Source organism: Halioglobus maricola, from assembly GCF_009388985.1.
Lineage (GTDB): Bacteria > Pseudomonadota > Gammaproteobacteria > Pseudomonadales > Halieaceae > Halioglobus > Halioglobus maricola.
In genome coordinates, this window is sequence record NZ_CP036422.1 from 2,146,197 (window position 1) to 2,376,882 (window position 230,686).

At 55.4% G+C, this 230,686-nt stretch carries 204 protein-coding genes and 5 tRNA genes (2 of these 209 only partly in view); 70 read left to right on the forward strand and 139 right to left on the reverse strand.

Annotated features, from left to right (window positions below):
• Positions 1 to 583, reverse strand: the 5' portion of a protein-coding gene (locus tag EY643_RS09740) for a hypothetical protein (RefSeq protein WP_152662026.1). Its footprint begins 119 nt before the window's first position; only the first 583 of its 702 coding nucleotides appear in the window; it begins with the start codon at positions 581 to 583; its stop codon lies off the left edge, out of view.
• Between the two features lie 295 nt (positions 584 to 878).
• Here EY643_RS09740 and EY643_RS09745 point away from each other — a divergent pair, with 295 nt between their 5' ends.
• The 5 genes from EY643_RS09745 (at position 879) to EY643_RS09765 (ending at position 6,591) form a co-directional block, all read left to right on the forward strand.
• A complete protein-coding gene (locus EY643_RS09745) occupies positions 879 to 1,244 on the forward strand; it encodes a hypothetical protein (RefSeq protein ID WP_152662027.1) in 366 nt (121 codons plus the stop codon).
• A 103-nt stretch (positions 1,245 to 1,347) separates the two neighbouring features.
• Positions 1,348 to 1,578, forward strand: a complete 231-nt coding sequence (locus tag EY643_RS09750) for a hypothetical protein (protein WP_205743197.1) — start codon at positions 1,348 to 1,350, stop codon at positions 1,576 to 1,578.
• A 1,050-nt stretch (positions 1,579 to 2,628) separates the two neighbouring features.
• Positions 2,629 to 3,543, forward strand: coding sequence for a GIY-YIG nuclease family protein (locus EY643_RS09755; RefSeq protein ID WP_205743198.1), 915 nt, complete (start codon positions 2,629 to 2,631; stop codon positions 3,541 to 3,543).
• A 497-nt stretch (positions 3,544 to 4,040) separates the two neighbouring features.
• The gene (locus tag EY643_RS09760; protein ID WP_170287349.1) at positions 4,041 to 5,378 is read left to right on the forward strand and encodes a S1 family peptidase; all 1,338 of its coding nucleotides are present in this window, start codon (positions 4,041 to 4,043) and stop codon (positions 5,376 to 5,378) included.
• A 103-nt stretch (positions 5,379 to 5,481) separates the two neighbouring features.
• Complete coding sequence (locus EY643_RS09765) at positions 5,482 to 6,591, forward strand: DUF4238 domain-containing protein (RefSeq protein ID WP_152662029.1); 1,110 nt, start codon at positions 5,482 to 5,484, stop codon at positions 6,589 to 6,591.
• 134 nt (positions 6,592 to 6,725) lie between these two features.
• On the opposite strand, the gene EY643_RS09770 is transcribed toward EY643_RS09765, so the two are convergent.
• From EY643_RS09770 to EY643_RS09790, 5 genes are all read right to left on the reverse strand, one after another.
• Positions 6,726 to 7,562, reverse strand: a complete 837-nt coding sequence (locus EY643_RS09770) for an FRG domain-containing protein (protein ID WP_152662030.1) — start codon at positions 7,560 to 7,562, stop codon at positions 6,726 to 6,728.
• Between the two features lie 201 nt (positions 7,563 to 7,763).
• Positions 7,764 to 8,942 (reverse strand): hypothetical protein, encoded by a 1,179-nt coding sequence (locus EY643_RS09775; protein ID WP_152662031.1) that lies wholly within the window; start codon positions 8,940 to 8,942, stop codon positions 7,764 to 7,766.
• Between the two features lie 10 nt (positions 8,943 to 8,952).
• Positions 8,953 to 12,594 (reverse strand): ATP-binding protein, encoded by a 3,642-nt coding sequence (locus EY643_RS09780; protein WP_152662032.1) that lies wholly within the window; start codon positions 12,592 to 12,594, stop codon positions 8,953 to 8,955.
• On the reverse strand, positions 12,584 to 13,249 hold the full coding sequence (locus tag EY643_RS09785; protein WP_152662033.1) for a DUF4194 domain-containing protein: 666 nt from the start codon (positions 13,247 to 13,249) through the stop codon (positions 12,584 to 12,586). The genes EY643_RS09780 and EY643_RS09785 overlap by 11 nt, the downstream gene beginning before the upstream one ends.
• Positions 13,250 to 13,258: 9 nt before the next feature.
• Positions 13,259 to 14,719 (reverse strand): Wadjet anti-phage system protein JetA family protein, encoded by a 1,461-nt coding sequence (locus tag EY643_RS09790; protein ID WP_152662034.1) that lies wholly within the window; start codon positions 14,717 to 14,719, stop codon positions 13,259 to 13,261.
• A gap of 590 nt (positions 14,720 to 15,309) precedes the next feature.
• On the opposite strand from EY643_RS09790, the gene EY643_RS09795 reads away from it, so the two are divergent.
• Positions 15,310 to 16,302 carry a hypothetical protein gene (locus EY643_RS09795; RefSeq protein WP_152662035.1) on the forward strand — a complete coding sequence of 331 codons (993 nt, stop codon included), beginning with the start codon at positions 15,310 to 15,312 and terminating at the stop codon, positions 16,300 to 16,302.
• 37 nt (positions 16,303 to 16,339) lie between these two features.
• Complete coding sequence (locus EY643_RS19890; RefSeq protein ID WP_420841620.1) at positions 16,340 to 16,954, forward strand: DUF6988 family protein; 615 nt, start codon at positions 16,340 to 16,342, stop codon at positions 16,952 to 16,954.
• A gap of 26 nt (positions 16,955 to 16,980) precedes the next feature.
• Here EY643_RS19890 and EY643_RS09800 read toward each other — a convergent pair whose 3' ends face one another.
• A complete protein-coding gene (locus EY643_RS09800) occupies positions 16,981 to 17,541 on the reverse strand; it encodes a GIY-YIG nuclease family protein (RefSeq protein WP_152662036.1) in 561 nt (186 codons plus the stop codon).
• Between the two features lie 331 nt (positions 17,542 to 17,872).
• Between EY643_RS09800 and EY643_RS09805 the strand changes: the two genes are divergently transcribed.
• From EY643_RS09805 to EY643_RS09830, 6 genes are all read left to right on the forward strand, one after another.
• Positions 17,873 to 19,570: a type I restriction enzyme endonuclease domain-containing protein gene (locus EY643_RS09805; protein ID WP_152662037.1), complete on the forward strand. Its 1,698-nt coding sequence runs from the start codon at positions 17,873 to 17,875 to the stop codon at positions 19,568 to 19,570.
• Positions 19,571 to 19,645: 75 nt separating this feature from the next.
• A complete protein-coding gene (locus EY643_RS09810; RefSeq protein ID WP_152662038.1) occupies positions 19,646 to 21,049 on the forward strand; it encodes a Shedu immune nuclease family protein in 1,404 nt (467 codons plus the stop codon).
• 67 nt (positions 21,050 to 21,116) lie between these two features.
• Positions 21,117 to 22,817: an ATP-dependent nuclease gene (locus EY643_RS09815; RefSeq protein WP_152662039.1), complete on the forward strand. Its 1,701-nt coding sequence runs from the start codon at positions 21,117 to 21,119 to the stop codon at positions 22,815 to 22,817.
• The gene (locus tag EY643_RS09820) at positions 22,817 to 24,223 is read left to right on the forward strand and encodes a UvrD-helicase domain-containing protein (protein WP_152662040.1); all 1,407 of its coding nucleotides are present in this window, start codon (positions 22,817 to 22,819) and stop codon (positions 24,221 to 24,223) included. Before EY643_RS09815 ends, EY643_RS09820 begins: the two co-directional genes overlap by 1 nt.
• A gap of 762 nt (positions 24,224 to 24,985) precedes the next feature.
• Positions 24,986 to 25,309, forward strand: a complete 324-nt coding sequence (locus tag EY643_RS09825; protein WP_152662041.1) for a hypothetical protein — start codon at positions 24,986 to 24,988, stop codon at positions 25,307 to 25,309.
• Positions 25,310 to 25,495: 186 nt separating this feature from the next.
• The gene (locus tag EY643_RS09830; protein WP_152662042.1) at positions 25,496 to 26,359 is read left to right on the forward strand and encodes an SDR family NAD(P)-dependent oxidoreductase; all 864 of its coding nucleotides are present in this window, start codon (positions 25,496 to 25,498) and stop codon (positions 26,357 to 26,359) included.
• On the opposite strand, the gene EY643_RS09835 is transcribed toward EY643_RS09830, so the two are convergent.
• Genes EY643_RS09835 through EY643_RS09870 form a run of 8 tightly spaced genes read right to left on the reverse strand, consistent with a single transcriptional unit; the run spans position 26,333 to position 34,445 of the window.
• Entirely contained in the window at positions 26,333 to 27,424 is a 1,092-nt protein-coding gene (locus tag EY643_RS09835; protein ID WP_152662043.1) for a hypothetical protein, read from the reverse strand. The two genes, EY643_RS09830 and EY643_RS09835, sit on opposite strands and share 27 nt — an antisense overlap.
• A 9-nt stretch (positions 27,425 to 27,433) precedes the next feature.
• On the reverse strand, positions 27,434 to 29,146 hold the full coding sequence (locus EY643_RS09840; protein WP_152662044.1) for a GMC oxidoreductase: 1,713 nt from the start codon (positions 29,144 to 29,146) through the stop codon (positions 27,434 to 27,436).
• 2 nt (positions 29,147 to 29,148) lie between these two features.
• Positions 29,149 to 29,766: a gluconate 2-dehydrogenase subunit 3 family protein gene (locus EY643_RS09845; RefSeq protein WP_152662045.1), complete on the reverse strand. Its 618-nt coding sequence runs from the start codon at positions 29,764 to 29,766 to the stop codon at positions 29,149 to 29,151.
• Entirely contained in the window at positions 29,763 to 30,017 is a 255-nt protein-coding gene (locus tag EY643_RS09850) for a hypothetical protein (protein WP_152662046.1), read from the reverse strand. Before EY643_RS09850 ends, EY643_RS09845 begins: the two co-directional genes overlap by 4 nt.
• Before the next feature lie 9 nt (positions 30,018 to 30,026).
• Positions 30,027 to 30,872 (reverse strand): sugar phosphate isomerase/epimerase family protein, encoded by an 846-nt coding sequence (locus EY643_RS09855; protein WP_152662047.1) that lies wholly within the window; start codon positions 30,870 to 30,872, stop codon positions 30,027 to 30,029.
• Positions 30,869 to 32,191 carry an MFS transporter gene (locus EY643_RS09860; protein WP_152662048.1) on the reverse strand — a complete coding sequence of 441 codons (1,323 nt, stop codon included), beginning with the start codon at positions 32,189 to 32,191 and terminating at the stop codon, positions 30,869 to 30,871. Before EY643_RS09860 ends, EY643_RS09855 begins: the two co-directional genes overlap by 4 nt.
• A gap of 33 nt (positions 32,192 to 32,224) precedes the next feature.
• On the reverse strand, positions 32,225 to 33,271 hold the full coding sequence (locus tag EY643_RS09865) for a sugar phosphate isomerase/epimerase family protein (RefSeq protein WP_152662049.1): 1,047 nt from the start codon (positions 33,269 to 33,271) through the stop codon (positions 32,225 to 32,227).
• A gap of 16 nt (positions 33,272 to 33,287) precedes the next feature.
• On the reverse strand, positions 33,288 to 34,445 hold the full coding sequence (locus EY643_RS09870) for a Gfo/Idh/MocA family protein (RefSeq protein ID WP_240732661.1): 1,158 nt from the start codon (positions 34,443 to 34,445) through the stop codon (positions 33,288 to 33,290).
• Between the two features lie 113 nt (positions 34,446 to 34,558).
• Between EY643_RS09870 and EY643_RS09875 the strand changes: the two genes are divergently transcribed.
• Complete coding sequence (locus EY643_RS09875; RefSeq protein WP_152662050.1) at positions 34,559 to 35,272, forward strand: AraC family transcriptional regulator; 714 nt, start codon at positions 34,559 to 34,561, stop codon at positions 35,270 to 35,272.
• Positions 35,273 to 35,274: 2 nt separating this feature from the next.
• Here the strand turns inward: EY643_RS09875 and EY643_RS09880 are convergent, their stop codons facing one another.
• Genes EY643_RS09880 through EY643_RS09920 form a run of 9 tightly spaced genes read right to left on the reverse strand, consistent with a single transcriptional unit; the run spans position 35,275 to position 48,936 of the window.
• Positions 35,275 to 35,988, reverse strand: coding sequence for a 3-keto-disaccharide hydrolase (locus EY643_RS09880; RefSeq protein ID WP_152662051.1), 714 nt, complete (start codon positions 35,986 to 35,988; stop codon positions 35,275 to 35,277).
• An 11-nt stretch (positions 35,989 to 35,999) separates the two neighbouring features.
• Complete coding sequence (locus EY643_RS09885; RefSeq protein ID WP_152662052.1) at positions 36,000 to 37,877, reverse strand: TonB-dependent receptor plug domain-containing protein; 1,878 nt, start codon at positions 37,875 to 37,877, stop codon at positions 36,000 to 36,002.
• Between the two features lie 20 nt (positions 37,878 to 37,897).
• A complete protein-coding gene (locus EY643_RS09890; RefSeq protein ID WP_152662053.1) occupies positions 37,898 to 41,806 on the reverse strand; it encodes a DUF7133 domain-containing protein in 3,909 nt (1,302 codons plus the stop codon).
• Positions 41,803 to 43,248, reverse strand: a complete 1,446-nt coding sequence (locus EY643_RS09895) for a mannitol dehydrogenase family protein (protein ID WP_152662054.1) — start codon at positions 43,246 to 43,248, stop codon at positions 41,803 to 41,805. Before EY643_RS09895 ends, EY643_RS09890 begins: the two co-directional genes overlap by 4 nt.
• Positions 43,245 to 44,654 carry a glucuronate isomerase gene (uxaC, locus tag EY643_RS09900; protein WP_152662055.1) on the reverse strand — a complete coding sequence of 470 codons (1,410 nt, stop codon included), beginning with the start codon at positions 44,652 to 44,654 and terminating at the stop codon, positions 43,245 to 43,247. The genes EY643_RS09895 and uxaC overlap by 4 nt, the downstream gene beginning before the upstream one ends.
• Positions 44,654 to 45,364, reverse strand: coding sequence for a FadR/GntR family transcriptional regulator (locus EY643_RS09905; protein WP_152662056.1), 711 nt, complete (start codon positions 45,362 to 45,364; stop codon positions 44,654 to 44,656). Before EY643_RS09905 ends, uxaC begins: the two co-directional genes overlap by 1 nt.
• Position 45,365: 1 nt before the next feature.
• The gene (locus EY643_RS09910) at positions 45,366 to 46,448 is read right to left on the reverse strand and encodes a Gfo/Idh/MocA family protein (protein ID WP_152662057.1); all 1,083 of its coding nucleotides are present in this window, start codon (positions 46,446 to 46,448) and stop codon (positions 45,366 to 45,368) included.
• On the reverse strand, positions 46,448 to 47,794 hold the full coding sequence (locus EY643_RS09915; protein ID WP_152662058.1) for a divalent metal cation transporter: 1,347 nt from the start codon (positions 47,792 to 47,794) through the stop codon (positions 46,448 to 46,450). The genes EY643_RS09910 and EY643_RS09915 overlap by 1 nt, the downstream gene beginning before the upstream one ends.
• On the reverse strand, positions 47,791 to 48,936 hold the full coding sequence (locus tag EY643_RS09920; protein WP_152662059.1) for a Gfo/Idh/MocA family protein: 1,146 nt from the start codon (positions 48,934 to 48,936) through the stop codon (positions 47,791 to 47,793). Before EY643_RS09920 ends, EY643_RS09915 begins: the two co-directional genes overlap by 4 nt.
• 156 nt (positions 48,937 to 49,092) lie before the next feature.
• Here EY643_RS09920 and uxuA point away from each other — a divergent pair, with 156 nt between their 5' ends.
• On the forward strand, positions 49,093 to 50,271 hold the full coding sequence (uxuA, locus tag EY643_RS09925) for a mannonate dehydratase (RefSeq protein ID WP_152662060.1): 1,179 nt from the start codon (positions 49,093 to 49,095) through the stop codon (positions 50,269 to 50,271).
• On the opposite strand, the gene EY643_RS09930 is transcribed toward uxuA, so the two are convergent.
• Together EY643_RS09930 and EY643_RS09935 are read right to left on the reverse strand one after the other, a co-directional pair.
• Positions 50,268 to 50,897, reverse strand: coding sequence for a thiopurine S-methyltransferase (locus EY643_RS09930; protein WP_152662061.1), 630 nt, complete (start codon positions 50,895 to 50,897; stop codon positions 50,268 to 50,270). The two genes, uxuA and EY643_RS09930, sit on opposite strands and share 4 nt — an antisense overlap.
• Before the next feature lies 1 nt (position 50,898).
• Complete coding sequence (locus EY643_RS09935; protein ID WP_240732662.1) at positions 50,899 to 51,774, reverse strand: HpcH/HpaI aldolase/citrate lyase family protein; 876 nt, start codon at positions 51,772 to 51,774, stop codon at positions 50,899 to 50,901.
• A 137-nt stretch (positions 51,775 to 51,911) separates the two neighbouring features.
• Here EY643_RS09935 and EY643_RS09940 point away from each other — a divergent pair, with 137 nt between their 5' ends.
• Positions 51,912 to 53,126 carry a CaiB/BaiF CoA transferase family protein gene (locus EY643_RS09940; RefSeq protein ID WP_152662062.1) on the forward strand — a complete coding sequence of 405 codons (1,215 nt, stop codon included), beginning with the start codon at positions 51,912 to 51,914 and terminating at the stop codon, positions 53,124 to 53,126.
• On the opposite strand, the gene EY643_RS09945 is transcribed toward EY643_RS09940, so the two are convergent.
• Complete coding sequence (locus tag EY643_RS09945) at positions 53,123 to 55,129, reverse strand: AarF/UbiB family protein (protein WP_152662063.1); 2,007 nt, start codon at positions 55,127 to 55,129, stop codon at positions 53,123 to 53,125. The genes EY643_RS09940 and EY643_RS09945 overlap by 4 nt on opposite strands.
• 287 nt (positions 55,130 to 55,416) lie before the next feature.
• Between EY643_RS09945 and EY643_RS09950 the strand changes: the two genes are divergently transcribed.
• A complete protein-coding gene (locus EY643_RS09950) occupies positions 55,417 to 57,780 on the forward strand; it encodes a serine/threonine-protein kinase (protein WP_152662064.1) in 2,364 nt (787 codons plus the stop codon).
• Position 57,781: 1 nt separating this feature from the next.
• Here EY643_RS09950 and EY643_RS09955 read toward each other — a convergent pair whose 3' ends face one another.
• Positions 57,782 to 58,576 carry an enoyl-CoA hydratase gene (locus EY643_RS09955; protein ID WP_152662065.1) on the reverse strand — a complete coding sequence of 265 codons (795 nt, stop codon included), beginning with the start codon at positions 58,574 to 58,576 and terminating at the stop codon, positions 57,782 to 57,784.
• Between the two features lie 127 nt (positions 58,577 to 58,703).
• Between EY643_RS09955 and EY643_RS09960 the strand changes: the two genes are divergently transcribed.
• The 7 genes from EY643_RS09960 (at position 58,704) to EY643_RS09990 (ending at position 66,830) form a co-directional block, all read left to right on the forward strand.
• Positions 58,704 to 59,927, forward strand: coding sequence for an acyl-CoA dehydrogenase family protein (locus tag EY643_RS09960; RefSeq protein WP_152662066.1), 1,224 nt, complete (start codon positions 58,704 to 58,706; stop codon positions 59,925 to 59,927).
• Positions 59,928 to 59,931: 4 nt separating this feature from the next.
• Positions 59,932 to 60,711, forward strand: coding sequence for an SDR family NAD(P)-dependent oxidoreductase (locus EY643_RS09965; RefSeq protein ID WP_240732663.1), 780 nt, complete (start codon positions 59,932 to 59,934; stop codon positions 60,709 to 60,711).
• 106 nt (positions 60,712 to 60,817) lie between these two features.
• On the forward strand, positions 60,818 to 61,237 hold the full coding sequence (locus tag EY643_RS09970; protein ID WP_152662067.1) for a hypothetical protein: 420 nt from the start codon (positions 60,818 to 60,820) through the stop codon (positions 61,235 to 61,237).
• Positions 61,238 to 61,496: 259 nt separating this feature from the next.
• On the forward strand, positions 61,497 to 62,483 hold the full coding sequence (locus tag EY643_RS09975) for an FHA domain-containing protein (RefSeq protein ID WP_152662068.1): 987 nt from the start codon (positions 61,497 to 61,499) through the stop codon (positions 62,481 to 62,483).
• 5 nt (positions 62,484 to 62,488) lie between these two features.
• Positions 62,489 to 64,867: a serine/threonine-protein kinase gene (locus tag EY643_RS09980; RefSeq protein ID WP_152662069.1), complete on the forward strand. Its 2,379-nt coding sequence runs from the start codon at positions 62,489 to 62,491 to the stop codon at positions 64,865 to 64,867.
• A gap of 5 nt (positions 64,868 to 64,872) precedes the next feature.
• Entirely contained in the window at positions 64,873 to 66,606 is a 1,734-nt protein-coding gene (locus EY643_RS09985) for a SulP family inorganic anion transporter (RefSeq protein ID WP_152662070.1), read from the forward strand.
• Positions 66,603 to 66,830: a hypothetical protein gene (locus tag EY643_RS09990; protein WP_152662071.1), complete on the forward strand. Its 228-nt coding sequence runs from the start codon at positions 66,603 to 66,605 to the stop codon at positions 66,828 to 66,830. Before EY643_RS09985 ends, EY643_RS09990 begins: the two co-directional genes overlap by 4 nt.
• On the opposite strand, the gene sohB is transcribed toward EY643_RS09990, so the two are convergent.
• Positions 66,827 to 67,882: a protease SohB gene (gene sohB / locus EY643_RS09995; protein ID WP_152662072.1), complete on the reverse strand. Its 1,056-nt coding sequence runs from the start codon at positions 67,880 to 67,882 to the stop codon at positions 66,827 to 66,829. The genes EY643_RS09990 and sohB overlap by 4 nt on opposite strands.
• Positions 67,883 to 67,896: 14 nt before the next feature.
• Positions 67,897 to 68,712 carry an NAD(+) diphosphatase gene (gene nudC, locus EY643_RS10000; protein ID WP_152662073.1) on the reverse strand — a complete coding sequence of 272 codons (816 nt, stop codon included), beginning with the start codon at positions 68,710 to 68,712 and terminating at the stop codon, positions 67,897 to 67,899.
• Between the two features lie 168 nt (positions 68,713 to 68,880).
• On the opposite strand from nudC, the gene nhaB reads away from it, so the two are divergent.
• Entirely contained in the window at positions 68,881 to 70,386 is a 1,506-nt protein-coding gene (nhaB, locus tag EY643_RS10005) for a sodium/proton antiporter NhaB (RefSeq protein ID WP_152662074.1), read from the forward strand.
• Here the strand turns inward: nhaB and dnaQ are convergent.
• From dnaQ to EY643_RS10020, 3 genes are read right to left on the reverse strand one after another with little or no spacing between them, the layout of a single operon-like run.
• Complete coding sequence (gene dnaQ, locus EY643_RS10010; RefSeq protein ID WP_152662075.1) at positions 70,383 to 71,099, reverse strand: DNA polymerase III subunit epsilon; 717 nt, start codon at positions 71,097 to 71,099, stop codon at positions 70,383 to 70,385. The genes nhaB and dnaQ overlap by 4 nt on opposite strands.
• Positions 71,100 to 71,121: 22 nt before the next feature.
• Entirely contained in the window at positions 71,122 to 71,556 is a 435-nt protein-coding gene (gene rnhA / locus EY643_RS10015; RefSeq protein WP_152662076.1) for a ribonuclease HI, read from the reverse strand.
• Positions 71,553 to 72,374 (reverse strand): class I SAM-dependent methyltransferase, encoded by an 822-nt coding sequence (locus EY643_RS10020; protein WP_152662077.1) that lies wholly within the window; start codon positions 72,372 to 72,374, stop codon positions 71,553 to 71,555. The genes rnhA and EY643_RS10020 overlap by 4 nt, the downstream gene beginning before the upstream one ends.
• Positions 72,375 to 72,451: 77 nt before the next feature.
• Between EY643_RS10020 and gloB the strand changes: the two genes are divergently transcribed.
• The 5 genes from gloB to EY643_RS10045 all read left to right on the forward strand — a co-directional run bounded on the left by gloB (position 72,452) and on the right by EY643_RS10045 (position 77,475).
• Positions 72,452 to 73,222 (forward strand): hydroxyacylglutathione hydrolase, encoded by a 771-nt coding sequence (gloB, locus tag EY643_RS10025; protein ID WP_152662078.1) that lies wholly within the window; start codon positions 72,452 to 72,454, stop codon positions 73,220 to 73,222.
• A gap of 150 nt (positions 73,223 to 73,372) precedes the next feature.
• On the forward strand, positions 73,373 to 74,668 hold the full coding sequence (locus EY643_RS10030) for a LysM peptidoglycan-binding domain-containing protein (protein ID WP_240732664.1): 1,296 nt from the start codon (positions 73,373 to 73,375) through the stop codon (positions 74,666 to 74,668).
• A gap of 6 nt (positions 74,669 to 74,674) precedes the next feature.
• Positions 74,675 to 75,787, forward strand: coding sequence for a class I SAM-dependent methyltransferase (locus EY643_RS10035; protein ID WP_152662080.1), 1,113 nt, complete (start codon positions 74,675 to 74,677; stop codon positions 75,785 to 75,787).
• Between the two features lie 86 nt (positions 75,788 to 75,873).
• Positions 75,874 to 76,494 carry a hypothetical protein gene (locus EY643_RS10040; RefSeq protein WP_152662081.1) on the forward strand — a complete coding sequence of 207 codons (621 nt, stop codon included), beginning with the start codon at positions 75,874 to 75,876 and terminating at the stop codon, positions 76,492 to 76,494.
• 198 nt (positions 76,495 to 76,692) lie between these two features.
• Positions 76,693 to 77,475: a TIGR03619 family F420-dependent LLM class oxidoreductase gene (locus tag EY643_RS10045; protein ID WP_240732665.1), complete on the forward strand. Its 783-nt coding sequence runs from the start codon at positions 76,693 to 76,695 to the stop codon at positions 77,473 to 77,475.
• Here the strand turns inward: EY643_RS10045 and EY643_RS10050 are convergent.
• Together EY643_RS10050 and EY643_RS10055 are read right to left on the reverse strand one after the other, a co-directional pair.
• On the reverse strand, positions 77,468 to 80,812 hold the full coding sequence (locus EY643_RS10050; protein ID WP_152662083.1) for a UvrD-helicase domain-containing protein: 3,345 nt from the start codon (positions 80,810 to 80,812) through the stop codon (positions 77,468 to 77,470). The genes EY643_RS10045 and EY643_RS10050 overlap by 8 nt on opposite strands.
• Positions 80,809 to 83,490 carry a PD-(D/E)XK nuclease family protein gene (locus EY643_RS10055; protein ID WP_170287351.1) on the reverse strand — a complete coding sequence of 894 codons (2,682 nt, stop codon included), beginning with the start codon at positions 83,488 to 83,490 and terminating at the stop codon, positions 80,809 to 80,811. Before EY643_RS10055 ends, EY643_RS10050 begins: the two co-directional genes overlap by 4 nt.
• A gap of 123 nt (positions 83,491 to 83,613) precedes the next feature.
• On the opposite strand from EY643_RS10055, the gene EY643_RS10060 reads away from it, so the two are divergent.
• Positions 83,614 to 84,690 (forward strand): 3-deoxy-7-phosphoheptulonate synthase, encoded by a 1,077-nt coding sequence (locus tag EY643_RS10060; protein ID WP_152662085.1) that lies wholly within the window; start codon positions 83,614 to 83,616, stop codon positions 84,688 to 84,690.
• A 139-nt stretch (positions 84,691 to 84,829) separates the two neighbouring features.
• Here the strand turns inward: EY643_RS10060 and nfuA are convergent, their stop codons facing one another.
• The gene (nfuA, locus tag EY643_RS10065) at positions 84,830 to 85,405 is read right to left on the reverse strand and encodes a Fe-S biogenesis protein NfuA (protein WP_152662086.1); all 576 of its coding nucleotides are present in this window, start codon (positions 85,403 to 85,405) and stop codon (positions 84,830 to 84,832) included.
• A gap of 153 nt (positions 85,406 to 85,558) precedes the next feature.
• Between nfuA and metH the strand changes: the two genes are divergently transcribed.
• Positions 85,559 to 89,242, forward strand: a complete 3,684-nt coding sequence (gene metH / locus EY643_RS10070; protein WP_152662087.1) for a methionine synthase — start codon at positions 85,559 to 85,561, stop codon at positions 89,240 to 89,242.
• Positions 89,243 to 89,260: 18 nt separating this feature from the next.
• Positions 89,261 to 89,488 (forward strand): DUF2970 domain-containing protein, encoded by a 228-nt coding sequence (locus tag EY643_RS10075; RefSeq protein ID WP_152662088.1) that lies wholly within the window; start codon positions 89,261 to 89,263, stop codon positions 89,486 to 89,488.
• 51 nt (positions 89,489 to 89,539) lie between these two features.
• On the opposite strand, the gene EY643_RS19685 is transcribed toward EY643_RS10075, so the two are convergent.
• On the reverse strand, positions 89,540 to 89,662 hold the full coding sequence (locus tag EY643_RS19685; RefSeq protein WP_205743028.1) for a methionine synthase: 123 nt from the start codon (positions 89,660 to 89,662) through the stop codon (positions 89,540 to 89,542).
• A 207-nt stretch (positions 89,663 to 89,869) separates the two neighbouring features.
• Here EY643_RS19685 and EY643_RS10080 point away from each other — a divergent pair, with 207 nt between their 5' ends.
• The 3 genes from EY643_RS10080 to EY643_RS10090 all read left to right on the forward strand — a co-directional run bounded on the left by EY643_RS10080 (position 89,870) and on the right by EY643_RS10090 (position 93,206).
• The gene (locus tag EY643_RS10080) at positions 89,870 to 91,522 is read left to right on the forward strand and encodes a nitrite/sulfite reductase (protein ID WP_152662089.1); all 1,653 of its coding nucleotides are present in this window, start codon (positions 89,870 to 89,872) and stop codon (positions 91,520 to 91,522) included.
• Positions 91,515 to 91,946, forward strand: a complete 432-nt coding sequence (locus EY643_RS10085) for a DUF934 domain-containing protein (RefSeq protein WP_152662090.1) — start codon at positions 91,515 to 91,517, stop codon at positions 91,944 to 91,946. Before EY643_RS10080 ends, EY643_RS10085 begins: the two co-directional genes overlap by 8 nt.
• Positions 91,947 to 92,033: 87 nt before the next feature.
• Positions 92,034 to 93,206 (forward strand): cation:proton antiporter, encoded by a 1,173-nt coding sequence (locus EY643_RS10090; protein WP_152662091.1) that lies wholly within the window; start codon positions 92,034 to 92,036, stop codon positions 93,204 to 93,206.
• A 97-nt stretch (positions 93,207 to 93,303) separates the two neighbouring features.
• On the opposite strand, the gene EY643_RS10095 is transcribed toward EY643_RS10090, so the two are convergent.
• Together EY643_RS10095 and EY643_RS10100 are read right to left on the reverse strand one after the other, a co-directional pair.
• Complete coding sequence (locus EY643_RS10095) at positions 93,304 to 94,233, reverse strand: electron transfer flavoprotein subunit alpha/FixB family protein (RefSeq protein ID WP_152662092.1); 930 nt, start codon at positions 94,231 to 94,233, stop codon at positions 93,304 to 93,306.
• The gene (locus EY643_RS10100) at positions 94,230 to 94,982 is read right to left on the reverse strand and encodes an electron transfer flavoprotein subunit beta/FixA family protein (RefSeq protein ID WP_152662093.1); all 753 of its coding nucleotides are present in this window, start codon (positions 94,980 to 94,982) and stop codon (positions 94,230 to 94,232) included. The genes EY643_RS10095 and EY643_RS10100 overlap by 4 nt, the downstream gene beginning before the upstream one ends.
• 323 nt (positions 94,983 to 95,305) lie before the next feature.
• Between EY643_RS10100 and EY643_RS10105 the strand changes: the two genes are divergently transcribed.
• Positions 95,306 to 96,958, forward strand: a complete 1,653-nt coding sequence (locus EY643_RS10105; protein ID WP_152662094.1) for an electron transfer flavoprotein-ubiquinone oxidoreductase — start codon at positions 95,306 to 95,308, stop codon at positions 96,956 to 96,958.
• Positions 96,959 to 97,033: 75 nt separating this feature from the next.
• On the opposite strand, the gene cysG is transcribed toward EY643_RS10105, so the two are convergent.
• From cysG to EY643_RS10135, 6 genes are read right to left on the reverse strand one after another with little or no spacing between them, the layout of a single operon-like run.
• On the reverse strand, positions 97,034 to 98,416 hold the full coding sequence (gene cysG / locus EY643_RS10110) for a siroheme synthase CysG (protein ID WP_152662095.1): 1,383 nt from the start codon (positions 98,414 to 98,416) through the stop codon (positions 97,034 to 97,036).
• Entirely contained in the window at positions 98,416 to 99,714 is a 1,299-nt protein-coding gene (serS, locus tag EY643_RS10115) for a serine--tRNA ligase (RefSeq protein WP_152662096.1), read from the reverse strand. Before serS ends, cysG begins: the two co-directional genes overlap by 1 nt.
• A gap of 54 nt (positions 99,715 to 99,768) precedes the next feature.
• Entirely contained in the window at positions 99,769 to 100,143 is a 375-nt protein-coding gene (gene crcB, locus EY643_RS10120) for a fluoride efflux transporter CrcB (protein ID WP_152662097.1), read from the reverse strand.
• 18 nt (positions 100,144 to 100,161) lie between these two features.
• Positions 100,162 to 101,478 carry a replication-associated recombination protein A gene (locus tag EY643_RS10125; protein ID WP_152662098.1) on the reverse strand — a complete coding sequence of 439 codons (1,317 nt, stop codon included), beginning with the start codon at positions 101,476 to 101,478 and terminating at the stop codon, positions 100,162 to 100,164.
• Positions 101,468 to 102,094 carry an outer membrane lipoprotein periplasmic chaperone LolA gene (gene lolA / locus EY643_RS10130; protein WP_152662099.1) on the reverse strand — a complete coding sequence of 209 codons (627 nt, stop codon included), beginning with the start codon at positions 102,092 to 102,094 and terminating at the stop codon, positions 101,468 to 101,470. The genes EY643_RS10125 and lolA overlap by 11 nt, the downstream gene beginning before the upstream one ends.
• Positions 102,095 to 102,100: 6 nt before the next feature.
• Positions 102,101 to 104,386: a DNA translocase FtsK gene (locus EY643_RS10135; protein ID WP_153240988.1), complete on the reverse strand. Its 2,286-nt coding sequence runs from the start codon at positions 104,384 to 104,386 to the stop codon at positions 102,101 to 102,103.
• Positions 104,387 to 104,642: 256 nt separating this feature from the next.
• Between EY643_RS10135 and trxB the strand changes: the two genes are divergently transcribed.
• The 4 genes from trxB to infA all read left to right on the forward strand — a co-directional run bounded on the left by trxB (position 104,643) and on the right by infA (position 107,423).
• Positions 104,643 to 105,590 carry a thioredoxin-disulfide reductase gene (gene trxB, locus EY643_RS10140; RefSeq protein ID WP_152662100.1) on the forward strand — a complete coding sequence of 316 codons (948 nt, stop codon included), beginning with the start codon at positions 104,643 to 104,645 and terminating at the stop codon, positions 105,588 to 105,590.
• A gap of 62 nt (positions 105,591 to 105,652) precedes the next feature.
• The gene (gene aat, locus EY643_RS10145) at positions 105,653 to 106,375 is read left to right on the forward strand and encodes a leucyl/phenylalanyl-tRNA--protein transferase (protein ID WP_240732666.1); all 723 of its coding nucleotides are present in this window, start codon (positions 105,653 to 105,655) and stop codon (positions 106,373 to 106,375) included.
• Complete coding sequence (locus tag EY643_RS10150) at positions 106,372 to 107,082, forward strand: arginyltransferase (RefSeq protein WP_152662101.1); 711 nt, start codon at positions 106,372 to 106,374, stop codon at positions 107,080 to 107,082. Before aat ends, EY643_RS10150 begins: the two co-directional genes overlap by 4 nt.
• 122 nt (positions 107,083 to 107,204) lie before the next feature.
• Positions 107,205 to 107,423 (forward strand): translation initiation factor IF-1, encoded by a 219-nt coding sequence (gene infA / locus EY643_RS10155; RefSeq protein ID WP_007227938.1) that lies wholly within the window; start codon positions 107,205 to 107,207, stop codon positions 107,421 to 107,423.
• A gap of 52 nt (positions 107,424 to 107,475) precedes the next feature.
• Here infA and clpA read toward each other — a convergent pair whose 3' ends face one another.
• Both clpA and clpS read right to left on the reverse strand, forming a co-directional pair.
• Positions 107,476 to 109,755: an ATP-dependent Clp protease ATP-binding subunit ClpA gene (clpA, locus tag EY643_RS10160; protein ID WP_152662102.1), complete on the reverse strand. Its 2,280-nt coding sequence runs from the start codon at positions 109,753 to 109,755 to the stop codon at positions 107,476 to 107,478.
• Between the two features lie 30 nt (positions 109,756 to 109,785).
• Positions 109,786 to 110,142, reverse strand: a complete 357-nt coding sequence (gene clpS / locus EY643_RS10165) for an ATP-dependent Clp protease adapter ClpS (RefSeq protein WP_240732667.1) — start codon at positions 110,140 to 110,142, stop codon at positions 109,786 to 109,788.
• A gap of 149 nt (positions 110,143 to 110,291) precedes the next feature.
• Here clpS and EY643_RS10170 point away from each other — a divergent pair, with 149 nt between their 5' ends.
• The 7 genes from EY643_RS10170 to EY643_RS10200 are packed head-to-tail and all read left to right on the forward strand — an operon-like array spanning position 110,292 to position 116,110.
• Positions 110,292 to 110,903: a pseudouridine synthase gene (locus EY643_RS10170; protein WP_152662103.1), complete on the forward strand. Its 612-nt coding sequence runs from the start codon at positions 110,292 to 110,294 to the stop codon at positions 110,901 to 110,903.
• Positions 110,900 to 111,376 carry an NUDIX hydrolase gene (locus EY643_RS10175; RefSeq protein ID WP_152662104.1) on the forward strand — a complete coding sequence of 159 codons (477 nt, stop codon included), beginning with the start codon at positions 110,900 to 110,902 and terminating at the stop codon, positions 111,374 to 111,376. The genes EY643_RS10170 and EY643_RS10175 overlap by 4 nt, the downstream gene beginning before the upstream one ends.
• Complete coding sequence (gene mnmA / locus EY643_RS10180) at positions 111,354 to 112,448, forward strand: tRNA 2-thiouridine(34) synthase MnmA (RefSeq protein WP_152662105.1); 1,095 nt, start codon at positions 111,354 to 111,356, stop codon at positions 112,446 to 112,448. The genes EY643_RS10175 and mnmA overlap by 23 nt, the downstream gene beginning before the upstream one ends.
• A gap of 8 nt (positions 112,449 to 112,456) precedes the next feature.
• Positions 112,457 to 113,086: a high frequency lysogenization protein HflD gene (gene hflD, locus EY643_RS10185; RefSeq protein WP_152662106.1), complete on the forward strand. Its 630-nt coding sequence runs from the start codon at positions 112,457 to 112,459 to the stop codon at positions 113,084 to 113,086.
• 32 nt (positions 113,087 to 113,118) lie between these two features.
• Positions 113,119 to 114,489, forward strand: a complete 1,371-nt coding sequence (purB, locus tag EY643_RS10190) for an adenylosuccinate lyase (RefSeq protein WP_152662107.1) — start codon at positions 113,119 to 113,121, stop codon at positions 114,487 to 114,489.
• Positions 114,490 to 115,629, forward strand: coding sequence for a cupin domain-containing protein (locus tag EY643_RS10195; RefSeq protein WP_152662108.1), 1,140 nt, complete (start codon positions 114,490 to 114,492; stop codon positions 115,627 to 115,629).
• Entirely contained in the window at positions 115,619 to 116,110 is a 492-nt protein-coding gene (locus tag EY643_RS10200; RefSeq protein ID WP_152662109.1) for a DUF7931 domain-containing protein, read from the forward strand. The genes EY643_RS10195 and EY643_RS10200 overlap by 11 nt, the downstream gene beginning before the upstream one ends.
• A gap of 68 nt (positions 116,111 to 116,178) precedes the next feature.
• Here EY643_RS10200 and EY643_RS10205 read toward each other — a convergent pair whose 3' ends face one another.
• The 3 genes from EY643_RS10205 to EY643_RS10215 form a co-directional block, all read right to left on the reverse strand.
• On the reverse strand, positions 116,179 to 118,416 hold the full coding sequence (locus EY643_RS10205; protein ID WP_152662110.1) for an NADP-dependent isocitrate dehydrogenase: 2,238 nt from the start codon (positions 118,414 to 118,416) through the stop codon (positions 116,179 to 116,181).
• A gap of 138 nt (positions 118,417 to 118,554) precedes the next feature.
• Positions 118,555 to 119,145, reverse strand: coding sequence for a GNAT family N-acetyltransferase (locus EY643_RS10210; protein ID WP_170287352.1), 591 nt, complete (start codon positions 119,143 to 119,145; stop codon positions 118,555 to 118,557).
• 1 nt (position 119,146) lies between these two features.
• Entirely contained in the window at positions 119,147 to 119,473 is a 327-nt protein-coding gene (locus tag EY643_RS10215; protein ID WP_152662112.1) for a Rieske (2Fe-2S) protein, read from the reverse strand.
• 299 nt (positions 119,474 to 119,772) lie between these two features.
• Between EY643_RS10215 and EY643_RS10220 the strand changes: the two genes are divergently transcribed.
• Positions 119,773 to 121,632 carry a putative bifunctional diguanylate cyclase/phosphodiesterase gene (locus EY643_RS10220; RefSeq protein ID WP_170287353.1) on the forward strand — a complete coding sequence of 620 codons (1,860 nt, stop codon included), beginning with the start codon at positions 119,773 to 119,775 and terminating at the stop codon, positions 121,630 to 121,632.
• Between the two features lie 7 nt (positions 121,633 to 121,639).
• Here the strand turns inward: EY643_RS10220 and meaB are convergent, their stop codons facing one another.
• From meaB to EY643_RS10245, 5 genes are read right to left on the reverse strand one after another with little or no spacing between them, the layout of a single operon-like run.
• Positions 121,640 to 122,599 carry a methylmalonyl Co-A mutase-associated GTPase MeaB gene (gene meaB / locus EY643_RS10225; RefSeq protein WP_152662114.1) on the reverse strand — a complete coding sequence of 320 codons (960 nt, stop codon included), beginning with the start codon at positions 122,597 to 122,599 and terminating at the stop codon, positions 121,640 to 121,642.
• A 10-nt stretch (positions 122,600 to 122,609) separates the two neighbouring features.
• On the reverse strand, positions 122,610 to 124,766 hold the full coding sequence (scpA, locus tag EY643_RS10230; RefSeq protein WP_152662115.1) for a methylmalonyl-CoA mutase: 2,157 nt from the start codon (positions 124,764 to 124,766) through the stop codon (positions 122,610 to 122,612).
• A 42-nt stretch (positions 124,767 to 124,808) separates the two neighbouring features.
• Complete coding sequence (mce, locus tag EY643_RS10235) at positions 124,809 to 125,222, reverse strand: methylmalonyl-CoA epimerase (protein ID WP_152662116.1); 414 nt, start codon at positions 125,220 to 125,222, stop codon at positions 124,809 to 124,811.
• A 10-nt stretch (positions 125,223 to 125,232) separates the two neighbouring features.
• Positions 125,233 to 128,046 (reverse strand): ATP-binding protein, encoded by a 2,814-nt coding sequence (locus EY643_RS10240; RefSeq protein WP_152662117.1) that lies wholly within the window; start codon positions 128,044 to 128,046, stop codon positions 125,233 to 125,235.
• A gap of 32 nt (positions 128,047 to 128,078) precedes the next feature.
• Entirely contained in the window at positions 128,079 to 129,812 is a 1,734-nt protein-coding gene (locus tag EY643_RS10245) for an acyl-CoA carboxylase subunit beta (protein ID WP_152662118.1), read from the reverse strand.
• 338 nt (positions 129,813 to 130,150) lie between these two features.
• On the opposite strand from EY643_RS10245, the gene pabB reads away from it, so the two are divergent.
• Positions 130,151 to 131,503 (forward strand): aminodeoxychorismate synthase component I, encoded by a 1,353-nt coding sequence (gene pabB / locus EY643_RS10250; protein WP_170287354.1) that lies wholly within the window; start codon positions 130,151 to 130,153, stop codon positions 131,501 to 131,503.
• On the opposite strand, the gene thrH is transcribed toward pabB, so the two are convergent.
• The 8 genes from thrH to EY643_RS10290 all read right to left on the reverse strand — a co-directional run bounded on the left by thrH (position 131,500) and on the right by EY643_RS10290 (position 140,112).
• A complete protein-coding gene (thrH, locus tag EY643_RS10255) occupies positions 131,500 to 132,117 on the reverse strand; it encodes a bifunctional phosphoserine phosphatase/homoserine phosphotransferase ThrH (RefSeq protein WP_152662119.1) in 618 nt (205 codons plus the stop codon). The genes pabB and thrH overlap by 4 nt on opposite strands.
• A gap of 81 nt (positions 132,118 to 132,198) precedes the next feature.
• Entirely contained in the window at positions 132,199 to 133,173 is a 975-nt protein-coding gene (gene cysB, locus EY643_RS10260) for an HTH-type transcriptional regulator CysB (protein WP_152662120.1), read from the reverse strand.
• Between the two features lie 144 nt (positions 133,174 to 133,317).
• Entirely contained in the window at positions 133,318 to 134,220 is a 903-nt protein-coding gene (locus EY643_RS10265) for a 5'-nucleotidase (RefSeq protein ID WP_152662121.1), read from the reverse strand.
• 43 nt (positions 134,221 to 134,263) lie between these two features.
• Positions 134,264 to 136,411, reverse strand: coding sequence for an acetyl-CoA hydrolase/transferase C-terminal domain-containing protein (locus tag EY643_RS10270; RefSeq protein ID WP_152662122.1), 2,148 nt, complete (start codon positions 136,409 to 136,411; stop codon positions 134,264 to 134,266).
• A gap of 96 nt (positions 136,412 to 136,507) precedes the next feature.
• Complete coding sequence (locus EY643_RS10275; RefSeq protein ID WP_152662123.1) at positions 136,508 to 137,836, reverse strand: alanine/glycine:cation symporter family protein; 1,329 nt, start codon at positions 137,834 to 137,836, stop codon at positions 136,508 to 136,510.
• A gap of 51 nt (positions 137,837 to 137,887) precedes the next feature.
• Complete coding sequence (locus tag EY643_RS10280) at positions 137,888 to 138,877, reverse strand: 1-aminocyclopropane-1-carboxylate deaminase/D-cysteine desulfhydrase (RefSeq protein WP_152662124.1); 990 nt, start codon at positions 138,875 to 138,877, stop codon at positions 137,888 to 137,890.
• An 18-nt stretch (positions 138,878 to 138,895) separates the two neighbouring features.
• Positions 138,896 to 139,234 carry a preprotein translocase subunit YajC gene (gene yajC, locus EY643_RS10285; protein WP_152662125.1) on the reverse strand — a complete coding sequence of 113 codons (339 nt, stop codon included), beginning with the start codon at positions 139,232 to 139,234 and terminating at the stop codon, positions 138,896 to 138,898.
• Positions 139,235 to 139,329: 95 nt separating this feature from the next.
• Entirely contained in the window at positions 139,330 to 140,112 is a 783-nt protein-coding gene (locus EY643_RS10290; protein WP_152662126.1) for an exodeoxyribonuclease III, read from the reverse strand.
• A gap of 178 nt (positions 140,113 to 140,290) precedes the next feature.
• Here EY643_RS10290 and EY643_RS10295 point away from each other — a divergent pair, with 178 nt between their 5' ends.
• Positions 140,291 to 140,797: a MarR family winged helix-turn-helix transcriptional regulator gene (locus EY643_RS10295; RefSeq protein WP_170287355.1), complete on the forward strand. Its 507-nt coding sequence runs from the start codon at positions 140,291 to 140,293 to the stop codon at positions 140,795 to 140,797.
• Here EY643_RS10295 and EY643_RS10300 read toward each other — a convergent pair.
• From EY643_RS10300 to moaC, 10 genes are all read right to left on the reverse strand, one after another.
• Entirely contained in the window at positions 140,794 to 141,246 is a 453-nt protein-coding gene (locus tag EY643_RS10300) for a nuclear transport factor 2 family protein (protein ID WP_152662128.1), read from the reverse strand. The genes EY643_RS10295 and EY643_RS10300 overlap by 4 nt on opposite strands.
• A 13-nt stretch (positions 141,247 to 141,259) precedes the next feature.
• Positions 141,260 to 141,691, reverse strand: a complete 432-nt coding sequence (locus EY643_RS10305) for an HIT family protein (protein ID WP_152662129.1) — start codon at positions 141,689 to 141,691, stop codon at positions 141,260 to 141,262.
• A 21-nt stretch (positions 141,692 to 141,712) separates the two neighbouring features.
• Complete coding sequence (locus tag EY643_RS10310; RefSeq protein ID WP_152662130.1) at positions 141,713 to 142,945, reverse strand: cytochrome P450; 1,233 nt, start codon at positions 142,943 to 142,945, stop codon at positions 141,713 to 141,715.
• A gap of 129 nt (positions 142,946 to 143,074) precedes the next feature.
• Entirely contained in the window at positions 143,075 to 144,166 is a 1,092-nt protein-coding gene (locus EY643_RS10315; protein ID WP_152662131.1) for an MBL fold metallo-hydrolase, read from the reverse strand.
• Between the two features lie 10 nt (positions 144,167 to 144,176).
• Positions 144,177 to 144,653, reverse strand: a complete 477-nt coding sequence (gene bcp / locus EY643_RS10320; protein ID WP_152662132.1) for a thioredoxin-dependent thiol peroxidase — start codon at positions 144,651 to 144,653, stop codon at positions 144,177 to 144,179.
• Positions 144,654 to 144,656: 3 nt separating this feature from the next.
• On the reverse strand, positions 144,657 to 145,205 hold the full coding sequence (locus EY643_RS10325) for an NUDIX hydrolase (RefSeq protein WP_152662133.1): 549 nt from the start codon (positions 145,203 to 145,205) through the stop codon (positions 144,657 to 144,659).
• Between the two features lie 77 nt (positions 145,206 to 145,282).
• Positions 145,283 to 145,759 carry a flavin reductase family protein gene (locus EY643_RS10330; protein ID WP_152662134.1) on the reverse strand — a complete coding sequence of 159 codons (477 nt, stop codon included), beginning with the start codon at positions 145,757 to 145,759 and terminating at the stop codon, positions 145,283 to 145,285.
• Between the two features lie 81 nt (positions 145,760 to 145,840).
• A complete protein-coding gene (gene moaE / locus EY643_RS10335; protein WP_152662135.1) occupies positions 145,841 to 146,296 on the reverse strand; it encodes a molybdopterin synthase catalytic subunit MoaE in 456 nt (151 codons plus the stop codon).
• A gap of 4 nt (positions 146,297 to 146,300) precedes the next feature.
• Positions 146,301 to 146,555 (reverse strand): molybdopterin converting factor subunit 1, encoded by a 255-nt coding sequence (gene moaD / locus EY643_RS10340; protein WP_152662136.1) that lies wholly within the window; start codon positions 146,553 to 146,555, stop codon positions 146,301 to 146,303.
• Entirely contained in the window at positions 146,548 to 147,030 is a 483-nt protein-coding gene (gene moaC / locus EY643_RS10345; RefSeq protein WP_152662137.1) for a cyclic pyranopterin monophosphate synthase MoaC, read from the reverse strand. Before moaC ends, moaD begins: the two co-directional genes overlap by 8 nt.
• Before the next feature lie 135 nt (positions 147,031 to 147,165).
• Here moaC and EY643_RS10350 point away from each other — a divergent pair, with 135 nt between their 5' ends.
• Positions 147,166 to 148,182 carry an LLM class F420-dependent oxidoreductase gene (locus EY643_RS10350; protein ID WP_152662138.1) on the forward strand — a complete coding sequence of 339 codons (1,017 nt, stop codon included), beginning with the start codon at positions 147,166 to 147,168 and terminating at the stop codon, positions 148,180 to 148,182.
• Here the strand turns inward: EY643_RS10350 and EY643_RS10355 are convergent.
• The 5 genes from EY643_RS10355 to EY643_RS10375 all read right to left on the reverse strand — a co-directional run bounded on the left by EY643_RS10355 (position 148,179) and on the right by EY643_RS10375 (position 152,238).
• Positions 148,179 to 149,513, reverse strand: a complete 1,335-nt coding sequence (locus EY643_RS10355) for a serine hydrolase domain-containing protein (RefSeq protein WP_152662139.1) — start codon at positions 149,511 to 149,513, stop codon at positions 148,179 to 148,181. The two genes, EY643_RS10350 and EY643_RS10355, sit on opposite strands and share 4 nt — an antisense overlap.
• Positions 149,514 to 149,565: 52 nt before the next feature.
• Positions 149,566 to 149,653, reverse strand: a tRNA-Ser gene (locus EY643_RS10360).
• Between the two features lie 76 nt (positions 149,654 to 149,729).
• Positions 149,730 to 150,548, reverse strand: a complete 819-nt coding sequence (gene queF, locus EY643_RS10365) for an NADPH-dependent 7-cyano-7-deazaguanine reductase QueF (protein WP_152662140.1) — start codon at positions 150,546 to 150,548, stop codon at positions 149,730 to 149,732.
• A 2-nt stretch (positions 150,549 to 150,550) separates the two neighbouring features.
• Positions 150,551 to 151,324: an ABC transporter permease gene (locus EY643_RS10370; protein ID WP_152662141.1), complete on the reverse strand. Its 774-nt coding sequence runs from the start codon at positions 151,322 to 151,324 to the stop codon at positions 150,551 to 150,553.
• Complete coding sequence (locus EY643_RS10375) at positions 151,321 to 152,238, reverse strand: ABC transporter ATP-binding protein (RefSeq protein WP_152662142.1); 918 nt, start codon at positions 152,236 to 152,238, stop codon at positions 151,321 to 151,323. The genes EY643_RS10370 and EY643_RS10375 overlap by 4 nt, the downstream gene beginning before the upstream one ends.
• Positions 152,239 to 152,306: 68 nt before the next feature.
• On the opposite strand from EY643_RS10375, the gene EY643_RS19690 reads away from it, so the two are divergent.
• Positions 152,307 to 152,690, forward strand: coding sequence for a PA2817 family protein (locus EY643_RS19690; RefSeq protein WP_205743029.1), 384 nt, complete (start codon positions 152,307 to 152,309; stop codon positions 152,688 to 152,690).
• Between the two features lie 2 nt (positions 152,691 to 152,692).
• Here EY643_RS19690 and EY643_RS10385 read toward each other — a convergent pair whose 3' ends face one another.
• Both EY643_RS10385 and EY643_RS10390 read right to left on the reverse strand, forming a co-directional pair.
• Positions 152,693 to 153,106, reverse strand: a complete 414-nt coding sequence (locus EY643_RS10385; protein ID WP_152662143.1) for a cupin domain-containing protein — start codon at positions 153,104 to 153,106, stop codon at positions 152,693 to 152,695.
• Positions 153,107 to 153,131: 25 nt separating this feature from the next.
• Positions 153,132 to 153,728, reverse strand: coding sequence for a glutathione S-transferase family protein (locus EY643_RS10390; protein WP_152662144.1), 597 nt, complete (start codon positions 153,726 to 153,728; stop codon positions 153,132 to 153,134).
• Positions 153,729 to 153,866: 138 nt separating this feature from the next.
• Between EY643_RS10390 and EY643_RS10395 the strand changes: the two genes are divergently transcribed.
• Positions 153,867 to 153,942, forward strand: a tRNA-Glu gene (locus tag EY643_RS10395).
• A gap of 26 nt (positions 153,943 to 153,968) precedes the next feature.
• Positions 153,969 to 154,044: transfer RNA gene (locus EY643_RS10400), tRNA-Gly, on the forward strand.
• A gap of 2 nt (positions 154,045 to 154,046) precedes the next feature.
• Here the strand turns inward: EY643_RS10400 and msrB are convergent.
• The 7 genes from msrB to EY643_RS10435 are packed head-to-tail and all read right to left on the reverse strand — an operon-like array spanning position 154,047 to position 158,671.
• Positions 154,047 to 154,430, reverse strand: a complete 384-nt coding sequence (gene msrB / locus EY643_RS10405; RefSeq protein WP_152662145.1) for a peptide-methionine (R)-S-oxide reductase MsrB — start codon at positions 154,428 to 154,430, stop codon at positions 154,047 to 154,049.
• Positions 154,427 to 155,569: an ATP-NAD kinase family protein gene (locus EY643_RS10410; RefSeq protein ID WP_240732668.1), complete on the reverse strand. Its 1,143-nt coding sequence runs from the start codon at positions 155,567 to 155,569 to the stop codon at positions 154,427 to 154,429. The genes msrB and EY643_RS10410 overlap by 4 nt, the downstream gene beginning before the upstream one ends.
• Complete coding sequence (locus EY643_RS10415) at positions 155,560 to 156,699, reverse strand: 4-phosphoerythronate dehydrogenase (RefSeq protein WP_152662147.1); 1,140 nt, start codon at positions 156,697 to 156,699, stop codon at positions 155,560 to 155,562. Before EY643_RS10415 ends, EY643_RS10410 begins: the two co-directional genes overlap by 10 nt.
• Positions 156,696 to 157,613 (reverse strand): 5'-3' exonuclease, encoded by a 918-nt coding sequence (locus EY643_RS10420; protein WP_240732669.1) that lies wholly within the window; start codon positions 157,611 to 157,613, stop codon positions 156,696 to 156,698. The genes EY643_RS10415 and EY643_RS10420 overlap by 4 nt, the downstream gene beginning before the upstream one ends.
• Before the next feature lie 2 nt (positions 157,614 to 157,615).
• Positions 157,616 to 158,182, reverse strand: coding sequence for an elongation factor P hydroxylase (locus tag EY643_RS10425; RefSeq protein WP_152662148.1), 567 nt, complete (start codon positions 158,180 to 158,182; stop codon positions 157,616 to 157,618).
• On the reverse strand, positions 158,182 to 158,424 hold the full coding sequence (tusA, locus tag EY643_RS10430) for a sulfurtransferase TusA (protein ID WP_152662149.1): 243 nt from the start codon (positions 158,422 to 158,424) through the stop codon (positions 158,182 to 158,184). Before tusA ends, EY643_RS10425 begins: the two co-directional genes overlap by 1 nt.
• A 4-nt stretch (positions 158,425 to 158,428) precedes the next feature.
• The gene (locus tag EY643_RS10435) at positions 158,429 to 158,671 is read right to left on the reverse strand and encodes a YheU family protein (protein WP_152662150.1); all 243 of its coding nucleotides are present in this window, start codon (positions 158,669 to 158,671) and stop codon (positions 158,429 to 158,431) included.
• A 77-nt stretch (positions 158,672 to 158,748) separates the two neighbouring features.
• Between EY643_RS10435 and EY643_RS10440 the strand changes: the two genes are divergently transcribed.
• Positions 158,749 to 159,261, forward strand: coding sequence for a glycine cleavage system transcriptional repressor (locus EY643_RS10440; RefSeq protein WP_152662151.1), 513 nt, complete (start codon positions 158,749 to 158,751; stop codon positions 159,259 to 159,261).
• A 16-nt stretch (positions 159,262 to 159,277) separates the two neighbouring features.
• On the opposite strand, the gene EY643_RS10445 is transcribed toward EY643_RS10440, so the two are convergent.
• From EY643_RS10445 to prmB, 3 genes are read right to left on the reverse strand one after another with little or no spacing between them, the layout of a single operon-like run.
• On the reverse strand, positions 159,278 to 159,502 hold the full coding sequence (locus EY643_RS10445; protein ID WP_152662152.1) for a hypothetical protein: 225 nt from the start codon (positions 159,500 to 159,502) through the stop codon (positions 159,278 to 159,280).
• A gap of 3 nt (positions 159,503 to 159,505) precedes the next feature.
• Positions 159,506 to 160,609 (reverse strand): chorismate synthase, encoded by a 1,104-nt coding sequence (gene aroC / locus EY643_RS10450; protein ID WP_152662153.1) that lies wholly within the window; start codon positions 160,607 to 160,609, stop codon positions 159,506 to 159,508.
• 34 nt (positions 160,610 to 160,643) lie between these two features.
• The gene (gene prmB, locus EY643_RS10455; RefSeq protein WP_152662154.1) at positions 160,644 to 161,549 is read right to left on the reverse strand and encodes a 50S ribosomal protein L3 N(5)-glutamine methyltransferase; all 906 of its coding nucleotides are present in this window, start codon (positions 161,547 to 161,549) and stop codon (positions 160,644 to 160,646) included.
• A gap of 88 nt (positions 161,550 to 161,637) precedes the next feature.
• On the opposite strand from prmB, the gene folE reads away from it, so the two are divergent.
• Entirely contained in the window at positions 161,638 to 162,186 is a 549-nt protein-coding gene (folE, locus tag EY643_RS10460; RefSeq protein ID WP_152662155.1) for a GTP cyclohydrolase I FolE, read from the forward strand.
• 1 nt (position 162,187) lies between these two features.
• Here folE and EY643_RS10465 read toward each other — a convergent pair whose 3' ends face one another.
• From EY643_RS10465 to sdhC, 14 genes are all read right to left on the reverse strand, one after another.
• Complete coding sequence (locus EY643_RS10465; protein WP_170287356.1) at positions 162,188 to 162,763, reverse strand: DUF4892 domain-containing protein; 576 nt, start codon at positions 162,761 to 162,763, stop codon at positions 162,188 to 162,190.
• The gene (locus EY643_RS10470; RefSeq protein WP_152662157.1) at positions 162,756 to 163,625 is read right to left on the reverse strand and encodes an alpha/beta fold hydrolase; all 870 of its coding nucleotides are present in this window, start codon (positions 163,623 to 163,625) and stop codon (positions 162,756 to 162,758) included. Before EY643_RS10470 ends, EY643_RS10465 begins: the two co-directional genes overlap by 8 nt.
• Positions 163,622 to 164,113: a SixA phosphatase family protein gene (locus EY643_RS10475; RefSeq protein WP_152662158.1), complete on the reverse strand. Its 492-nt coding sequence runs from the start codon at positions 164,111 to 164,113 to the stop codon at positions 163,622 to 163,624. The genes EY643_RS10470 and EY643_RS10475 overlap by 4 nt, the downstream gene beginning before the upstream one ends.
• Before the next feature lie 14 nt (positions 164,114 to 164,127).
• The gene (locus EY643_RS10480; RefSeq protein WP_152662159.1) at positions 164,128 to 165,144 is read right to left on the reverse strand and encodes an NAD(P)H-dependent glycerol-3-phosphate dehydrogenase; all 1,017 of its coding nucleotides are present in this window, start codon (positions 165,142 to 165,144) and stop codon (positions 164,128 to 164,130) included.
• Positions 165,145 to 165,234: 90 nt separating this feature from the next.
• Positions 165,235 to 167,160 (reverse strand): molecular chaperone HtpG, encoded by a 1,926-nt coding sequence (gene htpG, locus EY643_RS10485; protein ID WP_152662160.1) that lies wholly within the window; start codon positions 167,158 to 167,160, stop codon positions 165,235 to 165,237.
• 125 nt (positions 167,161 to 167,285) lie between these two features.
• Positions 167,286 to 168,158, reverse strand: coding sequence for a succinate--CoA ligase subunit alpha (sucD, locus tag EY643_RS10490; protein WP_152662161.1), 873 nt, complete (start codon positions 168,156 to 168,158; stop codon positions 167,286 to 167,288).
• Positions 168,158 to 169,327, reverse strand: a complete 1,170-nt coding sequence (gene sucC / locus EY643_RS10495; RefSeq protein ID WP_152662162.1) for an ADP-forming succinate--CoA ligase subunit beta — start codon at positions 169,325 to 169,327, stop codon at positions 168,158 to 168,160. The genes sucD and sucC overlap by 1 nt, the downstream gene beginning before the upstream one ends.
• A gap of 128 nt (positions 169,328 to 169,455) precedes the next feature.
• On the reverse strand, positions 169,456 to 170,895 hold the full coding sequence (gene lpdA, locus EY643_RS10500; protein ID WP_152662163.1) for a dihydrolipoyl dehydrogenase: 1,440 nt from the start codon (positions 170,893 to 170,895) through the stop codon (positions 169,456 to 169,458).
• 63 nt (positions 170,896 to 170,958) lie between these two features.
• Positions 170,959 to 172,191 (reverse strand): 2-oxoglutarate dehydrogenase complex dihydrolipoyllysine-residue succinyltransferase, encoded by a 1,233-nt coding sequence (gene odhB / locus EY643_RS10505; protein WP_152662164.1) that lies wholly within the window; start codon positions 172,189 to 172,191, stop codon positions 170,959 to 170,961.
• A gap of 16 nt (positions 172,192 to 172,207) precedes the next feature.
• A complete protein-coding gene (locus tag EY643_RS10510) occupies positions 172,208 to 175,066 on the reverse strand; it encodes a 2-oxoglutarate dehydrogenase E1 component (RefSeq protein WP_205743031.1) in 2,859 nt (952 codons plus the stop codon).
• 206 nt (positions 175,067 to 175,272) lie between these two features.
• Complete coding sequence (locus tag EY643_RS10515) at positions 175,273 to 175,977, reverse strand: succinate dehydrogenase iron-sulfur subunit (RefSeq protein ID WP_152662165.1); 705 nt, start codon at positions 175,975 to 175,977, stop codon at positions 175,273 to 175,275.
• A 12-nt stretch (positions 175,978 to 175,989) separates the two neighbouring features.
• Positions 175,990 to 177,762, reverse strand: a complete 1,773-nt coding sequence (sdhA, locus tag EY643_RS10520; protein WP_152662166.1) for a succinate dehydrogenase flavoprotein subunit — start codon at positions 177,760 to 177,762, stop codon at positions 175,990 to 175,992.
• A gap of 6 nt (positions 177,763 to 177,768) precedes the next feature.
• On the reverse strand, positions 177,769 to 178,128 hold the full coding sequence (sdhD, locus tag EY643_RS10525; RefSeq protein ID WP_152662167.1) for a succinate dehydrogenase, hydrophobic membrane anchor protein: 360 nt from the start codon (positions 178,126 to 178,128) through the stop codon (positions 177,769 to 177,771).
• Positions 178,122 to 178,496 carry a succinate dehydrogenase, cytochrome b556 subunit gene (gene sdhC, locus EY643_RS10530; protein ID WP_152662168.1) on the reverse strand — a complete coding sequence of 125 codons (375 nt, stop codon included), beginning with the start codon at positions 178,494 to 178,496 and terminating at the stop codon, positions 178,122 to 178,124. Before sdhC ends, sdhD begins: the two co-directional genes overlap by 7 nt.
• A gap of 316 nt (positions 178,497 to 178,812) precedes the next feature.
• On the opposite strand from sdhC, the gene gltA reads away from it, so the two are divergent.
• Both gltA and EY643_RS10540 read left to right on the forward strand, forming a co-directional pair.
• Entirely contained in the window at positions 178,813 to 180,102 is a 1,290-nt protein-coding gene (gltA, locus tag EY643_RS10535) for a citrate synthase (protein ID WP_152662169.1), read from the forward strand.
• A gap of 88 nt (positions 180,103 to 180,190) precedes the next feature.
• Positions 180,191 to 181,312 carry a beta-ketoacyl-ACP synthase III gene (locus tag EY643_RS10540; RefSeq protein WP_152662170.1) on the forward strand — a complete coding sequence of 374 codons (1,122 nt, stop codon included), beginning with the start codon at positions 180,191 to 180,193 and terminating at the stop codon, positions 181,310 to 181,312.
• Between the two features lie 17 nt (positions 181,313 to 181,329).
• Here the strand turns inward: EY643_RS10540 and hisC are convergent, their stop codons facing one another.
• The 30 genes from hisC to EY643_RS10690 all read right to left on the reverse strand — a co-directional run bounded on the left by hisC (position 181,330) and on the right by EY643_RS10690 (position 214,119).
• Positions 181,330 to 182,385 carry a histidinol-phosphate transaminase gene (hisC, locus tag EY643_RS10545; protein WP_152662171.1) on the reverse strand — a complete coding sequence of 352 codons (1,056 nt, stop codon included), beginning with the start codon at positions 182,383 to 182,385 and terminating at the stop codon, positions 181,330 to 181,332.
• Between the two features lie 84 nt (positions 182,386 to 182,469).
• Positions 182,470 to 182,545: transfer RNA gene (locus EY643_RS10550), tRNA-Glu, on the reverse strand.
• A 113-nt stretch (positions 182,546 to 182,658) separates the two neighbouring features.
• On the reverse strand, positions 182,659 to 183,891 hold the full coding sequence (locus EY643_RS10555) for a putative porin (RefSeq protein ID WP_152662172.1): 1,233 nt from the start codon (positions 183,889 to 183,891) through the stop codon (positions 182,659 to 182,661).
• Between the two features lie 237 nt (positions 183,892 to 184,128).
• Positions 184,129 to 184,842 carry a phosphate signaling complex protein PhoU gene (gene phoU, locus EY643_RS10560; RefSeq protein WP_205743032.1) on the reverse strand — a complete coding sequence of 238 codons (714 nt, stop codon included), beginning with the start codon at positions 184,840 to 184,842 and terminating at the stop codon, positions 184,129 to 184,131.
• Positions 184,843 to 184,860: 18 nt separating this feature from the next.
• Positions 184,861 to 185,607, reverse strand: a complete 747-nt coding sequence (pstB, locus tag EY643_RS10565; protein ID WP_276612722.1) for a phosphate ABC transporter ATP-binding protein PstB — start codon at positions 185,605 to 185,607, stop codon at positions 184,861 to 184,863.
• A 159-nt stretch (positions 185,608 to 185,766) separates the two neighbouring features.
• Positions 185,767 to 187,053 (reverse strand): phosphate ABC transporter permease PstA, encoded by a 1,287-nt coding sequence (gene pstA / locus EY643_RS10570; RefSeq protein ID WP_152662174.1) that lies wholly within the window; start codon positions 187,051 to 187,053, stop codon positions 185,767 to 185,769.
• The gene (gene pstC / locus EY643_RS10575) at positions 187,046 to 188,434 is read right to left on the reverse strand and encodes a phosphate ABC transporter permease subunit PstC (protein ID WP_152662175.1); all 1,389 of its coding nucleotides are present in this window, start codon (positions 188,432 to 188,434) and stop codon (positions 187,046 to 187,048) included. The genes pstA and pstC overlap by 8 nt, the downstream gene beginning before the upstream one ends.
• A 76-nt stretch (positions 188,435 to 188,510) precedes the next feature.
• The gene (locus tag EY643_RS10580) at positions 188,511 to 189,653 is read right to left on the reverse strand and encodes a substrate-binding domain-containing protein (RefSeq protein ID WP_240732671.1); all 1,143 of its coding nucleotides are present in this window, start codon (positions 189,651 to 189,653) and stop codon (positions 188,511 to 188,513) included.
• A 158-nt stretch (positions 189,654 to 189,811) separates the two neighbouring features.
• On the reverse strand, positions 189,812 to 190,150 hold the full coding sequence (locus tag EY643_RS10585) for a GFA family protein (protein WP_240732672.1): 339 nt from the start codon (positions 190,148 to 190,150) through the stop codon (positions 189,812 to 189,814).
• 41 nt (positions 190,151 to 190,191) lie between these two features.
• Positions 190,192 to 190,911 (reverse strand): phosphate signaling complex protein PhoU, encoded by a 720-nt coding sequence (gene phoU, locus EY643_RS10590; protein ID WP_152662177.1) that lies wholly within the window; start codon positions 190,909 to 190,911, stop codon positions 190,192 to 190,194.
• An 18-nt stretch (positions 190,912 to 190,929) separates the two neighbouring features.
• On the reverse strand, positions 190,930 to 192,198 hold the full coding sequence (gene phoR / locus EY643_RS10595; RefSeq protein ID WP_152662178.1) for a phosphate regulon sensor histidine kinase PhoR: 1,269 nt from the start codon (positions 192,196 to 192,198) through the stop codon (positions 190,930 to 190,932).
• An 18-nt stretch (positions 192,199 to 192,216) separates the two neighbouring features.
• Positions 192,217 to 192,918: a phosphate regulon transcriptional regulator PhoB gene (phoB, locus tag EY643_RS10600; RefSeq protein ID WP_152662179.1), complete on the reverse strand. Its 702-nt coding sequence runs from the start codon at positions 192,916 to 192,918 to the stop codon at positions 192,217 to 192,219.
• A 153-nt stretch (positions 192,919 to 193,071) separates the two neighbouring features.
• On the reverse strand, positions 193,072 to 194,124 hold the full coding sequence (locus EY643_RS10605; protein WP_152662180.1) for a 2-oxoacid:ferredoxin oxidoreductase subunit beta: 1,053 nt from the start codon (positions 194,122 to 194,124) through the stop codon (positions 193,072 to 193,074).
• Between the two features lie 2 nt (positions 194,125 to 194,126).
• A complete protein-coding gene (locus EY643_RS10610) occupies positions 194,127 to 195,983 on the reverse strand; it encodes a 2-oxoacid:acceptor oxidoreductase subunit alpha (protein ID WP_152662181.1) in 1,857 nt (618 codons plus the stop codon).
• 2 nt (positions 195,984 to 195,985) lie between these two features.
• On the reverse strand, positions 195,986 to 197,758 hold the full coding sequence (locus EY643_RS10615; protein WP_152662182.1) for an FAD-dependent oxidoreductase: 1,773 nt from the start codon (positions 197,756 to 197,758) through the stop codon (positions 195,986 to 195,988).
• Positions 197,759 to 197,968: 210 nt separating this feature from the next.
• Positions 197,969 to 198,574, reverse strand: coding sequence for a transglycosylase SLT domain-containing protein (locus EY643_RS10620; RefSeq protein WP_152662183.1), 606 nt, complete (start codon positions 198,572 to 198,574; stop codon positions 197,969 to 197,971).
• On the reverse strand, positions 198,571 to 200,604 hold the full coding sequence (gene ligA / locus EY643_RS10625) for an NAD-dependent DNA ligase LigA (RefSeq protein ID WP_152662184.1): 2,034 nt from the start codon (positions 200,602 to 200,604) through the stop codon (positions 198,571 to 198,573). The genes EY643_RS10620 and ligA overlap by 4 nt, the downstream gene beginning before the upstream one ends.
• A 5-nt stretch (positions 200,605 to 200,609) precedes the next feature.
• Complete coding sequence (zipA, locus tag EY643_RS10630; protein WP_152662185.1) at positions 200,610 to 201,578, reverse strand: cell division protein ZipA; 969 nt, start codon at positions 201,576 to 201,578, stop codon at positions 200,610 to 200,612.
• Between the two features lie 17 nt (positions 201,579 to 201,595).
• Positions 201,596 to 205,093, reverse strand: coding sequence for a chromosome segregation protein SMC (gene smc, locus EY643_RS10635; protein WP_152662186.1), 3,498 nt, complete (start codon positions 205,091 to 205,093; stop codon positions 201,596 to 201,598).
• 157 nt (positions 205,094 to 205,250) lie between these two features.
• The gene (locus EY643_RS10640) at positions 205,251 to 206,432 is read right to left on the reverse strand and encodes a tetratricopeptide repeat protein (RefSeq protein ID WP_152662187.1); all 1,182 of its coding nucleotides are present in this window, start codon (positions 206,430 to 206,432) and stop codon (positions 205,251 to 205,253) included.
• Positions 206,429 to 206,899: a cytochrome c-type biogenesis protein gene (locus tag EY643_RS10645; RefSeq protein ID WP_152662188.1), complete on the reverse strand. Its 471-nt coding sequence runs from the start codon at positions 206,897 to 206,899 to the stop codon at positions 206,429 to 206,431. The genes EY643_RS10640 and EY643_RS10645 overlap by 4 nt, the downstream gene beginning before the upstream one ends.
• Complete coding sequence (locus EY643_RS10650; RefSeq protein ID WP_152662189.1) at positions 206,896 to 207,438, reverse strand: DsbE family thiol:disulfide interchange protein; 543 nt, start codon at positions 207,436 to 207,438, stop codon at positions 206,896 to 206,898. The genes EY643_RS10645 and EY643_RS10650 overlap by 4 nt, the downstream gene beginning before the upstream one ends.
• Positions 207,428 to 209,404, reverse strand: coding sequence for a heme lyase CcmF/NrfE family subunit (locus EY643_RS10655; RefSeq protein ID WP_152662190.1), 1,977 nt, complete (start codon positions 209,402 to 209,404; stop codon positions 207,428 to 207,430). Before EY643_RS10655 ends, EY643_RS10650 begins: the two co-directional genes overlap by 11 nt.
• Positions 209,401 to 209,850 carry a cytochrome c maturation protein CcmE gene (ccmE, locus tag EY643_RS10660; RefSeq protein ID WP_152662191.1) on the reverse strand — a complete coding sequence of 150 codons (450 nt, stop codon included), beginning with the start codon at positions 209,848 to 209,850 and terminating at the stop codon, positions 209,401 to 209,403. The genes EY643_RS10655 and ccmE overlap by 4 nt, the downstream gene beginning before the upstream one ends.
• Positions 209,850 to 210,047: a heme exporter protein CcmD gene (ccmD, locus tag EY643_RS10665; RefSeq protein WP_152662192.1), complete on the reverse strand. Its 198-nt coding sequence runs from the start codon at positions 210,045 to 210,047 to the stop codon at positions 209,850 to 209,852. Before ccmD ends, ccmE begins: the two co-directional genes overlap by 1 nt.
• On the reverse strand, positions 210,047 to 210,787 hold the full coding sequence (locus EY643_RS10670) for a heme ABC transporter permease (protein ID WP_152662193.1): 741 nt from the start codon (positions 210,785 to 210,787) through the stop codon (positions 210,047 to 210,049). The genes ccmD and EY643_RS10670 overlap by 1 nt, the downstream gene beginning before the upstream one ends.
• Positions 210,788 to 210,865: 78 nt before the next feature.
• Positions 210,866 to 211,552, reverse strand: coding sequence for a heme exporter protein CcmB (ccmB, locus tag EY643_RS10675; RefSeq protein ID WP_152662194.1), 687 nt, complete (start codon positions 211,550 to 211,552; stop codon positions 210,866 to 210,868).
• Positions 211,549 to 212,166 (reverse strand): cytochrome c biogenesis heme-transporting ATPase CcmA, encoded by a 618-nt coding sequence (gene ccmA, locus EY643_RS10680; protein WP_152662195.1) that lies wholly within the window; start codon positions 212,164 to 212,166, stop codon positions 211,549 to 211,551. Before ccmA ends, ccmB begins: the two co-directional genes overlap by 4 nt.
• Complete coding sequence (gene ttcA / locus EY643_RS10685; RefSeq protein WP_152662196.1) at positions 212,163 to 213,011, reverse strand: tRNA 2-thiocytidine(32) synthetase TtcA; 849 nt, start codon at positions 213,009 to 213,011, stop codon at positions 212,163 to 212,165. The genes ccmA and ttcA overlap by 4 nt, the downstream gene beginning before the upstream one ends.
• Before the next feature lie 79 nt (positions 213,012 to 213,090).
• Entirely contained in the window at positions 213,091 to 214,119 is a 1,029-nt protein-coding gene (locus EY643_RS10690; protein WP_152662197.1) for a TIGR03617 family F420-dependent LLM class oxidoreductase, read from the reverse strand.
• Between the two features lie 135 nt (positions 214,120 to 214,254).
• On the opposite strand from EY643_RS10690, the gene EY643_RS10695 reads away from it, so the two are divergent.
• On the forward strand, positions 214,255 to 215,802 hold the full coding sequence (locus EY643_RS10695; protein ID WP_170287358.1) for a sulfatase: 1,548 nt from the start codon (positions 214,255 to 214,257) through the stop codon (positions 215,800 to 215,802).
• Between the two features lie 56 nt (positions 215,803 to 215,858).
• Here EY643_RS10695 and EY643_RS10700 read toward each other — a convergent pair whose 3' ends face one another.
• The gene (locus EY643_RS10700; RefSeq protein WP_170287359.1) at positions 215,859 to 216,473 is read right to left on the reverse strand and encodes a TetR/AcrR family transcriptional regulator; all 615 of its coding nucleotides are present in this window, start codon (positions 216,471 to 216,473) and stop codon (positions 215,859 to 215,861) included.
• A gap of 105 nt (positions 216,474 to 216,578) precedes the next feature.
• Between EY643_RS10700 and EY643_RS10705 the strand changes: the two genes are divergently transcribed.
• The 4 genes from EY643_RS10705 (at position 216,579) to EY643_RS10720 (ending at position 221,753) form a co-directional block, all read left to right on the forward strand.
• On the forward strand, positions 216,579 to 219,014 hold the full coding sequence (locus EY643_RS10705) for a PEP/pyruvate-binding domain-containing protein (RefSeq protein WP_152662200.1): 2,436 nt from the start codon (positions 216,579 to 216,581) through the stop codon (positions 219,012 to 219,014).
• Positions 219,011 to 220,033 carry a hypothetical protein gene (locus EY643_RS10710; RefSeq protein ID WP_152662201.1) on the forward strand — a complete coding sequence of 341 codons (1,023 nt, stop codon included), beginning with the start codon at positions 219,011 to 219,013 and terminating at the stop codon, positions 220,031 to 220,033. The genes EY643_RS10705 and EY643_RS10710 overlap by 4 nt, the downstream gene beginning before the upstream one ends.
• Positions 220,034 to 220,045: 12 nt before the next feature.
• Positions 220,046 to 221,065: a TIGR03617 family F420-dependent LLM class oxidoreductase gene (locus EY643_RS10715; RefSeq protein ID WP_152662202.1), complete on the forward strand. Its 1,020-nt coding sequence runs from the start codon at positions 220,046 to 220,048 to the stop codon at positions 221,063 to 221,065.
• A gap of 163 nt (positions 221,066 to 221,228) precedes the next feature.
• Complete coding sequence (locus tag EY643_RS10720; protein WP_152662203.1) at positions 221,229 to 221,753, forward strand: SRPBCC family protein; 525 nt, start codon at positions 221,229 to 221,231, stop codon at positions 221,751 to 221,753.
• 48 nt (positions 221,754 to 221,801) lie between these two features.
• Here EY643_RS10720 and EY643_RS10725 read toward each other — a convergent pair whose 3' ends face one another.
• Positions 221,802 to 222,452, reverse strand: a complete 651-nt coding sequence (locus tag EY643_RS10725; protein WP_152662204.1) for an HAD-IA family hydrolase — start codon at positions 222,450 to 222,452, stop codon at positions 221,802 to 221,804.
• A gap of 6 nt (positions 222,453 to 222,458) precedes the next feature.
• Positions 222,459 to 223,409, reverse strand: coding sequence for a 23S rRNA pseudouridine(955/2504/2580) synthase RluC (rluC, locus tag EY643_RS10730; protein WP_152662205.1), 951 nt, complete (start codon positions 223,407 to 223,409; stop codon positions 222,459 to 222,461).
• 537 nt (positions 223,410 to 223,946) lie between these two features.
• Between rluC and rne the strand changes: the two genes are divergently transcribed.
• The 3 genes from rne (at position 223,947) to EY643_RS10745 (ending at position 227,981) form a co-directional block, all read left to right on the forward strand.
• The gene (rne, locus tag EY643_RS10735; protein WP_152662206.1) at positions 223,947 to 226,793 is read left to right on the forward strand and encodes a ribonuclease E; all 2,847 of its coding nucleotides are present in this window, start codon (positions 223,947 to 223,949) and stop codon (positions 226,791 to 226,793) included.
• Positions 226,794 to 226,909: 116 nt separating this feature from the next.
• Positions 226,910 to 226,999 (forward strand) — tRNA-Ser (locus EY643_RS10740).
• 160 nt (positions 227,000 to 227,159) lie between these two features.
• Entirely contained in the window at positions 227,160 to 227,981 is an 822-nt protein-coding gene (locus EY643_RS10745) for a transporter substrate-binding domain-containing protein (RefSeq protein WP_152662207.1), read from the forward strand.
• A 147-nt stretch (positions 227,982 to 228,128) separates the two neighbouring features.
• Here EY643_RS10745 and EY643_RS10750 read toward each other — a convergent pair whose 3' ends face one another.
• Positions 228,129 to 228,290: a hypothetical protein gene (locus EY643_RS10750; protein ID WP_153239447.1), complete on the reverse strand. Its 162-nt coding sequence runs from the start codon at positions 228,288 to 228,290 to the stop codon at positions 228,129 to 228,131.
• 3 nt (positions 228,291 to 228,293) lie between these two features.
• Here EY643_RS10750 and EY643_RS10755 point away from each other — a divergent pair, with 3 nt between their 5' ends.
• Positions 228,294 to 228,695, forward strand: coding sequence for a hypothetical protein (locus EY643_RS10755; protein WP_152662208.1), 402 nt, complete (start codon positions 228,294 to 228,296; stop codon positions 228,693 to 228,695).
• Between the two features lie 10 nt (positions 228,696 to 228,705).
• The gene (locus EY643_RS10760; RefSeq protein WP_152662209.1) at positions 228,706 to 229,680 is read left to right on the forward strand and encodes an LLM class flavin-dependent oxidoreductase; all 975 of its coding nucleotides are present in this window, start codon (positions 228,706 to 228,708) and stop codon (positions 229,678 to 229,680) included.
• Here EY643_RS10760 and EY643_RS10765 read toward each other — a convergent pair.
• Entirely contained in the window at positions 229,667 to 230,122 is a 456-nt protein-coding gene (locus EY643_RS10765) for an SRPBCC domain-containing protein (RefSeq protein ID WP_152662210.1), read from the reverse strand. The genes EY643_RS10760 and EY643_RS10765 overlap by 14 nt on opposite strands.
• 163 nt (positions 230,123 to 230,285) lie before the next feature.
• On the opposite strand from EY643_RS10765, the gene EY643_RS10770 reads away from it, so the two are divergent.
• Positions 230,286 to 230,686, forward strand: partial view of a Bax inhibitor-1/YccA family protein gene (locus tag EY643_RS10770; protein ID WP_205743033.1) — the 5' portion only. It continues 274 nt past the right edge of the window; the window shows 401 of its 675 coding nt (coding positions 1-401); its start codon is at positions 230,286 to 230,288; its stop codon lies off the right edge, out of view.

A 230,686-nucleotide genomic window follows, 5' to 3' on the forward strand; every position in this document is an offset into this window, starting at 1 on the left:
GAATAACGATCGGAGCATCGTGCAATTCAAACGCGAGGTTAGCGGGTTGCGGGGCAAACCATGCGTTCCCATCTGCATCACGACTCCACCTGAGATCGTTGGTAGTGGCTCCCTCAACCCAACTCCATGACTCAGCAAGATTTGTACTGTTGACCACAGACAGGTAGTAGTCAGTGGAACCTAGCAGGGCTATCGGCGCTGCAAGGTTGAACGTGTATTGGTAGATCGGATTAGTACCTAGCTCGAGTCCTCCGGTGTCTACCCGCACGGCAGCAACACCAGACAGTTCGATCAGTGGAAGGACTTCAGGAGAGCCACCACCATCATCCGCAAAGATGCGAATGGTGAAGTTGTCCGTCGGCAAACCTGAACCATAGGCACCCCAGGCCACAACTGCCTGAATACTGGTATCCGATGCGAGAGAGAACCGCTGGGCCTGCTGGTTAACGAAATTAAACGTGAAGTCTGACTTGTAACCTCCAGTTGTAGCAGGCGGGGACTGTGAAAATACTGGAGCACCAAATGCCTGAGAGGCACTGAACAAAATGAAGGTTAGGGGAACAACCCTGAATAGGGTTTTCAATCTAGGACTCAGCATAGAGCTTCTCTGGTTTTTGTATGTCAGTTCAATCTAGCGAAATACACCTTAGTTTAACAGTCTAGCGTCGCGGCTCAACCCCGGATTACATAAACTTCCTTTATCGAGTTTTCGAATTACTGACTAGATAGGACGAGATTGGAATCCGCCAAACTTCTTCTTTGAGGTGAAAGCAGAACTTTCTGGATAGCTCAGCCTATTCAAGCCATCCAATATCCGCTTTCGCCTATTTTCGGACTTCGGTCTATCCTTGATTGGTCAGAATTTGTAAGGATAAAAAATGATAGATGCCAGCACTCATGAGGCAATGGCGATGTGGTCTGCAAATGCCATCACCAGCTTCTCAATTTATTTGACCTTCACGTTCGCCTATTTGACTGCCGCTTACTTGGCAGGCGCAAAACTTACGAAGTACCAGGTATTCGTCGTTAGCACGCTATATAGCGCTGGCGCTCTCATATCTTTATTCGCGGTAATCAATAACCTCGAACTGTACACGGTTCTACTCAATCAAGATGAAACTCTGCGATCTTCCATTACATTTAGCGGTGAATTTTGGACGTATTACATAACACCTCTTTTTATGATCGGGATAGCGGTCAGCTTGTCCTTTATGTGGTATATCCGTCATCCCAAGACGGAATGACCGCTATGAGGTGGAAGCGGACCATTGATTTGGAACTAGAACTAACCTTGGATGCCACGTCGTGTCGGGGCTCTTATAGCTAAGTCGTAGCCAAAGACCAGACGTGGATACGCAGTTGCCCGACTACGCGCGGCCAGTGTTCGTGCGTCTGCAGCAGGATACTGAAATCACGGTGACCTTTAAGCTGCTGAAGGGGAAGCTGCGCGAGCAAGCCTACCATCTGGATAGGGTGGGTAAAGATCGAGTGTATGTGCGCCACCCTCGCAGCGGTGACTATCGGGTGCTGGATGACGCCTTTTATCAGATGATCCTAGCGGCTGAGGCGGGTTACTAGGAGGGGATGCCTGCCTGCCAAGCCGGGAGTGAAACCTTGAAGTCCATTTCAATCTGCAGCCTTTCGCAGGTGGCGGCTGTGCTGGAGAAGGAGAAACGTGCCCTGGGTCTTGATTGAAGATGTCGTGAAGATGACGACAATCGACAAAGAGTTCACCATGAAACTCCTTTTGAATGCGCATCAACTAAGTCCCACTCGGTCTTTTGCAACAGCGAATTGGTCAGAGTAATTCGGCAGAGATGGTCAGGGTATTCCGGCAAGCCGGTCAAACGGTCGCAGCGCCCACATCAGTGATTCGAACAGTCGGGATGCCTTGATAGGAAAAATAGCGGGGGAGGGCCGCAGTTTTTGGACGGACATAATTGAACATCACAATCCGGCTTCCTCCAGTTAACGCAATGCATGCCTGGACTGCTAATCTGATCCAATCAAAGATCGCGTGCCGCCGCACGGAACGTATTGATGCTTTTCCTGCAGGTTTTTTCATATTGGAAAATGTCCGCCGGACGGGATCCCCTGTCCTTCATGACCAGCAATATAGACCGCCTTATATGAGCGGTAGCGTAGAACTCATCATTCAAACAATACACCTACTTACCCGCAGGGCACTCCTGCAACTTTGGGGTAGGGGATTACCGCCTGCACGAAAGGTTCTCACGTTTTCTTGGAAACTGGCGCCTCGGTCGCTATTTCTTTCCAACTTTACTTGTTCGTCCATCCATCTGAAAAACAGCATTAAAAATAGGATCGTTAAGCCATTGATTTAGCGGGGAAAACGCACAGAGCGTGAGATTGTCATTACCCACTTAGACGCACTAACGATGCGGCTATTAGCAAAATCCGTAGTAATTTTGAGATTGTTATAAATATCAATCTTTTAGAGATAATATCTCAAAATATAATCAAGCTTTGACTACATTAGCACTTCAAATACTCCGGTCAAGGTCCGGGTGAATCGACCATGTTCGTTTTAGATGAGGTTTCCGATGACTTTCGGGCCGCTTCCATTTAACTTAGCAATCACTAGAACCGCCTAAAGATAAACTGGAGATGGATCTCAAGCTAATGTCCCAGCCTTATACAATTCGGCTTTTTGTTCCTGACGGCAATCCGGATGACCTTAAAATAATCGACAAAATGAACTGGACAGGTGTAGGCCTCGAGGTGAGTAGAGATTCCTGGTCGAAACACAGGGCTCGCCCAGAATTTAATCAGGCAGGTGTATATATCCTAGTTGGATATGAAGAGGCCGATGATCTGCCTACTGTATACGTGGGTCAGGGCGATGGCGTCTTATCCAGGATAGATGCTCATGAAAAAGAGAAAGATTTCTGGGATCGTGCCCTCACGTTTGTCTCTAGTAATGGTGGGCTTAACCGAGCTCACATAACATGGCTAGAATGGGCTTTGATCAAAAAAGCAGCAGAAGCTAGCCGCTGTAAACTAGCCAATGGAAACACGCCGAAAGAGCCCGTCCTAACTGAATCTGAGAAGGCCGATACGCGGCAATTCTTGAACGAAATTCTCAGTGTGCTTCCTCTAGTCGAGATCCGATTGTTCGAAAAAGCAACAATCATTAAGGCGACAGATAATGCCCTCGTCCAGAAAGCCACAACGCTTGACACGATCATCGTACCAGCCCAGCAAGATGGTTTTAACGAAGTATTTGTGGGCGAAAATTGTTGGTATGCGATTCGTATCGGCGGAGGGAAGCTGAAAGATATCAAGTACATCGCTGCGTATCAGACCGCGCCTGTGTCGGCAGTCACGCACTTTGCCCAGGTCGAATCTATCGAACCCTACGGAGATGGTGGAAAATATAAGCTAAATTTTACCGCCCCTGCCCAAAAAATTGGCCCCATTACTTACGGAAATGCGAAGCAAGGCATGATGCAAAGCCCACGGTACACCACCCATGAAAGGCTCATTAATGCGAGCTCTCTGGACGATCTATTTCCGAATTGAATGGTTCCGACCACTCAACTGCTTGCCTACCTTCCCAGGCTGTATCCCTGTCATAGAGTGGCCAACTCCGAGATGAAAGCAGGAACACAGGATTCTGAAGGTACGTTGTCATTACTCTTGGTTCAAGTACAAACCTGATGTGAGAGCTTTTTCCAATCTTACCAATGTTGAACCAATCGTGAACTTTCGTTACCAAATGGCACCGTGTGCCGAGAATATCCAAACCCGTTACTGTTATCCAAAGCAGATTGGTACCAGGTGAAGTCATTGTTGGCCTGTTAAGCTCGCTCAACAGACTTCAGGTAAAGTGTGATATCGCCCGAGCTCGCATAGATGCTACCAAGTATTCTATTTCTGAGCGGTGCTCTTCCGATGGATTGATCAAACAGAGTTGTATTGGAATGAAAGAAAGAGGTTCTTATCAAACCAAGTTGGAAATACCCTCTAATAGTGTTCTTGAGAGGAATTGTCGATGGGGGCGGCCAGTGTTTTCGCCCGTGGATGGCATCGAGGAAGACCTTTTATGGCGGTTTAAGGGCCTTAATGTTGCAATAGGCTTCGTAAATGAAGAAAACCATAGAATTATTGGAAGCGGGGTTATGGTGGCTCCTGGTTTGTGTTTGACTGCAAGCCATGTCATCGAAGAGACATTAAGGAAACAAGCATTACTTCACACATTTGTCGATGACAAAAATATGCGAATTTGGTCGCCTGAGGACTTTCACGCTCAGAGATTTTCAGCCCGGTTGCTTCCTTTCCAAAGGCCTGAAATGAAGTATTCAGATGTAGGGGTTCTATCATGCTCGCCTTTCTCTTCTTTTAGTGATTGTGAAGATTATCTCTTTGCACCGCTAAGAATAGACGTACCTAAAATCGGTGAAAGACTGTGGACCACCGGATATAGAGAAACGCTAAATGATGGTGTGCCTACGGTTGCTTTTTTTATTTCCTCTGGCTTGGTTACCGAGCAGTACCTAGAAGGAAGAGGATCCCACCTGCAAGGACCATGTATCGAAGTTGCGATGGAAGCCTTGGGTGGTATGAGCGGTGGAGCAGTGTTTAATGAAGATGGCTATATCGTAGGTGTAATATCTTCATGTCTAGGCGACCAGAATGACAATAAGGGGCCCACTTACGTGACATTGCTTTGGCCATCGCTACTTTCAACGGTCCATAGCCCATGGCCGGATCAGTACTGGCCTAATCAAGTGGGTGGACTACAAGTTTCAGTTGAGAATGGTGGAGCAAGAGTATCTGGTTCTGCAAGATGGAGTGATGAAGGCTCTATGCTCGTTACTTTCTATAAGCAAAGCGAAAAAGCAATGACTTCCGTACTACAAAAATCTGGGGTCGATGTTCTCGCATATGGATTTGAAATATCTGATTTTTTCTACGAATACTTTGAAGAGTTTTTGGAGGAAAAAGGCCAAGAATACCTGCCTATGATGGACAATGAGCTTTTCCGTAAATCGCTTTCAGAGAGTCCTGTAACTGAGGTTATTAAGTTATTTCGATGCGTAGATACTATCGGTTTGGAAGGCATTGAAGACCTGGAAGTTCAATCCATATCTGGACTTGAAAACGGCTGTATAAGTGTTAACGCCACGTTCAACATACGCGGTCTATTTATGGTTCTTGAAGTTTCGAGTCTTGAGTATCAGTGTCATGAGGAAAAAATCAACAAAAATGAAGCGTTACATAATAGGCAGATCTATGGCGAAGTTGTTAGATACGAGCACTATGTGAGGCCATATTATCGTGTGAATTTTGCATTTGATACTAAGCAGGAGCATCCATCCAATCTCAAGATCCAAACAATAACATTGAGAGTGTGAAGGCCGTAGGCCAATAGAATTAGCACATACACCATTTCTTCTTGCAAGCCTATGCGAGCCAAAGAGTAACTGCCATACCTTCGAATAATTCATTGGGCATATTGTGAGCTATACAAAAAACCAACATGTTATCTCGCGTTGGATATTAAGAAACTTTAGAAGTGACGACACTGCGACATTAGATCGCGACAAGAAAAGAGTGTGGACACATACGGTATATCACGATCCTGATAAAGGTAATGTCTTGAGAGATATACCCTTACCAATAGCGTCCGTAGGAATGAAGAAGGATTGTTTTACACTTTCAGATGGAGAAACAGGCTGCAAATTCGATATTGAGGATGAGCTTTCTGTATATGAAAAAAAGACGTCGGACCTTTTCAATTCTCTAGTAAAAGAGCATGATTTCGAAAAACTACTAGAAGTGGAAGGGCATGATTATCCCCTTGAGATGCTCTTAAACTATGCAGTTATTCAAGTTGTACTGGGGCTGCACAATCCACAGAATAAATCTGAATACACTCATGAAATTCTAGAGTATTTTACTTCGTTGTTATTGCGAGATTTTGAAATAATTCGTACCCAGGTAGACAACCCTCGGCCTGAAATTGCTGCTCTTATGCAGGGAGACTTATACAAAAAAATGAAGAGGGTGGTGAACTCTTCATCACCTAAAAGAGACATCTGTAACACGCTTTTGGTTCTATTTATGATTGCGGAGTGCGAAGGCCTCCCAAGCCTCATTAATTTCTTACCTACTATACGAAACACTTTATTCAGAGGCATCTATGTTGAGGCTATTTACCACACGGGTTATGAATTCGATGCAACAGGCCCTAGGCCTGTATTTACAATCGGCCCGAATATCATGTGCCTTGACTCCGAGAAAGGGCTTCTTGACTTACCTTTATCACATAATCTTGCCATACACTTTTCAATTGGGAAACATGAATACTACAATTCATCGCTGGATATTTTTAGTGCGGATCCGAGTAAGTTATCCTGTAAAAAGAGCAAAAATATCAATGTTTACAAGGTATCTCATGATTATATCGACAACATAACTTCAACCATAAATGCCATAAATATCTCTCAATCTAATACTATCTATACCCCTCACTGTCTAAAAGATGTAGAAGACTATCTTGCTTTGCAGGCTAATAATGAGGCTTTTTACCGTACACCTGAGGCCCCAGAATTGGTTATCACATAGAACCTGGCGTAAACAAACGTGGTGCTATGCGCAGAAAAGGGGAGGCATAACCTCCATCGAGCTTACGACTCGAATGGCAAGAATTACATGACGGCGGTTAATCCGAAAAGGAAGGGCGTTATTCTTGAGAGTCTTCATCCTGCTTGGTCATGAGCACCAAATTCAGTCTGAACCATTTCACAAATTGCTTTAATCTCGTCATTCTTTGGATATAGGGCTTGGTGGGGAATCGCATCAAAGTCCGCACCCCAGAATCGAGCTTTGGGGATTGCCAGCTTTGCCACTAATCGAACACCTAAGTCTAGGGAAGCCTGTTTCCTCTCAGTACGTATGGGAAATGAACCAACCAAATAGCCTTCCTGAAAATGTGGCCTCAAAGCCGAGTATGGACTCGCGCTTAGAAGCCGGACGTTGAGAAGCTCATCTTCAGTAGAGTATGTAATCGTCCCTTGAGGGTGCGGAAGCGCGAAAGCAAAAAGGTACCCCTCGGAATCACATTTTTCCAGGGCAAAGGATGCGGCAACACGGAGAGAATGCGTTAGATCGATCAGCGGCGTGTCGCATACTTCGTAGTGTTGAAGGATCGACCACAGCAGTTCGGGGAACTTTTTAAGTTTTTCTATTCCTTCGATATTTGCTTTATCAAGCTTCGAGAGTAGCATTTGAGAACAAGCATCCAGCTTTTGAAAACGTCGACTAAGCTCGTCGATCCGTAGGCTTTTTCCGGGACTCCGAAAAATTGATGGGTAAATAGAGCTAAGACCAGAACTGAGTAAGTAATCTTTCGGTTGGCCCCTAAAAAACAGAGTGTAATCTGGATTATGATTCGCGATACGGGCGACTACGGGAACCAGTTCGCGGAATGTATTTACCCTAAGAGGCTCACTCTCCCGTATTTCTCTATTAGTCGACTTCTCATTCGAAACGATCGAAAGGTGCGACCAGACTCTTTGGTTCGATAGCGATCTCATAGTATCAACCGGACATAAACTAGAGGGATGATATATAACACAAATCTTGGTTCATCGAACGCAGCTTCATAAAACATGGGCCTAAAAAAAACTGACAGTCTAAGCTGATCCAGGTTAGGCTTGAACAATTGTTCACAGGCGGAAAATGACTTTCTATGCCTCTATCTAGCGCAATCATCGAGACCATCTCGGGTCTGAGAACTAGTTTACTTGCTGTAAGTATTCTTCCAATTCTGTAACGTTTACGATTTCTTGGTCGACAAACAAGTTATTCTCTCTAATATCTGGTAGCAACACTTGATCCGCATAAAAACAGCCGGTTGTACCAGGGTCCACCTGGGTACCTTTACTCCCAGAGGAAATTGGGTGAGCGTTTCCTGCTCTAAGCTGCTGGCGCATCAAATCATAGGCTGGCTTCCAGCCCGTGATACTCGTAAAAATACCATGTAATGCTGCCAAAATTGCAAGGCCAGAATAGTCCAGGTCACCCCAGAACGAACATGCAATGTCTTCTTCTGAGTGTTTTTCCCACCAAGCAATGAAACGCTGAAGGGTCCGATCAGACGCTGGATGCATCTGACTGATAGAATAGCCACCCGCATCCCTGATACGGGACGCCGAGCCCCTAAATCCTGCCGTGTAGACGATAGCTATCTGGCTGTTTTCTAAGCGGAAAAGGTAATCGGCCATCATCTGAAAACTGTCCTGGTTTTCAATAAAAAGAACCGATGAAAATTCTTCGGGGATATACACGTTGACGAGGATTGGCCGTGGGATCACCTTATCACTTCGATGTGGAAATGCTGATACGAGGTATTCTTCCTTATTATCCAAGTATTTTGAGTCGCCCCAGAAGTGGCGAGCCGAAAGGGAGCGAAGTGTGGCGGGTATACTAAGCGCCACCTCTAAAGACAGAAGCTGGTTTAATATCTCTTGAGCGCCTTTATTCGGATACTGGAGAGGATTGACACCGATAAATTGACGAGCAGTCGCATGAGACCACTGCATGGAGCTGGCGGCCTGCTGCCACTCATCCTTATAGGGTAGTTTTTTGGGGCGATTCAGCCACTGCCTGACCGTTTCTTCATGGTCGCTGTTGAATCGGACTTTAGCGTTCTCATAGACTTCTTTTCCAGTCTCAGCGCGATCTGGCTCAATCTCAAGTATTCCGAAATCCGCCTCGAGCTTCTGAATTAGTGACCAAACAACAGGCGCATCTTCGCTGTTGTATTCAAATAATGACGGTGTGGATTTGGGGGTCAACCTTATTAGGAGCCGAGTCCCCGTGTCGGCTTTGTCGAGAAAACTCGACAAAAGACGGTTGATATCCTCATAATCAGACACCCAGATGGGCGCATCGGCTGGCGGCACTAGACTCATACTGTACGTTTCACACCACGTCTTCCATAAAGTCCAACATGACTTGTTGGCTGACAGTCTTTCTATGATTCGCCCACAGGGCCTTGATTTTATCCTTGTTGCAGGTTTTTCTATCCACCAGTACCTGTGTTTCTAGTTCTCCAATCTTTTCTTCAGAAGGACATTTGCTGAAGACGACCTGATTGCTAATCAGATCTAGGAATGGTCCTGATTTACTAGTGGGCATGATGAAAATTAGTTGTAGACCCAAAGCTTCGGTAAGGTAGTTAATCACCTCGCGAGAGCGCGTTTCATCCATTTTGGAGAAAGCTTCATCCACGAGAACCATTCTGCAATGTGCATTTCCCTCGTTGAATTTAAAGGCTGATGTCACAGCCGCTGATCGAATGATGTAGGCTGGCGTTTCTAGTTGGCCGCCAGAACCAGTTCCATAGGTACTAAGCGCAATCTGTTCCTTGTTCTCCGGGGTTTTATAGATTTCATAGTGCCGATAGTTTCTGTAATCACTGATGCGTTCCAGTTCTCGTAGGGCAAACTGAGTGTCCTTGTCCAATAGCATAGACATCAGTCGGTCACGGACTTCTATAGATTTATCGCTCAGTTCGGCATCGAATAGGGTAGTCCCATCGCCCAAGCTTGGAATTTCGATTATCTCCTTGAAGAAGCGATAGAAATCATAGAACTCCGGAACCCATTTATAGGCGAAACTAAAACGTTCTTTATCCGTACCAAAGACATGATTATCGAGCTCGCTGTTCAGATCATCCAACAAACGCCGACCATCGTTGATGGCCTGGTAGATTGAATGGCAAAGATTTGTCACAAACGCTGTATTGAAGCTCTCTTTTAACTCTCCCAGCTTCTCTTGCTTGCCCACTAATACATTATTGTTGAGTATGTTGTTTACGACCTCTATCTCGGTTTTGAGGCCAACAATCTTCTTGAAGTAGGTGTCGTCGTGTTTAGGCCCAAAATTCTCGGGGAACACGATGACGTTGTAGCTGTTGCTATTTTGATTATGGGCAGAGACTTGATAGTAAAGATCGCGATCAAACTTTTCTAGATCTGCTTTGGCTCTCTCAATGACATCAGAAAAATCAAAATCACTGCCTGCTTGTGCCGCTTGCGCGTCCGCGTGTACTAATCTTTGAGATGCATCATGACTAGGGTAGATCTGTGCTGCCTTAACTACAAGTTCTTCCTTGGTACCTTGTTCTTCTTCAAGTTTTTCCTTTTCATCAGCCAGTCGCTCTACCTTTTCCTTTAAAGTGGTTGACTCCTTTTGGTGGTTGCCCAAGGTTTTATTTAAGGCTTGAATACTCTGATCAATGGCTTCGTGCTCGGAATTGAGTGCTTCTAATCTCTCTTCGAGCTCCTCAAAGTCCGATAGATCGAGTGACTCAAGCTGATATTCGGCCGCCTGGAGGTCACGATAAAGAGACAGCATTTCATTAATCATAGAGGTGCAATGTATAGGCCGTACTTGATCCATGAGATCTTTTATACGACCTACGCGGTGGTATTCAGCAGAGACTAATTCAAGCTGGCCACTTAATTGCTTAAGTTCGTTATTTTTAGCGATTAGCGCTCGTTCTCGAGCGCCTTGGCCAAATACGAGTTCACCATCACTAATATCACACCGAAACATGCTGTAGTTACCAGAACCCAGGCCATCAGGTGTGACAGCTCGACGCTGGTCCTTAAGTTCATTTTCGTTACTTACCCGCAAGAGATTGCCGTAAGAGGCTTGCACAAAATATTCAGCATATTTGTGAGTAAAGGTCATCACGTCCAGGATTGAACCTGGTTCAGAGCATTTACGCTGGGCATCATTTTGGGCCTTTCTTCCCTGAATAATTTTGGCGGAATTACGCCTGCCTTTCAGAGAGCGAACTAGCCGTATAGCATCCGCTTCATAGTCAGGCTCAACCAATATCGAAAACCTGGCCCCCCCCATATAACCTTCAATCGCCATTTGCCACTTAGGATCTGAGACTTCAATGTAGTCACAGAGTACAACTGGTTTTGCACTGGGGCACTGTTTTTCAATCGCTTCAACTGCCGCAGAGATATGAGGAGGATAGCTAACGGTATGGCCCTGAAGCTTTTGTATCTCTTTCTCTTTTGATCTGACCTGTTCCTCGACGCGGGCCATTTGTCCGTGCTTGGTACCATGTAGAGACAACACCTGATCACGAAGGTTTTTAGTAGAACCATCACGCTCGTTATCACTAAGCATTGCCGCAAAAGCGTTGTGAGTCGACTCAAGATTTACCACTTCATCGAGCGAGTGCTCCAGTGAGGCAATATTCACCCAGTCCTTAGTGAACAACTGCTGTGCGTCAATATTGCTGTCAGCAGGTCCATCTATCACCTGCTTTAACAATCTGTTGAAACCGGCAGTATCCACGTAGGGGATGTCGACTCCTAGAGAAGTCTGCTTGAGTTTAGAGGACAGCTCCTTAGCCGCAGTATGATTCTTCCCAAATTTCTGGTTCTGTGTCAGGAAAGGCCCAGCGACGCCAGTGAGCCTCCCCTTAATGAACTCAATAGACTTATCAAGTTCATCCTTGGTTTTAAGTGTATCAATGCCCCGACGCTGCGCTTCGAATTCGACAAGTTGGCTATGAACGTGCTTTCGTTTCTCGATCGATTGCTCGATGTCCCTTTGCATTTCACTAATCGATTGCTCGTTGTTACGCTGTTGATCCTTTGCTGCGAGATAGTCCCCTTGCTTAACTTTGTTTTGACGTGCAACTTCGGCGTACTCGGTAACGCACAAATCTAGCCAACTGGCTATGTAGGATTCTGAAGAGGAGAGAGCGTTGTCTAGATTCACAATAGCATCGTTGATGGTTCGCGTTTCTTCCTCCATTCCGTGTATTGTCTTCATGAGTTCTGCGACCTGACGGATGTCATCAGAGATATCCTTAGGTTCCAGTATCTGGTTGGCCACAAACTCTGAGATGCTTTTCACCGGTTTGTAAGCCATGAAGTTGGAGAACGTTCTGGCAGCATGCTTTGCTTCCCGGTCCGATACTGCGGAAGAAGACCCTTTGAACGCTCCATAGAGGCGACGTAGGTATTGGCCTTTCTTGTCATATACCTCGACCGCACTCTTTCCTAGCTTTATCTGGAGACTCTGGTCTACTCGCTCAAAAGTAACAACAGTTTTCCCGATTTTCTCCTCTAGAATGAAGTGGTCTAGAGACAACTCATGACCTGGCACAATCAGGAATTTTATTTCTTCCTGCCTTGCCTGTTTGGGACTGGTACTTTCATCTAGCTTTGCACGCACACACATGACTGCGGTAAAGGGCTCCGCCGACTCGCCTTGAGTGGGGTGGAAGATACCCGCAATGTAACCATCCGTCATACGTAAGCGAGAATAACTTCCATCGTCGCACCCCATTACATAGGAGGCTAGCGTGCGTACCTGTTTTCCACCACGGCCTCTTTGAGTGGTTTCATCCTGCCCAGGATTGTAGTTATACAGATTCTCATAGGCTGCGGTCATTAATGATTGGAGACCGTCTGCCGCAGTGGTTTTACCCGAACCATTACCACCTGAAAACAGGTTGATAGGGCCAAAGTCGCACTCCATATTGGGGATATTGCCCCAGTTTACGTAGATAATGCGCTTACAAAACATGCCGGGGTTCCTTATTGTTCATAGCTCCTTCAATCGGATACAGCGTACTGAGTACATCGTCGCTGACAAACGTGGCAATCGACGGTTGAATACTGACCCAACTATCCTTATCACCAATACTTTCTTCCAAATTGAAATCGATCAGTCGCAATTGGCGCAGCTTCTTGAAGATCGCTAAGCGCTCACCTTGGACCTCAGGTAAAGGCCGCTTCAGTAGACTCTTATGGGAAATGGCAACGCTCTCCATTGCTATTAAGACGCAACCGTTCTCATCAACGTGCCCCTCACGAAGGGATTTCTCATATTCCACACGCAGTACCAGAATGGTGGCAATGTCCTGTTGGCTGGGTTTAACGCGAAAACCTCCATTGAATGGCGTGTCTTCAATGTCTGGCATACCTGAAACCGTTGCTCCGGGTGGAAATAATCGAATAAATCCAAACTTTCGGTCATGCTGAATGCGAACCTTGAGTGGTGACAAATAGTCCTCGACTAGATCCTCACACTGTACATAGCGGTCGTACAATTGGGTCTCTACCTGGCTTTTTTCACGTGTGATCACACCGTGATCCAGTAGCCGTATCACTAGTTCAGAAAACTCGTCATTAGATATATGGCTTTGACTCAGCGCTTCTTGAATAACGTCCGTTATCATTCCTCTACCTTAAAGCTCATTCTTATGTTGACGATCATCTCTTACCAATTCGATGGTGAATTCGTCATAACATCCATAGTATTCAGAATCAGTAACTTGGTTGCCTGTCGGGGTAACCCGAAACTCCAAATCTGAATTCAGATTATTCACTGCCCCAATCTCGATGACATGCGCCATCGCAATCAGGTCTTTCGCGTCATCGACTGACAGGTCGCGAGTTGATATCCGCTTGCCTGCCTTAAGCGAGCTCACAACATAATCACTGACGTGTTTTCGATTGATCATGAAGGCTTGATCAAGTACTTGCTGTATCATCAAGTCTCGCTGAGCGTCCTTATCGATAGCTTTCTGCTCATGTACTGAGCTATCCACCCATTGCTTCTGTTTGCGCTCATTGAGCCGTATCTGCTTAGGGTCTACCAGAGCAACGCTCATCGTAGCCATCAGATCGGAAGCTAGGGCCATGCGTTCTTCATAGTCCGAATCCGATAAATCGGATAACTCGGCACAAATCTCCACGAGATCATTATTGTTATGGCTGTTCATGTAGCTGATTTGACGGATGATGATGTCTGCTCTGCGGGTAAAACTGTTAAGTGAACGTCGCAGCGCAGGCAACATGATTTCTGATGCGTTCCGCATGCGCTGATCAATCGTTTCGAGAATATGAATGAGATAGGACCGCTCATGTTGACAAAGGTCTGGAACGGTCCTACGAAGTGACTTCTCTGCATCCGCCTTTTCTTCTCGGCTTTTCCTTTTGATTTTTCTTATCGATTTATTGATATCTTCGCGGTGTTTTTCGACGCTATCAGCAGAAAGTCGGACCGCTATATCCGGCGTAAAGCGTTTCTCCATAAAATCAAAAAAGTGGTCAGTGGCCTGTTGCGCTAGTTGCTGTGCTTCTACTTCCCGGACCAGTTCACGTTTACGTTCTTCTAGTTCAGAGATGACATCGGTAAAGTCCGTGATGATTCGTTCAGAGTACTCATAAGCATCTAGTAGATCATAGATCTCACCACGACGATGGAATGCCTCCAGGGCGTTGAGTGTATTGCGAGTATTGCGGTGTCGAGTACGAATCTGGGTATTGTCAGACTCTACCAGGGCGAGGGTAAAAATCCTGCCCATTCGGCTGAATGGAAATGTCGACTGCAAAGTGGCCGTATCCACTTGTTTTTCAAGCCATCCTGCCTCGAGAAGCTGGTTTAGTGTCCAGGTGGCTTGATCTCGATGTGATTTAAACCGCTGTTCCTTGGTGGCCCCTTCGTCTTCGAAGATATGGGAGGAGGAGCGTGCTATGGCTTCTTCAAAGATTTCTATTAGCTGCTCGCGGCTGAGGGAGGACCCATAATCCGCATTTGAGCTGTATTGACGTTCATAGAGCAGTGACAGGCACTGCACAACCTGCTCACGGTATTTGCTCGTCAGTGGCCTGAAAAAATTGAATCGTTCGTCAGTAAAAAACATGACTTACCGGTTTCCCTATTGGAACAGCAAGGGCTGTATATTTCTATAAGTCCTAGTGATGTTTTAGGCATTAGCCTTAATTCCAAGTGCTTTCCCGTAGATCCTTTACTGCTGAGTGATGAGGCGTAAGAGCGACAGCACTAAGCTAGATATTCCTTATCCTTTGGTCCCGGACATGACGTGGTATCAGTCGCAGAGAACTGCAAATTGTACGTTTTGCAACCAAATCACCTGTTCTGGGCAACTAATCAGGTTCAATAGTGGCGTTTCTTCTAGACTCATTAAGCCTAGGGTTTACCGAAAGATATTGATACTACTGTATATTTGAACATGTAGCATCCTGGCATAGGTAAGTTGGCCGATGTTTGTTTAAATTCTTTTTGAGGAGCTACAAGGATGACCCTAAATTCCCACGGCTACACCTCATACATGACACGGGAGTTTCTATACGAGCTCATCTGGACGACTCCACGTACTCAGCTTTCCAAGGTGTTTGCCATAAGTGATGTAGCCCTTACAAAGAAGTGCATCAAACACGACATCCCGAGGCCGCCCGTTGGGTATTGGGCAAAGGTCGCTCATGGAAACCAGTGAAGCGACCCAAGCTACCAGAAGGTGCCGAAGATCTCGAATTGGTTGAGTGTGTATACACGACTTCCCCGTCACCAACTGTGTTAGAAAAAGAGATTAACCGTCTCCCGTTGGATGATGAGCGTATAGCTGCCGCCATCAGTGCGACCCTACCAGAGTCACTGAGAAGCGCACATCCGCGCGTCCGGGCGTTTAAGTCATCCCTACTGAAGAAGCCCTTCAACCGCTATGGGTTTGTCGAGAGTCCTTATAACAGCAGTGACAGCCTAGACATAGTCGTTACGGAAGGCTCGCTACAGCGAGCCTGCTTGCTCACCAGCGGGCTGATCAAATTGTGTACAGCATTTGGTTGGGAGTTCGGCCATGCATCGCCTAAGTATGGACGGGGAAGGGGGGATACTTACTTCAGGATCGGTGAAGAGAATGTGAAATTTCGTATCAAAGAAAGGGTAACACAGCATAAGCGAGAGCTTACAAGAGAGGATATTCAGCATAAAAAGAAATGGGGATACGTGTCGGGACCCAAGCACGAATACGATCCAACTGGGAAGCTGACTTTCTCGATCGAAGGAATTGCAGCACCAGCAGATTATAAATTCAAATGGACGGACTCAAAGAAGAGACTAATTGAAGAATGCATCCCCGATATCATCGAAGCATTTATAGTGGCAGCAGAGCAGCAGGTCAACCGCACGAAGGAGCGTATAGAATCTAAACGACTCTACGAAATCGCGGCAGAAAAAAGGCGAAGAGAGGAGGCGAAACAGCGAAGGCAGCAGGAAATGATATCGGCACTAGTGGCGCTCGCTGAAGAGCATGAGCGCGTTGGTAAGATTAACACCCTTCTTGAAGATATGGCGAAGAGTTACCCAAATAACTGCAATGTTCAAACCTATATTGCTGAAGCGACGCGACTGCTTAGCGATTACGCCCCCTTATCGAACCCTGATCGATTTACCGATATATTTAAGCATAAGCCAGAATACTACTGAATAGAATTGGGCGGGAAGGAAAACTCTAGCGATCTACATGTGTGTATTTGAAGAAACGGACAGCCTTGCTAAGAAGTGGGGCCAGGTCATCCAGCTACCGCTGGCCAATAGCTCGGAGCGGCTGCAAGTCAGTGATGTCGCGGCCTCTTTGTCGCTCGAGTACTGGGAATCAGTACGCCTACTACTGCGAGACGACTTATTACCCTCAGCTGTAGTACTTCACCGGGCTCAATTTGAGGCTATTACGAGATCTCTATGGCTTGCCTATGCAGCCAGTGATACACAAGTCTCCAAATTGACTGTACATCTCTCGTTCGAATCAGAGCAAGCGGCGAAGAACATGCCTCAAGTCATGAAGATGATGGAATCACTAGAAAAAAGTGGCCCTCATGAGGCCTTCTCAGCCCTTGCCCGCTTTAAGGACAACTCCTGGAAAGCGTTGAATTCGTACGCGCACGCAGGGGTCCATCCAATCAGCAGACATCGGGACGGATATCCGACTGAATTACTTCAGGATGTTCTCCGAAATGCGAATGGGTTGGCCTTAATTTCTTGTATGCATGCAGTTGTTCTCTCAGGTCAACAAACGCTACAGCGCGACCTACTACAGATAGCTGCGGAATATCCAGAGTGCATGCCGCCGCCACTATAGGGCGGTCCCTAAGTGAAATACAATGACTACTCTTGAGAGCCATTACGTGAGGCTTGTGATCCACGACATGCAATTTCCCTGCATTCAACTCTGAGTTGAGATAACTGAGGAAGTGCCTTCTGATTATGCGCAGTATTCATTGGCGGAGCGAGTTTTCGGATCATAGCTTTCTCAACCTTGTGCTCAGGCATATCTGAAACAACCCAGGAAATTTCAAGGTTGGCATCTATCCAGGTGATAATCGCCGCCGTGTTCTCTGGCGAAAATTTGTAGTTTTTTTGGTTACTTTTCCCACAAAGAGAGCCCACGGGAGGTCGATAACCTAATGTAGCACCAAGCCCCCGAAAGAACGTGGCAGGGCTTTTATGTCGGAGTTCCTGGCGGAAGAGCCTTGTCTCTAGTGATTTCCTCGCGATGCCCAGATACAGCAGTCCACTTTGATCGATAGCACACCGCAGCCAACCTGGAAGATCACCAGAACAAGTAACGAAAATGGCGTAATACCCCGGACGATCAGGAATTACTTGACCACCGTATCTTGCCGGGATCCTCCGTGTTAATAGCTCCTCAGTGATTAGATCAATCATTTATATATACCCGGATTCGGTTCGCGGTAGGTCATAGGGGAATTTCTTGATCGCCGGGGCTCGTATATGGGTTGTAGCCTCGTCCAATGTATCCGGAGTCTCATTTTAATCAAAGTTCTGCCACACAGTGATGAAGCCCACGACTAGTGGCAAATTTTTGACTTTAGTTTTAGCTATGAGCACGCGCAAACCTTTGGATGGGCACACAAAAATACCATAATAATCAGGTGGATACAGGCACTATGACTCCGTGACATGAGGACAGTTAGTAACTCACGATTACTATGTTAGTGATTATTATCGACTACTATTAGTGCAGTGGAGGTGTCTCATGGAACAAAAAATTGAAGACATACGTTACATCGCCAGGTCCATTCTTGGCCGGTCCGACGATGAGACGGAAAGGTGGTTGTTTTCCCCTTGTCCAGAGCTAGGCTCAAGAATTCCCGCCATCGAGTGTCAGTACCTTGAAGGCGAGATGGCCGTGCTCAGGTGGCTCGCACGCACCGCCAAGCTCGAGAAAGAGATAACTGGCTGTAACGATACCCAGGAGGAGCTTGACTTACTACGCAAGCTGGACTGGATGCGTCAGACACTTGCTGCCGTAGTAGTGAGTGAGGAGCAGGGAGAGGTAGAGAAGTTCGCAAAATGGAATCTTGATATCAAACCGCATCGACAGCTAATCAAGCAGGGTTTCGAGACCACCGATGGCAAGCGAATTGACATGGAATCCGCCTTCAAGAGCGAAGAGCATCCCTTCCGTGTCGCGATAGTCTGTGCAATGTGGCTGACCGGCTTTGATGTGCCGAGCCTTTCAACGCTGTATCTGGATAAGCCGCTTAAAGCTCACACGCTCATGCAGGCGATAGCCCGGGCCAACAGGGTGTATGAGGGCAAAAATAACGGTCTTATCGTTGATTATTGCGGCATTCTAAAGAATTTACGGAAGGCACTGGCGACCTTTGCCGGATATAAAGGGGAGGGGGATGATACGACCGACCCGCCGCCGGGAAGTGACCCTACTAAGCCCAAAGAAGAGCTACTGGCGGATCTGGAGGAGGCCATCGAATCGGTGCGCGGCTATCTGGAGCATCGCTCATTCCGCCTTGAAGATGTGCTAGAGAAGACAGGCTTCGAGCGAAACAAAGCTATCATTGATGCTAAAGAAGCGATTAATGAAAGCGATGAAACTAGAAAGCGCTTTGAGATTATCTGTCGCGAGGTCTTCAAAAAGTTTAAAGCCGGCCTGTCAATCAAGGGCGTGAATGACTATCGCCATGCTTATGACGCTATCCACATTATCTATAAGAGCCTGAAAGACGATGTAGATAAAGCCGACATTTCCGATATTATGCAAGCGCTACACAAGATAGTCGAAGAATGCATCGAGCCCAAGGAAGTAAGAGATGCAAAAACCAGCAAGCTATATGACATTAGTCAGATCGATTTTGACCGACTTCGAAGAGAGTTCGAACGCTCTCCTGCGAGGAACACTACTGTCCACAGTCTAAAGGAAATTATCGAAAAGAAGCTTCTGATAATGTTAATGCAAAACCCTACGAGAATGGACTTCCAGCGGCGCTATGAGGAAATTGTTGATGAATATAACAACGAAAAGGATCGAGTTACCATTGAGCAGACTTTCGAGGCACTACTAATACTAGCTGTAGGATTAAGCGAAGAGGAAAAACGCGCTGTCAAAGAGGGGCTCAATGAAAAATCCCTGGCACTGTTTGATTTGCTGTTGAAGCCGGAGCTTGAGAAACGAGAAATCGAGCGTATAAAGAAAGTGGCAGAAGGTCTCTACAGGACACTAAAAGAAGAGCTAGCACGGCTCCATAACTTCACCGAGCGCCAAGGCGCAAGAGATCAAATTAAGGTGAAGATTAAGGACTTCCTCTGGGATGACAAGACTGGTCTCCCAGGGAGCTTCGCCCCGGAAGAAGTGGACGAGAAGACAGAAGCCGTCTTCCAACATCTAGTTCTTTCAGCGCGAAACGAGACAACTCGTTCTGCCTTCGAACTATAACGGAACTGTAAGGGATGTAGATATATGATTCTCGGCGAATCAAATTGCTGTAGGCCGCGAAGGAGTGCTTGAATAATGGCTCGAATTTATCCCACCAGAATTGGTGTTCCTGAGCCTGGTGAACTCTCCATCGAGGAATACCACTCAGGGTTTATTGGAGTCTTCTATATTCCACCTCACGAGCGCTTAAGAGAGGCGAGACTAAAATCTGAGAAGCCCGAACTATATAAGCGGCATATCCTAGATGTTGATATCACGAAAGACTTCGTATCAATCTATCCGCTGAATACACTGCCTCGAAACTCGGGTTTTCTCGAGCCGAAATATGATGTGGTTCGTAGTATAACGCTAGAAGGTTTTGGCTTCGGATTACCAGAATCAACTGAAGAAGTGATAGAAATGTTGGAAGAATTGCCTTCGGCATTTATAAAAGACTATGACTTTGGGTTGGGTTTATTGAAAGACTTCATGCCGATTATCGACTTTCTGGAGCAGGTAGGTATTGAGCACTTAGTAATTAGTAAGACAGCCGAGACTCACATTTCAGAAAAAGACTCGATATTCACAATGAAATATCGAGAGTTTGAGGAGTTCCGGAAAAGCATGAATAGAATTACGAATCGTGCACGTCTAGCATCAAAGAAGATAAAGTCAGTTACTACGAACAACCTAATCGCATATTTTCTTGATAATGAAGATTACCCGCAGAAGCCCTATTTTGTTGGCAACGATGCGTTAACAAGATTAATTGCAAGATCCTCACCTTCAATACCTCAAGGTCTTTCAAAGTCTGAGCAGAAAAAGGCCGTTGCTCTGATTGAAGAGAACAAGAAGGCAATTGCGAAAGATAGCCCGGAAAGTCTCGTTAAACTTCAGAATACGATAGAGCTTGTTACTTTGGAGCAGCTGATTGAGAAGTATGAACGGATGATGCAGCGCCGATTGTCAGAGAGTCACTGGCAGAATTTGCTCAATCAGAACCCGTTCATTCTCAATCTGGCGTTCGGTTATCCCATTGTAAAAATCCATGATCAAGCTTCGGTTGGCGGAAGAAAGTTAACCGGAGAGGGGGATAAGATTACTGACTTTTTGGTTAAAAACAGTATGACAAACAATTGTGCAATATTCGAAATAAAAACGCCTCAAACAAAGCTACTGAACAAGACGCCATACCGTGAAAGTGTCTATACACCATCCAAGGATGTGGCTGGCTCTGTTAATCAAGTGCTAGACCAGAAATACAAATTCCAAAAAGAAATTGCGATGTTAAAGGAGAACACTGGAATTTACGACATGGAGGCCTATGCAACACAATGTGTTTTGATTGTCGGAACTGTTCCTGAAGATAAAGAGGAGAGAAAGTCATTTGAGCTTTTCCGAAGAAATTCAAAGGATGTAGAGATAGTCACATTTGACGAACTACTAAACAAGCTTAAAGATTTGCGTGATTTTCTGTTAGAAGATAGCGAGAGCAGCTGATAACGCCAGGATAATTCCCAGAAAAACGGTACGACTTAAATTTTAGAAAGGACTCACGAGACGTAGTATGACTAGGATTGTCGAATTATCAATTGAAAACTTTAGAGGCATTAGCTCATTCTCGCAAATGTTTGATAGAGACGTGGTTTGTCTGGTCGGGCGAGGCGATGCTGGGAAAACGAGCATACTCGATGCAATAAACTATGTCCTTTCCTCTGCATGGAACTTGCCTATTTACGATACAGATTTCTACGGCCTAAATACCAGTAATGCGCTCGTGATATGTGTTTCGTTGTCTGATGTTCCTGAAGAGCTTCTGACAGAAGGAAAGTATGGTCTATTCATAAAAGGATACTTGCCGGATATAGGACGCGTCACAAACGAGGTTTCCTCTGAAACCATCCCCGCATTGACCATAGAGCTTCGTGTCGAGGAAGACCTTGAGCCTAAATGGCGTGTATTAAGTGGAAGAGCAGGGCAAGCGAAAGATATATCAGCTCGAGATCGAGCCAAACTGAATTGCTTCATGATCTCAGACTATGTAGATAGCCACTTTTCCTGGAACAAAGGAAATCCTCTGTATGCGCTCTTCAAAAACGAAGCCCCTGACGAACAACAGGAAAAGGTTGTTTTAGAAGCAATTCGCGAAGCCAAGTCAAAACTTGATAGCGCTGCTTTTCAACATTTTGAAAGTGTCACGGGATCTGTAAGGGACCATGCCGCAATATTAGGTCTAGATATTGATGCAATCCAAACGACTCTTGACTTCAAAGACATGAACATAAAAGAGGGAAAGGTTAGTCTTCATCTAGGAAATGTACCCTTCAGGCTGATGGGCAAGGGGTCGAAACGTCTTGCTTCGATGGCTATACAAACCGCAGTAGCAAGAACTGGTGGCATCGCTCTCATAGACGAAGTAGAGCAGGGATTAGAGCCGGACCGGGTCAAGCACGTTGTTAGAGCCTTGCAGACTGGTAGTCCAGGCCAGGTGATCATGACAACACATTCTCGTGATGTTGTTACTGAACTAGAAGTAGGTAGTTTACTCATAGTGCACAGTGATAGAAGTACGGGGACAATCAAGTCTGAATATCTTGATATCGATAGCACTAAAATCCAGGGTGTCGTTCGTGCTTGCCCCGAAGCTTTTTTTGCCAAGAAGGTGATAGTCTGTGAGGGGGCGACTGAAGTTGGAATTTGTCGTGCGATAGACAAATACCGAATTTCGAAGGAACGAACACCTATGTCTTTTAATGGGTGTGCGTATGTAGACGGGACAGGAAATTCTTTCTCTAAAAGAGCGATCGATATTTCACAGGCAGGCATAAGTGTGTCTGTGTTATGTGATTCAGATGTGGATCCCAAACCTTCTAAAGATGCTATGAGGAGCGAGTCTATAGCGATCTTTGACTGTGAGTCCGGAAACTCAATCGAGTCGCAGGCATTCCGAGACCTCCCATGGAGCTCAATTCTCAAGGCTGTGGAGTATGTCATAGATTCTCAAGGACGGACGGTTGCGTCAATAGACGATGCCTTACGAAGTAAATGCGAACCGCCTACTGTATTTAGTGAGAACTGGCGGGATACTGATACCCCAGAAATACGGAAAGCTCTCGCTGCTGTCTCAGTAGTCAGGGACAAAGAGTGGTTTAAGCGAATAGATCACGGTGAAAAATTTGGAAACATAATACTTAGCTCCCTGTTAGAGATGGAAGGAAAATCGCTTCGCGCAATCATTGAAGGGCTTAATGAGTGGATTGATGAGTAATGGACTATTCGTCTTTTCTTTCACACGATAAGGTGCTGTTGGTAGCTCCCGCCGGCTATGGAAAGACCTTCACTCTTGCTCAGTGTTTGAAGCACACCACGGGAAAGAGCCTTATTCTTACTCATACACATGCCGGTGTCGCATCTATTAAGAAAAAGCTAAAGGATGAGCAGGTAGATACTGCCAAGTTTAACGTTGAGACGATAAGCAGTTTTGCGCAGAAGTATGTACAGTCATTCTACTCTGGTTCAGATGCGCCAGAACAGGATGATAGAAAGAATTATCACCCATTCATCCTCACTAAAGCGATCGAGATCCTCTCAATTTCAGCCGTTCATCACGTTGTCACAGCGAGCTATACAGGCATCTTTGTCGATGAGTATCAAGACTGCACACACGAACACCATTCACTAATTATGACTCTTGCGAAGCACCTTCCGCTTCGAATTTTTGGTGACGCCTTGCAAGGCATATTCAACTTCAACGGTGACCTGGTGGATTTTTCTTCGGATTTAGATGATTTCTATCGATTTCCGCCGCTCTCAACGCCCCATAGATGGGAGCTTGCTGGGAATGCAGCACTTGGCAAAGCGCTGGACACAATTAGAAGAAACCTCGAAGAGGGGGAAGACATTGACCTGAGCCGGTACGACACCACCATTGAATATGTTAATGGATCAACTGGTTATTATGTCCCGGGCAGCCCTCCAGCGCAGAAAATAAAGGATGTCAGAAAAGAAGGAAGTCTTCTGATTATTCATCCCAATACTGTGAATCTTGAGCCACGATTAAAGTTTTCTAGTCGCTATAAGGACATTACGCCTATCGAAAGTATCGATGACAAAACCTTCTATAGGCTCGCTCGAGCCGCTGACGAGTTTGATGCAACTGAAAAATATCCAGTGCTTAAAAAATTGGCCGGTGAACTGTATACCAAAACAGAAGTGGACAAGTGGTTCGGTCCTTCCGACTTTAAGAATAAACGCGGCGATGCAGCAAAAGGCCATGTAAACGATTTGAAGAACTGCCTTGGAGGAGGGGGGAGCCTTAGGACTCTATCAGCGGCTCTCGAAAAGGTAGCAGACTTGCCTGCTTTTTCATGCACAAGGAAAGAGCTTTTGCGCAGCCTCAATAAGGCGATTGACATTGCTATGGCCAAAAATCTTTCTGTGTATGAAGGCATGAAGGAGCAGCGAAATAATGTACGGAGAGCGGGTCGAAAGATAGAGGGCAGGCATATTGGCACCACGCTTCTTACCAAGGGGCTTGAATTCGATACAGTTGTCGTTCTTGATGCCCATAGGTTTGAGTGCCCTAAACATCTATATGTAGCTCTGACACGCTGCCGAAAAAGACTCGTGGTCATTGCTAACACCCAAAAATTGTCTCCCTACAGACCCTCCTAAGTTCAGCACAAGGTTCCAACAGCCCACAATTCAAACTTAGTGCATCTACGCACTGGACCAGAGGAAAGTAAAGCTGGCCATATATCTCGGGGAGGTTACCCCTAGCGTAGGCCTTTCCTGAACGCATCGCCTTTGGTGCCTAGTACCGTTCACCCCAAGAATTCACATGAATTCAAGGAAATAGGGCATCAGGTATCTCAATCTCACATGTGCCCTGAATCTCATAATTAATGCTGTTTTACACATCGCTGTGGACAACTACGTGTCCAAATATTCTATTTAACATAATATATATTATGCGCATATGTGGATAAATCCACCGAAATGGTCCTATTGGCTGAAACCGCTCTATTTAAGCGTTAAAACGGGATCTGAACTGATACCTGGGTCAGATATGGGAACTCGCCTGCTGGATGATGGTCGATCTATTACGCGTCCTAAAAACACAGCTTGATGCAAACGTTCACCGCAGAACCGGCCAGGCAAGATAGATTGCATCGAGGAATACTGTTGGCCGCGATCTGCTCACTGGTTGTTCATGCAGTGGCTATTTTGTTTGCGTCAGACGGAGATGATTCGCTCGGCGTTATCCGTGCCAAACCAAGGCCGGTCTCTGTGTTTCTATCCACAGTGAGAGCTCAACCACCGCCATCCAGGGCCCAGGTATCGAAGGATGAAAATACCGCTGCTGATCACACAGCTATAATTGACCTGAGCAGGCCCAATACCCCCGCTAATGCAATTCCAGGCCAAAAACAGCCCTTGCCAGAATCCCCCGAACACCGCCTGGATTTAAGCTATGGCGCGATTCGGCACGCTATTAACCAGATCAACGAAGCTTTGGAAAAGCCCCGCACCCTGACGGATAACGGCGCCGTGGTCATGGACGTTGCTCTCCTTAAGTCACTGAATGAAGCCCAGCGACAAATAGCCATGAACATAGACAGCCTCCCTGATCTGAATGGCTTCGAAGGTGGCAGCTGGGTAAGCATGGTGAGGGTTGATGACCATTGTTTTCGGGTACGTCAGGCGAATCCGCTTGAGCCCATGTCACGGGAGACCTGGCACAGGACGCCTTGCAAATAATTGCAATGAACGCGACCCGCTCTGACCTGCACCTAATAATGTTATTATGTTAAATACTACGCTCTTCTGAGTGTCCAAGTTCTCCTGTGTTGGTCTTTAGGCAACCGGCGCATAATGCAGGTGTATCGACTGGCAGTGATCCACTGCTAGCTAACTCTCGCCATTTGGATAACGGAAGCAAAAACGATGAGAAACATATTGGTTACTGGTGCCAACAAGGGGATTGGCCTCGCTGTCGTAGAAGAATCGCTACGCCGTCACGCCGATGTCCAGATGTTGCTGTGCTCACGCGACCCCGCCCGGGGCGAACAGGCGCTGGCAACTCTCATTCAAAGGGACGCCTCGTGGCGGGATCGGGTCTCTGCCGTGACACTCGACGTTGCCGATGAGGAATCGGTGCGAAGAGCCAGGGGCACCCTCCTCGCTCAACAGCCAAACTTAACGCTTCACGGTATCGTTAATAACGCGGGCCTTGGGTTGGGTACTGTTGCCCAGACGATCGATGTGAATCTTCTTGGCATCCATCACGTGTGTGAGGCATTCGCACCGTTAGTCGGCCCCGGTGGACGCATTGTTAATGTGACTTCTGCCTCTGCCGCCAACTTTGTTGCGAACTGTAGCCCTGAACGACGGGCTTTCTTCACAGATCCAGACATCAGCTGGACTCAACTGGCAGACTTTGTCCGCACCTGCGGTGAGTTGGAACCGGCCAGACTGGCTGAGTTCGGCTTTATGAGTGATTCGCCCTATGGTTTTTCCAAGGCCTGCGCCAACAGTTATACGCTTTGGCTGGCACGCCAGCACCCTGCACTGTATGTAAATGCGTGCACGCCGGGATTTATTGAGACTGATCTCGGAAAGGAATTCCTCGGTACACGCTCGCCTGCTGAGGCCGGCATGCGCCCAGCAAGTGAAGGCGCACACGTCATCCTGGAACTGTTGTTTGGCCAACCTCGCGGCACTGGGCACTACTATGGCAGCGACGCTCTTCGAAGCCCCATGGATCGCTACCGCGCGCCAGGATCAGCGGAATTCACTGATCGGGACTGAGATCATCCGGTCGCCGGCAAAAGAACCCATGTACACCCTGCCCGCCTGGGGAACGGCAATAGTTGCAGCCCCCATGGGTGAGCCTTTGCCCGCGTACACAACCTCAAACGACTGCATGTCCTCGGGGTCAATGGCCACAATTTCATAGGCTAGCCCGCAGGCATCGTAGGGCTCGCTTAAGCAAGACAGTGTATTCAGCAGTTTGTCGGTGTGTGTGGCCACCCACAGCCTGCCATCGTCTCCCCAGGCGCTGTTATCAGCGCTCGCAACGGGCGCACGATCAACGATTTCAGCCGTCGCAATGTTTACTTTCCAAACCTCGCCGGTCATATACATATTGGCGAACACGTGCTGATTGTCCGCTGAAATTTCGATGCCGTTGGGTTGTATGGCTTCAGTGCCTGCAATGATTGAAGGCTCCCTCCCTTGCTGCCACCGCCACAGATCCCCGGTTTCAATGCCGAGCAGACCTTTGGCTGTAGCAAGATTCATGTTCGTCTTGAACATGCGGGTGTAGATGATGTCTCCGTTATTCATACCGACAACATCGTTTATGAATGTATCGGCCAATGGTTCGATACAGCCGCGCCAGCGCAACGAGGTTTCAGTGCCCTCTCCCATCAACTCGAACAACTCAATGGACTCACGACCACCTGCATGGTTCACCACCAGGTAGCGCCACGACCCGTCGTCGAGGCGGTGCAGGTGTGTGCCGTGAGGGCTCAGTGTTGAAGCTTCGGGGAGTACACATGCCGGGTCGCCCCAACGATCTTCGGTGTCGGCGATCTCGGACGCTGCGGTGATAAGCGGGGTCAGCATTTCCGTACGCGTGTCGAACAATGAAATACCGCCTGCTCCCTTACCCATATGGCCGAAGTGCGCAAGGAGCAGGTGGCGCTCATCTGGAAGCGCTGCAATATCTTCGGGTGTGCCGATATCACAATAGGCGCGGGTATTTCCCTTCGATTCGCACCCCTCTACAAGCATATGCGGATCGCTACAGCCAGAGATCAACCATCCAAGGCAGAGAGCGGTGAAGAGTCTAAAGCTTATGGGTGACGGCATTGTATTCACCTAGATATGGCCCTCGGCGAGCTGCTTGACTGCATAATCCACGGCCCTGGCTGTAAAGGCCATGTACGTGAGTGATGGGTTCACGCAGGACGACGATGTCATGAACGAACCGTCTGTCACAAACAGATTTGCCACGTCGTGGGCCTGGTTGTACTTGTTCAGGACCGCCTGATTCGGGTCATCTCCCATCCGCGCAGTGCCCATCTCGTGGATACCCTCACCCGGCATACTCATTCCCTCACTTGCGGGCAAGGAAAGCACTGCTCCGGCGGCTTTCATGATGCTGTCCGCTTGCTTCTCGGCATCAGCTCTTATCGCCAGTTCGTTCTTGCCCCAGGTGAAATCGAACGCTACCTGCGGAATGCCAAATCGGTCCACTTTATTGCTGAGCTTCATCTGGTTGCTCTCGCTGGGCAGGCACTCGGAGAAGTACGCCAGCGCCCACAACCACTGGCCGGGCTTGCGAAGATCGTTCTTCAGCTTGCTTCCGAAGCCCTTGCTGTTGAAACGTGCGCTCCAGTCCAGACGGGCGACGAAAGTTTGATAGCCGTATCCGCGCAGGAAGTCAGCGTCCTGGTCCTGTTCTCCCACGTTGCGGAACCTGGGGATATACAATCCAGTGGGGCGCCTTCCACTGTAGTAACTGTCCATGTCGTCCAGGAACACGCCGAGATTCATGGTGCCCAGGGGGTGGTCCATCATGTACTTGCCCAGCACCCCGTTGCTGTTGGCCAGGCCATTTGGGAATACTGCACTAGTGGAGTTCATCAGGACTTGAGTCGTGGCGACTGTGGAGGCGCACAAGAAAAACACTCTGGCTGAGTAGCTCCGCCGCTCTCTAGTCTGCGTGTCGATCACATGAACAGCCGAGATTTTCCCTGTCTCGGGGTCATGTTCCAGACGGTCTACCAGAGCATTTGCGACCACGGTCATACGCCCTGTGGCTTTGGCAGCGGGTAAGGTAGAACTCTGTGAGCTGAAGTAGCTGCCGGTCGAACAACCACGAGGGCAAGGGCCGCAATAGTGGCAGGCACTGCGCCCAGGCAAGTCTTCGGTCAGAATGGCTGCACGTCCGTTGGTGAGGGTGACGTTAGGCATCTTTTTCTTGAGTCGCTCGCCAATGGTTTCTTCGAGCGCATACCAGGGCATTGGTTTTTGAAATTCGCCGTCGGGTAGTTGCGGCAGGCCCTCATTGCGGCCGTTAACGCCGATAAATTTTTCCACATAGCTATACCAGGGGGCGATGTCATCGTACTCGACTGGCCAGGGTATCCCGTGTCCATCGGTCGCGTTCGCCTTAAAGTCCTGCTCGCTGAACCGATAGGTCTGTCGACCCCAAAGCAGAGAACGCCCTCCCACCACATCGGCACGCGCCCACATGAACGGCTTGTCCGGATCATTCACATAGGGATTGTCTTTGTCGTTGTTCCAGAAATGACGATTGGCCTCGTTGAAGGAGTGGCTGACCCTGCTCTGGATCGGATATTCTTCCTTGTAGAGCTCACGCGGTTTCTTACCCTGGAAGGGAAACTTCCAATCCGGAGCGTGCTCGCCCGTGTAGTCGACACTGTGCTCCAGCGGTTTGCCGCGATCCAGCACTAGTACGTTCAGCCCTTTCTCTGTAAGTTCTTTCGCCGCCCAGCCACCGGAGATACCCGAGCCAACAACGATGGCATCGAAATCATAGTTTGTCGTGTCAATAATATTTGCCATGCTCAGAATCCCCCTGCCCAGCTGCTATCGTTGGGCCCAAGTGGGATATTGCCGTCAAATGTCATCGGCATGGGGTTGTAGCGCAAGGCCTCTTTGGAGCCTCTCTCCGACGTAAAGAAACCCCAGATAGTGAGCTCTTTGAGTTGGCAAATGAAGGGTGCGTCGCTGATAAAATCTCGCTGAACATTCCCAAACTCGTACCAGGGGTGATCGCTGGCGTCTTCCTCGAGAGCTTCGAGTATTTCAAGCTGATCGCTCGGAGGAAGCAAATCGAAACGATTGCCATACTCCTGTGGAATGCGTTGCTCGATGTCGGCCATGCCGGCATCAAATATCCCCCTCTCTTCATCGCTAAACCAGTCTGCAGCCATCAGCTCTATGAAATGAGGCACTCCGGCGTCGATCGCTCCCGGACTATCGCTCTTCGGGATAATCACCTCGCACATCGCCGCCAGAATCTGCCGCTGCTCTTCGCTCAGGTAGTCGACGTCAGTCGTGTTGTAATTGGGGGCACTTGCCAGATATACGCGCTGTTCTTCCGTGAGCGCTATCCCCAGCTGGCTGGCAGTCAAACCACTCACCATGATGGCAGCGCACTGTAGAAATTCTCGTCGATTCATGATGTCTTTCTCCTGGGAATCAGCGACGGCAAGATGCCTATGCAGAGCGTGATCAGTACGCAGACGGCGAGCTGATAGGGCCAGACACCAAAGTAGTAGCCAGCCGCCTTAAAGGCGCCATAGCCCATATAGATGGCGTCAATATGCGTGAGGTGATACAGCTCGTAGAGCGCGACCGCCGTCGCAGGCAACAAGAAATAAAGATAGAGCCCAATCGCACTCGCGATAATCCAACGCTTTCTATTTAGCATATTCTTGAGTTACCCAATGTGTGAGCGAATAAACTCAATACCGTCCCGGTAGAGTTGCTCGGGTGAATCGAACGCATTGCGCCAGACGTTGGCCGCCACTGCAAGCTCTGGGTCGGACGTACCGAAAGCCTCGATAACCAGCCACCCGGAGTAATCTATCGCCTCAAGCGCAGCGAAATGTCCGTGCCAGTCTACTTGTCCGGAGCCAAGCGTACCTCGGTGGCTTTCACTCAAGTGTACATGGTTGATCGTGTTTTTGATGGTCGCGAGGGCGCTAGCGGGCGCTTCATCTTCGATATTGGCGTGGTGGGTATCGTAGTGTACGCCGACATTATCCAGCCCCACTTGTTCAACCATACGGTGACAATCCGCTGCGGTGTTAATCAGGAACACCTCGAACCGATTCAGCACTTCGAGCCCGAGTTTTAGTTCGCGGCCCGCCGCGTACTCCCCCGCCGCCCGCAGGTACTGTGCAGACCAGAGCCACTCTTGTTCAGTCGCGCCGCGACCGGTGAAATACTTGTGCGCTTGATAGATACCGCCGATCAGTATCTCTGCCCCAATGGCGGAGGCATCGTCGATCGCGCGCATGATGTTGTCCAGCGCTGCCGCTCGAATCGCCGGGTCGGGCGAAATCGGGTTGGTATCTTCACCGACAAACGCTGACGCTGTGCGAGCAAGCCCAAGGTCGTTGCAAGCTGAAGCGAGCGTCGCCAGGTCTGCCGAGCTGTGACCAGACATGGGGATCTCCACGCCATCAAAACCAGCTGCGGCGAGCCCTTCAAACACCGGGATTTTATCGGGGCTCGTCTCGACGCCCCAGAGCAGCATGTTCATGCCGATTTTTACGTTCACTGGGGAGTTCCGGGTTCGCCGATCACCTCAGGCTGATGCCCTCCTCGCTTTCTATCGAACAACCAGATGATGCCGAATACAGGTAGCAGCATCAGTGGCACATAAGCTACAGACTGGAAGGATTCAACTGATGCATAGCGAACGACTTCACTCATGGCCTCCGGCGAGAGTGAAGCCAGCTTGTCAGCACCACCCGCTGCTTGTGCCTTGGCTGCGTCGAAAATGCCGCCCATGCGAGGCAACACAAACTGGATCGACATGCCCCCGGCAAAGCCCATAAGGCCCATGGCCATGGCGCCACCACGAGGGAATCGCTCGGCCACAATGGCCAGCATCGTTGGCCACATATAGCAGACGCCTATGCCCCATACGGTGGCAGCAGCAAACGCGAGCAAGGGTGTATCGGCGAGGCTAAGAAGGTATAAGCCAATGCCTGCAGCAAGGCAGCTGACAAACATGAGACCCACCGAGGAAATACGTTCGACGATTGGGCCTGCGAAGTGACGCATGACGAACATCAGCGCACTGACGTAGACAAGCAACAGAATACCTTGCATGCCGACGATGTTGGAAAGCGCGATATTTACCCACTGACCGGGTGCGAGTTCTGCCGCGGCTGTCAGGAACATGCATGCCCAGAAGACCCAAAACAACGGCCGTTTGAGTAGCTCCGTAAACATTTCGCCGTAACTTACACCGGCGGCTACGCGTTCTGTCTCTGGGAATGCAGAGCTGGCCACCATCCATGCGAGCACCACTGCCGGCACCAGCAGTACAAACATATTGATTTCCCATGGAAGCCCCATGGCGCTGATAGACACGCCCAACAGGCCACCTACGACGATGCCCGCGGGCCACCAGGCATGGAGAATATTGAGACGGTGCGTCTTTTCCTCCGGATAAAGTGCTGCCACCATGGGGTTCGAGGCCGCTTCAACTGCGCCCCAGCCCAGCCCCGTGAGCAACAAACTGACCAGCACCACCGTTTCCACGGAAGGTCCAATGGGCATCGCAGCCGCTGCCAATAAGCCGAGCGCGCCTGCCACATAGCCTAAAGCGGAGAGCAGAAGCATACGTTTCATTCCGATAAAGTCGACCAGCGCGCTGCCAAACAACAGCGTCAGCGCAAAGCCCGTGAAGGTGATACCCAGCGCCTCCCCAACCATGGATGCGGAGTTGGCAAGATCGATCTTGTCGTAGATATCCGCCTGTAGATTAGGCGCGATATTGGCCCGTACAGCAAAACCCAGGCCGATCATAAAGATCGACAGGTTGCCCACGTAATAGAGCCGTTTGCGATTGATGTCTGTGTTCGTCATTTGCGTATCCAGTATTGTTATTGTTGGTCGAAATTAACTGAGGCCGAGAATGCGCCGGTTTACCGCATCATCTGCGCCGGCGCCGGCGAAGTCATCAAAGGCCTTGTCGGTGGTACGAATCATATGGTGGTTGATAAAGTCCACGCCTTCCGCGGCACCGTCCTCCGGGTGTTTCAGACAGCACTCCCACTCAAGTACGGCCCAGCCATCGAAGCCATACCTGGCAAATTGACTGAAAATTCTTGAAAAGTCTACCTGCCCGTCGCCGAGGGAGCGGAAACGGCCGGCACGATCTTTCCAGCCCTGGTAGCCGCCATAGACGCCACTGCGACCGTCCGGATTGAATTCCGCGTCTTTCACATGGAACATCTTTATCCGCTCGTGGTAGTGGTCGATAAATTGAACATAGTCCAGCTGCTGCAACAGGAAGTGGCTGGGGTCATAGAGGATATTGGCGCGCGGATGGTTGTTCGCGGCCTCGAGAAACATTTCGAAGGTCACACCGTCATGTAAATCTTCACCGGGGTGAATCTCATAACAGACATCTACACCGGCTTCGTCAAAGGCATTCAGAATCGGCGTCCACCGCTTGGCCAGCTCCGCGAACCCTGCTTCGACCAGTCCGTCCGGCCGTTGCGGCCATGGGTACATGGTCTGCCATAGCAGCGCCCCGGAGAATGTTGCGTGAGCATTCAGCCCCAGGTTCTGGCTTGCCTTGGCCGCTAGCAGTAGCTGCTGTACAGCCCATTCCTGCCGGGCCACGGGATTACCTTTGGCGGCGTCAGGCGCGAATCCGTCAAACAACTCATCATATGCAGGGTGGACCGCAACCAACTGCCCCTGCAGATGCGTCGACAGTTCGGTAATCGCAATGCCATTGCTGGCGCAGATACCCTGAAGCTCCTGGCAGTAATCCATGCTTTCTGCGGCCAGCTCCAGATTGATCAGCCCGGACTCCCAGGTGGGCACCTGTACGCCCGTGTAGCCGAGGCCTCCGGCCCAGCGAGTTATATTCTCCAGCGTGTCGAATGGCGCATCAGCGCCGACAAACTGGGCGAGAAATATAGCGGGTCCTTTCATCTTGTTCTCCCTTGAATCAGTGTTGTTCGAAGCGATGCCACTTGGTGTCGCTGGCGCTCGCCGTAACAGCCAGTTCGATAAAGGCCATGCCCCGCACGGCTTCGGCGATTCCCGGACAATCGCGACTGCGAACGTCGGGATCGGTGTTTTGTTCCCGTGCACGAATTTGGCCGGCAAAGGCCGTATAAATATTGGCAAATGCTTCAAGATAGCCTTCGGGGTGCCCCATCGGCGTTCGGGTGTTAGCCGAGGCCAGCTCACCAAGATACGGCCCGCCTGTGCGGAGCATCTCTGCCGGCCGGTCGGGCCACTTAAGCCACAGTGTGTTTGGTTCTTGTTGAGACCACTCAAGCCCGCCAAGCGAGCCATACACGCGGATCTTCAAGCCATTCTCTTCGCCCACGCACACCTGGCTGGAATGCAACAGGCCTTTCGCACCGCCCTCGAAACGCAGTAACACAGAGCCGTCATCGTCGAGGTCCCTGCCCTCGACAAACGCCGTTAGGTCAGCGCACATCTCTGTAATCTGGAGCCCGGAAATATACTCTGCCAGATTGGCTGCGTGCACGCCGATGTCGCCCATGCAGCTGCTGATACCTGCGCGGGTAGGATCGAGGCGCCACTGTGCCTGCTTGTTGTCCGCGTCTTCCTGCCGGTCAGCCAACCAACCCTGCGGATATTCCACCACTACTTTACGAATGGTGCCGAGCTCACCTCGAGCAACACGTTCTTTCGCTTCCTTGACGAGCGGATAGCCGTTGTAGGTGTGCGTCAGTCCATACAGCTGCCCGGTTTGCTCTACCACTGCGCGCAACTCCAGAGCTTCAGCGAGATCAAAGGTGGCCGGTTTGTCCGACAACACATGAAAACCCGCCTGCAGTGCCGCTTCGGCAACGGGGAAGTGAAGGTGATTGGGAGTGACGATCGCCACAAACTGCATACGTTCGTTTTCTGGCAAGGCTGCTTCGGAAGCGAGCATCGTCGAGTAATCTGGGTAGACACGGTGCTCATCGAGGCCCAGTGCAAGACCTGAACGAAGGGCTTTCGCCGGTTCGCTGCTGAATGCGCCGCACACAAGCTCTATCTGACCATCGATAGCCGCCGCCATGCGGTGAATTTCGCCAATGAAGGCGCCCTCGCCTCCTCCAACCATACCCATCCTGACTTTCGTCATGCGGGAACTCCTGCGGATTTTATGTTTGTCAGTCGCAGTGTGCCGGGGTCGGGATTACATTGCTTGGAGAATTTCCGTTATCATTAGAACAAAATCGGCAAATTAGAACATATATGACAAGGCTTGTTTTCGATTCACTGGACAACCTGGGCGCTCAGTTGACGGTACTGGACCTGGTAGGCGACACCCACGCCTGGATGAAAAACGCTGAGGGGCGCTTTGTATATGGCAATCAACTGTTTGTTGCTCGTTTCGGCATGTCCAGTAGCAGGGAGTTACTCGGCAAAACAGACTTTGATCTGGCCCCACAGACTATGGCGCAGCGCTATACCGATGACGATAGGCGTGTACTCGCCGGGAATGCCGTTAGCGACAGGCTGGAGATGATCGGTTCGCAGGGGGCCTCACTTGAGTGGTTTCTCACATCCAAATGGCCTGTGTTCAACACCGCGGGCAATATCGTCGCGAGCTTCGGCATGAGCCGTCACCTCAATCGATCCGAGCGCAGTGCCGTTCCTTACCGCGAGCTGGACGTTCCCATCAGCTATATTCAGACGCACTTTGCTGAGAATGTATCGGTAAGAGAGCTGGCGTGCGCGAGCAACCTCTCGGTCAGCGCACTGGAACGTCGTTTCCGCCGGCACCTCGGTAAAACACCACATCAATACATCGTAGAGGTGCGCCTGGAAAATGCCCGGCAACTTCTACTGGAAACAGATCGTCCCGTTGGAACTATCGCGATAGAGACAGGGTTTGCGGACCACAGCCATCTGACCCGCAGTTTCCGCAAGCATTTCGGCTGCGCCCCAAGCAGTCTTCGTGACTGACCTCAGGGCAGATCTTTCACCCTGATATTTCGGTACCAAACCTTGTCGTTGTGGTCCTGTAATCCGATGTGCCCTTTCAGCAGTGACCCGTAGTTGGGGCGCGACGTGAACTTGCTCTTTTCATACATCGCCTGCCACTCGGCGCTGCCCTGCTGAAATTTCGCCGTCATTCTGCCGTTGAGCCAGAACTCTACGTCTGCGCCGTCGGCAATGATATGCACCTGGTTCCAATAGCCGGCGGGCTTGGATGTATCGTGATCGGGCACGATCATGTCATAGAATGCGCCTGAGCGGTGACTGGGTATTGATGCGTCTTTATGAAGAGCGTTGTCCAGCACCTGCATTTCATAGCCTGTGTAGTGCATATTGCGCCCACTTTCATCTGCTCGAATGAATATGCCGCTGTTGCCACCAGGGCTGATGGCCCACTCGAGTTTGAGCTCGAAATTGGCGAACTGTTCCCGGGTCATGATGTCGCCGCCCCAGCCTACACGAGCAAGACATCCGTTCTCGATGGTCCAACCTGAATTTACCTCTTCTTCTTTGTAACTGCGCCATTGGTCCAGAGATGTACCGTCAAACAACAAGCGCCAGCCCGAGCTGTTCTCTTCCGGACTTAATCCGCTTATGCACTCGGCCGCGTCTATAACAGGATCTTCGCCGCAAGCACTCAGGCACACAGCTGCAAACAGGGGAATGGCGATATTCTTGATCATGTCGGGGGTCCTTAATCTAAGGTGTAGCTCAGTCCAAGCCGGAAATTGCGCTCCTGCCCGGGGAAGCCGACGGAAGTTTGGTAGTTTTCGTCCAGTAGATTGTCTGCCGAAAGCGCGATACGCCAACGATCAGCGGGCAGCCAGGTGAACGTCAGGTCCACCAGATGATAAGCATCCAGTTCAGACTGCTGGGCCTGACCGGTATGGCGTGACACTGAAAGCTGCTCACCGGTATAACGGTACTGTAGAGCACTCGTCAGCGTGGCGCTAATATCCCAATAGGCGGCGGCAGCCCCCTGCCATTCAGGGCGACTGGGCAACTCTACGTCTTCGCCGGGCACATCCATATCCGTAAACGTCAGTTGGCCGTCGAAGCGCAGGGCATCGCCAGCTTGCCACTGGCCGTAAAGTTCAACACCCTCGCTATCGACACGGCCGCGATTAATATTACGGAATGTCTCCTCATCGAAGTCGACCAGGTTCGTATACTCGTTTTTGAAAAGCGTGGCCTCGAGCGTGACTTTGTCCCCGCTGAACCAGTTCAAACCAATATCCCAGGTTTCTGCTTCTTCGGGCTCCAGCTCCGGGTTGCCTACCAACGCATGGCCGAGAGCGAAGAAGCTGGGGAGCTTGTACGCTTCACTCCAGTTGGCGCGCAGCGCGAGCCCCGAGCTGAACTGCCAGCGTACGCCGGCTCCGGCGGAAGTCTCGCTGTCAAAGCCGTCCGGGTCGTCATAGCGAATGCTCGCTTGTATCAGTAGTGGATCCAATGGCGCAGAAGATACACCCGCGAATACCCCCTTTATTTCCCTGTCCAGGCTAAAGTCGGTCGGGACGATCAGGCCAAAGAAATCGACATAGCCGTCGCTATCACCGGTCTCATCGCGGTAGCTGGCGCCAAGGGCGACATCCGTTGCTGCACCAACGGCGAGTTCATTAACCCACCGCAGCTCATCGCGTCGATACTCTGTATCAGAGCCGTTCGGCGGCACCTCAGCGTAAGGGGGAATACCGGGAGAAAACGCTTTCGCTTCCTGATCTACACGGCTGGCCGTCAGGGTGCTAGCCCATGCTTCTGAAAATTGCGCATTCCAGCCGAGTGAAAAAGTATCGTCGCGGTACTCACCCTGATCCAGGTCGTCAGTGAGGGCGAACTCGGGCCCGCCACTCTGTTCGGGATAACTGGTGTTGTCACCGTCGGCATAACGATAGGCAAAGCTAAGTTCGTGCTCGGAGCTTGCTTGCCAGCGCATACGTAAGTCCGCCTGGTCACCTGTGCGAGTACTTCCCTCGACGGGCTCGCCATCATCCCTGTGCACCAATTGCAGGCTGTACTGCAATGCACCACTGTCACCGGAGAAAGACGCGTGATAGCGAGCGAAGTCATCCTCGCCCAATGAAACGCCCACGCTTGAGCGAGGCTCAGCAGAGGAACTGCGCGTGATAATATTGATAACACCGCTCAGTGCATCGGAACCATAGATTGCGGACTGGGCACCGCGCACAATTTCAATGCGCTCGACCATAGCCGGGTCCAATCTGCCGAAATCAAAGCTGCCGCCGCGCGTGTTGGTGGGGTCGTTGACCGGTACTCCATCGATGAGAACCAGGGTGAAATTGGCATCGCCCCCGCGTATCGACACCGCAGTGAGACCGCCGGGGCCGCCCTGTTCCTCGACGACAAGGCCTGGGGCAAGACGCAACACATCGACAACATCGCGAATGTCCTGTGCCTCGATGACATTACTGTCGAGCACCGATACTGAAGCTGTCAGCTCCTCCTGGGGGACATAACTGCCCGTAACGAGCAGCTCTTCCATGGTTTGCGCGGACAAGGCGCTGCTCCACAGGGTTGCCGCGCTCAAGGCGGCAGCCATTGACTTATACATCTAGTGTTTTCCTGTTACAGCTATTCTTTGCGCTTGAACCCGAGTCTCTCGCCGTTGTAATGCAAGTAGAACTTCGGTGACGGGTTATCGCCATCTACCTCGAATTCCAGCTTCACGACTTCACCACCTGCGGCGCCAGAAAAACGAGTTTCGCTATCCTGGGTAAGAACCCCCTCCCCGCGCAGCGGCACAGACATATAGAGGCCCTCTTTACGCTCACTGATAGAAATCGTCATAAAGCTCAATTTGTACTTACCCACGAATCGGGCGAAGCCGCGATCAAAGGGAACCTCCTGGAGCTCTGTGGCTGTCCACGGCTTGCTGCGCCCCGAGCTGGCACTGCGAATCTCAGCGGCCTCCTCCGGGCTTACGGGCGAAGCCTTGTTGCCCCAGCTGCGCCTCAGGAAGGTCATCAACCCTGCAAGAGTCTCATCGTCCAGTTCCTTGAGGTGGCCATGCGGAGGCATGACGCCGTCCCACTGTTCGCCATTTATTTCTATCGGCCCGCTAAGCCCTTGCAGAATGATGCGGCCAAGCCACTCCGGAGGCCCGGTCACCCAATCAACGCCTGACAGCGCCGGCGCAAGCCCCGGAGTGCCCTTGCCGCTCTTGCCATGGCAATTTCCGCATGTGGGGTAGTACGCCCGGCCTTTGTCCATCAACGCCAACTGCTCGGGACTCAGTGGCTTGATGCCGAGCGCCATCTCGTCACCCGGCCAGGTAAACGCCAGACGGCCGGCGAGGCGAGCTTCCCAAAGCGGGTCGTTTTCACTAATCGTCGCATCGGTGAAGGTGGGGGGTGCTTCCGCCAGATTGGCGGGCACAAAACCGTCGGCCAAGGTCATGGATTCGAAGCCGGCCAGCATGGCCACCTGTTGCCAGCTGTTGCTACCGCTGCGGCTGCCTGCAAGCGCAAGCAACTCAAGCAGGGCTGCGTCCGGCTCTTCAGTGGACGTCAGGTCACCGCGAATGCTGCGATATGCACTTGCAGTAAGATCACGCAACGCTGCGGCATTTGCATCATCCTCAATGCCGAGCTCGCCTGCTGCGTAGACTTCTTGCAGAAATTCAAGCTCTTTACCCAGCACTGAGCGGACCACTGCCTGACGCAAATATAGGCCCGCATGTTTGCTGTCCAACAGTTCGACCAGGCGCGCGCGAACTTCGGCGCTATCGCTGTGTTGACCCATTGCGAACGCCAATTGGAGCAACACGCTCTCCTCTGCATCGATCAGCAGTTCACTCGCCTGGATCAGTTGTTCGCCGCTAAGCACGCCTTCGGCTGCGCGCAGGGCCTGAATACGGCGATGGGCATCGGGCAGTGCCAGTATCTCCATCAACAACGCCGGCTGGAGTTCCCCGCGCCCTTGCAAGGTCCATATTGCGTGCAGCGCTGCAACAGTGTTGTCGCCTTTCGCCACCGCCGCCAAGCCAGCTGTCACCGTTGCGTCGCTGACCAGTAAGAGTCGCTGTGCTGTGTCCCTCACCCAGCCGTTTGGATGGCTGAGATAAGCGATCAGTGTCTGTGCGTCAGCGTCGCCAGGTTTGATCGCTGTCGCAGTTTCATTCTCTTCATAACTAATGCGCCAGATGCGACCCATGCCTATAGGACGCTCAAGCTGGCGCTGTAGGATCTGCTCTCGCAATTCATCGGTAAGGAAGTGTTCATCCTGAATAATGCCGCGGTACATATCGATAACGTAGAGAGCTCCGTCTGGACCATTTGCGGCATCTACCGGGCGGAAGCGCTCATCGGTTGATCCAAGAAAGTCTCGTTGCCCCCACTGTTCATCTGCGTAAAGCTGTTTTTCACCGCTTATCTCGATACCGTCTGAATCAATACTGATATGGGCAACGACATTGCCTGCCGATTCAGGGACAAAGGCATGCCCCTTGTATTCAGCGGGGAACTGGTCACCGCGATAGATAGCAATGCCCGATGCGCCAGTGGCAACATTGAGACGGCCATCTTCGCGCAGAGTGCCCTCCAGGTAGGCTCGATTAACACCGGGATTTACCCTGACGGAATGCACTTCAGGAGGATCAACCAGCGTGACGCCCACGCCAGCGTAGACGGCGTCAACCCCGGGAACGGCGATCTGATCAGCCTGGAAAAAATCAGTCTGCACCCAGGTGGAATTGTGGTTGTAGTAGAGGCGCCCAACATCGTCTTTGGCAATACCCCATTGGCCGCGGGTGATCCCCTCAGCACTTTCGAATTGCCCGTCTTTGAGACGCATACGGCGGGCTGATTTTGAGTTGTAAAGCCAGTTGTCGAGACCAGGTAGCAATCTATTCTCACGGTGCTCGACATTAACCTCATCCTTACTATCGGCGTATGGCCCTACCCGGGTCGGTGAGCATGCTGCCTCGTCAGCGACCTCACACAGGAGCAGGTCTGGCGGCACGCCGATCAGCACCCCATCGTTGACCACAGCGACAGCGCGCGGGTTTACCAGCCCGCCTAGCACTACTTCGCTGCGATCCATAAGGCCATCACCGTTGTCGTCTGTCAGACGAACTACCTGACCGACCGGCTCATTGCGACCGGTGCCGTAGGCGTCGGGCATGTAGCCGCGCAGTTCGACGACATAGAGCCTGCCAAATTCATCCCAGGCCATGGCGACGGGGTCTTCCACCATCGGCTCTGCTGCGACGAGTTCAATTTTGAACCCAGGCGCGATGCGGAAAGACTCGAGCGCTTCCGCCGGGCTAAGTACCGGCGCTGGCGCGTTGTCCAGCGTCTTGTAGAACGATACTTCCTCCCGATTTTCACGCAACGAGGTCAGGCCTATCTTGTTGAGCGCGAACTGCTCGCCGCAGGCAGCTGGCGTGATCTGCAGCTTTCCTCGATTTGCCATCATGCCGCTCCGCACTCGCAGCACGTCGGTTTCATCGATACTCAGGGTCGCGCCATCGCCGACGGTAACGCCGGTAAAGGTATAGGTGTCGCGCTCCGCCAGGCCAACGGCTTCCGCTTCAATGACTTCATCCGGGGTCACCAGTTTGCCTTCAGCGCGACCACGGTAGAGCAGCACTTCGGCATAGGATTCGGTGCCGGCCATCTCGCCGCTGTCGTAGCGCATGCGAATTCGGGTGGGCGTGTCACAGACAGGAATGTCGAAACTGACCCTGACATCGTGGAAACGTCGACGAGACTCGAGCACCGGATTCTCACCGGCAGGAGAGCCAATGACAGTGTCGCCTTCTATTGTTAAGCCAGTAATGTCGGACGCGATCCAGTCTTGCGATGTCAGTGCGTCCTGCGCCAGCGCAACCGGGTCCATTTCCTTGATACGAATGAAGCGCCAACGCATTATGCCCTTGCCGCCGGAATGGACCTGCAATGCCACAAAACCAGTGTCGTCAAAACCGTCGACAATGTCAGCGGCGACGACACCATTAATCCATGTCTGGAGCTTGCCCCCTCTCGCCTCGATTTCAATGTCGTTCCAACCGTCGAGTTTAATCGCTTTGCGTGCTTCCTCATTGATCTCAAGGCTGGCCAGCCAGCCTCGACGCGCTTCATCATAGATGCCACCACTCCAGGCACGCTCTGAAGCGTCCAGCTCGTACTGGTAACCATAGACGCGGCCGTCTTCCTCCCTCTGCTTGCCACGGAACATGACTCCGGAATTGCCGGGTTCATCCCAGCGCATCTGCATCCGCAGATTGAAATCGCCATAGCTTTTTTCGGTGCGCAGGAAAGTATTGGCACCCGGGCCGTTGCGGCCAACGATGTCGACACCCTCGGCTTGAAAAGTCGCGTCGCCGCCGATTTTCCTCCAACCGTCCAGGCTGTTGCCATCGTATAGCCAGCTATACCCCTCTTCGAGCTCCATTGTTGGCTCTGATTCGCCCTCGAATACGCCGAGATACCATGCGCCTGCTACCGACAGAGTAATAAGGAGTAGGATAATTTTCTTCATGTGATTTCTCGTTCTTCAAGATTCATGCAGGCTAGAAGGCCGTGCGTGGCAATATACGTCATTTGTTGGCACAACCTGGCGTTCAGGGCGCCGAAATCTTCGACAGTTTCAGGGCTTATGCCGGCTAGACACAGAAGTTGAGTCACGTCGTGGGACGTTTTCTTTGCACGTAAAGCAAGCATGCGCTCTGCCGCCGGATCGTCCAGCGGTGTATCAGTATTGAGCACAAGATGGCACCAGGATGCCAGCGCGAGCTCGAGGTGAGCGAGCCTTACACCGCGCTGCAAGTGGGGTAGCCAGCGCTGAGGGATCTTCACACTGCTATCCATAAAGATCTGTTCGCAACGGTGCCTGAGTTGAGGGTTTGAGAATCGCTGCAGCAAGGCATCGCAATAACTGTTGAGATCAAACCCAACAGGCACATCCAGCCCGGGCAACAATTCATGTCGCATCAGTTCGCGCACAAAAGCGCCCATTTGGGGGTCGGCCATGACCCGATCCACGGTCTCGGTGTTACTGAGCACCCCGATGCACGCTATCGCTGTGTGTGCGGCGTTCAACAGACCCAGCTTCATCGCCTCATAGGGCCGGATATCATCAACGAAGGTGACACCTGCCAGCTGCCACGCAGGGCGCGGACCGGCGAAATTGTCTTCAACCACCCACTGACTAAAAGGCTCCGTGGCGATTGCGCTTGCGTCATCGGCGCCAAGCTGTGCCGACTGCAGCAACCGCTGCTCCTCAGTTATAGCGGGAACAATGCGGTCCACCATGCTGCTGGGGAAGCTCACCGAATGCTCGAGCCAGTCGAGCATCTCGGGCCGCACTCGTTTGACAAAATCAAAAATCCTCTGCCGGAGGAGCTGGCCATTCTCGACAAGATTGTCACAGCTAAGGACGGTGAGCGGCGCGCGCCCCTGATCAAAGCGACGGGCTAAACCCATCGCAAGAACACCGATCGCAGTCGTCGGCTCTTCAGGAAATTGTAAATCCCGGGCTAGATCGTGATGCTCCCAATCCGTTTTACCTCTCGCGTCGCTACAGTAACCCTTCTCGGTAATCGTGAGGCTGACAATATGTGTCGCCGGTGCCGCTATGGCAGCCAAGACGGCCTCGATGTGTTCGCTCGCCACCAAGACCTTGGCAACAGCACCGACAACCCGCAGCTCAGTATTGGAACCGTCGTCCGCGAGCAGGGAATAAAGACCATCCTGGGGCTGCAGCTGTCTGGCAACAGTGTCGCTGCGCAATGAAACACCTGTGATCCCCCAATCTCCTCCGTTCTGATTCATCGCCAGCTCGGTATACCAGGCCTGATGTGCGCGATGAAACGCACCTATACCCAGATGCACAATGCCGACACCCAGGCGACCGCGGTCGTACTCGGGCAGTTTTACCCCGGATCCCAGTGCGTTCAGCTGATTTGTGGCGAGGCGATTCACAGTCGGTACGCATCCTTTGCCAGTTGGTACGCAAGGTCGTGTGCGAGTTGTTCCGCCTCTGGCAGGGTGAGACGGTGCTCCGCAACCAACTGCGCGAGGAAGCGGCAGTCTATCCGCCGAGCCACATCGTGGCGGGCGGGAATGGAAAGAAATGCTCGAGTGTCGTCGTTAAAGCCGACTGTATTGTAGAAACCGGCCGTCTCAGTAATCTGGTGACGGTAGCGGAGCATGCCCTCCGGGCTATCGTGAAACCACCACGCCGGGCCCACTCGAAGACAGGGGTAATGCCCCGCCAGCGGTGCAAGTTCACGTGCATAGGTCGTTTCATCGAGGGTGAAAAGGATGAGAGTAAAGTCTGCCTCGTTACCCACCCGGGCCAACAGCGGTTTCAAGGCGTTTACAAACTCGCCAGGCAGAGGCAAGTCGGCGCCTTTATCACGTCCGTATTGAGCGAACAAACTGGGGTTGTGGTTTCTTGATACGCCTGGGTGAAGCTGCATAACCAGCCCGTCTTCCAGACTCATCAGTGCCATCTCGAGGAGCATCTGGCCGCGGAAGAGTTCTGCATCGGCTGCGCTGAGACTCCCCGCGAGTGCGCCGGCGAACAGGGTCTCGCATTGCGCACGCGGCAGGTCGGCCGTAGTCGCCGATGGGTGACCGTGATCAGTCGAAGTTGCGCCCATGCTCTTGAAGAAAGCGCGTCGCTCGCGCAAAGCATCAAGATAGCCGCTGTAGCTGCTGCAGTCGATGCCACTGATTTGCGCTAATTCAGTGATGTTGTCGGGAAAATTCTCATATTCCGGGTCTACAACTGGATCTGGCCTGAATGCTGTAATCACCCTTCCCTGCCAGCTGTCAGCGGCGAGTAGCTGGTGCGCATGCAAGGGATCCAGTGGCGACTCTGTTGTTGCAATGACTTCAATATTGAAGCGTTCAAACAGACTGCGGGGCAAGAATTCAGGCCGTGCAAGCTGGCTGTTTATTTCGGCATAGAAACTTGCGCTATTGCTTGCACAAAGCAACTCGTCGATACCAAAAACAGCTGAGAACACATGGTCCATCCAGAGCCGGGTGGGTGTACCACGGAACAGGGAATAATTCTCTGCAAACAACTGCCAAACGGCTGCCGGGTCCGCATCAGAAGATTGACCGCTGGCCTTGGAGATCCCCAGTTGCTCCATACTAATACCCTGGCTGAACAGCATCCGTAGCAGGTAGTGATCAGGCTGGATAAGCAATTCCGTGGCATTGCCAAAGGCTTTGTTGTGCGCGAACCAACGGGGATCAGTGTGGCCGTGGGGGCTGATTATGGGGAGATCAGCGACCTGATGATACAGGGCTCTGGCGATATCTCGCTGCTGTGGGCAGCTGGCAAATAATCGGTCAGGATGTAGGAGCTTGGACATCACATGGTCTCCATCAGGTTGTCTATTACTCGCTGCAAATGCCCGTGCATTGCATCACGAGCGGCGCTCGCGTCCTGACTGCGGAGCGCGTCAACGATTCGCTGGTGGTCCGCGACAATCGGGCGTGAACCCTCTTCCCGCACGCGCCGGTGGAAGTGGGTACTGATCTCGGATTCCTTTCGCAGCTGCCACAGCCACTCGATGCTTGCCGTCAACGCGCTGTTTCCACAGGCGTTGGCAATGGTGCGGTGAAACTCAAAGTCGATCAATTCGGCTGCTTCAACTGCCACTGAATCGTCTTCCATTTGCACCAGTAGGCTATTGAGCGTGGCAATCTCCCCGGGCGTAATGCGTTGCGCGGCAAGGGCACAGGCCTCCGCTTCGATCAGTCGCCGTGCCTCCAATATCTCAAAAGGCCCTGGCGCTTCGCCAAGACCAAGAGTGTCATGCGACTTTGTCGTCTCGAGCACATAGACACCAGAGCCAGAACGGACTTCTACATGACCGGCGAGCTCAAGCGCAATCATTGCTTCGCGGATGGTAGGCCGGCTCACCTCAAACTGGGCGGCGAGTTCCCGCTCAGCCGGCAAGCGCTTACCGGGCGTGAAAGTGCCCGACGCAATAAGCTCTTCCAATTGGCGGGCAACCTGAAGATACAGGCGCTGAACCTTGATCGCCTGTATTGGCGAATCCCTCTCAGTCGCAGCCATGCTACGGAGCCTCCGTCTGCGTATCAGCCAACATCTGAGCCTGCATGCTGATCTGGGCGGCCGCGAAACTGTGTGCCTGAGTCATGGCGTTTTCGGTACGATGCAGGCAGTCGAGAATCAGTTGGCCAAAGAAAGGAAAGCCGGTTCGTCCCAGACACTCTATCTCCTGCTCAGTTTCTCTGTTCACCAGAAACAATCTGGATGAAGGTGCTTCACGCGCCACATCGAGGTATTTCCGCAGTTCAATGCTACCTTCAGTACCGACAATGAAGCTTCGACCGTCGCCCCAGGTGCTCTGCCCTTCAGGGGTATACCAATCCACCCTGGAGTAGAACGAGGCGCCATTGTCACCGGTAAGTGATAATTCACCGAAGTCTTCAAGGCCTGGCTTGTCAGGGTGGCTAAAATTTTCCACTCGAGCGAAATTGACTGATGCGCTGCTGCAGCCCGCGTAAGTCAGGAACTGCTCCACCTGGTGCGACCCGATATCGGTCAGGATGCCGCCATAACGATCTTTTTCAAAAAACCATGCCGGGCGGGTCGCTTTGGCAAGTCGATGCGGTGCCAGATTGAGCACTTGAATCACTCGCCCAATCGTGCCCTGGCGAATCAGTTCTCCAGCCTGCCAGGCAGCATCGTTGTGCAGACGTTCGGCGTAGTAAACGGCGTATTTTTGCCCCGTCTCAGCCGCCACGTCACGCGCTCGATGTAACTGCTCCAGTGAGGTAAAGGGCGATTTGTCGGTAAAGTAATCTTTGCCTGCGCGCATCACCTGTATGCCGATATCGCAACGCAGGTCCGGAATGGCGGCGCTGTTGACCAGACGGATTTCAGGGTCCTCAAGAATCTGGGCAAAGGATTCCGCCACCTTGACTTCGGGATAGGTTTCAACAAACCTGGCGATGCGATCAGGATCAGGATCGTACACGTATTTCAGTGTACCCCCCGCATCTCTCAGGCCATTGGTCTGGCCGTAAATATGACCGTGATCCAGAAATGCACAGGCGAAGATAAATTCACCCGGCGCAACAACCTTTTCCGCTTCAGCACTAGGTGCGTAGTTCGCGCCGTCTTTGATGTCCATTAGATCCAACCCATGGCGACAGAGGTGCTATAGACGACACTGGCAAGCACCATGACAATACAGACAATCATGGCGGTGTTGTAAAGCAAGGCGCGGCTACCAGTCGGACAATCATCGCCGAGATAGCTGCGCTTATTGTTCAAGACTAACCAGCCAATGTAAGCGATAGGCAGAAGGATCCCGCAAATGGCAGAGGTAGGCAGAATCACATATGCGCCCATGCTGGACCAGAGGAAGACACCCAACACTGCAGGTGTTGGCAGCAATAACGCCAGCCGATACTTTGTGGAGTGGGCGGGCCAATCAAACATCGCGCCAGCAGCAGCACCGCAGCACAGCATGTGCATGACCAGCGATCCCACCGCCATACCGAGGATACCGAAGGCAAATACCAACCTGCCGGTAACCTCGCCCATGCCTGTGCCAACGAACATCGCGCCCGCCTGGGAGGGACTAAGCTTTCCCTGGATACTCATTTCACTGCCGTAGAATGCACCTGCGGCGGCAATAGATATGAGCCCTGTCACCAACAGATAGGGCAACACAAGGCCGATAACGATGTCATAGCGTGACAGTTCTCGCTGCGCCTTGCCCCAGCCGCGGTCAAGCAAGGTGTAACCGTAAACAAAAGTCATATTGATACCGACGGCCGTTCCGAGCGCCGCCATCACCGTGGTGACACCTGCGGCGTCATCGGGCAGCTTATTGGGAATGTAACCTGAGAGCACAGCTCCCCAGTCGATCTGGCCGTTACTACTGGCAGCGATCACTACCCAGGCAAAGGCGACGATAATCATGCCACTAAGGAGTTTGATCGCAGTCTCGAAGATACGAACAGGCCGTCCGCCGGCTCCGTAGTTCCAGGCGGTGAAAGCGCAAACTGCCCAGACCAGAATGGCGAGAATAAACAGGAAACTGTCGCGCCCCGTATCCCCTGCCTCATAGCCTGTAGAGACATTAATGATCTCTTCCAGCATGCCGGCGCTGAGCGGGTAGTGAGAAAACCCCCAGATGATACTGGAAGCCAGCGCAGCTATCGCCCATGCCCAGGCCAGCCCGGGATGCACATGATCTCGCATGGCGGCAAAGGGTTTAATGCCCGTGCTCAAGGTTTGATGCGATAGCGCGAACAGCATAATACAGCCGATAATCATAGCTGCCGGCTGCACCCACAGTAATTCATAACCGTAAACTGCGCCGATGGTCAGTGAGGTGATGGCGCTGCCGCCGCCCAGGGTCATTGCTCCCTGCAGCCAGCCCGGGCCAGATAGTTTCAGATAGGCTGGCAGACGCGCGGGCCAAGGACGCTGCGCAACCTCGGCCAGATATTGTTCCTGATCACTCATCGGTACGATGCTCCCATGTCAATATTGGCCTCAATGTCAGCACGCTTTCGCAAGGCGGATCCGTCTATACGCTGGTCCAGTGCCTGCTGGTAAGTTACGGCATCTAGTGGAAAAGTGACTTCACGTGACTCCCAGCTAGACAGGAGCATTGCATTGGCAAGGGCCAGCGAGTTCAGCCCCTCCTCTGCCGCCGCCAGAAGTGGCTCATCGCGTTGAATAGCAGCGGCAAAATTACGCATGACGGCGGCGTGCTGATTAATGTCTCGGTCAGGCGTAATGTCCTCGGTGGTGGCATCCGGGACGCCGAACATCTCCTTTGTATTGCGGCTGAATTCGCCGGTGGCAGGAGAGTTTCGGGTCAGCGACAAGCGCTGACCGTCAAAATTCAGACTGCCCCGATCGCCGATGATGTCGAAGCGATTAACGCCTGGAGCCTCACCGGTAGAACCCACGAAGAGACCGGTGGCGCCGCTGTGATACTTCAGCAATGCAGTGGCTTCGTCTTCCACTTCAATATCGTGGTAGCGGCCAAATGCACACTCCGCCCAAACCGATTCAGGCATGCCACAAAGCCACTGAAAGATATCGAGGTTATGTATGCACTGATTGACCAACAGCCCGCCGCCCTCGCCCTTCCAGGTGGCGCGCCACTCGCTGACCTGGAAATAGACTTCCGGACGAAACCAGTTAGTCATCGTCCAGTGGGTGCGAGTAATTTCGCCCAGGGTGCCGGCAGTAATATGCTCACGCATGGCGACGAACAAAGGATCGGAGCGCTGATTCAGCATTAATGCAAAAATCTGGTCGTCGCTTTTCGCCGCCAACAATTGCTCCCCTTCGGCCAGAGAGAGGCCAATGGGTTTCTCCATCATAACGTGGAGACCAGCGTCGAGGGCGGCTTTGCCAGCGTGCAGGTGGTCAAAGGTAGGTGTGGCGATCAGAACAGCATCACAGAGGCCGCTGGCGTAGAGATCAGCCTGCTTTGCAAAGTGTTGCACGCCCAGATTTTCAGCATAGGGCGTGCGCGTACGTGAGCAAACGGCTGTCAACTCAAACGGCCCGGCCTGTCCGCTGTTCACGTTATCAATGTGCTGACTGGCAATGTTGCCGAGGCCAACAATCCCCAGGCGGATAGTATCCATGCAGGTCCTGTGAGTATGTGCCTCTTGCCAAGTCGTTCGGCATCGGGCAGACTTTAGATCGGTAAAGTGGTCAGGCCAATTTAGGGATTGAGCGCTTTGCTGTCAAGCACTAGCACACAACTACTCCACCAATACGGCGCAAAGAGTACCCAAACAATGCAACAGACATGGCGTTGGTTCGGCCCGAAAGACAGCGTAAGCCTGGAAAATATCGTGCAGGCTGGCGCGACAGGTGTCGTCACTTCACTGCACGACATTCCCACCGGTGACGCATGGCCTGCTGAAGCTGTAGTCGAGCGGAAAAACGCGATTGAAGCGCATGGCTTAAGCTGGGATGTGGTAGAGAGCATCCCTCTACACAACGACATCAAAACGCGCAGCGGCAATTACGAACAACTCATCGAAAACTACAAGACATCGATCCGCAGCGTAGGCGCCGCGGGCGTGAACGTGGTGTGCTACAACTTCATGCCCGTCGTTGATTGGACCAGGACCAATCTCGCATACGAACTGGAGAATGCCTCACAGGCTTTGCGCTTCGAAATGACAGACTTCGCCGCCTACGATGTCTATGTACTCGAACGCGAAAATGCAGCCGCTGATTACGACTCAGAGCTACTTGCCCGTGCGAAAGCGCGGCTCGATAGCATGTCGGCACAGGAAAAAGCACTGCTGGAAGAAAACATTATTGCGGGACTGCCCGGTGGCGAAGGTTCCTACGACCGGGACAGTATCCGCACGGCAATAGCCGAGTTTATTGCCTTGGGTAATGACGGAATGCGCGCCAACCTGTTTGCCTTCCTGCAAGCCATCATCCCAGTAGCCGAAGAAGCTGGCGTGCGCATGTGCATACATCCCGATGACCCGCCCTTCTCGCTTTTCGGCCTTCCACGCGTGGTATCTACCGCCGATGACGCGCGCGCCCTGATGGCGGCGGTTCCCAGTGTAAACAATGGTTTGACGATGTGTGCCGGCTCCTTTGGCGCTCGCGCCGATAACGATCTGATCGGGATGGTACGGGAATTCGGCCCTCAGATTCACTTCGTTCACCTGCGCAACATCAAGCGCGAAGATGACGGGTCATTCTATGAATCAGAGCACCTGGACGGTGACAACGATATGGTTGGCCTGATCTCGGCGCTTCTGGACGAAGAACAACGGCGCCTCGAAGCAGGTCGTACCGATACTATTCCCATGCGTCCTGACCACGGTCACCTGCTCGGCGATGAAATAGGTAAGGAAGGAGTGAACCCCGGCTACTCCTTTGGCGGGCGCTTGAAAGGCCTCGCGGAATTACGCGGTGTGATTCACACACTGGAGCATTTGCGCAGCTAAAGTCTAGTCAGACAGTAAGCGCCATTGCGTACATTGATGCCGCGAAATTCCTCGTCTTCCTTGCCGAGAGCTTGAATACGGAAGGCGCCCCCGAAAAGCCGTTCGACCTCGTCAGATGATATCGCAAACGGTGGCCCATCGAACGCGCGCTGGTCGTACTCGATAGTAATCAGCATTATTTTAGCGCCCGGCTCGAGCGCATCACACAGCTTGGCAGCATAGCGTTCGCGCATCTGCGTGGGTAATGCTACGAGTGAAGCCCTGTCGAAAACCGCGCGACAAGCAGCAAGCTCGTCATCCGGCAATGCAAAATAATCGCCCTGGTAAAACTCAAGCCCCGGCGCAGTGTGGCGCTGGAGCTCACCAACGGCTGCCACCGAGTGCTCTATTTTGTTCTCGTTAAAAAACGCTTCGACCGCTGTCGCACTCAATTCATTCGCCAGAACCTCGTGACGTTGCATCAGCCAGACAATATCCAGCGACTTGCCCGCCAAGGGCACGAACACCCGACTGCCCGCCGGCAAAGCCAAAGCACTCCAGTAATTGCGCAGTTGCGTATTGGTTTGCTCCTGGTGAAAGCCGATATTCTTCGACTCCCAGCGGCTCTCCCAGAAAGATTGTTCCATCTCAGGCCTCTAGCGAGGCAATAGCATCTGCGAGCGCGAGACAGCGCTGGGCCTCCTCAACATGCAGAGCCTCCACCAGCCGTCCGTTGACAACAACGACGCCCTTGCCTTGCGCCTCGGCCTGTTCAAAGCCAGCGATCAACTCTCTTGCTGTGGCTATCTCTGCATCGCTGGGCGCAAATGCCTTGTTGGCAGCTGCGAGCTGCTTCGGATGGATCAGGCTCTTGCCATCGAAACCCAGATCGCGCCCCTGAATACAGGACGCTTCGAGCGCCGCCTCGTCGTCCAGATCCAACTGCACACCGTCGATGACATCGAGCCCATTGGCGCGTGCGGCATAAACACAGAGGTTCAGTGCTGCGATAAAGCCCATTCTGTCGGGTGTGTGGCGAACACGAGTGTCCTTGGCCAGGTCAGATGTGCCTAGCACGATACCTTTAAGGCGCGGGTGTGCCGAAGCGAGCTCCCCGATATTCAAAATACACTGAGGTGTTTCCGCCATTATCCAGATATCGATACCGGTATCACAGCCGGCCATGTCCGCCGTAGCAACAGCCTGCTCAACTTCAAGCGCAGTAGAGACTTTGGGGACGAGTATCCCATCTGGCCTGGCTTTACTGTTAGCTATGGCGGCGAGGTCGTCTGCGACCCACTCACCGTCCATCACGTTAATGCGGACGATGATTTCCCTGTGCCCATAGCCCCCCTCCTCCAGGGCCGCGACCACCTGCTCGCGTGCCTGCTGCTTGGCATCCGGGGAAACTGAGTCCTCCAGATCAAGAATCAAGCTGTCTGCGGGCAGGCTTCTGGCCTTATCCAGGGCGCGCGGGTTGGAACCAGGCATATAAAGCATGGAGCGTCTGGGGCGTACTGACATGGGCAATACCGAACTGAGAAATGCGGTGTTCAAGCTTACACAAAGTGACACGACAAGGCCCGTGTTTTGGCAGAAATGGCCCTGTTGCAGTGCCACTACGGGTCTACAATGAATAGCAATAAAAAAAGAGGTACGGCATGGATATTAAACTGAACGAACAACCCACAGGGCCGCTGGCCGGCATTCGCGTGCTGGACATCACCGCCATGATTACTGGCCCGCTATGTAGTCAAATGCTCGGCGATCTGGGGGCTGATGTCATCAAGATCGAACCCACCCATGGCGAGGTCGCTCGCTGGATGGTGCCGCCAGAGAAAAACGGCCTCACCGGTTTTTACTGCCAGATGAATCGCAACAAGCGCAGTCTCGCTCTCAATCTACAGACCCCGGAAGGTGTTGAGGCGTTGAAAAAGCTCGCGCTTGACGCTGACATCGTAGTGGAGAATTTCCGTGCAGGCGTCGCCGACAGACTCGGCATAGGCTACGAGGACCTTAAACCGCTGAATGATCGTCTCATCTATGCAGCCATCACCGGCTTCGGACCCACAGGTCCCTACTCCGATCGCCCGGCCTATGACCCAATCGCACAAGGGCTGGTCGGCATGATGCATATTCAGGGGGCACCATTTGGCGGCAAGCCCCAACTGATCCAATCGGCCATCGTGGACAAGACCACCGCCACTACAGCGGCGGGCGTTGTCATGGCCGCTCTCTATGCCCGCGACTGCAACGGCGGCACAGGCAAAGGCCAGCGTGTGGACATACCAATGATTGATGCCTATGCCGCAAACTCGCTGCCCGATATGCTGCCAGTGGACACGTTCCAGCCTTCCGATATGCCCGACGCCCAACCGCTTGCGGTACTGCGTGCGTTTGCTACCCAGGACGGGCATGTGGTGGGCATGGCCCTGCAGGACAACCACTTCCTTGGCTTGTGCGAAGCACTGGAGTGTATGGAGTTACTGGAGCGGGATGGCATGAGGAATGTCGGCGAGCGCATCGCTGATTTCGGTCCCTGGCTGGATGCCATCGAAATCGAAATCGCCAAGTGGCCGACCGATGAACTGCTCAAGCGATTCGATGCCAACGGAGTACCTTTCGGCAAGGTAAAGACCATCCGCGAGTTCGCCGAAGACCCTCAGGCCCTGCACAACCGGACGCTATTCGATGCTGAGCACCCTGAGAACGGGCAGATGCGCTACGTGCGCTATCCTGGGCATCTGTCGGAAACGCCCGCCAGCATGCATAAACATCCCCCTACTCTGGGGCAGCATTCAGACGAAATCCTGGGTGCTATCGGCTACGACGAAGAAGCGATAAAGCAATTGCGAGAGGCTGGAATTGTCGGCTAAGGCCTGGCTTTACGGCCCACAGGCAGGTCGGCTGCGACCTGCCTCAATAGCCGCTTGCGATATCCGCTCGCCTGGCGGTAGCTCTCTATAGCGGGGAACTCGAGCATAACCTTGGCGATATCCTGACTCATGGCCAGCCGCGACACGCCTTTGTAGATGCCGACATAGGAACCGAGCATTGCGGTGACTGAGCGGCTCAAATGCATATACTCACTATTGATCACAATACCCTGTCGGGCCATAACACTCGCCAGTCCCATTGCAAGCTCGAGCCGTTTGATCAATCCCTCGCTGCCCTCTCGATAAATCGTCAGCGCAAAATCCAGCCCCAGGGGCGCGATCGCGGCCTCAGAGAGTGCCTGTTCAACCAGGCGAAGAATCTCACTGCGTTGCGCCTCTAATGCTGCAGGTTCTATACCGAGTTTGATCATTGCCGACGTAATGGCGTGCGCATCTGCCGCGAAAATTGCCTGTAGGTAATTCAGTGCCGGGCGCCAGATATTGCTCACATCGACGCTGTTACCCCAGTCGATAAAGTACAGCTCGTTGCGCTCATCTACCAACAAGTTGCCCTGGTGAAGGTCGCCGTGAAATTCCTGATACACCAACAGGTGTGACAGCAAGGTGTGCAGGAAGGCGCGTCCAACCTTGCGCCTGCTGCGCAAATTTTTGCGCCCCTGCAGTGGCCTAAAGGCGGTACCCAGGCTGGCGCCTGTTTCGATATATTCCATTTCGATAATGCGCCGCGTGGTGGCATACACCTCTGGCACGTGCCAGCCACCGGTGTATCGGGCTCTCTCGCCGAAGCGAGTTTGCACGGCAGATTCTGCCTCGAAATCGAGCTCGGCACGAAAGCCTTCGACGAAAACATCGACCTGGTCCAGCCAGGAACTTAGAAACGGCGAAAGTTTTGAATGCGGCGCCCAGTACTGGCTACTGAGAATGGCCAGCTTGATAACGGTTTTCCCGATCAGAAACTCCCGCTCAAGATTATGCCTGCCCACCTTTACCACCAGGGTTTGCAGTTCCTGCTTGCCGCGTCTATTCAACACCGGTTTCTGCGCCACATACACAGATGCGATAGATCCAGACTTGAGTGGCTTACTGGCATCAAAGTCGTAGTAGCGCTTTGACGGTGACTCGCCGAAGCACTCTTTGAACGCCTGCTCTACTTCCCAGGGAGCCATTGGTTCAACATCTTCCTGGAAGACTTCCAGCGCGCTGCTGATCTCTTCGGGCAGGAAGTCAGAACCGGATGCGGCAACCTGAGCCATCTTGATAAAGAAAGGGCCGAACTCGCGGACCATCTGGGCAACCACACCCGCCTGAGCCTTAAAATCTTCCGGGTCAGTATCAAAAAATTCCCGGATATAGGCGAGTGCGCCTACTTGCCGGCGAAAAACGTCGAGGTCGGAGCGCAGCACGCCAGTCTGGTCATAGAGTTCGCGCATGTGGTGGTTGTTGCTGCGCCGCATCGCTTTGATCTGGTTGAGCACATCGACGATCAAGGGCTCGTAGGCGCCGAGCACAATGCGTGCGACATCAAGGCTGACTTCACCCAGCCCCTGTAGTTCAGGCTCCGCCATCAGATCATTAAAGAAACTCCAGAACTCCTCAGTGACCTGCTCGGGAATAGGAATCACGCTGCGCGCAGTGACCTGGTCCATGAGGAAACGGATCAAATTTTCCGTGCTCTCCTCGTTGGGCAGGATATTGTCTTCACGCAACTTCTTGGTGACGTCGCGAATCTGCTCGGTAACAGGATGCCTGCGCAGCGCCACAAATAATGCGTCCAGCGCTTCATTGAGCTCCGGCTCGGTCACATCCGCATGGCGATTGATGAGTGTGGCGAGTGGCCGCATTGCCACATAGATTTTTGCCAGCCCACCAGCAAAGGCGCCTGTGGCGCGCATTGCTGTACCCGTTCGATCACGGATGATCGGCAACCATTCCTCCAGCCGGGGCTGGGGGTCTGCGGGAGCTGCAGCTGCGGTCTTGGGCAAAATACAATCCGGGCCAGCATTTCAGCCAGCACAAAATTCTGATTTGGGGTGGAGACGCGCCGCTGGTGATACCGGCTCAGGCACGCCCTGACCGCCATTGTGTACGAACAGATTGGGCCGAGCAAGCTGTGCTGTCGTTAAACGGCAGCATACCCTGTGCATAAAGTTGCAGCAGGCATCAAATTGCTCTAGTTTCTTGTGCATCTGTAATACAGGCCCCCGATTGTCGCTTTGCGCGAGCATTCGGGCTATCACATAGGACGTGTATCCATGGGTGTTCTCCAATAGTGGACGAAAGCACCACAATTGTTGCTAACCGCTACGAGATTATCCGATCCCTCGGGCGCGGAGGAATGGGCGAGGTTTATCTCGCGATGGACGTAACCCTGGACAGGGAAGTCGCCATCAAGTACTTGCGGAGTGACCTTCCCGAGGGGGAATGGCGCGAGCGCATGCGCGGCGAAGCACGCTTACTGGCGCAACTGAATCACCCCAACATCGTTCAGATTCACGACATACTCGATGAAGATGACGTACCAGCGATGGTCATGGAATACGTCGATGGCCGGAACCTGTTCCTGTATATGCGTGAGCATCGGGTTGACCTGTCGCAGCGGCTGCACTGGCTCGCCCAAATAGCCTCCGGGATAGCCGCGTCGCACGATCAGGGGATCTGCCATCGCGACCTGAAGGCCGAAAATGTCCTCATCGGGCCTGGCAAAATCGCGAAGGTCAATGATTTCGGCATTGCCAGCGAAGGCGGCGACCCACAGACCGACATACTCGCTCTCGGCAATCTTGCCGCCCAGGTATTGGCCGATTGTCGGGAGGCACCGGCTCCCGGCATTCCACTGTTATTAGAGCGTATGTGCGCAGACAATCTCTCGCGGCGTCCAACCGCAAAAGAAGCCGCACATCAGCTACAACTGGCCTATTACGAATCGACCCAGGAAGAGACACCTCTGCCTGGCCAGGTTGACGAGCACCAACTGGCTCAGGGGCGCAAAAGAAAGCTGGCTTTCGCAGGCGCCGCCAGTATCGCTATCGCTATTTGCGCGACCTGGTTTTTGACCAGGCCAGTGGTCGTCAAGAATGTCGCTGTGGCGCCGGCAAGCATTCTCGCCGCTCAGGAATTTGATGACAGGCAGTTGAGGCTTTTGCGTACGGCGCTGAATCAGAGCTTGCGGCAGAACGTCATAGACAGCCCGAACCTTGCCCTTGTCAGGTATAGCGAGCAGGAGCTCGAAGCACAGACACCCTCAGAGCTGCTCGCTCTGCTCGCCGCCGACAGCCTGCTCATACCCACGCTGGATTGTGGCGCACATACCTGCGAACTCGCCCTGGATAGAGTTGAGGCTCCTGATGCCTCAGTATCGCACCAGCTGAACACAACCCTGCTGCTTGATTCCGCCCTTGACGTTGCTCAGCTTGTCAGCGGTCAATGGCACACTCTATTTCCCAATAGCCGCATGACAACTGGGCAAGCGGCAGACGCCATCACCGAAGACGACTACCGGTCCTACCTGAACATCTACCTGGCGCACGAGCAAAGCAGCCTTCCGGCAGTCGAGATGTTCCAGGATCTAGAATCGCTACTCGAAAGCGCGCCCGCCTATGCACCCGCCTACCGTCTGCTTGCAGACGTGGGCAGCCTCGCCTACCAGACCATGTCAGACCCCAAGTATCTGGAAGCAATGGAGCGCCAACTTGAAAATGGTGATCGGCGTGTATCCAGCCCTCAGGCCCTGGACTATGCCTGGTTCGATTTTTACCAGGCCAGCGGCGATATAGAGAAAATGCGCTCCACCCGGGCCCGCATTATCCAGCACGACCCAAACCCGGTGTTAGCAAACTACATGCAGGGAGATATAGAGAGCGCGGCACTGAACTTTACTGCTGCGGCTCAAAATTATCAGCGAACACTGGACCTGCAACCGACCAGCGACCACTACTACCAACTAGGCAGAAGCCTCTACTTTTCCGGTGACTCGTCCGCCGCTGTCGATGTGCTCGAGAGCCTGGTTCAGCGCTTTCCTTATCATGCCCAGGGCCTGAACCTGCTTGCGATCATTCAATTCGAAAAATGGGAGCTTGCCGAGGCCATATCGAACTGGGAGCGCAGCCTGGCGGTGCGGGACGACCCTCTGGTGCGCAGCAATCTCGGAAGTGCCTACCTATACCTCGACGACTACGACACCGCCAGAGAACAATTCATCAAAGCCTATAGTGCAGATAGCCAGGATGCGGTCATGGTTCTGAATCTTGCCGACGTCGAATCTCTGCTGGGTAACATCGCGAGAGCCAATGCACTTTATGGCGAGCTTGTAGAGCGTTATCGAGCCGAGGATCCAATGGTTTTTCCTGAGGCCGCAGCGCAAGCCGCAGCGCATTTGGGCTTGTACGAGCAGGCGCTGGGCATTGTTAAAAACCAGGAAACAGACTTCAACGGAAATCCCTTGAAGAACTTTTCAGATGCGCTGGTCTATACGATCGCCGGGCAAACGATATCAGCGTTGGTCGAAGTGGACAGCGCCATTAAAGCGGGCCTTGCTGCACAATTCTTCGACCTCCCCTGGTTCGACCGACTGTGCGCCGAACAGCGCTTTGTTCAAATTATGAGCGAGGGCGCAAATAGCGCCCGCTGTCCCTGAATCATCCCCGTGCTCGCTGCTTCAACGCGGCCAGGCGTTCGCCCATCGCGGAAACATCGATGGCATCGTTATAGCGATTGGACCTGTCTCCCTCCATCTCAAGCGCATCGCCGAGGCTGCTCTCCCAACCCTCGTTCATCATCGCCTTGATTTCACACAGTGCCTCAGGCAGGCAGGTCGCTATCTGGTGCGCGGTATCCAGTGCCTGGCTCAGCAGTTCGTTGTCGGGGCATACCTTGTTAACCAGCCCCCACTCCATACCCTGGGCGGCACTGAAATAGTCGCCCGTAAAACTGATCTCGCGAGCGCGATTAATGCCGACAAGGCGCGGCAGCTTTTGTGACAAGCCCCAGCCTGGTATAAGACCGACCCTTGCGTGCGTGTCTGCAAACTTTGCGCTTTCAGCGGCATAGAGGAAATCGCAGGCGAGTGCGATCTCGAAGCCGCCAGTAACCGCGAAACCATTTACGGCGCCAACAATAGGTTTGCGGCATTGACTGAAAGCCGTCATCACCCGACTCCCCGGCCCCATGTTGCCTTCACTCATCAAACCGTTGCCACCAGACAATTCTTTCAAATCGACGCCGACGGTAAATGCCTTGCCACGGCCGGTGAGTACGACAGCGACGATGCTGTCATCTGCATCCACCCGACCGAGAGCTTCTATCAGGCCGTTGAGCAGCGCCACACTGAGAGCATTGAAGCTCTCAGGCCGATTCAACTCAATCAGCGCGACGCCCTCACCCCGGCTCAACACTAGCTGCCCGTCTGCCAATTCCTCTATGTGATCAAACATCGTCTGTTTTCCTCCTATTGCTTATCAATTCCATCAATGTCGAAACATTATTGAAATAAATTTGAACGATTCAAGGTGCAACCATAACATCATCAGCTTCCAAGAAACGTGACACAGGAATAGCACCATGTACCAATTTAGTGATCGCTCGCGGGAATTGCAGGCACGGCTACAGCAGTTCATGGATGAATATATCTATCCCAACGAAGACGCGTACCACCGGCAACTCAATGGGGCGGAGAACCGCTTTGGCGCACTGCCACTCATGGACGAGCTAAAAGCGAAAGCAAAGGACGCGGGCCTGTGGAATCTCTTTGTACCTCCTTCACTGGCGCAGTTCGTCGATCACGAGGGGCTCAGCAATTTCGATTACGCCCCCCTGGCCGAGGCTATGGGCCGTGTCTTGTGGAGCCCGGAGGTGTTCAATTGCAATGCTCCGGACACTGGGAATATGGAGGTGTTCATGAAATACGGCAGCGAGGCACAACAGGCGAAATGGCTGACGCCGCTGCTTGACGGAGAGATACGCTCAGCCTATGCCATGACCGAACCACAAGTGGCTTCATCCGATGCCACCAACGTCGAGCTGCGCATAGAACGCGACGGAGACGAATGGGTACTAAATGGCCGCAAATGGTTTATCACCAACGCAATGTACGAGCGGACCAAGATCTTCATCGTCATGGGCAAGTCGGACCCCGGTCACGAGAGCCGCCACAAACAGCAGAGCCAGGTGCTGGTTCCCAAAGGTACTCCGGGGCTGAAAATTGTTCGACCGCTGACCACCCTCGGATACGACGATGCCCCCATTGGCCACGCAGAGCTGCGTTTTGACAACGTGCGCGTACCGGCAGAAAACATACTGCTAGGCGAGGGTCGTGGTTTTGAAATCGCACAGGGCCGCCTTGGCCCCGGCCGCATTCACCACTGTATGCGCCTGATTGGCATCGCCCAGCGCTCGCTGGAGCTTGCCTGTGCACGCAGTGTGAGTCGGACCACCTTCGGGCGGACTCTCGACCGGCACCAGTCTGTCCGCGAAGACATTTCCAAGAGCTTTTCAGAGATAGAAATGGCGCGCCTGCTGGTGCTTAAAACCTGCGCAAAAATGGACGAAGCCGGCCCCAAGGGTGCCATGGACCTGATCGCGGCCAGTAAAACAAGCGTTCCAATCATGATGCAGCAGGTTATTGATCGCTGCATGCAGTTGCACGGAGCCGGAGGTCTCACTGAAGACTACTGCATGGCCGAGGGCTTCAACTATGCGCGCTGGTGCCGCCAGGCTGATGGCCCGGACCAGGTGCACCAGATGGCACTTGGGAAAATGGTCATCAAGCGATTCACAGAGGAATAGGACTATGGCCCAAGGCATGGATGGACTGTTTTCGCTTGAAGGTAAGGTGGCGCTGGTAACAGGTGCCTCCAGCGGGCTTGGAGCGCATTTTGCAAAAATACTGGCAGCTGCCGGGGCCACGGTCGTGGCCGCCGCCCGGCGTCAGGAAAAGCTGGAAACGCTGGTCGCTGACATCACTGCCGCCGGCGGGCAGGCTGCGGCAGTGGGAATGGACGTTACGGATGCCGCGAGTGTCACCGAGGGAATCGCCGACATCGAGCAGACTCACGGCGGCATAGACATCCTGGTAAACAACGCCGGGGTGGCTGGATCGCGGTATAGCCTCAACGTCACTGAAACCGAATTCGATCATATTATGAACGCTAACCTGAAGGGTGCCTGGCGCGTTGCCCAGGCCGTAGCCCGACTGGCCAGCGCCAATGAACGCTGCTGCAGTATCATCAATATTGCCTCCATCCTGGGTTTGAGAGTTAGCTTCGGCGAGAGTGTTTATGCTATCTCCAAGGCAGCCGTCGTGCAGATGACCAAAGCCATGGCGCTGGAGCTAGCGCCCAAGGGTATTCGAGTCAACGCCATCGCCCCGGGCTATTTTGCTACCGAGATGAATAGCGAGTACCTGAATTCTGACGCCGGGCAGGCCTACCTGAAGGGAACTCCGGCGGGACGAATGGGGGATATCGACGAACTGAGCGGCCCGCTCTTGCTTTTGGCCAGTGAGGCCGGCAGCTTCGTTAACGGGGCCATCCTGCCTGTCGACGGCGGCCACCTGGTAAAAGCGCTGTAAGGCAAATGTAATATCACGTAATTGCCGCTGGGAACCCTTGTAAGCGATGCTGAGCTTACTCCGTTGGAGCAATAACAGCTTACAAACACCAAGAAAGGGCACAGCAGTGATTATCAGCCTTGATATCAAGGATTACGCCGAAGTTCAGCACATGTTCCGTCGTTATCCCCGCGCGATTTATGGCCTGGCCATGCCTTATACCCACGAGAGTGTGTTCTCCGATATCCTCGCCCAGGGCGAGGATTTGTTCATCTCCGCCCACGGCAGCCCCGACTCGATTGGTCATCCGCTGAGTACGCCTCGTTTCGACGCGGCCGAACTAGCTCAATGGCTGCAGGAAAAGGTGGTGCCCTGTAACTTCTTCGGTAATATCTATATTGCCGCGCCCGGTGCTGACCAGAAGTTCATCAATGCCCTGCTCGATCAACTCGGCGAAGAATTTGAGGGCCGTGTTCACGGTCTATTCGATTTCGCCTACAGCCAGATCATGCCCCCCAGTCGCGGTGACTGGGTTCAGGCAGCCTGAAAAACACCCAGTAAACGCCAGGCAAAAAAAAGCGGCCATCCCTGGCCGCTAATTTCCGCGTGGTGTGCATTCCCATGCACGGTGTTATCCTGCCTCTATCCTTCAACCAGCGCTATTACGCCTAATTACAGGCAATAGGGGTAAGCTGGTTGCACTGTTCAGGGAATTCGACTATTTTCGTCGGAGATATAGGGGAGCTTGATCCTGATACCGGCTAGATCACGGAAGATTGGCCAATTAATAGACAAGGCGTGGTTCCATGGCGCAATTGCGCGACACTAACACTAAGCGAAGCTTCTCGCTCCGCACTCACCATACTATCGGCCGCTGCGCGGAACGTTCCGATACGGTGGTGAGCAGCCCAATTACTTCGAGAATTCACCTTTCCATGGAATGGGACGGAGACCACTGGAATGTGCGCGATCTATCCAAAAATGGCACCTGGCTAGGTGCTAAACGTCTACAACCCAATGAGAGCGTACCTGTGCGGCTTGGCGACACCATTCATGTCGGTGCCCCCGACATGCCGCCGCTGGAGTTCATAGACGACCAGCCTCCCAGTTCTGGCCTGATTGCCACCACAGACGACACCCCGGATTTGCCTCTGGAGCCTTTTATATTCCTGCCCAGTGCGGATAACCCACAGGCGGTGCTCATTTATTCCTACCACCGCCACTCCTGGCTACTGCACCCGATGGAGCACGACAATGTGCAATCCAATGAGCGGGTTATCCACCATGGTGATTACCTTCGCTATGGCGGACACGAGTGGCAGGTATTTCTTGCTGAGACCGAACAGGTCACTGAGATCAATATCGCGCCAGAAAAGAAGCTCGAGGATATCGAGTTTATCTTTGACCTCAGCCGCGACGAGGAGAACACAGGTCTGCAGCTCCAGTTCGGCAGCAAACAGGTGAACCTGGGGGAACGCAGCCATCATTACCTGCTGATGCACCTGGCACGAATCCGCGCAGCAGACGCTGGCAATGGCTACGACCAGAAAACCCAGGGCTGGATCGATAACGAGCAGCTCAAAAAAGATCTGGGCATGGATATGCCACATATCAACATCATGATTTTCCGCGCCCGCAAGCAGATTACGGAAAATCTCGAACACACCCTCGACTCCGACCAGCTGATCGAGCGTGGCAAAGGACGGATGCGCTTCGGCAGTCCGAAATTCAGAATCTTCAAAGGCGAGAGCCTGGCCTACGCCCTCCCCAGCGCTGACGCCTCAGTACGGTAAGGCGCATGCCCTCTGACGCCGGATCTGTACTCGCCGGAAAATATGAAATTCTCCGTGCGCTCGGCCGTGGCGGCATGGGCGAGGTCTACCTCGCCCAGGACTTACGACTCAAGCGCAATGTCGCGGTAAAATACCTGCGTGGCGACCTTCCCGAGGGCAATTGGGCCGAGCACCTCCGTCGCGAGGCCCTACTGTTAGCCCAACTTAATCATCCGAATATTGTCCAGATCTACGACATAGTAGAAGAAGATGGCACGCTTGCTTTCGTCATGGAGTACGTCGAGGGGCGCAACCTCTTCCTGCACTTGCGCGAGCACCGTGTGGATTTGGGTGAGCGCCTGCGCTGGCTTGCGGAAATTTCAGCAGGTCTGGCCGCCTCCCACGAAGCCGGTGTCTCCCACTGCGATCTCAAAGCCGAAAATGTGCTTATAAGCCCTGCGGGCACGGCCAAGGTCAATGACTTTGGTATCGCCAGTGAAAAAACTGATCCGGCCGAAGATATAGCGGCACTGGGGCGACTTGCCGAGTCCATGCTGGCAGATCATCGCCACAGTATCAGCCCTGCGATGGACGAACTGCTTGAATCTCTCGCTCACCGGAAGGCCTCCGCGCGACCCACCGCCGCCCAGGTGGCTGAGCGCTTTCGATTCGCCTGGTATGAGTACTACCAGCAGGAAACCCCCCTCCCCGAGCAGATCGCCCCGGCACAGGAAGGTTCGGGAAATCTACAGTGGTTTGGCGTTTCTGCAGCACTACTGGCACTCATCGCGGCTACTCTGCTGTACATGAGGGAGCCAGAAAAAATCCGCTATGTTGCGATCGCCCCAACCGAAATTACACAGTCAGCCCAGTCCGCGGCAGGCCAGGACTATACGGCCCGCGCTGTGGTCCAGAGCTTGCGCGAAACGACTGTTGCAGCGGAAGGACTGGCACTGGCCGATTACAATGCCGGAGACCTCGACGAAAATCTCACACCCGCCGAGACCATGACAGCACTGGGTGCCGATACCCTGATAACCAGCAAACTCGATTGCACTCGAAGCCCCTGCCAATTGGAGTTGGTGCAATTCAGCGGTTCTCATGCACGCCGCTCCGCGCCGCACCGCATGGAACTGCCGAGCCAAACTGCACTGGCAAGCAGAGAGATGGCACGAGAGCAGTGGGCCGCGCTCTTCCCCGATAGCGATTTGCCCGCGAACACAGATATGGTCAGTGAGCAGGCTTATATCGAGTATCTGAACCAATTTGCGCGTCATGAGAATAACGCCAGCCCCAACTCAGACACTGTGTTCCAGCTGGCTGCGACTCTCGATAATGCGCCCTCCTTCGCTCCCCTGTATCAGCTCTATATTGAGACTGCTTTTGAGCTCTATGCGGCCACGGCTTCGCCAGCCTTACTGGATCAGATCGAAAGCAGGCTGGCTCTCGCAGACCGCGAATTGGCGTTACCGGAACGGCTGGATTTTGAACGTTTCCAGCTAGCCCTGGCCAGGGGAGATCTCGGCCGTGCAGACACACTGAAGAACCAGATTGTGAGCCGAGGGACAGATCCTGCCCGCGCGAGTTACCTGCAGGGAGAAGTTCTTCTCGGCAGTGAACGCTACGCCGAAGCGATACCCTACTTCGCAGCGGCTACCATTCTTCGCCCCTCTGTTCGCTATCTGACGCGCCAGTCTGTCAACGCCTACAGGAGCGGTGATTTCCACGAAGCCCAGCACGCGCTCATCGTTATGCAGGACATCTATCCCCACAACACACGTGCGCTGGATATGCTGGCAAGGCAGCAAATCTCTATTGGCCGGCTGGATCTTGCCATCGCCACCACAGAGCGGAGTCTAACGCTGTCGGATTCAGCCACCACGCGCGCTACATTGGGCATCGCCCACCTCCTCGACGGAGATTACGCTGCGGCCAGAGAAGCGCTAAGCCGGGCCTTCCAGGCCGATAGAGGGATGACCCTGACCCTGCTGCAGCTGGCTGAGGCTGAAGAATTGCTCGGCAATGAGCCCAAAGCCGATCAACTGTATAAGCAGGTGATTGATCGGGAACAGGCCGGTGATCTTCTATTATCTCCCCAGGCGGCTGCACTGGCTTATGCGCACCGCGGCGAGACAGATACAGCTGTGCGATTGACCCGCTCATCACACCGCCAGATCAAGGGGCTGCGCCATGCGCGAGCGGCTGCGCTGGTCTATACTCTCGCCAACATGCACCTTGACGCACTCAATCATATCGAAGAGGCCCTGGACGCGGGGTCGAAGGGCCACTACTTCAACCTGCCCTGGTTCGACCCTTTGTGTGCGGAAACCCGTTTTCTCGAACTCATGGAGCAAGCGGAAAATGATTCCCGCTGCGTTGCCCTCGCCATATCAGGTGCGGAGTAACACCGTTGAATAAACCCGACGGCTGGTTCCCCCCGCGAACCTGGCTCGCGGCGTACACAAAAGCTGATGGGGCCGCCGACATCCTGGCAGGCGTTATCGTAGCGATAATGCTGATCCCGCAATCACTCGCGTATGCGCTACTCGCGGGCCTGCCACCGGAGATGGGACTCTACGCTTCAATCCTGCCGCTGATCGCCTACGCCCTACTCGGAACCAGTCGCACGCTGTCGGTGGGCCCTGTTGCCGTTATTTCCCTGATGACAGCCTCTGCCCTGGCCAGAGTAACCGCCACCGGTGAGGTGGACTACGCCAGCGCAGCCATTGCGCTTGCGGCTCTATCGGGTGTAATGCTGGTCGGCATGGGGTTTTTGCGCTTCGGCTTCCTCGCAAACTTCCTCTCCCATCCGGTAGTTTCAGGCTTCATCACCGCATCAGGCATCATCATCGCACTCAGCCAATTGAGCCACTTGCTGGGGATTACTGGCAGCGGGAGCACCCTGCCCGCACTGTTGTCCGGGCTTGTCAGCCAGCTCTCGCAGAGTAATGTCTACACGGCGCTTACTGGCATCGGCGTGCTGACATTTCTGCTGTGGAGCCGTAAAGGGCTGGAGCCGCTACTTATCCGGCTCGGCACCCCGACGACCTTCGCTGCGATACTCGCTCGCGCTGGTCCGGTATTCGCAATTCTGGCTACCGCATGGTTGAGCTATCGCCTCCACCTTGGCGATCATGGCGTCGCGTTGGTAGGTGCTATCCCTGCAGGTCTGCCTGCGCTGTCTGCCCCGCCTGTCGAGCTTTCCCTGTGGCGGGAGTTGGCGGTGTCTGCGCTGTTAATCTCGATAATAGGGTTTGTAGAATCCGTATCAGTGGGGAAAACGCTTGCTGCAAAACGTCGCCAGCGTATCGATCACAATCAGGAGTTAGTCGCCCTCGGCAGCGCAAATATCGCCGCCAGCATTAGCGGCGGCTTCCCGGTAACGGGAGGATTCTCTCGCTCAGTCGTCAATTTCGACGCCGGCGCCCACACTCAGGCCGCAAGTATTTTTGCTGCAGCGGGCATTGCCCTGACCGCGCTATTCTTGACACCTGCATTGCTCTACCTGCCTAAAGCAACGCTGGCAGCCACCATTATTGTTGCCGTCATTTCACTGCTGGATATCAAAGTATTAGCCAAGGCCTGGCGCTATGCACGTTCAGATTTTTTTGCGGTCTCGATCACTATCATCGTCACCCTGATAGCGGGGGTCGAAATCGGTGTTCTATGCGGCATTACATCGTCTATCCTGCTCCATTTGCACAAAACCACCAGGCCGCACGTTGCAGTGGTCGGGACGGTTCCGGGGACCGAGCATTACCGCAATACAGAACGCCACGAGGTCATCACCTATCCCTCGCTTGTGTCGATCAGGATCGACGAAAGTCTTTACTTCGCCAACGCAGGTTATCTTGAAGACTACATTTATCGGCTGGTCGCCGAGCAAAACGAACTGAAGCATGTCATTCTCCAGTGCACGGCAGTGAATGAGATCGATATGAGTGCGCTTGAAATGCTGGAGTCAGTCGTCCACAGCCTTGCTGAACAGGGTATTACACTTAATCTCAGTGAGGTCAAAGGGCCGGTGATGGATGCCTTGAAGGAAGTTAATTTCCCGTCCAGCCTCTCCGGAAAAATCTATCTCAGCCATCACCAGGCGGTAAAAGCCCTCAGGCTGGACGAGCCGGAGCCCTATATCATATGACGATGCCACCCGAATCCAAACTGCTAAAAAACCTGGGGCTGGTGGGGGCGGTATTGCTTATTGCCCTGCTTGCGACCCTAACCCTGTACGAGGAGGACCCTTGCGCCAACCCGGACCTGGATATCAGCGGCGCGGTTCTCGCCGAGGAAGAGGAGCAGTCGGCCATGGTGAATCGTGCAATCGTGGAGCGCGCCGCCTGCGAGCAGCGCGAAGCTAAGCCCTAAAGCTGCGGCCGCTGCCCACGCTGAAATATCTTTAAAAAGCCTCGTTCCATCGCGCTTTCAGCCGCGACACCCAGCTTTTCCTGCCAGTTCTTCTTGTGCACAAAACGCACTTCGAAAACGTCCCACTCTTCCAGGCGCTGTTGCAGGAAACTATCGGATGTCATGATCTCGTCGACCAGGCCCTGATCCACTGCCTGCTGCCCATACCAGACTTCTCCGGTTGCGACCGCGTCCACGTCGAGTTGCGGGCGATTGCCGGCGACAAAGTCTTTAAACAGACCGTGCGTGTCCTCCAGTTCCTGGGTGAACTTCTCGCGGCCTTTGTCGGTATTCTCGCCAAACATGGTCAGCGTTCGCTTGTATTCACCAGCAGTGAACAGTTCAAAATCGATATCGTGTTTCTTTAATAATCGGTGAAAATTGGGCAATTGCGCCAATACGCCGATGGAGCCAATAACGGCAAACGGGGCAGCGATAATTCGGCTCGCCACACACGCCATCATGTAGCCGCCACTGGCAGCCACTTTGTCTACGGCAATCGTCAGCGGTACTTCTGCATCACGAATGCGCTGCAACTGGCTGGCGGCGAGGCCATAGCCATGCACCAGGCCGCCGGGGCTCTCAACCTTGACCAGTATCTCGTCGCCGGCGCGTGTCTCGGTAAGGACTGCCGATATTTCTTCGCGCAGGTTATCAGTAGCGCTGGCCTTGATATCACCATCGAAATCCAGCACATACAGGCGGCTGCGCTCGGCATCTGCGGCTTTTTCTTTCTTGCGTTTCTTTTTTTCCTGCTTGGCTTTTTGCTTCTCGGACTTCTTCTCTTCCTTGAGTTGATCCTTGTAGGCAGCCTCCGGCTCGACTGTTTCACGAATAGCCGCACCAATGTGTTTATACTTTTCGTTGAGGTTGCGGATCTCGATATGCCCCTCGTTCATATCCGAGCGCTGGCGCTGGCCAATCGCTACCAGCCCCGCCACAAGGATGAGGACTGCCGCAACAAGGGTTACAGACTGCGCAAGAAATAATCCGAATTCAAACAGGTACTCCAAGATTTACTCCAGTTTTAACGTTGTTTAGTGGCAACAAAGTGCCTGATCAATTGGCCAGCAACCGAACTGGCGGGGGGAATGACGGGCAAATCACTGTAGTGAAACCATTGCGCGTCTGCTATCTCGACGTGATCGGGTGTGAGCTCACCACTGCGATACTCGGCAAAGAATCCGAGCATCAGCTGATTGGGGAATGGCCAGGCTTGTGATTGAAAGTACTCAAGTTTTCCAACCTCGACACCTACCTCCTCACGAACCTCGCGAATAAGCGTCTCTTCAGCATTCTCTCCAGCCTCAATAAAACCTGCCAGGGTGCTGTACATAGGGCCAGGAAAGTTGGCATTGCGCGCCAGCAACAATTCATCACCGCGAGTGACCAAGGTAATAATACATGGCGCGATACGCGGATAGATTATCGTGCCGCAAGGCGAACAGCGCATCGCGCGCTCGCTAAGATCAGCGGACATCTCATTGCCACAACGGCCGCAGTATCGATGGTCACGCTCCCAATCCAGCAATTGGGCTGCCCTGCCCGCTACAGAAAACAGCTGCTCGTCTACCCGACCGAGTAATTGGTAGAGTGAGCCGGCATTGAACTGCAGCGGGTCTACTTCATCTCGCTCGTCAATTTCGAGGGCAAACAACGGCTGTTCTCCCCAGAACCCAACGAACTGGCGGCGCCTTACCTGCCATCCTATCCCTCGGGTAACCTGCTCCTGCAGCAAACAGAGATCGGCGGACCGCATATCAGTCACCAATTTACCGTTCTGGAAGACCACGTGGAGTTCGGGCAGGCCACCCTCGGGGGGCGCATTGTCGGGTCGGAACATCTGACGATCACAGAATTGAAAATGACCGGCTATAGTATGCCCCCGGGAGAGTCGGAGCAAGGGGACCAATGTCGGTGTCTATCCGGCCGATTTTTGGCCCCGCCAGCGCGCACTAGACAGGGAAATCCCGTATCATCCGGCCTTCGATTTTTTATACGACTCAGGACTATGAACGAATCAGCCGCCTCAGCTCTGTGGAAAAACTTTCTCGGTCCTTCCCCCACCTGGTACAAGCAGACGATCGTCGCATTCCTGCTGCTCAACCCTGTTTTACTTTACATCTTTGGACCCTTCGTTACTGGCTGGATTCTCATTGGTGAGTTTATCTTCACCCTGGCACTTGCCCTGCGCTGCTACCCCTTGCAGCCTGGCGGTCTGTTGGCGATCCAGGCCGTCATTCTGGGGATGACGTCACCAGATTCCGTCTACCACGAGACGCTGGCGAACTTCGAAGTCATTCTGCTGCTGATGTTTATGGTCGCCGGCATTTACTTTATGAAGGAAATGCTGCTGTTTGTCTTTACCAAAATCCTCCTCAAAGTAGAGTCGAAAGTCTTGCTCTCGCTCCTGTTCTGTCTGGTTGCAGCCTTATTATCAGCCTTCCTGGACGCACTCACGGTAACCGCCGTGCTCATCAGCGTCGGTGTTGGCTTTTACTCGGTCTATCACAAAGTGGCCTCGGGAAAAGGTCTGCATCACGACAATCACGATCACTCGCAAGATGACTCCGTCGAAGAGAACAACCGCGAAGATCTGGAAAACTTTCGCGCTTTCCTCCGCAGCTTGTTGATGCACGGCGCCGTAGGCACTGCGCTCGGCGGCGTTTGCACCCTGGTTGGCGAGCCGCAGAACCTATTGATTGCGACGATCGCTGGCTGGGACTTCGGTACATTTGTCAAAATCATGGCGCCGGTCACCATGCCGGTTCTGGCCTGCGGTCTGGCCACTTGCATGCTGCTGGAGCTGTTCGGGAAATTTGGCTATGGCGCGAAACTGCCGCCCAGAGTGCGCGAAGTGCTGGAGGAGTTCGAACAGAAAGAGTCCAGTCAGCGGAACAATCGCGCCAGGGCCAGGCTGGTGATTCAGGCGCTGGTCGCAGCGTTACTGGTTGCCGCACTGGCCATGCACTGGGCTGCCGTCGGCTTGATCGGCCTGATGGTTATCGTGCTTCTCACCGCGTTCAACGGAATTATCGAGGAGCACCAGATCGGCAGCGCGTTCGAAGAGGCCCTGCCCTTTACCGCGCTGCTAGTGGTATTTTTCGCCATCGTCGCGGTTATTCATGACCAGCACCTGTTCACGCCGGTTATCAATGCGGTTTTGGCGATGGATGCCGATGTTCGCCCGGCGATGTTCTTTATTGCGAATGGCGCACTCTCGATGATCAGCGACAACGTGTTCGTGGCAACGGTATACATCAATGAAGTGAAGGACGCGCTGGACGCTGGCACCATTACGCGCACAGAATTCAATCAGTTGGCGGTAGCGATCAATACCGGCACCAATTTGCCGAGTGTCGCCACCCCTAACGGCCAGGCCGCGTTTCTGTTCCTGCTGACATCCGCCCTCGCCCCACTGATCAGGCTCTCTTACGGCCGCATGGTGATCATGGCTCTGCCCTACACCGTTGTTCTAGGCGGCGTGGGACTGGCTTGTGTGAGCGCGTTTGTCTAGGTCAGATCTCGCCACAACACCTTGCCGCCGTTGCCTGCAGCGATAGCTTCCAGCTGCGCTTCGTGGGCAGCCAGTTCCTCTGCGCAAGGTTCGATAACCGGCAGTGATGCACGATCCTGGCCCAAACGGACAATACGCTCGCCCCGATTAGACCCGTCTGAATCGCCATCGCTATCTGACAGCGACAGCGCGGTTTGCCCGCCTGTCATCGCCAGATAGACATCCGCGAGAATCTCCGCATCCAGCAATGCGCCGTGCAACTCGCGGCTGGAATTGTCCACCATGTAGCGCGAACACAGTGCATCCAGATTATTACGCTGCCCCGGGTGCTTGCCGCGCGCAAGAATCAAGCTGTCGACCACACTGCACACTTGTGCCAGCGGCGGAAACTGCTTACCCACCCGCTTCAGCTCGGCATCGAGGAAGCCGATGTCAAACGGTGCGTTATGAATAACGAGTTCTGCACCATTTACGAAGTCGAAAAATTCTTGCGCGACTTGAGCGAACAGTGGCTTGTCGGCGAGGTACTCGTTGGTGATACCGTGGACCTCGATAGCACCCTGGTCGATCTCCCGCTCGGGGTTGATGTAGACGTGGAAATGGTTGCCTGTCAGCTGGCGACTATCGAGCTCCACACAACCAATTTCGATGATCCGGTGACCCTGACTGACTTCCAGGCCGGTAGTCTCCGTATCCAATACAATTTGACGCATCGTGTTACTGCTTCCTGATGGTTTAACTCAATTCATCGATACCGCGGTTGGCGAGCTGATCCGCGATTTCGTTTTCTCGGTGGCCGCTGTGGCCTTTAACCCAGCACCACTCAACCTTGTGCCGTTGATTCTGCTCATCCAGGGCCTGCCAAAGATCGACATTCTTCACCGGCTTTTTGCCCGCGGTTTTCCAACCCTTGCGTTTCCAGCCTTCCAGCCATTGCGTGATCCCGTTTTTTACATACACGGAGTCGGTGGTGAGGGTCACCACACAGGGCTCGCGCAGTGCTTTGAGCGCTTCGATAGCGGCTTGTAACTCCATTCGATTGTTCGTTGTCGCAGGATCACCGCCGTATAGCGACTTCTCGTTCCCCTGATAGCGCAACAACGCACCCCAGCCGCCGGGCCCGGGATTACCTCTACAGGCGCCATCGGTAAATACTTCAACATCTTTCAATGAATAATTTCTCCACTCGGCCGCCGGCGAACGGCGCCGACGTGAGGGCCGCGCGTTGGCGCGGCAGGTGCAGGACTGGGTCTGGGCGCGGGCTTCGGTACTGCAAGGCCCATGAGTTTTTCACCGCGGCTGCGCAGGCCCAGACGGCTCTCGGTCAGCCCCGGCTGCTGTTTGATGGCGTGCACTACATAGACACCGCCCAATGGCAGGCTGTGGCGCCCACACCAGCTATCGAAGCGCTCTAGCAAGCTGCGCAGACGGCCACCACCGATGCCGGGCACCGTATGCAGGAAGCTACTGCTGTCGGGATCACAGCCAACCAGTCGCAGCCAATCGTAGAGGCGGTTCTGGGAAACCGGGTGATGCCTGCGCCACGGGGAGTAACGCCCCAGACGTTTAGCCAGCAAGCCCAGCCCACGAAAACTAAGGGGATTAAAGCCTACAATCAGCAAATGCCCCTGTGGGGTTAGAACGCGCTGAAGTTCGCGCAGCACCTGGTGCGGGTTGGTACTGAATTCAAGGCTGTGGTGGGCAACGATGACGTCGACGCTATCGCTGGCAAGAGGCAGCTCGCCCGCATCGCAAAGCATTCCCGCGGTGCCGCCAGCACGCGGGCCCGCATAGATGTGATGATGGATTCGCCCGTCACTGATGAGGGATTCGTCTCGAACGGGCCCTAACTGCAGGATATGGTAGCCGAAAGCGGTATCCAGGTGGTGGTTTACTCGAGTGCGAATTTTGTCGAGCACGAGTTGCCCCGGCTCGCTACCGTACCAGGATTCCAGTTCGTTAAAAATCTCGCTAAACTGCTGACTCATCAGTTGGCCCGCTGGCTCCTCGTCTCCACTACACAGCGCCATATTACTGTATTTATCCACCATTGAAACGGTTTCACATGCTCACAGTTAGACCTATTCCTGCATATGACGATAATTATATCTGGCTCATCACCCGCGATGGCACCGATAAGGCATTCGTGGTCGACCCGGGCGACCCAGCTCCCGTCCTGCAACGCCTGGAAGCAGAAAAGCTGACTCTCTCTGGCATCCTGGTAACACACCATCATTTCGACCATGTAGGCGGACTGGGGCCACTGCGTGATGCTTATGGCCCTGTCGTTTATGGCCCCGACAACCCCGCGATTGACGGCCTGGATCGTATTGTTCATGCCGGCGATTGTGTCGATGTGCTTGGCGAATCATTCGAGGTGCTTCAGGTGCCCGGCCACACCCTGGACCATATCGCTTATTTTGGCCCTGCAGCAGCGCAGCTGTTCTGTGGCGACACCCTTTTCGCCGGCGGTTGCGGTCGTTTATTCGAAGGCACTCCGGCCATGATGCACGGCTCCCTGGCAAGCCTGGCGGCACTGCCGGCGGCTACCCGTGTTTATTGCGCCCATGAATACACGCTGGCGAATCTTGCCTTTGCGCGGGCCGTTGAACCCGACAATGTCGCACTTGCCGAGCGGGCCATCGCCGCGCAAGCGACCCGAGAGGCCGGCGAGCCGACCGTGCCATCTACGCTGGCCATGGAACTTTCGACCAATCCCTTCCTGCGCTGCTCGGAACCGGGCCTGCTGGCGTCCATGAAAGCCCAGGGCAAGCTGGACGGCGAAACCCCGATCGAGGTCTTCGCCGCTGTCAGACAATGGAAGGACAGCTTTTAACTGAAAAAGACTAGCCTCGAGACACGCCCCTGACGGACAATGACACGCCGGCAATAGCCGACCCTAGAAACGACCTTAAGTAAGAATATAATTATCTTTAAATTCAGAATGTTACGACGTATTTTTGCAGCTATTTCTATAGTCGCCAGTGTGGCCGCATGTCAGAGCTTGCCGGACCAGCCACGCAGCACCTCGGACCGCGAGACCTATACTGAGCCCAGCCCGAAGGAAATGTTCGGCTCGGATCAAGCTATCGCCGAGACGAACCCCCCAAAGGACCTTTGGGAACGCATACGGCGGCAGATGACCTGGCAGAAAATCCACAACCAGCAGGTTGGACAGGCCCGCGACCACTATCTGCGCCAACCTAACTACCTTCCGGTAGTGTCTGAACGCGCCTCGCTCTACCTTCACTACATCGTGGAGGAGGTAGAGAAGCGAGACATCCCCATTGAGCTCGCCCTGCTGCCTTTGGTTGAGAGCACGCTTAACCCCTTTGCCGTGTCCTCTGAGAGCGCCGCAGGCCTGTGGCAAATAATGCCGGCCACCGGACGCTGGCTCGGGCTCTACAGCGATTGGTGGTACGACGGCCGGCGGGACCTGCGAGCGTCAACTGATACCGCCCTGGACTACCTGGAATCACTGCACAAGGAATTCGACGAGGACTGGATGCTCGCACTGGCTGCCTATAATGCCGGCAAGGGTCGCGTCGGTCGCGCCCGGCGCGCGAACGAAAAACAGGGCCTGCCCACTGACTATTGGTCGCTCAAGCTTCCACGCGAAACCCGTCATTATGTGCCTCGCCTGCTGGCGCTCACCCAGATCGTCGCCTTCCCGGAAGCGTTTGATGTCGAAATTCCGCCTGTTGCCAATGCACCGGCATTTGAGATCGGCAACACTGGCGGACAAATTGAACTGGCCAGGGCCGCCTCTTTGGCCGGCATCGACCTGAATATGGTGCAGGCTCTGAACCCTGGCCAACTGCGCTGGGCCACGTCTCCCGAAACAGCCCCGGAGCTGCTCCTGCCACTGGGCAGCGCGGCTGCGTTCCACGCGGGAGTCGCGCAGCTGACTGACGCTGACCGGGTACGCTGGGAACACTATCGCATTGAGAGCGGTGACAACCTGATCCGTATCGCCAGGAAATTTGATACTGAAGTCGAGTTGCTACGCCAGGTGAACGATATACGTGGCAGTATGATTCGCGCCGGCGACACACTGATGATCCCCCAGGGTAGTGACTGGGCAACCAGTCTGGCCATGGCAGATCGCTCCAATGATGAACCCACTCGCCGCGGCTATCGCGTCCGTCGAGGAGATTCACTCTATCGTATCGCCGGCAGATTCAAGATCTCGGTGCACGATATCATCGCCTGGAACTCACTCGATCCAAATGCATACCTGCAACCCGGACAGCGACTGACGCTGTACGTCAGCGGAGGCTGAGGCCCCATGTCCGCTGCGACACGCCTGGAAACAGGCCTCGGCAGCTGGGCTTTGCAGCGATATCCTCGCCGCAGCAAGGACCCCCTGCGAGCCTGGTGTGGCGCAGACTTGTTGCTTATTGAAGCGGCGTCCGAACGCCAGCCCAGCCAGTGCCTGGTCGTAAATGACGAGCACGGAGCGCTCTCCACTGCGCTCCAGCCCGCACTGAGTTGGACCGATTCAGCGCTGGCCGCACTCGCCACGGAAAGCAATTTACAGTCCAATGCTCTCGCTCCAGTGCCAGTCTGCTGGAGCACTTCTGTACCCGCTCTGCGCCCTGAGCTGGTAGTGCTACGCGTGCCCAAACAGACCGCCTATTTTGAATACCAGCTCGCTGTGCTGCACGCACTTATGCCTGCCGGAGCCGAACTGCTATGCGCAGGCATGGATAAACATCTTTCACCTCACACTGCAGACACTATCGCCCGAGTCTTTGGTCCTACCGAACGCCACCGCGGGTCCCGCAAGGCGCGCATGTTCAGCACCTGTCGCGATGACGCCAGCCCCCTGGCCACGCCGCTTCCCTCGCGCTATCGCTGCGATGCCCTCAATGCTGAACTGGTGGCGATGGCCAACGTCTTCAGTGCTACCAGCCTCGATATCGGCAGCCGCGCGCTTATCGACAAACTGCACCTGCTGGAACCGGTGCCACGTGTGGCCGACCTGGCCTGCGGCAATGGCGTGCTCGGCCTGTGTGCCCGACAGCGCGGCCTCGGCGAAGAATTTCACTTCTTCGATGAGTCCGCCATGGCGATCGCCTCAGCTGAGGAAAATTGGCAGAGCCTGTATCCAGACGAGGCAGCACACTTTCATCACGGTGATGGACTACTGGCCAGCACCAAGCAATTCGATATGATTCTCTGCAACCCGCCTTTTCATCTTGGCCACAGCGTGGATGATTTCGCTGGCAGGCGCCTGCTACAACAGTGCAAGACAAGGCTCGCACCAGGAGGATCCCTCGTGGTTGTGGCCAACCGTCACCTGGCTTACGCAGAAACACTGAACCAACACTTTGACCAGGTCAGTGTGCTTGCGAACGACAAAAAATTCCAAATCTGGCGCGCCGTGTCTGTTGCCTGAGCGGTCCTTCGGGGGTATGTTGTGTCACTGCTGGATAGCAGCGCTGCTGCGTTCCAGTCCAAAATAATCTTCCAAGGACTTTATTGATGAACAACACTCTGAGCCGCGCCACTCGCGGATTTGCCATCGCCCTCGCGGCCTTCTGCCTGCCGGCACTCGCACAAGAAACCCCAGCTTCCGAGGAAGCCGGCGATGCAAACGTTCGCGCTTCTATCGTGCAGACTGAGGCTGTGATCACCGGGATCGACCTTGAAAATCGACAGGTAACTCTCAAAGGCCCTATGGGCAATACCACCACAGTCCACGCCAAAGAAGAACTGGTCGACCTTGAAGACGTCACAGTAGGCGACAAACTGGTCCTCACCTACCTTTCCGCACTTGAAGGCGAGCTGCGCGAGCCTACAGAAGAAGAAATGGCCAACCCGTGGGTTGTTCTCGAAGATAGCGGAGAAGGCGTTGTAGACGGTGAACCTGTCGCAGGCGGCGCACGCCTGGTGCGCGCTGTTTGCACTATCGAAGGCATGAACCGTCTGCTTGGCACAGTGACGCTGCTCGATCCGAATGGTCGCGCTCACCTGCTTGAAGGTGTTGAGCCCGAGAAGATGTCCGGCGTTGAACTGGGTCAGACCGTTGTCGTGGTTTATCGCGAAGCCCTGGCTCTGACGCTGGAAATGGTTACCGCTGAACAAGACGCCGCTGCAGAGTAAATCCTCAGCCTCTGCGCATCCTTGCTGCGCTGAAAGATACCTGTTCCGTCATCCGCTCCCCGCGGGGTTGATGGAACAGGTTTCCATCCAACCCCGGGGAGAATTGCGTAAGTGAAGTTCGTCCTATCTACATCGTTTAGCTCGGTCGCCCACCTGACAAGACTCGCTCCAGTCGCCGACACACATGGCTGGCATGCAATGTCGTTTTCAGATCACGTCGTCAACCCAGAGCAAATCAATACGCCCTACCCCTACACGGACGATGGAAGTCGGCGCTGGGAGCCCTTTACCGACTGGCCAGATCCCTGGGTCATGATCGGCGCGCTGGCAGCCATTACAGAGAAGCTTCGCTTCACAAACAATGTGTTCGTTCTGCCCATGCGCAATCCTTATCTGGTCGCCAAAGCAATCAGTACGGCGGCGATTATTTCCAATAACCGTATAACACCTGCCTTCGGTGTCGGCTGGTCTCGAGATGAATTCGAGCTTATGGACCAGGAGTTTACTACCCGCGGTAAACGCGCCAATGAGATGATCGAAATTATGCGCCTGCTATGGAGCGGCGAGATGGTGAGCTACGAGGGCAAACACTATCAATTCCCGGCGATGGAAATGAACCCAGCGCCTACTGAACGCATTCCGATCTGGATCGGTGGCATTTCAGACCCCGCGATGAAGCGCGCCGCTCGTCTGGGCGATGGCTGGGTGACGGACCTCCAGAGCAGTGCGGACATCGTTGCGTCGATAGAAAAGATCCGTCAGTGGCGGGCTGAATTCGGACGTGAACATGAGCCTTTTGAAGTGATGGCCACGCCTAATGACGCCTGGACTGCCGACGGCTATCGGCAGTTGGAGGACGCTGGCGTAACCCATATCATGACGATGCCGTGGCCTTTCTATCACGGCGACAGCCAGTTACTTGAACACAAGATCGATAGCATCAAACGTTTCGCGGATGATGTTATAAGCGCATTCAGTTAGCGTCGATCACTTGTAATCGGCCCAGTCCGGTAAAGTACAGAGCGCATTTGATTGGTTCAGCACCAAACCCGGCGAGGCCTCGTCGGTAGCCGTCGAGTTGCGGGCGATAACGCTCTGCCTCGTGCTGTAGAAACGCCTCCACACTGTCACCTTCCGCGGGCACACTGCTCTTGTAATCAATGATCCAGCGCGTGCCGGTTCCCCGATCAACAAAGGTGCGATCAACAATCAGCTCCTGAGCAGAGCCATCGGCTGCCACCAGAGTGATTTCCAGTTCATTGGCGGCAGCGCCATGTTCGCTGCTGAGAATCCATCTGCCAGCCTCCTCATCTGCCAGAGTTCTGTTCACAGCATCAAGGACGCGGGTAGTCGCCGGCTGCAGCAGCGCCCCGCCCAGACCCAGTTCACGCAAGCGCAGTGCCACACCTTGATCATCGTCTGGCGACAGTTGCTCCGGCAGCCCCGGCATCATTGCCAAGCGTTCCAGCTGTTCGTGAATAACAGTGCCCACGTGTCGGTCGGCTCGATTGAGCGCCTGTTCGGGTATATTGGGAGCGCCCTCTTCGGCTTGCGCAGTCAGATTTGGTACTGGCGGCAACGTCAGTACCCGGGTGAGCCCGACATCTGCACTCGCTGCTTGAGCCGGGGGCTCCAGGGGCTCGTGCAAGGTCATCTGGCTGCAAAAGGTTGGCCAGATCCGGCTGAGCAAAGCGCCCTCAGGTGGCGGTTTGATCTCAGCGGCTTCGCCGGGATTGCGCTGACTGGTCTCTCCGAGCACTGCCGACAACGTCAATTTTTTAACCGCTCGAGTCGCCCCCACATACAGCAGGCGGGTGGTTTCGAGCCGGGATTTCTCCGCTCGCTGGGCCTTGAGGAAGTTATACAGACTCGGAGCATTTTTGTCGCTGTGATCATCTGCAGCCAGCAGAAAACCCCTGTCGCCGCCGGGAGTTATGTATTCATCCCAAAGCAGGATGTCGCGACCGTCGCCCCGGGTGCCACGCCCAAGCGCCGGAATGATGACCCAGTCAAACTCCAGTCCTTTGGATTTGTGCAGTGTCATCACTTTTAATTTGGCTGACGCGCCTTCGCCACTCGCATAAAGCCGAGCAATCCGCTCGTCCAGCCAGCTGATATCGAGGTATCCACAAACGCTCTCGGCCTCCTGAAGCAGCTCGAAGAAGCGCTGTGCGTCTTCGAGGTAGCGCCCGTGCACGACCGACTCAGGTCCGCCGAGGCTCAACCAGAGCTGCTCGACCCAGACTCGCAAGGCCAGGCGCTCCCGTTTATGCCATGCCCAATCCAGACACACTGCCAGTCGCTCCAGCGCCGCGCGGCCACTGCTGGAAACGGTCTCTGGCCATGCCCTGGCACGTAATACAGCCGCGAGATTCTGCCATCTGGAATGCTCGCTGGACTGGGCCAATGCCAGCAAATCTGCGGTATCAAGCGCCACCCATGGCGAACGCAGCAGACCGTACCAGGCGACCCTGTCGGCGGCATTGGCAAGCGCACGACACAGGTTGAGCAAATCGACAATCGCAGGCGAACCAGAGAGAGGGTCCATATCCTCAGCCGCGAAACCAATGCCCCGGCGGCGCAATTCAGCGAGCGTTACAGCGAGTTGACCACGAGACCGGCCGAGTAGCGCGATCGATGCATAGGTTTCATCGTTCAACTTCGCTTCGATCTGATCAGCGATAAAACAGGCTTCCTGCTCCGTGGCAAAATCGCCATGAAAAGCATGCTGCTCTATCGCTGCCTCCACGAGTACAGGCTTTACTGCTGTCGCAGGCGTGTAGCTGACCATGCTGCGCCGCACATCGCTGTGCGGTGGAAACGCTTTGGCAAACGTGTCATTCACCCAATCAACGACCGCACTACTGGATCGAAAATTGCTCTTGAGATCGACTGCAATGGGTTCAACACCATTGAACCCGCGGTCGCGAGCGCGCAGGAACAAGCCCACGTTGGCATTGCGAAAGCCGTAGATCGACTGCATGCCATCACCGACGATAAATACCGTGCGCGGCGCCGTGGGGTTTGCCTCATTGTATTCACCCCAGCCTCGGGTCAAGCGCCCCAGCAGGCGGTACTGGTTGATGGCCGTATCCTGAAATTCATCCACCAGAATATGCTCGATGCTGTAGTCGAGCCGCATTGCCAATTCAGTTGGAGCGTCGTCCTCACCGAGCGCATCCAACGCCGAGAGTGCTACCTGCGTATGGTCGACCTCGCCACGGCGCTCGAATACGAGCAGCAAACAGGCTGCGACGAGGGGGAGCACGTGCGAGAGGTGCACCACCAACTGCCAGGAAGCGGCGTGCTCGTCCATATCGGGAAGTGCAGTCACCGCAACGAGCGCTGGCAGCAATTGCTCCTGTGCGGCCATTCGCTCCAGCAGGTCCTTGCAGTGGTCCTTGTAATCCTGGGCTTCACCCTTTCCAGCGGGAAAACCGTTACGCACGTTGACCGACTTGCGATATTTGGCATCCTGAGTGAGAAGCATGTTGATAAGGGAGCGCCAATAGGAAAGATCCGAGCTTTGCGCGCTTGGAAATTCATCCGGTACCGGCTGCTGCAAATTGTGCTGGGCGTAGCAAAACAACTCAAACAGCTCGTCTTCAAAGGGTTCTAAAAGTGAAGCCAGTTCACCAAGTTTCTCGTCAACCAGCGCTGCTACCATCGCGTGCAGCCGCTGCTCCGCCTCTACCGGGGACGCCCTTACCCCCATGTGTTCATGCCACTGATCTCGTTTGCCCAACATGGTCACAAGCAGGTCGCTCATGCGTTGCCAGTTGTTATCAAAGTGCAGTAATAGCTGCTCTAGATCTTCCGCTTCGGGTCGTTGACTCTCCAGCAGCTTGAATAAATCAGTGACCGCCTCTCGGTATAGCGGACTCGCGTCGTCGACGGCCTGGGCCTGCCCTCCAAACTGGCTCATGATCGGCAGCTGACGCGTGAGACCGGCACAGAAGCTGTCAATGGTTTTGATGTTCAGCCTCGAACTGTCGCGGGTCAGGTGCCACCCCTGCGTTTCGCCCGCGACAAGCGCGGCTTTAGCCAGCTCTCGGGTCGTAAGCTCGTGCTCACCCTCACAGGCGCTGTTGCGCTGCGCAGCGAGCAGTGCCTGCATGACGCGCTCGCGCATTTCGGCGGCTGCTTTGCGGGTAAAGGTAATCGCCAGAACCTGCTCCGGACGTTGCACTCTGGCCAGCAGCGCGAGAAAGCGCTGGATGAGAAGCTCTGTTTTGCCGGAACCCGCAGGGGCAGTTACACAGAAACTGCGCGTGACTTCCAGCGCATTCCTGCGTTCAGCCGCGTCGACGATACTCATGCTTGCGCCTCTTGAATCTGTACCCGGCACACCGCTTCCAGGCCGCAATAATTACAGGCATTTGCGAGCGGATCTACCGTGGCCTCCCCCGCCACGAAGGCCTCTGCCAGTGCTGTTAAATTCTGCCGCCAACTGTCGACCAGCGCCGGCCAGTCGTCGATACCCTCCTCCCAGCGTTTGATCGCTGCGCCGACATCATCCTTGATGCCAGGCACACCAGTCGCGGCCCCGAGGCCGACAAACTTGCTTTCGCGCGCTCTTACCTGGGCAAAGCTGGCAGCGTCGACGCCAGTGGCTATCCCATAGAGCGGTAACTGGGGCTGGCGCATGCGCTCGCCAAGCCAATCGGCCAGGCCATTGCGTCCGGATTTATAATCAATTACCAAACGCTCACCGCCGGCCAGAGTGTCTATTCGGTCTACTCGCAGACGAAATGGAATTCCCGCCAGCTCCATTTCCAGCGAAGCCTCTCGTTCAGTGACCGCAAATGGGTCGCGCTGACTCTCGAGGGCAAGCCATTCGAGCATCAGGTTTTCGAGTCGTTGCTGCTCGATATCCAGGCAGGCAGCCCCTGCGATTTGTCGCTGTGCCTGTGACATCTCCGCTACGGCGGTCGCAGCTGCGCGCCGGGCAGCCAAACGCCGCTCAGGCTCAGGCATTGCCACAAGCGTGTCACTGTTCTCGATTTCTCCCCAGAGAATAAAAAGCGCGCCATGGAGCAGATTGCCCCGCTCAGAGGCAGACAAACCCACCACGGGGTCGCCGAGCGGTTCGAGGTGAAGTCGGTGACGGGCAAAGGCCTTGAATGGGCAGGCAGCCTGGTTCTGCAGAATGCTGCTACCACCGCTAATTGTCTCGAGTTCAGGGCCTGCTGCCGGCGGCGCTGCGCTGTCAACAACGGTCTCGCGGTTTGCGTCAGCTTGTCGCCGCCGCCATTCCTCGGGGATCGTTGCAGTAGAGGAAGCCGCCGTGATGTCGAAACCCTCCAACAGGGCGCTGGGAAGCTCAGACACGCCGTCAATCTCGAGCGCGTAACTGATGAACAATGAATTGCAGGCGCCTCGATACTGGCTTAACAAGCCGACGGCATACTCCCATTCGCGCTCCGGACTGCAATGGGGCATGTCTGACGCGCGCTGCAATGCGGTCGGAATAAACGGATTGGGACGGGCCGGAGCGGGCCAGCGATTTCCCTGAAAACCACTCAACCACAGTGCGTCAAATTGCAGGCCTGCCCCCTCTAGCGGCCCCAGCACCTGGATGGAGCTGTCGGCCGTCTGGGGCTGCGACACCTGATCCTGACAGCAGCGCCGCAACAGCGCGAGGGCACTGGCCAGCGTGATTTCACCACTGTGCTCGTCAAAGCCGGCAAATGTATCGAGCACCTCAAACCATCGTGTCACCTGCTGATGTTCGATACTGTCCAGTGGCCCACTGCCGGGCCATTGCCAGCATTCCAGAATGGCGCCGATGCTGGCCACCCACGCCGCAGGAGTTTGCTGTGCATGCAGCAAGCGCAGCTCATCGGCCTTGCGCAAGGCGGCACCCAGGGCTGTGCCGCTCTCTCCGGCCACCTCAACCTGCTGGGCCAAATAGCGCAGTCGTCCAGTGTCAATACTGGCCGCCCCATCCTGGCTCAGACGCTTAACCAGTTGCACCAGTTTGTCTTCATCGAGGTCACTGGCCATTGTGAAGCGCGAGCCCAACAACATCAGCAGAACATCGAGCTCAACTTCGCCTGTCTGTACCTCAAGCATTGCGAGTGCATCTCGCACCACGGGTGCCCGGTCGAGTGAGATGCCGGTCGAGAAATTCACTGGCAGGGAAGTGTAGTTGGCGCCGAGGCAATCAAACTCTCGACGCAACGCATACTCCAAAGCCGCGCGATCGCCGTGCATATCAGATAGCACAATGCCGAATGTCAGCGCCGGTGTCTCTCGGTAATGCCTGGCTGCAGCCGCGGCAACAGCATCAATTTCGCTGCGCTTGTCATCGAACGCGATAACTTGCGGCAACACATCGCCCTGCGCGCCGCTGATGGGTGCATGCGAAGCAGCTAATTGATCGAGTGAATCGACAAACAACCGGGGGATATCGTCGAAGTCGAGAAGGCGCACCTCATCACACGGTTCCAGCCCTGCCACGCCAAGAAGATCGGTAAGAGCATCACTGAGCGTGCCCGCTGCCAGGTCAGCAAGCACAGCCTCCATTCGCTCCAGCCAACGCAGGTAGCAGGCACAATCAGGATCGAGCTGGAACTGCGAACGTATGCCTCGCTCTGAAATATCAATCCTTGCACGTAACAGATTCTCGCGCGCCTGCTGCGCCAGCGCGGCAGCGCTGTCCAGTTGCAGCAGATGATAGCCGCCATTGGCGGCCTGATCCTCTTTGATGACCCGCTGCCACAGTTCGCGCATGTGTAAGCTACTGAGCAATCGTCGTGGCGCCACCTGCCCCAGCGCCACTGCCTGACGCCAACGTTTTTCGAGGTAGGCCTCGATTGAATAGACCCGAACAGAGGGCCAGCTCTGGAGCCCGGCCTGTGCCTGGCGAACATTCCAGGCCTCCCTGAGCTTACGCCCGAGGCGCAGGTTGGGCGTGAGTATGACCCTCCCCTGCTCCAGAATGGGGTACAGGGGCGTTAAATCGTACGCGACAGCGTTTTCCGTTTGCGGCAACGTTGCCTCCTGCATGTGCTGTGTGAGCGCCTATCAAAAACGTGCTCGCTGCTATAGAATGTCGCGCCGCCGTGGCCCGAATACTGCGGCGAGGAAAGCGTTTTACTCTATCAGGTAACGTCCATGAGCAACAACGAAGTACACAATATTAACGTCGACTCCCAAGGCGTTCTGATCACTCCCGAGCAGCTGTGGGAAGCACTGCCGATGTCCGACGCCGTGAGCCAGACCGTCGCCGACAGTCGTCAGGTCATCTGGGACATCCTCGACCGCAAGGACCATCGCCTGTTTGTCGTGGTAGGCCCCTGCTCTATCCATGATACCGAAGCCGCTATGGACTACGCTCGCCGCCTCAAAGCCCTGGCGGACGAATTGGACGATACCCTGTATATCGTCATGCGTGTCTACTTTGAAAAGCCCCGCACCACGGTGGGCTGGAAAGGCTTAATCAACGACCCGCACCTGGATGACTCGTTCAAGATCGAGGAAGGCCTGCACATCGGCCGCAAGTTGCTGCTCGATATTCTCGAGCTCGGCCTGCCTACGTCCACCGAGGCGCTTGATCCTATTTCTCCCCAGTACCTGCAGGACCTGATCAGTTGGTCGGCCATTGGCGCCCGGACCACCGAATCTCAGACACACCGGGAAATGGCCAGCGGCCTCTCCTCTGCCGTGGGTTTCAAGAACGGTACGGACGGCGGACTGACAGTGGCTACCAATGCCCTCAACTCGGTATCCAATCCGCATCGTTTCCTCGGCATCAATCGCCAGGGACAGGTGTCGGTATTTACCACCAAAGGCAACGGCTACGGCCACATTGTCCTGCGCGGCGGCAGCTCAGGCCCGAACTACGATTCTGTACATATTCGTCTGTGCGAAGAGGCGCTGGAAAAAGCGAAACTGGCCAAGAACATCATGGTCGACTGCTCCCACGCCAACTCCAGCAAAAAGCCGGAGCTGCAACCGCTAGTCGTTGAGAACGTGGGTAACCAGGTGATCGAAGGCAACAATTCAATCCTGGGTCTGATGATTGAGTCCAATATCAATGCCGGCAATCAGTCGATCCCAGCCAATCTTGAGGACCTGGAATATGGCGTTTCGGTCACTGATGGTTGTATCGATTGGGAGACCACCGAGACTACCCTCCGCAACTTGCGTGACACCGTAAAGGATGCGTTGAAAGCGCGTCAGTCTGGCTAGACATCGCAGCTGACGACTCATAAGGCGGGCTTAGGCTCGCCTTTTTTGTGTTCAGCCATGCGTGACCGCATGTGATCACCCGCAGCCGCGCACAAAAAAGGCGAGCCGGAGCTCGCCTTTGATGGGAGAGAGACAGAACTCAGTAATAAGCCTGAGACTTGTCCGAGTGGTCAGTGGTGTCGCGGACGCCGGCAAGCTCAGGAAGCTGCTCGAGCAGCGTCTTCTCTACGCCGCCTTTCAGCGTCTGATCAACAGCAGAGCAGCCCTGACAGCCGCCACCGAATTCCAGAACAGCAAATTTGTCCTCTGTGAGCTCCACGAGGCTAACTTCCCCGCCGTGGGCGGCGAGTGCCGGGTTCACCTCGTTGTAGAGCACATAGTTGATGCGATCTTCCAGCGGGCTGTCCTCATTGACACGGGGCATCTTGGCATTGGGGGCCTTGATGGTGAGCTGACCACCCATGCGGTCCTTGTTGTAGTCCACGAGGGCGTCTTCCAGGAACGGCAGTGAGCGCTCGTCGAAGTAGGCGGTGAACTTATCGTACTTGCGCTGCTCATCCTCCTCTTTGATGTCGCCATCGCGGCAGTAGGCGATGCAGGTTTCAGCGCGGGGGGTGCCGGGCTGGTTGATAAAGACACGGACGCCGAGTGCATCTTCCTGTTTGGAGAGGAGTTCAGCAAGGTAGTCCTGCGCAGATTCGGTGATAGTGATCATGCAAATCGATCCTGAGTAAATCAGTCGGGTATATTATGGGAATTGGGGCCGTGTGGCGAATATTCAAGAGCCAAAACTATATCAAATATTTTTGATATAGCATCGAAGACCTGCTAGGATGCGCCCCGATTTTTGACAAATATCAGGTTGATCATGAGCAGTACCCCTAGCAATGCCCTCCTCCAGGCTCTCCAGCAGCGCATCCTTGTTATCGATGGCGCCATGGGCACCATGATTCAGGCTGAAGGCCTTGAGGAAAAGGACTATCGCGGGGAGCGATTTGCCGAGCACGGTACTGACCTCAAGGGCAATAACGACATTCTCTGCATGACTCGCCCGGATATCGTCGGCAAGATCCACCGCGCCTACCTCGAAGCTGGCGCAGATATCATCGAGACCTGTAATTTCAATGCCACCTCGATCGGCCAGGAAGACTATAACCTGGGCGCTGTGGCGTATGAATTGAACCTGGCCTCCGCCCGGGTGGCGCGCAAAGTGGCAGACGAGGTCACTGCAGAAACCCCGGACAAGCCACGATTTGTCGCTGGGGTGCTTGGCCCTACACCAAAGACTGCATCGATATCACCAGACGTTAACGACCCGGGTGCCCGCAGCATTACCTTTGAGCAACTGCGCCAGAGCTACCTCGAAGCCACGCTCGCACTCATTGAAGGCGACGTCGATCTGATTCTGATCGAAACCATTTTTGACACCCTGAACGCAAAAGCGGCCGTGTTCGCAGTCAAAGATGCGTTCGCCCAGGCTGGCGTCGAACTGCCCATCATGATCTCGGTGACCTTTCCCGACGTCAGTGGGCGCGTATTGTCCGGCCAGAACCCCGAGGCCTTCTACAACGCGATTGCCCATGCCAAGCCGCTTATCGTCGGCAGCAACTGTGGCCGCCGCTACAAGGAAATTCGGCCGTTCCTGGAGGATCTGTCGAACGCCGCCGAATGCTACTTCAGTGCCCACCTGAATGCCGGGCTCCCAAACGCCTTTGGGGACTTCGACGAAACGCCTGAAATCATGCATGAAGACTTCGCGGATTTTGCCGAGCGTGGATTTCTCAACCTCGCGGGCGGTTGCTGCGGCACAACGCCGGAGCACATTCGCGCCATCAGCCAGGCTGTTGCCGACAAAGCCCCCCGCCAGATTCCACAGCGCAGTAAAGCCGCGCGCCTGAGTGGCCTTGAGCCCTTTAATATTACCGCTGACAGCCTGTTCGTTAACGTTGGCGAGCGCTGTAACGTGACCGGTTCTGCGCGGTTTAAGCGCCTGGTCCTTGAAGGTGACTATGAAACCGCACTGGATGTGGCGCGCACCCAGGTTGAAGACGGCGCCCAGATCATCGATGTGAACATGGATGAAGGCATGCTCGATGCCAAAGAAGCCATGGTCACGTTCCTCAATCTCATCGCGTCCGAACCCGATATCGCCCGGGTCCCCATTATGGTCGATTCGTCGAAGTGGGAAGTGATCGAGGCAGGGCTGCAGTGTATCGCGGGTAAGGCCATTGTTAATTCCATCAGCCTCAAGGCTGGCGAAGAGGAATTCCTGGAGCAAGCGCGTCTCTGCCTCAAGTATGGCGCGGCTGTGGTGGTGATGGCATTCGACGAAGACGGTCAGGCCGACAACCTGGAGCGTCGCAAACAGATCTGTAAGCGTTCCTACGATCTGTTGGTCAACGATGTCGGCATGTCGCCGAACGACATAATTTTCGATCCCAACATTTTTGCTGTGGCTACCGGTATCGAAGAGCACAACAATTACGCGGTGGATTTCATCGAGGGCACGCGCTATATCAAGCAGGAACTGCCCGGTGCGCTAGTCTCCGGCGGAGTCTCGAACGTGTCCTTCTCGTTCCGCGGCAACAACGCGGTTCGCGAGGCTATTCACTCAGTATTCCTGTACCACGCTATTCGCGCAGGGATGGACATGGGCATCGTTAACGCGGGCCAGTTGGCGGTATATGACGAGTTGGCAGACGACCTGCGAGAGGCCGTTGAAGATGTGGTTCTCAATCGCCGCGAGGATGGAACCGAACGCCTGCTGGATATCGCAGAGAGATATCGAGACAGTGGCGGTGGCGCGGCTCGCGTTGAAGACCTGAGTTGGCGTGAGGAAGACGTTGCGAAGCGCCTGGAATATGCCCTGGTAAAAGGCATAAACACCTACATTGTTGAAGATGCTGAAGCCGCGAGACAAACATTCGAACGCCCGATTCAGGTGATCGAAGGCCCATTGATGGACGGCATGAATGTGGTCGGCGACCTGTTTGGCGAGGGCAAAATGTTCCTGCCACAAGTCGTGAAAAGTGCTCGCGTGATGAAGCAGGCCGTCGCCTACCTGCAGCCCTACATTGAGGATGCCAAAGAGTCCGGCAATTCCAGCAACGGCAAGATTCTCATGGCCACGGTGAAAGGCGACGTCCATGACATCGGCAAAAATATTGTTGGGGTGGTGCTTCAGTGTAACAATTTTGAAGTGATTGACCTGGGCGTAATGGTGCCCTGTGAAGAAATTCTGCGTGTAGCTAAGGAAGAAGACGTCGACATCATCGGCCTCAGTGGCCTGATCACGCCATCGCTAGACGAAATGGTGCACGTCGCAGCAGAAATGCAGCGCCAGGAATTTGACGTTCCCCTGCTCATCGGTGGCGCCACCACATCGAACGCCCACACCGCGGTAAAAATAGACCCGCAATATGATCGCGATCTGGTTACCTACGTGCCCGACGCATCGAGAAGTGTTTCCGTCGCTACCCAATTGATGGGTGATGGCAAAGCCAGCTTTGTAGAAGAGCGTCGCGAAAACTATGAGAAAGTCCGTGAGCGTATTGCAAACCGCGAGCCTCGCAACCGCCAGTTAAGTTATGAAGCGGCGATACAGCGCGCTCCCGAAATAGACTGGGCGGGATACCAGGCCCCGAAGCCGGCGTTCACTGGTGTGCGCGTTTTCGACGATTTCCCGCTGCAAGACCTCGTAGACACTATTGATTGGACGCCCTTTTTCATCACCTGGGAACTCGCCGGAAAATTTCCTGCCATTCTCGAGGACGACAAGGTCGGCGAACAGGCCAGCGACCTGTTCCGTGATGCGCAAGCCATGCTCAAGCGCATTGTCGATGAAAAACTGCTAACCGCACGTGCCGCTATTGGCTTCTGGCCAGCGCAGCGCAAAGGAGCGGATGATGTCGCACTCTATACCGATGAAAGTCGTTCTACCGAGCTGGCGACGCTGCACCATATGCGCCAGCAGACCGAGAAGCCCGGCGACAAACCCAACCTGAGCCTGGCCGACTATGTAGCGCCCGTTGACAGCGGCGTCGCGGACTATGTGGGCGGCTTTTGCGTCACCACTGGCCTTGGCGTAGACGAGCTGGCTGCGCAGTATGAAGCTGACCACGATGACTACAACAGCATTCTGCTGAAGGCCCTGGCAGATCGGCTGGCTGAATCCTTTGCTGAGTACCTGCATCGCCATGTACGCACCGAACTATGGGGTTACGCACCGGATGAAGCGCTGGCCAACGAAGACTTGATCCGCGAGCGCTACCAGGGAATACGCCCCGCCCCTGGCTACCCCGCCTGTCCCGACCATACTGAAAAAGCGACCTTGTTCAGTTTGCTGGAAGCGGAGAAAAATTGTGGTGTGAAGCTCTCCGAGAGCTATGCGATGACGCCGGCTGCCTCCGTTAGCGGTTTCTACTACTCCCATCCCGACGCGCGGTACTTCGCCGTTGGCAAAATTGGGCGCGACCAGCTTGAAAGTATCGCCGCCCGCAAGGGGGAATCGGTGGACACCATGGAGCGCTGGTTGCGCCCCAACCTGAATTAAAAAGGAGATAAGTCCCGGATGACGGATCAGCCCCACGACGAGCAGGAAGAGAAGAATTCGCTTAACCCGTTTCAGGTTATCGCCAGCGTGTTCGCCGCTGCGCTTGGGGTTCAGAGCAGTAAAAATCGAGAGCGGGATTTCAAGCAGGGCCGCGCCGGAACGTTTATCGCGGCGGGAATCATTTTCACGCTACTGTTTATCGGCGTGATGGTAGTAATTGTACAGTTGGTATTAAAAGGGGCCTGAAAGGCGCCCGACGGCTAGGTGCCGGTCGGGCTGCGTACAGTCGGGCTGAGTTCAGGAAGGCATTCCTGAGAGCCAGAGATACATGAAAAATACAACGATGGAAATGACAGCTGTTGCGGCAACTGCGTCGGCAACGCCATTGTCATCGCCAGCTGAACTACTCTCTTCGGACATCTTCTACTCCTGTGGGGGTCCTGATTCGGCCGCCATTATAACAGCAGATTCGGCAATCCCAAGACTGCACAGGCCGTTCTGCTGAAATTCTATTAAACCGTTCTAACCTTATGAATAATCTTACTATTTACCGGGCAGTCAGTTCTGCTAATATCGCTTTCCATTTCTCCGGTCACAGAACTGGATAATCCACACGGGAACCACCAGATGTACGTTTACGACGAGTACGACCAGAAAATTCTCGATGAGAGGGTCGACCAATACCGCGGCCAGACCGAGCGTTTCCTGGCCGGCACCTTGAGCGAGGAAGAATTTCTTCCCCTGCGCCTCCAGAATGGGCTGTATGTTCAGCGCCTGGCCCCGATGCTGCGCGTCGCAGTGCCCTACGGCCTGATGAACAGTGCCCAACTGCGCACTGTCGCTCGCCTCTCGCGGGACTACGACAAGGGCTACGTCCACATCAGCACCCGCCAGAATATTCAGTTCAACTGGCCGGAACTGGCAGAAGTACCAGAGATGCTGGCAGAGCTCGCGAAAGTGCAGATGCACGCGATCCAGACATCCGGCAACTGTATTCGCAACACCACAACCGATCAGTTCGCCGGCGTGGCTCGTGACGAATTGGTAGACCCCCGCCCCTACTGCGAAATTATTCGCCAGTGGTCTACGCTCCACCCCGAATTCGCTTTTCTGCCGCGCAAGTTCAAGATCGCGGTCTGCGGTACCGAAGAGGACCGCGCCGCCATCCACGCACATGACATTGGCATCGAGCTGGTGAAAAACAGTGAAGGTGATGTGGGCTACCGGGTCATCGTTGGCGGCGGCCTGGGTCGCACACCAGTCATCGGTGTGGAAATCTGTGCGTTCCTGGAAAAACAGCACCTGCTGAGCTACCTGGAAGCTATCCTGCGTGTTTACAACCAACACGGCCGCCGGGACAACAAGTACAAGGCCCGCATCAAGATCCTGGTGAAGGCGATGGGTATCGAGGCTTTCCGTGAGTCGGTAGAAAGCGAGTGGGTACACCTCAAAGACGGCCCCACTACTCTTACTGACGCCGAGATCGAGCGCGCGAAGTCATTTTTCACTGAACCGGCCTACGCTGAATTCGATAACACCCCTGATGCCGAACTCAGCGCCAAAGCGGATGCCGACCCAATCTTTGGCAACTGGGTCAAGCGCAACACCGTGGAACATCGCGTCAACGGCTATCGCATCGTCAATATTTCACTCAAGGCCACCGGCTACGCCCCCGGTGATATCACGGACGACCAACTCGAACTCCTGGCCGATCTTGCCGACCGCTTCTCTTTCGGAGAAATTCGCAGCACGCATCAGCAGAACCTGGTGCTTGCCGACGTTCCCAGCAACGAGCTCTACACACTGTGGCAGATACTGCAAAAGGCTGGCCTGGCCACAGCGAATATCGGCTACCTGACCGACATGATCTGCTGCCCGGGTGGTGACTATTGCGCGCTCGCAAATGCCAAGTCAATCCCGGTTGCTGAGGCCATCCAGGCCCGCTTTGACGACATGGACTACGTCTATGACCTCGGGCCACTGGAGCTGAACATCAGCGGGTGTATGAACGCCTGCGGCCATCACCACATCGGCCACATCGGCATTCTGGGTGTGGACAAGAAAGGCGAAGAGTTCTACCAGGTCTGCCTCGGCGGCAGCCAGGCAAAGGACGCGTCCATCGGTAAGATTCTAGGCCCCTCGTTCCGCCAGGAAGACATGCCCGACGTAATGGAAAAAATCCTCGGCACGTACGTTGATTTACGCAGCGAGGACGAGCAATTCCTCGACACCTATCGCCGCGTGGGCATCGCCCCCTTCAAGGAGAAAGTCTATGCCTAAGCTGATCAAGAATGGCGCTATCGTCGAAGATACAAGCCCGGAGGTACTAGACCTTGAGCAATGGCTTGATTGTGAAGAACGCGCAAGTCGCGCTGTTATTCTGGAGCCGGGAGAAACGTTGGCGCCCCTGCTCGAACACCTCAACGAGATCCCATTGGTAATGGTGAACTTCCCCACCTTTATGGACGGCCGCGGTTTTTCCTACGCGCGTGAATTGCGTGATCGCGGCTACACGGGTGAAGTACGTGCTGTAGGTCACTTCATACGCGACCAGCTGACATACCTTGGCCGCTGTGGGTTCGACGCTTTCCAGTTCGACGATGAAAGCCTGCTCGAGCCCTCTCTTGAAAGCCTCTCCGATTTCTCGGAGTACTATCAGGCATCCATCAATCAGCCTTCTCCGCTGTTTCGCCGCCGAGCTTAAAACGCCCTTGGCTTGAAAAGGCGCGGCTAAGGTCGCGTCGGCACGGCTTTACTGGTATCACCATCCGCGCTTGATTACACTGGCTGTATGGATGTCTCGATCACCTTTGCCTTCTTCCTCATTTTCACCGGCGCTGCTATTTTCGCGTCGCTAGCGTTGGCCACCCGCCAACCCTTGATCATCGCCTACATCGCCCTGGGAGCTTGTATCGGCCCCTATGGCATGTCACTGGTCACTGACACCCAGTTACTGGCGGACATTGGTCATATCGGCATTATCTTCCTGCTGTTCCTGCTGGGCCTCGACATGCAGCCCCAGGCTCTCTGGGCGACGCTGCGCAAGTCAACGGTAGTGGCATTGTTCAGCTCGGCAATCTTCCTTTCCATGGGTTTTGCCGTGGCCTATCTGTTCGGCTACTCCACCACTGACTCGCTGGTCGTGGGCGCTGCGATGATGTTTTCCTCGACCATTATCGGCATCAAACTCCTGCCCACGACGGTGCTGCACCACCGCCACATCGGCGAACTCATGATCGGCCTGCTACTTATTCAGGATTTGCTCGCAATTATCGTGCTAATGGTTTTGTTCAGTGCTGCCGGTGATGGCACCGAGAGCATGGGCAAGACTCTGGCCATTTCGCTGGCTGGCCTGCCCATACTCGGCGGCATCGCCCTGCTCTGCGTGCGCTATATCCTGCTGCCTCTGATCGCACGCTTCGACCGCTTCCACGAATACATTTTTCTGCTTGCCCTGGGTTGGTGCCTGGGCCTTGCAGAAGCGGCCAAGGCGCTGGGGCTCTCAGAGGAAATCGGGGCCTTTATTGCCGGCATCACGATCGCAACAAGCCCAATATCACAGTACATAGCGGTCAACCTGAAACCGCTCAGGGATTTTTTCCTGATCCTGTTCTTCTTCTCGGTGGGCGCTCGTTTTGATCTGGCGATGCTGCAGCAAGTCTGGATGCCGGCGCTGGTACTGGCGGGACTTGTGCTGGGATTGAAACCTGTGGTCTACCGGTTCCTGCTGAAAGGCGTGAGCGAAAAACGCCCCCTGGCCTGGGATCTCGGGTTCCGACTTGGCCAGGCCTCGGAGTTTTCGCTGCTCATTGCCTATGTTGCCGCTGGAGCAGTCTTAATCAGCGAACAGGCGTCATTGCTCATCCAGGCGACCACTATCATCACCCTCCTCGCCTCTTCCTACATCGTCGTTCTGAACTACCCTACGCCGATAGCGATCTCCGATCGCTTGCGTCGTGACTAGGGGCATTTCGGCGTTCGCCTAAGAGGGCGTACTCCGAAACCAAAAAAAAACCGGCCACTAGGGCCGGTTCTTCGAATGATCAAAAGTTGGCTGAGTGTTACAGCTTACTTTCGAATTCAGGCAGCGCGTCAAACAGGTCGGCTACGAGGCCGTAGTCAGCAACCTGGAAGATCGGAGCGTCTTCGTCCTTGTTGATAGCAACGATGACTTTAGAGTCTTTCATACCCGCCAGGTGCTGGATCGCACCGGAGATGCCTACCGCGATGTACAGGTCAGGGGCGACGATTTTGCCTGTCTGGCCAACCTGCATATCGTTGGGTACAAAACCAGCGTCGACAGCGGCGCGAGATGCACCGATAGCAGCGCCCAACTTGTCGGCAATGCCTTCGAGCAGCTTGAAGTTTTCACCGTTCTGCATGCCGCGTCCACCGGAGATAACAATATCTGCGGAAGTCAGTTCGGGACGGTCAGAGACAGCAACTTCTTCGCTTACAAATGCGGAGATGCCAGCGTCGTGAACAGCGTCAACGGCTTCAACTGCAGCGGAGCCACCTTCGGCGGCAGCGGCGTCGAAGGCCGTGGTGCGAACTGTGATAACTTTCTTCGCATCGGTGCTCTTCACGGTAGCAATAACGTTGCCCGCGTAAATGGGACGCTTGAAGGTGTCGGCGGATTCAACCGAGGTAATCTCGGAGATCTGCGCTACATCCAACAGCGCGGCTACACGCGGCATGGTGTTTTTGGCGTCGGCAGTGGCGGGAGCGATGATATTGTCGTAGCCAGCGCCAACTTCAGCGATCAGCAGGCTAACATTCTCAGCCAGTTGGTGATCGTAAGCGGCGTTGTCGGCAACCAGCACCTTGGCAACGCCAGCGACGGCGGCAGCGGCCTGGGCAGCGGCATCGCAACCGGAACCGGCAACAAGGATATCAATGTCAGCGCCCATAGCCTGGGCAGCAGTCACCGCATTCAGGGTTGCGCCCTTGAGGGAGCTATTGTCGTGTTCTGCAATTACCAGAGTGCTCATGAGATCACCTTCGCCTCGTTCTTCAGTTTGTCCATCAGCTGATCAACATCTTCAACCTTGATACCGGCCTGGCGCTCGGCGGGCGGCTCAACGCTCACCTGAGTCAGGTGGGAAGTCACTTCAACGCCGAGATCAGCGGGAGTGAACACATCGAGCGGCTTTTTCTTGGCCTTCATGATGTTTGGCAGTGACGCGTAGCGCGGCTCGTTGAGACGCAGGTCAGTGGTCACGATGGCAGGCAGGTTCAATGCAACAGTTTGCAGACCTCCGTCAACCTCGCGGGTAACGTTGACCTTGTCACCCTCAATAACAACTTCAGAGGCAAACGTACCCTGGGCCATGCCGGCCAGAGCGCCCAGCATTTGACCGGTTTGGTTGTTGTCACCGTCAATGGACTGCTTGCCCAGGATAACCAGCTGGGGCGCTTCCTTCTCGACAACACCCTTGAGCAGCTTGGCGACCACGAGAGGTTCGACGGAACCCTCGGTTTCAACCTGGATGCCGCGATCGGCGCCCAGGGCAAGTGCGGTACGGATTTGCTCCTGGCAAGACTTATCGCCAACAGATACGGCAATAACTTCGGTGGCTGTGCCCGCTTCCTTGAGGCGTACAGCCTCTTCTACAGCGATTTCACAGAAGGGGTTGATAGCCATCTTGACGTTATTCAGGTCAACATCACTACCATCGGCTTTGGCGCGAACTTTGACGTTGTAGTCAACGACGCGCTTAACGGCGACAAGAACCTTCATGGATTCTCCAATATGATTGTTTAGAGTGGGTTAGCGGTGCCAGGGCGGTCAAAAAGCGCCCGGTACGTAGTGTTTCGGCGGGGTATGTTGCCCATATTGCCCCCCGGGGTCAAGGGCGATATACGACAGCGATATAGACTAAATGAGACAGATCAATGATTCCCACCATCAGCGGCGTTTATAGTCATTTATGCCCAGAAATTATATACTTGCGCACCTTTGGGGAGACGAGCTCGAACATACAAGAAGCTCGCTGCTATACACAGAAGCACCCGTCGGGGAGCAGCACCTGACAGGCGCCGACCTACTAAGAGGAACACACCGTGGAAAGAGAATCGATGGAATTCGATGTTGTCATCGTTGGCGCAGGCCCTGCCGGGCTGTCCGCCGCATGCCGCATCATGCAACTGGCTCAGGAGAAAGAGCAGGAAATTACCGTCTGTGTGGTTGAGAAAGGCTCTGAAGTCGGCGCCCACACCCTGTCCGGTGCTGTACTGGAACCACGCGCCCTGAACGAACTTTTCCCCAACTGGGAAGAATTGGGCGCGCCCCTGAACACCAAGGTCAAAGGCGACAAGTTCTATTTCTACACCAGCGCCACCGGTGCGATTACCCTGCCTAACTTCTTCATCCCCAAGCCAACCCACAATGAGGGCAATTACATTGTCTCCATGGGCAACGTCTGCCGCTGGCTGGCTGAACAGGCAGAGGGCCTGGGCGTTGAGGTGTATCCGGGCTTCGCCGCATCCGAGGTGCTGTTTAACGAAGATGGCAGTGTGAAAGGCATTGCCACCGGTGACATGGGCATTGCCGAAGACGGCAGCCAGAAAGATTCCTACATGCCCGGCATGGAGCTACACGCCAAATACACGATGTTCGCCGAGGGTTGCCGCGGCCACCTGGGCAAGCAGCTGATCGAGAAATTTGGCCTGGATGCTGGCAAAGACCCCCAGCACTACGGTCTCGGTATCAAGGAAATTTGGGAGATCGATCCCGCCAAGCACGACGAAGGCACTGTCGAGCACGGCCTGGGCTGGCCCCTGTCCGAGAACAGCGCTACCGGCGGTGGTTTCCTGTACCACGCGGAAAACAACCAGGTATATCTGGGGTTGATCACCGACCTTAACTACTCCAACCCACATCTGAGCCCTTTTGAAGAGTTCCAGCGCTGGAAGCACCATCCCACCGTGAGCAAGGTGATCGAAGGCGGCACCCGCCTCACCTATGGTGCCCGCGCCATCACCAAGGGTGGCTACAACTCACTTCCGAAGATGCACTTCCCCGGCGGCCTGATCATCGGCTGTGATGCCGGCACCCTGAACAGCGTTAAAATCAAGGGCAACCACACCGCGATGAAAAGCGGCATGGTCGCAGCGGAAGCTGTCGTTGAAGCCATCGGCAAAGGTGAAGAGCGTAAAACTGACCTGGACAGCTACGCCACAGCATTTGAGGCATCCTGGGCGTACGAGGAGCTGTACACCACGCGCAACTTCTCTGGATTCATGCACAAGTTCGGTTTCCTGATCGGCTCCGCCATGGTCTGGATCGACCAGAATATCTTCGGCGGCAAACTGCCCTTCACCCTCAACGACGACAAGCCTGACTACGCGGCCATGAAGCCGGTATCAGAAGCCAAGCAGATCGACTATCCGAAGCCGGACAACAAACTCAGCTTCGACCGCCTCTCGTCGGTGTTTCTCTCCAACACCAATCACGAGGAAGATCAGCCCTGCCATCTTCAACTAAAGGACGCGAGCATCCCGATGGATGTGAACATGCCCAAGTGGGATGAGCCGGCGCAGCGCTATTGCCCGGCCGGCGTTTACGAAATCGTCGAGGACGAGGAAGGCAAGCGCTTCCAGATCAACGGCCAGAACTGTGTCCACTGTAAGACCTGCGACATCAAAGACCCGTCGCAGAACATTACCTGGGTAACACCTGAGGGCTTTGGTGGTCCGAATTACCCAAACATGTAGCGTTTGATTGGTGGTTCCAGAAAGGCGGGCCTTGGCTCGCCTTTTTTAATGGCCGGCAGGCTATAGGCCACGACGCTAAGAGTCGCCGAACCAGCTCAGAGAATCATGCAGCGTTACCACACTACCAAGAATAATCAGCGTAGGTGCTCGGGGTTTCTCCCGTTCGACAATATCGACGATAGTGTCTAGCGTTCCGGCTAGCACACGCTGTTCTTTTGTGGTCGCCCGCTCAATAAGAGCAATCGGTGTATTGGCGGGACGGCCGTGCTCGATGAGCTTCTCACAGATGACAGGAAGCCCCACCAGGCCCATGTAAAAGACGACGGTTTCCGTTTCGGAAAGAAATTTTCCCCAGTCGAGATTGATGGTGCCGTCCCTGAGATGGCCCGTGGCAAACCTGACCGACTGGGCGTGATCGCGATGCGTCAGTGGTATACCTGCATAGCAGGCGGCGCCGTTGCCAGCGGTGATGCCGGGGACGACCTGAAAAGGGACGCCATGCTGTGCCAGAAGCTCGATTTCTTCACCGCCACGACCGAAGACGAAGGGGTCACCGCCCTTAAGCCGTACGACTCGCTTACCCTCTTTGGCTAGATCTACCAGCAATTGATTGATCTGTTCCTGGGGTACCGCGTGATCATCACGGCGCTTGCCCACATAGATACGCTCTGCGTCGCGGCGAGACATCTCCAGAATAGGCTCAGAAACGAGGCGGTCGTAGAGTACAACGTCGGCCGTCTGCAACAGGCGCGCCGCCTTGAAGGTCATAAGGTCAGGATCACCAGGACCGGCGCCGATGAGATAAACCTCTCCTACATAATGCGCCTGGGTATTGGCCAGCTGCTCTTCCAGCATCTGTTCGGCCCGGCTTTCGCGGCCTCCCAATACCTGCTCGGCCACAGTGCCTTCCATGATCTGCTCCCAGAACAGGCGCCGCGGCGTCTCCTCGGGTATTGCCTCTTTGACCCGATCACGATAACGGCCGGCAAACTCGGCTAGCGCACCATAGGCGCCGGGCACTTCGGATTCCAACTTGCGGCGCAGTTTACGCGCCAGCACTGGGCTCCTGCCGCTGCTGCTAATAGCGATCAATAAGGGGTCGCGATCCACGATGGAAGGAAAGATGAAGCTGCATAACGCAGGAGAATCTACCACGTTGACCGGCAGATTCAGTGCGGTCGCGTCAGCATGAATCTGCTCATTCACAGACTGCTCTGGCGTCGCCGCGACAACCAGCATACGACCATGCAGATCGGTCTCGCGGTACTCAGAGCGCTGCCAGGTACCGCCGTGCTCAGCCAGCAGGCTTTCCAACTCGCTGCTGATCTCTGGCGCCACCACGGTAAGATTGGCGCCTGCACGCAGCAACAGGCGCGCTTTACGAGTTCCGACAGTACCTCCGCCAACCAATATGACGGGGGCGTCTTTCAGACGAAGGCAGACCGGTAAATATTGCATCAGTCGGTGAGAACTTCAGTGCCACCCATGTATGGCCGCAGCGCCTCAGGCACTTCAATGCTGCCATCTTCCCGCTGATAATTTTCCATGATGGCCACCAGGGTCCGCCCCACAGCAAGACCAGAACCGTTAAGCGTGTGCAGTAATTCGGGTTTGCCGGTTTCCGGATTGCGCCAGCGGGCCTGCATGCGGCGCGCCTGGTAATCACCGAAGCTGGAACAGGAAGAAATCTCGCGGTAGGTGTCCTGGGCCGGCAACCACACTTCCAGATCGTAGGTCTTGCGGGCGCCGAAACCAATATCGCCGCCGCAGAGAATCACTTTGCGGTAAGGCAGGTTCAGCAGCTGCAGCACTTTTTCGGCATGGCCGGTGAGTTGCTCCAGCGCCTCATCGGATTGGTGTGGGCGCACAAGCTGAACCAGTTCGACTTTCTCAAACTGGTGCTGGCGAATAATGCCACGCGTGTCACGGCCGTAGCTGCCCGCTTCACTGCGGAAGCAAGGTGTATGGCAGGTAAACTTCACGCCGTCATCGCCCAGCTCGGCATCTTCGAAGATGCGATCGCGAGCGACATTGGTCACTGGCACCTCGGCGGTCGGAATAAGATAGTAGCCCTGATCGCCTTCAAGTTTAAACAGATCTTCCTCGAACTTAGGTAACTGCCCGGTGCCGCGCAGGGAATCCCTGTTGACGATATAGGGCACGTAGATCTCGCTGTAGCCGTGCTCAGCCGTATGCAGATTGAGCATGAACTGAATCAGGGCGCGATGCATGCGGGCAACGTTGCCGTACATCACGTTGAAGCGAGAACCGGTAATCTTGCCTGCAGTCTCGAAGTCCATCTCACCAAGGGCCTCACCCAGTGCGACATGATCCTTGGCAGGAAATGCCAACCTGGTGGGCTCGCCCCAGGTCGCCACTTCCACATTGTCGTCTTCAGTGGCGCCCTCTGGAACTTCCTCTGCGGGAATGTTGGGCACTCCGAGCAACAGATCCTCCAACTCCAGCTGCACCTGCTTGGCCTGGCCAGTGAGATCGTCGATTTGAGCGGCGATCTTCTCCAGGGTTTCATTCACCTGGGCCTTGGCATCATCGACACTCATACCCTTGCCTATCAAGGCGCCAATCTGCTTCGAGGCAGCTTTGCGCTCTGCCAGCAGGCTCTGGGATTCCACATCGGCCTGTTTGCGGCGCGCATCCAGCGCCACAAACTGTGCTACGTCAAATGTGAATCCGCGTTTCTTCAGCGCTTCGGCGACCGCTTCCGGGTCCTGCCGAACGACCTTGATGTCCAACATAATGTTTTCCTAACTCGTCTAACGTATCTATCTAGCTTTTCTTGAGGGCCGGTTTCAGAACAGCGCCCGGGTCAATTGAATCGATAATCCCGCCATCACGACACACAGTATGGCGCTGGCGGCCATATACCCGAGTGCATGAGCCGTATGCCCGCTTTCGAACATGGCGATGCTCTCAAGGGAGAATGTCGAAAACGTGGTAAATGCTCCCAGGAATCCGACCATCAATACCCCACGCCAGTCCTGGTGAATCACCTGTCGCTCAATCAATACGAAGATGACACCAATCGCAAAGGAACCAGCCATGTTCACCAGCAAGGTGCCCATAGGCCAGCGGCCCTCCCACAGCTGGTGAACCCAGTCTGCGAGCAGGTAACGCGAGACGGCACCGGTGGCGCCGCCCAGGGCGATAAACAGCAGATATTTCATGAGATCAGGCGGAGTGGCTTAATCGTAGCGGCGTATTGTACTGGTTTTGTCTCGCTCGCGCAGGTAGTCCAACTTTTCGCGGATTTTCTTTTCGAGGCCGCGATCAACCGGGTGATAGTACTGCCGGTCCTTGAGGGATTCGGGAAAATAATTTTCTCCAGCGGCATAACCGCCCTCCTCGTCGTGGGCATAGCGGTAGTCTGCGCCATGATCCATTTCTTCCATCAATGTGGTCGGCGCGTTGCGCAGGTGCAGTGGAACCTCCTCACTGTCGCCTTCAGCAATTTCCCGGCTCGCAGCGTTGTAGGCGGAATAAACCCCATTACTCTTGGCCGCGCAGGCAAGATAAATAATGGCCTGGGCTATGGCCAATTCCCCTTCTGGACTGCCGAGTCGCTCTTGCACCTGCCATGCATCGAGACTGATCGTAAGTGCCCGGGGGTCCGCATTGCCGATATCCTCGCTCGCCATGCGCACTACGCGGCGTGCGATGTACAAAGGGTCGCAGCCGCCGTCGAGCATGCGGCAGAACCAATACAGGGCTGCGTCCGGCGAACTTCCTCGCACCGATTTGTGCAGTGCGCTGATCTGGTCGTAAAAGAGATCGCCCCCCTTGTCGAAACGACGCAGGGAAGCCTGCAGCACCTCGGCCAGCGTGTCTTCCGTAATAGCGCCGCTGTCCGCAAGGTCGGCTGCCAGCTCCAACAGATTTAGCGCACGTCTGGCATCGCCGTCCGCCTGGTTTGCAATCAATTGCAAACAGTCGTCACTCGCACTGATTTCATCGCCCAACAACACCATTCCGCGCTGTAAAACACCGGCCAGGTCATCGGCGTTGAGCGAACGCAGCTTATACACGCGCGCTCGAGACAATAAGGCGTTATTGAGCTCGAACGAAGGATTCTCAGTGGTGGCGCCGATAAAGATCACAGTGCCATCCTCGACGTAGGGCAGAAACGCGTCCTGCTGTGACTTGTTGAATCGGTGAACCTCGTCCACGAACAACACAGTGCCCCTGCCGGCCGCTTTGTGCTGCCTCGCCTGGGCGATGGCTTCACGGATTTCCTTGACCCCGGAAAGCACGGCAGATATCTGCAGGAAGTGGGCATCGGCGCGTTGTGCTGCTATACGCGCAAGCGTGGTTTTGCCGACACCAGGAGGGCCCCAGAAAATACAGGAGTGCAATTGACGCTGCTCAATGGCCCGCCGCAGCGGTTTACCATGGCCTAGAATATGGCTTTGACCAGCGTAACTGGCGAGATCTACTGGCCTTAAACGGGCCGCGAGTGGCTGGTATCCGGGCTCAGCTGTATCTCCGAAAAGATCACTGGCCATGGAAGAAAACATCCACACCTTCAGGTGGTGTGAACTGGAAATCATCGACCGACAGACCCGCATCGCGAGTCACATCGCTGAAACTGATGGCAAGGCGCTGGCCCAGGTTATCAATGACTTCCATGCCCTCCAGCTGACCTGCCGCCAATTTTAGTGTGAGGCTCTGGAAGCCTGGCTCTTCACTGCGTGGGGTCAGGGTATATACATCGCTCGCGGAGGAGTCGACGCGATAATTTTCGCGCAGCGCGCCCACATCACCGCCGAGCACCTGTAGCGGTGAAGCGGTAGTCCCGCTGTCCGCGGGGCGGCGGGTCACGGTTTCCAGATCCCGATCGTAGTGCCACACATAGACGGGGTCGGCGACGATCAACTGGCTATCAGGTGACTGTATGTCCCAGTAAAAGTAACCGGGCCGCAACAGGCCGAAGCGGCCCTCGGTAACACTCACGGGCTGATCAGCGTCAGGGGCGAACTGCTGCTGCGAGAAGCTACCGCTCATTTGCGCTACATCCTGCAGCTGAGAGATGAGCGCTTCGGCCGCATCTTCTTCGGAACGGACAATGCCCGCGATAAAGCACAAGCCCAGTACGGCTACCGCCAGAATTCTTGTTCGCATGGTGTATTAGTCTTCTACAGGGGGTGGCGCCAGAACCTCGCGCTGCCCATTGGTGCCCATTTCGGTCACGACGCCGGCCGCTTCCATAGCCTCGATCAGACGCGCCGCCCGGTTATAGCCTATGCGCAATTTCCGCTGCACACTGGAAATTGACGCGCGGCGACTCTTGGTGACGTAGTGCACAGCCTCGTCATACAACGCGTCACTCTCATCATCTTCGTCAGCCGAACTTGCCTTAAGTTCCCCCGCCGTCACCGGCGTCTGGCCACCCTCGTCCAATAAGCCTTCGATGTAGAGCGGCTCGCCGCGCTTGGTCCAATCCGCTACAACACGATGAACCTCCTCATCAGAACAGAATGCGCCGTGTACGCGATTCGGAACGCCGGAACCGGGTGGGAGGTACAACATGTCACCGTGACCAAGCAGCTGCTCAGCGCCGCCCTGATCAAGAATAGTGCGTGAATCGACCTTGGATGAAACCTGGAACGCAATGCGGGTAGGCACGTTAGCCTTGATCAAGCCGGTAATAACATCCACCGACGGTCGCTGTGTGGCGAGAATCAGGTGAATTCCGGCCGCCCTCGCCTTCTGTGCAATCCGGGCGATCAACTCTTCCACCTTTTTGCCGACGATCATCATCATGTCGGCGAACTCATCGATCACCACCACAATGGCGGGTAAGCGCTCAAGGTTTGGCGGGGTCTGTTCCTCGTCTGTTTCGGCAAATATAGGATCAGGCGTCCACAAGGGATCAGGGATCTCAGTGCCAGCTTTTTTGGCGTCGTCTACTTTGCGGTTATATCCCCCGAGGTTGCGAACCCCCAGAGCCGCCATCAGCTTGTAGCGACGCTCCATCTCGGCAACACACCAGCGGAGGCCGTTGGCTGCGTCTTTCATATCGGTGATCACGGGTGTGAGCAAATGCGGGATGCCGTCGTATACCGACAGCTCCAACATCTTCGGATCGACGAGGATCAGGCGCACGTCCTCCGGGCCCGATTTGTACAATAGGCTGAGCAGCATGGCGTTCACGCCGACAGACTTACCTGAGCCGGTAGTACCCGCCACCAGCAGGTGTGGCATTTTGGCAAGATCGGCACACACTGGCTGGCCCGAAATATCGTGACCTAAGGCCAGGGTTAGCGGTGACTTGGACTGTTCGAAGGCCCTCGAGGAAAGCACCTCGCGGAAATTCACGATCTCCCTGTCCTCGTTGGGAATCTCTACGCCAACCACGGATTTTCCGGGAATAACTTCCACCACCCTCACTGAGATGACTGCGAGCGAGCGAGCGAGATCTTTCGCCAGGTTGGATATTCGGGAAACTTTTACCCCTGCTGCAGGCTGAATCTCGAAACGAGTAATCACAGGGCCTGGATAAACCGCCGTGACCTGCGCTGTCACACCGAAATCTGCGAGCTTGAGCTCAAGCAGTTTGGAGAGCGCTTCGAGCGCATCTTTGGAGTAGCCCTTAGTCGGGTCTTTGATTTCAGCGTCCAACAATTCCAGATGGGGTAGCTCGCCCGTTGCCGGAACATCGAACAGCGGTTGCTGTTTCTCTTTCTCGACCCGCTCGGATTTTTCGGCTTTGGGCTTGAGCGACTTAATTTTGGGAGGCTTGCGCTTTTTCTCTTTCTCGACATGCTCTTCGATAACAACCTTGCGGGCCTCGACAGCCTTGTCGCGCTCGCGTTTGTCACGAATTCCATCGTAGGTTTTTGCCACCCAGGTTTTGCTTCTGGCGAAAGCCGTAATCGCCCACGAGCCGAGCCTGTCCATCAGCTTGAGCCAGCTAAGGTCGGTAAAGATGGTCATGCCAAACAACAGCACCGCCAGCAGAATCAGGCGACTGCCTACGGCACTGAAAGCAACAGTAAATGACCCGCCAATGGCCTGACCGAGGATGCCGCCCGCGCCCTGTGGCAAGGGTGAATTGCCGGTATCATTCATCGCTGCAAGCGCGGTGCCTGCGATCATCACCAGCACCAGCCCGAGCGTCCGAATACCAAATGTCACCCAGTCAAAACCGTGTGGGTTATTGCGTTCCAGCAACAGGATCAGGGCGCGATACGCCAGCAGAATGGGAAAAAGGTAGGCTGCATAGCCCACCAGGGAGAAAAACACATCGGCGAGCCACGCTCCGGTAGGCCCACCCAGATTGGAAATGCTGCCGCCGCTGCCGCTGGCGGACCAGCCGGGATCGGCAGGGCTATAGCTCGCTAGTGCGAGCACCAGGTACAGACAAACGGCGCTGACACCGATAAAAGCCCCTTCGCGCAATCTGGGGCCCATGAAGGTCTCGCTGTTGGTGGATTCTGCCACGTATATGTTGTCCCTGGTCCGGTCTTGGCCCTAGTCCTCTGCACCGCTGACGCGGCGTCGCTATAAGCCTTATAGCAAGAACTAATTGTCACCCAATTATTTATTTATTTCAAAGAGTTATAGGTTTTAATTAGAATTCACCGAGCCTTTGCTCGATCGACACCTTTAAATTAACATAGTCCGTCCCCATTTCGGAACCAACACACCCTACAACAGGTAAGCAGCAATGAGCGAAGCCAGACACATCCCCCTGATCATCCTTGGCAGCGGCCCCGCCGGCTACACCGCCGCAGTTTATGCGGCCCGCGCCAACCTCAACCCGGTGGTTATCACCGGCATGCAACAGGGCGGCCAGCTCACTACCACCACCGAGGTAGAAAACTGGCCAGGTGGCCACGCTGAACTGCAGGGCCCGGAACTCATGCAAAACATGCAGGAGCATGTCGAGCGCTTCGATACCGAGGTCGTTTTCGACCACATCGACGAAGTTGACCTTGAGGCGCGCCCGATCGCGCTCAAAGGCACCGCCAATTACACCTGTGATTCGCTGATAATTGCCACTGGCGCGTCTGCCCAGTACCTTGGTCTGCCCAGTGAAGAAGCCTTCATGGGCAAAGGCGTGTCTGCCTGCGCCACCTGCGATGGCTTCTTCTACCGAGGCAAGCAGGTCGCGGTCATCGGTGGCGGCAATACCGCCGTTGAAGAAGCCCTCTATCTGGCGAACATAGCCGAGCACGTGACAGTGGTACATCGCCGCGATTCACTGCGCTCTGAAAAGGTACTGCAGGATCGCCTCTTCGCCCGCGAAAAAGAAGGCAAAGTCACCATTCTGTGGGACCATGTGCTGGACGAGGTTCTCGGCGACGACTCTGGTGTTACCGGCATGCGCGTTAAATCGGTCAAGGACGACAGCACTCGCGATATCGACCTGGCGGGCGTGTTTATCGCCATCGGCCACAAGCCCAATACCGACATTTTTGCAGGCCAGCTCGACATGAAAGACGGCTACATCGTCATCCAGAGCGGCCTCGAGGGCAACGCTACCAGCACCAGTTCACCGGGCGTATTCGCGGCTGGGGATGTGGGCGACCACATCTACCGCCAGGCAGTCACCTCCGCTGGCTTTGGCTGCATGGCCGCCCTCGACGCAGAGAAATACCTGGACAACCTTTAAATCCAGCGCTCGTTACGAGCGTCTTGCAAGAAAGGGCCGCAACCGCGGCCCTTTTTTGTATCATGAGCAATATGCAGGCCATCACCCAACTTATTAACGACGACAGTTTTCCCCCGAGCGAGCAGGCGCTTGACTACCCGAATGGCCTGCTGGCTGTCGGTGGCGATTTATCCCCTGCCCGCCTCATGGCTGCGTATCGCCAGGGAATTTTCCCATGGTATGAAGAGCCACAGCCTGTGCTGTGGTGGACGCCCGATCCAAGGTCAGTGCTGTTTCCCGATCGACTTCACATTTCGCGCTCACTGCGCAAGACCCTGCGAAAAGACCGCTTCCGGCTCGCCGTCGACCAAAACTTCGAGGCCGTTATGCGCAACTGCGCCCAGCTGCGAGGAGACGGCCTGGGCACCTGGATTGGCGACGATATGCTGGCGGCATACTGTGATCTGCACCACATTGGTCACGCGCACTCGATCGAGGTCTACAACCCCGCAGGAGAGCTGGTCGGCGGCCTGTATGGCATCGCTATCGGCCGGGCGTATTTCGGTGAATCCATGTTCAGCGAAGAAACGGACGCATCCAAGGTCGGACTCGTCGCTCTGGTCAGCATTCTGCGCCGTGGGGGCTTTGGGATTATTGACTGTCAGGTCGAAAGTGATCACCTGAACAGTCTCGGGGCAGAGAACATCTCAAGGCTGGACTTCGAGCAACGGCTTGGCGAAACTATAGATGTCGCCCATGATCCTGAAATCTGGCGTCTACCAGCCACTTGTGGAGAACTTTTGTGACCTCTTCCCTGCGGGACCTCAAGGTCTATACGACCTACCCCCACAGCTGCAGCTACCTGGAAGACCAGGAGGCCACCACTCTGTTCGTCGATCCCCGGCAGGAGGTAGACCAGACGCTCTACAGTAATCTTTCCGTGCTGGGTTTCAGGCGCAGCGGCAATCATCTATATCGCCCCCACTGCTCCAATTGCGAGGCGTGCATCCCGGCGCGTATTCCAGTCAATAAATTCCAGCCCAATCGCAATCAGAAGCGGGCCCTCAAACGCAACGCTGACCTCGAAATAGAAGTGACAGGTGATATCCGCGACCAGTCGGCGTTCGAGCTCTACCGCCGCTATATCGAACAGCGTCATGCCGACGGCGACATGTACCCGCCAGATCGCGAGCAGTATCAGTCCTTTCTCGACAATGCCTGGGAGTGCACTCGCTACTACCGATTTTACCAGGGCGGCAAACTCACTGCGATTTCAGTGGTGGATGAGCTGCTGGACGGCCTCTCTGCCATTTACACGTTCTTCGACCCCGACCTCGATGACCGGAGCCTCGGCCGTTACGCCATCCTCTGGCAGATTGAGAAGGCGGCGGAGATGGGTCTGGACTATCTCTATCTCGGATACTGGATCAAGAACTGCCGCAAAATGAGCTACAAGTCGGAATATCGCCCTCTGGAGCTGTACCTGAACGGTCGCTGGAGCCTGCTGACCTAGGCCAGATCGACGCCATTCTGCCGCCACCCGCAAGCCAGCTATATTCACGCTTTTAGCGGTGGCGCAACGCCAGCGTTTAGGGCAAAATGCGCCCCTTATTTTCCTCCGAGGATTGCTGCCGCATGGCAAAAGAAGACCAGATTGAAATGGAAGGCGAGGTTATCGACACCCTTCCCAACACCACATTCCGGGTTGAGCTGGAAAATGGCCACGTGGTGACTGCACACATCTCCGGTAAAATGCGCAAAAACTACATCCGCATTCTGACCGGTGACAAAGTCCGCGTGGAATTGACGCCCTACGACCTGACCAAGGGCCGCATCACCTACCGCGAGCGCTAACAGCGATCAGCTGGCGCGGCCTGGGCCGCGCCTGCGAACCCAAACGCGCTCGCTACGCGAGCTCGACCTCTTCCTCTTCTACCCGCACTTCCAGCTTGTCGTCCGCTTTATTGAGCCGGACAAGTGCCGTGCCGCCTGACTGCGCAAGATCTCCAAACAGCACCAGCTCCGCAAGCGGCTTCTTGATGTGCTCCTGGATAATCCTGGTCATCGGCCGGGCGCCCATATTGCGGTCGTAGCCCTTCTCGACAAGCCACAGGCGAGCATCCTCATCCACATCGATAGTGACCCGCTTCTCGTCCAGCTGACCCTGCAGTTCGGTAAGGAACTTGTCCACGACTGTGAGAATAACAGCCTCATCAAGGGGCTCGAATTGCACGATGGAATCCAGACGATTGCGGAATTCCGGCGTAAACATGCGATTGATCGCTTCCATGCCGTCCGTACTGTGGTCCTGCTGGGTAAAACCAATCGTCCGACGGCTGATATTCTCAGCACCGGCATTCGTGGTCATGACCAGGATTACATTGCGGAAATCGGCTTTGCGGCCGTTATTGTCTGTCAGCGAGCCGTGATCCATTACCTGTAGCAACAGGTTGAAGACCTCCGGGTGAGCCTTTTCGATCTCGTCCAGCAACACCACAGCATGGGGGTTTTTGGTCACGGCATCGGTCAGCAAACCGCCCTGATCGAAGCCAACATAGCCCGGAGGCGCGCCAATCAGCCGCGAGACCGTGTGCCGCTCCATATACTCGGACATATCAAAACGGACTAATTCAAGGCCCAGCTGCATCGCCAGCTGGCGTGTCACCTCGGTTTTACCCACGCCGGTGGGTCCGGCCAGGAGGAATGAACCAATCGGCTTGTCCGCCGACTTGAGCCCGGCCCTGGCCAGCTTGATCGAAGTGGCAAGGCTGCTGATCGCATTGTCCTGCCCAAATACGACCATTTGTAGATTTTTCTCGAGCTTCTGCAGCACAGCTTTGTCGTCTGACGACACGGTTTTCGGGGGAATGCGGGCAATCTTGGCGATCACAGTCTCGATATCCCCGACCCCGATCACTTTCTTGCGTTTGGACGCTGAGAGCAGCTGCTGGTAAGCCCCTGCTTCATCGATCACGTCGATAGCCTTGTCGGGCAGGAATCGGTCGGTGATATATCGGTCGGAAAGTTCGGTCGCAACTTTCAGCGCCTTATCTGTATAGCGCAGGCCATGATGCTCCTCAAAACGGGACTTCAACCCTTTGAGAATCTTGTAGGCATCCTCCACGGAGGGTTCCATCACATCGATTTTCTGGAAACGCCGGCTCAAGGCCTTGTCCTTGTCGAAAATGCCACGGTATTCCTGGAACGTCGTCGATCCTACGCAGCGCAGCTTGCCAGAGCTCAGCAAAGGCTTGAGCAAATTCGAGGCATCCATCACGCCGCCTGAAGCTGCTCCGGCACCGATGATTGTGTGCACCTCATCGATAAAGAGAATGGCGTGATCGCGTTTCTTGAGCTCTGCCAGCAGACCTTTGAAGCGCTTTTCGAAATCGCCCCGGTATTTGGTTCCAGCAAGCAGAGATCCGAGGTCCAGTGAATAAACCACCGCGTCCTGCAGCGTCTCAGGCACGTCGCCGTCCACGATTTTCTTCGCCAGGCCTTCGACAATGGCGGTTTTTCCGACACCGGACTCACCCACCAGCAGCGGGTTGTTCTTGCGTCTGCGAGCCAAAATCTGGGCGACACGTTCGACTTCGGGTGCACGACCGATCAGCGGATCGATATGGCCCTCGGCTGCCTCTTTGTTGAGGTTGGTTGCGAAATTGTCGAGGGGATTACCCTCGGAGTCGTCCGCGGCAGATTCTTCGCCCGTCGCAGTATGCTCGGGGTCGGATGATTCGCCCTCTCCCCCCACCTTGGAAATGCCGTGGGTGATGTAGTTGACCACATCGAGACGCGCAACATTCTGGGTCTTGAGGAAAAACACTGCCTGGCTCTCAGACTCACTGAAAATCGCCACCAGCACGTTGGCGCCGGTCACTTCGCTCTTGCCGGAAGACTGAACGTGGAACACAGCCCGTTGCAAGACTCGCTGAAAGCCCAGCGTCGGCTGCGTGTCACGGTCCTCCTCGTCCTCGGGGATCAGCGGCGTTGTCGCGTCGACAAACTCCACCAGGTCGCCACGCAGGCCACCGATATCCGCTCCGCAGGCTTTGAGTACCCGGATCGCACCATTGTTGTCCAGCAGGGCCAGCAACAAGTGCTCCACGGTCATGAATTCGTGCCGCTTCGATCTCGCGTTGCGGAACGCATCATTCAGTGACTGTTCCAGGTCATTACTCAGCATATACCTCTCCCCGGGGGGTCTCCCTCAGTTCTAGCCTTCGGACGCTTCAATTTCGCACAGCAGGGGATGTTCATTCTCCCTGGCGTACTGATTTACCAGCGCCGCTTTGGTCTCGGCAATATCGCGCGTGAAAATACCGCACACACCCTTACCCTGGGTATGTACTGTAAGCATTACGTGGGTAGCCTGCTCCCGGTTCATCCGGAAGTATGTCTCGAGAACCTCCACCACGAATTCCATCGGGGTGTAGTCGTCGTTAAGCAAAACAACTTTAAAAAGCGGCGGACGCTTGACCTCTGGCTTGCTCTCCTCGAGCGCAAGGCCGCCATCGGCATCGTGCTCTTCTTCGCTCAACCGTATGCCGCTGTTGTTTCGGATGTAATCCACGCTACTGCTCACTGCTTCTCACTACTTTTCTTGCGCTGTTAACTACTGGATATGGATACAATACTCGGGTTTTCAAGGGGGAGCAATCTGGTCATCTTCAGGACGCGGCGCTTGCAGGTAGAAATGTTTTAACCGACCATCCCTCATTCATGGCAAAGATTATTTTACTCAACAAACCGTTTCAGGTGCTAAGCCAGTTCAGCGACTCGGATGGACGAGTTACGCTTGCGAACTACTTATCGGCGCCGAATTTTCGAGCGGCAGGTCGGCTGGATTACGATTCCGAAGGATTGCTCCTGCTCACCGACAACGGAACCCTGCAGCAACACATTGCCAATCCACGCCACAAGCAGTGGAAGACCTATCTGGTGCAGGTTGAAGGCGAAATCAGCGATGAAGCATTGAGCGATCTTCGCTCTGGCGTGACTCTCAAGGATGGCCCCACCCTGCCCGCCCGTGCGCGGCGCATAGCAGCGCCCGACCTGTGGCCTCGCCATCCGCCTGTGCGAGAACGCAAGACAATCCCGGATAGCTGGCTGGAACTTTCCATTCGCGAGGGCCGCAATCGCCAGGTTCGACGAATGACGGCGTCAATTGGCTTCCCCACCCTGCGTCTGGTGCGCAGCCAGATCGGGGACTGGGCCCTGAATGATCTCGCCCCCGGAGAGCACCGTACGTTAGAGGTGAACGTGCCAGGACCGAAGACGCCGCGCCGGAAACAGCCGCCGCGACGCGGCCCCCACCAAAGGAGAAAACGATGAGTCAGGATGAGTGTTGGCCACCCCATGTCACGGTCGCTACCGTGATTGAGCGGGACGGCCGCTATCTGATGGTGGAAGAACACGACGAATTGGCCGGCGGACTTGTCTTCAACCAGCCCGCAGGTCACGTCGACCCCGGAGAACGCCTGCTCGATGCTGCACTGCGTGAAACTCTGGAAGAAACCGGCTGGGAGGTTGAGCTGACCGGCGTCATAGGCATCTCATTCGCTACCGCGCCGAACGGCATTACCTACTACCGGACCAGCTTTGCGGCTAGGCCTTTGAAGGCACTTGAAAACGCAGTGATCGACCCCGACATACACCGTGTGCACTGGCTAACCTACGAGGAATTACTCGCCAATTCTGCTAAGATGCGCAGCCCATTGGTACTGCCCACCATAGAGCAGTATCGGATGGGTCACCACTACCCATTGGATTTCGTATACATCGATGAGCCCCAAGGCTGGCACTAAAGTTATCGTCGGAATGTCCGGCGGTGTCGACTCCTCCGTTTCTGCCCTTCTCCTGAAGGAGCAGGGCTACGCGGTGGAAGGCCTGTTCATGAAAAACTGGGACGAGGACGACGGCACCGAATATTGCACCGCGAAGGAAGATTTCGCCGATGCCCAGGCCGTGGCGGACAAGCTGGACATCAAGCTGCACGGCGCCAACTTCGCAGCCGAATACTGGGACAATGTGTTTGAGCATTTTCTCGAAGAGTATCGCGCCGGCCGCACGCCCAATCCGGACATTCTGTGCAACCGTGAAATCAAGTTCAAGGCCTTCCTCGACTACGCAGTGATGCTGGGCGCAGACTACATCGCCACAGGACACTACACCCGGCTGGGTGAAATCGACGGCAAAGCGGCACTGCTGAAAGGGCTGGATGGCAACAAGGACCAGAGCTATTTTCTGCACGCCGTAGGGCATCGCGAGCTCAGTAAAACCTTGTTCCCGGTAGGTGAAATCGAGAAACCGGAAGTGCGGGCGCTGGCTGAGAAGCACGACCTGGCCACAGCCCGGAAAAAGGATTCCACCGGTATCTGCTTTATCGGTGAGCGACGCTTCAAGGACTTTCTACAGCAGTATCTCCCGGCCCAACCCGGCGACATCTACAGCCTGGAAAACGAGCACCTTGGGCGCCACCAGGGCCTGATGTATCACACGATTGGCCAGCGTCAGGGGCTGGGCATTGGCGGCCTCTCAAACCACTCTGAAGCGCCCTGGTACGTGGTCGACAAAGATCTGGAACAAAACCGCTTGCTGGTTGCCCAGGGCAATGAGCACCCGGCGCTGTTCAAGTCTTCGCTGACTGCCAGTGACATCCACTGGATCGCAGGGAACCCACCTGAGCTGCCACTGAGCTGCAGCGCCAAAGTCCGTTACCGCCAGCCTGATCAGGCCTGTACTGTCTCCCGCGAGGGCGATGGCTACCGCATCCATTTTGAGGCACCGCAGCGCGCAGTCACACCGGGTCAGTCGGTCGTACTCTATCAGGGAGACACCTGCCTCGGTGGCGGCGTTATCGAGCAAACAGCATCGTGAGGCAAGATTTGAATCAGCTGCAAAGGCAGACCCTCGCCCTGGCAGGGATCGCTCAGGCCGCCCGCATAGTCGATCAGGTCTCCAAAACCGGGTCCTATCCCATAGAATTTCTTGAATCATCGATTCACAGCTTGTTCGAGTTTGATGCCTCGGATGTCGCCCAGGTATACGGCGGCGCAGCCGGGGTCAAGCTTGGCCTCAACAACCTTTCCGCGCTGCTCGCCAATCGCGACGGTGCAGAAAACCGTGACGTAGTGCGCTATGTTTTCGGCATGCTCTACCTTGAACGGCAGTTTGCCGCCAGCCCTGAGATGATGTCTGTGGTGCACTCGCGGTTGGAGCACACCCAGTTCAAAGCCGAGCACTTCGCAGGGCATGTGGGCCAGGTGTGCCACAGCGTCTCCGGTATCTATCAGGATACGCTCAGCAAGCTCAAGTTTCGCATCAAGGTCTCTGGCAGTGCCCAGCACCTGCAGGACGAGGCCAATGCAGACATTATCCGCGCCCTGTTACTCGCCGGTATCCGCTCGGCCTATCTTTGGCGGCAACTGGGCGGTCATCGCTGGCGACTGCTGTTCCAGCGCCGCAAACTACTTGAGACCGCGCAACAGCTGTCGCGCGACTTAAGCCTGGTGTAAAATTCGCCACCCCGCTATTTACGGAGCTTTTCATGGATTTATCAGCCCTCACCGCAGTTTCCCCCGTCGACGGCCGTTATGGCAGCAAAACCGCCGCCCTGCGGGATGTTTTCAGTGAGTATGGCCTGATCAAGCGTCGCGTACTCGTAGAAATTCGCTGGCTACAATGCCTGGCAACCCACCCGGGTATTCCCGAGGTGCCAGCACTGTCAGGTGCCGCGAATGCTGTGCTAAACACCATCGTCGACGAATTCGCTGAGGTCGATGCCCGCCGTATCAAGGATATCGAAGCGACCACCAATCACGATGTAAAAGCGGTCGAATACTTTATCAAAGAGCGCTTCGCCGGCAACGAGGAGCTCGAAGCCGTATCCGAATTCGTCCACTTTGCCTGCACCTCGGAAGATATCAACAACCTGTCTCACGCTCTGATGCTGCGCGACGGAGTCGATGCTGTACTTGTGCCGGAGATGGAAAAAATCGCCAGCGCGCTGGTTGCACTGGCTAACGAGGCTGCCGCTGTTCCGATGCTGTCGCGCACTCACGGCCAGACTGCCAGCCCCTCGACCATGGGCAAGGAAATCGCTAACGTCGTCGCGCGCCTCCGCCGGCAGCTAACCCTGATCAGCCAGGTCCAGTATCTGGGCAAAATCAATGGCGCCGTGGGTAATTACAACGCCCATTTCTCCGCCTATCCGGAAGTAGACTGGCAGGCCACTGCCGAGTCTTTTGTTACCTCTCTGGGCCTGAGTTGGAACCCTTACACTACCCAGATAGAACCCCATGACTATATGGCTGAACTGTTCGACGCCATAGCCCGCTTCAATACTATCCTGATCGATTTCGACCGGGATATCTGGGGTTATATTTCGCTCGGGTACTTCAAGCAGAAAACGATCGCCGGTGAAGTCGGTTCCTCGACCATGCCGCACAAGGTAAATCCAATCGATTTCGAAAACTCCGAGGGCAACCTGGGCCTTGCAAACGCCGTCCTGGCACACCTTTCCGCCAAGCTGCCTGTGAGCCGCTGGCAGCGCGACCTGACTGATTCGACCGTGCTGCGCAATATGGGTGTAGGTGCTGGGTACTCTCTCATTGCCTATCAGGCATCCATGAAGGGCATCGGCAAGCTACAGCTCAATGCGCAGCGCCTCGCCGATGATCTGGACAACAGCTGGGAAGTACTCGCCGAGCCGATTCAGACCGTTATGCGACGCTATGGGATTGAACAGCCCTACGAGAAGCTCAAGGAGCTCACTCGCGGTCAGGATATGAGCAAGGCTGTTATCCAGGACTTTGTCAGCAAGCTGGACATTCCCGACACGGCGAAGCAGGAACTGCTGGCACTGACCCCTGCCAACTATATCGGCAATGCCATCAGCCAGGCTCAGGCCATCGAATAAATGACACTGACGGCGGGGGCAGAACTCAAGCTCGACCGGGAAGAATTTCTCGCCCGCTACTGGCAGCAGCGCCCGCTACTCATGCGCGGCGCAATACCCGCTTTTGAGCCGCCCATCTCGCGCCATGAACTCGCCGGTCTCGCCTTCGAGAGCGACGTCGAGTCTCGAATTATCGACACCAGGGGCGACAACTGGGAACTGCTTCACGGGCCGTTCTCCGAAGCTGACTATCAGCGCTCGAACCCATGGACCTTATTGGTTCAGGCGGTAGATCATCATGTTCCCGCTGTGGCGCACTTGCGTCGCCTGGTTGACTTTATCCCGAGCTGGCGAGTAGACGATGTGATGGTGAGTTACGCCGTCGACGGCGGCAGCGTGGGGCCACATTACGACAACTACGATGTATTTCTCGTTCAGGGCGAGGGGCGCCGGCGCTGGCAGGTAGGCCAGCATTGCGATTCTTCAACGCCGCTGCTTCCCCATGAGGATTTGCGCATTCTCAGTGACTTCCAGCTGCAGGATGAATTCCTGCTGGAAACGGGGGATATTCTCTACCTACCGCCTGGCGTGGCCCACTGGGGTGTGGCCGAAGGTGAGTGCACCACCTTTTCCATTGGATTTCGGGCCCCCCGGGTCGACGATCTCGTCTCTCGTTTTGCCGATGCACTGCTCGCCGACTCAAACCGCGAGGAGTTCTATCACGACGCCAGGCTGGAACCGGCAAGCCGCGCAGGAGAGATTCGCCCACGTGATCTTGAGCGCGTTCGCGCCCAGTTACTGGCTGCGCTGGACCAACCTGTCGATGACGGCTGGTTCGGGGAACTGGTGACGGAGCCCCGTTACGACGTCACACCTGAAGAAGATGAGCTGACCGAACAGCTAGCGCTACTGGATACCCCTGGTGTGACTGCCCGCCTTGCTCCCGAGAGCAAGCTGGCGTGGCAGCAGGTCGAAACCGGAATCGCCGTCTACGCCAACGGTGGTAATCAGACCTTCCCTCAAACTATTTTGGATGTCCTGTCTCAACTCTGCAGTCATTGGCAGCTCGATAGTGAGACGCTGGCGCGGGCCCTCGGCCAACCAGTGACCCGCGATCTTCTCCACTACCTGTTAGAAAGCGGTAGCATTTATGTCGAGTGATGATGAGTTTATCAGCGGCGTTGCCTACCCCTCGCCATTTGCTGAATTGGCCGTAAAGCTATGCGAAAGTGCATCGCGGTACCTGTACATTCTCAGCCCGCAGTTGGACCCTGACGCATTTGGTAGTGACGCTCTCGCCACAGCCATAAGTGCTCTTGCCCGCCGCAGCCAACAAACCGAAATTCGTATTCTGGTCAGTGACACGCGCGGCATTGTGGGCCGCGGCCACCCACTGCTCAGTCTGGCGCGCCGCATGCCCAGCTCAGTCGAAATTCGCAAGGTGACCGACCATCCTGACTGGCACGGACAGACTGTCGTAATTCGAGACCGGGACGGGGTGCTGTTCAAACCTGGAGAGGCCAACAAGGACGGTTTCTACGAGCCGGATTCGCGAGCCTCGACTGAACGCCACAGGGAACTCTTTCTGGAGTTGTGGCGATTCAGTGAGGCAGACCCCAACCTCCGTACTCTGTCTATCTGAACACGCCATAGCGCGCACAAAAAAGGCGCCCGTAGGCGCCTTTGCGAAGTACCCTTCTCAGGCGAGACTCAGGTGTTAGCGTCGGCCAATATGGCGTTCAAACTAGGACTGGCGCGCATGATCCGCTTAACCGCTGCGCGATCGGCATGGTAATAGCCGTAGCCCTCCTCCTGCACAGGCTTGCCCTGGGCCTGTTCCAACTCGGATATGATGGCTTCTTCCGCCCCGGCAAGCGCTTCCGCGAGAGGCGCAAATTTCGCGGCCAGCGCGGGATCTTCATCCTGCGCCGCGACTGCCTGTGCCCAGTACAGGCCCAGGTAAAAGTGGCTGCCACGATTGTCCAGCTCACCCACCTTGCGCGAGGGTGACTTGTTGTTTTCGAGCAACTTACCGGTGGCAGTATCCAGCGTTTTCGCCAGAATAGCCGCTGCCTGGTTATCCTGCTTGATACCCATATCTTCCAGTGAGACCGCCAGTGCGAGGAATTCGCCCAGAGAATCCCAGCGCAGGTGATTCTCTTCCTGCAACTGCTGAACGTGTTTGGGGGCGGAGCCGCCGGCGCCAGTTTCATACATACCGCCGCCTTTCAGCATAGGCACGATTGAGAGCATCTTGGCCGAGGTACCCAATTCCATAATCGGGAACAGGTCAGTCAGGTAGTCGCGCAATACATTGCCCGTGGCAGAAATCGTGTCGGAACCGCGAATCATGCGTTCCATGCTGCGACGGATGGCCTCAACATAGGTCATGATCCGGATATCCAGACCGTCAGTATCATGATCCTTCAGGTAGGTATTCACCTTTTTGATCAGCTCGATATCGTGTGCGCGATTGCGATCAAGCCAGAAGATGACCGGCGTATCGGACTGGCGTGAGCGAGTGACGGCGAGTTTCACCCAATCGCGAATTGCCTCATCCTTGGTCTGGCAGGCGCGCCAGATATCGCCCGGCTCGACGTCGTGCTGTGTCAGCACATTGCCTGAAGCGTCTACAACGCGCATCACGCCCTCTTCCTCAATCTCGAACGTCTTATCGTGCGAGCCGTACTCTTCGGCTTTCTTGGCCATTAAACCGACGTTGGGAACCGTGCCGCAGGTCGTTGGATCGAATGCGCCATTGGTTTTACAGAAATTGATCATCTCCTGATACAGCACCGAATAGGTGCTTTCGGGCATGACTGCCTTGGTGTCCTTTGGCTTGCCGTCAGGACCCCACATTTTGCCGCCATTGCGGATCATTGCGGGCATGGACGCATCCACGATCACGTCAGACGGCACGTGCAGATTGGTAATCCCTTTCACGGAATCAACCATCGCCAGTTCCGGCCGGTGTTCGTAACAGTCGTGAATATCCTGCGCGATCTCTTCGCGCTTGGAACGTGGCAGTGATTCGATTTTCTCGTAGACGCTTGAGAGGCCGTTGTTGGGATTCACACCCAGCTCTTCGAACAACGCCGCGTGCTTTTCGAACAGGTCCTTATAGAACACTGTCACCGCGTGTCCGAAAACAATGGGATGCGAGACCTTCATCATGGTCGCTTTGACGTGCAGGGACCACATCACACCAGAGTCTTTGGCGTCTTGCATGGTCTCTTCGAGGAACTCACGCAAGGCCTTGGCGCTCATACGCATGCTGTCGACCACCTCGCCCTCAAGCAGTGGCAATTCCTTCTTGACGGACACCGTGCCATCCGGGGAAACGAACTCAATGCGGACATCGCCCGCCTGAGCCATGGTGAATGACTGTTCTGCTGAGTAGAAATCGCCGCCGCGCATATAATCAGCGTGGGAGCGAGATGCCATGCTCCAGGCGCCCATCGAGTGCGGGAATTTTTTTACAAACTGTTTCACCGCACCGGGCGCGCGCCGGTCCGAATTACCTTCGCGCAGAACCGGGTTTACGGCGCTGCCGAGAACTTTGGAGTAGCGAGCTGCCACATCCTTTTCCTCATCGGTCTCCGGTGTCTCAGGATAGTCAGGCAGTGCATAGCCCTGTCCTTGAAGTTCGGCGATACAATCCTTCAACTGAGGCACTGAAGCACTAATGTTCGGCAATTTGATAATGTTGGCGTCAGGGTCCTGCGTGAGCTCACCCAGAAAAGCCAATCCGTCCTGCACCCGCTGTTCCTCAGCAAGGTAGTCGGGAAAACCCGACAAAATACGACCGGCGAGGGAAATATCGGTGATCTTGACGTCGATGTTAGCGGCGCTGGTAAAGGTGCGCACTATAGGAAGCAGAGAGCAGGTGGCCAGAGAAGGCGCCTCATCCGTGAGTGTGTAGTAGATCGTATTAGCGTTGCTTGACATAGTGTCCTCTGATTGAGCGTGTAACGGGGCAATTCCGGAGGCATTCACCGGAATTCAGGCGGCAAATAGTGTACATTATTTCTCAGCATAATTGGCGGAATACTTGGCATGAATGCGGCATGAATTTGGCCAAAGCAGCTATTTTTGCGCTTGAGGCCACCGGGAACGAAGCAAGCCCCACAGGTTCACGTCAACCAGCTCTCCCTTGAGCAGCTGCCGCTCTCGTTGGCGCCCCTCCAGAGTGAACCCCAGGCGCTCCAAAAGGCCATTCGAGGCGTCGTTACGTGGATCAACCCTGGCGTCAATACGGCGCACGGCCATATCGTCAAACGCATAACTGATCAGCCGGCTCACAGCTTCTCTGGCGACCCCTCTACCCCAGTGATGGCGGCCGAGGCCGTAGCCGATCTCAATACGTTCGTGGTCATGTTCGTAACCGAACAAGATACAGCTACCGCAGATCGCCCCGCTGGTTCGATCGCAGATGACCCATTGAATGGCCTCGCGATCGCGGTGCCGTTGCCTGACCTTGTCAAACCAGATCTCAGCGTCGTCCATGCCCCGCCATGTCTCAAAGGGGAGATAGCGATTAACCTCCTCCACGCGATGGATTTTGAGTAGCGCATGCAGGTCGCGATAAGTCACCATTCTCAGCTCGAGTCGCTCCGAGAAAATAGAACCCTCCGGGAGCTGCAGGCGTTCGTTCTCGGGAGGTAGTGCGCTGCTCATATCAGATGCTCTGATCGTCGATAACAACACCGATCTCATTGCCCTCGTACACCAGTTCCCAGATCCGCAAGCCCCCACAGGGCTCCTCGGTGTTCTCGAGCAACCGGCCGTCTGCGAGGGAGAAACGGTAGTGGTGTGCGGCACACTGAATAACACCGCCTGATACCAACGCAGCGTCCAGGGGATGCTCCCGGTGCGGGCATACTGCGTCGACAAGATAGCGCTGGCCATCTCTCTGCAACAACAGGAGTTGATGGTGATCAATCTTGAACGTGCAGGTGTAGCCGTCGTGAAGATTGATCAACTTGTCCAGTGGCACGAAGCGCATGTCACCAATAATTATGAGTTAGTTAGGCCCGATTGAGACTAACCGGTTTTAATCGCGGTCACCAGTCATCGCGACTAGTACTTTCGGACATAGCCAAACGCTTTAATAGGGCTATACTCAATTGAGATGCTCGCGATAGACGGCGCAGAATTGAGAGGAGCTTGCTAGCTCAATCAATGGACGATCTGAAAGGCCTGCTTACAAAGGTCGAACATGTGAAAGATATAACCGAAGGTTATAGGTTTTCTCGACTTACTACAGTGTTTTGGGCGCTGGAGTGTGCTTTATTTGCGCTGATCGTGGTCCAGCTCATTATCGGTCATACTGAGCTTGCACTCGTGTTAGCTGGTCTGGCCGTCGCCATTACCTGCGTCCCTATCCTGATACGCAAGGGAAGGCCCGATCTGGCCACCAATGCGCTTGTTATCATCCTGGCAACACCAGTCTTCGGGCTCATGTGGACGTATAAGGGTTTACACGACGAGGCGATGCTCGCCATACCAGCCCTCATTCTGTTCTCGGCGGTGGTTGGCAGCCGCTGGATCTTTGTCGCCGTAACCGTCTCGGCGATCATTACTGTTTTCCTGATAGGTCTCGCCAATACGACCGGCGTTTACATTCATCAGCTTCAGCCTGGCAACCTCTACACCGCGGCCATGATTATCGTCATCCTTATGGTGACCAGTTTTGCCGTCTGGGTATTCGCCGAAGATATGCGCGCGACCATGGAGCGGCTAAGCCGGGAAATCCATAGGGTAAACGAGTCCCAGTTCAAGATTCGCGAACTGGCACATCACGATGCCCTCACCAGCCTCCCCAATCGGCTACTCGCACGCGAGCAGTTTGAGCATGCATTGGCCGTCAGCCAGCGCACTGACACCAAGGTCTGCCTCATGTTCATGGACCTGGACGACTTCAAGAATGTGAACGATTCCTTCGGCCATCAAGGGGGAGATGAATTTCTACAGGAAACTGCACAGCGCCTGATCAGTACGGTACGCACCACAGATTGTGTATCGCGCCTCGGGGGCGACGAATTTCTCATTATCCTGGAGTCGGTAGATGATGCTGAGCTGATGACCAGTGTTGCCAGCAAAATTTTGCAGGAGGTTAAAAAGCCAGTTGCCATCGGCGACTCTGATATCGTGGTCACTGCCTCCATTGGTATTGCGATAGCGCCAGACGACGGCGAGGACTTCGACACGATCTGCCGCCAGGCAGATATCGCCATGTATCACACCAAGGATTCTGGCCGGAACAACTACCACTTCTTCAATGAGGCAATGCACCAGCGGGTGCAGGACCGCCTTAACATTCTGTCCTATCTTCACGAGGGGCTGAGTAAACGACAGTTTGAGCTTTACTATCAGCCTAAAATTGATCTTGCCACAGGCCGGATCATCGGTGCCGAGGCATTGATTCGATGGCATCACCCTGTTCGCGGCCTGATCACGCCTGATGATTTCATTCCAGTTGCCGAACAATCAGGCTTGATTGAAGAGATGGGCACCTGGGTTGTAGAAGAAGCCTGTCGCTATTGTAAACAGTGTGAAGAGCTGGGACTGATCGAAAGCGACTTCACCATGGCGGTCAACATCTCACCCGTACAGTTCTCCCGCGGGGCCATCACCGAGGTTGTCGATGAAGCCTTGAAGAAGAACGGCCTCGCTGCACAGCGACTGGAACTGGAACTCACCGAATCGCTGCTGATAGACAACAGCGCGTCAATCAAGCGAGCCCTGTTGCAACTGCGAAAACTGGGCGTTGAGCTCGCTATTGATGACTTCGGCACCGGCTACTCGAACCTCGGTTACTTAAAGGCATTTCAGGTCGGTGTGCTTAAGATTGATCGCTCATTTATCAGCAAAATTCTCGAAGCCGAGCAGAGCCGCATTTTGGTCGAGGCCATTATTCAGGTTGCATCGCGCCTGAATATCAAAGTGGTTGCCGAGGGGGTCGAGAGCCAGCAGATGGCTGAAGCCCTGTTCGTGCTTGGCTGCGATCAGGCCCAGGGCTTCCACTGGACGCGCCCGTTGAACGCGATGAAATTCGAAAAATATATGCGTGACCACCAGCGCGAACAGCGACGCAACGGTGGCGCCCCGACCCTGCAGGCTGTAGCCGGTGAGATGCAGTCGAGCGAATTAACGCCCTCCTGAACGCAGCTTATAACTGCTCGATGATTTTTTGCGCCGCAGCGTAGGCCGTAATCCTCTGCGTCTCAACACCCGCTTCCATTTCAGGTAGCAGCTGCTTCACGCCCTCGCTTTGAGATAGCTTGAGCATCAACATCTCGTTGACCAGTTGATGCATCCAATCCCGGTTCTGTTCAGCGCGTTTGGTCGCGAAGGCGCCCTGCGAATGGGCTTCGAAGTAGTAATTGATCAACATACCCCACACTGCATCAATATTGATTTTCTTCAGCGCCGAACAGGTCATCACCTGGGGCGTCCAGAAACTGGTGTGGCGGAGAAGATTCATTGCACTTGTGTATTGCTGGCGCGCGAGGGATGCCAGCTTCTCGCTTTCTCCGTCAGCTTTATTGATGACTAATGCATCGGCCAACTCCATGATGCCTTTCTTGATTCCTTGCAGTTCATCGCCACCACCGGGAAGCATCAGCACCATAAAGAAATCGACCATACCAGCCACCTGGTATTCGCTCTGACCGACACCAACAGTCTCCACAAGGATCACGTCATACCCGGCTGCCTCACACAGCAGCATGGTCTCACGGGTTTTCTGCGCGACACCACCGAGAGCACCCTCGGAGGGCGAGGGTCGAATAAACGCCTCTTCCCTGCGGGACAACTCCTCCATTCGGGTTTTGTCGCCAAGAATAGACCCACCGGCAATTGGCGAGCTGGGATCAACCGCCAGTACAGCCACCCGTTTGCCCTGTTCGATGAGATACAGGCCAAAGGACTCGATAAACGTCGATTTACCGACACCGGGCACACCGGTTATGCCGATCCGGATACTTTGCCCGCTGTAAGGAAGCACCTGCTCGAGAATGCCCTGCGCCTGCAGCCGATGCTCGTCGAGCTTGGACTCGACGAGAGTAATGGCCTTGGCGAGAGCTCGCCGATTACCGCTGAGCAGCGTTTCCAGGTCGAATGCGGGCATGGACAGGCGTTCAGGCCTTAACCGCGTTCACGGCATCGAGCACTTCGCGCGCACAAGCCGGGATCGGTGTGCCGGGCCCAAAGATACATTTCACGCCCGCGTTGTACAGGTAGTCGTAGTCCTGACGAGGGATAACACCGCCGGCAATGACGACGATATCGTCGGCACCCTGTTTCCTGAGTTCTTCGACGAGCTCTGGCACCAGCGTCTTGTGCCCCGCGGCCAATGAAGAGGCCCCAACAACGTGAACGTCGTTTTCGATCGCCTGACGTGCAACCTCTTCCGGTGTGGAGAACATGGGTGAGAGATCGATATCGAAACCGACGTCAGCGAACGCCGTGGCGACGACTTTGGCACCGCGGTCGTGCCCGTCCTGGCCCATTTTGCAGACCAGCATACGCGGACGGCGACCGTGCTCGCTTACGAACTGATCGATATCCTTGCTGATGCCCTGCCACTCTTCATCCTCGGAGAATGCTGAGCCATAGACGCCGGAGACAGTTTGAGCCTGGGCATTGAAGCGGCCGAACTCGCGTTCCATGGCGAAGGAAATCTCTCCTACGGTGGCACGCCGACGAGTCGCCTCCACGGCCAGGGCTAATAGGTTCCCTTCTCCACTCACCGCGGACTGGTAGATTTCCTCGAGAATCGCTTCGACCGCAGCTTCGTCACGCTGCTCCCTGATCGATGCAAGACGCGCCAGCTGTGAATCACGCACGGCGTCGTTATCGACCTCGAGCGTGTCGATTTCATCTTCCTCTTCAAGAGCGTATTTGTTCACGCCAACGATGACATCGTCGCCGCGATCAATCCGGGCCTGCTTGCGTGCTGCGGCCTCTTCGATCTTGAGTTTGGGCAAGCCGGTCTCAATCGCCTTGGCCATGCCGCCCGCTTCTTCAACTTCCTCAATCAGTTCCCAGGCCTTGTCGGCAATATCCTGGGTCAAGCTCTCCATCATGTAAGAGCCTCCCCACGGATCCACCACGTTGGTGATTCCGCTCTCTTCCTGGATGATGAGCTGGGTGTTCCGCGCGATACGCGCCGAGAATTCCGTCGGCAGTGCTATTGCCTCATCCAGGGCGTTAGTGTGTAGCGACTGGGTGCCGCCGAAAACGGCCGCCATTGCTTCGATCGTGGTGCGCACTACATTGTTGTAGGGGTCCTGTTCAGTCAGCGACCAGCCGGATGTCTGGCTGTGAGTGCGCAGCATCGAACTCTTGGGGTTCTCGGGGTTGAACTCACCGACAATCTTCGCCCACAGCAGCCTCGCGGCCCGCATCTTGGCGATTTCCATGTAGAAGTTCATACCGATGCCCCAGAAGAAAGACAGGCGCGGCGCAAACTGGTCGATGTCGAGCCCGGCTGCGAGAGCTGTGCGGATGTACTCTTTGCCGTCTGCCAGGGTATAGGCGAGTTCTAGAGCTGCGTTCGCGCCAGCCTCCTGGATGTGATATCCGGATATGGAGATGGTGTTGAACTTCGGCATATTCCCGGAGCAATAAGCAATGATATCGCCAATAATCTTCATGCTCGGGGCCGGGGGATAGATATAGGTGTTGCGCACCATAAACTCTTTGAGAATGTCGTTCTGGATAGTGCCCGCCAACTGATCCTGGCTAACACCCTGTTCCTCGGCGGCAACAATGTAACCAGCCAGCACAGGCAGTACCGCGCCATTCATCGTCATTGAGACCGAAACCTTGTCCAATGGAATACCATCAAACAGGATCTTCATATCTTCCACTGAGTCGATCGCAACACCGGCCTTCCCAACATCGCCAGAGACGCGAGGGTGATCAGAATCATAACCACGGTGAGTCGCGAGGTCGAAGGCCACCGATACGCCCTGGCCGCCTGCGGCGAGCGCCTTGCGGTAAAAGGCGTTTGACTCTTCCGCCGTGGAGAAACCCGCGTATTGTCGAATCGTCCAGGGTCGACCTGCATACATCGTTGCCTGCGGGCCACGGATATAGGGAGAGAGGCCCGGCATAGTGTCGGTGTATTCAAGGTTTTCAGTGTCCGCCGCGGTGTAGAGCGGCTTAACATCGATATCTTCAGGTGTTTGCCAGGTCAGGTCTTCAAGTGGTTTGCCGCGTAGCTGTTTCGTCGCCAGGTCAGTCCAGGCCCCTGGAGTAGCGGCGTTCTTGTCGTAGATTTTGTCGGTCATAATGTGTCTCGCATTCCTCGTGGTTCAGCTAAACCCACGCATTTAGTGATGTTCGTCGCCAGGCTGATTGATCTCAATCAACACGCCGTCGCAGCTCTTGGGGTGAATGAAAATCACCTTGGAACCGTGTGCGCCTGCTGTCGGTGCATCACCAAGAAACTGGTAGCCCTTTTCTTTTAGCCGGGCTATATCCTCTTCGATATTGTCGGAGCGAAAACAAAGGTGGTGCAGACCACCGCCCTTCTTTTCGAGATATCCCGCAATCGGCCCCTCACCATTGAGCGGATGGACCAGCTCTATCTGGGTCGGTGGTAGCGGGAAGAAGGCAGTAGACGTCTTCGCTGCTATAACGTCTTCAGTTCCCTCAAAGGGAAGACCGAAGTCCTCCATAAAGCGCTTAATCGCTTTCTCAAAATCGGGAACAGCGATGGCAATGTGATCCAGTGCAGTGATCATAGTCTACTCCTCAAACCAGCTGGCCAAGAAATTCGCCGGTGACACTGCGGCGCCGCGCTGCGATATCGTCTGGAGATTCCACGACGATTTTCTCATCAGGTGTAATTTTGAAAATGGGCTGCCCTTTTCCGATGATCACACCGTCAGTCTCTACCAGCACCGTATCGATGGTTCCGGAAAATGGCGCATAGACCTTGTTGAACATCTTCATGACTTCGACAATGAACAGCGGATCACCCGCTTCAAAGTGATCACCTTCCTTCACATACAACTCGTGTTCAGGTGTCTCCCTGCCGTAGAACATCCCGCCGCTTTCGGCGAGAATTTCGTCTGACTTCGCAACCGGCGGCGGCACCAATATCTTGGCCATCGCCTCCTGCAACTCTCCATCTTCCAATCGCTCAGGAATATTGATGGTGAGATCGTCATTCACACACAGTGCGTAGTAAGCCGTCGCCTCTGCAATGCTGGGCAGCACCGCAAGGATATCGACCCCGGCCTGGTAACCCGCATGCGCCCCTCGAATCTGAGCCCACATTTCACTGTTAATCCCTTCGGGAGCATCCTCACTCGCCAGTATTGATTGGAACTCGATCCAATCTTCTGCGTCCAGGCGATTATTCAGCTCAGCATAGAAATCCAATGCCTGACGGAGCACGTCGTTGTCGTGATCCCAGATCATGCTGGACGCTGGCGCGCCGCTGATATAATCCATATTCAGGAAATGGTAGGTGTCGTCCAGCAGCTCGAGAGGGTTCTCGTTCCAGCTGATCTTACCCTCGACCATGGTGTAGCTATCGCGATTGATACTCAGCCAACCCGCCAAGATATGAGGCTCTGCCAGCAGCATTTCCAGCGGCCGCAGCAACAAAGTGTGCTTGAGATCCAGGCTGGACTTCAGCGCTGCGGCTGCGTCGCCAGTGGAACTGGCTAGCTCGGCTTTGCATATCTGTTGCCAGGCATAACCGAGATCCAGGTTGTTGGCCCGTTGCTTCAGTTCACCGACTGCCGTGAGATAAGGAACGATAAAGCGCGTGGTCGGACGGGCGTTAATATTCTGGCCGATAAACCAGTTCACCAGACCGTAATGAAACTCGAGATTGGTGGCGAGATCCTTGCCCCGCATATTCGTTTGGCGAATAACTTCCGCCATGCGCTCGTAGGTATCCAAACGCGTATCGCCGACCGTTAGCAACAGGGCGATATTGGAATCGTAGGCACCGGCGAGTGTGTACTTCATGAAAACATCGGTATCCGGGTTGTGCAGGCTGATACCCTGATCGTCACGAATCTCGCCCTCCACTGCGTCGGACCAGTACTCAATGACACCGCCGGCACTCGGCTGCAGCGCCTGGTTAGTGGCATTGAGGCGCGCCTCCACCGAATCGTTGTAACGAGGGGCCCGCTCGGGCCGCGGCAGTTTCGGGCCATGTGCGGCCAGCAGCACCATCAACTCGACCAGCGACTCAACAACAAAGGAATCCTCGGAATTGTCAGGGTTACTGAACTTCAACGAGTAGCACAGTTCAGTCACTCGGTGCTCTACCTGAATCCGGGTATTCATCTCCATGAAAAAGTGCTTGTCGCGATCGACGATGCACTCAAACGTAGACACGGAATCGAGGCCAACAGCCTCACCAAAACGTGTAGCCTCGTCTTCCATCGCGACCAAAGTCTCGAGATCCTGCTCCAGAACTTTCAGTTCGATGGCATTGCCTGACGCCCTCGCCTGCTCGATGGCAGCCTCCAGCGATTCGACAGTGACCGAGACTTCAAGCAGCTTCTGCTCGTGCATCTGCAGGGAGCAATCACGCCCACCCATTGTCATCGACCACTCACCGTTACCCACCACCTGGATTTCCTGATGGCGTGTGGTTTCAATGTTCAGCTCAACGAGGACGTTCTTGTTGTCGCCTACGCCAGTGGTTTTCACTTCGTTAAGGATTTCACGCACCATTTCGGGCGTGCGGCCAGACTCACCGATGCCGAGGATCCGTTGGCCCTTGCCACCGCCACCGGAGATCGCCTTGAGGCGAATACGATTAGCGGGATACTCTGCTGCCATTTTATCTACGGCTTCGGTCAGAGTGGCGCACAACTCATCCACGGTGTAGATGTCGACGCCCTTGATATAGGACGCGGCCAATACCAGATCGGCCTTGTCAGCCAGCTCGATACTGTCGTCATCCAACTTGGCCTCGTCCACGCTCAGGCCGTGTTCCGCGGCCAGTGCTTTGAGCGCCGCCACATCAGGATGCTTTTTAAGCAGCGTTAATGCGGTGCCGTTGTCGATACCAGGGGTCACAGATACGCCCGCTTTTAGCGCAGTGCGTTTCGCTTCATCCTTCAGGCCAGCGTCGTGCACGGTGCGCGAACAGGGCCCGATGAAGTTGAGCCCTGCCCGTTCCATCGCCGCAACCATGGCCTCGTCTTCAGCCATGAAACCGTAGCCAGCAAAGATAGCGTTGTAGCCATTTTCCTTGGCAATATTGATGATCTGGGCAATGCGCTGATCGCGCTCTTCCTTATTCGCACCGGTGTAGTCCGGAACACGATGGACACGATCGGGCGCTGTCAGGGAACGCAGTTCTGGAGCCAGCGCGTCCTGATAGACGATGGAATCTTTCTCGGACAGCAGGATGCCGAAGTGGCTAATACCCATCTCGGTGAAGACATCCATCGCTTCTTTACGGATGGGGCCGCGACAGATAATCAGCGGAGAGATGTGGGTGCAGTCAAACTGATTGACCCAGTTTGTGTGGCGGCGCCCCAGGCGACGGTCACGATGGATCATTGCGTTTTGCAGGTAGTGTTCGTTGGACACGTGTGAATCCTCTGTAAATCGTTGGCCGGGGCTTAGTGGAACTCGCGCTGCACAGACTGCAGCGGGCTTGGCTCGTAGTGACGCAGGCAGAAGTCCATCTGCTCTGCCAGTACCTGACGCAGGTCAGAAGGCATCACGATCTGCGATATTGAGCCGAGACTGAGCGCCTCGTTAGGGTTCATGAGCTCCTGCTCATAGCGCTGGGCCAGCAGTTGTTCCTCTGCTTTTACCCACTCCGCCACCAGCGTGTCGGCTGCTTCGCGCGCAGCCTCTTCCGCGAGGCCGGCTGCCACCTGAGCCTGGGTCTCCTTGGCGACCCTGTCTTTGATCGAGCCGCGAATTTTCTTCAGTTCGTCCTTGTATACATACTCAACTCCCGCTGGCCCCATCACAGCAACCCGAGTGGTGGGAAGAGCGACGACAAAGTCTGCACCGGTGGGATAATTGTTGTAGGACGCGTATGCCCCGCCGAAGGCGTTGCGTACCAGCACCAGGAAGCGCGGCGTGCGCAAATCGACGATAGCATCCAGCATGGCGCGGCCAGCCTGGACGATACCGCGGCTCTCCTGTTCACGCCCCGGCAGGAAGCCAGTGGTGTCTTCAAGGAAAATAATGGGGATGTTGTACAGATTGCAGAAACGAATAAAGCGCGCGTTTTTGTAGGCCGCATCGATATCTATCTGGCCTGAAGAAACGGCGGAGTTGTTGGCAACAAAGCCCACCACATTGCCACCCATACGACCCAGAGCGGTGATCGTATTACGAGCGCGCTCGGGCTGAATCTCCAGGAAATCGCCATGGTCACAGAGCTGTTGAATCAGAATGCTGATATCAACCGGCGTGTTAAAACCGGTGGGAGAATTGAAGGCCTTCTTCAGCAGAATATCGATATCCCAGGTCTTGCGGGAACTCGGATCGGAAGAAGGCTGATGTGGCGGCAGTTCACCATTATTGGCGGGAAGGTAGTTCAACAATTCGCGCACCTTGCGCAGCGCGGCCAGCTCATCTGGCACAACAAAGTCCGTCACGCCGCTCTGGCTGTGTACGCCAGGGCCACCAAGCTCATCGGGAGTCACATCTTCACCGAGAACAGATTTTACGACGCCCGGACCGGTCAGGCCGAAAAAAGTATCGTTGGGCTGGATCAGGAATGATCCCTGGCGAGGCAGGTAAGAACCACCGCCAGCGTTAAAACCGAACATACACATAATGCTCGGTACGACACCGGATATTTTGCGCAGCGCGGTGAATGCATCGGCGTAGCCATCGAGACCACCGACGCCGGCGGGAATATAGGCACCAGCCGAGTCGTTGAGACCGACCAGTGGAATCTTGCGCTTTGCGGCCAGTTCGAACAGCCGGGCCAGTTTTTTACCGTTGGTGGCGTCCATGGAGCCGGCCCGAACGGTGAAATCGTGTCCGTATAGAGCGACGTCGCGGCCATTCACCTTGACGATAGCCGTCACCAGGGAGGCTCCGTCGAGGTTGGGGCCCCAGTTTTGATAAAGGATCGTGGGTTCTTCATCTGCGAGACACTCTATGCGCTCCCAGATGGTCATACGATTTTTCAGGTGCTGGCGCTGAGTATTCTTAACGCCGCTTGCCCGATAGGGACGTTGCTGCAGTTCCCACCCCGCTTTCAGGGCCTCCTCGTAGAGCCCGGGCTCGGCGGCTACCTGTCCGGGGACTTTGAATTCCTGTTCATCGTTGGCGGCGAAAGGGTTATTCAAAGATGCAATCAGATCGTTGCTGCTGTTTTTCGTCATAGTCCTTGATCCAATAATCGGCCCGCAGGCCGGGAGAGCTTGCTGAATCTTCTGTGAGATTTTTTGTATGCAAGACGTGACAGGCGGGAACTGTGAAATCACAACTTCCACCAGAATTTCGGCGTCATACATTAAGTGTGCAAGCCGTTAAAGTCAATTGGATGAATGTCGTAAGGCTATGTTTTCACTGCAAATACTGACCTGTTCAACGCTGTTTACGACATTAGTTTACAATAGCGAACAACAAAACAGACTTTGACGCTCATTTGGCAACTTGTGTTGTCGGTGTCAACATTTGTCAGTCGCTGAACGCCCCGCATAAGGCCGCAAGAACACCCATGTTGAAAACCGTTTCACTGGAAGAGATCCCCTACTCACCCGACAGCTGTCAGATGTTCGAACGGCTGCGTGACCTGCCAGGTTCGGCCATCCTCGATTCGAGTTACCCCTATGCACAAACAGGCCGGTACGACATTCTCGTCGCAGATCCAACTGCGGGCACCCCGATACCACCCGTAGAGGGAGAAACCGCACACTGGGAGAACTATTTCGATGAGCTGGGACGCTTTCATCAATCCCGATTCGAGGCTAGCCAGGGCGTCTCACCCGACTTGCCCTTTTGCGGTGGCCTCCTCGGCTATCTGGGCTACGACCTGGGAAACCCGCTGAACAGGGTATCGGGATCGAGTGGAAAGTACTCAGGGGCAGGTCTTTACGCCTACGACTGGGCGGTGGTTCAGGACCATCTACTGCAGCGCGCTGTGCTTGCCACGCAACCAGCGGTATCCAGAACACAGCAAAGTGACCTGTTGCGCCGTTTGCGCTCGCGACGCTCAACCGTTCCGGGCGGCTTTCGGCTGCAAGAGAATTTCGAAGCCAACATGAGCGACGTGCAATACCGAGAGGCATTCAACCGCATTCAAGCCTACATCAGCGCCGGAGACTGTTATCAGGTCAATCTGGCCCAGCGGTTTGAAGCCGGCTATGAAGGCGACCCATGGCAGGCATACAGGATGTTGCGTCAATTGGCTGCGGCCCCATTCTCCGGTTACCTGTCTCTGGACAATGACGACGCTCTGATGTGCCTCTCACCAGAGCGGTTTCTCTCCCTGCATGGCAGTCACGTCCAGACCTCGCCTATCAAGGGCACCCGTCCCCGCTACCAGGACCCTGCAGCAGATCAGCTAGCCGCCGCAGAGTTACGCCGATCGGAAAAAGACCGCGCGGAAAATCTGATGATCGTTGACCTGTTGCGCAACGACCTCGGTCGCAGTTGTGTGCCTGGCAGTATCTACGTGGATAAACTGTTCGAGGTTCAGAGCTTTCCTACCGTTCACCACCTTGTAAGCACTATCAGCGGTGAGTTGGCACCGGAGCGAAGCGCATACCAACTCTTGCGGGACTCATTTCCTGGAGGGTCTATTACCGGAGCGCCCAAGCGGCGAGCCATGGAGATTATTGCCGAGTTGGAACCTCACCCGCGCGAGGCCTATTGCGGATCCCTCATGTACATCAGCGCTGACGGCCGCATGGACAGCAACATCGCCATCCGCAGCCTGTTGTGCAGTGAAAGCAAGATTCGCTGCTGGGGCGGCGGCGGTATCGTCGCTGACTCCCAGTGGCAGCAGGAATATCAGGAAACCTTTGACAAGGTCGGCAAGTTCCTCACTGCACTGGAAGGCCTCTCCTAGAGCGTTAGATCACGGTTGGACGCATCGAGGAATGCGCCCCTGAGGTCCTGCAGAGATTCCACTGACCGAAACTGCGGAAACTCGTCTTTCACATTTTGCGGCGCGTGAATAAGTATGCCCACGTCAGCCTCACCGAGCATGGTGGTGTCATTGTAGGAATCGCCGGCAGCAATCACCCGGTAATTGAGACTGTGCAGTGCCTTTACGGAAGCGCGCTTGGGATCCTCCTGACGCAGCTTGTAGTCGACAACCCTGCCCTCTGCATCGGTGACAAGCCGGTGACAGAACAGCGTAGGCCAGCCAAGCTGACGCATCAGTGGCTCAGAAAATTCGTAGAAGGTGTCAGAAAGGATAATCACCTGGAAGCGCTCGCGCAGCCAGTTGACGAAATCAATGGCATCCGGCAATGGCTCCAGCGTGGCGATAACCTCCTGGATGTCGTCAATCTTCAGGCCGTGCTGGTCGAGAATACCCAGACGCTGTTTCATGAGGACGTTGTAGTCAGGAATATCGCGAGTGGTAGCGCGAAGCTCTTCGATGCCAGTTTTCTCGGCAAATGCGATCCAGATTTCGGGGACGAGTACACCCTCCAGGTCCAGGCAGGCCAGTTCCAATGTTCTAACTCCTAAGTAGCGGGGAACGAGCGCAACAATCTAACCATCTCCACTGAGCGGCACAAGCCCCCAGGGGAATTTTCAGTAGACCGGGAGCTCGAGGTGGGAGAAGAGTTCTTCCAGTTCTGCCTTGGAATTGCAGGAGAAGGCCTCGGTGACCACATCGCGGGTGAGATGTGGCGCAAAATCCTCTATAAATTCGTACATGTATCCACGCAAGAAGGTGCCCTTGCGGCAACCAATCTTGGTGATGCTACTGGCGAAGAGATGAGCAGCATCCAGCGCCACGAGGTCCGGATCCATCTCGGCGTCGTGCGCCATGCCGGCCACGATGCCTATTCCGAGGCCGAGACGTACATAGGTTTTGATCACGTCAGCATCAGCAGCGGTAAACACGACGCGCGGCACCAACCCCCGCTCCAGAAAGGCTTCGTCCAGCTTGGAACGGCCGGTAAAGCCGAACACGTAAGTCACTATGGGGTGCTCGGCGACATCTTCCAGCGTCAGCTCGGACACCTGGGTCAAAGGGTGGCCTTTTGGCACCAGAATACACCGGTTCCAGCGGTAGCAAGGCATCATGATCAGGTCCGAGTAGAGCTCCAGCGCCTCGGTGGCGATGGCAAAATCGACGGTGCCATCAGCGGCCATCTCGGAAATCTGCACCGGGGTGCCCTGATGCATGTGCAGGGACACCTCCGGGTAGCGCTCTATAAAGGCTTTGATCGTGGCAGGGAGTGCATAGCGCGCCTGAGTATGGGTGGTTGCGATCGACAAACTGCCCTTGCGCTCGTTGGAGTATTCCTGGGCGACCTGCTTGATACTTTCGACTTTGCGCAGGACTTCACCTGCGGCTTCGAGAATAGCCTCGCCAGCAGGCGTGACATGGGTAAGATGCTTGCCACTACGAGCGAAAACCTCTACACCGAGTTCGTCTTCCAGCAGCCGGATCTGTTTGCTGATTCCGGGCTGGGAGGTATACAGACTCTGGGCAGTGGCCGACACATTCAGATCATGATGTGCGACTTCCCAGATATAGCGCAGCTGCTGCAGCTTCATCTCTGCCTCCGGCCGTTTCCAGCCCGTGATGTTGAAGCTTCCGTAGCTTCCGTAACGTCAAGTCTTATGAAGAATAGCCATTAACCGGCGGTTTTGCCAAATTAAAATGGAATAACCGTTTTCGCGGCTTACAGCCGATGGCGCTCAGGAATTAGCGACACCGTGAGGGACGTGGCCGGTGGCGATATGGGGGCTTGCAGACTCGCAGTGAGACTGCTGATCATCGAAGAAAACATCGGCCTGGTAGGCTCTAAGAAAATCTGTCTTGTTAAGGCCACCAAGGAAGATTGACTCATCAATACGGATGTCCCATGCGCGTAATGTCCGTATTACCCGCTCATGTGCTGGCGCTGAACGCGCCGTCACCAGGGCGGTGCGAATGGGCGCCTCAGTGGCAGGGAAAGCCTGCTGCAAGCGATGCAGTGCGGCCAGGAAGGGTTTGAAGGGGCCACCCGCCAGAGGCTGTTTTGCCGCGGCAACTTCGCTCGCGGTAAATGCGTCTAGCCCTTCACTTTTGTAGACCTGCTCCGCTTCGTCAGAAAAAACCACAGCATCGCCGTCGAAAGCGAAACGCAACTGGTCACCATCCTGCCCACTGCCGCGCTTGTTCGACACCAGGGTCGCTGCGGCAACACCACAATCAAGCGCGTAGCGCACATCCTCAGCCTCGCTGGACAAGAACAGCTGGCAACCAAAAGCGTTGATATAACGCCACGGGCTCTCACCGCCACAGAAGGCAGCGCGGGAAATCGAAAGGTCGTAGTGCTTGATCGAATTGAACACGCGCAAACCAGTGTCGGCGCTGTTGCGCGAAAGCAGCACAACTTCAACCTGCTGCTCACCGCCTAGTAATTCATTCAGCCGCAGCAGCTTGTGGACCAACGGAAAAGCTTCGCCTGGTTCCAGTGGCTCCTCCTCACGCTGCACCTGGTAGGCGGAATAGGCATCCAGACCCTGCTCTTTATACACCTGGTGACTCTCGTCCAGGTTGAACAGTGCCCGCGAGGAGATCGCGATAACCAGTTTGTCGTCAAGTGTAGAAGGCATGCGCAAAAGCATACCGGTATGCGTTGCACTGCGCCAGCCAAGCTCAGCTGACCTTGAGCAACCCCCTCTCCTCCAGTTCCATCATCAGCAACTGTTGTAACAGGAACTCCTTGGGAGTCTCGGGGTGATCCAGATGCACGCGCTCCAGTAGCGGGCGTGCCGCGTCCTCGTCACCATGGTGCAACAGTGCCTTGAATGCTGAGGAAACAAAGTGGGTCGGCTCTTCACTGAGCGCCTTGATCTTGCGCAGGCTGGCGGCCAGAGCAATTTCCTGTTCTGTAAGCTCGGTACCAAAGGGGTATGCGGGCAGCAGGCCAGAGTCCATATGCGGCTGCAGTACTGCTTTAATCCGCTCAGGCGTGTTGTTGCGCGCTTCCTGAGGAATACGGTAGTCGTGCGGGAGCTTGCCGTGGCTCTTGGCGTATTCGAGCAGCTGCTCCTGAAACCGCGAATCGGCAATATTGATCATACGCTTGATCACTTCAGCATCACTCTGGCCGCGCAGGTCCGCTACGCCATACTCAGTAACGATAATATCCCGGAGGTGCTTGGGTATCGTCGTATAGCCGTAGAAATTGACGATATTGGATTTCAGGGTCTTGCCCTGGCCGCGGGTACTGCGAATACAGAGGACCGAACGCGCACCGGGCAAATCATGTGCCATGGCGACAAAATTGTACTGCCCGCCCACCCCGCTGATAACCGTGCCGTCTTCGAGTGCGTCAGAGGCAACCGCGCCATTTAGAGAGGCAATCATGCCGGTATTGATGAAACGGGCGTCGCGGCGCTGTGCGCTATAAAGCGGGTAATCCAGCAGCAGTTGGTTAGTGCGCCGCACACCTGTCATACAGATCGAAGCCTGTAGCTCAGGTGAAAGCTCACGCAACTTGCGATAAAAGTCGCGCGGTCCAAGAAAGAAGCCGCCGTGGAGGATGCGGCCGTGTTGCAGCGTATTGCCCGCGGAGGCATCGAGCAGCGCCGCTCGAGTTGCTGCATCATCCAGATCATTCGCTAGCTGCTGCGCGTGCAAAACCAGCCCTGTCTCTGTGACCGCCAGCTCGGCAGGCAGGACACCCCAGTGCTGCAGCTCGTCCAGGCTCGATGAGTCCAGCATCCGAGGCAAAGTTCCCTGTGCACGCAGAAAGTCGTACATAGGCGCATCCACCGCTTCGCTAACAGCGCCCTCATTGAGGCCCCGCTGCAACACCAGATGATCATAGACCTTGCGCTTTACCACACCGGCCTCAACGAGTTGCATCATGCCGTTGACGAACATTTCAGTAGAAACATAAAGCCCTTCGACAAACTCGGTAGGCTCGCCGGCCGGGCTATCAGGCACCTGTGTTACGGCCTCAAGCACATTGCGATAGGCCTGGTTGTCACGGTGACGGACAATGCAGGCCTGAGCCACCGCGTCACCCAGTGAGCCAATACCAATTTGCAGCGTACCACCATCGCACACCAGGGAGCTGGCATGTATCGCCGTGGCATAGTCCTGCAGCGGTACCGCCGCATTGGGCACTGCAAACAACATACGGTCATAAGATGGGTTGCGCACGATGCAATCGAAGCGTGAAGGACTTACCTCGGCGTCGTGCTCCATAAATGGCATATCAGCGTGCACCTGGGCGGCAAAAAACACCTCCCGGTCGAGCTCGGACACACTGTCAAACATCTCCAGCGTTACATCAGGATTGCTGGACAAGCTGAGGGAATGATCCCCATCCACATCACGCTCGGCGACCATTTGGGCCATGACGTTGACCCCCGCACCAAGCATATCCCGTCCAATGTGGGTGTAATTGCTGGAAATGTAGTTTTGTTGAGCCACGGGGACATTTTTCATAGAACCGGCTTTGAAATACAGCTCGGTTACGCTCACGTTATCCGGCAATTCCCCGCGGCGCAGGGGAGCCATAAACTCAAGCTCTTCGTAGTCGCCAAAGATACGCGCCATTATCGGGCCAGCCAGCCCCTCTTCAATGTGGCTGCCAGGCTTGGGCACTTCGAGACACAGCGCTGTATAGATATGCAGGGAAAGGCTTTGATCGACCAAGGCCCTCCGATAGAAGGCATTGATCAACTGTACCGGCTTACCCAGACCCAACGGTGCGCCAAGCACAATGTTTTTGCCCACACAGGCAATCGCGCGATCGACACACTCCTCGACACTGGAAACAACCTCAGTCATAGCTATGCCCTCCCATCAGCACCTGCGCTATCAGACACAGCTTATGAAAACAGAAATTCGCCGCTGGGCCATTGATCCTGAACAAGGCCGCCCGGTCTATGGACGGCGGTTGAAGTAATCGCGGGTGAGCTTGAACACCAGCGGACCGAGTAACAGCAGGGCCACCAGATTGGGAATCGCCATGAACGCATTCAAGGTATCAGCAATCAACCAGACCAGGTCTAGTTGCACGACGGTACCAACCGGAATTGCGACGACCCAGAGGATTCGAAATGGGAGAATCCCGCGGGTGCCGAACAGGAAGACCACGCAGCGCTCGCCGTAAAAAGACCAGCCAATCATCGTGGTAAAAGCGAACAAACACAGGCCGAGCGTGACGATGTATTCCCCACCAGGGAAAGCATTACCGAAGGCCAGGGAGGTCAGGCTGGCGCCAGAAATTCCGGTAGGCAATACATCCATGATAACGATGACCAGCCCCGTCATGGTGCATACGATCAGCGTGTCGATAAACGTACCGAGCATGGCAATCATACCCTGTTCAACGGGCTGATTGGTCTTGGCCGCAGCGTGGGCAATAGGTGCGCTGCCGAGGCCGGCTTCATTGGAGAAAATGCCCCGGGCTACACCGAAGCGCAAGGCCGCCCAGACCGTCGCTCCCGCGAAACCACCAGCGGCGGCAGAACCTGTCAAAGCACTGTCTACGATCGTGGCGATGGCGCCAGGGACTGCCGTTATGTTCATCAGAATTACGATCAAACTGAGCAGGATATACGCGAGCGCCATCATCGGAACCAGCAGGCTTGCAACACTTGATATCCGCTTAATGCCGCCGAGCACCACCGCGCCTACAAGCACCATCAACACCAGGCCAGTGGCCAGGGGTGGAATGCTGAACGCGTCACTCAATACCTGGGAGACTGAGTTTGACTGGACGGTGTTGGCAATGCCAAAACCAGCGAGCGAACCGAACAACGCGAAGGCATAGGCCAGCCAGTGCCAGCGCTTGTGCAGACCATTCTTGATGTAATACATCGGGCCGCCGCTAAAGTTACCCTTGTCATCCTGCTCACGAAAATGCACCGCACACACCGCCTCTGCGAATTTGGTGGCCATGCCAACCAGTGCAGTGATCCACATCCAGAACAGCGCGCCAGGGCCGCCGAGTGCGACCGCCGTTGCCACACCGGCGATATTGCCAGTGCCGATGGTGGCTGAGAGCGATGTCATCAGGGCGCTGAATGGCGAGATATCGCCCTCCCCTTCGCCCTTGCGACCCTTGAGCAGTAATGCAATTGCGGCGGGAATTTTGCGTAATGTCGCGAGCTTGAGGCCTGCGGTGAGGTAAATACCCGTACCCAACAGCAGCACCAGGGTGACCGGACCCCATGCCCATCCGTTAACTGTATTGATCAGCTCAACCATGTCCCCACCACCTTGATTTCAGGAGTTTTTATCTGTCATTAACTATGGAGTCTACCAGCGGAAGCCTTCTGCTTGGGGAAATACCCCAAAAATTCCACCCGTGTGCATAAACACAATGTCCTGACACCCGGTAAAGCGACCTGCTGCGATTTCATCCAGCATGCCGCGAAACGCCTTACCCGTGTACACGGGGTCCAGAACAATACCCTCCAGCGCCGCGAGCTGTGCAATCAGGTCGAAAACCTCCGCGCCCGCTTTGCCGTAACCGGGACCGACATAGCCGTCCAGCACCCGAGTGGCGTAGTCAACTGCCGGCGCCTCGGGGTAGAGCGAATGCCAGTGCGCGATGTCAGCAGCCACCTTATCGATAAAGTACTGCTCATCATCGCAGACGTTAACGCCCCAGACATCAGCGGGCAGTTGGTGAAGTGCTGCGCCGAGAGTCAGGCCCGCCTGCGTTCCGCCTGACCCGGTGGCGGTCACAATATGCGCGCGCTCAATATTCGCGTGGCCGAAATCCGCCTTAAGTTCCTCACAGGCAGCTATATACCCCCACAAGCCAATGCCGTCGCTACCTCCCGTGGGGATCGCCAGCGCTTTGCGACCGAGCGCTGCATAGTGTGCCTGCCACTGCTCGAACAATCCGTCCAGGCCCTCGACATATTCTCGGGTGGAATAGCAATTGACCGTGGCACCCGCGAGATGGTCCAGCAACAAGTTGCCGTCGCGTGGACCTTCTTCCAGCCCGCGCAAAATCAGGTGAACGCTCAATCCCAGCTGTGCGCCGGCGAACGCGGTGGCACGACAGTGGTTACTCTGGATACCACCACAGGTAATCAGGGTATCGAACCCGTGATCCTGGGCGTGGGCCGTGATGTATTCGAGCTTGCGAACCTTGTTGCCACTGAGGGCACTACCCGTCAGGTCGTCGCGCTTGACCCAGAGGCGATGTCCGCATCCCCAGCGTTCGCTGGCGCGATCAAGTGGTAGCAGTGGCGTGGGAATCTGGGCCAGGTCATTTTTGCGAGGATATTGCAGCATGTGCCTGGCCCGGCAGGTTTAACCGATGGACTTCAATGTGCCCTTGGGCAGTACGGCGTGAACGTGAATCCGCTGGAACTTCATCTCTACATTATTGGCAACATTCAACACCATGTAGTTATCGTCCAGGGAAGTCACTTTGCCAAGAATACCGGAACTGGTGACAACCTCGTCCCCCTTGGAAAGCGCTGACACCATCTCGGTGTGCTCTTTCTGACGCTTGCGCTGGGGGCGGATCGCGATGAAGTAGAACAATACAAACAGCAACACAAGGAAGCCGATCTGGAACAATTCGCCACCCGCTGGGGCTTGGCCGCCGGCTGTCTGGGCGTGGGCGCTGGCAATAAACAAACTCATTCGATAATTTCCTGTTTTCTAGTTCACTTCTTTAGGGAAGCGTGGAGCTGGGCTAATGTACTCGGTTTCCGCAGCCCTCGCAATGAAGCCGGAGCTTAGCCGGTGATCTCGAAGTCGTATTCCATGATTTGCGGCGCGTGGTCTGAGAACCGCTCGTCCTTGTAGATATCGGCGGCCACAACCTTGTCGCCCAGTTTTGGCGTAATCACCTGGTAATCCAGCCGCCATCCTACGTTCTTGGCCCAGGCCTGACCTCGATTTGACCACCAGGTGTACTGTTCTGGTTCCGAATTAACCAAGCGGAAGGAGTCGATATAACCCACCTCGTCGAACAAAGTGTCCAGCCACGCGCGCTCCTCAGGCAAAAAACCGGAATTTTTCTGATTGGGTTTCCAGTTTTTGAGATCGATTTCCCTGTGGCAGATATTCCAGTCAGCACAGACAACAAACTCTCGACGCTTGCGCCTGAGCCCCTTGAGATGCTCGAGAAACAGGTCGAGGAACCTGAACTTCTTCGCCTGGGCCTCTTCACTACTTGAACCGGACGGCAGGTACAGCGAGATGACGCTCAGGCCATCGTAATCCGCCTGCAGATAACGACCCTCAGAATCAGCTGGATCCCAGCCAAGGCTGGTCGTGATCTTGCGCGGTTTTACCCGGCTGTAGATCGCAGTACCGCTATAGCCCTTTTTGACAGCATCATTGTAATAACAGTGGTATCCCTCGGGATGAAACACAGGGTCACTTAACTGATCGACCTGAGCCTTGGTCTCCTGGATACAGACGACATCCGCATCCTGTTGTGGCAGCCAGTCAAAAAAGCCCTTGCGTGCCGCAGCGCGAATGCCGTTGGTGTTAACTGTAATAATCTTGGCCAATGTAATGCTCCTGACGATAAGGTCGCGAAGTGTAACGCGCACGGCGGCCAGTATTCAATTTTGTGGCCGAGTCCACAGTTTTACATTCCGGGACCGCGAGCGAGCTTCTAAATCTGCGCTAAACTGGGGGCTACAATAACAATTACGGAGGCAGGACGGCCCCTCCGTGGAGACCACAGTGACCAAGTCTACGGCAGAGGCCAACAGGGATATCGCATATCGTCTCTCCAACAACCTTCCCCGCCTGCTGCGCGAGTTCAGCAGGGACTTTGAACGGCGCATATGGCGTCAGCTGAACGAACGCGGCTATCCCGAAATTCGCCCTGCCCATGTACAGGTTTTCGCCAATCTGGGCCTCGGTTCAGTGCGCGTTTCCGACCTGGCAGCCAGGGCGCAGGTTACCCAGCAGGCCATGGGTAAAATGCTCAAGGAACTAGAGCGTCTGGGCTTCATTGCTCGCGACATTGATTCCGGCGACAAGCGCGCCAAGGAAATCCGCCTCACGGATAAAGGTATCCAACTCGCTGAAGACAGTCTGAAAGTTGTTGACCAGATACAGCAGGAGTACCGCGAGAAAGTGGGCACAGAGGAGCTCGAGCACCTCGAAGACCAGCTGAGACGCGTCGTGCAAATGCTGGAATTGGAATACCTGCCCGAATCCTGGGCAGCCGATGAACCGCGCTAGAAATTCATAAACTCAGGTGCGTTGAACACCCAACTCTTTTCTTCGCGCCGGCTACAGATACGCCAACCGTTTTCCGTGCGGCGATATTCGTCCACATACCAAATGCCCAGAAAATACGTCTGGCTCTCGGTATCAGACAGGGTCATCTCCATCGGATTGAAGCACATGATTCTGCCCGTGGCTGAGTCGCCGTCGACTTGAATCTGGAGATTCGCATTCAGATGCTGCGAGTTGGGGAACAGTGCATCCGTCAGTGATGACTTGAGAAATTCCAGTGTCGCATCCAAATCGCCTACGCTGCCCCCCACTGCGGAGTAATCTATGTGCGCGTCTGCGGTAAACACTGCATCACGCAGCTCCTCAATTCGCTTCTGATCGATCAGGTCAGCGTAGTGAAACACGAGATCCTGTATTTCAAACCGGTCCGAAATTTCCTGCTGCGTCAGCACTTGTTATCTCCTCTCATTCGTCCACGCGCATGGAATAGGCACGCTTATTGAGCCTGGCAGCCATAGCCTCCAGCTCCTCGGGCACGCCTGGGGAGCGTGCGTGAATATCCAGCTCCTCGCCGTTCCAGCGCGGGATGACGTGCATATGGTAATGAAAAACAGTTTGCCCGGCAGCAGCGCCATTGAGCTGGTAGATCCCTACACCGTCACATTGCAGCTCTTCACGCACCGCATGGGCTATCAGGGTAGAAACGTGCCCCACCATACCGATAGCGTCGGGCGTGGCGCTGAAGATGTCGTCGAAATGACGCCGTGTGACAATAAGGCAGTGGCCTGGGGCCGCGGGAAATAAATCGAGAAACGTGCGCGTATAACGTGTCTCATGCACCGGATAGCAGGGTGCCTTCTCCGCGACAATGTCACAAAAAATACAGTCGTCACTCATGCTGCTGAATCTCCCCTGAAATCAAATGTCAGCGACCTCGAATGTTATCGGCATTGCCTTGATTCCACTGATGAAATTTGAGCGGAGCCACTGCACATCGCCGTCGAAGCGCGGATTGCGAATACGCCGGGTAATTTCCTCGAAAATGACCCGCAATTCAAGTCTTGCCAGGTGGGATCCCAGACAGAAGTGTTGTCCGATACCAAAGGCGCGGTGCTCGTTGCGGACATCTTCACGCTGATTGCGGGTGATATCGAAGGTGTCTGGCTCTGAGAATACGGTTTCATCCGAGCTGGCGGAGCCATAGAACAAGTGCACCCTGTCGCCCTTCTTGATCTGGACATCGGCCAATACGACATCCTCCATAGCGGTCCGATTAAAGGCGATAACCGCTGGGTTGTAACGCAGAAATTCTTCGATGGCGTCATCGATCAACTCAGGCTTATCCACCAGCGCCTGGTACTGGTCAGGATGTTCCATCAGCAGACGCATGCCGTGGCTGGTAACGGTGCGGGTAGTCTCATTGCCGGCAACGATCAACAGCAAAAAGAAGTTGCAGAAATCTTCGTCGGACAGTGGCTCGTCCTCCACTGTGCCATTGAGCAGAACGTTGACGATGTCATTGCGCGGGTTCGACCGGTGCTCAGCAGCAATGTCCATAGCCAGCATGAACATTTCCATAGCTGCATTGAGGCCATCCTCTTCAGACGTCGACAGATCGGGGTCGTCCATGCCCAGCATGATATTGGTCAACTCAAACAGCCGCTGGCGTCGCTCTAGCGGCACACCCATGATTTCGCAAATGGCTACCAGCGGGAGATCAACTGCAACATCCTGCACGAACTCACAGCGGCCGCCCTCGACAGCAGCGTCGACCAGCTGTCTCGCGATTTCGCGAAAGCGTTCCTCGTAGCTATCTACCATTTTGGGGGTAAATGCCTGGCGCACAAGACGCCGATATTTCAGGTGCTGCGGCGGGTCCATGTTAATGAGTTGCGTGCGCACCATGGCCAATTGCTCTTCCTCCATCTCATTGAGCAGGCAGGATTGCTCGGCAGAGGAAAAGAGTTCCGGGTGTTTAGACACGTAATCAAGCTCTTGCTGACGGCTGATAACCCAGTAACCACTGGCACCCTCGGCACCCTCATGCCAGTAGACGGGCTCGTCATTGCGCAAATAGCGGAAAGTATCCCGGGGCAGGCCTCCCTGGAAGGTTTCAGGTTCGGTCAGATTAAAGTGGGGGCAACCGGTCACGTTAGTACTCCTCAAGGATTTACAGCTACGAGCTATGAACTAATAGTGATTAGTTTAGACCATCTAGTCGCCGCCACGGGTGACCTCATCGGCCGTTTAAGTTGTGTTTTTGAATAAACCGTGAGGCCGTTACACCTGGAACGGGACTTCCACATCGGCCTCGTGATTTCGCTTGCGCAAGCGCATCGGCAAGGTGTCATCGACTGACCGATAGCGGTAACAGCCTTCGCTATCAACAGTGCGTGCTATCTGGCCGCGATGGAGCAGGTAGTTGAGATGCGCAACACACTCACCCAGTGCCAGCCCGATCTGATTGTCGTCAAGCTCACGCTTGAACAACACAGGCAACAACTCCACCGCAGTACAGGACGCTTGTAAACAGGCCTCCTCCAGTGCGATCAAATGGTCTTCATGGTGTTCAATGAGGTGACGCAGGCGATGGTGCAAGCCATAAAAGGGCAAATTGTGAGCCGGCAATACCAGCGCGTCGTCTGGTAACACCTCGAGGAAGCGCTCGTGCGACTGCAGCCACTCGCGCAACGGATTTCCCTCCGGCTCGATGCCTGATACGCTGATATTTGAGGTAATCCTCGGGATCACCTGATCGCCTGAAATCAGTACATTGAGCGATTCACAATACAGACAGGCATGTTCCGGCGAATGGCCCGAGCCAACAACAACACGCCAGCGCTGCCCATTGATCGTAAAGCGACTACCCTCTTCCAGGCGCTGATATGAGGTGGGTAAGGGCCGGGTGATCCTTCCGGCTCCGCCCATACTCTTGCGCGAGGCTGCAACGCCCTCCTCACCCCGACCCGAGCGGATCTGGTGCTGCTCATTGGTCCAGCCGAAGTGTTCGGGGGCTGCCCGGGTATAGACAAGCCCGGTGAGATACTCACCCTGTGTTGCATAGAACGGCACTCGCCAGCGGTCACAAAGCCAGCCAGCCATCCCTGTATGATCGGGGTGCCAGTGCGTTGCGATCACCGCCTTGATGGGTTTACCGCCCAGGTGTTGGGCAAATATCTTTTCCCACAACTCCTCGGTGGGACCAAGGGCCATGCCGGAATCGACTATCCACCAACCATCGTCATCCTCAAGCATGTACAGGTTGATATGGTCCAGAGCCATCGGCAAGGGCATTTGCAGCCAATGAATTCCGGGGGCTACTTCACGCAGTGTGCCGTGCTCAGGGGGTGTATCGTGGGGATAAGTCAGCATCTGGTCTGGCTTACAAGCCGAGTTCTTCGATAAGGGCGATCACATCATCGTGGTGAGTCTTGGTTTTAACCTTGTCCATTACATGCTTGAGACGACCATCTTTACCGATGATAAAGCTGGTGCGCAGTACACCCATGAATTCACGGCCCATAAATTTCTTCAGGCCCCAGGCGCCATATTTCTCAGTTATCGCGTGATCCTCATCCGATAACAAGGTGAAATTGAGGTCCTGCTTTTCAATAAAACGTCCCAGCCGTGCCACCGCGTCAGGACTGACGCCGAGCACAACAGTATCCAGCTTTGCCAGTGCCTTCTTGCTGTCTCGAATGCCACAAGCCTGCACAGTGCATCCCGGGGTCATGGCTTTGGGATAGAAGTAGAGCACCACATTTTTCTCACCACGAAACTGCTTTAACGTGACCTTGTTACCGTCCTGATCCAGCAAGGTGAACGCCGGGGCAATATTGCCTATCTTGGGAAATGCCATCATTTACTCCTTGATTCGTCGCTTGTATTCGATAGCCGATACACGCACGGGGAAACGGCCCTCGGCCGCGTCTTTAAAATACTCTCGCAGCGTTTCTTTCACTGGCGGAAATGCAATCTCGTCCCAGGGAATGTCTTCCTCTCGGTAAAGTGCGGACTCGAGACTCTCCGGCCCCACGCCGAACTGGCCATCATCAATTTCACAGCGATAAAACATGTAGACCTGGCTGATATAGGGCACATCGAAAATACGATAGAGTTCCAGCTGGCTAACCCGGGCTTCAGCTTCCTCCCAGGTTTCGCGCGCGGCACCTTCGGGCGTGGTTTCCCCATTTTCCATAAAGCCAGCAGGCAGGGTCCAGTAGCCGTAGCGCGGCTCAATCGCGCGCTTACACAGCAATACCTTGTCCTCGTAGACCGGCACGCAGCCAACGATGACTCTCGGATTTACGTAGTGGATAGTTTCACAGCTTACGCAGACAAAGCGCTCTCGATCATCTCCCTGAGGAATCCTGAGTGCAACTTCGCTGCCGCAACTGGTGCAAAAATTCATGTTTAAGGCCACCGCTCCGCTGATGCCATTGAGAACAGCCGAGCAGTATAGAGCTTATGCCGGACCGCTGCGAGGGATCAGCGTATCTCGGCGTAACGACCTGAGTGGAACAACAGGGGCTGGCCTGTCGGACGACTCACCATATCCTCTACCTTGCCGACAATGATCAGATGATCACCGCCCTCGTGAGCGGCATCCAGGGTGCACTCGAAACTCACCAGCGCATTCCTCAGCAATGGAGCGCCGTTGCGACCGATGCTGAAATGGGCGGGATCCATAAGGTGATCACCCTTCTTGGCATAAAAGTTTGAGATCTCTTCCTGCTCGAGAGCCAGAACATTGATTGCGAAGCTCGTGGGCGATGCGAAGGTCTCGTACATATCCGAATTGTTCTGCAGACACCACAACACCAGCGCGGGGTCGAGCGAAACAGAGGAAAAGGAGTTGGCCGTCATGCCTACTGCTTCGCCTTGCGCATTGTGGGTTGTGATCACGGTTACGCCCGTGGCGAAACGCCCCAGCGCGTTTCTTAATTCTCTTCCGTCCAGGCTCATCCCCTGTTCCTCTTATATTGCGATTATTCTTACATTATCTATTGGAACGCATAGACCGATGGCCCGCATCCCCTGTTTCGGTTACCAGCGGCTCGCCCGCTGATCGTCGCTGGATCGCGCTTCTACCCAGCGAGCGCCCTCTGGCCCGAGCTCGCGCTTCCAGAATGGCGCCCGGGTTTTTAAATAGTCCATGACAAATTCACAGGCGGCAAAGGATGCCTCGCGATGCGATGAGCTCACGCCCACCCAGACGATTTTCTCGCCCGGCTTGAGCTTGCCTACCCGGTGCACCACTGTCGCCGCAAGCACTGGCCAGCGCTTACACGCCTGCGCCAGAATCGTATCGATACATTTCTCGGTCATTCCAGGGTAGTGTTCAAGCTCCATTGAATATACATCGCGCTCCACATTGGTGGAACGCACATAGCCGGTAAACGTCGCTACAGCACCTTCCTCGCAGCCACCCTGCAGCAACCGTGACTGTAATTGGTCGACATCAAAATCCTCTACCTGAACCGCAGTGTGCAATACGGGCATGCCGTCAGCCTCCGGTCACAGGAGGAAAAAATGCAACCTCATCGCCATCAGTCAGTGGTGGATTGCCGCTCGCAACTTCCTGATTTACCGCGCGTATCATGTTCTCCTGTTGCAACACCTCGCGCCAGGCATCACCACCGTCTGCACAGAGCACCGCTTGCAGACCATCCAGGTCGGCGCTTGCGCTATCGAAGGGAATCCGCTTCTCGTCACAGCCAAGAAGTTCGCGTACCTGGCCGAAAAACAGCACCTTAATCATCCTGCCTGCTCCAGTCGCCAGACTTCCCACCCTGTTTTTGCTGCAGGCAAACCTGTTCGATCACCATCGCCTTGTCCACGGCCTTGCACATATCGTAAATTGTGAGTGCAGCAACAGAGACAGCGGTAAGCGCTTCCATCTCCACCCCTGTCTTGCCGGAAACCTTGCAACGGCCTTCGATCGTGACCGCACCGGCGGGCTCATCAATCCCAAAATCAAGCTCGACGGAATTCAGCATCAGCGGGTGGCACAGTGGAATCAGGTCGGAGCACTTTTTGGCGGCCTGAATGCCGGCTATCCGGGCTACCCCAAGGACATCGCCTTTCTTGAAACCGTTCTCGCGCAACAGCTGCAGGGTCTCCTGGGTCATTAAAACGCGGCCCGTGGCCACCGCGACGCGCTGGGTCTCCTGCTTGTCCCCCACATCGACCATGTGGGCTGTGCCTTGATCATTTATATGTGTCAGCTTTGCCATATCTATTCCGCTACCAGAAAGCCGCCTGAGTCTACCAGCCCCTTGAGCAGTTAGACCATGCAAATTGGCCTCGCTGCACTTATATCTTTTACCCTATATCGCATACAGTGACATTTCTCAAAAGGAGTACAAATCATGGCGAAACTATCACTCGGATTGAACCTCGGCTACTGGGGGTCACTCTGCCCCGGCGAAAACCACACCACCATGGCGCAAGAAGCCGAGCGACTGGGTTACGACTCAGTCTGGGTTGCCGAGAGCTGGGGCAATGATTGTTTTACCCCGTTGGCCTGGATTGGTGCGCAAACGTCCACCATTCGCCTGGGCACCGCCATCGCTCAGCTATCGGCCCGCACGCCCGCAGCCTGTGCCATGGCTACCCTCTCAATCGACGCGCTCTCGGGCGGTCGCTTCAGCCTGGGGCTGGGCGTATCCGGCCCACAGGTCGTTGAAGGCTGGTACGGTCAGCCCTACAGCAAACCAGTAACCCGCACCCGCGAATATGTGGATATCGTGCGCAAAATCCTCGCCCGGGAAGAACCCGTGACCAGTGACGGCGAGTTCTACCCCCTTCCCTACAAAGGCCCTGGATCCTGGGGCATGGGCAAGCCGCTCAAGCCCATCACCCACCCCATAAGAAAAGACGTCCCTATATTTATCGGCGCCGAGGGGCCAAAGAATGTCACCCAGACCGCCGAAATCGCCGACGGTTGGCTGCCTCTCTACTACTCACCCTATCGCCAGGACGTCTATGCAGACCAATTGACTGGAGCGAAGCCCGGTTTTGAAATCTGCCCCACCGTACTGGTCAACATCAATGATGATATGGAGCAGGCGCTCTACCCTGTCAAAGCCATGCTCGGCTTTTATATCGGCGGAATGGGCTCGGCAAAACGCAACTTCCACAAGGAATTGATGGCGCGGATGGGCTTTCCCGATGAGGCTGACGAGGTCCAACGGTTATTTATGGAGGGCAAAAGAGACGAGGCGATCGCGGCTGTGCCCGACCAGTTCGCAGACGATATTTCTCTCTGCGGCCCCAAAGGTCGAGTCAAAGAGCGCCTTGTTGACTGGGAGAATTCACCGGTGACAACGATGTTGGTTAACGGCGATGTGAATTTCCTGCGCGAGATGGCGGAGCTGGCGCTCTAGAGTACCGCCTGAATCCGCCCCAACTGTGCATTGTAGGGATATGGTGCGGCACTCCACCCGAGCCGCACCACTACTGCGCCGTGCTCCGGCAAGATCATGACAACCTGGCCGCGATTCCCCATCATGGCATAGGCACCAGCCTCTAGATCAGGCCAGCGCGGCTCTTCTGTACCGGCGTTCAGCCAAAACTGATAGCCGTAACGGGGATCATTTTTACTGTTATTCGGCGCCTGAGCACGAGCAACCCAGTCCTGCGGCAACAACCGCTTACCCCCGACCACGCCATCATCGAGCATCAACTGCCCCATACGAGCCCAGTCGCTGGCCGGCGCATAGAGATAGGAGCTGCCGACGAACACACCGGAAGCATCCATCTCAAACGTAGTGGCTGTCAGCCCCAAGGGAGCAACAATCTGCTCCTGCCAGAACGACAACAGGTCCTGCGGCTCTCCGCCAAGTTGCTGCATGGCATAGCGCATCAATAGATTTGTAGTGCCAGACGAATATGCAAAGTGCTCGCCCGGCGCATGATCCACGCTCTTTTGCAGTGCTATCGCTGAAGCATCCGGTACCGTGAAAAGCATACGGGTAGCGTCCGAACCCGGGCCGTAAATTTCCTCGAACGCAAGCCCGGACGACATCTGCAACATATTCAACACGCTGATCGCGCGCCTGTCGTCGTTCTGCCAGGCAGGAAACAGATTCTGGGACGCTGGATCCGCTAGCCCCATGGCCTCCATTCTGCCGAGCAGGATAGCGGTAACGCTCTTTGCCATAGACCAACCCAGAAGCGGCGTCTCAGCAGTAATGCCGTCTCGATAAGCCTGCGCTATCAGTTCACCATTCTTTAGCACGAGCAGTGCCCGCGTATCGAGACCAGCGTCACTGTCTTCACTCAGCACCTGTTCGAGTATCGTTTGCACTCCGGCGTCTACAGCAACCGCAAGCCGATCTTCTCTCTCATTTGCGGACGCGATCAATGACAGAGATTGCCGATCGATCATCCCGGGGAACGCGAGGGTGCACCCCTGGCCTGGAATGAATCTGGCGGTAGCGGTGGCCATGCCACTGATATCCGCTGCCACCGTATCTGGCTCGAGCCGTTTCAGGGAGACCACGTTTGCTGCAGGCGAGTAGCTGGCGAGATCACGCAAAATATCCTCTTCGCTGAAGCCGGAGAGATAGATTCCCGAGCAACCGAGCTTGGCTGTCATACCCGTACCGACACGCATCGCCTCGCCCACCGCAAAAGGACTGATTCCCACCCAATAAAGAGCGGAGACGGGCAGCACAATTGCCAACAGCAGGGCCAACGCCAACATTCGTTTCATTGCATTTCTCGCAGCCAAAAAAAAGGAGCCTAAGGGCTCCTTTCGTACTATATGGCGGTGAGGCAGGGATTTGAACCCTGGAACGGTTTCCCGTTACACACTTTCCAGGCGTGCGCCTTCGACCACTCGGCCACCTCACCGTTGAGGGCGCGCATAATACCATAAGCCCGGTGAACTTCCAGTCCCTAAGCAACTAATTTTTATAGCGTTTGCGGCCTATTGACGATTGAGCCTTGGGAGCGGTTGGCCGTCTGCCTCGGTGCTGCGGAAGGGGTTGATATCCAGACCACCGCGCCGTGTATAGAAGGCCTGAATCTGCAGTCGTGCCGGGGAGCATTGTGTGAAAATATCAACGAACATTCGCTCTACACACTGCTCGTGAAACTCCTGATGATTGCGATAGGCAACGATGTATTCAAGCAGCGATGCCCGGTCGATCTCGGGGCCTGTGTAGTCGATCCAGACAGTCGCCCAATCCGGCTGCCCCGTCACTGGACAAAGTGAACGCAACAGATGGCTGTACAACCGCTCTTCTACCACCGCGCCTCCGCACTTCAGCGTTTTACCGCCCGGCTCGCCGGCACTAATTTCCACCGCAATATCATCGATGCAGTGCCCCTCCAGTGATCCCCCGGCGAGGGCATAGTTATCCGGCGTCAACAGCTCAAGATAGACACGCGCACCCGCCGCAGCGCTAACGTCCCGGACGATCACCTCGCACACGTCTTCCTCCGATACATAGCGTGTACTGTTCAGAGAATTCAGGTAGAGCTTGAATGACTTTGACTCGACCAGATTCGGCGAGTTGAAAGGAATCCGGAACTTACCCACCCTGACCTGGGGGAGACCTCGATCGTTAAGCCACGAGATTTCATAGGCATGCCAGAGATCCGCGCCATAGAATGGCAGTTTCGCGTCGAGACCTATCGCTGCCCTGCCCTGAGACCTCGGTATCGGAAACAGAAGATCTGGGCTGTAAGTATCGACAACCGGTGTGTTTTTTCCAAGCAGTAGCCCGTCCATAGTCTCAGCCATCGTTATTGCCTCAGCCTTTTGCCGGTATTGAGCAAGTGCATGCAGTAACTGAAAGCCACGATCGTAAATACCGCGATCATGCCGAAGGAAAACGCCAGGTTCACGTCAGACACACCCAGCACGCCATAGCGGAACGCATTCACCACGTATACCAATGGGTTCAACTTGGAGACATTGGCCCAGAACTCAGGCAGCAGATCCATGGAATAAAACACCCCGCCAAGATAGGTCAGGGGCGTCAGCACGAAGGTTGGGACAATAGAAATATCGTCGAAGCTATTCGCATATACAGCATTGATAAAACCGGCGAGCGCAAACAGGGTTGATGTCATCAACACGATGGCAACCACGATCGGCACACTGTGAATCTGCATCCCGGTAAAGAAAAACGATACCAGGGTCACCACCATCGCCACCAACAGGCCGCGGCTCACACCACCGACCACATAGCCCATCAAAATAATATAATTCGGCGTGGGCGAGACGAGCAATTCTTCAACGCTGTGATTGAACTTGGACCCGAAAAATGACGACACCACGTTGGCGTAAGAATTGGTCACGATGGCCATCATAATCAGGCCCGGCACTACAAACTCCATGTAACTGAAACCGCCCATATCACCGATCCGGGAGCCTATCAGCGAACCGAAGATCACGAAGTACAGCGACATGGTAATTGCTGAAGGCAGTAAGGTCTGGGTCCAGATGCGCATATAGCGGCGCACTTCCTTACGCAGGATCGTCATAAACGCGCGGTATTGCTCCTGAGCATTCATGCCGCGCCCTCCACCAGATTGACGAACATCTCTTCCAGCCGGTTGGCCCGGTTGCGCATACTGCTCACCTGCACTGACAGCTTGTCCAACGCGCTGAACACATCGTTTATGCTCTGCCCCTTTTCCACTTCAACTTCCATGCTGTGGTCATCAACCCGTCGTGTGACGAAGCCGGGAATATCCAGAACAGCCGGCAGGTCGGCGACCGTATCGAGGATGAAAACTTCGCGATGCAGCCGACGCAGGAGCTCGCGTATGGATGTGTTTTCAACAATCTCGCCGTGGTTAATGATGCCGATATGGCGACACAGCGCCTCAGCTTCTTCGAGATAATGCGTCGTCAGGATAATGGTCGTACCCTCGGCATTGATCTTCTCGAGAAATTCCCACATGGCCCGGCGCATCTCTATATCAACGCCCGCGGTCGGCTCATCGAGGATCAATAGCTTCGGTTCATGGACCAGGGCGCGGGCGATCATCAAGCGACGCTTCATACCGCCGGACAAATTGCGCGAAGGCTCCAGGCGCTTCTCCCACAGCCCCAGTGCCTGAAGATATTTCTCGGCGCGCTCGGCGGCCAGTTCGCGTGACATGCCGTAATAGCCGCCCTGATTAACGACAATATCGATCACGCGCTCGAAGGTATTGAAGTTGAATTCCTGGGGGACGATACCGATGTATTTTTTCGCCGCTGCGAAATCCTTGTCGATATCTGCATCGAATACCTGCACCTTGCCGCCACTCTTGGCTACCAGCGAACAGATGATACCGATCGTTGTGGATTTACCGGCGCCGTTGGGCCCCAGCAGAGCATAAAAATCGCCCTCTTCGACGGTGAGGCTGATGCCTTTGAGAGCCTCGAAGCCATTGCCGTAAACCTTGCTGAGGTTTTCAATAGTGAGTGCTGGTATCATGCGTGCTCGATGCGCTGTGAAAGGGCGCGCCATTGTACCTGTATTCTCCCTGCCAGACGATATTCACCATGAACGATACCCAATACGCCAAATACTGCCGCGATCAGCTCAGCGAGTTCGCCAGCACTTTGCAGAAACGCACGGAAGATCTGACTGACGGCGATAGCCTGAAGGAACTAGCCGCCTCTTTTTCAGCCTTAGCGAACGGTGAGCGAGACCTCTATGGCGATGGTCCAACACTCATTTCCCGACTGTTTACCACCTATCCGGATTTTGGGCCCACCCTGCCCCGCGACTTGCTGTGGTTTCTCGGCGGAGAATGCCTGCACTACATGCCAGACGACGAGATCGCCACCTATCAGCAGTTGGATGAATTGCGCCATGAGGCTGCCAGCCAGGGGAAAGTACTGGACCTTCACCAGGCCAGATCCAGCATAGGCAAAGTACAGTAGGCCTAGGGCTTGCAGTATTTGCCGTTCGGGTCATCTTCTGGTTTGACCGTGACCGGCACACCTTCCGCGCCCGCGTAAAAGACGACAATCTCCGCCGGCCCTTCCAGGGCGACTCCACGATGCACCGTATTCATCACTTCCACCAGCGGGTCGCCGGCGCTGAGCTCGACGCTCTTACCCTCTTTGGTATCCACCCGTATCTTGCCCTTGAGCATATAGCCCATTGTCGGCACGGGATGGCAATGGAAAGGCGGCTCCTGCCCCTCTTCGATGCGCAGAATAATAGAGGTAATTTCCGCCTGCCCCTGCGGATACGCAATGGCTCCCTCATCCCAGGACGTCGTCGCCTTGAGTATTGGCTCGGCAGTTGCCAGGGGCGATACCAGACACAAAGCCGTCAATAACAGTTTTTTCATTTTTTCTCCTGTGACCTCTCAGTCTTTATCCCAGGGCTATATACCCCGGTTCGGATTCGATGCGACGCAGCCAACGACTAATGGCGCTGAAACCAGCAAGGTCAAAACCGCCTTCATGGGCCACATGAGTGTAAGCATAGAGCGAGACATCTGCAGTGGTAAGTTTGTCTCCTACGAGGTAGGTCGTCTCGCTCAACTGCTGCTCCATTACATCCAGCGCCTTGAGCCCTCCCGCCTGTTTCGCTTCATACTCCGTCCTGCGTTCTTCAGGCAGCCCCTGGTAGAGCGCAATAAACCTGGCCACAGCGATATAGGGCTCGTGACTGTACTGCTCGAAAAATTGCCACTGCAAAACCCTGGCCCGAGCGAAATCATCGCTGGGCTCAAGATGGGAGCCAAGCGCGAGATAGTTGAGGATCGCATTGGATTCAGCCAGACAGCGGCCGTCGTCAAGTTCTAACAGGGGGATCTTCTGATTCGGATTCAAGGCAGTAAACGCTTCACCTCGAGTAGCGCCCGCCATGATATCGATGTCTATCCATTCGTGGGGAATGTCCAGCAGGCTGCAAACCAACTGTAATTTGTAACAGTTGCCAGAGCGTCTATCGCCATAAATTTTCAAGCTGTCACTGCCTCTTCGTCAGACTTCCTAAGCCACTGAAGTTACAACAAAAATGGCGTGAAAAAAATGCACCTGGCGGGGTTGACGCCCTCGAGTTGGGTCCCTAAAATGCGCGCCTTCTCGATAGAGACCGGTTGAGTCCCCTTCGTCTAGTGGCCTAGGACACCGCCCTTTCACGGCGGTAACGGGGGTTCGAACCCCCCAGGGGACGCCATTCGATGCCCTGTCGATATCTGAAAAGCGGGAATAGCTCAGTTGGTAGAGCGCAACCTTGCCAAGGTTGAGGTCGCGAGTTCGAATCTCGTTTCCCGCTCCAATTTACTCCGATTTATCCAACTTCACTGACAAACTGTTCACACAGTAGCGCAGCCCAGTGGGGTTCGGACCGTCCTCAAATACATGCCCCAGGTGAGAGCCGCATTTTTTGCAAGTGATTTCAGTTCGGGTCATGCCGAGCGTATGATCCGGCACCTCCTCGATCACATCCGCATCAGCGGGCTGAAAGAAACTGGGCCAGCCGCAGCCGGCATCAAACTTACTGTCCGACAGAAATAGTGGCTCACCACAGCAGCGGCAGTTGTACACACCCTTGTCGGTCGTGTCCCAGTACTCGCCTGTAAATGGCTGCTCAGTGCCCTTCTCACGACAAACCTGATACTCCTCAGGAGTGAGTTTATCTCGCCAGGATTCATCATCTTTCATTGTTTTGGTCCTTCTTCATAAGTAGCTACCAGGTACAGGATACGATCATCGTAGCCAGTTATCACCTCGCGGTAACCGCAAAGCGCCTTGTCCAGTATCGGGTCATTGCTGTCCACCAGCAAAGGCCGCCCCTGCAATGCAGTGATTTTTGATTTAGCCGCAACCACGATCACATTCTCCACGCCCACACGGCGAATAACGGCCGGGGTAAACTGCTGGTTGCCCCTGCCAATAATATGCCCCTGCCCCCCTATCGCGGTGACCACGATACGCGCAGGTTCGCTTTCGCAGGCGAGGAGTTCGAGGATGCCCTGCTCGCTCAAGTCGCTCCCCAACAAGGCATTGTTTCGCACGGCGTCTACACCCAGCAAGGTATTGTCGAGGCCCAGTTCCGCCATAATCGCCGCAGTCGTCGAACCTGGCCCGATCAAATAGGTAACATCCGGAGCGAGTTCTTCTGCCATCCAGGCGGCGATCTCCGCAGCCACCAGTTCCTGACTCTCTCGCCCTCCCACCTTGGTCTGCTGCAGGAAGCGGCCCTCTCCGGGCACCTGCATCTCTCCGTAAAAACGGCTGCGGACCACATCATGCCGGAAAGCTTCTTCATCGATATCCCGGACTTCCTGATTGCGTAATCCGACCAGGCCTCCTTTCCCCAAGTGCAGCAACAGTTCCCCCGTGGCCTCAGGCGATACAGCAAAAACCCCCGAGTGCATCTTTACCCCTGCTGGGATGCCGAGCACAGGCAGGGACTCCCCCACCACATCGTAGATGTCGCGCGCAGTGCCGTCACCACCAGCAAACACCAACACGTCGACCTCTGCGTCGCGCAGTGCAGCCGCGGCCAGACGTGTGTCCACCGCGCTACTGGGGGCCTCTGCCGGCTCTCCAAGAACCTCGGCAGTGATCTCCAACTGCCGACAGACCGTTTCTCCCATCGCGCCGCCCCAGGTGCTGACAGTCAAACGGGGCAGCTTTGCAATAACTTGCAACGCTCGCATTGCACGATCCTGGGACCGCTGAACCTCGGCGGTACTCATTGTTGAGGCCAGCGCCCGAAGCGCATCGCCATCGCTGCCCTTCATAGCGCGACTGCCACCGAGGCCCGCAAGCGGGTTGATCAATAACCCTATGCGCACAAGACCCCCAATGCCGCAGCAATGTCTCGGACAAAACCCTGCGGCCGAAGGCCGACAAGCACAGCTCCCGCCAATTCGCGGCGCTGGCGATAGCCACGCCGCAGCTCATCGAAGGCTGTACCGATACACTCGGGTACATCGTTCGCCTTACTGCGCAACAACTGGTCATCCTCTGCCAGGCGATAGACTTGTCCAAGCAGCCCTCTGACCACAGCCGCCCTGTCAGCGGGGCCAGTTCCCAGACCGAGCTCGAGCTGGGGTGCCGTCGCGCTACCGACAACCGGCGGTTTCAGTCCCAACGAGCCCGTGAGCGCCTCGGCCAACATTCGCGAGGCGCGCAATTTTCCATCAATGCTGTAGCCGGCGATATGGGCACTCCCAAAGCGGACAAGCTCGAGGAGCTCAAGATCAAGTTGCGGCTCCTGTTCCCATACGTCCAACACGGCAACCGGCGCATTGGCCGCGCTAAGTCGCTGCTTGAGGGCAGCGTTATCTACCACCGGTCCCCGGCTGGCGTTGATCAAGAGCTGAGAACTCCTGATAGCATCGAGAGCCGCCGCGTCATAGAGATGATGACTTGGCCATGGCTCGCGCCGCGTCAGCTCTGCATGTATACAGATGACGTCGCTGGCATTGACGTCTGCCAGGGTGCCAGGCCTGGCGATAGCACCCTTATCCATCCAGGGATCATAGGCGCACCATTCAATGGCTAACGCATCGAGGCGAGCCGCCAGGCTGCGCCCCACATGGCCATAGCCGACAATACCTACCCTGGCACCGGCGAACAGCCGCTCCAGCGTATCTCCGGTCTCAGCAATTGCTGCGAGCACATACTCAACGACAGCGTTGGCATTCGAACCAGCACAACTGTGGAATGCTATCTGCTGCTGCCGCAACCAGACTTTGTCGATATGGTCGGTCCCGGCGGTCGCGGTTCCCACAAAGCGAACCCGGCTTCCTTCTAACAGCCCCGCGTCTACCTGGGTGACAGAGCGCACGAACAGCGCGTCCGCGTCACGCACTGCCTCGGCCTGCAGGTCTCGACCAGCGACACGGGTGATATGCGCGACAGGACCTAAAAGATCTTCGATACCTGGAATATTTTCATCTGCAACCAGTTTTAGTTTCATTGCGCACTACTTTCCGCACGTCGATCGTCGAGACGCTGCCAGCGCCGAAGCAGAGGGCCACCCAGGCCAAGCTCTGAGAGATAATCGCTCACCGCCTGCACTCGCTGTCGATCCAGCGCGAATGACGGCAGTTCATTAACCCCGGGAACGTGACGCTCTAGTTGCGCAAGTTTGCGTGACACAAGCACCTGCGGCCAGTGTGCGGAGAGTTTATCTGCGAGTTTGGTCGCACCTCGCACCGGCAAGTCGGCGACGCCGGCGAAATCGCTGGCGATCCCTTCAAGTGTCTCTCGCGCCGATAGCAGCGCTGCAGCCGTCTTGGGGCCTACGCCGGGCACGCCGGGAATGTCGTCCACTGAATCGCCCACCAGAGCCAGGTAATCGGCGAACTGGGCCGGGCGCACGCCAAATCGCTGGTGAAATGCAGTCGCATCCAAAAATTGATCTGCTGCGAAATCCCACCAGGTTGTGTCTGGATGATCCAGCAATTGCCCCAGGTCCTTGTCGCGGGTGACCACCGTGGCGGCTGTTCCCCGCTCGGCAGCGAGTCGCGCCAGCGTTGCGAGGTAATCATCCGCCTCATAGCGGGCGCCACCGTAACAGGGAATTCCTGCCAACTCGGTCACCGTGCGACAGGCGCGAAGCTGAAACGCCAGCGCTTGGTCAGGCAGCTCGCGACTGGCTTTGTAGTCGGCAAATATCTCGTTGCGAAAGCAGGTGCCGAGGCTTTCATCAAAAGCGGCGGCGACTGGGTCACCCGGGGCAAGGTGCGGAAGAAAATCCACCAGAAAATTACTGTAACCGTAAACAGCATTCAGCGGCATACCATCGTCGGTATACCACCGGTCAGGCATGGAAAACCAGGCGCGAAATATGTAGATGCTTGCATCTACCAGCCAGGCACGCTCAGCCACGGTCAGTCCAGATCCTCGGCGGAAAAGTGCTGTGACTTTAGCGTGGTACTGGTACCAAATTCGGCACAGAGCGCTGTATAGAACTGCTGCGCCCGCACTGGCAAGCCATCGCGTTGCCACTGTTTAACCTGCGCCAGCACCGCGGCTCGAAAACCAGTAGTATCCGGAAGCACGCCGCCATCGCCAAAGTTATCCACGCTCACCCTGAAGCGATAGCCGCACGCCCGCGAGAGACACCACTCTACCGCCTGGGGTTTCACCTCCACGGCCTCGAAAGCGTGCTGCTCAGACTCACTGCGCCCCTCCGGGGCATACCAATACCCGAAGTCGACCTGCTGTCGACGCTCAGGGCCAGCTATGCACCAATGGGAAATTTCGTGTAGCGCACTCGCAAAAAAATCTTCCCGATAGTAAAGCAAGTGATGAGGCTGGGATGTTCCTGCGGGACGGTACAGCGGTTCGTCGGCACCACCGACTAACAGGGTGTTTTCGGAGACCTCAAAACAGCGATCAAACACAGCTTCGAGGCGTCGGCTATCAAACACACAGGTGGCGACGGCAACACCCATCAGGCCTCACCCACCTTGCGCAAGTAATAGCGATATTGTCCATCTGACTCGTCTTGATCCAGTAATTCGTGTCCAAGGAAAGTGCAAAATTTGGGGATATCACGCTGCGTGGAAGGGTCCGTGGCCAGAACCTGAACGACCTCGCCGACCGCCATATCTCGCACCTGGTTGTGCAACAGCATGACCGGCTCGGGGCACATTAAGCCGGTGGCATCTAGAATGTAGTCTGGTTCTAGCGACATAGTCTCAGTCATTCAGTAAGAGGTCTGCCTGCTCTCGCGTCACCAGATCCCACTCCTCGCTTTCAGAATGGAACAGAATGCACAACTCGTCGGCGTCCAATTGGCGGCGCAGGTTGCCTGCCTTTTCGTCAAGGGTCAACTCCCGTTCACCGTAATCGGTACCGTCTCGGCTGGCAAACTCCTCCAGCAAAGCCTGCAACACTGCTTCAGCTAGACGATCCACAGGAACAATGATATATGCGGACATTTGCGGACTGTACCTTCTTCATTCGGGGCTATGCGGGTTAATATAAAGCCTGCCAACCATAAAGTGGAGATGCCACCGTGGAAACCTCTTATATCATCACCTTTATCGGCGATGATCGCCCCGGCCTCGTCGAGGAACTTTCGCGCACGATAGAGAACAATCGCGGCAACTGGCACGAAAGCCGCCTGTCCCAGCTTGGCGGAAAGTTTGCCGGGCTTATCCTGGTGTCACTGCCAATGGATAACGGACCGACACTCGAAGCCGAACTAAAGGCACTCTCCGCGAGTGGCCTCAGTGTGAGGGTCACCGCGACCAGTGAGACAGCAACGCGCCACGGCAAAGCGATTACACTGACGCTGATCGGGCCGGACCGCCTGGGCATCGTCAAAGAAGTGTCCCACGCACTGGCCCAGCGCGAGGTTAATGTGATCGAGATGGACAGCCAGGTGGAAAGTGCTGCGATGAGTAGCGAATTGTTGTTCCGCGCCAGAATCGATGCACTGGTGCCGGAAAACACGGATATGGATTCACTCCAGGATTCCCTGGACGAAATCGCCAATCACATGACCCTGGACATCGAGTTGGACTGACCGCTGCCTGCGCGCCCTACTCGCGCCGGTTTACCAGGAGCCGGCGCAGCAGTAAAAATACGCCGAAGCACGCTGCTGCAGACACGATAACTGCCGCTATCATCAACACCGACACCAGCAGCAGATCCAGCATCTCTTCCCACGGGATCCCGAACTGGTCGACCGCTGCCCAGATCAGCGTCGCCATAGCGGCGACGCCTAGAAAAATCGTGCGGTAGTACTTACGGTTGGACTTCTTCAAAGCCTACTCGGGATGCGATGCAGGAATCACGGGGGTCGTACATTCCACATCGGCATTCTGGCCGCGGTGACGCAGTAAATGATCCATCAATACAATCGCCAACATCGCCTCGGCGATGGGCGTTGCACGTATGCCGACGCAGGGATCGTGGCGGCCGTGGGTCACCATTTCCATGGCATTGCCCTCGGTATCGATAGTGGCGCCAGGCTGGCGAATGCTTGACGTGGGCTTGAGGGCAATGCTCACAGTGATGTCCTGACCACTGGAAATGCCGCCCAACACACCGCCGGCGTTGTTACTACTGAACCCTTCCGGGGTCAGTTCATCACGGTGCTCAGTGCCCTTCTCCTCGACACTGGCAAAACCTGAACCGATTTCCACACCCTTGACTGCATTAATACCCATCATGGCGTGGGCGATATCAGCATCCAGACGATCGAAAACAGGCTCACCGAGGCCGGGCATCACGTTGCTGGCTACCACATTGATGCGGGCGCCAATGGAGTTCCCCTCCTTGTTGAGCGCGGCCATGTACTCTTCCATCTTCGGGATGGCGTCGGCATCGGGACAGAAAAAAGGATTGGTTTCCACCAGCTCCCAGTCGAGCTTTTCTGCGCGAATAGGCCCTAACTGCGACAGGTAACCTCGCACTTCAATGCCGTAGCGTTGGCGCAAGTACTTCTTGGCGATGGCGCCGGCGGCGACACGCATTGCCGTCTCGCGGGCCGACGAGCGTCCACCGCCACGGTAATCGCGAAAACCATACTTTTGGTTATAGCTGTAGTCCGCATGCGCCGGGCGAAAGGTATTGGCGATATTGGAATAGTCCTTGGAGCGCTGATCGGTGTTTTCGATCAACAGCCCGATTGACGTGCCGGTCGTACGGCCTTCGAAGACGCCGGACAGAATGCGCACCTCGTCCGCTTCACGACGCTGGGTAGTAAAACGCGAGGTGCCGGGTTTGCGCCTGTCGAGGTCGCGTTGCATATCTTCGACATCCAGCTCCAGCCCCGGAGGGCAGCCGTCCACAATGCAGCCCAGACCAGGGCCGTGGCTCTCGCCGAAGGTGGTGACAGTGAACAGTTTGCCTATGGAATTGCCGGACATATGGTGTAGTGCCTGATCATTAAAAACCGGGGCATTATACCGGTTCTGGGCGCAAACTGGCGGCGTATTCCTGTAATTCCTGCGCAGTCAGCGCGAGCACACCGTGACCGCCGTGTTCGAACTCCAGCCAGGTGAAGGCCACGTCGGGGTAGGCAGCGTCCAGCGCCGTCCAACTGTTGCCCACCTCCAGGATCAACAGGCCGCTGGGCTCCAGATGATCCGCCACCTGGGCGAGTATCTGGCGGGTAAGGTCCAGGCCGTCATGGCCACTGCCGAGCCCCAGTTCCGGCTCGTGATGATACTCCGCTGGCATAGAGGCGAGATCCCCGGCGTCCACATAGGGCGGATTGCACAAAATCACATCGTAACGCTTCCCCCCTAGAGCGGCGAAGCCATTCGATTGAATCGTGCGAACACGACCCTCCAGCCCCATGCGAGCCACATTCTCTGCGGCCAGGGCCAGTGCTTCGCTATCGAGATCCACAAGATCCACCGACACCTCGGGCGCGTAATACGCCGCCGCCAGGCCAATACAGCCACCGCCGCAGCACAAATCGAGTATTCGCGACGGTGTCGGCCCGCGATACCAGGGTTGATAATCGTGCAGAATCAACTCCGCCAGCGGTGAGCGAGGCACCAGGGCTCGATGGTCACAGCTAAACTCCAGGCCCGCAAACCAGGCTTTGCCGATGAGGTATGGCAGGGGCACCCGCTCGTCGATGCGGCGTCGCAGCAGTGCCTGAATATCGCGCCATTGGCCATCACTGACCGGATGCGGCAACTGCGCTTCGTCGGCATCGGCCGGAAGGTCTGAGACAGCCAGCACCAGTTGTACTGCTTCATCCCAGGGGTTGTCCGTCCCGTGCCCATAAAAGACATCGCTGGCTATCAGGGCATCGTGGCAGTGTTCTATCGCCTGGCCTACAGTTGTTGTCGTCATCGTGTAAGTGTAATTGCGCCTGCGCCTGTTTGCCATGCATAGGGCCGATTGATACTATCGCGGGCCGCTGAATTGAGGAATCTGACCCGTGGAACAAAACTGGGCAAACATTATTGAAGCTATCGGTGAAGACCAGGAACGCCCCGGGCTCGTCGACACGCCCAAGCGCGCAGCCAAGGCTTTCGAATTCCTGACCCAGGGTTACGAGCAATCTGTTGAAGAAGTCGTCAATGGCGCCCTGTTTCCGTCTGAATCCAGCGAAATGGTCATTGTCCAGGACGTGGAGCTCTACTCTCTATGTGAACACCACCTGCTGCCTTTCATCGGCAAATGTCACGTGGCCTATATCCCTACCGGGAAGGTGCTGGGCTTGTCCAAAGTGGCACGAATCGTTGATGTGTTCGCGCGGCGATTGCAGATTCAGGAATCACTGACGTCCCAGATTGCAGAGACCATCATGGATGTGACGGGCGCCGACGGTGTCGGTGTCATCATTGAAGCGCGTCACATGTGCATGATGATGCGCGGCGTCCAGAAACAGAATTCAGTGATGAAGACCTCTGCCATGCTCGGAACATTCCGGGATTCACAAGTCACCCGCGAAGAGTTCCTGCAATTACTCCAGATGCGCACCTGATTCAGGGCGCATCCACCACCGGCATAACCTCGAGAACTTCCGCGTGCAAGTACTGGCGATCAGCGGTACGTGCTGAGCTGAACAGGATCAGGCGATAGTCGGAATCAGCGCCAGCCTCTCCTGCCATGGGCCCATATACTCGGTATCGTTGCAGGTCATCACGGCCGTATAGCACTCGCTCCCTGAACACCCGATTGGCCCACTGCACTCCCTGGCCACAACTGCGGCCGTCACAGGAAAAAAGAAGAGCCTCAGGGTTCAGGCCCGCCTCGATCCCCTCCAGTACTTCGTTCGAAGTAAAACCATCGCGCACCTGCCAGGAATAGCGGGTGAGCTCACCTGTAAGCCGCTCGCTCGCCTTGAATTGCCAGCTGCCGCGTACTTTCTTCATCGCTCCCAGGCCGACTTCGTGATCGATCACAGAGGCAGTGTCGAAGCTAACCTGCTGCATATGGGGCGAGACATCGAGACCTTGCAGTATCTCCAGGGGGGACTCCGCCTGGGCTACCGCAGTATTTGTCGCCAACAAGACGCCCGTGACCACTGCGACTACGACGCTGTTAGCTGCGCTAAACATGTTGACTGCTCTCCCGAGAGATAAATGTATTAATCCGGCGACTGAGGTCTGGTGCCGCCGCCTCCATGTGAAAGTGGTGACTGCCAGGAAATGTCTCCAGCGTAACATCTGGAATAATCTGCGCCACTTTGTCCAGGTGGTGCTGATTTTTCCCGATCATGCCCTGCTCGGCCACCAACAACAGTGCCGGCATACTGAGCGCCCCCAGCACAGCCTCGAGATGGTTCCAGGTCAGTTTAATCGCTGAGGCCCCACGCAATCTTGGATCGGTCTGCCAGCGATACCCCCCTTCACATGCATAGAGATTACGGCTCGCAATAAGTTCCGCTGCCGCGCGCTCCAGGCCCTGCTCTTCTCGCGCCGTGACCGCAGCTGCCCGATCTGGATACACGCGCAACTTGCGATCCTGCAGGCGCTTTTTCTCATCGATAAAGCGACGCATCTGGGCCGCAAACTCTGTCTCGTCCAGCGGCATTGGAATCGCGCCATCCAGCAACACAAGGGCGCCTACTTGCTCTGGAAAGGTAGCTGCATACATGGCGCTGATAGCCGCACCGCGCGAATGCCCTATCAGGCTAAACGTCTCCCACCCCATTGCCGCCACCAGCGCGTTCAGCTGCGGCAAGTCGTCGTAAATGTGGTATGTGGCATCTGGCGAGCGCCAGTCAGATTTGCCGTGCCCGGAAAGATCGGGAGCAACCACGTAGCACGTCTCTGCAAGGGTCTCAGCCACACGCTGGAAACTGGCGGCATTATCAAGCCAGCCATGCAAGGCGAGCACAGGGGGCTTGTCTGGGTCGCCCCAGGCCATACCTGCATAGTGCAGGCCATGTAACTTCCAGCCTAATTCTTCGAACTTCACAAAATGACCTCAAACGCCGGCGGCTGAATGCAGAACACCAGCTGAGCCAATGCCGGTCCAGGGTGATCCATTCGCAATGTGGCCAGGCCACCCGGCACAAGCCCTGGTACGTAGCCACGAGATCCAACGTAGTAATCGACCAGACAAGAGACCAGCGGTTGATGCGATATCAGCAACAGGTGATCATCAGGGTAGCGATGAGATATGTCGTTTTCGACATCAACTGGCTGCCGCCCTGGAATCAACGCCGGACTGCTTTCCAGCGCAGCGTCACCGAGAGCCCGGCCTACGATACTTGCCGTCTGCGTAGTGCGAACCCATTCACTGTAAAAAATTCGTTTCGGTAAGGGAATGTCCCGGTCGGCGCAGAGTTGCTTGAACTGCTCGCTGCCAGCATTGACATCCTCAACACCGCGCTCGGTCAACTCCCGCATACGATCAGTCACCGCACTACCGGCTTCACCGTGGCGCCAGATAGTCAGATACATATTTTCCCTTACCATCAGCGAACGACGAACTCGACGTCCTGAGCCTCTTCTGTACTCATCATAGCATTGAACACTGCCTCTACAGGTTGCTGCTCATGCAACATCCGGTACAAACCATCGACCAACGGCATATCAACCCCGCGGCGGTCCGCCTCGCACTTTACCAGGGCCAAGGTATTGATGCCCTCTGCGACCTGATCCATTCCCGCGAGCACGTCCTCCAGTGGCTGACCGTGCGCGACCGCCATCCCGACTCGGTAGTTGCGCGATAGCGGCGAAGAGCAGGTAACCACCAGATCGCCGACACCGGAAAGCCCCAGAAACGTCATTGGGTTGGCACCCATGTGCACCGCAAAGCGCGACATTTCAGCTAGCGCTCGCGTCAGCAACATGCCAACCGTGTTCTCGCCAAAATCAAGCGCTGCACCAACGCCCGACAGTATGGCGTAAACATTTTTAAGCGCCCCGCCCAGTTCTACACCGTACATGTCATGCGAGCTATAGATCAGGAACGCCGGGCAATGCAGCAAATCGTGTATCAAACGCGTCACCGCAGGCAGCTCACTGGCGATAACTGAGCCCGAGATGTGGCCCCGGGCGATTTCTCCTGCCAGGTTCGGCCCTGACAGGACGCCGATGGGATGCCCGGGCATCTCCTCGCGCAGGATTTGGCTCATGAGTTTGAAGCCGTCTGCCTCAATTCCCTTGGTTAGGCTGACAATGACTGCTTCTGGCGCAACCAGTCCCGACAACTCGGCAACTACCGTGCGAAACGAGCCGCTCGGTACGGCTACGAACACAAGGTCAACTTCGCTCACTGCAGCAGCAAGCACATCGTAGGCGACTAAATTGTCGCTGAGTTGGTAACCCGGCAGATACTCGTGATTCTCTCGCGCGCTATTGATCTCCTGCGCGCGCTCACGATTGCGCAGCCAGAGGCGCACACTGTGGCCATTTTCTGCGATGATGTTACCGATGACTGTGCCGAAACTTCCGCCACCCAGTACGGCGACGCGATAAGTGCGCTCCATTAAACTCCCATTGTATTTATCGTTATTGGCCGCGAGTCTAACAAAAAAACGGGCTGTTAAGCCCGTTTTCGTGTCGCTGGTATGGCTGTATCAACGGCCAGCAAGCGCCAGTAGCAGCTTGTTCAATTTTGCTACATAGGCCGCGGGATCCTCCAACTGGCCGCCCTCAGCCAGGTTCGCCTGGTCGAAAACTATGCCCGCGAGGTCGGCGAATCGATCTTCGTCCTGTTCACCATCGAGCATTTCCAGAATGGGGTGACCGGGATTGACCTCCAGGATCGGCTTGGACTCTGGCACAGCCTGACCAGCCGCCTCCATAATGCGCTTCATCTGGGCGCCCATATCATAGTCTCCCACCACAAGGCAGGCAGGAGAATCCGTCAGGCGTGCAGTGGCGCGAACCTCTGCTACCTTGTCTTCCAGCACCTTCGCCATTCGTTCGACCAGCCCCTCGGCCTCCTTCTGCAGCTTTTCCTGCTCGGCCTTGTCTTCCTCAGAATCTGTCGCCAGCTCCAGGGCTCCGCGAGCAACATCCTGGAATGACTTCCCATCGAAGTCCTGCATGTGGTTCATCAGCCAGTCATCGACCCTGTCTGACAGCAACAGAACCTCGATGCCTTTCTTGCGGAATACTTCCAGGTGCGGGCTATTCTTGGCGGTATTGAAGTTCTCAGCTACAACGTAGAAGATCTTCTCCTGTCCTTCCTGCATCCGTGAAACATAGTCTTCCAGCGACTGATCCTGCGCTTCGGCATCGGTATGCGTGGACGAGAAACGCAGCAACCTGGCGATCTTCTCCTTGTTGGCGAAGTCTTCGGCTGGCCCTTCTTTCAGCACCTGGCCGAATTCACTCCAGAACTGGCCGTATTCGTCGCCCTCTTTCTTCGCCAGCTTACCCAGCATATCCAGCACACGCTTGGTCAGTGCACTGCGCATGGCGTCCACTGAACTTTCTTGCTGTAGAATTTCACGAGAAACGTTGAGCGGGAGATCATTGGAATCGACCACGCCCTTCACAAACCGCAGATACAAAGGCAAAAACTGTTCCGCCTCATCCATGATAAAGGTGCGCTGCACGTAAAGTTTCAGACCCCGCGCCATGTCGCGGTTCCACATATCGAAGGGCGCCTTCTGCGGAATGTACAAGAGGCTGGTGTACTCAAACTTGCCTTCAACCTTGTTGTGGCTCCAGGAGCGCGGCGCTTCAAAGTCGTGGGATATATGCTTGTAGAACTCCTCGTATTCCTCGTCGGACACCTCGGTGCGGCTGCGAGTCCACAACGCGGTCGCTTCGTTAACTGCTTCATACTCAGGAACGTCCACGACGTCCTCGTCGGACTCCTCTTCCTCTGCCGCTGGAGGCGGCGTCGGCTTGAGCATCATCACCGGCACGGCGATGTGATCGGAATACTTCTTGATGACACTGCGCACGCGAAAATCATCCGCGAATTCCTCGCTGTCTTCTTTCAAAAACAGGGTAATGCTAGTGCCTCGGCTAACCTTCTCGCGGGGTTCAACTGAAAACTCGGACTCCCCATGGGACTCCCAGACAACGCCTTGATCGGCGGAAGAGCCTGCCTTGCGTGTGTGAACTTCGACTCGATCTGCGACAATAAACGCAGAATAAAATCCCACACCGAACTGGCCTATCAACTGGGAATCTTTTTGTTGATCGCCAGTGAGGCTCTCCAGAAAAGCAGCGGTGCCCGACTTGGCGATAGTCCCGAGGTGTTCAACCACCTCTTCCCGGTTCATGCCAACGCCATTGTCGGAAATCGTAATGGTCTTGGCTTCCTTATCGACATCTACCTGCACCTGATAGTCGCCCTGCCCCTCCAACAGGCTCTCGTCAGAGAGCGCTGCGAAGCGTAGCTTGTCGATGGCGTCCGAAGCGTTGGAAATCAGTTCCCGGAGGAAGATTTCCTTGCTGGAATAAAGTGAGTGAATCATGAGGTGAAGCAGTTGCTTCGCCTCGGTCTGAAACCCCAGGGTTTCCTTGTTGGCGTCGGCTGTCATATGTGTTCCTCGCGTGCAAACTGAGTATTTGGATACGGTTGATATGAGGTCGCCCCGGAGGAATTTCAAGGCAAAAAAAAGCCCATCATGGGATGGGCTTTTTACTTGGCTGAGCGCTCAGGTCATTACCAACCGGTAATGTCACCCAGTGCCTTGCCAATATCTGCCAGTGAGCGAACAGTCTTCACCCCGGCATCTTCCAGCGCGGCAAACTTCTCGTCTGCTGTGCCCTTGCCGCCGGAGATGATTGCGCCCGCATGGCCCATACGCTTACCTTTGGGTGCGGTAACACCGGCAATGTAGGAGACAACTGGCTTGGTCACATTGGCCTTGATGTAGGCGGCGGCTTCTTCCTCAGCGGTACCGCCAATTTCACCAATCATAACGATGGCCTCAGTGGCCGGGTCGTTCTGGAACATTTCCAGGATATCGATGAAGTTGGATCCGGGGATCGGGTCGCCGCCAATGCCCACACAAGTCGACTGGCCGTAGCCTGCGTCAGTGGTCTGCTTTACAGCTTCGTAAGTCAGGGTGCCGGAACGGGATACAATGCCGACCTTGCCAGGCAAGTGAATGTGACCGGGCATGATGCCGATCTTGCACTCGCCGGGAGTGATTACGCCAGGGCAATTGGGGCCAATCAGGCGTACGCCCAGTTCGTCACACTTCACCTTGGCATCGAGCATATCCAGCGTCGGAATACCTTCGGTGATACAAACGATCAGTTTGATGCCGCCGTTGGCTGCTTCGAGGATAGAATCCTTACAGAAGGGAGCCGGGACGTAGATCACCGATGCTTCGGCACCGGTAGCTTCAACCGCTTCAGTAACGGTATTGAACACGGGCAAACCGAGGTGTTCCTGACCGCCTTTACCGGGCGTTACGCCTCCCACCATTTTGGTGCCGTATTCAATGGCCTGCTCCGAGTGAAAAGTACCCTGGGAACCGGTGAAACCCTGGCAAATAACCTTGGTGTCTTTGTTAATCAGAACGCTCATTATGCCGCTCCTCCTGCTGCTTTAACTGCCTGCTGTGCAGCGTCGGTGAGGCTGGTCGCAGCGATGATATTCAGGCCACTGTCGGCCAATACTTTCTGGCCCAGTTCCGCGTTGTTGCCTTCAAGGCGAACAACAACCGGTACTTCAACGCCGATTTCTTCAACCGCGCCAATAACACCTTCCGCGATCAGGTCACAGCGCACGATACCGCCGAAGATGTTGATCAGCACTGCCTTTACGTTTTCGTCAGACAAGATGATCTTGAACGCTTCAGAGACACGTTCCTTGGTGGCGCCACCACCCACATCGAGGAAATTGGCAGGGAAACCACCGTGCAGGGCTACGATATCCATAGTTCCCATGGCCAGGCCTGCGCCGTTAACCATGCAGCCGATATTACCGTCCAGAGCTACATAGTTGAGTTCCCATTGGGCAGCGTGTGATTCACGCTCGTCGTCCTGCGAGGGATCGTGCATTTCTCGCACGTCATTCTGGCGATACAACGCGTTGCCATCGACGCCAAGCTTGGCATCGAGGCAATGCAGATTGCCTTCGTCGGTAATGACCAGCGGATTGATTTCAATCAGCGCCAGGTCCTTGTCGATGAACATCTGCGCAAGGCCCATGAATATCTTCACGAACTGCTTGATCTGTACACCGCTGAGGCCCAGCTTGAACGCCAGATCACGGCCCTGGTAAGGCTGAGGGCCTGCCAGAGGGTCGATGATGGCCCTGAGGATTTTCTCGGGAGTTTCCTCGGCAACCTTTTCGATCTCGACACCGCCTTCGGTGGATGCCATGAAAACGATGCGACGTGTGGAGCGATCCACTACGGCACCGAGATAAAGCTCTTCTGCGATATCGGTGCAAGACTCAACCAGAATCTTGCTCACAGGCTGGCCATTCTCGTCTGTCTGGTAGGTCACCAGATTCTTGCCGAGCCAGTTGGAAGCGAATTCCCTGATTTCGTCCTTGGTCTTGACCAGTTTGACACCGCCGGCCTTACCGCGACCGCCTGCGTGTACCTGGGCTTTTACCACCCACATATCGCCGCCAATCAAATCCGCCGCTTCTGCCGCTTCCTTGGGGGAGTCTACTGCATACCCCTTGGAGACCGGCAGTCCGTATTCGGCAAACAATTGTTTGCCCTGATACTCATGAAGATTCATGTGTTGTCCTGCTTTTCTCTAGTAGCTATTGCTGCTTAATGGATGGGCCCGACGAGTTTTCCCATCGAGCCCCCTCTATGCCTACACACGCCGGCGATTGGTCTTATTGTTGCGTGTGGGGGCGAATTCTACTTACGTTTCTTCCTGTTGGCGATATGAATCGCTGCCCCATCAACTGCAAGGGCAGCCTCGTGTACCGCCTCAGAAAGGGTCGGATGACCAAATACGGTCAGCGCCAGGTCTTCAGTGCTGGACCCGAACTCCATCGCGATGACTACCTGCTGTACCAGGTCGGCAGCTGAAGGACCCACAATATGGCAGCCCAGAATGCGGTCTGTTTCCTCATGGGCCAGGATCTTCACGAGCCCGTCGGAGTCGTTGGCTGCCAGGGCGCGGCCACTTGCCACGAAGGGGAAGGTTCCTGATTTGTAGGGAATACCGTCAGATTTCAGTTCCTGTTCGGTCTTGCCGACGGCAGCAACTTCAGGGTGGGTGTAGATCACCGAAGGAATGCAGTCGTAGTTCATCTGGGCGGGTTTGCCGTGAATCCGCTCCGCGACCATGATGCCCTCTTCCGAGCCTTTGTGAGCCAACATCGGACCGCGAACCACATCGCCGACAGCGTAGACGTTGGGGGCTTCAGTCTCACAGAAATCGTTCACAAAGATAAAGCCGCGCTCATCCAGTGTAATTCCGGAATCAGAGGCGAACAGCTCTTCTGAGCGTGGCCGGCGGCCTACGGCGACAATCAATTTGTCGAATGTTTCGGTGTGCTCACCATCAGCGGTTGCATAGGACACGATAACCTCATCGCCCTTGACCTCGGTGCCAGTAACGCGGGCACCGAGACGGATATCCAGGCCCTGCTTCTTGAAGATCTTGGCGGACTCCTTGGAAATCTGCTGATCCATCATCGGCAAGAATGAGTCCAGCGCTTCCAGCACAACAACATCAGCGCCGAGGCGCCCCCAGACCGAACCCAATTCGAGGCCGATTACGCCTGCACCAATCACGCCGAGACGTTTGGGAACTTCAGTGAATTCCAATGCCCCGGTGGAATCAACAATGGTGTCACCGTTAACGGGTGCCGGTGGAATATTAACCGGCAGGGAACCGGCGGCAATGATCACACTGCCAGCCTCTACAACCTGAACATTGCCGTCCTTGTCAGTGACCTCCACTTTGGCGCCAGCGAGAACCTTGCCAGTGCCTGCCAGGGCAGTAACGCCATTGTGCTTGAACAAGCCGGCAACGCCGCCAGTCAGCTGGCCGACAATTTTGTCCTTGCGGGCGATCATGGCGGCAACATCCATGGTGGTCTCACCAACGGAAATGCCGTGCACATCAAAATCGGCCTTCGCTTCATGATACTTATGACTGGAATCGAGCAATGCTTTTGAGGGAATGCATCCTACATTCAGGCATGTGCCGCCGAGCCTGACCTTACCCTTATCATCAATCCATTGTTCGACACAGGCCGTGGACATTCCCAACTGGGCAGCTTTGATAGCCGCCACATAACCTGCGGGGCCGGCCCCTATTACTACTACATCGTATTTCTCAGACATCTCTCTTCCCATATTTGTATTCGGTGTCGCTCGCAATTCAGTCAGGAGCGCATGACACTCTAGTTACAGCTGCAGCAGTATGCGTGCCGGATCCTCGATAAGATCCTTGATCGCCACCAGGAACTGGACCGCAGTTTTACCGTCAATCAGGCGATGATCGTAGGACAGGGCCAGGTACATCATTGGCAGTATCACTACCTCGCCATTGACCGCCATGGGGCGATCCTGGATCTTGTGCATGCCGAGGATGCCCGTCTGAGGTGGATTCAGAATCGGCGTGGACATCAGGGAGCCGAAAACGCCGCCGTTGGTGACGGTAAAGGTTCCGCCCGTCATGTCTTCAATGGTGAGTTTGTTGTCGCGTGCACGCAACCCGAGATCCCTGATAGCCGCTTCGACATCGGCAATGCTCATGAAATCAGCATCGCGCAGGACCGGAACGACCAGTCCATTGGGCGTGGATACTGCAACACCAATATCCTGATAACCGTGGTAGACGACGTCGCGCCCGTCGATAGAGGCGTTCACTTCCGGGAAGCGTTTCAACGCTTCGCAGGCGGCCTTGACGAACATACCCATGAAACCCAGGCGGGTGCCGTTGTGAGTCTTCTCAAACTGCTCTTTGTACTTGCTACGCAGGGCCATCATCGGCGCCATGTTCACCTCGTTAAAGGTGGTCAGCATGGCGGTTTCCTGGGTCGCATCCAGCAGGCGCTCGGCGATCTTGGCGCGCATACGGGTCATCGGCACACGCTTCTCAACCCGCTCTCCCGAAGGCGCGACAGGTGCGGCAACGGCGGCCGTCGAGGCGGGCGCTGGCGCTGGCGCGGCAGCCTTGTCGGCATCGCCGCTCTTCAAGTACTTGAGAATATCTTCCTTGGTGATCCGGCCGTTCTTGCCGCTACCCGTAATCCGGGTAATATCCAGCTTGTGCTCTTCCACCAGCTGACGAGCCGCAGGCCCGAGCAGTGACGCCAGGTCCTCGGCGCTCTCGGCGCCCGTAGCTACAGGTGCAGCTTCGGCAGCAGGCGATTCAGCAGCCGGCGCTGAGGCAGCAGCACCCTGCTCCAGGCTGGCGAGAAGCTGTTCGCTTTCAATAGTGTCGCCCTCCTGCGCATGAATTTTCGTGAGCACGCCATCTTCCGGCGCAACAACTTCCATGACTACCTTGTCGGTTTCGATTTCGACAATCAGCTCGTCGCGGGAAACCGCCTCACCTTCCTGTTTGTGCCAGGCGGCGACTTCGCCGTCAGCTACAGATTCGGGAAAGGCTGGTGCCTTGATTTCAATCGCCATTTCTCTTCCTTCGCGCTTAATTTTCCCAGGGCGTTTCGGGCGCCAGGGCTTTGTTGATAAATGCTTCCAGTTGTTCCAGATGCAGGGCCATGTAGCCCGCCGCAGGTGATGCAGAACTGTCCCGACCGACGTAATGCAGGTAAACACCCTGCTTGTGCTTGAACAGGGCTCGGCGCATATGGTGCTGACTGGAATACCAGGCACCCTGGTTCATCGGCTCTTCCTGACACCACACGGCGTCCGAAATATTGGGGTACTGCGCCAGAATCTCAACGAGGTCATCCTCGGGGAACGGATACAGCTGCTCAATTCGGAGGATCGCGATATTGTCGATGTCGCGCTCGCGACGGGCCGCACGCAAGTCGTAGTAGACCTTGCCGCTACACATAATAACGCGCTCGACCTTGGACTTATCCAGTTCATCCGTCTCGTCCAGGACGTTAAAGAATTTCCCTTCGGCCAACTCCTCGACAGTGGAAATCGCCTCTTTGTGACGCAACAAACTCTTGGGTGACATCACGATCAGCGGCTTGCGCAGCGGGCGAATCGCCTGACGTCGCAGCATGTGGAACACCTGAGCCGGAGTGGTGGGTACGCAGACCTGGATATTGTGCTCGGCACACAACTGCAGGAAACGTTCGAGGCGCGCAGAGGAATGCTCGGGGCCCTGCCCTTCATACCCGTGGGGAAGCAACATGGTCAGGCCGCAAAGGCGTTGCCACTTGTGCTCACCCGAGGTGATGAACTGGTCTATGACCACCTGGGCGCCATTGGCGAAATCGCCGAACTGGGCTTCCCAGACAACCAAGCCCTTGGGCATGGTGGTGGAGTAGCCGTATTCAAAGGCGAGTACCGCTTCTTCCGAGAGCAGCGAATCGTAGATGACGAACGGCGCTTGTTCCTCGCTGATATGCTGTAGAGGGACGTGGCAGCTCTCGTCTTTCTGGTTGTGCAGCACCGCATGACGATGTGAGAACGTGCCCCGGCCGACATCCTGGCCGGTGAGGCGCACTGGGTAGCCCTCTTCCAACAGCGTCGCGTAGGCCATGGTCTCCGCGAAGCCCCAGTTGATAGGCGTCGCACCAGCGGCCATCTTACGGCGGTCCTCGATAATTTTATTCACGGTACGCTGTATCGGGAAATTATCGGGGGCCATGTTGAGGTCATTACCCAAGGTCCGCAACTTCTGGATATCGACGGTCGTATCGGCTTCGTCCGTCCAGTTGTGGCCAATATAGGGGGACCAGTCGACAAACAATGTTTTGTTCGGCTCCGAGACCAGGCTGCTGACCAGTGGCTCACCGCGGTCAATAGAGTCGCGGAAACCGTTCACCAGATAATCGTCCTGATCTTTGGTCAGAACGCCCTGGCCGATCAATTTGGCGGCGTACAGATCGCGGGTTGTCTTGTGCTTGCGAATCGTCTGGTACATCAGCGGCTGAGTCACGGAGGGCTCGTCGGCCTCATTGTGCCCCCGGCGGCGATAGCAAATCAGGTCGATGACGACGTCTTTCTGGAATTCGGTACGGTAATCCACCGCGAGTTGGGTGACGAACAAAACAGCTTCAGGATCGTCTGCGTTGACATGGAAAATTGGCGCCTGGACCATCTTCGCTACATCGGTGCAGTACTCGGTAGAACGCGCGTCCTCACGCTTGTTGGTGGTAAAGCCCACCTGGTTGTTCAACACGATATGGATGGTGCCGCCAGTCTTGTAGGCGCGGGTCTGGGACATCTGGAATGTCTCCATCACTACGCCCTGACCAGCGAATGCGGCGTCCCCGTGGATCACGATCGGCACAACCTTGTCACCGTCGGTGTCTTGGCGGCGCTCCTGGCGCGCGCGCACACTCCCCTCAACGACCGGAGAGACGATCTCCAGGTGGGAGGGATTGAAAGCCAGTGCCAGGTGAATTTCACCGCCCGGCGTCATCACATTGGAAGAGAAGCCCTGGTGGTACTTCACGTCGCCGGAACTATCGTATTCGACTTTGCCCTCGAACTCGTCGAACAGGTCAGCCGGGTTTTTACCGAAGGTATTGACCAGCACGTTGAGGCGGCCACGGTGAGCCATGCCAATCACGATTTCCTTCACGCCATAGCTACCCGAACGCTGCACCATTTCTGCCAGCATCGGAATAAGGCTCTCGCCACCTTCCAGGCCAAAACGTTTTGTCCCCGGATACTTGGAACCGAGCGATTTCTCCAGTCCCTCGGCCTTGATAAGGCGGCGGAGCAAGGTCAACTGAATATCCTTGCTGAAGTCCGGTGCGCTGCGCACCGACTCCATACGCGTCATGATCCAATGGCGCTCATCGGTATTCACAATGTGCATGAATTCTGCGCCAATCGACTTGCAATAGGTGCGCTCCAGGGCGTCGTGTATCTCACCTAGCGTGGCGTCCGCTTTGCCGATGTGAAGGCTACCGGTCTGAAAGACTGTGTCGTAGTCCGCCTGGGACAATTCGTGGAAAGACAATTCCAGGTCGCGAACATGTTCGCGCTCAGCGATACCCAGCGGATCAAGCTCCGCTTTCTGGTGCCCGCGTTGGCGATAAGCGGAGATAAGTTGAACTACACGGACCTGTTTGCGCTCGTATTCAGTGGCCTGGGAATCGTGCTGTACGGTCGCCTCAGTGCGCACCCGCATCTTGCTGATCTGGGCAAATCGGTCTCGCACCACCGAATGGGGAATATCCTCAATATGGGCGCTATCTGTTTCGACCCTCGGTAGTTTGTCGAAGTATTCGCGCCACTGCTCAGGCACGCCGTTCGGGTCCTTGAGGTAGGACTCGTACAGATCTTCGACATAGGTGGCGTTGCCACCAGCAATATGAGAACTCCGCCACAGGAGTTCCATTGAGCTTTCTTGCATTACAGCCCTTCCGGAATGGAGGTTGAGCGCCCTTCATTGGGCGGATAAATCCAGAGTTTAGCAGTCGCTGGACCGCAGTGCCGATAAGACCTTGGTCCAGCCGCTGTAAAGCGCCTGCCGCCAAATACTGACGACAAGAGCAAAAATTAAAATGCGCTGCTTTTCAACAGCTTAAAGGGAAAACCTCAAGCTGTTCCGCGGAAACATCAGGTGGCGCGGGAAAGTAGCATGTTGCGAATGTGACCAATAGCCCGTGTCGGGTTCAAGCCTTTCGGACACACGTTTACGCAATTCTGGATGCCGTGGCAGCGGAATACGCTGAACGGATCGTCCAGTTTAGCGAGGCGCTCGTCCGTCGCAAGGTCACGGCTGTCAGCCAGGAAGCGGTACGCCTGCAGCAGGCCAGATGGGCCAATGAAGCGGTCAGGGTTCCACCAGAACGAAGGGCAAGCTGTGGAACAACAGGCACACAGGATGCACTCGTAAAGGCCGTCGAGTTTCTCGCGGTCTTCAGGCGTTTGCAGGCGCTCGATTGCGGGCGCCGGCGTGTCGTTGAGCAGATAGGGCTGAACCTTCTCGTATTGAGCGTAGAACATGGTCATATCCACAACCAGGTCCCGAACCACCGGCAAGCCCGGCAGCGGGCGAATCACCAGCTTGTTTTTGTCCACTGCTTCTGAGAGCGCAGTAATACAAGCCAGGCCATTCTTCCCGTTCATATTCAGGCCATCAGACCCACATACGCCCTCGCGACAGGAGCGGCGATAGGCCACGGTCGTGTCCTGCGCCTTGATCAGCTCCAGTACGTCCAGCACCATCAGGTCTTTACCGCCAGTATCGACCTGAAAGTCCTGCATTGAAGGCTCGCTGTCCGTTTCGGGGTTATAGCGATAAATACTCACTTGCAACATTCGTTCAGCCCCTTAGTAAGTCCGAATCTTCGGTTGGAAGGTGTCTACAGTTTTCGGCTCAAAGTTCACAGCACGCTTGCCCACGCTCTTGTCGCCAGGGAAGTACATGGAGTGACACAGCCAGTTCTCATCGTCACGATCTTCGAAATCTTCGCGGGCGTGAGCCCCTCGGCTTTCTTTACGCTCTTCTGCGGTGATCGCGGTCGCTTCGGCCACCTCGAACAGATTGTGCAGTTCAAGGGCTTCGATACGAGCGGTGTTATACGCCTGGCTCTTGTCTTCAAGCGAGGCATTCTCAATGCGCCCGCGCAAATCTGCGAGCTTCTTGATGCCTTCCTGCATGAACTCACCGTTGCGGAACACACCGAAGTGGTTCTGCATGGTGTTTTGCAGCTCTTTGCGCAAGTCGGCCACTTTCTCGCCGCCGGTAGAATTGTTGAGCTTGTCCAGACGGGACATAGCCTGCTCGACGTCTGAATCGGAAGCGTCACGCATGTCGATACCGTCGCGCAAAGCACCTTCGATGTACTGACCAGAGGCACGGCCAAACACCACCAGATCGAGCAAGGAGTTACCGCCGAGGCGATTGGCGCCGTGTACCGACACACAGGCTACTTCACCACAGGCGTACAAGCCCGGAATGATCTGGTCATTGCCATTGGCATCCACCGTCAAAGCCTGACCGTGAACGTTGGTGGGAATACCGCCCATCATGTAGTGACAGGTGGGCACCACGGGCACGGGCTCTTTAACCGGATCTGCGTGAGCGAAGGTACGGGACAGCTCGCAAATACCGGGCAGACGGCTCTCGAGAACCTCTTCACCCAGGTGGTCTAGCTTCAGGTAAACGTGATCGCCATCCGGGCCACAGCCGCGGCCGTCGAGTATCTCGAGCACCATTGAACGGGCCACAACATCGCGACCCGCAAGGTCCTTGGCGTTTGGCGCGTAACGCTCCATAAAGCGCTCGCCGTCCTTATTCACCAGGTACCCGCCTTCACCGCGACAACCTTCTGTGACCAACACGCCCGCGCCGGCAATGCCGGTGGGGTGGAACTGCCACATTTCGATATCCTGCACCGGGAAGCCCGCACGCAGTGCCATACCGATACCGTCGCCAGTATTGATGTGGGCATTCGTCGTAGAAGCATAGATTCGCCCTGCTCCGCCGGTAGCGAATACAGTGGCCTTGGATTTAACATAAACCGTTTCGCCTGTTTCCATGCAGATAGCAATAACACCGACGACGGCACCGTCCTGATTCTTGACGATGTCGGTGGCGTACCACTCGTTGAAGAACACTGTATTGTTCTTCATGTTGCCCTGGTACAGGGTGTGCAGGAGCGCGTGACCGGTACGGTCGGCTGCTGCACAGGTACGGGCAGCCTGGCCGCCCTCACCGAAATTCTTGGACTGGCCGCCGAAGGGGCGCTGATAGATGCGGCCTTCTTCGGTGCGCGAGAATGGCAACCCCATGTGCTCAAGCTCAAACACCGCCTGGGGGCCTTCGCTGCACATATATTCGATCGCGTCCTGATCGCCAATATAGTCCGACCCCTTTACGGTGTCGTACATGTGCCAGCGCCAATCGTCATTGGGATCGTCAGAGGCAATAGCGCAGGTGATGCCGCCCTGGGCAGAAACCGTGTGCGACCGAGTGGGGAAAACCTTGGAGATTACAGCAGTCTTGTAGCCGGACTGGGCCAACTGCAGTGCGGCGCGCATTCCTGCGCCACCGCCGCCGACGATAACGCCGTCAAATGAAATAGTACGAATTCCGGACATAATGTTTTAACCCCAGAGGATCTGGACGCCCCAGATCACATAAACAAAGATCACCAGGCTGCAGGCGATTTGGAACGCCACGCGTATGAAGTTGCCATTCTTACCCATCATCCGCTCGGTCATGTAGTCGGTGCTGACTGCCCACATGCCAATCCAGGCGTGCGCTGCCAGTGACAGAATGGCCAGCAACGTAAAGACGCGCATGCCGGTAGATTCAAAGCTCGCCTTCCAGCTCATATAGTCGACACCGCCCATAAGGGTGCAGCCAATACAGATGAAGTACGCGAGAAGGATAACGCCGCTGACCCGCTGTACGAGCCAATCGGACAGGCCTGAGCGGCCAAAACTGGTTACAGACCTTACCATATCCATGCACCTGCAATAAGAATCAGAACAACGGAGAGTGCTATAACGATGCGAGCGCCCAGGACGCCTCCTTCCATCGATTCACCGATACCGAAATCCATAATGACGTGCTTGATGCCCGCCAATGAGTGATAGATCAATGCGGCGACAACGCCCCAGATAATCAGTTTGGCTATGACGCTGTCGAGACACTCCTGAACCTGGGCGAAACCTTCGGGACCAGAGAGTGACTGATCGAAGAGCCAGAGCAAGATGCCGACACCGACGAATAAAGCTACGCCGGTTGCGCGGTGTGTAATGGACGCCCATGCGGTAATGGGAAGCCGCATAGTACCGATGTCCAGGTTAACGGGACGATTGTCTTTCACATTGGATACCATCGTTGCGCCGTGAGGCGGTTAAAAGGACGGCGTGGAGCCTATTCTCGCAGCAAACCCATCGTTGGGGAGCTTACCAAAACGCGCGAAATTATAAGGACTTAGCGCGCTAATTACAAATTTAGAACCGGTTCTGTCGCAATTACTTGATTTGCAGCAATCTGCAGCGATCTCCCGAAATCTCGTTTGCCGATTTTACGCTCTATCTGGGCGCACGATAGGCGACTTTAGGCTAAGGTCGATTGACAAAAATGGCGGAATCTCTATAGTGGGCCACCCCACTGAGATATCAACGCAGGACCCTTCTATGAGCGACAAAAAAGCCACCCTTACGATCGATGGAATGGACGAGGCAGTGGAATTGCCTATCTACTCCGGGACCATTGGGCCGGACGTTGTCGACGTGGGTAGCCTCACCGGCAAAGGCATGTTCACGTACGACCCTGGCTTTGTTTCTACTGCATCTTGCGAATCCCAGATCACCTACATCGACGGTGGCAAAGGTGTTCTGCTCCACCGCGGCTACCCCATTGAGCAGTTGGCCGAACACTCTGACTACCTGGAAACCTGTTACTTGCTGCTCTATGGAGAGCTGCCCAACAAGGAACAGAAAGAGGCTTTCGTCGATACCGTCACCAACCACACCATGGTTCATGAACAGCTGGTGCATTTCTTCAACGGCTTCCGTCGCGACTCTCACCCCATGGCCATCATGTGCGGCGTAGTCGGTGCCCTCTCCGCCTTCTATCATGACTCGCTGGATATTTCCGATGAGCACAGCCGCCAGGTAGCCGCATTTCGCCTGATTGCTAAAATGCCCACCATCGCTGCCATGAGCTACAAGTTCTCCATCGGCCAGCCCTTTATGTACCCAGACAACAACATGAGCTACGCAGAGAACTTCCTGCACATGATGTTTGGCGTACCCTGTGAAAAGAGCAATATCAGCCCCGTGCTGGCCAATGCGATGGACAAGATCTTCCTGCTCCACGCGGATCACGAGCAGAATGCTTCCACCTCAACCGTTCGTCTGGCAGGCTCCTCCGGTGCTAACCCCTTCGCCTGTATCGCCGCGGGTATCGCCGCACTGTGGGGCCCCTCCCACGGTGGTGCAAACGAAGCTGTGCTGAATATGCTCGAAGAGATCGGTGATGAATCCCGCATCGACGAGTTTGTTGCGAGAGCCAAGGACAAGAGCGATCCATTCCGCCTGATGGGCTTTGGCCACCGCGTCTACAAGAATTTCGACCCTCGCGCCAAGGTCATGAAGCAGGCGGCAGACGAAGTACTGGCTGAACTCGGCCTGGAAGATGACCCCCTGCTGAAGATTGCCAAGCGCCTGGAACAGATCGCCCTGGAAGACCCCTACTTCGTAGAGAAGAAGCTCTACCCCAATGTCGACTTCTACTCAGGCATCATCCTCAAGGCTATCGGCATCCCCACCAGTATGTTCACCGTGATTTTCGCCGTGGGCCGCACGATTGGCTGGATCGCCCACTGGCACGAGATGATCAGTGGCAGCTACCGTATCGGCCGCCCTCGTCAGCTGTACACCGGCCACGACAAGCGTGACTTTGTCTCACTCGACGATCGCTAAGCGGTGATATCACCACGGAAAAGGCCGCTTTGCGGCCTTTTTTGATAGTACACTACTGCAAGAACAAGACTTCCAGGAAAGCGCTCCCATGACCGACATTGTCATCAGTGGCACCGGCCTCTACACCCCGCAAGAATCAATCAGCAATGAAGAACTTGTTGAGTCATTCAACGCCTACGTCGAGGCCTTTAACGCCGAGAACATGGCGGCCATTGAAGCGGGCGAACTTGCGCCGTTACAGCCGTCCTCCGCCGAATTTATCAACAAGGCGTCCGGCATCGAATCACGTTACGTGATGAACAAATCCGGCATTCTCGACCCCGAACGCATGGTGCCGTCGTTGCCCGACCGCCCCAATGAAGAACAGTCTATCCAGTGTGAAATGGCTGTCGGCGCCGCAAGAAACGCCATGGAGCAAGCCGGTAAAACCGCAGCAGATATTGATGCCGTCATCGTAGCCGCTTCCAATATGCAGCGCGCCTACCCCGCCATGGCTGTGGAAATTCAGGACGCCCTGGGTATCAAAGGTTTTGGCTTTGACATGAATGTTGCCTGTTCTTCCGCGACCTTCGGCATCCAGCAGGCCAAGGACATGGTGGCCTCCGGCAGTGCCAGCTGTGTGCTGATGCTGAATCCGGAGATCTGTACCGGCCACCTGAATTTCCGCGACCGTGACTCCCACTTTATTTTTGGCGACGTCTGTACTGCCGTCATCGTCGAGCGCGCAGATCAAGCGACCGGCCAGGAGCAATTCCTGATTGTGGACAGCGTATTGCAAACCATGTATTCCAATAACATCCGCAACAACTTCGGCTTCCTCAATCGCGGTGACGAATCAGGCATAGGCGAAGATGACAAACTGTTTGTACAAGAGGGCCGCAAGGTTTTCAAAGAAGTGTGCCCGGCAGTGGCAAACCAGATCAGTGGTCAGTTAGAGAAGTTGAGCATCCCCGCAGCCAGTTTGAAGCGCATGTGGCTCCACCAGGCCAACCTGAGCATGAACCAACTGATTTCGAAACGGGTGCTCGGTCGCGAGGCGGCGCCTGAAGAGGCGCCTACGATTCTCAATGAATACGCCAACACCAGCTCTGCTGGCTCAGTCATTGCGTTCCACAAGCATCGCGATGATTTCGCCAGCGGCGACCTCGGCGTACTCTGCTCCTTCGGAGCCGGCTACTCGATCGGCAGCGTGGTTTTAAAGAAACGCTAGGGCCTGCTGCAGGCGCCCTACAGCACGTCCTCCAGTACACTCAGAAGTTCGTCCATCTCCGCATCAGTTCCGATACTGATGCGCAAATACTGGCTGATCAGGGGCTTATCGAAGTAACGCACGATAACCCCCCGCTGCCGCAATTCAGCAAAGATCTCAGCGGCGTCACGCCCAGGATGCCGCGCGAACACAAAATTCGCCGATGACGGCAACACCTCAAATCCCAGCAAAGACAGCTCATGGCTGGTGCGCTCGCGCGTGGCAATCACTTTCTGGCAACAGTTCTGGAACCAGGCCTCATCCTGCAGCGACGCAAGCGTCGCGCGCTGCGCCACAATATCCATGGGATAGGAATTGAACGAGTCTTTCACCCTCACCAGCCCTTCTATCAATTCGGCCGGACCGAATGCCACCCCTACCCGCATACCTGCCAGCGAGCGAGACTTTGAGAAGGTCTGCACAACCAGCAAATTGTCGTGGTCCGAAATCAGGGCGGTTGCTGATTCGCCGCCAAAGTCGATGTATGCCTCGTCGATAACGACAACCGAATCCGGGTGGGTCTCCAGCAGCCGGGCAATATCGGCTTTCGCCAACAGGACGCCTGTTGGCGCATTCGGATTGGGGATCAGAATACCGCTATTAGCCATACTGTAGGCATCGACATCAATCGTGAAATCGCCCCGCAGAGGCACGCGCTCGTAGGCTATCTGGTACAGCTCACTCCACACCGGATAAAAGCTGTAGCTGATCTCTGGAAACAATAGCGGCTTGTCGTGTTTGAGCAGGGCCTGGAAGGTGTGTGCCAGCACCTCATCTGAACCATTGCCCAGAAAAACCTGGTCGGAACCGAGGCCCTCCCGATCGGCGAACGCTTCTCTCAAAGCGCTGGAATCGGGGTCAGGGTAACGTTTCAGTTCGTCGGGGCTAATCGAGGCAATAGCGTCCAGTACCGCCGGCGAAGGGCCGTAGGGATTCTCATTGGTGTTGAGTTTAACCAGCCGCGTTCCTTGCGGTTGCTCGCCGGGAACATAGGGGGTCAGCTGCCGGGCCAGGTCACTCCAATAACGGCTCATACTGCGAGGGTCTCAATGGCAAAAGATGCAGTTTATCGGAGTAGAAAAAGAAAAGCCCGGCTCTTTCGAGCCGGGCTTTGATGTTGGTATCCCGTAGGGGGTTCGAACCCCTGTTACCGCCGTGAAAGGGCAGTGTCCTGGACCACTAGACGAACGGGACAATGTGCTGGCCTCAACCAGACGACGCGCATTATAAGCAACAGAGAACGCATTGCAAGACTTGAAGCGCCATTTTGGCGTAAAAAGCTTACAGTGGCTATTTCCTGAACAACTCTAGTACTTGAACTTCGCGTCGATCATCAGGCGATCGTAATCGCGGACATCACACTTGACGCTGTCTGTGCACTTCTCGCCGTCGAAATAGGTGAAGCCCAGAATCCACTTCTCAACGATGGTGTAAGCGCCGCTGAACTTGTGGCCCTTGCCGTCGGTACCACCGCCCATGAAGTCAGAATCGGTGAGCAGGCCAAGGGTCGCATCCGCTTCCAGATCCTGGTACTGATACTGAATCTGCCAGCTGCCTTTGTTCTTGGCCTTGCCGAGCTTGGCGCCCACGATGTAACCCGTATCCTGGTCATCCGCATCCTGGTTCTGGATGACGTCACCATACAGGGCCAGCGGCATCTCCCAGACATTGAAATTGGCGTCTGCGCCCAGGCTAACGACTTCATAGTTGTACAGATAGTTGCCGGCCTCGTCAGTGGAGTTGCCGAACAGCTCATCGTCATAAAACGCCGACTGCCCTTTCACCGGGATATCAAGATAACCAGCAGCCAGAGTAACAGGGCCGAAACTCGTACCGACTTGCGCGCCCCAGAAGGCTTTATCCAAACCATCCTTACTGTCGCTTTCCAGATGAGCGTAGGAAGAATTCACGAAGAAGTGCTTGCCGTCGTAGCCAGCGAACAGACCTTCAGGCCGGAAATCGCCGTCCCAGATCAAACCGCTCTTCTGCGGCTTGAAGTATGGGTTGCTGACCTTACCGCCCGAGAGCCAGAACTCGTTGGGCTGGTAACGGAAATAGGCCTTGTCGAGGCGCACGTCCTTGGTTGAACCGCCACCACCCAGGGTCTGGTTTGTGGAAACAGGGTCGTCTCCACCGGTCGCGACGCCCAGGCCCAGAGTGATGTCTTCGGTGGTTTTGGCAACGAGCTCAGCTCGAGCACGGATCCGATGGCGTTGGCGATCGTCGCCCCCGTCGTCGATGTCCTCGTAGCGGTACCGGAAGTCGCCTTTCCAGGCGAGTTTCTCGGCCCAGCTTGTGGAGCTGTTCTGCGCCTTCAGAGACACGACGTCGGCCTGCAGAACCGCGAGGTCTTCGACCGGCACGGTAGCAGCAGATTTCAGTGCGGTGTTCTCGGCTTCCAGCGCCTCAACCCGTGCCGCCATCGCCGCAAACTGGGTCTTGAATTGCTCCCATTCTGCCTCAGGTACGTGGGCCTGGGCAGTTACACTGACACTACCAGCCACAGCACTCAGAACTGCCGCGTTTAATAATTTCTTCATAATCCAAAGCCTCAATAATGACCGTTTTTGGGTCGTTCTTGCGTATTTGGCGCAGAATACGAACTTTTTGTGACAGTTGTGTTACAGAGAGTAGGAAAATAAGAATAGAAAAAGGGACTATTACCACCGGGAAACGGCACTGTGACCGCTATGTTACAGCGAGAGGGAGCCTCAGTAGATATCGCCCACGGACGGGGCGGGAAGGAATAGGTACGCGCGCAGCACGTACCTCAGTGCTTACAGATAACGGTCCTGGATTTCCTTGATGCTCAGGTGACGTACATCCGAGCCCTTCACAAGAAATACCACCTCTTCGCAGAGGTTCACCGCGTGGTCCCCTATTCTCTCGAATGCACGCGCGCACCAGTTGATACGCAGCAGCGTCTTGACCGAGGCAGGCTGCTCCATCATATGGGTGATCGAAAGGCGGGTAATACTGTCGAATTCGCGATCTATATCCGGATCCTTGGCGGCAGCCACGATCGCAGCTTCAACATCGAGCCGAGCGAAAGCATCCAGCGCGCCTTGCAATAAATCTATAGCACTCTTGCCCAGGTGCTTGGGGTCCTCGCGAAACTGCACGCTATCGCGCCCTGAGGCAATGGTTTCGGCCAGGCGACCAATTTTTTCAGCCTCGTCGCCAATCCGCTCCAGATCCGCGGCCATGCGAATCACGCCGACGATCATCCGCAGGTCGCTCGCAGCGGGCTGACGCAACGCCAGCAAGTCTGTGCACTTGGCATTAATCGACACTTCCAGATCATTGACCTTGTAGTCAGAGGTGGCTACCTTCTCTGCGAGAGTCAAATCCCCCTTGGTCAGAGCCTTGAGTGCATTGCGGCACTGTTTTTCTACCAGCCCCCCCATCTTCAGGACATCTGCCCTCAGCGCATCGAGCTCCTCGTTATAGCGATGTGAAATATGCTGATCGAGATTCAACTTGTCATCCACGGCGAGCGCCCCCAGGTATCAGCCGAAGCGGCCGGTAATATAGTTTTCAGTAAGCTCATGCTTGGGCATTGTGAACACATCTTTGGTGTCCCCTACTTCGATCAACTTGCCGAGATGGAAGTATGCCGTGCGGTCAGAGACCCTCGCTGCCTGCTGCATCGAGTGCGTCACAATGGCGATGGTATACCTTGCCTTAAGCTCATCGATAAGCTCTTCAATACGTGCTGTGGCAATCGGGTCCAGTGCAGAACAGGGTTCGTCCATCAGAATCACCTCCGGGCTTACCGCTATTGCGCGCGCGATACACAGGCGCTGCTGCTGACCGCCTGAGAGACCTGTTCCGGGCTTATCCAGGACATCCTTAACCTCGGACCAGAGGCTCGCACGTTTGAGGCTCTTCTCCACGATCTCATCCAATTCAGCTTTGCTATGCGCCAGGCCGTGGATACGAGGCCCGTAGGCAACGTTTTCATAGATAGACTTGGGGAAGGGGTTGGGTTTCTGAAACACCATGCCAACCCGAGCCCGCAGTAAAACAGTATCCTGGCCCGCGGCATAAATATTGCCGCCATCAAGCTTGAAATCGCCCTCTACACGGCAAATCGGAATGATGTCGTTCATCCGGTTAAGCGTGCGCAAGAAAGTGGATTTGCCGCAGCCTGAAGGGCCAATCATGGCGACCACTTCGTTCTCTGCTATGTCCAGCGATACGTCCAGAATCGCTTGCTTGTCGCCGTAATAGACATTGACGTTGCGAGCAGACATCTTGGCGTTGTCCACGAAAGGCGTGCCCACCGTCTCGTAACCAGACACATCGCTGTGCTGATGTATATCCAGCCCCGGCGCATCGGCGCCCTCTTTCACTTCTCTGGCTACGGGAATTGCAGTCATTTTGTCAGACCCTTCCATCTTAAATTCGTGTCTCTATTTGAGTTCGAAGCGCTTGCGCAAATATATCGCGAACGCATTCATAACAATAAGAAAGCCCATCAACACCATGATCGCCGCAGATGTCTTTTCGGTGAACCCGCGCTCGGGGCTGTCAGCCCACAGGAAGACCTGCACAGGTAATACGGTGGACGGGTCGGTTACCCCACCCGGGACGTCCATAATGAACGCAACCATACCGATCATAAGTAGTGGAGCAGATTCACCCAGCGCCTGAGCCATCCCAATAATCGAGCCAGTCAGAATGCCTGGCATGGCCACCGGCAGCACATGGTGAAATACCGTTTGCAGCTTTGACGCGCCTACTCCCATTGCCGCCTCACGTATCGAGGGGGACACTGCCTGTATAGCTGCGCGAGAGGTAATAATGATCGTCGGCAAGGTCATCAGCGAGAGCACAATACCACCGACCAGCGGGGCGGATCTGGGCAGTTCGAAAAAATTGATAAACACCGCGAGGCCGAGTAATCCGAAGACAATAGAGGGCACCGCAGCCAGGTTATTGATGTTGATCTCAATCAGGTCGGTAATGCGATTACGCGGTGCAAATTCTTCCAGATAGACCGCGGCAAATACCCCGATCGGAAACGCCAACAAAAAAGTGACTATCAACGTGAAAAACGAACCGTGCAAGGCGGCGCGAATACCCGCCAGTTCCGGCTCGCGCGAATCACCCTCGGTAAAGAACATCCAGTTGAAACGGGTCTCGGTCCGGTCGTCTTGTTGCAGGCTATCGAGCCAGTCCATATGGAGGTCCTTGACCCGGCGCTCTTCCTCTGGAACATCCCGCGTGACCTGCCCCTTCAGGTAACTGGCTGCCTGTGAATGGGCCAGCAACCATACTTCCCGGCTTTCTCCCAGCAGGGATGGTTCGGCCATCACCATATCCTGCAACTGGTATTCAGCCCCCAGGCTAAGCAAGCGATAGAGCTGGCGTTTTTCCTTGCGCCCGCTCACTTCCGGAAACAATTCACGCATGGATTTCTTGGCAAGCCCGGCATAGTCGCCTGCCCTCAGCTCTTGTGCAGTGGAGCTACTGCTGACATCAATGACCTCAGCGTCGAAATGCACTGGCACCAGCAGATACTTCTGGGTAAAAGCAGGCGTTCCCTTACTCACGATATCGAACAAGAGAATAAACAGAAATACGAAACCCAACATCACCGCCAGGCGCCCATACCACTGAAAGCGTTTCTCTTTCGCGTAGCGTTTCTTCAGCGACGCTTCGATAAGCTCTGTGTTCTTGAAGCTTCCCTTACTCATATTGCTCTCTATAGCGGCGCACAACATAGAGCGCGACGACGTTTAACAAAAGGGTTACAAAAAACAGCACGAGACCAAGTGCAAAAGCTGCCAGCGTCTTCGGGCTATCAAACTCCTGATCTCCTACCAGTAGCGTTACGATCTGTACCGTAATCGTCGTCACCGCTTCCAGAGGATTTATCGTAAGTTTGGCCGACAAACCCGCCGCCATCACCACGATCATTGTTTCACCAATAGCACGGGACACCGCCAACAGAATTCCGCCGACTATACCGGGTAGCGCGGCTGGCAAAAGCACTTTGCGAATCGTTTCGTTCATGGTCGCACCCATACCCAGCGATGCTTCTCGCATGCTGTCCGGAACGGCATTGATAATGTCGTCAGACAAGGACATGACGAAAGGAATAATCATAATTCCCATCACCAGACCAGCGGCGAGCGCGCTCTCAGACGCGACCGTAAGCCCCAGGCTCTCGCCGAAGTTACGAATGAAAGGAGCCACGGTGAGCGCGGCAAAAAAGCCGTATACCACGGTGGGTACACCCGCGAGGATTTCAAGAACCGGCTTGGTAACTGCACGAAATCGACGACTCGCGTACTCTGAAAGGTAGATCGCCGACATCAGGCCCACGGGGACCGCAATCACCATTGCGACTGCCGATATCAACAGCGTACCTACCAGCAACGGCACGAAACCGAAGGATCCTGAAGCGCCCACTTGATCGAGGCGGATGGCCATCTGCGGGCTCCACTGCAACCCGAAGAGGAAGTCCTGTACCGGGATTGTCTGGAAAAATCGGACGGCTTCGAAAAGCACGGACAGAACAATACCCAGCGTCGTCAACACCGCTATGGAAGAGCATGCGAACAATATCCATGTGAAGATGGATTCTACCGAATTCCGCGCGCGCAACACCGGGGTGATGCGAATAACCGTGAGTGCTCCGCCGAGAATAGCCACTACACTCACCAACAGTAGCTTCAGATTGCCGCTCTGGCTAACCAATGCGCTGTATTGCTCAGCTCCCGCGACCTGGGCCGGATCCAATAAGCTGGCATCGCCACCACTGATGGCAAAACTCACCAACTGGTTGTAGTAGAGCCCTATTTCGCTGTCGCTCAAACGGAGAATTTCAACGGGGAACTCGGAGACCACTATCCCGCGGATGACTGACCCTTCCACCCCGACCCAGGTCACCAGAACCAGCAGCGCAGGGAGGCCTGCCCACAGGGCGGTCATATAACCGTAGTGCTTGGGGAGAGAGTGAAGCACCTGCATGCCACCGGCAGCGCTGGCAACCATACGAGAACGCTGGCGGCCGACGAAAAAACTGACAAGGCAGAGTGCTAGCAGGGTGAGAAAAACAGTAGATGTCTGCATTACGGGCCCGTAAAAAATAAGATGCGCCGCTTAAAAGCGGCGCATGAGTTTACAGCATTATTGGCGGAAACCCTCGTTACATTTCGAGGAGTTTGAGCTCCGCCACGTCCTTCTGCACCTGCTCCAGCTCTTCATCACCTAGCGGGATGAGGCCTCGCTCCGGAAGGTAACCGTCTTCGCCCATTGCCTTGTTGGAGGCGAACTCAGCGGCATATTCCTGAATGCCGGGGATCTTGCCAACGTGGGCCGCCTTCACATAGAAATACAATGGGCGAGAGACCGGGTAGTCGCCATCGGCAATGGTGTCGAACGAGGGTGTTACACCGTCCACGACTGAGCCCTGGACCTTGTCACCGTTCTCTTCGAGGAAACTAAAACCAAAGATACCCAGTGCGCTGGGATTAGCTTCGAGCTTCTGCACGATCAGGTTGTCATTTTCACCAGCTTCGATATACGCGCCGTCTTCGCGCACAGCGTAAGCAACTGTCTTGAAGATGTCTTTACCACTGGGCGCCTTGCCCTTTTTCTCGACGTAAGCATCATAAACGCCAGCGGGAATACCCAGAGACGCAATGGCTGCCTTGAGTGCTCCTGCGTCGCCTGAACTAATGCCGCGCAGTTCTTTCAGTGCTGCGATAGCCTGAGCGCCGCCGCCCAGAGCGAGCTCAGCAAACGCATCGCGAGTACCGGAGGTCGGTGGAGGGCCCAGCACCTCGATATTCACAGCAGGCAGCGCAGGATTCACGTCTTTCCAGGTCTTGTAGGGGTTAGGAATCAGCTTGCCGTCAGCGCCGGGAACATCCTTGGCCAGCGCCAGATAGAGGTCCTTCAGGCTGAGCTCCATCATCTGCGCCTTGCGACTATTGGCGATGGCGATACCGTCATAACCCACCAGCACTTCAAGAATGTCGGTTACGCCGTTGTTCTGGCAATCATCGTACTCGCTTTTCTTGATCCGGCGAGACGCATTGGTGATGTCAGGTGTGTTGGAGCCAACGCCTTTGCAGAACAGCTTGAGCCCGCCGCCGGAACCGGTCGATTCGATTTTAGGCGTCTTGAAGTCGGTTGACCGACCAAAACGCTCGGCCACTACAGTGGCGAAGGGATACACCGTGGAAGAACCCACGATGCTGACATTGTCACGACCTTGCGCCTGCACATTTGAAACTGAGGCAATGGTCATTGCTGCTGTGACTACCGCTAAAATTTGCTTCTTCACTTGCTTAGAACTCCCTGAGGCTTGGATACCTGGCTCGAGTAGAACTCCAGATTTGGGAGCAGTCTATGGCGGAAATGTTACGGGAATATTACAGTGGTAAGCTATTGTTTTATATCGACTTATAATGAATGCCAGGCTGAAGGGAGGGCACTAATGCGTCATTCATCCATGCTTTTATGGGCCAGTGCGTGCGCATTCTCCTCCCAGTTCTGACCATCAAAATCGACAATGCTCAACTCCGGGGGCAATTCATCGAGGCAGTTGACATTAATGTCGATGCCATCAGGATTGGAGCGAGGCGTATAGAAAGGTTTTACCCCACAGATTTTGCAGAAGGTGTGCCTGGCCACGCCGGTGTTGAAAGTGTAGGTGGTGATCGCCTCCTCACCCGCGAGTAGCTGGAACCTGGACAGCGGCACTATCAGGTGCAGAAAACCAGCTTTGCGGCAGATCGAGCAGTTGCAACGCTCGACTTCTACGCTCTCAGGCGCTTCCACCTGAAAACGCACCGCCTGGCAATGGCAACTGCCTCGATATATCAAATGTCACCGACCTGTTCTATAAAGTCCTCAAGGCTACGGTGTCGTACATCCTGGCCGCGCACCAGGTAAACGATATGCTCGGCAATATTCGCAGCGTGATCGCCGATTCTCTCCAAGCTACGAAGCGCCCACATTTCGTTGAGGATGGCGCCAATATCTCGTGGATCTTCCATCATGAAGGTCACCAGGCTACGCATTGCACTGTCGTATTCCTTGTCGACTTTGCTGTCTTCTTTCACAACCTCCACTGCCAGTTCGAGGTCCAGACGAGCGAAAGCATCCAGCGATTTTCGCAGCATGGCACCCACATGGCTGCCAATATGCCGGATCTCAACATAGTTGGTCGGGGAGACATTTTCCTCAGCGAGTCGAATCGCCTGACGAGCAATCTTGGCCGCTTCGTCACCAATACGCTCAATATCGGTATTGACCTTCATCACCGCCACGACAAGCCGTAGATCACTGGCGGCGGGTTGGCGCCGAGCCAGGATGGTGGCGCATTCATCATCAATGGCGAGTTCCATCTGATTGACCTCATGGTCACGGTTAACGATAGACTCAGCTTCACCGGTGTCACGCGCAACCAAAGCCTCTACCGCCTCGCTCAACTGCTGCTCAACCTTCCCACCCATTTCCAGCAGATGGTTCTTGATAGCCTCAAGCTCGGTGTTGAATTTCTCTGATATGTGCTGTTTGTAATCGTCCTGCTTCAGCATGTCCTGTTCCTCAGGGTTCTAGTTTTGTTCTGGGAAAACCAGAGAGAACGTACTCCCCTTCCCCAGCTTACTGTCAATTTCAAGATGTGCGCCATGGGCGGCCGCCACGTGTTTGACGATGGCGAGGCCCAGGCCTGTACCGCCTGTCGCCGAGGACCGACTGTCGTCCACGCGGTAAAAACGTTCGGTCAGGCGATTAAAGTGGCTCGCGTCTATGCCTATGCCCGTGTCTACAATATCAAGCCGGGCAACATCGCCGTCTTCTCGCCACGAAGCAACGACCGGTTCGCCCTCACTGCTGTACTTGAACGCATTGAAAACAAGGTTTGAGACTGCGCTATACAGCTCTCGATAGTCGCCCGGAATCTTGGTTCGACATTGGATATCCAATTGTAGCGGATTGCCCGGATGGGTGTTCGCGACCTCTTCCTTCAGTTCGTCCAGCAGAGCTGCAATATCTACCTTGTCGTCCTTATCCTGACGTTCAGTACTTTCAATACGCGAAAGCCACAGCAAATCCTTGAGCAGGTTCTCCATTCGCGCAGCCTGCCCCGCCATCTGCTCAATCGCCCTGACATAGGGGGCGGGCAAGCTGTCCGGGTCCGCCATAAACGTACCCAGATAACCACTTATCACGGTCAGCGGCGTACGTAATTCATGGGAGACATTGCCGACGAAATCACGGCGTATGCTCTCCGTCCGCACAACGTCGGTAACATCCCGCACGAAGAGCAAGGTATCGCCCTCGGCAAATTGGGTGACTACCAGTTGCAGGTGATGCTTGATCTCGCCGGTCGTCTCAAATACCAGGGGCACACTATAATCGGCCGTGGACAAGTATTCCGCGAATTCAGGCACTCGCACAATATTGGAAATCGCCTGACCGATGTCGTCTGGATAACGCAGTGCAAGCAGCCTCTGCGCCGCCTCGTTACACCAGCGCAGAGCCCCCTGCCCTTCGAGGATGACCACGCCATCGCGCATTGCTGCAAATGAATCCAGTAAGTAGTCGACTGTCGACTGCAAGCGTTCCTCGGTCGCGATAGCCTTCCGCTGACGCTTGTAGATATTGGCGACGATATCTCCCCACACGCCAAACAGGTCCGGAGGGGAGCCAGAGCTGTCAGCCAGCCACTTGCGCAGACGCCACAGCTGAAGTGACCAGAAAACCAACAGCAATACAGCTGCCACCAAAGCCCATGCCAGCGGATTACCGAAATAGAAGCCCGCCAACGCAGCGAGCAACACCGTTCCTATCAGCCGAAATACCGACGCCAACCACTCCATGGATTTCGGTAGTGCCTCCTATATGCAGCGAGAAGAAAATCGATAGCCGGTACCGCGTACCGTCTGAATCAGGTTACTGTGGTCAGCCTCGACACCCTGCAGCGCCTTCCTCAGGCGACGGATATGGACGTCTACAGTGCGTTCCTCGACATAGACGTTCGCGCCCCACACCTGATCGAGCAACTGACCCCGAGTATAAGCGCGTTCCGGATGCGACATAAAGAACTGCAATAATTTGAATTCAGTGGGCCCCATATCGATGGCGTGCTCACCCACGAATACGCGCCGGCTCTCACCGTCCAATACCAGGCCATTAACTTCCATTCGAGCGTTGTCTTCACCGCCCACTGTACGGCGTAACAGCGCCTTGATGCGAGCGATCAGCTCGCGGGGAGCAAAGGGCTTGGTGATATAGTCGTCTGCGCCCACGTCCAGACCCTGAATGACATTATCTTCCGTGGTTTTTGCGGTAAGCATGATCACTGGCACTTCACGGAAGGTATCGTCTCTTTTAAGACGACGCAGTAATTCCAGCCCACTGCCACCTGGCAGCATCCAGTCGAGCAGAATAATATCTGGTCGCTCATCCACGGTAATGGCGTAGGCATCCTGTATATTGGACGCCTCCAAACACCGAAACTCAGCAATTTCCAAAGCCATCCGCAACATATCTCGTATTGCGAATTCGTCGTCGACCACCAGAACAGTACGTTCAGTCATGACAGTAGTATTCCCTCATTCTTCCGAATGGAGGTATTAGATGATGGAATTATGACAACAAAGTTACAATCAGCCAAAGAATTGTGTGGCGGGCGTGATTTTAGTGATTGCCGCCCGTATACCGGCTGGGAACACGGGCGGAGACAGGGCGTATCAGCGAAGGCTGGCGTTGATATTCTTTAGCATCTGATTCCCGGGACACAGATCCTCGGTATCCAGCGTATTCAATGGACGCCTGGAAGTTTCCAGCACATCGTGCAGATCGCGAGAATCCTTGTCCATGTATATCAAACCGGTGAGAATATCCCCGGCGGTACGGTGATTTTCCATATTCATCAGCGCGGACGTACGATCAAATGGATCCAGATTTTCGCTCATCTTGTACAAGTGAATTGAAGAGCCATCGTGCAGCGTCACCTCGTGACTGGAGCCTGGCTCATAGTCCGTGGTGATCTCCTTCTGCATGGGTACAAAATCCACGGTACCGGTAGCCTCGGCATGCTCGCGAACGAACTCGTAGCTCTTGGTGGAGCCGGCGTTGTTGTTGAAAGTAACGCAGGGAGAGACGACATCAATCAGGGCGAAACCGCGATGGCTGATTGCGGCCTTGATCAACGGTACGAGTTGGTCCTTGTCACCGGAGAAGCTACGCGCCACAAACGTCGCGCCCATCTGCAAGGCAGTTGAACAAAGGTCGATGGCGCTAAACACGTTCGCATCACCTTTTTTGCTCACAGAGCCTTCATCAGCGGTGGCGGAATCCTGCCCTTTGGTAAGCCCGTAGCAGCCGTTATTCATGACGATGTAGACCATGTTCAGGTTGCGGCGTGCCACGTGTGCGAACTGGCCCATACCGATGGATGCAGTGTCGCCGTCACCGGACACACCCAGGTAGATCAAGTCGCGATTGGCCATGGCCGCGCCGGTAACGACAGAGGGCATACGCCCGTGCACCGAGTTAAACCCGTGAGATTTACCCAGGAAATACGTGGGCGACTTGGAAGAACAACCAATGCCCGACATCTTGGCGATCATATGCGGAGGAATAGACAGTTCGTGGCATGCCTTGACGATGGCCCCGGAAATGGAGTCGTGGCCGCAGCCTGCGCACAGTGTCGAGATTGAACCCTCGTAGTCGGCCTTGGTATAACCGAGGTCATTGACCGGCAGTTCGGGATGACGGAATTTCGGAATCTGGTAACTCATGCTTACTCTCCCGCCTGGCCGGCAATTTTGGTGCGATGCAAGGGCTGAACCTCACCACCGTTCAGGTGTTGCTTGATTTGTTTACTGATATTGCGGGCACTGATCGGGGTGCCATCGAAACACAACACAGACTTCAACTTGTCCGGGCCGAATTCGAACTCAGCCATCAACAAGGTACGCAGCTGCGCATCGCGATTCTGTTCAATTACGAACACCTGCTTGTGATTCTCGATAAACGCCTTTACGTCATCATTGAAGGGGAAAGCTCTGACCCGCATGGCGTCCAGGTGAACCCCCTCCTCTGCAAGGAAGTCCAGTGACTCGCGCGAAGATTCCTCACTGGTACCGTAATACAGCACGGCCACATCGGTTTTCTCAGCGGCAGTAACCACTTCTGGCTCGGGAACATATTCCTTGATCGTGTCCCACTTGCGCATCAGGCGCAGCATGTTCTTTTCGTATTCTTCACCCCGTTCGGTATATACCGCGTACTCGTCACGTGAGGTGCCGCGGGTGAAGAACGCACCGCGCTTGGGGTGAGCGCCCGGATAGGTGCGATAGCAAATCGCGTCGCCATCAACGTCGAGATAGCGCCCAAACTCAACGCCCTCCTCCAACTGTTCGGCGGTCATCACCTTGCCGCGGTCATAGGCACGATTATCGTCCCACTCCAAGGGCTCTGACATGTTGTCATTCATGCCCAGATCCAGGTCGGTCATGATGATGATCGGCGTCTGCAAACGCTCCGCCAGATCAAAGGACATGGCGCCGAAATCGAAACACTCTTTTGGCGTGGCCGGGAACAGCAGCACTTGTTTGGTGTCACCGTGTGAGGCGTAAGCCGCCGACAGCACATCCGACTGCTGGGTTCGCGTGGGCATGCCTGTGGAGGGACCTGCTCGCTGTACGTCGATCAATACGGTCGGTATCTCGGCGAAGTACGCCAACCCGAGAAACTCACTCATCAGCGAGATACCAGGGCCACTGGTTGCCGTAAATGCGCGCGCACCGTTCCAGCTGGCGCCGATCACCATACCAATGGCCGAAAGCTCATCCTCAGCCTGCACGATCGCATAGTTCTTCTCACCCGTACCCGGATCAATGCGCACTCTCCGCACATATTTCTCGTAGGCATCTACCACCGAAGTCGAGGGAGTAATCGGGTACCACGCGGCAACAGTTGCACCGCCATAGATAGCACCCAAACCGAGAGCGGTATTGCCGTCCAGCAGGATCTTGTCGCCCACCTGATCCGAGGTCTTCACCCGGATACCGATCGGGCACTCCAGATTCGCCTTCACATACTGATGACCGAGCTCCAGTGCGTGGATGTTTGGCAGGATCAGTTTTTCCTTGCCCTTGAACTGGTCTTTCACCAGGTCCGTGAGCACTTTGAAATCCATATCCAGCAACGCCGCCAGGGCGCCCACGTAGATCACGTTCTTGAACAGCTGACGCTGACGTGGATCGGTATATTCCTCGTTGCAAATACGCGTCAACGGGATGCCGATGATATTGACGTCGTTGCGCATCAAGCGCAGGTCGAGGGGCTTGGTGTCGTCGTAAATAAAATAGCCGCCCTCTTCCACTTCCTTGATGTCCTGGGCCATGCTCTGCGGGTTGACCGACAGCGCGATATCGACGCCACCGCGACGGCCCAGATAGCCCTTCTCACTGACGCGCACCTCATACCAGGTGGGCAGGCCCTGAATATTTGAGGGGAAGATATTCTTCGGACAAACCGGCAGGCCCATGCGGAAAAGAGCCTTGGCGAACATATTGTTGGCACTGGCGGAGCCTGTGCCATTTACATTCGCGAACTTGATGACAAAGTCGTTGACGGATTCGATACGTTTCATGATTACTGGCCCGCCTTGGTTACGTTGTAGAGAAACTTCTGCATATCCCAGGCGGATGTCGGGCATCGCTCGGCACACAAGCCGCAGTGCAGACAAACATCTTCATCTTTTACCATGACACGCTTGGTTGGAAGATCAGGAGAGATGTAGAGATCCTGGGCCAGGTTGCCCGCAGGCCCCGTGAGCCTCCCTCGCAAGTCCTCTTCCGCACCATTGTGGGTGAAGGTAATGCAATCTGTTGGGCAGATATCGACACAGGCGTCACACTCGATACAGCGCGGTGTATCGAAAACTGTCTGTATATCGCAGTTAAGGCAGCGCTCTGCCTCCTTGTAGCCGGTTGACTTGTCGAACCCGAGCTCGGCTTCAACCTTGCGGTCTGACAACGCCTTTTCCAACGGCGCGAGCGGCACAATATAACGTTCGTCATTCTCAACCGCGTTGTCATAACTCCACTCATGCACACCCATCTTCTGACTGGTCTGACGCACTGCGGGCGCCGGACGCTCGGCGACATCCTTGCCCTGGCAGAACAGATCAATACTGATTGCGGCCTGGTGGCCATGCGCGACAGCAGTAATCACGTTCTCTGGTCCAAACGCGGCATCGCCTCCGAAAAATACTTTTGGATTGGTGGACTGGAACGTGTCGGCATCGACGACCGGCATGTCCCACTTGCCAAACTCTATACCCAGGTCTCGCTCAATCCAGGGGAAGGCATTGTCCTGGCCAATAGCCATGAGCACTGTATCGGCTTCCATAAACACCAGGGGTTCACCGGTAGACACCAGGGAGCGACGGCCGTTCTCGTCGTACTCGGCCTCGACCTTTTCGAAATGCATGCCAGTGAACTTGCCGTCCTCGATCACGAACTCTTTGGGAACGTGATTATTGTAGATGGGGATGCCTTCGTGCATCGCATCCTCTTTCTCCCAGGGTGAGGCCTTCATATCCTCAAAGGGGCTGCGCACTACAACACGGACATCTTCACCACCGAGACGCTTGGAGGTTCGGCAGCAATCCATCGCGGTATTACCACCACCGAGTACCAGCACTTTCTTCTCGACGCTATCGCGATGCTCGAACGCAACACTTGCCAGCCAGTCGATACCGAGATGAACATGCTCACTCGCGTCTTCAAGGCCAGGCAGGTTAAGCCCTCGGCCCTGAGGTGCACCGGTGCCGACGAACACAGCGTCGTAATCTTTATCGAGTATGCTCTTGAGGCTATCCACATAGGTATCGAAGGTCGCGTTGATACCCATGTCGAGAATGTAATTAACTTCTTCATCCAACACCTCAATGGGGAGGCGGAACGAGGGAATCTGGCTGCGCATCATACCGCCACCAGCGAACTGGTTGTCGTAGATGTCGATGCTGTAGCCCAACGGCGCGAGGCCGCGTGCGACTGTCAGCGAGGCAGGACCGGCCCCAATGAGCGCAATACGCTTGCCATTTTTCTTGCTGGGAATCTTCGGCAGACGATCGCTGATATCGTCCTTGTTATCTGCGGCTACGCGCTTGAGCCTACAGATAGCAACCGGCTCTTCCTCTACCCTGCCGCGACGACAGGCAGGTTCACAGGGGCGATCACAGGTACGACCGAGTACCCCGGGAAACACATTGGATTCCCAGTTGACCATATAGGCATCGGTGTAACGCTCAGCCGCAATAAGGCGAATGTATTCCGGCACTGGTGTGTGTGCAGGACAAGCGTACTGGCAATCCACAACTTTGTGGAAGTACTCGGGGTTTTGAGTATCAGTCTGTTTCACGTGAGCAGCTCTGTATAGTGATTATTGGCGCTTTTCATCCGCTGCGCCTGAAGCGCTAGAATTTTGGCACAGCTGGCTCGCTTTTTCACCAGTGCAGCGGTTTGATATTCGTTACTTTTCCGTGACTTATGCACAGTCAGCGAATTTTCTCTGTGGGCGTTGCGAACGATTCGCAGACGAGAGATTTAACCCCTTTTATTTCAGGGTTATTTAGAACCAACCAAAGAACCAGCCACTGTCCTTGAGATCCTCCTCACAAGACCTCAGTTGGCCACCGTAGGTATTGGCTTTGCTCTGTACTTTACGGGCGACGCCCTGCAACCAGTCCTTACTGCGATAGCTACCGCGGCTGTAGCCACCGTGCCCCTCGTGGTAAGCGAGATAGAGACGATAGGGATCGGATTTGGCGATACCGTTGCGCCGATTGGACTGATGGTTGTACCAACCGATGAAGTCTATCGCGTCGGCAAAGTCGTCCCTATCCGCGCCGTAGTTCCCGGAACTGCGCTTGTAGTCTTTCCATGTGCCCTTTTTGGCCTGACTGTAGCCGTAGGCATCTGACGGTCGTGGGCCAGGAATGAAGCCAAAAATCTTCTTCCTCGGCGGCTTGGCCTTGGCAACGAAACGCGACTCCTGATGCATGATCGCCATCATGACCGAGATCGGACTGCCCCACGCCTTGCGCGCATCCGCAGCGTCTTCATACCAGCCTTTCTTCTCGCGAAATATATCGCAAAGATTCGCCGGGTTAGACGGCGGGCTGGTAGCGCAGGCTCCCAACATCATCAGTGAGAGAATCAGTACAAGACGAGTCATGGAGCAACCCCGTGGCCGGTCAGGAAAGTAAGGAAAGCGTCCTCGTCGATCACGTCTATGCCGAGTTCGGTCGCCTTGGTGAGCTTGGAGCCGGCACCCGGGCCTGCTACAACGCAGTGAGTTTTGGCAGACACACTACCGGCAACCTTGGCGCCCAGCGACTGCAGCAAATTCTTTGCCTCGTTGCGCCCGACCGCTTCAAGCTTGCCGGTGACGACCCAGGTCTGTCCGGCCAATGGCAGGTCGTGGGCAGCTACTACCTCGATCACCGGCCAGTGGACCCCCGCATCCATCAGCGCAGACGCGACTGCCATACTGTCCTGTGAATCGAAAAACTGACGCAGATGATCTGCCACTACCGGGCCGACATCGTCCACGGCAAGCAGCGCTTCTTCTGAAGCTGCGACCAGAGCATCCCAGGTGCCGAAGTGATTCGCCAGACTGAGGGCAGTTGCCTCGCCGACCTCGCGAATACCCAGGGCAAAAATAAACCGGGGTAACGTAGTTTCCTTGCTTTTTTCCAGGGCCAGCAACAGCTTGTCAGCTGATTTCTCGCCCATGCGCTCCAGCGCCACCAACTGATCGCGACTGAGATGGTAGAGGCCCGCGACATTTTCCAGCAGCTCTTCGTCGACCATCTGGTCGACCAATTTGTCACCGAGGCCGTCGACGTCCATGGCCCGACGAGACGCAAAATGGCGAATGGCCGCCTTTTGTTGTGCTGCGCAGACCAGCCCGCCCATACAGCGCACGACGGCCTCGTCCTGCTCCCGCTCTACGGCGGAGCCACACACCGGACAAGCGGTTGGAAATACAATTTCGCTTGCATCTACCGGGCGCCTGTCCGCCACAACAGACACGACCTTGGGAATCACGTCGCCAGCGCGCCTGATGACCACGGTATCACCCACCATGGCTCCAAGCCGTTCAATTTCGTCCTGATTGTGCAGGGTGGCATTACTGACGGTGACACCACCAACGAAGACGGGCTCTAGCCGGGCGACCGGTGTAATCGCTCCGGTGCGCCCAACCTGGAACTCAACGTCGACCAGCGTGGTCATTTCTTCCTGGGCGGGGAACTTACGCGCTATGGCCCAGCGCGGTGCGCGCGAGACAAAGCCCAGCTTCTGCTGCAGATCGAGGCGATTAACTTTATAGACGATGCCATCGATGTCGTAGGCCAGCCCGTCACGCTTCAGCGCGAGTTGATCGTAGTAGCGCTCGCAGGCGGCGATGCCCTCGACCACTGTCGTTTCTGCGTTTGTGCGCAGCCCCCAACTGCCAAGGCGATCAAGGATAGCGGCGTGTTCATCGGGTAATTCGCCTCCCTCTACCAGACCCACCCCGTAGCAGCACATTTCCAACGGTCGGGTTGCGGTGAGACGCGCATCCAGCTGGCGCAGACTGCCTGCGGCGGCATTGCGCGGATTCACGAAGGGTTTTTCGCCCTTGCTTCGAGCTCGCTCATTGAATTGCTCAAAGCCAGCTCTGGGCATATATATTTCCCCGCGAACCTCTAGCACTGCTGGGTAATCTTCACCCAGCAGACGCAGCGGTATCGAGCCAATAGTGCGCACATTGAGCGTGATATCTTCCCCGGTACGGCCATCGCCTCGGGTGGCACCTCTCACCAACAGTCCGTCGCGGTAAAGTAGGCTCACCGCGATGCCGTCGAGCTTCGGCTCGCAACTGTACTTTAGCGGCGCGACGTCCTGCCCCAGACGATCCAGGCAACGGCGTTCAAAGTCGATGAGCTCGTCGGCATCGAAGGCGTTGTCCAGCGACAGCATGGGCACTTCATGGGCTACCTGGGAAAAGTGATCCAGAGGTTTGTCGCCGACCCGCTGCGAGGGAGAGTCGGGCGTGATCCAGTCGGGCTGGTCTGCTTCGATCTCCTGCAGACGCCGCAAACAACGATCGTACTCCACATCGGGAACGCTGGGATCGTCCAGCACGTAATAACGGTGATTCCAGTCGTGCAGCTGCGTGCGCAGCTGTTCCAGCTCCGCTCGTAATGCTTCGCTTGTCACTGGGACTAGTGCGCCCTGGCGAGCATGCGCCGCTCCAGGTCACGAATTTGCTGTCGGCAGTGATCGATCGCCTGCTTGGTCAGGACACTGCGCGATTCGTCCAGCACATCACCGCCGAGATTGCGAGAGACGGCCTGAGCGGTTTCCAACATATAGTCGAATGCCTTCATCATGTCTTCCGGCCCCGGCAGGGTCAGGAAAAACACAAGACCCGGCGTATTGAAGTCAGACATGTTGTCGATATCGAACACACCCGGCTGCATCATGTTGGCGACGCTGAACTGGATTGCGCCCCGCCCTGCTTCCAATTCGTGGCGATGGAAAAAATTCATATCGCCAAAGCGCAGATCACAGGCTAGCAATATGTGCAGGATATCCTCTCCGCGGAAACCGCGGGCATCCCGGGCAACAACGTTGAGCATGAAGACTTCCGGATCCACGTCGCGCGGCAGGACTCCGGGCTCTTCCTCTGTCGGTGTCGCGGCCACTGGATCGCTGGCACCTATGTCATCCAGCCAGTCAACATTCTCAGGTTCCGCAAGCGGTTCATCTGCACTCATACCAGCCATCAGCGTCACATCGTCGACGGGCGGCTCGCCAGGCTCCTCTGATTCGGTTTCGGCCGCCTGTAAAACAGGTTCTAGCTCAGGTTCAGAGTCCGATTCAGGATGGCGTTTTGGTTCAGGTGTGGCAGCTGCCGGCTCGCGCTCCGGTGTCGCAGCGCGCCGTCCTGCGGCTCGCAGCAGATCACCGCGCTCGACCACACGAGCGCCACCATTGGGCAACTCCTTCAGCCAGGCCAATTCCTCATCGCGGCCATCGCTCTCATCCTCTTCCGGCTCGGCCAGATCCATCTGCACCCGGGAGTAGCGTTCGCTGCGCACTCTGCGCCAGGCGTCCAGCAGCACTGCCACGATCAGCAATACGCCAATGATGACCATCCAGTCCCTAATGGTTAGTTCCGTTATCGCCATGCTCTATCAGCTCTCTATCAGCTCGCTGCCAGTTCTGCTGCTTCTTCAACGTCCACAGTCACCAGGCGGGAAACACCGGGTTCATGCATGGTCACACCCATCAACTGATCTGCCTGTTCCATGGAGATCTTGTTGTGGGTGATGTAGATAAACTGCAATTTCTCGGACATCTCTTTCACCATTCGTGCATAGCGCGCGGTGTTGGCGTCATCCAGCGGTGCATCAACCTCATCCAACATACAGAACGGCGCCGGGTTCAGCTGGAAGATGGAGAACACCAGGGCGATGGCCGTGAGTGCCTTCTCACCACCGGACAGCAGGTGAATGGTGCTGTTCTTCTTGCCCGGAGGCCGCGCCATGATCGAGATACCCGTGTTCAACAGATCGTCGCCAGTCATTTCAAGATAGGCACTGCCGCCGCCAAACACGCGGGGGAACAGGTCCTGCAAGCCATTGTTGACGGTGTCGAACGTTTCCTGGAAACGGTTGCGGGTTTCCTTGTCGATTTTGCGAATCGCATTTTCCAGTGTATTGAGGGCCGTCTCCAGGTCCTCGTTCTGGGCATCCAGGTAATTTTTGCGCTCAGACTGCAGATTGTATTCATCAATAGCAGCGAGGTTGATGGGGCCGAGACGAGTAATACGGTTAGCGATGCGTTCCAGCTCGCGCTGCCATGCATCCTGGGTGGCGTCTTCCGGCATCGTCTCCAACACCTTCTCGAGATCCTGCTCGGCGTCGCGCAGCTGCTGGTGAACATTCTCACGCTGCACCTGCAGACTCTGGTTGCTCAGGCGTTGCTGCTCTAGCTGGCTACGCACGGTTTCGGCGCGATGCTCGATACTGGCACGCTGCTGCTCCGCTTCGCGCAGTTTGTGCTCCACTTCAGAAACGCTTTGGCGCGCCTCGGTGAGCTCGCCTTCTGAGGTGAGGCGCAGCTCCAGCTGGGCCTCCAACTGCTGCTGCAGTTCGTCCAGCGGGTTATCTGTTTCCTGCATGCTCTGCTGCAATTGATCGCGGCGCTCGCGCAGCTGTGCTACCTGACGATTGGCGCGATCAATTGACTCTCGCATCGAATCGACCTGGGTGCGCAGGGATTGGTGACGCATGGCAGCCTGGTGGGACGCGTCCTTATCGTGGCGTGCACTCTGGCGGCAGGAATCCAGAGTGCCGCGAGTTTCATCGCGCACCGACAGCAAATCTTCACGACGCTGAGAATCGGAGTCCATGCTCTCGATCGCCTCCGAGAGCAACTGGCGTGCTTCCGCGATTGATTCCTGTTCGCCCTGAAATTGTTCCCGCGCCTCATCAATGTCGGCATTCAAACGCTCGCGGCGGGCTGTAATCTGCTCCACCTTGGCTTGCATCGCTGAGAGCTGCGAGCCTAATTCAGCGTGCTGACGGGTAGCTGCCTGCAGTTCGCGTTGGCTGTTCTCGCGCTGTTCTTCATAGCGCTTCTGGTCTTCCTGGCAGCGCTGCAGTTCCGCCTGCATCTGTTCTTCGCGCTCTTCAGCTTCGGCGATGCTCTGCTCCAGCTCTTCGAGTTCCTGTTGGCGCTGAATGACACCGCCTTGCTGGTCGCTGAGACGAGTGACACGCAACCAATTGGCGCCCAGCCACAGGCCGTCGCGAGTAATAATGGACTCGTGCGGTGCCAGCGATGCGCGCCGGGCCATAGCCTGGCCAAGATCTTCAGCGACCTTGACCCCCGCGAGCAATGAAGATGCCGCTCCGCTGCTGCGAACCTTGGTCAGCAGGTCATCTTCGCCGGCGGCGATCTCGCCACCACTTTCTACAAGTGCCAACTGGCCCTGTTCAAGCGTGCCCAGCATGGTACCCAGAGTGCCGAGGTCGTCTACACAGACGGCCTGCAGGTAATCACCAAGCACTGTCTCCACCGCGAGCTGCCAGCCGTCGTCAACCTGCAGTTGCTCAAGCAGGCGAGGCTTGTCAGCCACCTGCTGTGCTTTGAGCCATTCGCCTACGCCGGTGCTGCCATCATCCATGGCCGCCTGTTGCAATGCTTCCAACGAGGCCTGGCGACCACGAAGCTGCTGCAAACTGGAGCGGATTTCGTTTAGCTGGCCGGAGAGATCACCACTGCGCTGGCGGGTGGACGTAATCTGCTCGACCACAGTGTCGCTGCTGTTTTCGTGCTCAGCCATGACCAGCTCTATTTCAGCGAGCTGTTCACCCAGGGTGCCGATATCATCATCAGCAGGCCCCGGGGCCAGGGCCTCTTTTTCCTGCTCCAGCTGACGGGTACGATCCTGTAGCCGCTGCAAAACCTGCTCCAGGTGCTGGATGCGAGATTGCTGTACCTCAGCCTGCTGGCGAGGCGCGGCGGCAGTGTGGTTAAACTCATCCCATTTATTCTGCCAGGTATGCATGGCCTCTTCTGCCTGCACCAACGCTTCTGCAGAAGCCTCCTCGACTTCCTGCAACATCTCGAGTTCAGGAGACAGGGTCTCGAGCTCCTCGTCCCACATCACCAACTTATCGCGATCTTCGCCGAGGTGGCTCTCCGCCTGACGCAAACTGTCGGAGGTCTGCTGCAGATCGTCCTGTAACTGACGACTGCGCTCCTGCTGGTGTTTGATGGTTTGCTCGATGCGAGCGACCTCGGAGCCGAGAGCGTAGTAGGTGCCCTGTACTTTGTTGAAAGCGTCGGTGCGGTCTGTGTGTTCCACCCGGAATTGCTCGATGGAAGTGTCTACCTGTTGGTGCTCGGCGTGGACTGATTCGAGCTTGACCTCCAGTTCGCCTACCGCCTGGTTGATTTCTCGCAACTGGCCGTCGAGTTCTTGCCACTGCAGGGCCTGCAGCTGTGCTTTGTAGCTGCGCTCTTCCTCTTTATAGTCAGCGTACTTCTCTGCGGCTGCGGCCTGGCGCTGCAAGTGGGACAGCTGTCGCTCCAATTCTTCTCGGAGATCGGTGAGGCGCTCGAGATTCTCAAGCGTCCGGCGCATGCGGCTCTCGGTTTCCTTGCGGCGTTCCTTGTACTTGGAAATGCCCGCAGCTTCCTCGATAAAGACGCGCAGCTCTTCGGGCTTGGATTCGATCAAGCGCGAAATCATGCCCTGCTCAATAATGGCGTAACTGCGTGCACCCAGGCCAGTACCCAGGAAGATATCGGTGATGTCGCGACGGCGGCATTTCGTTCCGTTGAGGAAATACTCGGACTGGCCTTCGCGGCTGACCTGCCGTTTGATGGAAATTTCAGCGTAACTGGCGTACTCGCCACCTACACCGCCATCGCTGTTGTCGAACACCAGTTCGATGGAGGCCTGCCCGACTGGCTGGCGATTGACCGAGCCATTAAATATCACGTCGGCCATAGACTCACCGCGCAGGTTTTTGGCAGAGCTTTCGCCCATCACCCAGCGCACGGCGTCGATTACATTGGATTTTCCGCAGCCATTGGGGCCTACGACAGCGCACATATTGCCGGGGAAGTTCACTGTCGTCGGATCGACAAAGGACTTGAACCCCGCCAGCTTAATCGACTTGAGTCTCATGGAACTTTAAATGCCCGCCCTATCTTGCTGTTTTTTATAGATTTTTCGGAGAATTGAGGAAAAATCACCCCTCTCCGGAAACACAAGATGTAGTGTATAGGCTTTGAAAGTACAACACTATGCCCTCAGCGCAAAAAGGCAGAAATTTAGCGAGTGTTCAGGCGCGAGGGACGAGGGTGATGTGGACGGTTTCACTGGCTTCTGTGGGTGCTATCGGGCCGGCCTGCCCCACCCAGCTGGCGTTGGCTTCACCAGGCTGGCCACTCGGCGACACCTGCACCAGCACCAGCACAGATGCCGTCTCTGAGAGCTTCTGCCCGGCCATGGAGTTACTGTCGTCCAACCGCAGCTGCAGCGGTAACTGATCGCCACGCAGTCGCTGTACCGCAATGGGCATACGACTATCGGACTCTGAATTGCGTGCCAAAATGAACACCGTGTCCCCCGGGGCTATATTCGCTCCGTCGGGTGCAGCGACACTCACAGTCACGCCAGCACCGTTAACTTCGGCCACCTGGGGCTCTGCGGGGGCGGTCTCACCGAGCTTGGCTCTTGCCTGGTCGATAATCCCTCCAATCATTCGAGCGGTTTCCGATCCAGGCGGCTCGGCAGCGATCAAGCGCTGCCAGTACTCTACCGCGGCGCGATACTTGCCCTGCTCGTAGGAAGCCATCCCCAGCAAACCCAGCGCGGTGCGATTATGGGGGTCGATCGCCAGAGCACTCTCGGCACGTATCCGTGCGTCGTCGTCGAGGTCTCGATTGGCGGCAAGGTAGCGTGCTTGTGCTGCGTAGGCCAGCGCCTGGGCGTCTTGAGGCGCAGCTTCAGACAGCGCGTCATAGACCTTCGCCGCCTCGGCGTAGTCCTGTTGCCCCATGTAGTAGCGCCCCAGCAAGGCTGTGTAATGAAGGTTATCCGGACGAGCTGCAGCGCGCTGCTCCACACTGTAAATCAGCGCCTGCATCTGCTCTGGGGTGCTGTCATCACCTAGCTCGCGCAATTGCTCGCTGATCTGCACATCCTCAATCGCGCCCAATTTGACATAGACGAAGACACTGAATACAGCGACGCCAAGAAACAGCGCCCAACTGGGAAAACTGCCCGCGGTTTCAGGTGCGGATGCACCGCCAGTCACCGTCAGATCGTCTTCGAGTAGCCGCAGCCGTGCGTCCTCGGCAAGCTCGTCCGCGCCCTCGTCCGCCAGCTCCTGCTGACGCATACGAAATGCTTCGAGGTTTGCCTGCTCCAGGCCGAGGTCGCTGCCGCCGCGTCTCGGGCGCAGGTAAAACACGCCGGAGAACAAAACCAGGCCCAGGCAGCCGAGTAAAAACAAGGTCATTTATCCTGCTCCGCCTGCTTTAATAGTTCATCCAGACGTTCCTGCTGGGCCGTGTCGAGTACATTTTCTTCGCCAGCCGCTTCAGGTCGCCTGCCGCGCATCACAAAAAACACAATCAGCACACCCAGCAACAACAAGCCAACCGGGGCCAGCCATAAAATGCGGGTAGCGCCGTCATAATCGGGTCGGTAGCGCACAAATTCCCCATAGCGCTCTACCAGGTAGGCGAGAATTTCATCGTCGGATTTCCCTGCCTCCAGCTGCTCGTATAAGAGCTTGCGCAGATCCTGAGAAATGAGCGAATTGGAATCGGCGATAGTCTGGTTCTGGCAGGTCGGACAGCGCAACTCTGCGCTGAGTTGCTGGTAGCGCTCCTCAAGTTCAGGACTACTGAACTCATACGTTTCGATCACAGCCTGGGCAGCAACCGACCCCAGTAACAACAACATGGCAAGTATTCGCATCATCCTGGGCCTCCTTCTCCGCCGAGCTCACGATAGATAGGCTCCAGTATGGTGGTCCAAACGCGCTCATCCACAACGCCCGCGTGACGATAGCGAACCACACCCTGTGCATCCACCAGGTAGGTTTCTGGCGCGCCATAAACACCCAGATCGAGACCGAGGTCGCCATCGCGATCAGCAATGCTCAAAACATAGGGGTCGCCCAACTTCTCCAGCCATTGGACAGCTGCGGCGTCATCATCCTTGTAGTTGATGCCGTAGATAGGCACACCCGCTTCGCTCAATTTATTGAGATAGGGGTGCTCAACCCGGCAGGAGACACACCAGGTGGCCCAGACATTGAACAGGGCGACCTCGCCGATGACTCCCTCGCGAGCTATGGCTTTCTCGCTACCGAGAACGGTCAGGGAAAACGCCGGCAGAGGTTGATCGATCAGCGCCGAGGGTAACGCCGTCGGGTCCAGTTGCAAACCGCGCATCAGGAATCCCGCCAACACCACAAATAGAATCAGCGGCAGAAAAAGCTTCAGCCTAGCCGGCATACTCCGCCCCCTTAACACCAGCGGTCACTGACCGACGCTGGCTGCGATAGCGCTTGTCGGCGACGGTACAGAACCCTCCGACCGCCATCAGTATGGCGCCGAGCCACATCCAGCGAACCATGGGCTTGTAGTGCAGGCGCACCGCCCAGGAGCCGTCATTGCCAATGGGTTCTCCCATGGCCACATAGAGATCGCGGAACAGGCCCGGGGCTATTGCCGCCTCGGTCATGATTGACCCGCCCGCCAGATAGCGGCGTTTCTGCGGCGCCAGATTCGCCACAAATTCACCGGCACGAACGACCTCAAAGCGAGCCTCATCGGCGACAAAATTGGGGCCCCGCACCGGAGCCACCTCAACGAAACGGAATTCATAACCCGCAAGCTCTTCCGTCTCACCCGGTTTCATTTTCAGGTCGCGCTCGATGCTGTATTGACTGGTCGCAACCACGCCGACGATGCAGGCGGCAAAGCCCAGATGCGCAACGACCATGCCCCAATAACTCGCGGGCAGCCGCCGTACACCGCGCTTGAAATCACTCGCGGTGTTAATCCGGTTCCAGAGATCGCGCGCCAGGCCGAAGACCAGCCAGCCGGCCAGCAACACGGCCAGCGCAACCCACAGGTTGTATTCGCCATGCACCAGCGGCAGGGTCACAGCGCAAATGACTGCAGCACTGAGCGGCAACAGCAATTCCTGACGCCAACGCGAAGTCGTATCTTTCTTCCAGCGTGACAGCGGGCCAATACCCATGAAGGGCACCAGCAGAGCCATCAGCGGCACGAACACGGCATTAAAATACGGCGGGCCCACGGAGTATTTGCCACCACCCAGTGCGTCCATGAGTAACGGGAACAGCGTGCCGAACAGGACTGTGAGCGTCGCCACAAGGAACACGACATTATTGAGCAACAACAGTGACTCGCGCGAAATCCACGAGAAACCGACGCGGCTCGCCACTGCTGGAGCACGCAGGGCGTAAAGTGTCAGCGAGCCGCCGACCACGATCGCCAGGAACACCAGGATAAAGACGCCGCGCTCAGGATCGTTGGCGAACGCATGCACCGAGGTGATTACGCCGGACCGAACCAGGAACGTGCCCAACAAACTCAGGGAAAACGCAAAGATCGCCAGCAATACCGTCCAGCTTTTGAACAGGCCGCGCTTCTCTGTCACTGCCAGTGAATGGATCAGGGCCGTGCCTGCCAACCAGGGCATAAAGGACGCGTTCTCTACGGGATCCCAGAACCACCAGCCACCCCAGCCAAGCTCGTAATAGGCCCACCAGCTGCCCAACATGATCCCCAGGCTCAGAAAGGCCCAGGCCACATTGGTCCAGGGCCGCGACCAGCGCGCCCAGGCTGCGTCCAGCCGACCGCCCAGCAACGCTGCGATGGCGAATGCAAAAGCCACCGAGAAACCTGCATAGCCGATATACAACAATGGCGGATGAATAATCATGCCCGGGTCTTGCAGCAGTGGGTTGAGATCACTGCCTTCCGCAGGAATACCCGGCAGCAAGCGCGCAAACGGATTGGATGTGAACAGCGAGAACGACAGGAAGCCAACCGCCACACTGCCCATCACAGACAATACACGTACCTGAAAAATCAACGGCAGTGACGGACTGAATACAGCGACTGCCAGGGTCCACAGGCACAGAATCAGGCTCCACAAGAGCATTGAGCCCTCATGATTACCGAATACCGCACAAAGCTTGTAAACCATCGGCAACAGTGTGTTGCTGTTGTTAGCCACCAGGGCAACGGAGAAATCGTCCTGCACAAAAGAGATGCTGAGACAGACGAACGACAGCAATACAAGCACTGTCATACCACTGGCCAGACCAGGGCCCAACTGCATAGCGGCCCGGTTGCCGCGCCAGGCGCCCCAGGCAGGAATGAGTGTCAGGGCGATAGCCATCGCCAGGCCGATAATCTGGGCAAAGTGCCCTAATTCGGGAATCACTGTTTCACGCCCTCATGGTCGTAGCCGGATTTTTCAAGCGCGTCCGCCACCTCTGGCGGCATATAATTTTCATCGTGCTTGGCGAGCACCTCGGTGGCACTGAGCACGCCGTTAGCAGCGAGCTTGCCGGATGCCACCGCGCCCTGCCCCTCGCCGAAAAGGTCCGGCAGGATACCCTCGTAGGTCACCGGCACTTCGGCACTGAAATCGGTGATTACAAAGTAGACCTCGAGGCTGTCGTCACTGCGGCGCACACTGCCTTCCTTAACCATACCGCCGATGCGAATTGGCTGACCGATAGGCGCCTTGCCTGCAGCGACCTCTGCCGGCGGGAAAAACAGGTTGATATTGCCCCGCAAGGCATAAGCCACCAAGCCAATCGCAGCACTGGAGAACAGGACAATAAACAGCACCAGGATAAGGCGTTGCTTGCGAACAGGATGCATCAGCGTTCCTCTTTAAGCTTTTGAGTGGCTTGCTGGCGACGAAGTTCCCCGGCCACCTGGCGCAATTGCTGCTTCGCCCTGCGTCGGGGCAGCACGAGCATCAGGACAATGACTGCCAATGTGATGCCGTAGGCGGCCCAGACATAGACGCCATGGCCATCCATATGCAGTACATGGGCAAAATTATCAAAATACACTAACTGCCCTCCTCTGCGAGTTTGCGCACCCACTTGGTACGAGATTCGCGCTCGAGAATTTCCGCGCGCATATTCATCAGCATCAGGCAGGTAAACAAGGCGTAGAACGCCGCGATCATCAACAGCAACGGATACAGCATACTCGGATCAATCGAGGATTCACCGGTAAACTTGATCGAAGCCGGCTGGTGCAGGCTGTACCACCAGTCCACCGACTTATAGATGATGGGGATATTAACGGTTCCAACCAAGCTGAGGACTGCGCAGGCCTTGCCCGCGGCCTCTTTGTTGTCGTAGGCCTCATACAACGCCACGACCCCGAGGTAGAGGAAAAACAGTATGAGCATCGAGGTGATACGTGCATCCCATACCCACCAGGTGCCCCAGGTAGGCTTGCCCCAGATCGCCCCAGTCACAAGGGCAACGAACGTCAGCGCAGCCCCAATCGGGGCGCAGGCCCGCATGGCGACATCCGCCATTTTCATTTTCCAGATCAGGCTGACCCCGCCCGCGATCGCCATCACGTAGTAACCCGCCAGCGCCACAACAGCAGCGGGTACGTGTATGTAGATGATGCGGTAACTGTTGCCCTGGCGAAAATCGGGGTCGGTAAAGAAGATGCCCCAGGTCATGCCCACCGCGAGGGCCAGAAGCGTAAGCGGCAGCAAATAGCGCAGGATGCTGCCGGAAATGCCGTACAACCAGGGGGGGGATCCGAGTTTATGAAAGAAGGTCCACATAGCGGCGCTGATTATACAGTCGCCCGGCAAGCGAACAACTGTAACTCGCGTGCCAGGTTGATTTTGATCACGACATTATCAGGCATCGATACTAATCCTCAGCCCAGCAGACATAGCGACAGGCGCCAGGGCAATAGCAAGTGAAAGCATGGCACCGAGAATAGCCAGGTAAGGGCCAGCCGGCGCACCGATTACCGCTGCCTGAACTGCGGCGCTGCCAAAAATCAGCACAGGCATGTATAGCGGAAGAATAAGCAGTGAAATCAGCATCCCGCCCCGCTTGAGCCCGACGGTCAAGGCGGCGCCGATACCGCCCACCAGGCTCAGAACCGCAGTTCCCAGCAGCAAGCTGATCACAAGCGCAACAATCGCCTGTCCCGGGAGGCCCAGCATCAGGGCAAACACCGGAGACACCAGAGCGAGAAGCACCCCCGTAATCAGCCAGTGTGCGCCGACATAGGCGAGCACTGAAAAATACAGCGGCTGTGGCGACAAGAGCAGCTGTTCGAGACTGCCGTCATCAAAGTCGCTGCGGAATACGGTGTCGGAAGTGAGCAAACTCGAGAGCAGCGCAATAATCCACAGCATTCCGGGTGCGAATTCTGCCAACGCATCCGGTGCAGGCCCCAGCCCCAGCGGGAACAGCGCTACGACCATGGCGAAGAACAGCAGTGGATTGACGATCTCTATTGGCCGCCGCACAGCGAGTACCAGCTGGCGGCGCAACAGCCTGCCGCAGAACGCTAAAGCGCCGGGCGCGCTCATACGAGCAGCCCCTCAGTCAGCGACAGCCGATGGACCGGGTGGTCGGTATTCAGGGCCTGGTGCGAGGTGAGCACGATTGCACCACCGCTCTTCACGTGCGCTACCTTAAGCGCTTCAAGCTCGGCCACACCGCCAACATCGATGGCAGTGAAGGGCTCGTCGAGCAGCCACAGAGGGCTGGTGGACAAGTACAGGCGCGCGAGATTCACACGCCTGTGCTGCCCCGCTGACAAGGCGTTACTGGGCACATCTTCGTAGCCAAACAAGCCGACCTTCTCCAGCGCTTCATCTATTGCGCCACGGCTGAAAGTACCTTCACCCGACACATGCCAGGCCAGATTTTCTCGCGGTGTCAGCATGCCTTTGACGCCGGACTGATGCCCCAGGTACAACATGGGTGCGTGACGTGTCACCTCGCCCTCAAAACCGTACCGCGACAAGCCGGCCAGAATACGCAATAAACTCGTTTTGCCGGCTCCATTGGCGCCCTCAATCTGCACAAGCTGCCCGGCTTCGATAACAAAAGACAAATCACGGAACAGCTGACGCCCTCCCCGTTCGAGGGAGAGTGATTCAGCCGTCAGTAGCGGCGCGCTGGGAGCAGCGTCGGTCAGAGGTTCACCACATTGACGACGGGGATGTGCAGTTCAGTGTCGATCTGCTCAGCACGCAGGTTGCTGAAATCGAAGAGATCAGCATCGGCAAGCTGCGAAGGGGCAACATTGCGAATACTGCTGAAGATGGTTTCGGTGCGCCCGGGGTAGGCTCTTTCCCAGTCGAGAAGCATCTGCTTGATATGCTGGCGCTGAAGGTTCTCCTGCGACCCGCAGAGATTGCAGGGGATAATCGGGAATTCCTTGTAGCGGGCAAAAGCAGCGAGATCTTTCTCTTTGCAGTAGGCCATTGGGCGAATCACCACGTTCTTCTTGTCGTCGGACAACAACTTCGGCGGCATGGCCTTGAGGCTGCCGCCAAAGAACATATTCAGGAACAGGGTCTCGACGATATCGTCCCGGTGATGGCCCAGGGCAATCTTGGTCGCGCCGATATCCTGGGCGAAGCCGTACAGGCTGCCGCGGCGCAGGCGTGAGCACAGGCCACAAGTGGTTTTGCCCTCAGGCACTACCTCTTTGACGATGCTGTACGTATCTTTTTCGAGGATATAGTAGGAAACATCCAGGCCGTCGAGATACGCGGGCAGCACCTCCTCTGGAAAGCCTGGCTGCTTCTGGTCCAGATTGACAGCCACCAACTCAAAATTGACCGGTGCAGACGCCCTCAAGCTCATGAGAATGTCCAGCATGGCGTAGGAATCCTTGCCGCCGGACAGGCACACCATGACCTTGTCGCCCTCTTCGATCATGTTGTAATCGGCAATGGCCTTACCCGCGTTCCTCCGCAGACGTTTCTGCAGCTTATTGAACTCGAGCTTGGCCTTTCTGGTGTCCTGATTGGTCATAATTCATACAGTAGATAAAAATCCAGCGCGATGCTGTAGGTCCTTCTATTGTATCTAAATATTTATTGAACCGCAGGACTTAAATGCACGCTTTCAGGCGCGCTATCGCCGCTGCAGCAAGATGATCGTCGTCAGGGTTCTCCGGCATCGGAAAGGTAATGCGACGGCACAGGCCCTCATAACGTTCGCGGTACACACGCGCTATGTCGTCATAGGTTCCTCGAGGCACGAACTTTTCCAGCATGTCATCGGTAATAATGTTCGGCATCTCTTGCCAGTTTCCAGAGCGCGTCATATCCAGAAGCTGCTGCCCCTTTTCCTGCCAACCAAACAGCTCCAGGCTTGGCCAATAAGCGGGCGTTGAATAAAGAAAACCGAGCAACTTGCGCTGCCTCTCCCACTGCGCCGCCACAAGCTCTTCGCTCTTACCTGTCGCCGTCAATGGCCCAAGAATTAGTTTGAAGTCCTCCGCTGTGCGCCCAGCCTGTTCGAAGCCGCCTGCCAATCTGGGCAAACACACCTCGCGAATATACTCCGGCGGCGTATTTGTAGGATGGGTAATCATGCCATCGGCAATTCGGGCGACCATTCGCGTCATGGCAGGACCGACTGCGCCACACAGTATGGGGATATCGGGGTCAGCTATCGGACCGGGATTGAAAAAGGGCTGCAGCCTGGTGAAGCAGTAATGCTCTCCTTCAAAGTTGAGCTTTTCTCCTGTTTGAAAACTGTGAAAGATCGCTTTGAGCGATTGGACATATTCGCGCAGCTGCGGAACGGGAGAGCCCCAGTGGGCCGAATAGCGCTGTTCGATATTCTGTTTGACCTGAGTCCCCAGACCCAGCTCAAACCTCCCGCCCGACATTTTCTGTAAATCCCAACTGGCGATTGCGACGGTCATCGGACTGCGCGGAAACGCCACCAGAACCCCCGTGCCCACAATCAACTGAGAAGTGGCGTCCAACGCCATAGCCGACAACAACAGGCCATCATGGATAGCGTCGGGCACCTGGAGTCCGTCAAAGCCCATTGCTTCTGCCCTGGCGGCATGAGCGCCGATTTCACCCGGGCCCATATCCTCCGGCGTGGCTGCAAACACATCAAACATGGATAGCCCTCTTAACCTTCACCCAAAAACCCTTCCAACTGGAGACACCGCAAGTAACAGTGTAAATTCTTGGGGATGAATTCGAAAACACTCACTACGAACGCAATCAGCTTGTGCTTCCTTGGGTTGCTTGCAATGACTTGCTCAGCATCCGACCAGCGCCCCAACGTCCTCATGATTATTGTTGACGACCTTGCGCCGGTTGGAACGAGCTTTGGCGGCCCAGTCAGCTTGCCATCACTGGAGGCGCTTGCCCAGAGAGGCATCAGCTTCAACAACAATTATGCCAATGTACCGGTCTGCGGTGCCTCCAGGGCATCGATGATGAGTGGCCTTGCCCCGACGTCGACACGTTTTTTGACCTTCGATTCTCAATTGGATCAGGACGCGCCCGGCACCCCCTCACTGCCCGCCTTTTTCCGCGAGCAGGGCTGGCACACTGCCGCAAGTGGCAAAATTTTTGATGTGATTGCTGACTCACAAGACAGCTGGTCAGAACCCGTCTGGAGCCCTGAGTCACAATGGCATGGTAAGAAACCTGACCATCGAGGTGAACACCTGCAGGCGGCATATCTGGAACCCTTCACCTCGAATCGATTTCCCTATGCTGAAAAACTCGCTGTCGAGGATGATGCGTACCCGGATGGCCAGGTAGCCAGCAAGGCTATTGCAGATCTACAGCGACTCGCAAAAAGGGATGAACCCTTCTTTCTCGCGGTCGGCTTTCGTAAACCACACCTTCCGTTCAACGCGCCAGATCGCTACTGGGTCGAAGAAAGTTCAGTTGATTCCCTACCCCCTACCTGGGGCCAGACCGACACCAACGTCCCGCTCGAATTCGCCGGACACCCTTCACTTGAATTGCGCATGCAATATGACGCGCTACCTCTATTCGGTGAACCTGACGCAGCAGAAGCAGCGGATATCGTCGCCGCTTACCATGCCGCCGCACGTTATGCTGATGCGCAGGTGGGACGCGTTCTACTGGCGCTGCAAGAATCGGACGCAGCAAACCAAACGATTGTGGTCGTGATGGGTGATCATGGTTTTATGCTGGGTCACTATCAAATGTGGACGAAACACGCGCTGTTTGAGCCTGCACTGAGAACGCCCTTAATTATTGCGGACCCTCGTCTCTCGGGTTCTGCAAGTGTATCGGCGGTCACAGATCTGCTCGATGTATACCCGACCCTCGTCGACCTTGCGGGGCTGCAGCTACCCGATCATCTCGATGGTAAAACATTGCGCCCCTTGCTCGAAAATCCGTCTCTAACCGAGCGCACAGATAAAACTGCGAGCATATCAAGATGGCTGAATGGTGAATCCGTCAGGGACCATCAATATCGCTACACGCGGTGGTTTGACGAGGACAACAACACGCTGGCAGAAATGCTGTTTGATCTCTGGAACGATCCCATTGAAACCAACAATCTTGCCGGGGAATTGCTCGTCTCTGACAAGGTCGAGCAACTGCGCGATCAGCTGCTAGAGAATCGACAGGGACCAGTCTGGTCTGAAGCGCTGGATGCCATGGTGAGTCAAATGAAACTCATTACGTCGCCTGCCGGCAACATCATTATCGCGGCCATCGCCTACCCGATGATTGCGGGTTTGATCGCTTTAGCACTGCTGGGCGGCATAGCGTGGTTAACCTGGTTAGGTCTTCGCTCAAGGTCGCGCTGAGTAGGTATTTCGCTGGATTTGCCGGTTTTCCATTTTTGGTATCCCGGCAGAATCACTCAAACAGTGCTCGTTCCTGTCAGTATCTGTAGCAACGTCGCTACATACTGCTCGATAAACTCATCACTGGCAGCTTCCTGCCCCGTCACCCGCTCAATAATAGGCGCGACGTTTACCAGATACACCAGCGCGCCGGACAGCGTATACAGCAGATGCAGTGGATCCACATCGGGCAATACCCCGCGAGCCTGCGCCAGTTCCACCACCCCCTTGCCTTCAGCGAAATCACTGTTGAAAAATCGCTCCACCATCCAGTCCAGCCTCGGCCCCGGCGTTGATGCCTCCTGGAACATTATTTTCACCCAGGTCGGATTGGCGAAAGTGAATTTGAGAATGTACCGACACAGGTCTTCCATTGTCTCCCGAGCGGAGAGGTCGTCTGGTGCCAGCGTTAGAAATGTCGGCAAGGCATCATTGCGCTGCTGCCAGACGTAGCTCACCGTTTCCTCCCACAACTGCTGCTTGTAGCGAAAGTGATATTGCACCAGCGTCTTTTTTTCACCCGCAGCACTGGCCACCGCCTTCATCGACGTCCCCTCAAAGCCCACCTGGCCGAACAGTTGCGCCGCAGCCTCAAGAATTGCCGTGCGCCTGCTACTGATATCGCTCTTCATAACCTCGGTCCTCATAGCAACCACCTTGACCCACTCTCGACACTATGCGATCGTATAGTTTACACACTATCCGATCGTATAGTCACCAATGAAAAAGATTGAGTCATGACCAGAATGGACGCGGCGAGGAGTCAGAGCGACCAGTTTATCTGGCTGAGCGACCTGAGGAATCAAGCTGCGGGCGGCAAAGCGCACGGCTTGAAACAACTCATGGACTGGCAGCTACCCTGCCCTGATGGCTTTGTCATCCTCGCGGTTAACGAATCGGTACCGCGGGAGACTCTGCTGCAGTTTTACGAGCAATTAGGTGCAGGCAAGGTCGCCGTGCGGTCCTCGGCTCTTGGCGAGGATGGCGAGCATGCGTCCTTCGCGGGACTGTATGAAACGATTCTGGATGTGCAGGGCATAGATCACCTGCGCAGTGCCATTGAGCAATGCGCGGCGTCACTGCGCAGTGACCGGGCCGATGCCTACCAGCACGATCAACACATCGAGCCGGCCACTATGTGTGTCGTCGTGCAGAAAATGGTGGATGCGGCCATAGCCGGCGTATTGTTCACCGTGGACCCGGTGAGTAACCGTTATGACCGCCTGGTTATCGATGCCGTCGAGGGGCTGGGGGAAGCTCTGGTCAGCGGTGAGGCCACGCCCGACCACTATGAATATGACGCGTCTGGCGAACTGGTTTATCAGGAACTGCTGGCAGAAACCGCACTGCTTTCTCCAGAACAGCAACTACTACTGGTAAGCCAGGCGCGCACGGCAGAGCAATTGGCCGGCCAGCCCCTGGATATGGAATGGGCGATAGACCGCCAAGGTCATTTGCACTGGGTGCAGGCACGACCGATCACTACCCTGGCCAGCGACCTGCGTGAACACGACACCTCACTGACTGCGGACGATATTGTCACGCGCTGCAACATAGGCGAAATGATGCCCGGGGCCTGCTGCCCACTGACGCTGTCAGTGACTGGACGCGGCATCGAACACGGCATGCAGCACATGCATGTTGCCTACGCCGGGCGCCCCGCTATCACCGATGACTGGACCCAGGTCGCCATCAGCCACGGCCAGATGTTTATCAATCTTTCCGGCGGTGCTGTGGCATCGGCAAATGTCCTCGGCGTGGACGTGGAGTCGATGGGTCAAAGCATTTGTGGTCGCATCGTACCCGGGCTGGAGGCTCCAGAACCCAGGAACCTGTTTATCCGCGCTCTCGGTTTTGCCCGGCTAGTGGGGTATGTTTTGTCTGCCGACCGGGCCATAGCGGCACTGTCAGCTGACCTGGAGCAGTTCGACATTGATACAACCGGCGACAGTTCGGCAATCATGCAGGCCATCGACAGCGCCATACCCGTGCTCAATCGCGTCTATTGTGTACACCTGCAATCCTCTTCCACGTCAGGCTTTACCGGCGGAATCCTGCAGTCCATGTTGGCGCGCGGGCCGGGCGACAAGGCCCTGCATGAAGCTGAGGCCGCGCGACTGCTGGCCGGAGCTAAAGGCGTGGAAAGCGCGATACTGGTCGAGCAACTCGACGATATTGCCCGAAGTATCGCTAGCCTGCCGGCAGAACAGGCAACATCGTTCTGCAACGCAAAGCCAGAAGCAGCGCTTGCATGGATCACAGAAAACGCACCCCAGGATATCCAGAAGACCTACCAGGGGTTCCTGGAACGCCACGGCCACCGAGGCTATAGAGAACTGTGCGTACGTCAGCCTAGCTGGTCGCAGGCCCCGACTGATCTGGTAAAAACCCTTCAAACCAGCGTGAAAGCGCAGCTTGGCGACAATAAGCTAGATACCAATGCCGAAGCAGTCGACCCTGCAACGTTGTCAGCGGGACTGCGGTGGATTCTCCCCAAGGCCCACAACGCTATCCGGCGACGCGAGGCGACCAAGTCCATGTTGGTGCTAACGACCCATAAATTGTCCCTTGCCTACCATCGTCTGGGTCAGCAGCTGGTGAATGAGGGTGTCTTGAATGACAGTGACCAGGTTTTTTTCTTCAGTCACGCGGAGCTAAAGACCCTGGCCGACGAAGCGAAAAGGCAAACTGTGAATCACAATACCTGGGCCGATATCGCAGGACGGCGCGCTCTGGCGCTGAGTTTTCAAAACCAGCTGCAGTTCGACGAGGTCTGCTATGGTTATCCACAGCCCATCGACAACCGCCAACAAAGTGAAGAACAAGAAGGCCTGATCAGTGGTCGGCCTGTATCGCGCGGCGTCGTTGAGGGCATCGCCAGAGTGGCTCGCAGTGTTGATGAGGCCAGCGCGTTGCAACCCGGAGAGATTCTTGTGGCGCCCATCACGGATGTAGGCTGGACACCCTACTTCAACCTGATTGCCGGTCTGATCACAGACATAGGCAGCTCCGTCTCTCACGGTGCAGTCATCGCCCGTGAGTACGGCCTGCCCGCAATCGTGAATACCGGTGCCGGCACCCGCAGAATCTCTACAGGCGATCTCATCAGGCTGGACGCGGACCAGGGGGTTGTGGAACTTTTGAACATTGCAGACGTGAGTACAGCAGTATGAGTAAATCCTTTGACGTCAGTCAGTTTGGCATTGCCCCCGAGGACGAGTACACGCACCCGTTCAGTCCCGATCACCTGGACTGGAACGAATCCTATTTTTTTGATTGGTACAACGAGGACGCCACATTTGCAGGTCACTGCAGGATTGGCTGGCACCCTGGGCAGCAGCGGGTGCTGTTCTGGCTCTTTGTTTACCAGAATGAAGAATGGTTAATGATTGAGGAGTGCCGTCTGCCGCTGTCCGAGCTCAAGCTGGACAGCACGGAGCAGGCATTCAGCTACAAAGGTTGGGGCCTGCAGTTCAGTTACACACCGCAGAACCCCTTGCTGAGCGGCACATTGAACGTCAGCGGCTTCGCCAGGGTGATCAGTGGCAAACGCCTGGGCATGGTATTGCCCGTTGCCGTCGATCTGCAACTTGAAGCAGTGGGTGCGCCACATTCCCGAGGTGCCGGCGAGGTGGAGAGCCACAGCGCACAAGGCTATTCGACCAATCGCTACGAACAACCCATACAGGCGCAGTGCGAAGCTCGTATTAATGGTCTGGCGCAGTCCTTCACGGTACGCGGTGAACGCGATCACTCCTGGGGACCACGACCCTGGGACATGGAGTGGTCTTTCCTGGTCATCAACAACAAGGATTTCAGCCTGCAGGCGACTGTGGTAAAGATACCTGAGTGGCCAGCCATCAAGATGGGCTATTTCAAGGGCACTGATGGCGAAATGCGCAACCTCACGGAGGTCGACTTCCAGCTTGAATACAACGCCGAAAATCCGCAGCAGGCGGTGCAGGGACACGTCTCCCTGACCTGCGACAATGATGCAGTGATCAGCGCCGAGGTTAACGCAATAACCGGTACTGAAATCGATATCACCCACACATTTGATACACCAAATCGCACGGAATATCGTCGTTCCCTGGTGAATTGCCGGTTCCATGGCGACTATGAAGGCGTTGTGAGCCCAGGCTGGTTTGAATGCAACCGCCACGCTAACGACAACGCCGTTGAAAACGATTAAGGAAGTACAGCTATGTTAAGCATTGATGCGCCTTTTTATGCCACCGTGGAAAACGCCGCCGAGGAAGCCAGACGCCTCGGAGCTGAGGGTTTCGATGGTGTGTATACCCTGGAGGGAAACACCGACCCGTTCTTCCCGCTGCTACTCGCCTCCGAGCATGCTCCGCAACTGGATATAGCCACCGGCATCGCTGTCGCGTTTCCACGCAATCCATCGCATCTCGCTTACCAGGCGTGGGACCTGCACAAGTTCAGTAAAGGCAAGTTTCTGCTCGGCCTGGGGTCGCAAATAAAACCCCACATTGAAAACCGCTTCGGCTGCGAATTCTCGCGCCCGGCAGCCCGGATGCGCGAGCACATTCTGGCAATCAAGGCATTCTTCGATTGCTGGCAGGATGGCACACGGCTGAATTTCGAAGGAGAGTTTACCCGGCACACCTTAATGACCCCCATGTTCAACGCAGGCGAGAACCCCTATGGCAAGCCGCCTGTCCTGCTTGGCGCGCTGGGCCCAAAGATGACCGAAGTGGCGGGTGAAGTGGCCGATGGCATTATCATGCACCCATTCAACAACCAGACCTTCATTGAGCAACATGCCCTGCCCAACTTGCGCAAGGGCCTGGCTAAAACCGACAAGCCGGAATCGGACTTCATCATTTCCCTGGGAGCAATGATCGCCACCGGCGAGAACGAGCAAGCGATGCAGGCCGCCAAAGCCAGCATCAAAGGCCTGCTTGGATTCTATGCCTCTACACCCGCCTATATACCTCCGATGGCTGCGATCGGCTACGCCGACCTGCAGCCGGAAGCGAATCGACTGACCAAGGAAGGCAAATGGGACCAATTGGCGGACCTCATAGACGACACTTTCTTCGAGGCGTTCTGCATTTACGATGAACCGGCGAATATTGCGGCCCGCATAGCCCAAAAGTACGGTTCAACACCTGACCGGCTGAGCTTATACACGCCCTATGCAACACCTGCCGGTTTTTGGAAACCGATTATCGAGCAGATCAGGGGGCCCATCGACTGACAGGGGCGGCATCTAGAATAAATCATTCAGTCAGTGGCTGTTGGCCGCAATGAATACTGACATTCGCCTTCGGCAGGCGCTTAATGCACACTTCGGCCCGTATAGTGGCCAACCTGGTTACCCAAAGTAGCCGTCCAAAGGAACTGCCCAGAGGAAAAATAAAATGAGCGAGTACTTCGAATGCACCCCTGTTGGCCTGGACTTTCTTGAGCAGACAAAAAATGTATTCAAAGCCGAGGAAGTCATTCAAGCCACGCCTGAGCAGATCTTCGAAGTGTTTGAAGACGCCCATTCCTGGACGGTATGGGCCATGCCGATACAGCACGTTGAATGGACCTCGCCCAAGCCGTTTGGTCTAGGCACAACCCGCACCGTGTCGATGATGGGTGGCATGGATGGGTATGAGGAGTTTATCGCCTGGGAGCCAGGGAAACGCATGGCGTTCACCTTCATTGGGTGTAGCAAGGATGCCACCGAACGTTTCCTCGAGGACTACCGAGTCACCGATCTGGGGGACGGCACTTGTCGTGTGGAATGGTACATGGCTATGGAGGTACGCGGTTTCGCCAGTAATATGATGTGGCTGACGCGGCCACTGATGCGCATGGCCAATCGTCGCATGTTCAGCAAATTCAGAAAATATGTTGAGGCCTACGCGGCGGGCGAACTGGAGTTACAGCCCGGATAGCGGCAAATCAGGGGCTTTCAAAGAGGAAGCCCTCACCCTGTTGCTCGACTATCGCCAGGAAGAGTCTTCGGGAAGAGCTTCCAGTAATTCCGGCAGCGCATCCACCACGGCAATCGGCTTGTGTTTACGCAAACGTTCCACACTGTGCACGCCAAAGCTCACCCCAATGGACGCCACGCCTGCATTGGAAGCCATTTCCAGGTCGTATTCAGTATCGCCCACCATCACAACGCGCTCAGCGGCCACGCTCTGCTCGGCCATGATCTGTTCGAGCATGAGTGGATGCGGCTTGGAGCGGGTTTCGTCAGCGCAACGAGTAACATCAAAAAAGCCCTCGAGACCCAACTTACCCAGCACCCGGTCGAGGCCGCGTCGGCTTTTACCTGTAGCAACACCCAGGCCGTAACCACGCGCCCGCAGTTCATGAAGAGTTTCAAGTGCACCGGGGAAGAGCGCGGGAACATCCTGCTCATTGGCAACATAGGTCCTTGAATAGGCCTGGATCATTGCCACCAGGTCAGTGTCCGGGATGTCGGGATACAATCTGGCCATTGCCTCACGCAAGCCCAGGCCAATTATGTTTGCCGCCGCCGCGTCGGACGGCGCCTTCAGGCCCATTCCAGTGGCGGCCTGCTGTACCGCTACAACAATCTGCGCCACTGAATCCGAGAGCGTACCATCCCAATCAAATACTATCATTTACAATTACTTACGTAGCTTAACTAAAGCTTCTTCTAGGTCGTTATCGAGCTCTGCCAGCAGGTCCATACGCCCTACTTCGGGCAGCTTGAAGCGCAGTTGATGGGCGTGCAGGAACAGGCGCTTGAGACCGAGCTCTCGACAGAGAGCCTCGCCCTTCTCCGACCCGTATTTGGCGTCACCCAACAATGGAAAACCAGCGTGTAGCGCATGCACGCGAATCTGGTGGGTTCGCCCTGTGACGGGCTTGGCCTGTACCAGCGTGGCGCGTTCAAAGCGCTCTACCACGCTGAACTCGGTAATAGAGGGCTTGCCGTCTTTGGAGACCCGCACCATACGCTCACCGGACTTGAGCGTATTCTTCTCCAGCGGCGCCTCTATCCGCTTCAGGCTTCGTGGCCATTGGCCCGGCACGAGCGCGAGATAGCGTTTGTCGACCCGGTCTTCGCGCAGCTGCCGATGTAGCTCACGCAACGTCGCCGGCTTTCTTGCCACCATGATCAGGCCGGAGGTATCCCTGTCCAGGCGATGCACCAACTCCAGATAGCGGTCATCCGGGCGCGTCTGTCGCAGACACTCGATCATGCCAAAATTGAGGCCCGACCCACCGTGCACGGCCAGCCCGGACGGCTTGTTGACCACCAACAGTGTGCCGTCTTCATAGACGATACGCTCGCTGAGCTGCTCCGCCCAATATCGGGGAATAGTGGGCGGATCGCTTGGTGCCGGGGTACGCAGAGGCGGAATTCGCACCTTATCGCCGGTGACGAGGCGATAATCGGGCTTCACCCTGCCCTTATTCACCCGGATCTCTCCCTTGCGCATCGCCTTGTACAGCCGCGTGCGCGGGACCCCCTTCAACTCGCGATTAAGGAAGTTGTCCAGGCGCTGGCCGGAGAAGTCTTCGCCAACGGTGACAAACCGCACACTTGGCCTTGATTGTTCGCTATCTGACATAAGTTCCGGAATTCGTTTAATTTTCTCAGGATTGCTGCTATAGTCCCGCGCTGTGATCGAACCCGCCCGTGAACATACCGGTGCCGGTGAGTAACAACCCTGGCGAAGTTTGGGCCTGCCGACGAGAGAGCAAGGTACCGCCAGACAGATCACATGTAACGAGGATGTCGAGGCGAGGGCCACATCTGCGGCGTATAAACGCCGCCAGCCCGGCGCCATCATCGACATAAAACGAAACCGAGCAGTAGTGACTGCCGGGACACCGAATCAGTTAACGAGATATTACAGCGTCGTCGCAAGCCCCAGGTGCTGCGACACTAACAAAAAGGCGGGATCAGTACCACAACATCCCACCGGCGCTGCAAGGCCCCGCCAGATCGGCGGAGCCCCTGGAACCTGGATGCCGGGAGTGGCATTCACGCAATCAGGGCCCTAGCCCTGCTTACCTACAGCCTCTCCCCAAAAGGCCTGAAAAGCCTGCTCTGGAACTGTATTCCCTGCCCCGCCAGGCCTGCTCACAAGGCTAATGGCACATCTATGAAGAAAATGCTTATCAATGCAACTCAACCTGAAGAGTTGCGCGTTGCGCTGGTCGACGGCCAGCGTCTATACGACCTGGACATCGAGAACCGTACCCGAATCCAGAAAAAATCCAACATCTACAAGGGCAAAATTACCCGTGTAGAACCCTCGCTCGAAGCGGCGTTTGTCGACTTCGGCGCCGAGCGCCACGGCTTCCTGCCACTGAAGGAAATCGCCCGAGAATACTTCTACCGCAAGCCAGATGGCGACGGTCGAATGAAAATCAAGGACGTGGTCAAGGAAGGCACCGAGATCATCATCCAGGTGGATAAGGAAGAGCGCGGGAACAAGGGCGCTGCTCTCACCACGTTTATCAGCCTCGCTGGCCGGTACATGGTACTCATGCCCAACAACTCCCGTGCTGGCGGCATCTCCCGCAGCATTGAAGGCGACGAGCGCAGCGAATTGCGCGAAAACATGTCTCACCTGGAAATCCCCAATGGCATGGGGGTGATTGTGCGCACCGCCGCTGTGGGCCGCTCCACCGAAGAACTGCAGTGGGATCTCAACTACCTCCTGTCGCTGTGGGAAAAGATTGGCAACGCCAACGAAGAGGTAAAATCCCCCAACCTGCTGTTCCAGGAAAGTAACGTGATCATTCGCGCCGTGCGCGACTACCTGCGCGATGACATCGACCAGGTGCTGATCGACTCCACGGATGCCTTCAAACAGGCTCAGGATTTTGTCGGCATGGTAATGCCTCAGTACAAAAGCCGCCTGCGCATGTACGAAGACAACATTCCGATGTTCAACCGCTTCCAGATCGAGAGCCAGATCGAGACCGCGTTCCAGCGCGAAGTACGCCTGCCCTCCGGCGGCTCCATTGTGATCGATCCAACCGAGGCTCTGGTCTCCATCGATATCAACTCCGCCCGTGCCACCAAGGGTAAGGACATCGAGGAAACTGCGCTCAAGACCAACCTGGAGGCCGCCGACGAAGTGGCCCGCCAGTTGCGACTGCGCGACATGGGTGGCCTGGTTGTCATCGATTTCATCGACATGATGGCATCCAAGAGCCAGCGCCAGGTTGAAAACCGCATGCGCGACGCTCTGGATATCGACCGTGCCCGGGTACAGGTCGGCCGTATCTCAAGGTTTGGCCTGCTAGAAATGTCACGCCAGCGCCTGCGTCCATCACTCGGCGAAACCAGCGGCAAAGTCTGCCCCCGTTGTAACGGTCAAGGCACTATCCGCGACACCAAATCACTTGCACTCTCAATCCTGCGCTTGCTGGAAGAGGAAGCAATCAAGGAGCGCAGCGCTGAAGTCCGTGCCATCGTTCCAGTGGACGTGGCTGCCTACCTGCTCAACGAAAAGCGTGGCGCTCTCAACGATGTAGAGCGCGACACCAAAGTACGCGTACTCGTGGTACCCAACCCCAACCTGGAAACACCACACTTCGAAGTACAGCGCCTGCGTGACGACGAGGTAGAAGGCCACGAGATCAGCTACAAGATCGATATCGCTGAGCCCGATATGGACGCTATAACCGACAGCCACAAGGCTGCCATTCCTGTCCAGCAAGCCGCTGTCCAGGCGATAGCACCAACAGCGCCAGCGCCAGAAGCCGCTCCTCGTCAGGAGAAGCCGAAGCAGCAAAATCGCAACCGCGGTGGCAAGCAACAAGCCAAACCTGAGCCCAAGCCTAAAGCGGGTCTGTTCTCTCGTATCTGGTCCGCCATTGCCGGTGAACCAGAGGTTGAGGAAAAACCTGCCGAGAAGAAGCCTCAGGGTCGCCAGCAACGTCAGGGCGAGGGCGAGCAGAAATCCGGCGGCAACAACCGTAACCGCAATCGCAACCGCAACCGCAATCGCAACCGGAATGGCGAGCGCAGTGGTGACGGTCAGCAGCGCGGCGAGAACCGCAATCAACAGAACCGCGGCAACGAGCAGCGCGGCGAGCAAGAACGCCGCGATCCACAGCAACGTTCCGAGAGCGGCGAAGGCCAAAAGCGTCAGCGCAACGAAGAAGGTGGCAACAACCGCAACCGTAATCGCAACCGCCGTCGCAACAACGACGACCGTCGCAAGCAGGATGTCGCCGCTGAAACGCCTGTTGAAAACCAGCAGGACACCGCCGCACAGAGCGAAGAACGCCGTGAAGACGCCCCACGCAAGCGCCCGTCTGAGATGAAGCGTGGCGAGCCCCGCCGTCGTCGCAACCGCGGCCGTAAGCCTGAAGGAGAAGCTGCAACCGGAAATGTGGAAGCACTTGCCGCCAAGCCCAAGCCCGCGCCCGAGGCCAGGCCAGAAGCTGAGCAAGCGCCCGCACCCGTTGCGGCAGAACCCACGACGGAGGCCCCCGCCGTTGCTGCGCCTGTGGTAGAAACGCCTGCCGCTGCAGCCACTCCCGCAGCACCAGCGTCCACTGCCCCTGCTGAATTAGAAGCGCCTGTTGCGACTGCAGAAGCCTCCACGCCCGAAGCGAAACCTGGTGCAGAAGCGCCTGCTGAGCCGGTTGCTGCAGCTCCTGCACAAGCCACACCGGCTCCTGTTGAGCCTGTGGCCGAAACGCCTGCACCGAAAGCGGCCCCCGTCGGCATTACGGCTGATGGCCGTGCGGTTAACGACCCACGCATTGCAGCCAAGCCGGTTACCGACGTTGAGGTGAGCACCAACACATTCGCACTGTTCAGTGACGAAGTCGCTCCAGCGGCTACGCACAGCGGCCGGATTGTTGCGCGCGCGCCGAACGACCCACGTGGTGCATTGCCCGAGGCAGCTGCTCCGGTAGCAGAAGAAGCGCCGGCAACTGAGCCGGTCACCGAAGCTACAGAGGAAGAAGAAGCCGCCCAGGTGTAAAATGCCTCGAGAAAACAAGCACAAGAGGCCTGTTGGCCCTTGTGCCTGTTATTCGAAAAGGTATAATCCTCGCCAGCTCCGCGCTGCGGCTCGGGCGCAAACAATTTGAAGGTTTTGGTGGGCTGGCTGAGTGGTCGAAAGCGGCGGTCTTGAAAACCGTTGAGGGTTTATCCCCTCCCGGGGTTCGAATCCCTGGCCCACCGCCATACAACAAAAAAGGGCACCCACAAGGGTGCCCTTTTTTGTTGCCCCCAATATCTACCGTCAACGGCTACTAGCACTACCACTCCCACAAATAAGTGCTAGTATTCCCCTGCCCTGAAAAAGCACGGCATCCCCAATAAACAACCCATCAAAGGTTTTTGTATGCTCAAGTCTAGAAACAAACCCACCCGCTTTGGCGCCCTGCTCTTCGGCGCAATCGCTCTTTGCCTGTCCAGCCTCTCCTTCGCTGCCAGCCCGGTACTGGATCGTGTCGTCGAAGCCGGTGTTCTCAAGGTTGCCGTGTCAGGTGACCAGCCTCCTTTCAACGCCGTTAGCCGGGACAAAACTGTGATCGGCTTTGATATTGACCTGGCACGCGCCCTCGCCGGCATGATGAAAGTAGAACTCGAAATCGTTCAGAAGCCCTTTGGCGAACTGCTGGGCACGATCGAGAGTGGCGAAGCTGACATGGTGCTTTCCGGAATGGCTATCACTCCGGAAAGAACTCGCAAGGTAAGCTTTGTAGGGCCCTATATGCTGTCAGGCAAGTCCATGCTGACCACTTCCCAGGCTATGAGCAGCGTGAAATCCGGTGCTGACCTGAACAACTCGGAGAAGAAACTGGTCGCCCTGAGCAACTCCACCAGTGAGAGCTTTGTAAAGCGCAACCTGCCTAACGCCACCCTGCGTACTATTGCCAACTATGACGAAGGCGTGAAAATGCTGCTGGCTGGTGACGTCGACGCCATGATTGCCGATCTGCCAATCCTGAAGCTGACCGTCCTTCGTAATCCCGGTGCTGGCCTGGGCGTGATCGAGCCGCCACTGTCTGTTGAGCCCGTTGGCATTGCAATGACAAACGCCGACCCGCAGTTCGCTAACCTGGTGCGCAACTACCTGTCTACGTTCGAAAAAACAGGCCTGACCTCGAACCTGCGTAAGAAGTGGTTCGAAGACAGCAGCTGGATTGTAGCGCTGCCCTGATGCCTGCCGCTGGTCACGGCCTGCGTGTCTCGCAGCCCGTGACCACACTCCAATGTCACCATTAAGGATTTCCCCATCAAATACTCTATTGCTGCTGCCCCGCTTCTTATACTCGCCCTATTCCTGTCTGCGTGTACCCAGACCGCCTCAGTAGAGAAAACCTGGGTAGCGACCAATCTGTCCGATAAAAAGGGCCTCAAAGGCGTCCTCGTCTATACCGCCGCCTCCAGGGAGGAAAGCCGCAGAGCATTTGAGAACGAATTCACCGCCGCCCTCACCGCTGAGGGCATTAAGGCTGTAGCCAGCCATACCTTGAAAGCCGGCACAGAAATCACCAAAGAAGATATTGGTGCAATGGCCGCCGAGGCGGACGTTGATACCGTACTGGTCACACTGTTCGCCGGGCGTGACGAAACCGCCGTATTACACCCCGGGCGCAAATACTATGGCGTAGCCCCCGTGTATGGAACAGGCTACTACGGCCGCGGCCGTATCTACGGCGTGCCCTATCAGGTGGGCGAGACCCAGGATTTCTGGTCGGAACATAAATCAGTACATCTCACTGCGAAACTCTATGAAATAGAGACCGAGGATCGCCTGTGGGAAGCGTCTGCCGGCATTGAAGAGTCAGACGATATTGGCCAGATGCGCTCCGCATTCATTGATTCCTTTATGGATGATCTCGCCGCCCATGGCATCGTGAAGGGAAACTAAGCTCCCTGGCATGCGCCTTTCCATCCTCGACCAATCACTGGCTCGGGCCCCCGACGAAGCGCCGGTGGCACTGCGCGAAACCATCGAGATGGCCCAGTGGGCTGAAACCCTCGGTTATCAGCGCTTCTGGCTCTCCGAGCATCATGCTTTCTCCGCAGTTGCTGGCAGCGCGCCGGAGGTCTTGTTGGCCGCAATCGGCGCCGCTACCACCAGCATCCGTATCGGTAGCGGCGGGATCATGCTCCCTCACTACAGCCCCTACAAGGTCGCGGAAGTCTTTTCACTTTTAAGCAACCTCTACCCTGGCCGTATTGACGTAGGCATAGGCCGTGCTCCCGGAGCAGATATGTCTACTGCCGTGGCGCTGGCCACCGACGGCCGGCCCAAGTTTGAACGTTTCCCGGAACTCACGGAGCAGCTGTGTGACTACCTCTGGAACGCCGGCGCCCAGCCGTTAGTCAGCCCCAAACCCCAGCCGAGCATTCCCGTTTGGATGCTGGGCTCAAGCCCTGACAGCGCAGTGCTCGCCGCCCAGCGAGGCCTGCCTTACAACCTGGGCCTGTTTATCAACCCGCAGGCGGATCATCGCCTGATCGGGCACTACAAACAGCACTTTCAGCCCAGTGAACTGCAGCCAGAGCCGCACGCTATTCTTACCGTGAGTGTGTTCTGTGCCGACGATGAAGAGCGCGCTCGAGCGCTCTGTCTGGCCCACGATCTAAACCTGTTCCGCTTTTTTAGCGGTGAAACCAATGGCAAGTCACTCACCCCGGCAGAGGCCTGCGCCTACCACCTGGGCCCGCGGGAGCAAGCGTTTATTCGCAGCAGAGAGGACAGCCGCGCGGTGGGAACTGCTGACCAGGTGTGGGCGCAGATTCGTCGTCTGGCTGAGTTACATCAGGCAGATGAGATTATGGCCGTGACCAATATGTATTATTTTGAGGATCGCAAGCGGTCGTTTGAGCTATTGATCAAAGCTGCTTAAACAGCGTTTCGGCTCTTCGTTTGAGGCCTTCGCCACACACATTAAACCCATTGCGCACCGCTTCCCCCATCATCTCCACCATCCCCGCGGCCGCCTCGCCGGAGAATTCGTCATAGGACACATAGGTACAGCGCTCGTCATCAAGCGCCTCGATCACCTGCCAGCGCTCTGCATGAATGGGGTCACCCGGGTTGTTCTCCATGCGCCAGGCGATCCGATGCGGAGCCTCGATGCAGGACATGTACTCAATCTGGTCACTCAGGCCGTGACCTAGGTCTACCTTCATCACCACGGGTGCGCCCAATACCAATTCTGCCTCCATAGAAGGACAGAATGCATTCCATTCACCGTACTTGCTGAAGTCGACAATAACCTGCCACACCAGTGCTGCCGGGGCCTCGATGGTGAAGGTGTCAGAAGACACCACGATCTGTTCGCTCATGACAATTCCCTGCGGCCGTAATAGCCCTTAAAAAACTCTTGTAAATTCAGCAAGATACCCATTTTAAATTCAAGGCCAAGAACCCTTTAAATTTGAACTATTCACCCTTATTATCTGTCTATAGGATATTCGCACACCAACGTGCCAAACAACGGAGTAAACGATGCAAGACAAGAGTCTGTACAACATGAACACTGCTGGCGTGGACAGTGTCCTTGCGACCAACAAGGTGCTCAAGAATACGTACATGCTACTAGGTATGACCCTGGCCTTTTCCGCGGTCACAGCCGGCATCTCCATGGCCATGGGCCTGAGCCACGGCATGGGCCTGATTCTCAGCCTGGTGGGTTTTGGCCTGCTGTTCGTCGTCCACAAAATGGCTGACACGGCCAAGGGATTGCCCGCTATCTTCGCCTTCACCGGCGTGATGGGCGCATCCATTGGCCCCATGCTGAACTACTACATGGCGATGCCCGGCGGCCCTGCCCTGGTCATGCAAGCCCTTGGCGGCACAGCGGTAGTGTTCTTCGGTCTTTCTGCCTACGCGCTGACAACTCGCAAGGA

Coding starts and splice junctions, on each gene's coding strand:
- EY643_RS10050 (WP_152662083.1), bottom strand. CDS start 80,812: ATGAGTATCGTCGACGCGGCTGAACGCAGGAATGCGCTGGAAGTCACG.
- EY643_RS10515 (WP_152662165.1), bottom strand. CDS start 175,977: ATGTTGCAAGTGAGTATTTATCGCTATAACCCCGAAACGGACAGCGAG.
- EY643_RS09840 (WP_152662044.1), bottom strand. CDS start 29,146: ATGGCAAATATTATTGACACGACAAACTATGATTTCGATGCCATCGTT.
- EY643_RS10465 (WP_170287356.1), bottom strand. CDS start 162,763: ATGTTTAGCGCAGCTAACAGCGTCGTAGTCGCAGTGGTCACGGGCGTC.
- EY643_RS09885 (WP_152662052.1), bottom strand. CDS start 37,877: ATGTATAAGTCAATGGCTGCCGCCTTGAGCGCGGCAACCCTGTGGAGC.
- EY643_RS10745 (WP_152662207.1), top strand. CDS start 227,160: ATGCTCAAGTCTAGAAACAAACCCACCCGCTTTGGCGCCCTGCTCTTC.
- EY643_RS10370 (WP_152662141.1), bottom strand. CDS start 151,324: ATGAATGCTCAGGAGCAATACCGCGCGTTTATGACGATCCTGCGTAAG.
- msrB (WP_152662145.1), bottom strand. CDS start 154,430: ATGAAAGATGATGAATCCTGGCGAGATAAACTCACTCCTGAGGAGTAT.
- EY643_RS19690 (WP_205743029.1), top strand. CDS start 152,307: ATGAACGATACCCAATACGCCAAATACTGCCGCGATCAGCTCAGCGAG.
- EY643_RS10100 (WP_152662093.1), bottom strand. CDS start 94,982: ATGAAGGTTCTTGTCGCCGTTAAGCGCGTCGTTGACTACAACGTCAAA.
- meaB (WP_152662114.1), bottom strand. CDS start 122,599: ATGCCCGCATTCGACCTGGAAACGCTGCTCAGCGGTAATCGGCGAGCT.
- EY643_RS09955 (WP_152662065.1), bottom strand. CDS start 58,576: ATGTTTGATCACATAGAGGAATTGGCAGACGGGCAGCTAGTGTTGAGC.
- nhaB (WP_152662074.1), top strand. CDS start 68,881: ATGAACGAATCAGCCGCCTCAGCTCTGTGGAAAAACTTTCTCGGTCCT.
- EY643_RS10350 (WP_152662138.1), top strand. CDS start 147,166: ATGGCGAAACTATCACTCGGATTGAACCTCGGCTACTGGGGGTCACTC.
- EY643_RS09805 (WP_152662037.1), top strand. CDS start 17,873: ATGGAACAAAAAATTGAAGACATACGTTACATCGCCAGGTCCATTCTT.
- metH (WP_152662087.1), top strand. CDS start 85,559: ATGAGCAGTACCCCTAGCAATGCCCTCCTCCAGGCTCTCCAGCAGCGC.
- gltA (WP_152662169.1), top strand. CDS start 178,813: ATGAGCGACAAAAAAGCCACCCTTACGATCGATGGAATGGACGAGGCA.
- EY643_RS10425 (WP_152662148.1), bottom strand. CDS start 158,182: ATGGGTGTTGCCGTCGCCACCTGTGTGTTTGATAGCCGACGCCTCGAA.
- EY643_RS10510 (WP_205743031.1), bottom strand. CDS start 175,066: ATGCAAGAAAGCTCAATGGAACTCCTGTGGCGGAGTTCTCATATTGCT.
- EY643_RS10090 (WP_152662091.1), top strand. CDS start 92,034: ATGGATGTCTCGATCACCTTTGCCTTCTTCCTCATTTTCACCGGCGCT.
- rluC (WP_152662205.1), bottom strand. CDS start 223,409: ATGTCAGATAGCGAACAATCAAGGCCAAGTGTGCGGTTTGTCACCGTT.
- EY643_RS10540 (WP_152662170.1), top strand. CDS start 180,191: ATGACCGACATTGTCATCAGTGGCACCGGCCTCTACACCCCGCAAGAA.
- EY643_RS10710 (WP_152662201.1), top strand. CDS start 219,011: ATGAGTAAATCCTTTGACGTCAGTCAGTTTGGCATTGCCCCCGAGGAC.
- serS (WP_152662096.1), bottom strand. CDS start 99,714: ATGTTGGACATCAAGGTCGTTCGGCAGGACCCGGAAGCGGTCGCCGAA.
- EY643_RS10670 (WP_152662193.1), bottom strand. CDS start 210,787: ATGTGGACCTTCTTTCATAAACTCGGATCCCCCCCCTGGTTGTACGGC.
- EY643_RS10035 (WP_152662080.1), top strand. CDS start 74,675: ATGTCCGCTGCGACACGCCTGGAAACAGGCCTCGGCAGCTGGGCTTTG.
- pstC (WP_152662175.1), bottom strand. CDS start 188,434: ATGCAGACATCTACTGTTTTTCTCACCCTGCTAGCACTCTGCCTTGTC.
- cysG (WP_152662095.1), bottom strand. CDS start 98,416: ATGCAATATTTACCGGTCTGCCTTCGTCTGAAAGACGCCCCCGTCATA.
- EY643_RS10020 (WP_152662077.1), bottom strand. CDS start 72,374: ATGAGTCAGCAGTTTAGCGAGATTTTTAACGAACTGGAATCCTGGTAC.
- EY643_RS10385 (WP_152662143.1), bottom strand. CDS start 153,106: ATGAAAAAACTGTTATTGACGGCTTTGTGTCTGGTATCGCCCCTGGCA.
- EY643_RS09745 (WP_152662027.1), top strand. CDS start 879: ATGATAGATGCCAGCACTCATGAGGCAATGGCGATGTGGTCTGCAAAT.
- ccmB (WP_152662194.1), bottom strand. CDS start 211,552: ATGAGCGCGCCCGGCGCTTTAGCGTTCTGCGGCAGGCTGTTGCGCCGC.
- EY643_RS10695 (WP_170287358.1), top strand. CDS start 214,255: ATGACTTGCTCAGCATCCGACCAGCGCCCCAACGTCCTCATGATTATT.
- gloB (WP_152662078.1), top strand. CDS start 72,452: ATGCTCACAGTTAGACCTATTCCTGCATATGACGATAATTATATCTGG.
- queF (WP_152662140.1), bottom strand. CDS start 150,548: ATGGCTGAGACTATGGACGGGCTACTGCTTGGAAAAAACACACCGGTT.
- clpA (WP_152662102.1), bottom strand. CDS start 109,755: ATGCTGAGTAATGACCTGGAACAGTCACTGAATGATGCGTTCCGCAAC.
- EY643_RS09790 (WP_152662034.1), bottom strand. CDS start 14,719: ATGTTTTTTACTGACGAACGATTCAATTTTTTCAGGCCACTGACGAGC.
- EY643_RS10475 (WP_152662158.1), bottom strand. CDS start 164,113: ATGTATCTGACTATCTGGCGCCACGGTGAAGCCGGTAGTGCGGTGACT.
- pstB (WP_276612722.1), bottom strand. CDS start 185,607: ATGTCTGCTCGCAACGTCAATGTCTATTACGGCGACAAGCAAGCGATT.
- EY643_RS10645 (WP_152662188.1), bottom strand. CDS start 206,899: ATGATGCGAATACTTGCCATGTTGTTGTTACTGGGGTCGGTTGCTGCC.
- EY643_RS10650 (WP_152662189.1), bottom strand. CDS start 207,438: ATGCCGGCTAGGCTGAAGCTTTTTCTGCCGCTGATTCTATTTGTGGTG.
- EY643_RS10620 (WP_152662183.1), bottom strand. CDS start 198,574: ATGACTCGTCTTGTACTGATTCTCTCACTGATGATGTTGGGAGCCTGC.
- EY643_RS09890 (WP_152662053.1), bottom strand. CDS start 41,806: ATGAAGAAAATTATCCTACTCCTTATTACTCTGTCGGTAGCAGGCGCA.
- EY643_RS10700 (WP_170287359.1), bottom strand. CDS start 216,473: ATGAAGAGCGATATCAGTAGCAGGCGCACGGCAATTCTTGAGGCTGCG.
- EY643_RS10610 (WP_152662181.1), bottom strand. CDS start 195,983: ATGAAACGTATCGAATCCGTCAACGACTTTGTCATCAAGTTCGCGAAT.
- EY643_RS09780 (WP_152662032.1), bottom strand. CDS start 12,594: ATGTTTTGTAAGCGCATTATCTACGTAAACTGGGGCAATATCCCCAAT.
- yajC (WP_152662125.1), bottom strand. CDS start 139,234: ATGAGTTTGTTTATTGCCAGCGCCCACGCCCAGACAGCCGGCGGCCAA.
- pabB (WP_170287354.1), top strand. CDS start 130,151: ATGTTGAAAACCGTTTCACTGGAAGAGATCCCCTACTCACCCGACAGC.
- EY643_RS19685 (WP_205743028.1), bottom strand. CDS start 89,662: ATGTCCGAAGAGAGTAGTTCAGCTGGCGATGACAATGGCGTTGCCGAC.
- uxuA (WP_152662060.1), top strand. CDS start 49,093: ATGCAACAGACATGGCGTTGGTTCGGCCCGAAAGACAGCGTAAGCCTG.
- EY643_RS10080 (WP_152662089.1), top strand. CDS start 89,870: ATGTACGTTTACGACGAGTACGACCAGAAAATTCTCGATGAGAGGGTC.
- EY643_RS10245 (WP_152662118.1), bottom strand. CDS start 129,812: ATGACGAAAAACAGCAGCAACGATCTGATTGCATCTTTGAATAACCCT.
- sdhD (WP_152662167.1), bottom strand. CDS start 178,128: ATGGTAAGGTCTGTAACCAGTTTTGGCCGCTCAGGCCTGTCCGATTGG.
- EY643_RS10280 (WP_152662124.1), bottom strand. CDS start 138,877: ATGCTGCAATATCCTCGCAAAAATGACCTGGCCCAGATTCCCACGCCA.
- EY643_RS09830 (WP_152662042.1), top strand. CDS start 25,496: ATGAGAAACATATTGGTTACTGGTGCCAACAAGGGGATTGGCCTCGCT.
- EY643_RS09935 (WP_240732662.1), bottom strand. CDS start 51,774: ATGTCAGTACGCCCCAGACGCTCCATGCTTTATATGCCTGGTTCCAAC.
- tusA (WP_152662149.1), bottom strand. CDS start 158,424: ATGTCGCTAGAACCAGACTACATTCTAGATGCCACCGGCTTAATGTGC.
- dnaQ (WP_152662075.1), bottom strand. CDS start 71,099: ATGCGTCAAATTGTATTGGATACGGAGACTACCGGCCTGGAAGTCAGT.
- EY643_RS09975 (WP_152662068.1), top strand. CDS start 61,497: ATGGCGCAATTGCGCGACACTAACACTAAGCGAAGCTTCTCGCTCCGC.
- EY643_RS10265 (WP_152662121.1), bottom strand. CDS start 134,220: ATGCCTTCTACACTTGACGACAAACTGGTTATCGCGATCTCCTCGCGG.
- EY643_RS09865 (WP_152662049.1), bottom strand. CDS start 33,271: ATGAAAGGACCCGCTATATTTCTCGCCCAGTTTGTCGGCGCTGATGCG.
- sdhA (WP_152662166.1), bottom strand. CDS start 177,762: ATGTCCGGAATTCGTACTATTTCATTTGACGGCGTTATCGTCGGCGGC.
- nudC (WP_152662073.1), bottom strand. CDS start 68,712: ATGTTCCGACCCGACAATGCGCCCCCCGAGGGTGGCCTGCCCGAACTC.
- moaD (WP_152662136.1), bottom strand. CDS start 146,555: ATGATTAAGGTGCTGTTTTTCGGCCAGGTACGCGAACTTCTTGGCTGT.
- EY643_RS09910 (WP_152662057.1), bottom strand. CDS start 46,448: ATGGACATCAAAGACGGCGCGAACTACGCACCTAGTGCTGAAGCGGAA.
- EY643_RS09880 (WP_152662051.1), bottom strand. CDS start 35,988: ATGATCAAGAATATCGCCATTCCCCTGTTTGCAGCTGTGTGCCTGAGT.
- EY643_RS10375 (WP_152662142.1), bottom strand. CDS start 152,238: ATGATACCAGCACTCACTATTGAAAACCTCAGCAAGGTTTACGGCAAT.
- ccmE (WP_152662191.1), bottom strand. CDS start 209,850: ATGCATCCTGTTCGCAAGCAACGCCTTATCCTGGTGCTGTTTATTGTC.
- moaC (WP_152662137.1), bottom strand. CDS start 147,030: ATGGCAAAGCTGACACATATAAATGATCAAGGCACAGCCCACATGGTC.
- EY643_RS10725 (WP_152662204.1), bottom strand. CDS start 222,452: ATGATAGTATTTGATTGGGATGGTACGCTCTCGGATTCAGTGGCGCAG.
- EY643_RS09920 (WP_152662059.1), bottom strand. CDS start 48,936: ATGGATACTATCCGCCTGGGGATTGTTGGCCTCGGCAACATTGCCAGT.
- EY643_RS09785 (WP_152662033.1), bottom strand. CDS start 13,249: ATGATAACGGACGTTATTCAAGAAGCGCTGAGTCAAAGCCATATATCT.
- EY643_RS10760 (WP_152662209.1), top strand. CDS start 228,706: ATGCGCCTTTCCATCCTCGACCAATCACTGGCTCGGGCCCCCGACGAA.
- lolA (WP_152662099.1), bottom strand. CDS start 102,094: ATGCGAACAAGAATTCTGGCGGTAGCCGTACTGGGCTTGTGCTTTATC.
- aroC (WP_152662153.1), bottom strand. CDS start 160,609: ATGTCCGGCAATTCCATAGGCAAACTGTTCACTGTCACCACCTTCGGC.
- EY643_RS09820 (WP_152662040.1), top strand. CDS start 22,817: ATGGACTATTCGTCTTTTCTTTCACACGATAAGGTGCTGTTGGTAGCT.
- EY643_RS09815 (WP_152662039.1), top strand. CDS start 21,117: ATGACTAGGATTGTCGAATTATCAATTGAAAACTTTAGAGGCATTAGC.
- sucC (WP_152662162.1), bottom strand. CDS start 169,327: ATGAATCTTCATGAGTATCAGGGCAAACAATTGTTTGCCGAATACGGA.
- EY643_RS10075 (WP_152662088.1), top strand. CDS start 89,261: ATGACGGATCAGCCCCACGACGAGCAGGAAGAGAAGAATTCGCTTAAC.
- EY643_RS10325 (WP_152662133.1), bottom strand. CDS start 145,205: ATGAATTTTTGCACCAGTTGCGGCAGCGAAGTTGCACTCAGGATTCCT.
- EY643_RS19890 (WP_420841620.1), top strand. CDS start 16,340: ATGTGTGTATTTGAAGAAACGGACAGCCTTGCTAAGAAGTGGGGCCAG.
- EY643_RS09905 (WP_152662056.1), bottom strand. CDS start 45,364: ATGGCTGCGACTGAGAGGGATTCGCCAATACAGGCGATCAAGGTTCAG.
- EY643_RS10480 (WP_152662159.1), bottom strand. CDS start 165,144: ATGGAGCGCACTTATCGCGTCGCCGTACTGGGTGGCGGAAGTTTCGGC.
- infA (WP_007227938.1), top strand. CDS start 107,205: ATGGCAAAAGAAGACCAGATTGAAATGGAAGGCGAGGTTATCGACACC.
- EY643_RS09835 (WP_152662043.1), bottom strand. CDS start 27,424: ATGCCGTCACCCATAAGCTTTAGACTCTTCACCGCTCTCTGCCTTGGA.
- EY643_RS09875 (WP_152662050.1), top strand. CDS start 34,559: ATGACAAGGCTTGTTTTCGATTCACTGGACAACCTGGGCGCTCAGTTG.
- scpA (WP_152662115.1), bottom strand. CDS start 124,766: ATGACCGACAAAATCTACGACAAGAACGCCGCTACTCCAGGGGCCTGG.
- mce (WP_152662116.1), bottom strand. CDS start 125,222: ATGATCACTGCACTGGATCACATTGCCATCGCTGTTCCCGATTTTGAG.
- EY643_RS10135 (WP_153240988.1), bottom strand. CDS start 104,386: ATGGGCCCCAGATTGCGCGAAGGGGCTTTTATCGGTGTCAGCGCCGTT.
- EY643_RS10170 (WP_152662103.1), top strand. CDS start 110,292: ATGGCAAAGATTATTTTACTCAACAAACCGTTTCAGGTGCTAAGCCAG.
- EY643_RS10315 (WP_152662131.1), bottom strand. CDS start 144,166: ATGCTGACTTATCCCCACGATACACCCCCTGAGCACGGCACACTGCGT.
- trxB (WP_152662100.1), top strand. CDS start 104,643: ATGAGCGAAGCCAGACACATCCCCCTGATCATCCTTGGCAGCGGCCCC.
- ttcA (WP_152662196.1), bottom strand. CDS start 213,011: ATGACCAATCAGGACACCAGAAAGGCCAAGCTCGAGTTCAATAAGCTG.
- EY643_RS10640 (WP_152662187.1), bottom strand. CDS start 206,432: ATGACCTTGTTTTTACTCGGCTGCCTGGGCCTGGTTTTGTTCTCCGGC.
- EY643_RS10330 (WP_152662134.1), bottom strand. CDS start 145,759: ATGAGCCTGGACGGAAGAGAATTAAGAAACGCGCTGGGGCGTTTCGCC.
- crcB (WP_152662097.1), bottom strand. CDS start 100,143: ATGAAATATCTGCTGTTTATCGCCCTGGGCGGCGCCACCGGTGCCGTC.
- uxaC (WP_152662055.1), bottom strand. CDS start 44,654: ATGTCCAAGCTCCTACATCCTGACCGATTATTTGCCAGCTGCCCACAG.
- EY643_RS09930 (WP_152662061.1), bottom strand. CDS start 50,897: ATGGAACAATCTTTCTGGGAGAGCCGCTGGGAGTCGAAGAATATCGGC.
- EY643_RS10605 (WP_152662180.1), bottom strand. CDS start 194,124: ATGAGTTACCAGATTCCGAAATTCCGTCATCCCGAACTGCCGGTCAAT.
- nfuA (WP_152662086.1), bottom strand. CDS start 85,405: ATGATCACTATCACCGAATCTGCGCAGGACTACCTTGCTGAACTCCTC.
- EY643_RS10175 (WP_152662104.1), top strand. CDS start 110,900: ATGAGTCAGGATGAGTGTTGGCCACCCCATGTCACGGTCGCTACCGTG.
- purB (WP_152662107.1), top strand. CDS start 113,119: ATGGATTTATCAGCCCTCACCGCAGTTTCCCCCGTCGACGGCCGTTAT.
- EY643_RS10275 (WP_152662123.1), bottom strand. CDS start 137,836: ATGGTTGAGCTGATCAATACAGTTAACGGATGGGCATGGGGTCCGGTC.
- EY643_RS09980 (WP_152662069.1), top strand. CDS start 62,489: ATGCCCTCTGACGCCGGATCTGTACTCGCCGGAAAATATGAAATTCTC.
- EY643_RS09860 (WP_152662048.1), bottom strand. CDS start 32,191: ATGACGAACACAGACATCAATCGCAAACGGCTCTATTACGTGGGCAAC.
- EY643_RS10415 (WP_152662147.1), bottom strand. CDS start 156,699: ATGAAACTAAAACTGGTTGCAGATGAAAATATTCCAGGTATCGAAGAT.
- EY643_RS10715 (WP_152662202.1), top strand. CDS start 220,046: ATGTTAAGCATTGATGCGCCTTTTTATGCCACCGTGGAAAACGCCGCC.
- rne (WP_152662206.1), top strand. CDS start 223,947: ATGAAGAAAATGCTTATCAATGCAACTCAACCTGAAGAGTTGCGCGTT.
- EY643_RS10555 (WP_152662172.1), bottom strand. CDS start 183,891: ATGAAGAAATTATTAAACGCGGCAGTTCTGAGTGCTGTGGCTGGTAGT.
- prmB (WP_152662154.1), bottom strand. CDS start 161,549: ATGACGACAACAACTGTAGGCCAGGCGATAGAACACTGCCACGATGCC.
- EY643_RS09965 (WP_240732663.1), top strand. CDS start 59,932: ATGGCCCAAGGCATGGATGGACTGTTTTCGCTTGAAGGTAAGGTGGCG.
- EY643_RS10690 (WP_152662197.1), bottom strand. CDS start 214,119: ATGTTTGATGTGTTTGCAGCCACGCCGGAGGATATGGGCCCGGGTGAA.
- EY643_RS09990 (WP_152662071.1), top strand. CDS start 66,603: ATGACGATGCCACCCGAATCCAAACTGCTAAAAAACCTGGGGCTGGTG.
- EY643_RS09845 (WP_152662045.1), bottom strand. CDS start 29,766: ATGAATCGACGAGAATTTCTACAGTGCGCTGCCATCATGGTGAGTGGT.
- EY643_RS10205 (WP_152662110.1), bottom strand. CDS start 118,416: ATGTCAAGCAACGCTAATACGATCTACTACACACTCACGGATGAGGCG.
- phoU (WP_152662177.1), bottom strand. CDS start 190,911: ATGCTGAAGCAGGACGATTACAAACAGCACATATCAGAGAAATTCAAC.
- EY643_RS10215 (WP_152662112.1), bottom strand. CDS start 119,473: ATGCGCTTCGTGCCACTGGACAAGTTGATCAATCTTCACGACGGCTAC.
- EY643_RS09775 (WP_152662031.1), bottom strand. CDS start 8,942: ATGAGTCTAGTGCCGCCAGCCGATGCGCCCATCTGGGTGTCTGATTAT.
- EY643_RS09755 (WP_205743198.1), top strand. CDS start 2,629: ATGGATCTCAAGCTAATGTCCCAGCCTTATACAATTCGGCTTTTTGTT.
- EY643_RS10095 (WP_152662092.1), bottom strand. CDS start 94,233: ATGAGCACTCTGGTAATTGCAGAACACGACAATAGCTCCCTCAAGGGC.
- EY643_RS10750 (WP_153239447.1), bottom strand. CDS start 228,290: ATGGCTGGCTACAGCCTTAATGCCCTCAGCGGTGAGGGCGGCGGTGAA.
- EY643_RS10045 (WP_240732665.1), top strand. CDS start 76,693: ATGTCGTTTTCAGATCACGTCGTCAACCCAGAGCAAATCAATACGCCC.
- smc (WP_152662186.1), bottom strand. CDS start 205,093: ATGAGACTCAAGTCGATTAAGCTGGCGGGGTTCAAGTCCTTTGTCGAT.
- EY643_RS09770 (WP_152662030.1), bottom strand. CDS start 7,562: ATGAGATCGCTATCGAACCAAAGAGTCTGGTCGCACCTTTCGATCGTT.
- phoR (WP_152662178.1), bottom strand. CDS start 192,198: ATGGAGTGGTTGGCGTCGGTATTTCGGCTGATAGGAACGGTGTTGCTC.
- EY643_RS10200 (WP_152662109.1), top strand. CDS start 115,619: ATGTCGAGTGATGATGAGTTTATCAGCGGCGTTGCCTACCCCTCGCCA.
- EY643_RS10435 (WP_152662150.1), bottom strand. CDS start 158,671: ATGTCCGCATATATCATTGTTCCTGTGGATCGTCTAGCTGAAGCAGTG.
- EY643_RS09850 (WP_152662046.1), bottom strand. CDS start 30,017: ATGCTAAATAGAAAGCGTTGGATTATCGCGAGTGCGATTGGGCTCTAT.
- EY643_RS10040 (WP_152662081.1), top strand. CDS start 75,874: ATGAACAACACTCTGAGCCGCGCCACTCGCGGATTTGCCATCGCCCTC.
- phoB (WP_152662179.1), bottom strand. CDS start 192,918: ATGACTGAACGTACTGTTCTGGTGGTCGACGACGAATTCGCAATACGA.
- cysB (WP_152662120.1), bottom strand. CDS start 133,173: ATGAAGCTGCAGCAGCTGCGCTATATCTGGGAAGTCGCACATCATGAT.
- EY643_RS10085 (WP_152662090.1), top strand. CDS start 91,515: ATGCCTAAGCTGATCAAGAATGGCGCTATCGTCGAAGATACAAGCCCG.
- EY643_RS10355 (WP_152662139.1), bottom strand. CDS start 149,513: ATGAAACGAATGTTGGCGTTGGCCCTGCTGTTGGCAATTGTGCTGCCC.
- pstA (WP_152662174.1), bottom strand. CDS start 187,053: ATGAGTAAGGGAAGCTTCAAGAACACAGAGCTTATCGAAGCGTCGCTG.
- mnmA (WP_152662105.1), top strand. CDS start 111,354: ATGAGCCCCAAGGCTGGCACTAAAGTTATCGTCGGAATGTCCGGCGGT.
- lpdA (WP_152662163.1), bottom strand. CDS start 170,895: ATGTCTGAGAAATACGATGTAGTAGTAATAGGGGCCGGCCCCGCAGGT.
- EY643_RS09940 (WP_152662062.1), top strand. CDS start 51,912: ATGGATATTAAACTGAACGAACAACCCACAGGGCCGCTGGCCGGCATT.
- EY643_RS10305 (WP_152662129.1), bottom strand. CDS start 141,691: ATGAGTGACGACTGTATTTTTTGTGACATTGTCGCGGAGAAGGCACCC.
- odhB (WP_152662164.1), bottom strand. CDS start 172,191: ATGGCGATTGAAATCAAGGCACCAGCCTTTCCCGAATCTGTAGCTGAC.
- zipA (WP_152662185.1), bottom strand. CDS start 201,578: ATGGCGATAACGGAACTAACCATTAGGGACTGGATGGTCATCATTGGC.
- EY643_RS10125 (WP_152662098.1), bottom strand. CDS start 101,478: ATGGCCAGTGATCTTTTCGGAGATACAGCTGAGCCCGGATACCAGCCA.
- sucD (WP_152662161.1), bottom strand. CDS start 168,158: ATGAGCGTTCTGATTAACAAAGACACCAAGGTTATTTGCCAGGGTTTC.
- EY643_RS09960 (WP_152662066.1), top strand. CDS start 58,704: ATGTACCAATTTAGTGATCGCTCGCGGGAATTGCAGGCACGGCTACAG.
- EY643_RS09800 (WP_152662036.1), bottom strand. CDS start 17,541: ATGATTGATCTAATCACTGAGGAGCTATTAACACGGAGGATCCCGGCA.
- EY643_RS10270 (WP_152662122.1), bottom strand. CDS start 136,411: ATGACTGAGGTTGTTTCCAGTGTCGAGGAGTGTGTCGATCGCGCGATT.
- EY643_RS10765 (WP_152662210.1), bottom strand. CDS start 230,122: ATGAGCGAACAGATCGTGGTGTCTTCTGACACCTTCACCATCGAGGCC.
- EY643_RS09915 (WP_152662058.1), bottom strand. CDS start 47,794: ATGAGTGATCAGGAACAATATCTGGCCGAGGTTGCGCAGCGTCCTTGG.
- EY643_RS10060 (WP_152662085.1), top strand. CDS start 83,614: ATGAGCAACAACGAAGTACACAATATTAACGTCGACTCCCAAGGCGTT.
- EY643_RS09870 (WP_240732661.1), bottom strand. CDS start 34,445: ATGACGAAAGTCAGGATGGGTATGGTTGGAGGAGGCGAGGGCGCCTTC.
- moaE (WP_152662135.1), bottom strand. CDS start 146,296: ATGCCCGTATTGCACACTGCGGTTCAGGTAGAGGATTTTGATGTCGAC.
- EY643_RS10705 (WP_152662200.1), top strand. CDS start 216,579: ATGACCAGAATGGACGCGGCGAGGAGTCAGAGCGACCAGTTTATCTGG.
- EY643_RS10210 (WP_170287352.1), bottom strand. CDS start 119,145: ATGAGCAGCGCACTACCTCCCGAGAACGAACGCCTGCAGCTCCCGGAG.
- hisC (WP_152662171.1), bottom strand. CDS start 182,385: ATGAGCCGTTATTGGAGTGACCTGGCCCGGCAGCTGACCCCCTATGTT.
- EY643_RS09810 (WP_152662038.1), top strand. CDS start 19,646: ATGGCTCGAATTTATCCCACCAGAATTGGTGTTCCTGAGCCTGGTGAA.
- EY643_RS10195 (WP_152662108.1), top strand. CDS start 114,490: ATGACACTGACGGCGGGGGCAGAACTCAAGCTCGACCGGGAAGAATTT.
- aat (WP_240732666.1), top strand. CDS start 105,653: ATGAGCAATATGCAGGCCATCACCCAACTTATTAACGACGACAGTTTT.
- EY643_RS10720 (WP_152662203.1), top strand. CDS start 221,229: ATGAGCGAGTACTTCGAATGCACCCCTGTTGGCCTGGACTTTCTTGAG.
- bcp (WP_152662132.1), bottom strand. CDS start 144,653: ATGGCATTTCCCAAGATAGGCAATATTGCCCCGGCGTTCACCTTGCTG.
- htpG (WP_152662160.1), bottom strand. CDS start 167,160: ATGACAGCCGACGCCAACAAGGAAACCCTGGGGTTTCAGACCGAGGCG.